This is a genomic window from Syntrophales bacterium (genome assembly GCA_035363115.1).
Lineage (GTDB): Bacteria > Desulfobacterota > Syntrophia > Syntrophales > PHBD01 > PHBD01.
This window is the reverse complement of sequence record DAOSEM010000002.1, coordinates 230,289-460,974: the sequence shown is the minus strand read 5'-3', so window position 1 is coordinate 460,974 and position 230,686 is coordinate 230,289. Positions and strand designations below refer to the sequence as shown.

Here is a 230,686-nt window from a genome sequence, read left to right as displayed (position 1 = left end):
CATCCGGTTCGTCTCGGCGACGGCGACCGCGGCGGCCGAAGGCATGGAGGTCCGCACGGAATCGGACGCCCTGACAAGTTATCGAAAAATCTACCTCCAGGCCATCCTCCGCCACCATTACGGCGACTGTACCGCACCCTGCGTCCGCCGCTGTCCCGCCCACATCGACATCCAGAAATACATCTATCACGTGGACGCCGGAAATTTTGCGGAGGCGCTGGAAACCATAAAGGAAAGCAACCCTCTGCCGGCCGTGTGTGGCCGTGTCTGCCCCCATCCCTGCGAAGCGGACTGCCGGAGAAACGCTGTGGACGGCCCCGTGAACATCAACAGCATCAAGCGTTTCGTTGCCGACTGGGACCGGCGCCAGCTTACCCCCTACCGGCCGGAATGTGCGCCCGACACGGGGTTCCGAGTCGCCGTCATCGGTGCCGGCCCCGCCGGGCTGACCGCGGCCTGGTTTCTCAGAAGGGCCGGACACAAGGTCGAGATCTTCGAAATGCAGGAGGCCGCAGGGGGAATGCTTCGCTGGGGGATTCCCTATTACCGCCTTCCGGAAGAGGAACTCGACGCGGAGATCCGGTCTATTCTGGATCTCGGAATCGACATTCATTACGGAAAGAAACTGGGACGGGATTTCACCCTCGACTCCCTGAAGAAGGATGGATTTGACTCGGTTTTCATCGGCCTCGGAGCACAAAAGGCAACCCCCATCGGGGTGGAAGGGGAAGACCTTCCCGGCGTGGTCTCCGGACTGGATTTCCTCGCCGCCCTGGCACGCGGTGAAAAGCCGGACACAGGAGACCGGGTGATCGTTCTCGGTGGCGGAAACACCGCCATGGACGCAGCGCGCAGTGCCGTCCGTCTCGGGGTCCGGGATGTCGTCGTGGCCTACCGGAGAACGCGCCGGGAAATGCCGGCCCAGGAGGAAGAGATCAAGGAGGCCCTGGAAGAAGGGGTGGACATCCAATACCTGACGGCCCCCCTGGCCATCAAAAAGGAAGGTCCGCTGCTCCGGCTGACCTGCACAAAAATGGAGCTTGGGGAGCCGGACAAGAGCGGGCGGAGAAGGCCCGTTCCCGTTCCCGGGTCGGAATTCACTCTCATGGCGACGATGATCATCTCCGCCATCGGCCAGGCCGTAGACGGTGACGGCATGGAAGACAGCCGGCTCCTCGACCGATGGGGAAACGTCCGCGTCGATCCGGCAACGATGCAGACGGAGATTCCCTGGGTCTTCTCGGGCGGAGACTGCGTCACGGGACCCGACATCGCCATTTCCGCCATTGCGGCGGGGAAAACGGCGGCGGAATCCATTGACTGCTTCCTCCGGGAGGAAGCGGTCCGGCTTCCCGTCACGCCTTACACCTGCACAAAGGGAGACTGGCGGGACATCCCGAAGGACGCCTTCAACGGCGTCAGGCCCGCCCGGAGAAATGAAATCGCTGTCCGGGCTCCGGAGGTAAGAAGAACCACCTTTGCGGAATCGACGCGGACCTGGGACGCCGACTCGGCCATGGCGGAGGCGTCCCGATGCCTCCTGTGCGGCTGCTCCGAGCGCTATGGATGCGATCTGCGCGATTACGCCAGCCGTTACGGCGTCCGGTACGATGAATCCCAGCCGGGAACCTCCCTGCCCGTGGATGACAACCACCCGATCATCCGGCGCGACCCCGGCAAATGCATTCTCTGCGGCCTCTGCCTCAAGGTATGCCGCGAGATGGAGGGGGTCTCGGCCCTGAGTTTTTACGAGACAGACAACGTGCTCACCATCGGCCCGAACGATCACCGTCCGCTCGATTTCACGACCTGCGTCGCCTGCGGTCACTGCGCAACCATCTGCCCCACGGGAGCGTTGACGCTGAAACCGGTCCTTCCTTCGCTGTACCGGGCCCTGCACAGCCCCGAGCTGACCGTGGTCGCCCAGATCGCCCCGGCCGTCCGCGCCGCCTTCGGACAGCATTACGGAATTCCGCCGGAAGGGGTCATGCCTGTGCTGAGCGCGGGGCTGAAGAAGCTGGGATTCAACTTCGTCTTCGACACCTGCTGGGCGGCGGACCTCACCATCATGGAGGAAGGCACGGAATTCCTCTCCCGTCTCGCCGAGGGAGGCGTGCTTCCTCAGATCACCTCGTGCTGCCCCGCCTGGGTGAACTACTGTGAGAAAACGGCGCCGGACATTCTGCCCAATCTTTCCTCCTGCAAGTCTCCGCAGCAGATGTTCGGCGCGGTCCTGAAACGGTACTTCGCCAGGGAACTCCGCCTGAGGCCGGAACTCCTCTGTTTCGTCTCGATCATGCCCTGCAATGCCAAGAAATACGAGGCCGCCCGTCCCGAGTTCTGTCCGGACGGCGTTCCGGACGTGGACATCGTGATCACGACGAGCGACGTGATCGCCATGTTCGAGGAAAGGCACATCGACCCCCTGTCGATTCCGCCCGCGGCCGTGGATGCTTTCTTCGGGAAGGTCAGCGGCGCCGGCATCATCTTCGGGGCCAGCGGCGGTGTGGCGGAGGCCGCCCTCCGCCTGGCCTCGGAAAAGATCACCGGCCGGCGGATGGAAAGCCTCAACTACGAGGGGGTCCGGGGCATGCAGGGGGTCAAGGAAGCCCTGGTCCGGCTGGGGGAGACGGACGTCCGGCTGGCCGTCGTCAGCGGACTGCAGAACGCCCAGGGAATGATCGACCGGATCCGTGCCGGCGACGCCCCCTACGACCTCATCGAGGTCATGGCCTGCCCCGGGGGATGCATCAACGGCTCGGGCAACCCGGCCCCACAGCTGAAAAGCGATACGGAGTACCGCCTGGAAGTCCTCTATCGGCTGGACCAGGAGGCCCCCATACGGACCAGCCAGGACAACCCGTCCGTCCAGGACGTCTATAGGAACTGGCTCGGACAACCGGACAGCGACCTGTCCCACCGTGCCTTGCATACGACGTACCGGCGCCGATCCATGCGCCCGCGAGACGCGGCCGATGACGTATCCCGCGCCGCTTCCGCGGTTCTGGACGTAGGTGTCTGTATCGGCACGAACTGTTACATCAAGGGATCCTGGAGGCTGTTGGAGGGCCTGGCAGCCGAGCTGAAACGACGGGGGCTCCTGGAGCGCTGCCGCGTGAAGGCCCGTTTCTGCACAGGACAGTGCCAGGACGGCCCGAACATCACCATCGGCAGCCGGATCTTCGGCACCGTCAATCCCGATGATGCCGCGGGCATTATCGACCGGTACCTGCTACCTGCCCTGAACGGAGAACTCGAGGGAGAGGAATAAGGCTCATGCTCATCATCACCATCTGCGTCGGCAGCTCCTGCAGCCTCCGGGGGTCCGATGAACTGGCCTCGGGAATCCAGCGGCTCATCGAGAAAGAGAAACTCGAGGGGCTGGTCGACATCGTCGGTGCCTTCTGCATGGATGCATGCTCCAAGGGCGTTTCCGTGACGGTGGACAACCGCGAATTCAGCGGCATCCGGCCGGAAGACGCGGAGGCCTTCTTCTATCGTGAGATTCTTCCGCTTGTCAGCGACCATGAGATCCTGAGGGGGCGATCATGAGCGAACCGGTCATCATCACAAATACAGCCCTGTGCCACGACTGCTACCGCTGCGTGCGGAACTGCGACGTCAAGGCGATCCGGGTCATGAACGGACAGGCCCAGGTCGTTCAGGAGCTCTGCATCCTTTGTGGCACCTGCGTCCGCGTCTGCCCCCAGAAGGCAAAAGGCGTGCGTTCCGCCAGGCAGATTGTGGTTCAGGCCCTCCGGGAAGGCAGGAAAGTCGTTGCCTCCGTAGCCCCGTCGATTCCCGCTTTTTTCCCGCTCCGGAGCTTTGCGCAGGTGGAGGAGGTCCTGAAATCACTCGGGTTTCACGCCGCCGAGGAAACGGCCGTCGGTGCCCACATCGTGGCCCAGGCCCATCGCGAGTACATGGAGCAATCGACGGACCACTGGCCTGTCATCGCCTCCTCCTGCCCGGTCATCGTGAATCTCGTGGAAAAGTACTACCCGGACCTCATCGGCCACCTGGCACCCATCGTATCGCCCCTGATCGCCCACGGCCGGATCCTGGCCCGGAAATACGGCCCCGAAGCGTTCATCGTTTTTATCGGCCCCTGCATCGCCAAGAAGATGGAAATCCACGACGAAGCCGTCGCCGGGGTCGTCCAGGCGGCCATGACATTCCAGGGTCTCCAGGAGTGGATGAAGGAAGCGGACATCGACTGGCCGGAGGCCGGGGAACGTCAAGGAGATCCAGTCCTCGAAACGGCGAGGTTATTTCCCATCGAGGGCGGACTGATCGGCACGGCCAGGATGAACACCGACATCCTGGACAAAAGAATGGTCATCGCCTCGGGTCTCCGGGCCTGCCGCGATGTCCTCGAGGATATCCGCTCAGGACAGATTCATGCCTCCCTGGCGGAGCTCCTGGCATGCAAGGGAGGGTGCGTCAACGGGCCGGTCATGGCCGGCATGGAAGGGGGCATCTACGCAGCCCGGGAAAAGGTGATCCGTTTCCAGAGCCGATGCCAGCCCGAGCTGCCCATGCCCAGGGAGAACTGGCCGGATGTGGGCAGGGGGTACCGGGACAGGATGGAGCGCATTCCGGAATTCAGCGAGGAAGAGATCCAGAAGGTCCTCCATCGCATCAACAAGTACACCCCCGACGACGAGCTGAACTGCGGAGCCTGCGGCTACTCCTCATGCCGGGAAAAGGCCCTGGCCACGCTGCGGGGAATGGCGGAAGTGACCATGTGCATTCCCTACATGAGGCGCCGTTCCGAATCGCTCCGCCAGGTGGTCATGGACGCCACACCCAACGCGATCCTCATCGTCGACGACGATCTGATGGTCCAGGACATGTCTCCCTCGGCGGAGACGCTGTTCCGGAAAACGATGTCCGAGGTGAAAGGCACGCACCTCTCCTGTCTCATCTCGGTCCTGGACGATTTCATCCATGTGCGCGACACGGGAGAGCCTGTCATCGGCAAGGCGAGGCGACTGAAGGAAGACCTGATCGGCGAGCAGTCCATCTTCCGCGTCGAAGGACAGCTTCTTATGGTGGCCATCATCCGGGACGTCACGGAACGGGAGCAGGAAAGAGAACAGTTTCACGTCATCCGGCGGGAAACCCTGGAACGGACCCGGGAGGTTCTGGGAAAGCAGATGCGGGTGGCCCATGAGATCGCCCATCTCCTGGGCGAGACAACGGCGGAGACCAAGGCCACGGTGACCCATCTGGCTAAACTTCTGGAAGGAGAAGATCGGGAGTGAGGCAGGTTGTCGAGTGTTCATGGCGCAGCCTGAACAAGGCCGGGGAAGAGCTATGCGGGGACTCGGTCATTATCCGGACCGGTCCGGACTCTTTCGTCGCCGTGCTGTCGGACGGCCTTGGCAGTGGCGTGAAGGCGAGCATCCTCTCCACGCTGACGGCGGAGATCGCCGCCCGTCTCTTCGAATCGGGGATCTCCGTGGAAGAGGTCATGCAGACCATTGTGGAGACCCTCCCGGAATGCAACGTGAGAAAACTGGCCTATGCCACGTTCGCCGTCCTGATTGTGAATGAAGGCCATCGCGCCCATCTCGTGGAATTCGACTCCCCTCCCCTGATCATGATCCGGGACAACGCAATCTTCGAATTGCAGACGGATAAGCGGGAGGTGAGCGGCCGCCTGATCCGGGAAACCCGCTTCGACGTCCGGGACGGCGACTACCTGGTCATGATCAGTGACGGCTACGAACACGCGGGCCTCGGTGGGATTTACCGGCTGGGGTGGCGATGGCCGAATATTGCACTGGCGGTGCAGCGCTTCGTCCAGACAGGCGTGGACACGCACAGGCTGATGCTGGCCCTGTCGCGGACCTGCATGAAGCTCTACGACGACAAACCCGGAGACGATTCGACGGTCATCGCCATGAAAATCAGGCCGGCCGTGTCCCTGACCGTTCTCACGGGTCCCCCCGCAGACCGGAACCTGGACACAAGCGCCGTTTCCAGGCTGATGGACGCCGAAGGGTACAAGATCATCTGCGGGGGAAGCACCGCCCAGATGGCCGCCCGTGTTCTCGACAGGAAACTCGAGGTGGAGTGGGTGCCTCCCTGGAAACGGATGGATGACAAACCTGCCCGGAAAAAGGGCTCTCCCCCTACGGCACTCCTCCAGGGAGTCGATCTTGTCACCGAGGGGATCCTGACGTTGGGCCAGGCCGTGGAACTCATGCGGACCGTCGGGACCAGCGAAGATCTCCCCCACGACGACGATGCGGCCACCCGCCTGGCGCGTTATCTTCTCGATGCCGACGACATACAATTGATCGTCGGTTCCGCCATCAATCCCAACCAGGTTGCCGACCTGATCCGCGGCGAGCCGATGCGCATGGTGTATATTCGCGAACTCGTTCAGGATCTTACCAGGAGAAACAAGCAGGTCCACGTCGAGCGCATCTGACCCCGCGGGAGTCATTCATCATCGAGGATGATCGTATGCTTCCCCGACGGGGGCTGAATCAGCCGTCTCGGCAGCGAGATTTTCACCGTGGTACCGGTCGGACCATCCTCAGGACGGGCGTTCGATTCGATGCTCATTGCACCCCGATGGGCCTTGACCGTGCCGTATGCCGACGGGAGTCCGAGTCCCGTCCCCTCGCCGACCGGCTTGGTCGAGAAGAAGGGCGTGAACAGCTCGTCCATGTATTCTTCCGGGATCCCCGTCCCCGTATCGCGGATCGTAATCATGATCCTGTCGGCGCTTTCTTCGCCGGAGACCGTTAACGTACCGCCCCGGGGCATGGCTTCGACAGCGTTTTGTTCAAGATCAGCCAGGGCCTTCACGATGCGTTCGTGGTCCAGCCAGACGTCTTTGTCCCGGATCTCGGACTTGAGGACAACCTCAACGGATTGCGGCACCGAGAGGGTCTGGAGGCTGTCCTCAAGGATGCGTAAAATATCGGTTTTTCTTAATTTTAATCCGTGCAAAAGGGGAATGCCTCCTTTGTGAGCCTGTTCAGACTATCCGGGGCCTTTTTCCTCATATCTCGGAGAAGACCGCTTCCGGTTGAATGCCTCCCGGGAAGGCCTGTTCCCTGAAGCCGCACCCTGCCGCAACATAATATCCCGAGAGGGCCGAGTATACACGAGAGCGAGGCATCCCCGCAAAACGTTTGCATTGGAAAAAGGATCATGATAGCCTCTCCCCTCGTTTTCGGGTGTGTTCCATTCCTTTGTCTCTTCATGCGTATGACGGTTTGAAGCCTAGATCCGATTCCATATCCGAGGGAAAAATCGTTTTCCCGGATAACAACACTCTTCGGACGCTGCTGGGCGAACACGACCGGCACATCAAGCTTCTCGAAAAACTCCGGGCGGTCAGGGTGGGGGTCCGTGGCAATGTCCTGTCCATTTCCGGCGATGCGGACGATGTGGAGCTGGCCGAGAATCTTCTCAATCAGCTGTATTGCTTAATAGAAAAGGGCTATCCTCTCTACTCGTCCGACATCGATTACGCACACCGGATTCTATCGGAAGACTCGCGGACAAACCTGGAAAGAATCTTCCTCGATACGGTTTTCATCCCCTCCAAGAAGCGTCCCATCACCCCCAAGAGCATCGCCCAGAAGGGATATATCGATGCAATCCGCAAGCATGACATGGTGTTCGGCATTGGACCGGCGGGAACGGGGAAGACCTATCTGGCCATGGCCATGGCGGTTTCCTGCCTCCTGGAAAAGAAGGTGCACCGGATCATCCTGGCCCGGCCGGCCGTCGAGGCGGGCGAAAAACTCGGATTCCTTCCCGGAGACCTCTCCGAGAAGGTCAATCCGTATTTGCGCCCCCTGTATGACGCCCTCCATGACATGATGGATTTCGAACGGGCATCGGCCATGATTTCCAAGGGTATCATCGAGGTGGCACCGCTCGCGTTCATGCGTGGCCGTACCTTGAATGATTCCTTCGTGATCCTGGACGAGGCCCAGAATACGACCTCCGAGCAGATGAAAATGTTCCTGACCCGGCTCGGCTTTGGATCAAAGGCGGTCATCACGGGGGATGTCACCCAGATCGACCTTCCGGAAGAAAAGGCCTCCGGCCTCGTGGAAGCGGAACGGATCCTGGGACGGATTTCCGGCATTCGCTTCGTCTATTTCAGCGAACTGGACGTCGTCCGCCATCCTCTTGTTCAAGACGTGATCCGGGCTTACAACCATCTGGGCCGAAGCCGCAGACGGGCGGATGATAACGGAACATGAATCCCATCGACCGAACCGTTGAAAGCATTTCGTCCAGTCTTCGGAAGGCCGTCCGTGAGGTGCAGTTCCTCCCTCCCTTCGCCCGGAACCGGCAGTTCCAGATGTGGGCTACCGCGATCCTTCTGTCGCTCATCGTTGCCTATCTCCTGACTCCCACGGTTCATTTCATCCCGCCCAGCTACAAACTGGGCTCCATTGCCGCCAGAGACATACGGGCAGACCGTGATTTCTTCGTGGAGGACAAGGCTGCAACGGAACTGAAGAGGATGGAGGCGGTCAATTCCCTTCCAGCGATCTATGATCTGGACATGGATATGCCCGATCGGCAGCGGCTGCAGATCGAGCGTGCTTTTTCCGCCATGGAAGCAGCGATCCGGGGCATTGACCGGACAGCCCTGTCGGTGGGTGTCCTGACGGTCAAGGACCTTGGAGAAATCGCGCGTGGACGCAAGGATATGGAGCAGGTCCTCGGGGTTTCCATTCCGGAACAGGAGTTCCAGGTCCTCTTGAAATACCGCTTCTCGGCGGATCTGGCGGGCAAGATTGTCCGGCTGCTCACGTCCGTCTATCGGACGGAGTGGATTACGAATGTCAGCTTTCTCACCCGGGACACCAGGAACGGCATCATCGTCAGGGATCTCAAGACACAGCAGGAGGAGCGGTTGTCGGACCTCTCGCCGATCTGGCACATGAGGGACGCGGAGAATCTGGTGCGCCGGAAAGCCTCCCTTGTCCTGAGGGATGAACGGGAGGACGTCCGGAGGGCCGCCACCGGCCTGATCATCAGGCTCATTCAACCGAACCTGATCCTGAACCAGCCGGCAACGGAAAAAGAGCGCAAAACCGCCATCGACACGGTCAAGCCAGTCCTCTACCAGGTCCAGAAAGGAGAGGTGATCACCCGGGAAGGGCAGAAAATTACTACGTCCGACCTGGAAAAAATCACGGCCCTCTACAAGATCGAAAGCGACAGCGTGACGGAAAAGATTGCCATGTATGCGGGCATGCTGCTCCTGACGATGTTCTTCGCGCTGACCCTATATACCGTAGCCCGCCGCTGGCTTCGCAAACCCAATCAGGAAAACGCGGATCGAATCTTTCTTTCCCTGACGATTCTCCTTCATTTTCTACTGATCAAGGCGGGGATTTTTGTGGCGGGGGCGGTAAACCGCGCCTTTCCCTTCATTCCCACCGAAGCGGTCTATTACGCAATCCCGTTCGCATTCGGCCCGATGATGGTCGCCTTTCTCATCATGAGGAAGCTGTCCCTCCTGTTTGCCGTATTCACGTCGGTTCTGGCATCGTTTCTTTTCGACAGCCTCATCTCCATGACGCTCTATGCCCTCCTGGGAAGCATCGTGGGCTCCTACTACATCGCCCACTGCCGCCAACGGTCTTCTTTCCTGCGGGCCGGTTTCCTCCTCGGAATCGTCAACGTGGCGATCATCCTCTGCCTGGGGCTCCTGGAAGGTTCGCTGTCCGATATGGCCATCCTGGCGAAGCTGGCCATGGGATTCCTCGGGGGTCTCCTGTCCGGCATTTTCGTGGCCGGAATCAGCCCCCTGTTCGAAAGCGTATTTCCCTACACGACCGACATCAAGCTCCTGGAGCTGGCCAATCTCAACCAGCCCATTTTCCAGCGGATGATCATCGAGGCACCCGGCACCTACCATCACAGTGTTGTCCTCGGCTCCATGGTCGAAGCCGCCGCGGAGAGCATCGGTGCCAATTCCCTCCTGGCAAAAGTGGGCGCCTATTACCACGACATCGGGAAACTGGCCAAACCCCTCTATTTTATAGAGAATCAGCGGGACGGGGAAAACAGGCATGAAAAGCTGTCTCCCCGGATGAGTGCACGGGTCATCACCGCCCATGTCAAGGATGGCTGTGAGCTGGCCGCTCAGGCCGGCCTGAACCAGGACGTCCTCAACATCATCCGGGAGCACCACGGAACGAGCCTGGTCACCTACTTCTACGAAAAGGCCCGCAAAGACAAGGATCCTTCCATCCGAGCCCTTCCGGAAAGCGATTTCCGATACCCCGGTCCGAAACCGCAAAGCCGCGAATCGGGTCTCGTTCTCCTGGGGGATGTCATGGAGGCATCATCCAGGACGCTGACCAATCCAACCCCGGCCAGGATCCGGAATTTCGTCCAGGAACGGATCGAACGGGTGGTCGCCGACGGCCAGCTCGATTCCTGCGCTCTGACGCTGATGGATCTGAACATGATCGCCGAGAGCTTCACCCGAATCCTGACGGGCATGTTCCATCATCGCATCGACTACCCGGCTCCACCCGCCCGGGAAACAAACGGACGGAAGGAGTCATCCACTCCCAACGGACAGAATGGACATCTGGATCGAAAACCGACAGAAAAAGGAAAAGATCGACCGGCGTCGGGTGCGGAGCGCGCTGCGTAAGGCACTCCACAGGCTCGGCCGGGATGACGCCGAGGTAAGCCTGCTTTTCCTCGATGACGAAGGGATTCGCGAGATCAACCGGACCTATCTGAACCGGGATTATCCCACCAACGTCATCTCCTTCTCCATGACCGAAGGCCCCTTCGGAGATCTGAATCCCCGGGTCCTGGGCGACATTGTGATTTCCGTGGAGAGGTCCCGCGCGGAAGCCCTGGAATCAGGGCTGGCCCCGGAAGACTACCAGGACTTCCTGATCATCCATGGGCTCCTGCATCTCCTCGGGTATGATCATGAATCCCCCCGGGAAGAGGATGGGGAGCACATGCGGGAGATGGAGCGGGAGATTTTCCGCCTTATCAAGGGATACCGGATCGGCGGTGGGGATTGAACGGACATCCGGCGGAGCCGCAACGACGGGCGGCTCCGCCGGATGTCGGCGGGTCGGTGGAGATTACCGGATATGGATGATCTGCCCGGGCTGGATGGAATCTCCATCCCCCAGGTTGTTTGCTTTTCTCAGGCTGTCAACGCTCGTTCCGTTACGGACGGCGATCCGAAAGAGATTATCCCCCTTGCGGACCTTGTATGACCTGCCTGCCTCTCCGGTGGATGATGCTCCGGATTTTGCTTTTTTCCCGCTCTTCTGAACCTTCTTTTCCGCTGCTTCCCCGGAGGTATCCTCATCGTTCCCCCGGGGCGGGACCTTCAACAACTGACCGGCGATGAGCTTGTTTCCCTTGATCCTGTTGAGCCGCCGGATCTCTTCGGGGGTTGTGTCACAGCGCTCCGCCACTTCCGAAAGGGAATCTCCCCTTTTCACCCGATAGGTGGCGCCCCCCCCGGATGATGCTTTTTTCCTGGCTTCTTTGACCGGTGACACAGCGGCTTTTCTCGCCACCGGGATTGAAAGCGGCTGCCCGACCCGGACTCCTTTCCTGGACAAGCCTGGATTGCAGGAACGGATGGCCTGGGTCGTTGTTCTGTATTTCCTGGCGATGGACGCCAGGGATTCCCCCCGTTTCACCCGGTGCCGGACAAACCGGCGGGGATCACGTTCCGGCGCGGGCAGATCCCACCTGGGAATCTCGTCCATTTTCTTGACCAGCAATTCCCCTTTTTCAATCGGCACCCTCAGGTCGTAGTCCTGGTCGGGGGTGATGCCGTGGCGTAGCTCCGGGTTCAGAAAGACCAGAGTCTCTTCGGAGGTCTCGATCCGGGTTGCAATCTCCGCCAGCTTCATGGACTTCCTGACCTTCACTGCTTCATAAGGGATCTCCTTGTCCAGCGTCTCGGGCAGCTCCATCCCGTATTTCTTCGGATCCCTGATGATGTGCAACGTCGCCAGGAATCGCGGCACATAGCGCGCCGTCTCATAGGGCAGCATGTGGTAAAGATCCCAGAATCGGTCCAGATAGTTCAGCTTCTGCTGCGAGATGACCCGGAGAACCCTTCCCTCACCGCAATTGTACGCCGCCAGCACCGTCAGCCAGTCACCGAACATCTCGTGGAGGGCCTTCAGGTAGTCGATGGCCGCCCGGGTCGACTTTTCCACATCCATCCGCTCGTCGACCCAGTCCGTCCGGTTCAGGCCGTATTTGTAACCGGTGGAAGGGATGAACTGCCATGGCCCCAGCGCTCGGGCCCTAGAGAGGGCGCGGATCTTGAATCCGCTTTCCACAAGGGGCAGCCAGGAAAGCTCTTCCGGCAATCCGGCCTTTTTGAGTTGCCGGACCATGGCAGGGCGGTACATACCGGAACGCCGGTAGGACTCGATGAAGAAATTCCGTTCGATCGTCTGGAAGGATCGGATCTCCTTTTCCACATCCGCATTTATCAGGAGGGGGATCTCTCCGCGCTTTCCTTTGGCCTCGGTCCTCATGGAGGTATAGATGGCCAGGATGCGACGGGCCACAAGCAGCCTCAGGTCATCCTTCTGCCGGGCGACAACGGGGTCCCCGTCCGTTTCCAGGACCAGGGCGTAGGCCTGATCGAGGAGCTCCAGGGCCCCTTCCAGATCCCCCCTGGACCAGGATGCCTGGGATTCTTCCAGGAGGGCCAGGGCTTCTTCCATCAGGTCCTGATCCTGTCCCTCCCCGTTCTTTGTTTCCGGCTGCACGGGATCCGAAAGTGCGGCTTTCTTTTCCACAGAACCCGGATTCCCCGCCGTCCGCGCTTTTTCTGCAAACGGGTCCTTAACATCCATGGCAGCGGCAATCCCCGGATTCGCCGACGGCTGTCCCTCAGCACTCCATCCCGTTCCGGGGAAACAGCAGACAAAAACCACCAGGAAGATGAACCGGCAAACGGATCGTTTCGACATGCTGCAACTCCTTCCCTTTATCTCTTGGAAGCCGCGAGAAGATAGGCCTCGATGAAATCGTCAATCTCCCCGTCGAGGATGCGGGTGACATTGCCTGTCTCAAGACTGGTTCGGTGGTCCTTGACCATCTTGTAAGGATGGAGGACATAGGACCGGATCTGGCTCCCCCAGGCGATGTCTTTCTTCGACTTCTCCATTTCGTCCTGTTTGGCCCGCTGCTCCGTCAACTTGCGCTCGTACAGGCGGGATTTGAGGTACTTCATGGCCATGGACTTGTTTTTGTGCTGGGACCGCTCGTTCTGGCACTGGACCACGATGCCCGTCGGAATATGGGTGATCCGGACGGCCGAGTCCGTTTTGTTGACGTGCTGTCCGCCGGCTCCGGTGGATCGGTAGGTATCGACGCGCAGGTCGTTCTCGTCGATCTCGATGACGATCTCGTCGCTCACTTCGGGATAGACGAACACGGAGGCAAAGGATGTATGACGCCGGGCGCCGGCATCGAACGGAGAGATCCGGACTAGGCGATGAATGCCGATTTCCGCCTTGGCATAGCCGTAGGCGTAGGGCCCTTCCAGCGTCATGGACGCGCTCTTGATGCCCGCCTCTTCACCGGGCAGGAGATCGATCACCTGCATCCGGTAGCCTTTTCGCTCCGCCCACCGACCGTACATCCGGAAGAGCATCTCCGCCCAGTCCTGGGCCTCGGTGCCGCCGGCGCCGGCGTTGATGTTGAGGATGGCGTTGAGCCGGTCTTCTTCCGCACCCAGCATGAGGCGGAATTCATCGTCCCGGACACTCGTTTCGAGACCGCCGAGTTCCCGGGAGATATCGCGGAGCGTATCCTCGTCCCCCTCCTCGGAGGCCATTTCGTAAAGCTGGGCCAGATCGCGGTAAATCCGTTCCCTTTCCTTCCAGCCGCTGATGACCTCTTCCAGGCGGCTCTTCCGCTTCAGGACTTCCCTGGCCGCTTCCGGATCGCTCCAGAAGTCGTCTTTCAGGATCCGAGTCTCCAGGGCGTTTTTTTCGGTTTCCTTGCCGGCAACGTCAAAGGCACACCCCGAGGTTTTCAATCCTTTTCTGAAGATCCTCAAAAGTCTGCGCCAGTGCTTCAGATCCTTCGATCATGGTTCATTCTCCTTTTATTGTCGTCCTCTCGGGGGATCTGTCCGGCTGGAACGGGGCCGGCCGATGCGACCCGGTGATGAAAAGCCGATCACCACGAGGGTGCCGCCCAGGCAAAGGTAAACAAAGATGTCCCCATATGCCCCATAAACCGTCTTCTCGTCAATGAATTTCACGCTTCCGGCGAGGGTGGTCCGCTCGAAGATGCCCGTCCGATCCGTGATCCGGCCGAGCGGATCCACGACGGCCGATATTCCCGTATTGGCCGCACGTACGAGGTAGAGCCTGGTTTCCACGGCCCGGAAGACCGTCATCGAGAGGTGCTGGTAGGGAGCGGAACTCCGGCCGAACCAGGCATCGTTGGTGATGTTCACCAGCAGGTCCGCTCCCTGGCGCTTGTATGCCCGGCCTGCTTCCGCGAGGATCCCCTCGTAGCAGATGAGGATCCCCGGCCGGTGAACACCCATGGACAGGACCTGGTATCCGGCGCCGGACTCAAAATCGCCGATTCCCTCGGTGAGTGCAGTGAGGAAGGGAATGATCCGTCGGAACGGAACATACTCCCCGTATGGCACCAGGTGGACCTTGTCGTACCGGTCCTGCAGGACTCCCTCCGGCGATACGAGGAATGCGCTGTTGAAGGAGGCGATCTCGCGCACCCGCTGTTCATAGCGGGGACTGCCCAGGATCAGCCAGGATGCGGTTTCACGGGGGAGCAGAACCACCTGCCGGTGCAGGTCGTCCCGGTCCTGGAAATAGAAGGGCGCCGCCGTCTCCGGCCAGACGATGAGGCTCTCCGGCGGCGGTGCCGCCCGGCGGGACAGGGAGGTGTAAATATCGACCGTCTCCTTCTGGTACGCGGGATCCCATTTCACGTCCTGTTCGATGTTTCCCTGGATGAGGCGAACGGCCAGAGAGGGGGCACCTTCGAGCTTCTTTCCGATATCTCCGATCCGCCACCAGCCGTAACCGTGACCAGCCGCAAGCAGAAGGATGCAGGCCAGGGCCTCCCGGATCCACCGCCGGTCCCCCGTCCGCTCGAAGAGGATACGGAAAAGGACGGCATTGGCCATGACGACGAGGAAGGTCAGCCCGTAGGTACCGGTGAACTCGGCCATTTGGATGAAGGGCAGGTTCGGATACTGGGAGGCGCCGAGGTTCGCCCAGGGGAACCCGCTCAACAGGTGGGACTTGACGAATTCAAGGGAAGTCCACAACAGGGGGGCGGCCATCACAACGGGAATGCCCCGCTTCCGGAGCCGAACCAGGAGTCCGGAAAAGATGGAGACATACAACCCGAGGTAAGCCGCCAGAAGAAGCATGACGGGGATTCCGACCGCAACGGGAAGCCGGCCGTAATGGACGACTACGTGGACGATCCAGTAGAGAATCCCGACGTAGCCGGTGAAACCGGCCAGCCATCCCAGCCCGAACGCCTTCAGGGGCGAAGCGCTTCGGACGGCAAGAAGGAGCGGTACGAGAGCGAACCAGGCCACAACGGCGGAGCCGTAGCGCGGGAAAGACAGGAAGAGAAGCACCCCGCTGGCCAGAGCCCAGAGCCAGCCGTAATATCCCGGGGCGGCCGGCGAACTTCCGGTTTCGCCGCTTCCTTTGATTCCATTACCTGTTTCACGCCGGTCAGACCGTGCCATGGTCGACCGGAAGCTTCTTCATCCTGACCTTGCGTATTGTTCGCTCATTCGCGGCGTCGATCAGGATTTCAAACGGCTCGATGGTTATGGTCTCTCCGGGTTCCGGAATTCGCATGATGTGGTGAAGGATCAGGCCGCTGACCGTCTCGAACTTCCCCCGCGGCAGCTTCACCTGGAAATGATCTTCGATCTCCTCGATCTCGACGCGGCCGTCCAGGAGAAAATAACCGTCCGCCACGGGGACAATGCGTCCCTCCCGGCTGTCGTGCTCGTCGTGGATCTCCCCCACGATCTCTTCGATCAGGTCCTCGAAGGTGACCAGTCCGGACGTGCCGCCGTATTCGTCGATGACGATGGCCATGTGGTGCTTCCGTTGCTTGAGTTCATGGAGGAGGATATGGGTGTTTTTCGTTTCCGGGATGTAATAGGGCTTGCGGAGAGCCTGCAGGATGTCCTTTTCGTCGACGGGCTTCGACCAGAACTTGAGCAGGTCCTTTACGTTCATGACGCCGACGATGTTGTCGATGCTTCCCTGGTAGACGGGCATGCGGGTATGTCCGTGGATGCGAACCAGATCCAGGATCTCCTCGATGGTCGACCGGGAGCTGATCGCCACCATCTCTGTCCTCGGGATCATGACTTCCCGGACGACGGTATCGCGGAATGCCAGAATGTTCTGGATCATGTCCCCCGACTGCGAATCCAGAAGCCCCTTTTCCTCGCCGTCGTCGACGATGGACTGGATTTCCTTCTCCAGCCGACCCGGATCGCTGGGAGTGATCATATCCCTCAGAAACGCGGATACTTTTTTCTTCATCCCTTGCCCCCTATTCCTCACAGCCGGATTCAAAGCCCACGCAGATATTCGGGTCTCAGCAGCTTCCTGTCGCGGGATTCAACGACTTCCCGGATGAGCTGGACCGTGGCCTCCTTCTCTTCCGGGAGCCGCGCCCGGATCGGAAGATAATTCGAGGCATGGTTGGACGTGAAAAAACAGTTTGTGAATCGGGATCTCCCGATCATGATCCCCAGTTCCTCGAGAAAACCGTACTGGTCGGGCAGAATGAACCGGCCTGCTTTCCAGTCGTCGTGCAGCGGCGTTCCGGGCACGAGCATCAGGGTCAACGCACCGGTATAGTCCGGATCCATCTCCGTCAGGATGTTCGCGGTCGAAAGGGCATGTTCCGTGCTCCCCTCCTCGCCTCCGATACCCAGCAGCACGGTCACGGACAGGCTGATGCCCGCTTCCTTCAGCTTTTGCCCCGCATCCACCAACTGTTGCGGTGTGGCGCCCTTCCGGATTTTTTCCAGGACCGACGCGCTCCCGGACTCCACCCCCAGGTAGGCGATCCCCAGCCCCAGGTCATGGAGCTCCTTGAGCTGTTCCGGGGTTTTTTTCCGCACGCTCTTGGCATTTGCGTACAGACCGACCCTCCGGATACCCCGGATGTTGTCCCTGAGTTCCGTGAGGATTTCAACCAGCCTGGGCTGCGGGAGAATCAGGGCATCGCCGCCCACGAGAAAGACCTTCCCAATGGGGCGCCTCTGGGAGAGACGGGCCGCCTCCCGGATGTCCTCCCGGATTTCCTCAAACGATTTGATGCGGAACTTCTCGCCCTTGTACGTCGGGCAGAAGGTGCATTTGTTATGGGAGCAGCCCACACTTACCTGAAGGAGAAGGCTACCCGCCTCGCTGGGCGGCCTGATGATCATTCCCTCGTATTTCATGTTCCTACCATCGAAAAAAAAAAGGGGGTTGACCTGTCTGGCCAACCCCCATCAGCATATTTGGCGGGGCCGATGGGACTCGAACCCACGGCCTCCGGCGTGACAGGCCGGCGTTATAACCGACTTAACTACGACCCCGTTATGCTCTGATTCCTTAATAAAAGATTACCCCTGTTCTACCGTGAATGCAAACAAGAGTTTCTCTCTATTTGGTAGGCGGAACAGGACTCGAACCTGTGACATCCACGGTGTAAGCGTGGCGCTCTCCCAGCTGAGCTACCCGCCCAAATCCGGAGGCCGCCCTTTAGCAGATCAAAAAGTGTCTTGTCAAGCCCAACCTTGTGCGAGATTCTGTCAGTGGGCAACCACCGTGGAGACGGAATCGCTGCGGGAATCGGGATTCGCCTCCCCGCCGCTCTCCAGGAGAGCGTTTCCTGCAAACAGGGGCATTTCGCCGGCGGGCTCGCCTACGAAGGCCACCTTGAGAACGTCATCCATGTGCTCAACAAAGACAATCTCCAGTGCCTTCAATACGTTGGACGGAACTTCCGCCAGATCCTTCTCGTTGTCCTTGGGAATGATGACGGTCTTCAGGTTGCCCCGGTGAGCCGCCAGCAGCTTCTCTTTCACCCCCCCAATCGGCAGAACCCTTCCCCGGAGGGTGATTTCTCCTGTCATGGCCAGGTCGCCCCGGATCTTCCGGCGAATGAATGCGGAGGCAATGGAGGTCGCCATGGCAATGCCCGCGGAAGGTCCGTCCTTGGGGATCGCCCCCTCGGGAACGTGGATATGGACGTCCACATCCTTGTAGAAGTTTTCTTCCAGGCCGAACTTTTCCGCCCTGGCCCTAACGTAGGTCAGGGCCGCCTGAACCGACTCCTGCATGACGTCGCCCAGCTTGCCCGTCATGACCATCCGGCCCGTTCCCTTCATGAGGGACGACTCGATATTGAGCAGCTCCCCACCCACTTCCGTCCACGCCAGACCGATGCAAAGCCCGATTTCGTCTCTTCCGTCCACCTCCCCGTGCCGAAACTTGGGTACACCCAGATACTTGGAGATGTTCTTCGAGGTAATCTTCAACTGGTTCTTTTTCCCGTTCGTCACGATCTCCCGGGCCACCTTCCGGCAGATGGAGGCGATCTCCCGCTCCAGGTTCCGCACTCCCGCTTCCCGGGTGTACTGCCGGATGATCCCCAGGATCGCACCATCCGTGAATAGAATGTTCTCCGGCTGAAGACCGTTTGCCTCCATGGACTTCTTCACCAGGAACTTCTTGGCGATGTTCAGTTTTTCCGGTTCGGTGTAGCCTGCGATCCGGATGACCTCCATGCGGTCCTGCAGGGGGGCCGGGATGGTCTGGAGGACGTTGGCCGTCGTGACGAACATGACGTCGGACAGGTCGTAATCCACCTCCAGGTAGTGATCGTTGAATGCTCCGTTCTGCTCCGGATCGAGCACTTCCAGAAGAGCGGACGACGGATCGCCGCGGAAGTCGGAAGACAGCTTATCCACCTCGTCGAGGCAGAAAACGGGGTTGCTGGTCCCGGCCTTCTTCATGAGCTGGACGATTTTGCCGGGCAGGGCTCCGATGTACGTTCTCCGATGACCGCGGATCTCGGCTTCGTCCCGTACGCCGCCCAGGGAAAAGCGCACGAATTTTCGGTTTGTAGCCCGGGCCACGGACTTGGCGATGGAGGTCTTCCCGACCCCGGGAGGTCCCACGAGGCAGAGGATGGATCCCTTGTTCTTCTTTACCAGGCTCTGAACCGCCAGGTATTCCAGGATCCGCTCCTTCACCTGCTTGAGCCCGTAGTGATCTTCCTCGAGAACGGCCTCGGATTCCTTCAGGGTAAAGGCATTTTCCGTCTTCTCGAACCATGGAATGTCGAGGAGCCAGTCGATGTAGTTGCGGACAACCGTCGCTTCCGCCGACATGGGGGCCATCATCTGCAGCTTCTTGATTTCCTGGCGTACCTTCTTCTCGGCCTCCTCGGACAGCTTCTTTGCCTTGAGCTTCTTCTCCAGTTCCTGGATCTCGTTCTTGAAGTCGTCCTTCTCTCCCATCTCCTTCTGGATGGCTCGCATCTGCTCGTTGAGGTAATAATCCTTCTGGGTCTTTTCCATCTGCTTCTTGACCCGTTTCTTGATCTTTTCCTCCACCTGCAGAATCTCGATCTCGCCGACCATCAACTCATAGACGGCCTCCAGCCGCTCGTTGAGGCTCGTAATCTCGAGGACCCGCTGTTTTTCCTCCAGCTTGACGTTCAGATGGGAAACGACGATGTCCGCCATCTTGGCGGCGTCATCCATCGCGGTAACCGTGGCGATCATTTCCACGTGGATCTTTTTGCTCAGCTTCACATAACTCTCAAAGGCTTCCTTGAGGTTTCTTACCAAAGCCTCCGTTTTTACAGGATCTTCTTCCTCGTTATCGATCATCTCCTGCACGCGCACGAGGAAATAGTCCTCGTTGGGGAGGTACTCTTCGATAACCCCCCGGCTCTTGCCCTCGACCAGCACCTTCACGGTGCCGTCGGGAAGCCGAAGCAACTGGATGATGATACCGATGGTGCCGATCGAATAGATATCCTCTTCCGCGGGCTCATCCTTCTGGGCCAGTTTCTGGGCTACCAGGAAGATCCCCTTCTCGTGTTTCATGGCCGATTCGAGGGCGGAGATCGACTTCTCCCGTCCCACAAACAGGGGAACGATCATGTGCGGGAAAACGACTACGTCCCGAAGCGGCAGGAGCGGAATGGAAACGATCCTGGTTTTTTTTTCATCGGCACTGCTGTCTAATATGGCCACTGGGTCACCCCGTCTTTTTCTTTATTCATTCATCCGGCTTCTTTGCCGTTCAGGCCGTCTCGGTTTTCGTTTCCAGGACGAACAGCGGCATTTCCTTCCGGAGCACCACTTCATCGCTGATGATGCACTCCTGGACATCATTCCGGGAGGGAAGATCGTACATGATGTCCAGCATTGTGTTTTCGAGAATCGCCCTCAACCCTCTGGCGCCGGCCTTGCGCTCTACCGACAGTTTGGCAATCGAGCGAAGGGCGCCGTCCGTAAACTTCAGGGCAACATTCTCCATCTCGAATATTTTCCGGTACTGCTTGATGATCGCGTCCTTCGGCTCCACGAGGATCCGCATCATGTCGTCCTGGGTCAGCTCGTCAAGGGTCGACACGACGGGAAGCCGCCCGATGAACTCGGGAATCATCCCGAATTTCAGGAGGTCTTCCGGCTGGACCTCCGAGAGGAGCTCGCTCAGCCGCCGATCCCGCTTGCTCCGCACCTCGGCGCCGAATCCCATGGAACTGGCGCCGATTCGCTTGGCGATGATGTCCTCGATCCCGTTGAAGGCCCCCCCGCAGATGAACAGGATATTCGTCGTGTCCACCTGGATGAACTCCTGCTGGGGGTGCTTCCTCCCGCCCTTGGGGGGAATGTTTGCCAGGGTTCCCTCAATGATCTTCAGCAAGGCCTGCTGCACGCCTTCACCCGACACGTCCCGGGTAATCGAAGGATTCCCCGATTTCTTGGCGATCTTGTCGATCTCGTCGATGTATACGATACCCCGGGATGCCCGCTCCACGTCATAATCGGCGTTCTGCAGGAGGCTCAGGATGATGTTCTCCACGTCCTCTCCCACGTATCCCGCCTCGGTCAGGGTTGTGGCATCGGCGATGGTAAACGGTACATTCAGGATTTTTGCCAGGGTCTTGGCGAGCAGTGTCTTGCCGGAGCCCGTGGGCCCGATCAGCAGGATGTTGCTCTTCTGGATCTCAATGCCGTCCAGACTAACATTCGAAGTAAGCCGGCGATAATGGTTGTAGACCGCCACGGACAGCACCTTCTTCGGCTTCTCCTGGCCGATGACGTACTGATCCAGGAAAGATTTGATTTCCCTGGGCTCCGGGATTGCCTGGCGGGGTTCGTCGAGAAGGGGCGCATCCGTCTCCTCTTCCACGATGCACCGACAGAGCTCGATGCACTCATCGCATATATATGCCGTGGGCCCGGCGACGAGCTTGCGGACCTCGTTCTGGCTCTTGCCGCAGAATGAACAATACAGCATTCCGGGCCCGCCGTGCACATCCCGTCCTTTTCTTGCCATGTCTGTCTCCTGTTTACTTCATCTGCCGATTCCCGTCCCTTCCGGCCCGGCCGGTTCAGGAGCGGGAAGCGTTTTTTACCGATTTTCCTTTGCGGGCCTTTTCTGGAGAACTTCGTCGATGATTCCGTACTCCCTGGCCTGCTGGCTTTCCAGGTAGTAATCCCTTTCTGTGTCCGCCTGTACCTTGGACAGGGACTGTCCGGTCAGATCGGACAGGATGGCATTCAGCCGGTCCTTCAACCGCAGGATTTCCCTCGCCTGAATATCAATATCCGTCGCCTGTCCCTGGAAACCGCCGAGGGGCTGATGGATCAGGATTCGCGAGTGCGGAAGGGCGAAACGCTTGCCTTTCTCTCCCGCGGCCAGCAGCACCGCACCCATACTGGCGGCCTGTCCCATGCAAAACGTATGGACGGGACAGCGGACGTATCGCATCGTGTCAAAAATGGCCAGTCCCGAACTGACGTGACCGCCCGGCGTATTCAGGTAAAAGTAGATTTCCCGGTCCGGATCTTCCGACTCCAGATAGAGGAGCTGGGCGATGATGAGATTCGAAACGTGATCGTCGATCGGCGTGCCCAGGAAAACGATCCGGTCCTTCAACAGGCGTGAATAGATATCGAATGCACGCTCTCCCCGACCGTCCTGTTCCACCACCATGGGAACCAATTGCATCAGGCAACCTCCCCGGCGCCGGCGACCGCCGCGGCCGCAACGGGAGTGATCTTCCCGCGGTCGATGATGAAATCGAACACCTTTTCGTTCCTCAACTCCAGGCGGATGTCTTCGATCCGCTCCTCCTCTTCGAGCTGCTGCCTCAGTGTGTCGACAGGCATCCCTCTGCGCGAAGCCAGTTCAAGGATCCTCTTTTCCAGTTCCTCTTCAGCAACGTCAATGGCCTCAATCTCAGCGATTTTCTTCAGCAGAAGGATCGATTTCACAACCTTCTTCGCCTCTTCGCGCATCTTTTCCAACTGCGAGAAGGCCTGCCGGGATGCCTGCTCCCTGGGCATTCCCTGAGCCATCAGGGACCGCTGCAGATCGCCCATCATGAGAATCACCTGGCGGTCCTGGAAAGAGGGCGGAATCTCAAAATCATGGGCTGTCACGAGTTTTTCCAGGATCTGGTCCCGCAGGGCCGCCCGGGAGCGGGCCTCCACCTCTTCCCCGAGGGACTTCCGGAGCTCGGCCCGGAATTCTTCCATATTTTCGTACTTCTCGAAGTTCTTGACAAATTCTTCGTTCACTTCAGGAAGCTTCTTTTCGCGGATATCCCGGATCTTCACCTTGAATATTGCTTCCTTGCCGGCCAGGTCGGGCACCCCGTATTCCAAGGGAAACGTGATGGGAAACTCCTTTTCTTCTTCCTTCGACATCCCGACGAGCTGATCTTCAAACCCCGGGATGAACCGTCCCGATCCGACTTCCAGGAAATACCCGTCCGCCTTCATTTCGTCGCGGGCCACACCGTCCAGAGAGCCCTGAAAATCGAAGGTGACAAAATCTCCGCGGGCGATCGGCCTGTCATTTTCGAGCTCTCCCATCGTGGCGAACATTTCCCGGATCTGCTCGATCCGCCGGTCCACATCTTCCTCGGAAACGGATGCCTCTTGCTTCTCCAGTTGCATTTCGATGTAATCCTTCGGCTCGACCACCGGCTCCACTTCCACCGTTGCGGTAAAAGAGAAGCCCTGATCGGGGACGATCCCCTTCTGGTCGATGACCGGCTGCGCCACCGCCTGGATTTCATGAGCCTGCAGGGCATCCCAGTAATATCGGTTCACCAGGTTCGTGACGGCGTCACCCTCTGCCTGATCCTTGTAATATACCTCCAGTACCCGCCTTGGCACTTTTCCCTGCCGGAAGCCCTTCACGTGGGCCTTTTTTCCGACCTGGCGATAGGCCGCCTCCAGTTCCTTTTTCACATCCTCCCAGGGAACGTCAAAAGACAGCTTTTTCTGGACCGGACTGATCTCTTCAATCTGAACCACTGTTGTCGCCTCCGTCACGATAGTTCTCCTGAACTGGGATAACGGCTGATGGAGAAAGGGGGTCGGGAACAAACCCGGGAATGGCCTTGTGAGAAAATTGGAAAGTGAACCCTGATCGCGTCACCCGATAAAATCCTGAATCCTCCAGCCGTGGTATGATAATCATCCTACAGGGGTGCGTCAATAGTGAAAAGTACCCGTGCTGTCAAGCAAAACCTAAATCACGGCCGATAAAGGGAATTCAGGGGGAGGCGGTGTGGTTTTTCACATACGGTCCCCCGAAATATCGTGAAAAACTGGAATGGACCCCGATTGGATCGCTGGATAGGACACCTTTGTCTGCTCTGCCGGCCGCAGGCCTTTTCCCGCAGGCCTCGATGTGGTCTTTGCAGGTCTTTCCGAATTCTTATCCGGGATGTCATCACGAATCGGAAGGAAAGGTACCGGTATGGCCGGCTATGAATGCCAACTGCTTTCAGGAGTTCAGAACCGGGCAGGCTATACAGCGGATAGAGCGGACGGGCAATCCCGATTCAGGAATGGAACAACATGGTTTCGAAGATCACATATGCAGAGGGTTCCTGCCGGGCTGATCCTACCCGGAACGGGAATCCACCCGTTAATAATGCATCTTCGTCTTGCTCGATGTCCTTGTTTTTACATCGTAAACGACGTTGTTCTTGAAGTAGATGTCGATCATGGTGGTTTCGGTTTTCCATTCGGCACCGATCCCCACGGCGTGAGTAACCACACCGGTCCCCGTTATATTCTTTTCCATGTAGGCGTACTGCCATATCTCGACCTGATTCTTGGCGTCGTATTCCGTTTCCATCGGCTCTCCGCAAACCCGCAGAACGTCTTCCTTGGTTGACTTCCCGACTATGATGTTCTGCTTGACCGCTTCCGCGTCGATTCTCTTCCCTGCAGTCGCACAGGACAGGACAAACAGCGACAATACAATTACGACCGTAAGTCTTCTGTACATTACGGTTTCCCTCCTCCGGCAATCATTGGTCTTCCACGGATCCGCGGGCCGGCGTGCCACCCGGCATGCCGTCCCGGTCTCCCCTCCCCTACTCGTACAGATCCTGGTGCTTCAGGTGAATGGGAGGCATCTTCTCGGGGACCTGGGTGATGCATTCCGTATACTTCTGCTTGAGCTTTCCGTCTTCTCCGTATCGACGCTCCTCATAGCATTTCTGTACAGTCACGGGGGCACACGAGAACAGAAACAGGGCACATAACATAAGAACACAGAACCGTTTCATCCTATCGCTCCTCCTTTGAATTCTGTTCATCACGCTTGGAGAGACTGCTTTCTTCCCCGAGACCTGATGACATCAATGACCGATCGTCAACGCCGGGTCGAATTTCCCCGACACGGTCGGCGATTGCGCGTTGCCCGTCTCTCTCCTGACCTGTTCGGAAAGGAAGGGGATCAGTTCCCCCAGGGTTACGTGACCGTCACGATTATAATCCGCACCACCGTTTAGGCCCGTGAGGAGGAAATGCGTGAACACGCCGTGACCGCCTCCCCACTGCCGACCTTCCTGGGAAAACTGCCGGTCGTCCGATGCGCTGATGACCGCGACACCCTCGCCGACCTTGGAAAGAGTCTGGATGCCCGAACTGATGGGATTCACCTGGACGCCCCGGGCGGCGCGACGGGCGATGTCAAACGAGCGTCCGATGCCGCCGGAATGGCAGGCATCCGCAATCACCACGACCTTTTTCGCCTTGATAAAACGCTTCAGAGCGGTCTCGATGTCCCACATCGGGAATCCCGTCGTGGCTACGTCGTCGTACTGGCAGTCATAGGGAAGGAGAAAGAGATTCTGGGGCTGATCCGGGGACTGGGGGCTGCCGTGACCGGCGAAATAGATCATCACGGTGTCCTCTTCGAGCACCTGTCCCAGCCAGTTGAACAGGGCGTTCCGGATGTTCCTGGATGTGGCTTCCGAATCAAGAAGTATCCGGACCCGGGAGGGTGCGTATCGCCCGCCCTTCTGCGAAATCAGCCAGTCGTGGAACGCCTTGGCGTCCGCAGCGGCGTACCTCAATCCTTCGATCCGGGAGTCCTTATAACTGGAAATGCCGACGATGACGGCCCATTTCTGACCCTGAACGGGCCGCAATCCTGCATCGTCCCCGGCCTGTCCCGCCGGCGACACCCTCGCCTGCCCTTCGTTTCCGGCCATACCGGAGTCCGTCCGGACAACGGCAACATCGACGACTCCGTCGTTGTCCACGGTGCACCCGAAACAGTCGTTGATCCGGAGATAGAGAACTCCTTCTTCCTTCGGGGTAAAGACATATTCGTAACCGATACCGAAAGGCTCGCCGTTTTCACCTATCTTACCGATCAGAGCGCCGGCGCTCCACTTCTTGACGACATTCCTGACGGGCGGACAGGAAGAGCCGTGGGTCTCGACCCCCGACGGACTGGTCCATCCGCACAGGATGCCGGCGTGCCATCGACCCCGGGCCGATATTTGATACGAAGCGTCCTTCTGAACGATGACTCCCGAATTTCTCCATTCATCCGCCTGGGCATACACCTTTGCTGACCTCTTCTGGACCTTCTGATCCAGCCGGACGGGATCAACCTTGTCCGTGTACTTGAACCCGGCGCAGCCCGCCAGGATAACCATGCACAGGCAGGTGAGAATCAGACATTTTGCTTTTCCGCACGCATTCATGAAGGCTCCTGGATTCACAAAAAAACCCGTTCTCTCTTGAGATACGGGGTTATCGGGCAATCCATAAAATCTCCCCGAGAAATGGAACATGCCTGCATGATTGTTACAAAAGTATTGAAAACATTACGGCCAGAGCGGAGAATTATGCAAGCTTTTTGTCAGCTATTGTAACCAGGGAGTGAAAGATCGGCATGTACTTGAGTTGCATGGCATGACAATGGGACGCTGTTCGGATCGATTCGGCTCCATTCTGAATGCATTGCGGCTTTCCGGAACCTTCCCTCTTGAAGTCCGGCCGGTCTCGTGAAATAACATCCCCCTCAAAAGGGGCCGGAACAAGACGGACCCCTTAAAACTCCCCGGCGCGGAAAGAGGATCATCCATGAAAAACAAGGAAATCAGGGTTCGCGGATTCCATCTCGACCAGTTCGGACATGTCAACAACGTGCGCTACCCTGAAATCCTGGAGGAAGCCCGCTATGACTTCTTCGACCAGTTTCCCGGTTTTTTCGCGAGGATTCAGAGAACCGGCCACTATCTTCCCGTAACGGAGGTCCACATTTACTACCGGAAGCCCGCCCGGCTGGACGACATCCTGGACATCCGGACCCGGATTACCGGCCTGGACGATACGGGCGGAGCCATCCATCAGACCATTACCCTCAAAGGCACCGACCGGATCATCCTTGAGGCGGATGTACTATTCGTCGCCGTCGATCTGAAGACAGGGAGGCGGGCAGCCATGGAAGGCGATCTTCGTGCGGAGATCCAGTCCGTCATCGACCGTTGCGAAGCATAGTGCCCCCATCCCGCAATGGCTCGTTTTCCGGGAGCTCTCGAACCATCACCATACCGCATCGCATCGTCAATCTTTGAAACCAGCTGGAGGTTCCAGACAGGATGAAGCATGAGCAGTACGGCCCCATCACCTTGATTCGCGGAGAGAATGGCGGCCGCCACCCTTTTTGCCACTCCCTGTTTATCCGCGAGGCGGGTGTCCTGGTCGATCCATCGTCCGACCGTACCGAACTGAAGCGATTACGCGATGAAGGAGCCGTCAGAATGGTCTGGTTGTCGCATTGGCACGAGGATCACCTGATGCACCTGGATCTGTTCGATGACCTTCCTCTGTGGATGTCCGAGGAGGACGCACCTCCTCTCGCGGATCCGGAGATCTACATGGACTGGTATCGGGTGGAGAGTCCATCCGCTCGTGATTACTGGCGCGAGATCCTGAAGAAGCAGTTTCATTTCCGGCCCCGACGTCCGGTCCGATTTCTGAGGGACGGTGAACGGATCGACCTTGGAGTCGTAACCGTGGAGATTCTTAAAACACCCGGCCACAGTCCGGGACACCTGGCCCTGTACTTCCGGGAACCGAATATCCTGTTCCTGGGCGACTACGATCTGGCACCGATCGGCCCCTGGTACGGAGAGGTCTATGCAACGATTGAGGACACCTTCCAATCGATCCGTCGCCTGAAGGACATCCCGGCGGAACGGTGGCTCTGCTGCCATGGGAAGGGGGTCTTTGACAGAATCCCGGACGGCCGCTGGCAGCAGTACGAGGCGGCGATTCATGACCGGGAAAAGCGATACCTGGCCTTTCTGGACCGGCCGAGAACCATCTCAGAGATCGCGGAGGCCTGGATCTTTTACGGGAAACCGATGGAGCCGGCTCAATTCTACGAATTCGGCGAACGCCTCCACGCGGAGAAGCATCTTCAGTGGCTTCTGCAAAAGGGACTCATTACGGAACAGGATGGAAGTTATTCGAGGCAATAGTCTTTCCTTAATGACGATTTTACCCGCGTGGGAAGGAATTGTGGGGGTGCTCTTCGATCCTGGAAGGCGGGAAACGCTTAACTCTTTGATTTTTTGATGGTGCGAGAGAAGGGATTTGAACCCTTATGGTTTTACCCGCTGGATCCTAAGTCCAGTGCGTCTGCCAGTTCCGCCACTCTCGCAATTTAAAAGAGGTTTTCCCTTATACGTGGGATCGCGCCGCTTGTCAACGAGGCGTTTTCGATCAATATGAACAGCCGGCCGGCCTCCGGATCCATCTGAATCGGCCGGACATTCAGGGAGATAGTCCCACGGGCAAGGCGCACGATATGCCAGCGTGTCCGGACGGTCAAGTCAAAACAGGTCGGCAATGCCTGCCCGGATCCCATCCGGCTCTTCTTGGATCCAACCGGCGGCACCGTCCGGTCCCGAAACCGCAGGCGACACCGTCTTGCCGTCCTCCGTATCGTCATGGTAGAAGTTCCCTGCAGTGTGTGGTCGATCCAGTCAATCGAACCCAGAGAGGCAGGCGGATGAATCCTCGGAACCGGGCGACACGTTTTGCGTTTGTCTCTCTCCTCGCCATTGCCTGTTTTTGCCTCGTTTCCGCTCACGCCACCCAAGCCATGGAATCAGAAAGCACCGCCGCCCCTGTCTCTCCCTGCCTTTCCACGACCAGGATTCTCATCGTTTACATGAGCAAGTATGGCAGCACCCGCCAATACGCCCTCTGGCTCCGTGAGGCCATCCCTGGCGACCTGGCGGAACTGGGCCAGGGTGAACCGGACCTCACCCACTATGATCTGGTGATCGTGGGCAGCTACATCCGGAAAGGAGAAATCGCCGCCTCGTCATTCTTGGAAGAGAACCGGCAGGTCCTCAAGGACCGGCAGGTCATTCTTTTCACCGTGTCGGGAACTCCCCCCGGCCATCCTGCCCTTGAAGCATCATACAACAGAAGCATACCTGCCGATATGAGAAGCGGGATCACTCATTATGCCCTCCCCGGCCGGCTCATCCGCGAGGATTTGACACTGTTTGACAGAATCCTTCTTTCCTTCGGCAAAACCTTCGAAAAGGACGAGATCATCCGCAGGACCATGGAAAAAGACTACGATCATGTACGCCGGAAACATCTGCAACCCCTGATTTCCAGCATTCGGGAAATCATGCAGTCACGATGCGACCGGAACCCTTCCGGGCCTTACGATAAACCGGGAAGAACCAACCCCTGAGCGGAGGCATCGCAGACGCCCTCCCCCACGCTCCTGAATGACAGAGAATCCAGCACATCCATCCGTTAGTGCAAATACCAATCGATAAACTTCGATTGAAAAAATTAACAATCAGCGGGTTGACTTACAAACCCAGTTTCAGTAGAGTCCTCTCTAATTTCCGCATTTTGCACATGATCGGCACCGTTTCGCGATGCAGGATTCGAGAAACGCTTTTTGGCCTGACCACGCGATCCAAACGCAGAATCAGTACGTTGCATGAGCTGAGTTCACATTCCGCCACTTTCATCAGGTGTACCGATGGCGCTCGTAAAATCCGTGGCCGGGAACAAATCCAGAAAGATCTTCCTCATTTTTTTCATTCTTTCGTCCCTCGTTCCAATCTTCTTCATGATCTACATGACCTACGAATATCTCCTTCCGCAGGCCGGGACGCGGGATCTGGACGAGATCAAGCAGGCGATCATTTTCGGCCTTCTTGTGATGCTCCCGCTGCCGCTCGTCAGTTTTCTGCTTATGAACCGCTGGATCGCCTCCCTGGAGGTTGTTACGGACGAAATCAGGTCTCGATCGGCGGAAGTTGCGGACGGCCGGGTCGCCTTCTCCGCACGGGGTATCGACGTAGAGAAGAGAGTGCCGAAGGAAATGCTGGTCCGGGAAGCAAATTCAAGCCGTGACAATGAAATCCGCGTTTTGGTCGACTCCTTCAACGCCGTTTTCCAGACCGCTTCTGACCAGATCGCCGAACGACAGCGCCTTCGAGAACTGCTGGCAAAATTGATTGCCATCGCTTCCGACCTGACATCGGAGCTGGACTTCGACCGGCTGCTCCCCCTGATTGTCGGCGAGGTGACGGCGGTGATGGGTGCGGAGCGAACCAGCCTGTATGTCATCGACTGGGAGCGGGATGAGATATGGACAAAAGTCGCGGAGGGGATTCCCCCGATCCGTCTTCCCTTCGGCAAGGGGATCAGCGGCCGGGTGGCCCAGACCGGCGAGACCATCAATGCTCCCGATGCCTGGGAACTCCCCTACTTCGACCGCACCTTCGACGAGAAGAATGATTTCCGGACCCGCTCCGTTCTGTGCGTTCCGATCAAGGGCCGGCTGGGCGAGAGAATCGGGGTGCTGCAGGTCATCAACAAGCTCGACAGAAAGCAGTATTTCGACCTGGAGGACGAGGTCTTCATGAGCGCCCTCAGCTCCCAGGTCGGGATCGCCCTGGAAAACTCCCTGCTGGTGGAAGAGGTCCGGCTCTCCTTCACCAGTTTTGTGGTCACCATGTCGGCCATCGTGGACGCCCGTCACCCTTACACGGCAGGCCACTCGGAACGGGTGACCGAATATTCACTGCTGATCGCCTCGGACATGAAGCGCCTGTCCATCGACCGGGAAGCCCTGCGTTACGCCGCCCTGCTTCACGACATCGGCAAGATCGGAGTCCGCGACGCTGTCCTACTGAAAAATGGGCCATACACGCAGGAGGAACGGGAGGAGATGAACAAACACCCTGTCATGACGAGGAGCATCCTGGAGAAACTCCGGTTTCCCAGGGCCCTGTCCCGGGTACCTGTCATTGCCTGCTACCATCATGAAAAGATGAATGGACAGGGATATCCCGACGGGCTCAAGGGAGAGCAGATCCCCTTGGAATCGCGGATCATCGCCGTGGCAGACGTCTTCGACGCCCTGACCTCAAAACGGGATTATCCCAAGTACGACGAGGACTCGCTTTTAACCTCGGATCCGCTGCCACTGGAGAAGGTGGTCTCCATCCTGAAGGATGGGGCGGGAGTTCAGTTTGATCCCGTGGTTGTGGAGAGTTTCCTGCGCTGCCTGCCCAGGGCCTTGCTGATGTACCGGGGGGCTCATTTCGACCCCGGGTATGTCGATTCTTTTCTGCAGACCCGGGAACAAGCGGACGTGCGGGTTACAATGCACTGATCCCAATCGCACGGCATCACCGCTGCGGAACCTTGTCCAGGACTGATCCAGAGAGGGTTACGACTTTGGAATACGCGAAATATCCACAAGGAGGAAACTTGCCGGAAAACGAAGTGGCTTCCTTGCTGTTCGTTGCCCGTCCGGCTCGAACACAAGTTTGAAAAACACACAATATTGAACCACGGTCCCGCTCGTACACAGGGCCTGTGAGCATGATCATTTGCAAATCCATTAAGTTATGCTGCATCAGAAGCTCCGGTAAAAACGTCCATTGCGAAAGAGCAGCCGTGTTTTTCCGCACTTCTTGATACGATATTGTTCCCGACTTGCACCTCCACGTGCACATTCACCTTTCATTACAACTTAATACAGACATGGCACGCCGTTGGCAATGAATCCATCAAAGATCGTCGCCATCCTCCTGAAGATCGATCTTTCAGAATCCCCTGAGAGGAAATGCGAGGAACAAGCATCGCACATGCACGGGCCTTCCGCCCGTTTCATCCGCGCATCGCGAAGTGCGTACCATGAACACCGCCACTCTGGTTCAATTTACCGGATCCGCCACCATGATGAGAATCCTCATCAGGCAGGGGGAGACTCGGGATGTCGAGATCCTGGTGAAATATCTTCAGGATCTTTTCACATTGGAGAAGGATTTCGCAACGGACGCCGAGAGTCAGCGGGCGGGACTGCTCCTGCTCCTTTCAAACCCCGGCGAAGCGGCCGTTTTTGTTGCCGAAGCCGACGGCGTGGTCGTCGGCATGGCCACGGCTCAGATCGTCGTCTCGACATCCGTCGGCGGTTATTCGATCCTGCTGGAAGACATGTATGTCTCCGCCGGATTCCGCCGGCAGCGGATCGGATCGAAACTCCTGGAACAGATTCTCGCCTGGGGATCCGAACGCGGCGCACGCCGTGTTCAGCTGGTTGTCGCCTCGGCAAACGCCCGGGCATTCCGTTTTTACCGTCACGCAGGTCTCCTGAAAAGCAACATGACGGCGTTTTACGGAAAACTGGACGTCATGAACCCGGATTTCCCATAACCCGCACCCGGAAGCCGCCGCTTCGATTCACGCCCGGTCTGCTGATCGGACCTTCTCTTTCCTCAGCCACTCCTCGTAGTCCACCATCCGGGCGAGGGTCTTGACCGCGCGCTCCGGCGTCAGGAAGGCGATGCCTTTGTAGCGGCTGCCCGGCACTTCCCGGACGGTCTTGCTTTTCTCGTCGTCCAGGAACACACCCAGAACCGGTTTTCCATATTGTTCCATCAGTCTGGCGCTGTAGGCGAAGAATTCCTCCTCCGCCCCGTTGTAAAGCTTCCGCCCCTCGTCATAGAAAATCGGTTCAATGGCCTGCCCGGCAGTGCGGGCTGCGTCAAGTGATTTGAGGACCATCCGGGTTCTCCCGACGACGCCCAGGTGGATGACGGCGTCGCATTGATCCCATGCGATCAGGGCCTCCAGGATTTTCCCTGGCAGGGAGGGCTCGAATTCACCGACGAGGTCGACGGGGTTTTCACGACTCCAGTAGGGCGGCAGAATCCCGTCGATCCGGGCGATGACGTCCGGGGTCAGGTTCGGCACCTCCAGGCCCATCTCGATGCACACGTCCGTCGCCACCACGCCCCATCCCCCTCCCAGGGTCATGACGGCCACCCGCTTTCCCCGCGGCAGAGGCAGCGAGGAAAAGGCGGCGGACAGGTCCAGAAGATCCATCGGCTGATCCACGACAACCACTCCCGCCTGTCTGCTGGCCGAATTGAAGATCCGGATGTTCGATGCCATGGCTCCCGTATGGCTTGCCGCCGCACGGCTTCCCGCGGCGGTCCGGCCTCCCTTGAGGGCTACGATGGGCTTGTTTCTGGAGACCTGCCGGGCTGTCGAGAAAAACCGCCGCCCGTCCTTGATGCTCTCGATGTAGAGCACGACGGTCTTCGTGAGGTCGTCGTATTCGAACGTCCGCAGGTAGTCCTCGATGGTGATCATGGCCTCGTTCCCGGATCCGCAAAAGGCCCGAATTCCGATCCCTTCCGATTCTGCGAAATCGAGGAGCTGGATCCCAAGGTTGCCGGACTGTGAAACGAGGCTGACCGATCCGGGATTGGGCCAGCAGGAGGTTCCCGTACAGAAGAATTTCATATGGGGATTGCAGATGCCCATCGTGTTGGGGCCGAGAATCGTGATCCCCGCCTCTCCGGCGGCCTTTACGAGATCCGCCTCCGCCTGTCGGCCCTCGCTTCCCAGTTCGCCGAAGCCGGACGTGATCAGGAGCATGCGCCGGATTCCTTTGGCCTTGAATTCCGGAATCAGGGCGGGAACATGGGCCGCCGGGATCGTAACGATGCCGAGATCGACCTCGCCCGGAATCTCCATGACGTTCCGGTAGACCTTCCGGCCGGCAATCTCCGCACCCTTCTGATTGACCAGGTAAACCTCGCCCTCGTATCCGCCAGCCATGATGTTCGAGAAAAGCATGTTTCCCCATTTCCCGATCTGCGGCGAGGCTCCGATCAGGGCCACCGAGCGGGGATAGAATATTCTTTCCACCTCCCTGAGATCCACCGGATGGTGGGCGGATGTTCCGGTGGGCCGCTCCCCGATAATGATGAGGGCATCGACCGCCGTCACCCGGCCGTCGGCTCCGATCACCAGGGGGTTGATATCGACTTCCGTGACATCGGTCAGGTCTTCCGCCAGGCGGGACAACCCGACGAGCGTGCGGATGATCTCCTCTCTCCGAACCGCGGATTCGCCCCGGAAGGGTCCAAGCAGCTTCGAAGAGCGAAGCTCGTCAAGCATCAGGCCGGCCTCGTTTTCGTCCAGGGGGGCGATGCGGAAGACGACGTCCCCCAGGGCCTCCGTAAAGATGCCGCCCAGTCCGAACATGATGACCGGACCGAACTGCGGGTCGCAGAACATGCCGGCCACGAATTCCCGGCGTCCCCGAATCATCGGTTGAACGAGATATCCCTCCAGGTCTTCCCCGGCCGATCGAGCGACGGCCCGTGCCGCCGCCAGGACCTCCCGCCTGTTCCTGAGATTCAGGCGGACGAGCCCCCGCTCCGTTTTGTGCGTCAGCCTCGCACCCAATCCCTTGAGGACGACGGGGAATCCGTATTTCCCCGCCAGTTGAGCCGCTTCATCGGGATCGGCCGCAATCGATTCATCGACAACGGGTATGCCGTAGCCATGCAATACCTGCTTGGACTCCGCCTCCGTCAGGGCAGTCCTTCCTTCCTTCCTTGCTTTTTCGATCCGTGTCTTCTCCATTTCCTTCTCCTGCTTTCTCAGGTCTGCCGGAATCCCGGCATGTCCATGTGCAATTCATAAATAAGATGCATGCACAGATTCGAGCTGTGCATCAACATTCTTTCCATGCAATCCAGCGTCACATCTATCTCTACACATTCCCGTCCCGTTAATCAACGAATCATCCGCGGTCACGGGTATCATCCCGGATGTAATGGATATTTCTTTGGGCAGCGTTTACCTGGTCATTTAGTAACCGCGGTCAGTCTTCGAGGCAAAAAAAATGGCTTGATTCTTTTGTCAGAAGACATGCTCATAACCATCCTCCTTGTCTTCGCCTCTGTCCGTTGCGCTTCACCCGGCATCCCTGATGGTCCGGAAGCCTTTGTCGATTTCCGCATACACTATGGGACCAGCCTTGTCTTTTGCAATCGGAATTTGTCTGAAAACCTTCCGGACATCGTCTAAGATTGATTCCAATCGCCGAGCAGAGACTCCGGAGACAGGCGTCCTGCTCCCATCTTCATTCAGTTCGGCCCTCCCGATCCGGAGGAGGCTTTGCGTCGGTTCTTCTTTCATCGGCAACGCTTATTCACTGTTCGCTGTCTCAACCGGACGGCCCCGATCGATGTGTCCTTATCCGTTTTCCTTCTTTCTGCGTTTCTCCTCTAAGATGCCGATCAAAGGCCCGCCTTCACGCCAGGTCCAGCATGTGTTCATCAGTAAGCTGAAGTTCTCCAGCAGAAAACCGGGGATTTTATGATCATAATACGCTCCGTATCCCTGCATGACGGAAGGTCCCATGGATGTCAACAGGGCTACAAGATGGTTGCACCCCTTGATACCGCCGCCGATGTCTTTCACCTTTGCCGTAAATCCGCCCGCAATTCTCAGGCCTTTCGCCGGCTCCAGGCAATGGATGGTCTCCAGGCAATCCCCGCGCGGGATCACGGGCATTTCAACCTGAAGGTCCTCAATCTCGAGGCTCTCTTTGTTCACAAGCAGGGAAACGATCATCTGGTGCAGGATGCCGGGTGATCTCTCTTCACCCGTTGCCATGCGAAATTCCTTGTGCCGGAAATCCGTCAGGGTGCCCTCGACGACAAATCTCGTTTCGTCGTAATCATACGTATTCATGTCTATATTTCTTGTGTGGTACTTTTCGCCTCGCGGCTTGCCGAATAGAGACATCTTTGTTGACCTCCCAATATTCCGAATGGACCGATCCGGTGCATCGCCCCCCTTCGGATCCCCTCCCCGGTCCCGTCCCCTGTTCGTCCATTTATGAAGCTGTTAAAAAAACGACTCATCGCAGACGGCCTTTTCCGGTAAAGAGCTGGCAGTCCATTCCGGAATGAGCATACATCTCCCGGGAAGGCATGAAACGAGACTTGAAACCCGCCGCGCGGCAGCCATAGGGAAAGCTGACGTCGTGGGTGACATAGAAGTGAGAACAGGACAGGCAATTGATCTCTTTATCCTCTCTGTCCCGGGCGCAATCGGAATCCGTCTCCTTTGTCATTCTGCAAAACTCTTGAAGGTTTGTGTCCTTCGTCTGATACTTCCGCCTCCCCGCTGCGGCAAAGGGTCCCCGCAACGCCAATCCCTCCGGAAACCGCGATCACTATACTTTGCAGAATGCACATGTCAAGTTCGCGGCGCTACAATTCCCGACGTTACCGTCATCGACTATAAAACCCGGACGGGATCCATGCCGCTTCGTCCACACCTTGGATTTGTGGTTTCTTTCCTCTCGGCCGTCTTCCATCGAAATGCCGTCTGTCAGCGTCTGCGACGTTGGCCGTTTCCGTGGAATGATCGGATGGCAGTGCCTGGACCGCAAGAAGGGGGGGAGGAGGCCGCTCCATCTGACACGGCCTCCTCCAAGGAGGGCTTAATAATTCACGTTGGCAATGCCCTTGAGACATAAGATCTGCCGGGCCTCGTCCGGGGTCGCCGGCTCGATGCCGAGCTCCTTGGTGACCCGGACCATCTTGGCCACCTGCTCGGCGTTGCTCTTCGCCATCCGGCCCTTCTCCAGCCACAGGTTGTCCTCCAGACCCACCCGGCAGTTCCCGCCCAGGAGCAGCGACTGCGTGCAGATGGGAACCTGGGCACGGCCGGCCACGCACACGGAGAACTCAAACTCGCCAATGTGCCGCTTCGCATGCTCCACGAGGAACATCAGGTTCTCCGGGCTGGCGGACAGCCCGCCAAGGATGCCCAGGACGAACTGGATGTAGACGGGCGGCTTGATGTAGCCGGCCTGGATCAGGAAGGCCACGTTGTTCACCATGCCCGCGTCGTAGATCTCGAACTCGGGCTTCGTGTTGTTCTCGCTGAAGAACGCGCAGTATTCCCGCAGTGTCTTGAAGGTGTTGGGAAAGATGAAGTCCTCCGTCATGTTCAGCATCATCTTCTCCCATTCATGCTTCCATTCCTTGTAGCGCAGGAGCATCGGGAAGAGGCCCCAGTTCATTGACCCGGCATTGCAGGATCCCAGCTCGGGCTTGAAGTGCGTGACCGGAGCGACCCGCTGCTCCAGGGTCATACCCATGCCGCCGCCGGTGGTGATGCAGATGACGGCGTTGCAGCGGCTCTTGATGCTCGTGATGATCTCCCTGATCAGGTTGATGTCCGGGGAGGGCATCCCGTTCTCCGGGTTCCGGGCGTGGACGTGGACCACCGCCGCCCCTGCCTCGTAGGCCCGGACGGCCTCGTCGGCGATCTGTTTGGGTGTGATGGGGAGGTAGTCCGACATGGTCGGGGTGTGGATGCTGCCCGTGACAGCGCAGGTGATAACGGCCTTCTCTTTCATGAAAACGTTCCTTTCTCTCTTGATTTCCCTTTCCAGGCAATCGGGTCCACTCCATTCGGGATCTTGATCCGGAATGATCTCCCGCAGGAAAAACCTGGAACACCTGTGTTACCGACGAGGGAACAGCACAAAAAGTGCCAAGGATTTCAGAAAAGAAAAGCACTTATTATAACAGCATGTTAATTCTTGATCGGGAATCAAAGGAAACATCAGGCAGGTCGTTATGCGGTCAGATGCTCTTATGTGGACATTCTTTTGTCATTCCCGTTGTGGTTTTACGGGAAAAGATCTCATGATGCCAAACCATTGCAGGAAGTTCGATCATGATTATCAAATTGCATCAAAAAGATCAGGTAGAGGAGAATGCTTTAAAGCGCCTTCCGTTTGAAGCCTTTGTCTTAAAAGGGTATGGCGTTTCTCCGTTTTGTTGTTCTTCACCGCGATGGCCATCGCTTTTTTTGTTCCGACAATCACAACCAGCTTCTTCCCCCTTGTCACACCGGTGTAAAGCAGGTTTCGCTGCAGCAGGATATAGTGCTGAGTGAGAATCGGGATCACCACGGCGGGGTATTCGGACCCCTGGGATTTGTGGATGGAAACGGCATAGGCATGGGCCAGTTCATCAAGGTCCGAATAATCATAGACGACCTTCCGCTCATCGATCAGCACCGTCACCTCTTTTGACTCCTCATCGATGGCGGCGATTCTTCCGATGTCGCCATTGTAGACATCCTTGTCGTAATTGTTCACGATCTGCATGACCTTGTCGTTGACCCGGAAGAGACGTCCGCCTCGAAAGACCCCCTCCTCCCCCGGATTCAGGGCCTTCTGAAGCTCCAGATTCAGATTGCCGGCGCCGACGACTCCCCGATGCATGGGGCTGAGCACCTGGATGTCATTGATTGCATCGAAACCGAACCGCTTCGGGATCCTCTCGGTAACAAGCTTGAGGATCGTTTCGAGCGCCTTCTCAGGGTCCTCCTGCTCAATGAAGTAGAAATCGTCCACCTTATCCGGGCTGGCCTTCAGGTTTGGCATGCTGCCTTCATTGATCTTGTGGGCGTTGACAATGATGGAGCTTTCCCTGGCCTGCCGGAAGATCTCATTCAAATGGACGACCGGGGCAATGCCGGAATCGATGATGTCCATGAGAACGCTGCCGGCACCGACGGAGGGAAGCTGGTTGCCGTCACCGACCATGATAAACGTGGCTTTGACGAGAATCGCCTTGAGAAGGTGGTGCATCAGCAGGGTGTCGATCATGGATGCCTCGTCAACAATCAGCAGGTCGCAATCCAGAGGCGATTCTTCGTTCTTCTGAAAACCACCCTTCCGCATGTTGAATTCAAGCATCCGATGAATGGTCCTGGCTTCATGCCCGGTTGCCTCGGTCATGCGTTTTGCGGCTCTCCCGGTAGGAGCGGCCAGCATGATCCTTGTCCTGATGGCCGAGAAGATTTTCAGGATGGCGTTGATGATGGTCGTCTTCCCGGTTCCAGGACCGCCGGTGATGACCATGACCTTGTTCTCTGCGGCACACCGTATTGCCTCCACCTGCCTGTCGGCAAGGGTGATGGAGAGCTTTTCCTGGACCCACAGGATGGCTTTATCGGCATCGATCTTCCGGATAGCCTGGGGAGCGGACACCAGGGCTTTGAGCCGGGCGGCCAGATTGCTTTCCGCAAGGTGGTATGCGGCCAGATAGACCGCCTTGGTGTTTTCCCTGGATTCGGTGAGGCTGTCGTACATGTCTTCGATGACAATCTGCTTCTCGAAGGCTGCCTTCCCGATCGCCCTGGTGATGATCTCCCGGTCGATATCCAGCATCTCCCTGCATTTCTCGATCAAGAGCTCACAGGGATAAAAGACATGGCCTTCATCGGTCAGCTCATGGAGAACGTAGAGAATGCCCGCGGCGGCCCTCAGGTCCGAGTCCCTGGCGAAGCCCAGTTTTTCCGCAATCTTGTCGGCCGTTAGGAAACCAATGCCGAAGATATCCGTGGCCAGGCGGTAGGGATTCTCCTGTACGACCTTGATGGCGTCATTTCCGTATTGCTTGAAGATCCTGGCGGCATAGCCGGAACTGACACCATGGGATTGAAGGAAGATCATAACTGCACGGATTTCCTTCTGCTCCTCCCATGCTTTCCGGATCATGCCAATGCGCTTCCTGCCGATGCCTTCCACATCGGCAAGTTTATCGATTTCGTTTTCAATGACCTCCAGGGTCTTTTCCCTGAACATCTTCACGATCCGCTTCGCCATGACCGGACCAATGCCCTTGATGAGCCCGGATCCGAGGTACTTCTCGATTCCATGAACACTGGCGGGAGTGGTTGTCTGGCAGAAGACAATCTTGAACTGTTCTCCGTACTTCGGGTGGCTCCCCCATTCCCCTTTCATCTTGATGATCTCGCCGGGGGTGGGATTGACGATGTTTCCAATGATGGTCACCAGTTCCCGACGGCCGTAGACCCTGATCCTGGCGACGGTATAACCCGTCTCCTCGCTGGTGAAGGTGATTCTTTCAATTTGCCCCTGGAGGTCGGTTAGATGATCGGAAGCCATAGACGTCATGAGAAGTTATGTCTCAGGGTTATCGGGAACATCCCTTTCCATGAGAGGAAAGGTGATGCCATGCTTCGGGAATGACGGGTGCGGCGGCGCTTCGCCCCCCGCAGATCGAAAACCGAGGTCCTGAAGAAAAACAAAGGATGAGCTCCGGGCAGTGGTGCGGATACGACAACAATCCTGCGCTACTGCAATGCAGAACAGTTCCATAACGAGGCTTCGGCCGATCCATTTTCCCCGGGCATCGGAGGAAACCGCCAGATGCCTTAGATCAACCTCTGTTTCTTCCATCCAGATCTCAACCAGTCCGCCAACGATTCTCCCCTCCTGTCCGGCTGCACACGCTCCCTGCCATCAATCCTGAAGCCATGCCGCTCCACCTTCCGGATTCGGCAGGCTATCACGCACCCTATTCCCCTGTCCAATGATCGGGGAGCATCATCGTTCTTTTCTCGACTCATGAATGGTCATAAGGGCATCCTTTTCAACGATCAGGCGGCGTGAAACCCACAAGTGGGTTGTTATGACCGAATTAATCCTGCCGCAATGGCCTCTTTGCGTAGTGAATCGCGAAAATCCGGATGAGCAATACCGATCAAACGGTTTACCCTTTCGCAGATGGGCTGACAGAAGAGATCTGCGATGCCATGTTCGGTCACGACATACATGGTATCCGATCTCGGAGTCGTCACAACAGACCCCGGAGGAAACGCTGCTGTTATCGTAGACTTAGTTTGGCCATCCTTTGTCCTGTAGGTCGAAGGTAGACAAAGGAAACTTTTCCCGCCTTTTGAAAATGCGGCTCCTCTCACAAAATCAGCCTGCCCCCCTGTCCCGCTATATTGCTGGAAACCGATTGATTCAGAACAGGCTTGACCCGTCAGATCCATCATTAACGTCACATTAATCGACATCATATGATCGCACTTGGCGATTTCCCGCGGGTCATTTGTAATCCTGATGGGCTTGAGTTCCACTTTCCCTGTCCCGATAAAGTCGTATAGTTCCTGACTTCCCACAGCAAAGCCAGCAACCAGCTTACCATTCATAACACCCTGCTTCGCCAAGGTTACCATTGAATCCGTAAACATCTCCGTATGAGCAGAAAGGTTTTTCTTCTCGGCAAGTCGGTAACCAATGGCATTGGACAGTGAGCCCAAACCGAGTTGAATGGTCGCCCCATCTGGAATGTGCGGAATCACAAAATCAGCAATCTTGTTGTCTATCTCCGTCGGTTTTTCCTGGACCAGCTGTGGAAGTGGATGGTCATATTCGCAGATATAATCGACTTCACTTACATGAATTTTATGTTCAACCCCTCTAACATGCGGTTGATGTTTGTTTACCTGGACAATAATCTTTTTGGCTGTCTTCGCTGCTGAACCATTGATACAGACGCCCATGGGTCCATAATGCATATATCCATCCTTATCCGGGACAGATACATCCGTCATGAGTGTATTTGTCTTGTAGACATCGTTTACAGCGATGTAGCCCTTGGAAAAATGGACGGAGTTGATGCTTACATTTCCTACTTTAAAAAAGGCCCTTTCGAAAGGCCCGGCAAAAAATGTATAAAAGTTGATGCGTCCAATGAATTCAGGTGACTGCAATATTTTGAAAGGATGCAAGATCAGTCCAGAAACGATATGAACATCGTTCAGTTCGTTCACCCGATCCGCGAGGGTTTCAATCAATTGAATAGGCGCTGAGGACATTACACCTAAAAATACCCTGTCTCCTGATTCAATTTTTGCTGCTGCTTCTTCTACCGACAATAGTTTCCGGTTATACGTTTCCTGCCAACTCATAATGACAATCTCCTTTCATTCTCTGGGTATTTTCCCAGAGTTTTCATTATCATTTAACCACAAATGTCCTGTCATGGTTTACATTTGCCATATGAATTAATAAAAAAACCCCGCAATCATTGGATTCACGGGGTTTAAAAGTATTCTTCTTATAGAACATAATGGAAAATGCTATCGATTCTTTAGATATTATATTGAACTATAAGAAAAGAAATGTCAATGGAGAAATAGCATGTATTCCTTCATTCATGATACTCATCTACGTTTTCCTTTATAAGTCTGAAACTACATTGCTTTAAACGACAGATAAGAATTATGACACCGTTTTTCGGGATTGACACTTATAACCTTCTTCCATTTTGTCCTATACCCATAAGGCATAATTTTACCATTGACACTATTAACACTCCTCTTTACAGTAACATCTCAATTAGACAATCCTTTTGGAATCGGATCCATTTCCCCGCTGTCTCAACAGTTCCCCGCAGAATCCGATGAATGCCATAAAGACAAAACCTGCACGAACCTTGAAGAGGGCGGATGCCTCGGTATCCGGAAACATATTCTCACAGTTCAAGCAGCGTTTAGGAGGTTCTGACATGAGTGGAAAAGACTCCAGGGACGGCTTCAACAGACGGGATTTCATCAAGGGGGGCATCGCCGGAGCAGCGACGGTTGCAGCCATGGGACTTGGGACTGCGGAAGTTCAGGCCAAAGCAAAGATCCCGAAGAAATGGAACAAGGAAGCGGATGTCGTCATCATCGGCTACGGAGGCGCAGGCGCCTGTGCAGCCATTGAAGCCCATGATGCGGGAGCAAAAGTGTTGATTCTTGAAAAAATGAATTTCAGCGGCGGAAACACGGGGGTGTCAGGGGGTGGCGTCCTGTGCCCGACAAATGCCGAGGATGCCTACACATACATCACCGGTCTCTATGAATTTTCCCACTCCGACCTGGATAAGGATCTGGTGAGGATATACGCAAATGAATCCATCAAGAACGTGGAATGGCTGAAGTCGCTCAAGGAAGGAACAGATGTCATGGTCTACGGTGGAGCCGGATTCCCCAAGGTTCCCGGCGCAAAGTCCATGAACAAGTATCACGTCAAGGGAGAGGGCAAAGGCCTTCAGGGAAGTTCCCTGAATCTCTGGAAACTTCTGACCTATGCCGTAGAGGAAAAGAGGAAGATCCCCGTCATGATGGAGACACCGGCTCAGGAACTGGTAACGAACGCCTCCGGGGAAGTCATCGGCGTGATTGCAAAAACAAAGGGCAAGCCGTTTTCGATCCGGGCAAGGCGAGCCGTCATCCTGACCACCGGCGGCTATGAGTTCAACGAGCGGGATCTGAAGAACTTCGTGAAGGGTTATCCCATTTACGCTCTCGGCAGCCCTGGCAACACAGGCGACGGCATCCGCATGGCCCAGAAGGTCGGCGCCGGACTCTGGCACATGAATGGCGTCTCCTGTCCACTGGGCATCAAGACACCCGAAATCGATGCCGCCTTTACGTGGGCTCCCACGACGGCACGGCACATCCTGGTTGACAAGCATGGGAAACGCTTCGTCAACGAAAAGGCGGTGGAAATGCATGCGGGACTATTGGCCGTCGATTACTTCGATACCCATGCCCTGGAATATCCCCGGATCCCCTGCTACGCCATCTTCGACGAAACCGCACGAAAGGCTGGTCCGATTACGGCCCTGGCGGGAATGGGCTATGCGGGCCGTCAACACAAGTGGAGCCGTGACAACAGCGCAGAAGTTGAGAAAGGCTGGATTCTCAAGGGGAACACCGTTGTTGAACTGGCCAGTAAGATCAAATCCATGGATCAGGCTACTCTGGAGAAGACGGTGGCCCAATGGAACGAGGATGTGGCAAAGGGCAATGATACGCTCTTCCACCGGCCGATGCGCTCCGGTGATCCATCCAGCCCGGCCTACAAGGAACTCGCCACGGCGCTTTGGTCAGCGCCAATCGATCAGCCGCCATTCTATGCGGTCGCTCTGTACCCATCCCTCCTGAACACCCAGGGAGGACCAAGGCGCAACACAAAGGCCCAAGTGCTCGATGCCTTTGAAAAACCGATCCCACGGCTTTATGGCGCCGGTGAATTTGGCTCAATGTGGGGCATCATTTACCAGGGAGCGGGAAACATCGGCGAATGTGTCGTCTACGGAAGGATCGCCGGGAAGAACGCTTCCGCGGAAAAACCGTGGAAGTAGAAAACCGCCGATGATGATTAACCGGGAGCCGACTGCACATGGTGCAGTGCTCCCGGTTTCATGATCAATGGGAGGAAGATCATGATCAGGCATTATTCGTTATCGAAGAGGAGCCTCATTGTATTGGGCACGCTCCTCTTTCTGTTCCTCACCGTAGTGCTGAGACCGGATGTCAGCGGAGAAGATGGGAAGAAGTTTTTGGCGGACAGACACCAGGCAAAAGGGATAGCGTGCTCCGCCTGTCACAAGGAAGACCCTCCAAAGGCCGCCGTTTCGACCCCCGTCTGTCTGGGCTGCCATGGATCCTATGCCAGGATTGCAGAAAAGACGCTCAAGACGGAACCGAATCCTCACGCTTCCCACATGGGAAATCTATCCTGCGATAACTGCCATCATGCCCACAAAGGATCGGAAAACCAATGCTTATCATGTCACCAATTCAACTTTGAAACGCCGTGAGTTGACATGTCCTGACACAAAACTGGATCCGTTTTCGGGGGGCAGGTAAGGGGTAGGTCAAAATTGCATGCCGATGGTGGGTCAATTTTCAATGCCGATTGACAAGTTGACAACAAAGAGTCCCCGGAAAGCCCTTCTCTTTGCTTCATCGCTCACGACAAATCCCTTCCTGACAAGTTTGACACTCGTGCTCGCGGTCTCGCTCCCGGACCAGCGAGACGACTTAACGGATGCCGACGTCTCCCTTCCCGCCATGGCGGCCGGTTTTTCTGATTTGTTTCGTTAATCTGTATAAATCTCTCTGTGATGACCAGCCCCCCGGAATGATGTTCATTTCCGGAGGACTGGTCCGTTCGGCGGTCATGTCCTATTCAGAGTATGCCGGTTCACCCTGGATGGATTTCACCAGATCCAAAGCCTTTTTGACTTGATCCCGGGTTCCCCGGAAAACAAGCCATACACTGCCTTCCGCACCACTGACACCGCCAGCGCTGGCCTGGAAAACGGTTGCCCCTGTCAGCATGTTGATAGCCTCCAGTTCTGTCACAATTTCTCCAGTGAGGAGCCACATCGAGGGAATGACATAACCGGGGAACACCGACGATGGACGGCCGGATGAGGGGGATAACGATTCCATTGGCTCACGCATCTTCAACGTCATGTCCACAACATCCCCGGCAACCAGTTTCTCGAGTCCGATCGGAATGACGAGGTGGGCCTTGCGTGCCACGATGAAGGGCATGGTGATCCCTGTTGTTCCTCCGGAGGGATCGAGGATATTGACTGCCGCTACCTTGTTCTTGTAGTCTAAGGCATTCGCCCCTTTGATGACGACGTCACCTGCTTTCAGCTTCTTCGCTGCCTCACCAAGCGGGATATCAAGAACCTTGCCTTTTTCCAGAATCAGGTGGTTGACAGGTTTTGCCTTGGGCAGGTATTTGGCTCCTTTCTCGGGCTCGATTCTTCCCGTCACAAACGCTGCATGATCGGCCTTTTTCCCGCTGATCTCCTCTGCCACGTAGGCATTGGTTGTCCCCTTGATGATGATGATCATGCCTTTTGCAAGGGCGTTCTTGACGACCGGCATCTGAGCTACAGCCTTACCGATCAGCCTCTTGGACTCAGCGACAGTCAGAATTGCTCCGCTCTGGACGAGTTTATCCGGTCCTGCGCTTCCCGATTCCGCCGCGGACGAGATCCCTGTAAACAGCAATTGTCCGCCAACGACAATCGCAAACAGAAAGATGACGACTCTCAATACCTTTTTCATCATGTGTTCCTCCCTTCGCTGTTCGATTCATGTTGTTTTAGATTATGCTCCGGACTTCCTAAAAGCCGATAAACAGATCTCTATGATGCACGATCCGTTGTGCCTCTTCACATGATATCCTGGCCAGACATTGGTTACAATCCTGGAAGCGATACCATCGCCCTGACTGCTTTTTTCCATGAAACCAATACTGAGCATGAGCATATTTCCCGGAACCTGCATCATATTCATTTTGTTTACAGATCGCTCAATGAATGTGAAATTTTCTGGGCTGTTTTCGATACCAGCTTCGCAAGCATTTCGCTCCGTTTGGTGGTTACCCGGTTTTTTGGAGCCGAAATACTGATGGCCGCCACACATTCTCCCTTGGAGTTCAATACAGGTGCGGCAACGCAGTAAACCCCCACCAAGGCTTCTTCATCATCGACGGCAATTTTCCTGACCCGGACTTTTTCAATTTCCTGAATCAATTCATCAACGGATATGATTGTATTTTTTGTGAGTTTTTTAAAAGATGTACTCCGGCTGTAGATTTGCCGAATGTCTTCATTGCTGAAGTATGACAACAATATCTTGCCCGTTGCACAGCAGTAGCCCGGAAACCTTGCACCAGCTGTTATCGATATCCGCAGCAGCGCTTCACATTCCAGCCGGTAGATGTAGCGGATCGCGTTATATTCCCAAACGGCCGCATTCACTGTTTCCTCGCAAGCTTCATAGAGCTCCATCAGGAAGGGAGCCATTGCGATGCGAAGAAATCGTTCCCTTTTAGAGTCAATTCCAATTTCCAGCGTCCGGACGCCGAGGCCATACATTTTGGTCATGCCGTTCTGCTGGACGAATTTTCGCGCTACCAGGGTGCTGAGGACTCGATGGACCGTCCCTTTCACCATGCCGAGTTTTTGGCAGATTTCCGTTATGGAGAGATCACGCCCCTGATCGATCAGAAGCTCAAGAATTAAAAGTGCTTTATCAAGAGAGGTGACTCGGTATTTATTCTCGGAATTCGACGGAGTCTTCAATTTTACGGATGCTTTTTTCATGCCGATAGAGCCGCCAGGAGGGATCGTTCCATATTTTTGAATGAATTGTTACCTTGTGGAAAATCAAAGTCAAGAAATTGTTCCGTATGCTGGATTTTGAGTTCTGATATACGGAACGTATGTCTCGACAGACAATATGGAAGTTTCCTTCGACTACCCACATAAGGTTTGTCCAATTCAAAACCTACCGGACTTACTACAAGTGGATGCCGAGTGAGAGCAGGAGAAATATCGACGAACTGGATTCTCAGGGGGAGGATTTGACTGGTTGCGTCGAACACGCAACCAACACGCAACCAGACGAAAAAAGAGGGTTACGAAATCATGCGTAACCCCTCGATCTTATTATGGAGGCGGCAACCGGATTCGAACCGGTGAATAACGGTTTTGCAGACCGCTGCCTTGCCACTTGGCTATGCCGCCAGAAATGACTGGAGCGGGCGAACGGATTTGAACCGTCGACGTCTACCTTGGCAAGGTAGCACTCTACCACTGAGTTACGCCCGCTCTTGTTTTGGTGGTGCCGGACTATAACAGATAAAAAGTCTTTGTCAATAAAAAATCATCCCGAAAAACCGCTCGAACGGGCCATGGGCAAGCAACAGAGCCCTTCGACAACAGCACCGAATACGACCGGCCGGCATCCGGCGAAAAGTGGCCCATCGGACCCTCGCTGAGCCTGAAACCGCCTACGTCCGGCGGTCTTCATTCCGCCGCTCCCCGTACCGCTCCAGGATCCATCTGCGGGCCTGGCCGGCATCGCCAATCTCTCCGCCCAACTGGGCGTCCTCGACCGCAGTCAGGATTTCGCGGAACAGGGGGCCCGGCGTAAATCCCATTCGAATCAGGTCCTCGCCGTCGATCAGCCGCGCCGGGTGGAGGTCCTCCCTGCTCAGTTCGACCAGCTTCTCCCGACAGAAGTCAAACGTGTCGAGCATGCCGTGGCTCCCAAGGCAATCGAGCCGGTGCAGCTCGAGGTGAAGCGGAAAATCCGGGAGCCTAAGAAAGCGCTTGAGCGTACCGGGCCTCATCTCGCCCACGGACATGAAATGCATGTGGTGCCGGATCAGGTCCAGGATCGTTCCGATGTCCTGGTTTGAAAACCGGAGCCGCCGCAGGATGTCCTCGGCCAGCCTCATCCCCTCCCGGACGTGCCCGTAGAAGTGAATTCCCCGCCCGTCCTCCGTCCGCGTGACCGCCTTCCCGACATCGTGCAGAACCACGGCCCATGCCAGCCGCTCGTCGGCCCTGCCGTTTTCACCTATGGGAAGCCGTTCCAGCATATTGAGCACATGGACCCAGACATCCCCCTCCGGGTGAAAGAGGGGCGGCTGGGACACACCGGCAAGGGCGCTCACCTCCGGCAGGATCCGCGCCAGGAGCCCGGAGTCCGCCAGCAGCTCCATCCCCCGGCGGGCACCACGGCTGACCAGGATTTTCGTCAACTCCTCCCGGACCCGCTCGCTGCTGATCCGACGGATCGCGTCGGCTCCCGCCCGGACGGCGGCAAAGGTCGGGGGATCAATGGAAAAATCGAGAACGGCGGCAAATCGGATCGCCCGGAGCATCCGGAGGTGATCCTCTGCGAAGCGGGCCTCGGGGTCTCCAATCGTGCGGATGACCCGGTTGTGCAGGTCCTCCAGGCCTCCGACATAATCCGTGACATGGCCCGTTTCCGGGTCCAAAAGAAGGCCGTTCACGGTGAAGTCGCGCCGCAGCACGTCCTCCTGCGCACCGGCGAACCGGACACGGGAGGGTCTCCTGCCGTCCCGGTACCCTCCCTCGGTGCGGTAGGTGGCCACTTCGAACGGCAGGCCTTCCTCCACCACCATGACAACGCCGAACCGGGCCCCCAGGGGGACTGTCCGCGGGAAAAGGGCCTGCACCTCTTCCGGCGTGGCGGACGTGACGATGTCAATGTCTTCCGGCTCCGTACCGAGGAGGACGTCGCGGACGCAGCCGCCCACGAAAAAGGCCTCATGACCCGCCGCCGCCAGCCGCCTGACGATGGACAGCGCGACCGTCCTCAACCTTGTCTTTTCCTCCCGGGGCTCTTCACTCATCCGTGTCCGGCAGGTCTTCCGACAGGGGATTCCCTCCCTGCAGGCGGCGCCTGCGGCCGATCCAGTATGACACTCCAAAGACGACCACAAGAACCAGCGGCACAACCCCCAGGAGCACGTCCATGAAAGACTCGGCCGATGCAAAGATGAGAATCGACACGGTAAAGATCATGCCGGCGATGATGAGCCAGAGAGCCCCTTCTTTCATGTTTTCCCCCCTCGGATTTTCCCCGCCCTGCCCATCCGGACGGCGCAGAACTCGCCGCACATGGTGCAGCCTTCCTCGTCGGCGCTCCGGCTCGTTTCCAGCATGGCCCTGCTCTTTGCAGGGTCGATGGACACGGCGATCTGTCCTTCCCAGTTCAATTCCCTGCGGTATTGCGCCATGGCCCGGTCCCGCTCCCAGGAGCCGGGGAACCCCTTGGCGAGGTCCGCGATGTGGGCGGCGATGCGGGAGGCCATGATTCCCTCCCGGACGTCCTCGAGAGTCGGGAGCCGCAGGTGCTCGGAGGGCGTGACGTAGCAGAGGAAGTCCGCCCCCGCGGCGCCGGCGATGGCCCCGCCGATGGCCGACGTCAGGTGGTCGTAGCCCGGCGCAATGTCCGTCGGCAACGGACCCAGCACATAGAAGGGCGCACCGTTGCAGAGCCGCTTCTGGAGCTGGATGTTCGCCACGATGTCCTGAATCGGGACGTGGCCCGGCCCCTCGATCATGACCTGTACGCCCTTCTCGCGGGCCCGCTTCGCCAGTTCTCCCAGGAGGACCAGCTCCTGGATCTGTCCCCGATCCGTCGCGTCGGCGAGGCAGCCCGGCCGAAGGCCGTCGCCGAGGCTGAACACCATGTCACAGCTTCTCGCAATCTCAATGAGCCGGTCATAGTGCTCGAAGAGAGGATTTTCCCGGCCGTTCATCTCCATCCAGTGGGCCGTCAGCGACCCTCCCCGGCTTACGATACCGAGAACCCGGCCCTGCGCTTCCACGGACGCGACGCTCTTTCGTGTGACGCCGCAGTGGACGGTGATGAAATCGACCCCGTCCCGGCCGTTCTCCTCGATGGCGGCAAAGAGGTCCTCCCCCGTCATGTCCACGAAGGACTTCCCCTGGTCCAGCATCCGGGCGGCGGCCTGGTAGACGGGAACGGTGCCGATGGCCAGAGGAGACGCCTCCAGAATGGCCTTCCGAATGGCCCGGATGTCTCCGCCGGTGGAGAGGTCCATGATCGTGTCCGCCCCGGCCTCCACGCAGATCCGGACCTTTTCCAGCTCCTCCGCAACGTCGGCCCGGTCTTTCGACGTGCCGATGTTGGCGTTGATCTTCGTCCGCAGTCCCCTGCCGATGGCCAGGGGCTTGATTCCCTTGTGGAGGGCGTTTCGCACCACCACGATCGTCCCCTCTTCCACGCCCCGTCGCAGCGCTTCGGGATCGATCCCCTCCACTTCCGCGCAGATCTTCATCTCTTCCGTAATTTTTCCGCTTCGGGCGGCTTCCAGCTGTGTCATGATCGTGCTCCCCGTTTCTTCTTTGCGTCCAACTCCTCCATCAGCGGCGCCAGGTGGTTCGTGGGGCCGTTGCCGCCTCCGATGCGGAGGGAATGGCGAATCGCCGATGTTACATAGTGCTTGGCCCCGGACACGGCCTTTCCCACGGATTGCCCCTTCGCCAGCCCGACGGCCAGTGCGGCGGAAAACGTGCAGCCGGTGCCGTGTGTGTCGGTCGTCCGGAGCCGCGGGCTTCGGAACAGGCGGCATCTGCCGTTCTCGTAAAGCAGGTCCACGGCATCGCCCTCCAGGTGGCCGCCCTTGACGACCACGCTCCGGGCGCCCATGCGCGCGATGGCCTCGGCGGCCCGTTTCATGTCGTCCGTTCCCCTTATTTCCATGCCCGTCAGGACCTCCGCCTCGGGAATGTTGGGCGTGATCACCCGGGCCAGGGGGATCAGTTCGTCCACCAGGGCGTTCCGGGCGGCCTTCTCCATCAGGGAGGCCCCGCCCTTGGCGACCATGACCGGGTCCACGACCAGGTTCACGATGCCGTATTCCTTGATCTTCGCCGCCACGATGCGGATGATCGACCGCGACGCGATCATCCCCGTCTTGGCGGCATCCACCCCGATGTCGCCCGCCACGGCGTCGAACTGGGCGGCCACGAAGGACGCCGGCACCTTGTGGATTCCCCAGACGCCCCGTGTGTTCTGGGCCGTCAGGGCGGTGACGACGCTCATCCCGAAGCCTCCCAGGACCGTGATCGTCTTCAGGTCCGCCTGTATCCCCGCGCCGCCCCCGGAGTCGGAGCCGGCGATCGTCAATACGCGCTTGATGCCCATGTTCTCAATCTCCCGCGGGGAATTCCCCCGCCCTGAAATAACGGATGACCAGCAGTGCACCCCGGCGGACCCGGATCGATCCCCGGGAAGCGATCAGCCGGTTGCTGACTCCGTATGGCTTTCCGGCCCTCATCTCCGCCCCGGCCAGGGGATATTCGAATCCTTCCAGGTCGATCCCCTCCGCGGCCTCTCCCAGGGGAAAGACGGACACCGTTTGGCCCGGCTCCCCCTCCAGAATTCTCATGTCCCGGACAAGAAAGGCCTCACAGGACGGATCCAACAGGCGGACGTCCACTCCCCGGGCGGCATCGCAGGCCAGAAGCGACAGGTTGGCCAGGGTGTGGTCCAGCCTCCGTCCCAGGGCGCCGAAGATCCAGACAGCGTCGGGATTCATCCCCAGGGCCTCCGTCAGCGCCAACTCCGTGTCCGTCTCGTCCTTCTCCGGTGGATGCCGGAGGAGCCGGCACCCCCGTGTGGAGAAGAAGCGTGCCGTTTCGTCGTCCAGGGAGTCCATGTCGCCGATGATGGCCTTGGGAACCAGGCCCAGCTTCCGGGCATGGCTCGCCCCGCCGTCGGCGCAGAGGATCGCCACGGGACGGATCGAATCGACCCGCTCCCGCAGGAACTCCGGATCCTGCAGCGGTCCCCCCGCCAGGATGAAAACGATCCGCCTCATGCTCACCGCCCTGAAAAGCCGTCCCCCGCAGAAAAACAACAGGGGCCATCCCCTGTTCCGCGGGATATGGCCCCTTCCGTTCGTCCTATCTCCGCTCCCTACGCTGGCATGATCCAGGTCAGGTTCAAAGGGTATTCTCTCAGCCTCCGCGGCACCCCCGTATGTCTTCTTTGCCCCTTATCCCCCTTTCCCGGAAAAAGCAACCGGGTTTCGAAGCAGTTACGGAATGTTGAAAACGTTTCTCGCGTTCCCCGAGGTCGCTTCCGCCACCTCCTCCAGGGAAAGCCCCCGGATCTCGGCCACCCTGCGGGCCGTGAAAAGGACATGGGCAGGCTCGTTGCGCTTGCCCCGATACGCCTGCGGCGTCAGGTAGGGGCAGTCCGTCTCGACGAGGAGCCGCTTCAGGGGGGTTCGCCGGACCACCTCGGCCAGCTTGTCGTTCTTCGGGTAGGTTACCGGACCGGCGATGGAGATGTAATATCCCCGGCGGACGCACTCCTCGGCCATGGCCGCGTCGCCGGAAAAGCAGTGGATGATGACGGGCTTCCGCCCCTTCCAGGAAAGGAGGGCCTTCATCGTTTCCGGGTGGGCGTCCCGGTCATGGATGATCACCGGCAGATCCAGGTCCGCCGCCAGATCGAGCTGCTCGGCGAAGCGGCGGATCTGGACCTCCCGGGGGGAGCGGTTCCGGAAGAAATCGAGGCCGATCTCCCCGTAGGCGACCACCTTCGGCTCCGCGGCCAGCCTCCGCAGCTCGCGGTACATCTCGTCGTGAATGCCTTTCACGTCGTGAGGGTGGATTCCGATGGCGGCATAGACCTCCGGAAACTTCGCGGCGATGGCTGCGGCCTTCCGGCAGTCCCGCAAATTCGTACCCACCGTGACCATGGCGGTGACGCCGCTCTCCACGGCGCGGCGTAGGACTTCCTCGCGGTCGGGATCGAAATCCCGCATCTCGAGATGGGCGTGCGAATCAATCAGCATGCGAAATCGTACCGCCGCCGGGCTTTCTCTTTTCGTCCCGGCGAATCTTCACATAATCGGCCTTCTCCGCCGCGTCCGGAAGCTGCGCCAGGGCCTTCGCAAGCTCCTCCTCGGTAACATCGCCGTTGCGCAGCTTCTGCTCGATGATTCTCCTGTCCATTTCCCCTTTTAAAATCGACTTTTTGATCATGCAGACCCACCTCCTGCAATGTATTGTTCCTTTTTTCGGCTGGACGGCACGCTGCCCCTGTCTTCCGGTTCCACCGGCATTCCCCGGATCCTCTGCTCCCGCAGCCCGCAGCGGGCGGCAACGGCCTTTCGGGGCTGCTCCTAAAGCAGATCGGGCTCCCGTGTCAACGAATATGTCTGCAATCATAAACATATCGAATATTTATCAATATCCCGCCTCTCATCCTTCCACGATCATCCACTCTGTCAATGAATCTTCCGATCGACTTGACTCCTTCCCGGCCTGTGCCCTAAGATGCGCCCACTTCGAAATGGAAAGGCATTCATGGTCCCGGACCTAAACAGCGTCACCATCTTCACCGACGGAGCCTGCCTGGGAAATCCCGGGCCGGGTGGCTGGGCCGTGGTATTGCTCTCCGGCCCGCACCGAAAGGAGCTTTCCGGCGGCTACCGCCTGACGACGAACAACCGCATGGAGCTCCAGGCGGCCATCCGGGGCCTGGAGGCCCTGAAGAAGCCCTGCGAAGCCGTCCTTGTTACCGACTCGCAGTATGTCTTCAACGGCATCGACAAGGGCTGGGCGAAGCGCTGGAAAGAAAGCGGGTGGATGCGAAGCCAGCGGGAAAAGGCCCAGAATGCGGACCTCTGGGAGAGACTCCTGGAGTTGTGCGAGAGGCACCGCGTCCGCTTTCAGTGGGTCCGCGGACATGCCGGGAACGAGGAGAACGAGCGGTGCGACCGCCTGGCACAGGAGGCGGCGAAGCAGCCAGACCTTCCTGCCGACTTGGGATACCGGCCCTGAAACCGTCGCTCCTGCCTTTGCCGGAAGCCCTTACAATCCTTCCGCTCCAAGCATTTCCAAGACCCTGGATGCGGTATCCTCCGGTTTCACCCCGTACCAGGCGCCGAGAATCCTCCCCTCTTCATCGACCAGGAAGGCCGAGCGGGTGATTCCCATCCCCTTCTTCCCGTACATCGTCTTTTCTCCCCAGACACCCCAGGCGGCCGCAACCACCGCGTCCGGGTCCGACAGGAGGGGGTAATCCAGCTCTTCTCTCTCGCTGAATTTCTTCTGTGCCGCCGTTGCGTCCCGGCTGATTCCCAGGACGGCCACGCCCCGCCTCTCCAGCTCCCGCCGTGCCTCCAGCACGGTCCGGACCTGCCTGGCTCACCCCGAGGTGCCGGCCTTCGGGTAGAAAAACACCAGGAGCTTCCGGCCCCGGAAATCCGACAGCCCGACGGGGTTGCCGTTCTCATCCTTCAACTCGAACGCGGGGGCCTTGTCCCCTTTCTTGAGCCGTTTCATCTTTTCCTCCCTGAAATTGAATGGTCTTTTCCGGTTGTGAATCGGACGCCGGCCCGGCTCACACCGCCCGCAGGGCGTCCACAATGTTCAGGCGGGCCGCCTGGAACGCCGGCAGGACACCGCCCACGAATCCCATCCCCAGGGAAAACAGCATCGCCTCCAGGGCGATGGCGGGACTCAGGGTGAACGAAAAGGCCAACTCCGCGAAGGTCTGAAAGTTCATGGTGGAGACGGTCACGAACTGCATGAAGGAGGCGAAGAACAGCCCCGCCACTCCGCCCAGGAATCCGAGGATCATCGACTCCGCGAGGAAGGCCAGGAGGATGCTCCGGCGCTGGAAACCCAAAGCCCGGAGCGTCCCGATCTCGGCGGTCCGGTTCGCCACGGCCGAGTACATGGTGATCATGGCCCCGATGACCGCCCCCAGGGAAAAGATGACCGTGAGCGAGATGCCGAGGATCCGCAGGAACTTGGCCATCGCCTCCGACTGGTCCAGGTAGTAGCGGGTCTCACGCCGCGCCTCCAGGGTCAGCCGGGGATCCTTTTCGATCCTTGCCTTCATGGCCTCGAATTCCCCGGAGTCCCGTAGTTTGAAGAGAACGGACGAGTAGACCGGCCGCCGGAATGCCTGCATGAACTGGTCGACGTCCCCCCAGATCTCCGAGTTGAATCCCGTGTTGCCGGCGTCGAAGATCCCCACGATCCGCCAGTTCCGGAGCCCGCAGCAGAGGTTCTCGCCGAGGCCGACGCCCCGGAAGCCGCGGACGACCCCCATCCCCGCCATGACCTCCGTCGTCCCCATGCGGGGCAGCCTCCCCGCCACCAGCTTCACCTGGGGCCTCAGTTTCGGCGAGGCTTCCATGATCCCCCGGAGGACCACGTTCGACTTCTGCCCCGTGTCCCGCTTCGGCAGGGCGATCAGGACGACGAGCTCCTTCACGAGCAGCCTCCGGCCGTCGGACCCAATCGCCACCTCCGGCTGGACCTCCACGACGGCGGCCTGCTGCCGGTCCACCCCGCTCATGACCTCGGATCCCGATCCTTTCCGGACAACCACCACGTTTTCGTAGGACCCCGTCTCCACGAGGGTCTTCTGCAGCCCCTCGGCCAGCATCAGGATCGTGGCGAAAACGAAGACCACCAGCGCCATGCCGGAGACCGTCAGGATCGTCGTTAGGCGCCGGGTCCAGAGGTTGCGGATGCTGTAGGAGAGGGGAACCGCCATCACCCGATCCTCCGAAGCCCGTCGGCGATTCGGATCCTGATGGCCCGGCGCGTCGGGATGACGCCGGCGACACCCGCCACCAGGAGGGCCGCTACAACGTCGAGGGCCAGGGTTTCTTTCGAGACATTGAAGACGGGGAAGAAATTCGGGAGGCTGTCGGCGAACGCGCGGGCTACGGGAAACGTCAGGGCCATCCCCAAGACACAGCCCGTCAGGGTGATGACGAGGGCCTCTCCGAAGACCAGGGCGGCGATATGGCGGCCTCCGAAGCCCAGGGTCTTGAGGATGGCGTAGTCGCCGATGCGCTCCCGCGTCGTCATGGCCATCGTGTTGGCCACGACGGCCATGATGATGAAGATGATGACGACGGAGACGAGCTGGATGGCCAGGACGATCGTGGAGGTCATGGAGATGAATCCGAGGTTGAAGGCCTTCTCCGTCTCCGTCAACGTCTCTGCCAGGGAGTTCCGGAACATGTCGTCCACCGCCGCGGACACCTCCGCGGCCAGGTCCGGGTGGGTCACTCCGATCATGTAGAAACCCACCTGGTCGGCCCGCCCGGGATACAGCCTCCGCACCATCTCGTTCAGGTAGTCCCAGTGGAAGAAGAACTGGGTCTCGTCGATGGTCTTGTCCCGCCCCCGGTAGACCCCCCGGAGAACGAAATCCCAGTTCCCCGGGAAGATGACGCCCCGGAGCGTGACCGTGTCGCCAATCTTCCAGCCGAACTGGGCGGTGAGCCTGCGTCCGGCCACGAAGCCCTTGCGGTCGCCGAGGAAGGATTTCTTCTGGTCTTCCGGGATGATGAACTCGGGATAAAGGTCCAGGTACGTCGGAGCGTCCACGGCAAAATTCGGAAAGAAATTCTTCTCTTCAATGTAGATGCCGCCGAACCAGTTGCCCCAGGAAACGCTCCGTACGCCGGAGACCTGGCGGATCTTGTCCTTGTAGGCGAGGGGGAGCGGGAAGATGAGGGAGACGGAGTTCCGGGTCACCAGGCGGGCCGCGGAGGCGGCCTCCACCCCGGCGTACCAGGCGGCGACCACGGTCCGGAGCAGGCCGAAGGCCAGGATCGCCACGGTGATTCCCAGGATTGTGAGCCCCGTCCGGAGGCGGTTCCGGAAGGCGTTCCTAAAGAGGATGCGCAGGATCATCGTTGCTCAGCACCCCCTTGTCCAGGTGCCGCAGGACATGGGCCCGCTGCGCCGCCCGGGGATCGTGGGTCACCATGATGATCGTCTTTCCCAGCTGCCCGTTCATGCGCTCCATCAGGTCGAGGATCTCCGACGCCGATACCCGGTCGAGATCGCCCGTGGGCTCATCCGCCACGAGCAGGACCGGGTCCGTGACGATGGCCCGGGCGATGGCCACCCGCTGCTGCTCCCCCCCGGAGAGCTGGCCCGGGTAGTGGTCCAGCCGGTGGGAGAGGCTCACCAGGTCCAGGCACATCCGCGCGTGCTCCCGCCGCTCCCGCTTCGTCAGGCCCGAGAGGGTCAGGGGAAGCTCGACATTCTCCAGGGCTGTCAAGACGGGGATCAGGTTGTAAAACTGGAAGATGAACCCCACGGCGCCGGCCCGCCACGCCGCCAGCTCCGTCTCCGAGAGGGTCGTGATCTCCACGCCCTCGACCAGGATGCTGCCGCTGTCGGCCCGGTCGATCCCCGCGATGAGGTTGAGAAGCGTGCTCTTGCCCGATCCGGAGGGCCCCATGAGGGACAGGAATTCGCCATTCCGGATGTCGAAGGAAATGTCGTGCAGGACCGGCACTTCCAGGCTTCCCCGCCGGTAGGCCTTGCTGAGATTCAGAATGCGGACGATGGGCGGGCTGTCGCTCATTTTTCGGCAACACGGATGCGGGACCCGTCTCGGATCCGGCCCGGGGGCTTGAGGATCACCCGGTCCCCCGCCTGGAGTCCGCCGGTTACCTCGACCATGTCCCCGATATCGGCCCCTGTTTCGATCACTGCCTGTTTCGCCCGGTCTCCCCGGGCCACGAAGACGATCCGCTTCCCTTCCTTCTCCAGGACGGCGGTCCGGAGGACAGCGAGACGGGCCTTCTCCTCGCCTTCCGCAACCGGCCGGGAGAGGAAGGCCACCTTGGCGCTCATGTCCGGGAGGAGCCGGTCGCCCGGTTTCAGGAACCGGACCTTGACCATGACGGAGGCCTTGCTCCGGTCGACCGTCGGGACGATGGCGTGGACCTCCCCGGGAAAACGCGCCTCCGGGAGGGCATCCAGGCTGATCTCGCAGGGTTGGGCGGGTTTGACCCGCCCGATGTTGGATTCCGACACGTCCACTTCCACCAGCAGGGATCCCAGATCGGCGATGGTAACCACGGCGGCCTTGGCGTTGGCGGCGGCCCCCAGGGGGGTGACGATGTCGCCGATGTCGGCGTTCTTCGTCAGCACGACGGCATCGAAGGGAGCCTTGATCAGCGTGTAGTCGAGGGCTGTCTCGGCCCCCCGGACACCGGCCTCGGACACCTTCAGCGAAGCCTCCGCGGAAGCCGCGGCCGCCTCGACCCTGCGCAGCCTTGTTTCCGCCAGGTCATAGGCAGATCTCGACACGGACCCCGTTTCGACCAGGCGTTTGTGCCTCCCGTAATCCCTTCGGGCCTCTTCCAGTTCCGCCCGGACCTGCTCCAGGTTCGCCCGGGAGACGTTCCGGCCGGCCGCCGCCTGGTCCCTGGACGCGAGGACATCCTCGTTCTCGAGGCGGGCGATGATCTGGCCCTTCCGGACGCGGCTCCCCTCCTCCACCAGGAGCGCCACCAGCCGACCCGTGGCCTTCGACGCCACCGCCGCCTTCCGCTGGGCCACCACGTAGCCGCTGGCGTTGAGGACCGTCAGGCCCTGGGACGGATAGACCTGCGAAACCGCGGCGGTCTCCACCGTGACAGAGGGCGTCAGAATGCCCAGGACATAGAGAACGCTCGCCCCGAGGAGCAGAACCGCCACGACGGCCGCGATCGTCCATTTCCTGGATGCCTTCAGGGGCTGCTTTCTCCGCGTCTTGTCGATTTTCAGAGCCGAGAGGTCATCCCGGGCCATGTTCGCCTCCCCTTCCCAGGAGCGGATTGGCGGCCTTCTTCCTGGCTTTCTCGATGAACATGAACCGGTCCGCCGCCTGCATGATGAGAGTCAGGTCCGATCCCTTCTGTCCCGTGTCCATTCCGATGGAGATGCTCAGCGGAGGGCCGGGATGCGCTTGATTGTGCTCTTCCAGGTTCTTCCGGATGCGGTCGATGATGGAGGAGGCGACCTCGCGATCTGAAAACGGCAGGAGGGCCGCGAATTCGTCCCCACCGATCCTGGCCAAGACGTCTTCCGCACGCATCGATTCCTGCAGGACCCGTGCGGCCCGCTTGAGAAAGTCGTCCCCCGCGGCGTGTCCGCCTTCGTCGTTCATCCTTTTCAGGCCGTCCAGGTCGGCCATGATGATGCTGACGGGATAGGAGCGGCCGCGCTGCATTCTGCTCAGCTCTTCCTCGAAATAGGCCCGGTTGTAGAGGTCCGTGAGAACGTCGTGGGTGCTCAGGTAGCGGAGCTGTGCCTCCGCCCCCTTCCGCTCCGAGATGTCCATGGAATTCCCGAGAATGGCGTGGCGTCCGCGGAAACGGATCGGCGTGACGGTCTCCATGACCCAGCGGATCTCCCCCGTCTTCGTGCGGATCCGGAATTCATAGGGAGTGGAGCGGATCCCCCGGAGCATGTCCCGTGCGAACTGCCACGTCCGCTCGCGGTCCTCCGGCAGGATCAGGTCCATGGCGACCGTATCGACCAGTTCCTCAGGGTCGTAACCCGCGTACGAAGCGGCGTTCCGGTTCAGGTAGCGGAACCGTCCGTCCTGGATCACGTAAACACCGGCGAAGGACCGCTCCGCCAGGGTTCGGTACCGCTCCTCGCTCTCGCGCAGCTCGGCCTCCACTCTCTTCCGCTCCGAGATGTCCCTTGCCGTCCCGCGGAAGCCCATGGGTTTTCCTTCGGCGTCCCGCTTCAGGAAGACGGCCGCCTCGATCATGAAGGTCTCGCCGTCCCTGCGTTTCATGATCCACTCCGACGCCCGCTCCGGGAGCCCCGTCCGGAACACCCGGTTGAAGATCTGAAACACCTGCGGGGAGGTTTCCTCGCCGATAAACATCCGGTAATTCGCCCCGGCCAGCTCCTCCGCCGTGTATCCGACATATTCCGGAAGGACACGGTTGAAGAAGGTCAGGTTCCCCGACAGGTCGACCTCGAAATAGACCTCGTCCGCGGCCTCCAGGATGGTGCGGTATTTTTCTTCGCTCTCCTGAAGGGCCTGCTCGATCTTTCGACGCACCGTCAGGTCGTGGATCGTCTCGATGGCCCCCTGGATTCGGCCCTCCACATCACGGAGGGGGGCGGCGTTGCCGACGAAGTACATCCGGTCGCCCCGCATGTTCGGCATGTACGACTCACCGATGATGCGTCCGTCTTCGGTTTTTTCCAGGACGCTGTATGACTTCTCCCAGTCGCTTCCGGGATGGAGAATGAAATCGATGAGGATGGGCCGCCGTTCGCCGTAAAAAACGACCGCATATTGGTGGTCTCCCTTTCCGATCATCTCCCCGGCGGGAACCCCGGTCAGGTCCGCCATGGCTCGGTTCCAGGCCACGACGACGCCCTCCAGGTCGATGGCGAACGTCGGATCGGGAAGGATATCGACGATGCTCCTCAGGTCCCTTTTTCCGTTTGCGATGCCGGAAAAGGAATCATGGGATGGGGAAACACTGGATGGACCGGATTTCGGACGGCCCGCCGTCCTGCGCACGGCCTTCCGCAACGGCCTTTTCGTGGGGCGGGGAGTTCTGTCGCTCATGCATCGGCTTTCCTGGACTGGAATCGCGCTGCCCGGATATGGATTGGGATTTATACTTGACATCACACCGATGTTTCAACAAGATTGTGCCTCAGTTCCGGAAATGAGCACTGGCGCGGCATCCATATGACCTCCCATCACGACTCCCAGGAATCCCGAATCGCTTTCATCGGTCTCGGCAAGGTCGGAACCGCCATGGCCGTGTTGCTGCGCAAAGCCGGCTACAGGCTGGCGGCCCTCTACGACGTCTCCCCGGAGGCAAGGGAGCGGGCCGCCTCCGCCACGGGCGCCCCCATCGCCGGCGGGGCTGCCGAGGCAGCCTCCCGGTCTGACATGGTGTTCCTCACCACCGGCGACGACCAGATTCTCGCCGTCTGCCGCGAGATCGCCGAGGGGGGAGGATTCCACCCAGGGCAGACCGCCGTTCACATGAGCGGCGCCGGTGGACTCGACCTTCTCGAACCGGCGCGGGAGGCCGGCGCCTGCCGGGCCAGCATCCATCCGATGCAGGCCTTCGCAGACTCCGCCATGGCGCTCGAGAACCTGCCCGGCAGCGTCTTCGGCGTCACCGCCGACGAACCCGCCCGGGAATGGGCCGTCCGCATCGTTGGGGACCTGGGCGGCACCCCCTTCTTTGTCGCCGGGGAAAACAAGGCCCTCTATCACGCCGCCGCCTGCATGGCCTCGAACTACCTGGTTACTCTGATCCGCCAGGTCGAGGCCGTCTACGAGTCCATTGGAATGGACCGGGAGGATGCGGTTCGGGCCGTCTGGCCCCTGATCGGAGGGACACTCCGGAACATCGAGACCATGGGAACCGTCCGGGCCCTCACGGGACCCATCGTCCGGGGGGACGCCGGAACCATCGAAAAGCATCTTGCGGCCTTCCGGGAGAAACTTCCACACCTCCTGGAGACTTACCGCGTCCTGGGAAAACAAACGGTGAAGCTGGCCCGGGAGAAAGGAACCCTTTCCCTGGAGCAGGCGGAGCAACTTAATTCCATTTTATCGGGAGGAACCTCATGAGCACCCACGGCAAGCTGAACAAGGTCACCACGGCAACCATCCGCGACATGAAAAAGAGAGGCGAGAAGATCACCATGATCACCGCCTACGACTACCCCACCGCAGCCGTGGTGGACGAGGCGGGCATCGACCTGATCCTCGTGGGCGACTCCCTGGCGATGGTGGTCCTGGGATACGAAAGCACGCTCCCCGTGACGATGGACGTCATGATCCATCATACGAAGGCCGTTACCCGGGCCGTGAGCCGCGCCCTCGTGATCGGCGACATGCCCTTCATGTCCTACCAGGTCTCGGTGGACGAGGCCGTCCGCAACGCCGGCCGCTTCCTCCAGGAGGCGGGCGCCCAGGCGGTGAAGCTCGAAGGGGGGCGGGAGGTGGCGGAAGTGACGCGCCGCATTGCCGCCGCGGGGATTCCCGTCATGGCCCACCTGGGCCTGACCCCCCAGTCGGTTCATCAGCTCGGCGGCTACAAGGTCCAGGGCAAGGGGAGCGAGGCGGCGAACCGGATCCTGGAAGACGCAAAGATCCTCGAGGAGGCGGGGGCGTTTTCGATCGTCCTGGAGTGCATCCCGACGGAGCTCGGACGGGTGATCAGCGAGGCGCTCTCGATCCCCACGATCGGCATCGGCGGCGGCATCCACTGCGACGGCCAGGTCCTGGTGCTCCACGACCTCCTGGGGATGTTCGAGCGGTTCACTCCCAAATTCGTCAAGAAGTACGCCAACATCAACGCCCAGATGAAAGAGGCCGTGGGTAAGTACATCGAGGAGGTCCGGCAGGGCCAGTTCCCGGGGCCGGAGCACTCCTTCCTGTAAGGAAATGCCACGATGGCACGGCCGCCACGCGTACTTCCGAGCCGTCAGGACGGCTGTGCCCCGCCGGCGACATGGCGGATCATCTGGCGGAAGATCCCCTCGGTAATCTCCGGCGACATGAAATAGTCCGGGTGCAGCCGATAGAGATCGCCGGTCAGAGCCCGTGCGGCCTCCTCCATGCCGCCGTGCTGTTCCAGGGCTTTTTCCATGGACCGGCGCAGGATCTTTGCCGCCTCCCGGGTCCGGCCGATGAATCGTCCCGCCTCCACTCCGGTGATGAAGCCGTAGTGGTCCGCGCAGAGGCAATCCACGGGGAGCCGGTCCATTTTTTCCAGGCTCTCCTCGAATTTCGTGAAATCCGAGTTCCCCAGGGGGATCGAAAAGTCCCTGAAGGGAATGCCCCCTCCGTCGGAGGCGAAGAGGGCCTTCCATTCCGGCACGTAAGCGGAGATCGAGCAGGACGAATGGCCCGGCGTCTCGAGGATCCGGACGCTCAGGCCTCCCAGTTCGATCCGGTCGTCCTCCCGGACGTTCCGGCCCATGACGTCATCCCGCCAGGCGTAATCGTAGTTCTTCAGTCCCTCCTGAAGACCCATCCTTTCCGTGACCATGCGGCTGAATTCGTTGATCGTGGCGACGGCCTTCGGCATGGACAGAACCTCCCAGGCTCGCGAGGAGGCCAGGACCTCCGTGTCCGGGAAGGTCCGTTTCCACCATGGGATAACACCGAGGTGGTCGAAATGAGCATGGAGGATCAGGACTCTGGTGATGCGCCTCCTGTCGATCCCGAAGGATTCCATCTGGCGGACAACCTGCGGCAGGATATAAACCATCCCTCCGCTCACGATCATGGCCTCCCGGGTTCCCTCCAGGACGTAAAGCCCCGTTTCCTCCCTTCCCAGGTACCAGATCCCCTCGGCAACCTTGCCGGCTTTCCGGTGTCTCATTTTCTTTTCCTCAAAGTTTCTTCTTTTCCATTCATTCTTTATCTCAGTACCGGATGTCTATCTCCCGACGTTCCAAGGGATAAAATTTGCGTGCCACGGAGAGGGGCTTCCCTCGCGCTCAGAAGCGTATGGGGGAAGATTTGAAATCCGCCCCCTTTGCAACGTCTCGCACCGCTGCAAAGTCATAACTCGCACCGGACGTTGCTCAGACAGATGACTTTGCGGGCGCTGCGCTGCGACGGCAGGGTGCCCCGAAAAAGCCGCTATTCGCGCTCCGGGAAGCCCCCTCTCCCCGACGGACGTTCGCGGGGGCGCGACCGGGGGTTTCCAGAGGAGCAATTGAAACACCCCTGCGGGAGCATGTAGCGGGCTGTTCAAAAATGCCCGGACGCAAGGCCCCCGAAATCCTGAGCCATGAGTCGTACCCTTTTCGGTACGTCGAATGGCGAGGGATGAGGGAAACGCCGCAGACGGGTATTTTTCAACAGCACGTCCGGAAACGTTTCCGCGACGGCGGTACGCCCCCGTGGCAGCCCCCGCGCCCCAACCGAACCGGAAAACCGCAGCCGTCCGCAGAGCCAGCACCGCTTCTGGAAAATCCCCAGGAACTATGGTAGCATGCGCCGTCTTCGCTTGGGGGGCGGAGACCCTGCCGCATCGACTCATTCACATCCATACCGAAAAAGGAGGGAACATGAAAGGGAAGAGCCGCCTGGACGCCATCTTCAAGCCGCGGAGCGTCGCCATGGTCGGGGCCTCCGGAACGCCGGGGAAGCTCGGCTACGACGTCCTCTACAACCTGATTCACGCCGGGTTCAAGGGCTCCATCTTTCCCGTGAACCCGAAGGCCGACGAACTCCTGGGCCTGAAGTCTTACCGGGACATCGCTTCCATCCCCACGGCGCCGGACCTCGCCGTGATCGTGATCCCGTCGCGGATGGTCATCGGGGCCGTCGAAGAGTGCGGCAGGGCGGGTGTAAAGGCCGCCGTGATCGTCACCGGCGGCTTCGCCGAAGCGGGGGAAGAAGGAGAAAGGCTCCAGGCCGAGTTGGCCGCCACGGCCCGGAAATACAATGTCCGCCTGATCGGCCCCAACTGCCAGGGGGTCAACGCACCCTACGCCAGCCTCTGCGCATCCTGGCCGCTCCTCACGACCCGCGGCCGGATGGCCTTCATCTCCCAGAGCGGCACCGTCGGGGCTGCCCTGATGGACTGGGCCACCGAAGAGGATCTGGGCGTGAGTGTCTTTGTCAGCCTCGGCAACCGTGCAGACGTGGACGAATCGGACTGCATCCGGTACTTCAACGAAGACAGGAACACCCGGGTGATCGCCCTCTACGTGGAGGGGGTCAAGCGCCCCGCCGAATTCCTGGAGGCGCTGGGGACGGTGAACAAGCCCGTTGTGATCCTCAAGGCGGGCCGGACCGCCCGCGGCCGCGTGGCGGCGGAGAGCCACACCAAGTCCCTGGCGGGGACCGACGAGATCTACGAGGCCATCTTCCGGAAATTCAAGGTCTGCCGGGCGGACAACCTGGAGGAGCTGTACGATTTCGCCAAGGCCCTGGCCTACCTGGACAGGCCGAAGGGCCGCCGCCTGCTGTCCATCTCCAGTTCCGGCGGTGCAGCCATCCTCGCCATCGACGAGGCGGAGAAGTACGGCTTCACCTCTCCCATTCCTTCGGCAGCCCTCCAGAAGCGCCTGCGGTCCTTCCTGCCGGCTCATTGCGGCGTATACAACCCCATCGACCTGACGGGGGACGCCATCACCGACCCCAGCCTTTACGCGAAGGTCATCGCCCAGGCGAAGTCGGACTATGACACGAGCATCATCGTCTTCGGTGACCCCGTTCACGGCGCCTCGGACATCGTCACCGGGAAGGGAGAACTCGTCATCTTCTGCGGTGGCGCCGACGTGGAGCGGGAGGAAGCCCTGAAGATGCACAGGAAGGGGATTCCCGTCTACCCCACGCCGGAGCGTGGTGTCCGTGCTCTGGCACAGTTGGTCCGCTTCGACGAAATGCCGGCAGCCAAAGAGCCCCATGCCGCGCCGCAGGCCGGAGCGACGAATCTCCTGCCTCCCGTCGCGGCCATGTCGCTCCTGAAAAAGTACCGCATCCCAGTGGCGGACACCGTCCTGGCTGACACGCCCTTCCAGGCCGCCGCGGCGGCAAAGGCCTTCGGGGGGCCCGTGGCCCTCAAGATCGCCTCCCCCGACATCTCCCACAAGTCCGACGTCGGGGGCATCCGCCTGAACCTCTCCTCAGGCAGCGGGACCGTTAGAGCTGCCTTTGGAGACATCCTGGAGACGGTGCGGAAGAAGATGCCGAAGGCCCGGATCGACGGAGTCACCGTATCCGCCATGGCGCCGGCGGGCGGAACGGAGGTGATCCTTGGCGTCCTGAAGGATCCGCAGTACGGCCACGCGCTCATGTTCGGCCTCGGCGGCATCTTCACGGAGATTTACAGGGACGTCCGGTTCTGCCTCCTCCCCGCCTCGGACGAAGAGTTTCTGCAGGCGATCCGGGGCATCCGGGGGGGGCCGGTCCTGGCGGGCATTCGGGGACAGAAGCCGAAGGACGTCAAGGCCCTTGTCAGGCTGATGCAATCCCTGGCAAGGCTGGTGAAGGACCGTCCCGAGATCGAGCAGATCGACCTCAATCCGGTCCTGGTCTACGAAAAGGGAGCCTGTGCCGTTGACTGGCGTATTTACACCGGCGCATAAACCCGGGTTTCAAAAATCAGGGACACTTCTCATCTTTTCGCCAGTCCGTGAAAAATTTGGAAAGTGTCCCTTTTTTTTACGGTTCATGAATGATGGGTGGCGGGTCGACCGACAGCCTCCCCCCTTCCCGAAACAGGACCCCGGGTCTCGGTCCCAGCGGGCCGTACCAGGAGCCGATCTTCATTCCATGAGGGTCCAGGAGATCGGAGGCGTGAAGGGGACGATTCCGTTCCGCCGCCAGTTGCTGCATTCCCTCGACGGCCGCGGGAAGGTCCCGCTCGGGGTCCGTCAGCTCCCGCCAGCCGCCCTCGAGGCTCCAGTCGTCCCGGATCATCAACAGGGCCGAGGGATGGGCCTCGGGGCCGGCCGCAAAGTAGCGGTAATCCGGATCCGCCTCGCCGGCGGTGAACGCCTCCTCCGTCTCCGGGGCCGCCCGCAGGCTTCCCCGGGACTTGGGGATCAGGCGGAACACGAGGACCGTCAACGCCGCCAGGGCCAAAAAAATCAAGAACAAAAGGTGCGGGGAGATGTCCGTCATGGGCCGCTTTTCCTTTTCCTTCGGTTGTTCCGCCCCGTTGCCCGTTCCGGCATGCGGTGACGTACCCGACGTCCCGGACCGGGGAAATCCATTCCGGCCATTCCCGCTTACCTGCCCAGGAAGCCCATCATGACTTCCTGATAGCGCGCCCCGGCGGCTCTGTGGATCGGAAAGGCCTCCTCCAGGAGGCTCCTCTCCGCCTCCGTCAACTCGATGTCCAGCGCACCCGCGTTTTCTTCCAGGTAGGTCCGGCGCTTCGTGCCGAAGATGGGAACGACGTCCTCGCCCCGGCTGAGCACCCAGGCCAGGGCAATCTGGCCGGGACGGCAGTTCTTCTCCCGGGCCATCGCCTCCACGCGCGTCACCAGCTCCAGGTTCTTCCGGAAATTTTCCCCCTGGAACCGGGGGGATGTTCGCCGGTAGTCACCCTCAGGAAGATCCTCGAGCGAGCGGAGCCGCCCTGTCAGGAACCCCCTCCCCAGGGGGCTGTAGGCCACGAACCCGATTCCCAGCTCGCGGCAGACTTGAAGCGTCCCTTCCTCAGGATCCCGCGTCCACAGGGAATACTCGCTCTGGAGGGCCGTCACGGGATGAACGGCATGGGCCCGGCGGATCGTGCCGGGTCCCGCCTCGGAGAGACCAATGAAGCGGACCTTCCCTTCCCGGACGAGATCCGCCATGGCGCCGACGGTCTCCTCGATGGGCGTCTCCGGGTCCACCCGGTGCTGGTAGTAGAGATCGATGACCTCGACGCCCAGGCGACGCAGGCTGGCCTCGCAGGCGGAGCGCACATAGTCCGCCTTCCCGCACACCCCCCGGTACCGGGGATCGTCGCTTCGGAGGATCCCGAACTTGGTGGCCAGGAAGACACCTTCCCTGCGGCCGCGGACGGCCTTTCCGACCAGCTCCTCGTTCAGAAAGGGACCGTACACGTCGGCCGTATCGAGCAGCGTGATTCCCATCTCCAGGGCCCGGTCAATGGTGGCGAGCGATTCCGCATCGTCGCGGGCGCCGTAGAATTCGGACATTCCCATGCACCCCAGCCCCAGGGCCGAAACAAGGGGACCCTCTTTCCCGAGCCGTCTATGTCTCATCCCGGCTTCCTCCGTTTCGTCCCGTTACCGGGCAGACCGCTTCGTCACCGCCGGAGCCGCCAGGGCCGCCAGGATCTCGTTCAGGTCCGGGACATGCCGGATGGGATAGACCTTTGTGAAAACCACCTTGCCCGTCTCGTCGAGCAGGATGTTCGCCCGCTCCGAGAAGCCCTCGGGCCGCAGGATGCCCAGCGATTTCGCCACCCCGCCGTGGGGCCAGAAATCCGCCAGGAGGCGCGTGTGCCGGAGCTTCAGGCTTTTCGCCCAGGCCGCCTTGCAGGGCACGCTGTCCACGCTGAGACCGACAGCCAGCGTATTGAACTTCTGGAACGATCGGTGTTTCCGATCCAGGTCCTTCATCTGCTGTGCACAGATCGGCGTCCACGCCAGCGGATGGAAGGACAGGAGAATTCGGTTGCCCCGGTAGGCCGCCAGCCTGAAATCTTCGCCGTCCTGGTCCTTCAGCAAAAAATCCTTCGCTTTCCTTCCCATCGCAATGACTTTCCGTTCCGTCATGTCTTCCCTCCTTATGTTGGATGCGGATGAAGAGACCGGTACTCCCTCCACAGACCGGGCCGTAGCGGTCCTGCGTTTCCGTCCGTAGAAGAATGCTTCGTCATGCAATCGCGTTCCGGGCAATTCGCCGGATGGCATCCGATTCGACGATCCTGATTCCGGGAGGGGATTCCCTGGCCACGGCCAGCATGGCCCGGGCAATGTCACGGGCCGCCACGGGCTTGTAACGGGACGGGATGGCAAAACCGAAGAGAGCCGCCAGTACCTTGCCTGCCGATTCCCCCGCCCTGCTCTCCCGCCGGTCGCCCAGGATGATGGACGGCCTGAAAATGCTTACGCTTCGGAAAGGAAGCCCCCTCACGGCCTCTTCCAGGTCTCCCTTGACGCGGTTATAGAAAATCCGCGAGGACGTATCGGCCCCCATGGCCGTCACCAGGAGCAGGTGGGACGCCCCTTCCCCGGCGGCGCGGCGTGCCGTTTCATAGGTGTAGTGGAAATCGACGCGGCGGAAGCGCTCACGCGAACCCGCCTTCGCGATCGTCGTCCCGAGGCAGGAAATCACGTGATCCACGGCGAACAGGGACGCGAAGTCACCGATCCGCTCGAAGTCGATTGTGTGGACCTCCACACGGGAATCCCGAGGCGTATCCTGAAGAGGAGAGCGAACCGGCACCACGATCCGCCGGTAATCATCCCTCGTGACCAGCAGCTTCAGGCACTCGCCGCCGACCAGGCCCGTCGCGCCCAGCAGCAGAACCGATGCATCCCCCATGCTCACCCCTCACTGGATAGTAATACATCCGATGAAAACCATAAGGGAAACGAAGTCGAGCCGTCAATGGATGATTGACGGGCGGGCACGCTCAGACGGAAAAGCGGTTCAAATTGATTCGCAGAAATGGTATGAACCGCCAGGAGGATTTGAACATGGCCGCCGTGGACCGCTACGAAGTCAATCGCAAAATCCGGAACATCCTGGTTCGCTACGATGTCGACACGACCAGGATTGACTATTCCTTTATCGGCAACACGGCTTACCTTTACGGAGAGCTCCTGAAAAACCGGAAGGGCGATGAGTTCGATCTCGGCAACCTCGAGCAGATGGTGAAAGAGATCACCCGCATCAACGGTGTCCGCTACATCCAGTTCGATCTGCGAAACTGGGTCATCAACTATTCCGGGATGGCCCTGAGCATCACCAAGGGAAAAACCGCTTCCGCCCCCCAGACGATCTCGGCTGGCGATACGGGGATGGGAATGGACGTGGAGCTGAAGGTGGACAAAGAGGAAAAGCCAAGGGAGACGCTGAGAAAAGAAGAAGAGAAAAAGGAAAAAAAGGAAGCCTGACCCCGCGGCTTCCCGAGGCATGCCCATTCAAATCCGGGCTCCCGGAGATTCAGTCCCGGATACCCCTTGTTCCCGTTATGGTCCCGGGCGGCAGCAGCTCGATGGTATCGCTGCCCCCCCGGGTTTTTCTTTTTCCCGAAGGCTGCATCCATTTCTGGATGTTCGACTTCTGAAGCCTGGAAAACACGGCCTCCAGTACCCGCCGCAGGAATTTCACCTGCAGGATCGGGATCAGGTTGTTCAGGTCATCGGCGTCGAAGGCGAGCAGCAGGCAGTCCGTCCGGGCCTCCACGTGGGCGATCCTGGGCTTTCCCATGAGGCCGACCTCGCCGAAGATGTCCCCCGCCTGAAGGCCGGCGATCGTCTTCCCCCGGAAGAGCACGTCCGCCTGTCCCTTCACCAGCACGTACATCCTGAGATCCAGTTCCCCCTCCCGGATGATGCGCTGGTTCACCGGGATGTCCACCCATGCCGCAATCTTCATGAGATTGGCGATCTCGTCATCTTCGAAGACATCGAAAAACGCGATTTCATCGAGGAGGCGAAGCAGGACCGTCTCCTGCATGTCGAACGATATCACCAGAACCCCCGTTCCATGCAGTTGGCGATGAAGGGCAGGGATCGGCGGGCTCCGTCCAGGAAATATTCATGGAGCTGTTTGCCTACATCCGGGTAAAGCGGCATCTTGGCGAGCTTGTCCACGGGAACCCAGCAGACCTCCAGGGAAGTCGTGTGATCGGTCCGGACCTTCGGCGTCCCGTGAACCTCCCTGGCTTCAAATATGACGTGCAGGGTCTGGGGATAGCGCTTTGTCGCCGGCGCCTCGCCGATCATGATGATGTCGCCGATGACCAGCTTCACCCCCAGTTCGTTCTTCCATTCCATGGTGGTGGCCTCCTGGAGAGGCACGTCCTTGTCGACCCCGCCGCCTGGAAGGGCATACACATCCTTTCCTCCGTAGACATAACGCATGCAGAGGACTTCTCCCGCCTGCTCGAACACGGCCGAAACACGCACTCTCATTTGTGCCTCCTGAAGCCCGCCAGCGATTTTAAGGATGCACCGCGCATCCGCCCTGAGACATTCTTGCGCCCATGATAAACCGGTGCAGTGCCGGCGTCAATACAAAGACTCGGGGTGGACGGATTCACTCCGATCCCGGAACGGTCTGCATCAGCCAATCCTCAATGAAGGCGGCGATCTCCTCCCAGCCAGGTTCGGCCGGCAATGTGTGGCCGTGGCCCGGAAGCACCTTCAGCGTCGAGACGGAGCGGTACTTTGCAGCGATCTTCCGCGCTACGGCCGGGGGCGTCATCCGATCCCGATCCCCCACCAGAACCAGCACGGGGACGTCGATTTTCAGCTCGTCCACACGGGAGGCCCGTTTTCCATCGAGCGGCCAAAGGCCCATCTCGAACAGGGCCCTCCCGGACTCGTGACTGTACCGGTCGTAGATGCGCCGCGCATCCTCCTCCGACAAACGGTTCATGGCGCCGAACCGGGAATCCGCATAGGACATCAGGACCGGCTTTCGCCAGAATCCCCACTGGAGAAACTGCCCCAGGAAGCTTTTCGTCACGGAAGGGCTCGTGACCGGAATGCCCGCGGGAGCGGCGGGGGCGACCAGGACCAGCGCGGCGGCGAGACCGCGGCTTCCCAGGATCTGCGCGAGCAGGCCCCCCATGGAGTGGCCCATGACAACGGGCTTCCGGTCCAGCCGGCGAATTTCGTCCTCCAGGTCCTGTGCAAAATCCAGCAGGCTCACCTTCCCCAGCCGCGGGTCCGGAGGACCGCCCGGCTGATTGTCCCGATGGCGCAGAGCCGTCGCGACGCACTGCCAGTCCCGGGCCTCGAACCAGCCCCGGTAATGTTCCCACATCCAGGGTCCCGCATACATCCCGTGGATCATGAAAAGGTTTCCGTTCATTTCACCAACCTCCCCCCCGGTTGTCCATGGTCATCCGGCAGGCCGCATGCATGAAGCAATCAATAAGCATTCAGGATCCCGCGTCGGCCGGACTCATGGTAAATGATCCACTTTATTTAGGCAATGCACGAGATACAAAGTCAGGAAAATCATTCCGGGGCAATTTCCTCTTGACATTCGCCGGTCTCCCAGAGTAAAAGTTCCCAACTTTTTTCATCGGGAGAAATCAATGTCCACCGGAACCATCCAGGCAACCTTCTTTTTCTGCTTTTTTAGCTTTACCCGGGAGGTCTGCCTGTAGGGTCCGACACAGAATGAAATGAACGGGCCGCGGGCGGATCTCATACCGCCCGCGGCTTTTTGTTTTTGGCCAGGCCGCGGAATCATCCCCGGCCTTTTTTATTTTCCGAAGGAGGAGATCATGAAACGGATACTTTGTTCCACCCTGCTGGCCGTCCTCACGGCCGTGTTCCTCGTCGCCGCCGCTCCGGCCGGTGCGAAGACGATCAAGGTCGGCGCCGCCATCAACATGACGGGACCCGCCTCCACCTGGGGCCAGTTCCACGCCAAGGGCCTGCAGGACTACCTGGCCTACGTCAACGACGTCAAGGGAGGCGTCGCCGGCAGCCGGATCGAGGTCCTCCTGGCGGACACGGCCTACAAGGTTCCCGAAGCGGTGGCGGCGGTCAAGAAGTTCGCCATCCAGGACAAGGTGGACATGATCGCCACCTGGGGCGCCGGCGAAGGGCTGGCGGCCAAGCCCATCGTCCAGCAGTACAAGATCCCCACCATCAACTTCTCCACCAGCTGGGAGATCCTCGAAAAACCCGTAGATTACATGTATCTCCCCTTCGGAAGTTACCGCATGGACTGCCAGGCCGTCCTCGAGTACATCAAGGCGATTCACACCGGGAAAGAAGCCCCGAAAGTCGGGCTTTTAACCTACAACAACGCCTACGGCCGCTCGATCCACAAGCCGACCCGGGAATACGCGGCCCGACTGGGCGTGAAGATCGTCGCCGTCGAGGAATTCCCGCCCAAGACCGTGGACCTGACCACGGAACTCCTCCGTCTCCAGAAGAGCGGCGCCGAATACGTCTTCATTCAGATGCTGCCGGCGGCCATCATCACGACCCTCCGGAGTGCCGACCGGCTCCGCTACAATCCCCGCTTCCTCGGTACCTGGACCTCGACGGACCCCGATTTCTTCCGGCAGGGCAAGGGTCTCATCCGGGACCGCCTCGCCATGCAGTTTCCGGGCGGCCTGCCGTCGGACAACACGCCGGGAATGAACGTCATGAAGGAGCTCTGGAAACGATACAAGACCGTGAACCGTTTTGACGCGGCCTACTGGGAAGGCGTCGCCATCGGCATGATCATGGAGCGGGCCTTCGTCCGGGCCCACGAAAAGTACAAGGAGGTGAACCGGAGCACCATCAACCAGGCCATGGAATCCTTCAAGAACGAGGACTTCGGGGGACTGCTCCCTCCGGTCACCTATACGAAGAAGGACCATGGCGCGTCATACCGGGCCCGCATCGTCCAGGTCCGTGAAGACGGCACCTATGTCCCCCTGACGAATTTCTACACACCCGGGAAAGAAAAGATCCGGCTCGTGAAATAGCCACGCCCGCGCCGGCCCGGTATGGTTCCGGGCCGGCGCTGCCGAAAAGACAAGGAGCAAGAACCATGAAGGCATTCCGGGGAGAGCCGGCCCTCTTCCAGGCCCCCGCTGAAGCTGAACGCCGGGCGGACCTGGACGTGGAGGGCCTGTCGCTGGCCTTCGGAGGGGTCCAGGCCCTGCAGGACGTAAGCCTCACGACCAGGACGGGCGAACTTCTGGCCGTGATCGGCCCCAACGGGGCGGGCAAGACCAGCCTCCTGAACTGCATCACCGGGTTTTACCAGCCCCAGAAGGGAACCATCCGCTTCAACGGCCGGGACATCACGCGGATGCCCGCCCACCACCTCGTCCGGGTCGGCATCGGCCGCACCTTCCAGAACATCGAGCTGTTTCCGGGAATGACGGTCCTGCAGAATCTGCTCCTGGCCCGGCACATTCACTGCGGGTATCGCCTGATGGACGCCTGCCTCTTCAGCCCCGCCGTCCGGCGGGAGGAGATCCGCCACCGCCGGCTCCTGGAGGAGCTGATCGATTTTCTCGAGATCCAGGCGATCCGCAAGAAGACCGTGGGCTCCCTCCCCTACGGCCTGATGAAGCGGGTGGAGCTTGGACGGGCGCTTGCCCTGGAGCCAAAGCTCCTCGTCCTGGACGAGCCTTTCGCCGGGATGAACCTGGAGGAGAAGGAGGACATGGTGCGGTTCCTCCTGGATCTGAACGAGGGGTGGGGCCAGACCATGATCCTCGTGGAGCATGACATGTCCATCGTCATGAGCATCTCGGAGCGTGTCGTGGTTCTCAATTTCGGCGAGAAGCTCGCCGAGGGGACGCCGGAGGAGGTCCGGAGCCACCCGGAGGTGATCCGGGCCTACCTGGGGGATGAACATGGCGGCTGAATCCGTATTGCGATCCGGCAGCACCGTCAAATGGCTCAGCCGGTTTCTCCCGGGGGCAGCGCTCTCGTCGCCGGCTGCGTCGGCGACTTCGTCCGGTCCCGCTTCGAAAGGTGCGCCCAGGGAAGTGGCGCGCCTGACCCTCCCGCAGGTTCTCGCCCGCCAGGCGGAGCTCCTGGGAGAAAGAACGGCCATCCGGGAAAAGGCCTACGGCATCTGGCAGACCCACTCCTGGAACGACTATCTCGCCTACGTCCGGAAGACGGCCCTGGGCCTGAAATCCCTGGGGATCCGGCGCGGCGAGGCGGTCGCCCTCATCGTCAACAACTGCCCCGAGTGGCTCTACGGCGAGCTGGGCGCCCAGTCCCTGGGGGCCGTAACCCTGAACCTCTTCACGTCTTCCGTCGCCGACGAGCTTCGCTTCTCCCTCGGGCGGGTCGGCGCCGTCTGTGTCATCGTCCAGGACCAGGAACAGGCGGACAAGCTCCTGGAGCACCGCCAGGATCTCCCCCACATCCGGAAGGTCATATACGTCGATCCGACGGGAATGCGGTACTACCGGGAGGATCCCTGGCTGATGAGCTACCGGGAGCTCCTGCAGCTCGGAGAAGAGGCGGAGCGGAGCGATCCGGATCTCTTCGACCGCGAACTGGCCCGGGGGAATTCCCGGGACACGGCCCTGATGATCCAGACATCGGGAACCACGGGGGTCTCGAAACTGGCCATGCTGAGCCACCGGGGCCTCACGGCCATGGGCCGGAGCTGGACGGATTATCTTTCGCTCCAGCCCGGGGAAAACTGGATCTCCATCTCTCCTCCCGCCTGGATCGTCGACCAGATGTGGGGCCTCGGCGTGGCCCTGGTGAGCGGGATGACGATGAACTTCCCGGAGACCCCGGAGACGGTGACGGAAGACTTCCGGGAGATCGGCCCCTCCGTCCTGATCACTTCGTCCCGCTTCTGGGAGGATCTCGCATCCCGGATCCGGGTCCGCATGTCCGACGCCGGCTGGATCAACCGCCTTCTCTTCCGGTGGGCCGAGGCAGCGGGACGCCGGTCCGCAGAGCAGGAATCGGGCAACGGCTCACGCTCCTGGTCAGACCGGCTGGTACAGAGCATGGCGAAGCGGCTCGTATACGATCCGCTCCTGGACCGCATCGGCTGTGCCGGCTTCCGCTGCGTCCTCACGGGGGGCCACCCCATCAGCCCCGACGTGATCCGCTTCTTCCGGGCCGTCGGTCTGAACCTGAAGCAGTGCTACGGCCTGACTGAGTCGGGCGGGATCTTCCAGGTCCAGCCGGACGGCGAGGTGAAGCCCGAGACCGTGGGCCGGCCGCTGCCGGGGACGGAGGTGAAGATCGCCGGGGACTCGGAGGTCCTCGTCCGGGCGGATGCCAACTTCGCCGGGTACTACAAGGACTTCGCCGCCACCGAGAGCGCCTTCCAGGACGGCTGGCTCAAGACGGGCGACGCGGGTTACCTGGACGGGGACGGGCACCTGGTCATCATAGGCCGCAAGGAGGAGATCATCCGCAACAAGACCGGCGAGGCATTCTCGCCCGACTTCATTGAAACACGCCTGAAGTTCAGTCCCTACATCAAGGAGGCGGTGATCTTCGGCGAGGGGCGGCCCTTCCTCACGGCCTTCGTCAACATCGACTTCGGGAACGTTGGCAACTGGGCGGAGGAGCGTATGATCCCCTACACGACCTACCTGGACCTCTCCCAGCAGCCGGAAGTGGAAAAACTGATCCTCTCCGAGCTCAGGGAGGTGAACGAGCGTCTGCCGGCGTTCATGCGGATCCGCAAGTTCATCCTCCTCTACAAACTCCTCGACGCCGACGACGACGAGCTGACGCGCACGGGCAAGGTCCGGCGCCGCTTCGTCTATGGACTGTACCTCCGCCTCATCGAGGCCATGTACCGGAACGAGCAGGAAGTGGACGTGAAGACCCCCGTCCGCTACCGCGACGGCCGGGAGGGGTGGATCGAGACGCGGGTCCGGGTCATCCCGGTGGACTGAACCAGAAAGGGTGTGTCATGGATTTCTTTCTTCATCTTCTCGTCAGCGGCCTGAGCATCGGCTTCCTATACGGACTGTCGGCCCTGGGCTTCGTCATGATCTTCAAATCCTCGAGTGTGCTCAACTTCGCCCACGGGGAACTCCTGGCCATGGGGGCCTTTCTGTTCCTGGCCCTGGTGACCTGGGCCAAGCTGCCCATCGTCCTGGCCTTCCTCGTGACCCTGGCAGGCTGCTTTATCCTCGGCTTCGTCATCGAGCGGTTGTTCCTCAGGCCCCTGATCGGGGAGCCGCTCATCTTCGTCATCATGCTGACGGTGGGGCTGGCCTCCATGTTCAAAGGCCTCCTGCTGTTCATCTGGGGCGGGAACTTGCACACCTATCCCGACTTCCTCCCCGAGTGGATGGGGCTCACCCTGGGAAACATCTCCGTCCCGCCGGTCTACACCGCCGTCCTGGCCGTGGGGACGATTTTTCTCGTACTCTTCGGCCTCTTCTTCAAGTTCTCCTCCCAGGGAATCTACATGCGGTCCGTGGCGGACAACCAGCGGGCGGCCCTCTCCCTGGGCGTCCACGTGAAGCGCGTCTTCGCCCTCTCCTGGGCCATTGCGGCGCTCGTGGCGGGGATGAGCGGCATCGTCCTGGGCGTCATCAACGGCATCAACGTCCACGACCTGTCGGCCATCGGGCTCAAGGTCTTCCCGGTGGTCATCCTGGGCGGGCTGGACTCCATCGGCGGGGCCATCCTGGGAGGAATCATCATCGGCCTCCTGGAGACCTTTACCGGCGGCTACCTCTCCCCTTCCCTCAAGGACGTGGTGCCTTACATCGCCTTGGTGGTGATCCTGATGGTCAAGCCGTACGGGCTCTTCGGGCTGAAAGAAATCGAGAGGGTGTGACATGGAAACGAGGAAATGGTCCTTTCATCCCTGCGGGAACTACCGGGAACGGTACGACCAGGAACTGACGGTGTTCGAAACCGATTTCGGCCGCCTCTGGGCCGTCATTGGGCTGGTTCTCCTGTTCGTCGCCGTCCCCTTCGTGTCCTCCCCCTACCTCATGCATGTTCTCAACATGACGGGCATCGCCGCCATCGCGGCGGTGGGCCTGAATATTCTCGTCGGGTACACGGGACAGATCTCCCTGGGCCACGGGGCCTTCGTCGGCGTGGGTGCCTACGCGGCGGCTGTCCTGGCCACCCGCTGGAACGTCCCGTTCCTGGCGGCCGTCCCGGCGGCGGGCCTGATCGCGGCGGGGGTGGGCATGGTCTTCGGCATTCCCTCGGGGCGACTGAAGGGCCTCTACCTCACCATCGCCACGCTGGCGGGCCAGTTCATCATCGAATACGTCCTCGTCCACTGGGAGTCCGTCACCCAGGGAACCATGGGCATCACCGTCCCCCCGGCGGACATTCTGGGGTGGTCCATCGCCGGGGATCGGTCGTTCTTCTATGCCATCTTCCTGGTCCTGGCCGGGATGATCTGGATGGCGGTCAACCTGATGCGTACCCGCTACGGCCGAGCGCTCGTGGCGATCCGCGACAACGACCGGGCCGCCGAGGGGATGGGAATCCCCGTATTCCCCTACAAGCTCCTGGCCTTCGGGATCAGCTCCTTCTACGCCGGTGTCGCCGGGGCCCTGTGGGCCTACTACCTGGTCAGCATCACGGCGGAACCCTTCAACATGGGCCTGTCGGTGGAATACATCGCCATGGTCATCATCGGCGGCATGGGAAACATGGCCGGCGCCGTCTTCGGAGCGGTCTTCATCACAGGGCTGAACGAGGTCCTCCGGTTCGTCACGGAGCTGGTCATGAACATGGGCCTCCTGTCGGAATACGGCCTGAACCTGGCTCCCCTGCGGGAGTTCACCTTCGGCCTGGCCATTGTCCTTTTCATCCTCCTGGAGCCCCGGGGGCTGGCGGAGGTCTGGAGGATCGTCCGCTCCAGTTTCCGCCTCTGGCCGTTCTCGTACTGAGGGAGAGGAGACGATCATGGACAACGGCATGCTGCTGCAGCTCAACAACATCTCGGTGGTCTATTCGGACGTGATCCAGGTGCTCAAGGGGGTCTCCCTCGCCGTGGAGAAGGGACGGATCGTCTCCCTCCTGGGGAGCAACGGGGCGGGCAAGACGTCCACCCTCAAGGCCGTCTCGGGCCTTCTCAAGCCGGAAAACGGCCGCGTTACCGACGGCTCGATCCTCTACGACGGGAAACCCGTCCAGAATGAGTCGCCGGAGACGATCACCCGCAAGGGGATTATCCAGGTCCTGGAGGGGAGGCAGCCCTTCAAATACCTGACGGTGGAGGAAAACCTCCGTGTCGGCACGGCCACCCGTCCGCCCGGACCGTACCGGAAGGATCTGGACATGGTATACGCCTACTTTCCGGCGCTCTTGAAGCGTCGGAAGAACCTGGCCGGCTACTGCAGCGGAGGAGAGCTGCAGATGATCGTCATCGGCCGGGCCCTGATGGCCCATCCCTCTCTTCTCCTCCTGGACGAGCCCTCCCTGGGCCTCGCCCCCCTGGTCGTGAAGGAGATCTTCACGATCATTCGCCGTATCAACGAGGAGAAGGGCACCACGATCCTCCTGGTGGAGCAGAACGCCCGGATGGCCCTGTCCATCGCCCACTACGGCTATGTCATGGAAAACGGAAAGATCGTCATGGAGGGACCGGCGGGGGAACTGGCGGAAAACCCGGATGTAAAGGAATTCTATCTGGGCATGGGGGCAGAGGGGACGGTCCGCTCCTACCGCGACGTGAAATCCTACAAGCGGCGGAAGCGCTGGCTGTGAACACCCCGCGAGCCAGGCGGATCCGGTTTTTTCTCCCGCGTCTCAGCCTTCACGGGCCGGGGGTCCCAGGGACAGGCGTCGGCCGAGATGGGTTCCCAGCCGTTTTCCCAGCGCGGCCAGGGTCCAGATGAGGGGCGCTCCCATGGCGCGGGGCAGAACGCCGGCGTCGCAGCAGTAAAGATTCGGGATTCGTGTTGCGAGATCGGCGTTCACCACCTCGCCGATGCGACAGGAGGCCGAGGGGTGTGCTCCGATGGGATTCAGCGCCAGGATGCTGTCCTCCCGGGCCCCGGCTTTCCTCAAGACTTTCCGGATCAGGTCCACTCCCTTGTCGAGGCGCTTGCGATCCTGCAGGGTAATGGGCTTCGAAAAGGACCCGCCCGGGTAGATCTCGCCCTCCGTCTCGTCCTTAACCTTCACCATGATCCCCGTGTAGTTCCGGAACTCCCGCAGCTTCGTGAAGTGCTGGAACCCCTTGGACGCAACGAGGACGGCAAACTGTGACCAGTTGGGGAAAACCGGCAGGATGATGATCCCCTCGGACTCATGGAGGTCCGTGGTGCCCACGGCCATGGGATGGACGCCACCGGTACTCATCCCCGGGATGACCGCGCCGACGAACTGGAGCCAGTCGCAGCACAGCCCCTTCCCTGCCTCCCGGATGCCAGCCCGCCGGAGCAGGTGGACGTCCGACATACCGGCCGAGAGGACCACCGCTTTCCCATAATAACGAACCGTTCTTCCGTATCGCTTCCCCTCCACGCCCACCGCAGATCCCCCTTCGCAGAGGACCCTCTCCACCCGGGTGTTCGCCTTCAGGTTCACGCCCAGCCTGACCGCCTCGTCCACCCAGGTCCTGGCCGTCCACTTGGCGCCCCGGCGACAGCCCAGCATGCAGTCACTGCAACCCTCGACGCATTTCTCGGGATCGATGAATTTTTCCATTTTCCGCCAGGAAAGACCAGTGGATGCGGCCGCATCCATTAGACGGAAGTTGGTTTCGCCGATCAGCCGGTCCGGCAGTTCGGCGATGCCCAGTTCACGGCGGACTTCCTCCGTCTCAACGGTCAGGTCGATCCCATACCTGGACAGGAGGAACAACGGCGGCGGCATGGCGCACCCGGCGGACAGGTTGGAGGCGCCGCCCAGGGAATCGGCGAACGTCACGGGGTGATTCTCCCGGCTGCGGGTCAGGCCGCACTTTTCGAGGACCCGCATGACCGTCAGGGTGTTCCCCATCCAGTTCACGCGCCCCCCCCGCTCGAGGAGCAGCACCCGTCCGCCCTGCGCCGCCACGGTCCGTGCAACGGCGGCCCCGGAAACACCGGAGCCGACGATGACGACATCGTACTCCTTCCCCTGTCCGGCTGCCGGCTTCAAGATTGCCTCTCCCCGAGGGTGTGCATTCCCTTCTCCATTCCTTCTGTGGTTCTGCCCGTTTTCTGTATCATCCGACCGCTTTCGCCGGACCGGAAGTCCGACCCGCCCTCCTTCATCCGCTCCCTTACCCAGTCCATGTCCAGGGGCAGGGGCTTTTCCGGATCCCGGTATAACGAAAGGGCTCCCGACGTGCAATGCTCCACGCAGAGTTCGCAGCCCATGCAGGCCGCCCGGTCGTAGGATCGGATGCCGTCCCGCCGGATCATGGCTCCGAAGGGACAGACATCCGTGCAGCTTCCGCAATTCCGGCATAGATCCGGGGCTTCCCGGACCGAATAGCCCGACCCCGCACTCTGGGAGAGTTTTCCCCCGAACTTCCGGACTCTCCTGGACGCCTCCAGGCTTACACAACAGTCGGGACAGCAGTTGCAGATCACGCCGGTGCTCCCCCCGGTGGCTACCTTGAAGAAAGCCTGGGTGATGTGTCCCCTCTTCCGGTAGTCCCGGATCAGATCCAGGGCCTCTTCCTGGGTGATTCGGCGGGGGTGGTACCTGCCACAGTGGTCAAGCCAGAATTCGGCGATATCCCGGCCGACTGCGATGCAGCAGCTGACGGGTCCACAGGCTTCCCCACCGCCCCTCGCCGCACGACACGGGCAGTCCATGACGGCGATGAAATCGGGCTCCCGGAAGATGATTCCCGTGGCATGTGCATAGGGAATGATCTGACGGTTTCCCGGCCCTGTAAGCCCGACGTCTTCCCGGAGGGTGAAAATCTTGACCGCTTCCGAGGAAGAAAGGACTTTTGCGTGATACCGGCCGAAGGCGGCCCGGAACAGCATTGCCGAAGGCCGGAACCACCCCGGCGCGGTGCTTACGACCCGGGTCATCATCCGGCTCAGGCGTACGTATGGACGATACCGAGTGAAATAGACGTAGTTGTGAAGTGCGCGATCAATTCGCCAGCCGTGCTTCCGGATCACCGCCCGGGTCGATGCCTTCATGAAGAACCTGTTTTCTGCTTCATATTCGGTAATTTCAGCGACCCTATCGCCTATGCCGGGACGTGTCAAGCCTGTTGGAAGCCCAAAACACCCTGAAGATGTTCAAAGCCCTTGACATCCAACACCGGATGAATAAATTACGCCGGTTCAATTCCTGTATTTCCCATACCGGTCCATGAATCGGATCACCCGGATCCGTCAGACCTCCGGGAAAGCTGAAACCGACGAATTCAATGCGCAGGCGGGCCCCTCGGAAGGCATGCCTGCAAAGCGAAAATATCACAAAAGAACAGGAGGTATCCGAACATGAAGGTCAGACCGTTGCATGATCGAGTCCTTGTACAACGCGTGGAAAGCGATGCAAAGACAGCGGGAGGAATCATCATCCCCGACACCGCCAAGGAAAAGCCGCAGGAGGGCAAGGTCGTGGCCGTTGGTCCCGGACGAATGGACAAATCGGGCAAACGGATCGTCCCGGAGGTCAAGAAAGGAAATCGCATCCTGTTCGGTCGCTACGGGGGAACGGAAGTCAAGATCGACGGGGAGGAGTACCTCATCATGGGCGAGGAAGACATCCTCGGGATCATCGAATAAGGACGGGAGGAAAGAACGAACATGGCCGCAAAGGAAATCAAATACAACGTAAAGGCCCGCGAGCGGATTCTGCTGGGCGTCGACACCCTGGCCAACGCGGTGAAGGTCACCCTGGGTCCGAAAGGGCGAAACGTCCTTATTTCCAAGACCTGGGGCGCCCCGACCGTCACGAAGGACGGCGTCACCGTCGCCCGGGAGATCGAGTTGGACAACAAGTTCGAAAACATGGGCGCCCAGATGGTGAAGGAGGTCTCCACACGGACATCGGACACAGCCGGTGACGGCACGACGACGGCAACCATCCTCGCCCAGGCCATCTACCGGGAAGGCTCCAAGCTCGTGGCCGCCGGGATGAACCCCATGGCCCTGAAAAGGGGCATCGACAAGGGCGTCCAGATCGTGACGGAAGAGCTGAAGAAGATCTCCAAGACCGTGAAGGATAAGAAGGAAATCACCCAGGTCGGCACGATCTCCGCGAACAACGACCTCACCATCGGCTCGATCATCTCCGATGCCATGGACAAGGTCGGCAAGGAAGGTGTCATCACCGTCGAGGATGCCAAAGGCATGGAGACCACCCTGGACGTGGTCGAAGGCATGCAGTTTGACCGGGGCTACATCTCCCCCTACTTCGTCACCAACCCCGACAAGATGTCTGTCGTCCTCGATGAGCCATACATCCTCCTCTATGAGAAGAAGATCAGCACCATGAAGGATATGATCCCAGTCCTCGAGGCCGTGGCCCGCACCGGGCGGCCCCTGCTGATCGTTTCCGAGGACCTGGAGGGAGAGGCGCTGGCTACGCTGGTCGTCAACAAGATTCGCGGCACCCTGAAGGTTGCTGCTGTGAAGGCCCCCGGTTTCGGAGACCGCCGCAAGGGCATGCTGGAGGACATCGCGATCCTGACGGGCGGGCAGGTCATCTCCGAAGACATTGGTGTAAAGCTGGATGCGGTGACGCTGAAGGATCTGGGAACCGCCAAAAAGATTGAGATCGACAAGGACAACACTACCATCGTCGACGGCGGCGGCAGCAGCAAGGCCATCCAGGAACGGGTGAAGATGATCCGAGGCCAGATGGAGGTCACCACCTCCGATTACGATCGTGAAAAGCTCCAGGAGCGTCTCGCCAAGCTTGTGGGCGGCGTGGCCCTCATCAAGGTCGGAGCGGCGACGGAAATCGAAATGAAGGAGAAGAAGGCCCGTGTCGAGGATGCCCTCAACGCTACACGGGCAGCCGTCGAGGAAGGCGTCGTGCCCGGTGGCGGGGTGGCACTCCTCCGCTGTCTGCCGGCTCTCGAGAAGGCCAAGGTTCCCGACGACGAGAAGTACGGCCTCCAGATCATCATGCGCGCCATCGAGGAACCCCTTCGGCAGATCGCCGCGAATGCCGGGTTCGAAGGATCCGTCGTGGTGGAGAAGGTCAAGGGCAAGAAGGGCGACTACGGCTTCAACGCCGACACGGGCGAGTACACGGCCATGTTCAGCGCCGGGATCATCGACCCCACCAAGGTCGCCCGCCTGGCCCTCCAGAACGCCGCTTCCGTGTCTGCCCTGATGCTGACGACCGAGGCCATGGTGGCGGAGGCGCCCAAAAAGAAAGGCGCCGGCATGCCCCCGATGCCCGGCGGCGGGATGCCTCCCGGCATGGGTGGAATGGGTGGCATGGGCGGCATGGGCATGGATGACATGGACTACTGATCCGGAGTCCGGATCGTCCCGTTTTGAAAGGAAGCCCTCTCTCCCGGGAGAGGGCTTTTTTTCGCAGACAATGTGGCAGCCCACAAACCGTTTGCCATCTTCCGGCTCATCCCTTATGATGTCCCACAATTGTGACCGGGGATCGGGGCCCGCGGGAATCCCGCAATCTGCAGGCCCTGACCGGACAGAGATGTCGCCCGGCAGATACCGTGACGAAGACAGCATATCGACTTGGCATTCTTCTTTTTCTTTTCCTGACGCTCACCTCCTGGGTTGAGCCCCCTGCGGTTTTTTCCGAGGCCGCCTTCCCGTCCCCCCAAGGGGCGGTCAGCGATTTCGCCGGCGTCATCCCCGCCCAATACAGGACCCGGATGGAATCCCTCGCCCGGGAGGTTCTCGAGAAGACGGGAACCTCCGTGGTCGTCGCCGTCATCCCCGCTCTTGGCGAGGAAGACCTGAACGATTACGCGAACCGGCTCTATTCGGCCTGGGGCATCGGGAAAAAGGGACAGGACAAAGGGGTCCTGATCCTCCTGGCCGTGAAGGAGAGAAAACTCCGGATCGAAACGGGGTACGGCGTCGAGGGTATCCTCCCGGACGGCCTGACGGGAGAGATCATGGACAAGTATATGATCCCTCATCTCGGCCAGGGGGAATACGGGATGGGGCTTTACAACGGCCTGTTCGCCGTGTCGACGGTGATCGCAAAGGATGCGGGCGTACAGCTTACCGGCCGCCCCGGAGCTGCAGCCTCGCGCCGGTCCACACCGGCCGCCGGCAAGAGCATGTCCCCCCTGACGGTCGTCCTGATCGTCGTGGTGATTGCAGTCCTGCTGCTGACCCCCCAGGGACGGGCGATGCTTCCCTGGATCCTGTTCCTCCTGTTGAGCGGCAGCGGCCGGGGAGGAGGCGGATTCGGCGGGTTCGGCGGAGGTGGGTTCGGCGGATTCGGCGGAGGATCGAGCGGGGGGGGCGGAGCCGGCCGGGGTTTTTAACCGCGGCCCGGAAACGGATGCGGCAGGGAGGTGCCAGCATGGGTAAAATTCCTCAGCGACCGGAAGACATCTTCGAGACCTTCCGGGACGACATAAAAAAAGCATTTGGCGAAGATCTCAAGGGACTCATCCTTTACGGGAGCGGCGCCCGCGGGGAATATATGCCCGGCCGGTCCGACCTGAACTTTCTGGTGATCTTGACCGATGCCGGGATCGACCACCTGGATCGGGCCTTCGGGATCGTCTCCTCCTGGAGCAAGCGCCGGGTGGCCATCCCCCTGTTCATGACGAAATCTATGATCCTGCAGTCCCTGGACTGCTATCCCGTTGAATTTCTCAACATGCAACTCCACTATGTTCCCGTTTACGGAGAGGATGTGCTTCGGGGGCTTGCCTTCGACCGTTCGAATCTCCGCCTTCAGCTTGAACGGGAACTGAAGGGAAAGCTTCTTCACCTGCGTACCGGCTTTCTGGAAACGCAGGGAAAGGACAAGGCCCTCGCCAGGCTCATTGCGGTCTCCCTGACGGCGTTTCTCTCCCTGTTCACGGCTCTCTTGTATCTCAAGGGCATCGCCGCCCCCCGGGACCGGAGGGAACTGATCCGCGAGACGGCGGTTGCCGCGGGTCTGGACGGGAATATTTTTGAAAAATGCCTCGATATCCGTGAAAACACCCGGAATCCCCGGGGTGCGGAAGCCCTGGCGCTCTTCAAGTCCTACTTGCGTGAAGTAGGTAAACTTTGTGATATCATAGACAAACTGGAATAGATCATCAAAGGAGGCAGGACATGTCGAAAGGGAAAATTGCGTTGTTTGTCGCCATCGGGGTGTTGGTCATCCTGGCTGTGGGTGTGTATGGCTTCTTCAAGGGGAATTACAACCGGTTTGTAACCCTGGATGAGGGGGTCAAGGCGTCCTGGGCACAGGTGGAGAATCAATTGCAGCGCCGGTTCGACCTCATTCCGAACCTGGTGGAAACGGTGAAGGGGTTCGCCGCCCAGGAAAAGAGCGTCCTCGTGGAAGTGACCAACGCGCGGGCCAGGGTGGGCGGTGCCGGTTCGATCCCCGAGAAAATCAGCGCCAACAACGAGCTTTCGGGCGCCTTGAGCCGCCTCCTGGTGGTGGTGGAAAAATATCCGGACCTGAAATCGAACCAGAACTTCTTGAAACTCCAGGACGAACTGGCGGGAACGGAAAACAGGATCGCCGTGGAGCGCAAGCGCTACAACGAGGCCGTGCAGAGGTACAACGTGGCCATCCGGAGTTTTCCGGCAAACCTGCTGGCGGGGATGTTCGGATTCAACGCGGCGACATTCTTCCAGGTGCCGGAGGCTGCAAAAGCAACACCCCAGGTCAAGTTCTGACCGGAAGGTGCGGCCAGGCGCCGGACGGGCCCGAAATAAAAAACCGGGGGCGCGGTGGGTTCCCACCGGCCCCCGGAAATCGCAACATCCTCCACCAACCGCCCCCGCATGCCGCGGGGTGCCTGCCGCCTACCTCTTCTTATGCCGGTTGGCCTTGAGGCGTTTCCTGTACTTGTGCTTGCTGATCTTCCTTCTTCTTTTCTTGACGACGCTGCCCATCTTGACCCCTGGTTTTTCTTGATAAAATGATTGCTTCCCGTCAACGCGGGGGCACCCTATAGCACGCTGAATCCCGCGACGCAACGACTTTTTCCGCTCCTGCCCGATTTTTCTGCGTCTATTCCTGTTCCGGAGCCCTTCAGCCGCACATTCCCAGGCCGCAGAAAGCCCGGACGTTCTCCATTTTCCCGGCCAGATCGTAACTGCGCTGGACCTCCACCCGGTTCGTCTCCGGCGTCCCGCCGGCACAGATGGCACTGGCCATCAGATAACCGCTGAACCGCGAGGCCGTCAGGTCCTGGATGAAGTAGAGGAGTTTCATCCGGTCTTCCGTCGTGAATTTCGCACTCCCCCGCAAATACTTGTCGATCCAGGCGCGGGTCGCCTCGTTCCGGTAGTCCGCCTCCACGGGCATCGTCGTGACGATCCCCCCGGCGATCTCCTGGAGCGTTCCGAGGAACTCGATGAATTTCAGCCTCGTGTGGTAGAGGCCGGCGTTGGAGATGCCCGTGTCCGGAACGGGGATGCCGCTCGGATGCTCTTTCGCACTGGCCAGCGATCCGAGGACGCACCCCCAGCCGATCTCCGAGGCGATCATCATGTCGGTGATCTTGTGGCGGATGTGGCCGGCCCTCTCTGTCCCGTTCATCCTGGCCACCAGGGCCGCCGCCCCGGCCAGGATGTCGATTCGAGCGGACGTGCAGGTCCCCTTGGCGATGCGGACATAGGGTGAAAAGTAATTGATGAAGTTTTCCGTGAATTCCCACTCGCCGCTGAGGAAGACCCGCTCCCAGGGGATGAACACGTCATCGAAGACCGACAGGCATTCCACAAAACCGATCCGCGTGCTGACGGGAGATTCCATCTCCCGCGGCTCCCGGGGGCCCGGGGCCGGCCGGGTGATGAGAGTAAGCCCCTTGGTGTCTATCGGCGTCACGAAGGACACGGCATAGTCCCGATCGTCCTCCCCAAGGGCCCGACAGGGGGAAACGAACATGAAATGGGTAAGCGGCGCATTGGAGGTGTGCGTCTTGGCTCCCCGCACCACGATCCCTTCCCGGCTGCGGGATACGATCCGCAGATGGAGATCCGGGTCGGCCTGGCGGGAGGGCGGGAGCGACCGGTCGCCCTTGGGATCCATGACCCCCATGCAGTAGCGCAGGTCCTTCCGCTGGATCTCCTCGAAAAAGGCCCGGAGATTGGCGTGATAGTTCGTCCCCCGAGCCCGGTCGACATCCCAGGTGGTGGCCCACATCACGGAGAGCCCGATGCCCATGCACATGGAGCAGAAGTGCCGGGCATTGTTACGCTTGATCACTTCCACCAATTTCCGGACCTCGTCGGTGCCCAGGCGCAGGTGCGTCCAGAAACTGACCTTTTCCTCGATGAAGGGCGACCAGGCCGCAAAGTCCTTTTCAAATGCCGGATCATGCGGCCAGTCGTATTGGGCGCAGGCCTCCCGCAGGCTGATGGAGAACCAGGGGCTGTCGGCCACGTTCTCCACCCGTTCCCCGCCGATATGGATGCACGGGTGCTGGGCCCGCAGACTGTCCAGATACTGCTGTGACGTCATGATGCCCATGGATCTTCCTCCTTTTGGTCAGCGGGAGCCATTTCCGCAGCCGGCAAGTGGATGCCCTCGCTCCCGGCAGGGTTCCCGCTACTTGGCGATCATGCCGCCGTCGTTGACGACGATGTGGCCCGTCATGTAGGCGGAGGCGTCGGACGCCAGGAAGACGACCAGGCCCTTCATGTCGTCCGCATCCCCGATTCTTCTCAGGGGAATGCCCTGAAGGACCATGTCGTGCGCCTCCTTGAACTCGGGCTTCTCGATGTAGGCCATCATGTCCGACCGGAAGAATCCCGGGGCTATGGCGTTGACGCGGATCTTGAAGGGGGCCAGTTTCACCGCCAGGTTCATCGTGAGAACATTGATGGCCGCTTTCGTGGAATTGTAGGGCACCGCCGGATGGGCCAGCTCTTCCGAGCCGCGGAAACCCATGACGGACGAGATGTTGATGATGTTGCCGCCCCCCTGCTCCTTCATGATCCGGGCGACCTTCTGGGTCAGCATCCAGACGCCCCGGACGTTCACGCTGAAAAGCTGGTCCCACCGCTCCAGGGGGAAGTCGAGGGTGGGGGCGCCCCAGGTAGCCCCGGCATTGTTGACGAGGATGTCGATCCGGCCGAAGCGTTCCTTCACCGCCTGGACCATCTTCTCGACTTCCTCCTCCTTTGCCACATCACAGGCGATGGGAACGACGTTCCTCCCCGTCTCCTTCTCCAATGCCGAGGCCGTCGCCTCCAGGTTCTTCATCTTTCTCGAGGTGATGACCACGTCCGCACCGGCCTCGGCCAGGCCCGTGGCGATGTACTTTCCGATTCCGCGCCCGCCGCCCGTCACCAGGGCGACCTTGCCGTCGAGCTTGAACAGATCGAATGTCTTCATAAGAACCTCCATTGTTGCAAATGATGGCGAATGCGTAACAGAGATGGATTCTTTTTTCCATGAAAAGCTCGTGGAACGACAGACGGCGCCTGTATCTCCATGACGGGCAAAACCTCCGCCCGACGTTTTTCAGGTTGACGGAAGGCCGGAGGATGGTTTAAGAATTTCAAACCTGCGACGCAGGGAACGGCATCATGATCGTCGTCTCCAGCATTCCGTTCCTCATCGCCGCGTGTTCAGAGCATGGAAATGGTGCTTCCGTATCCAAATTACCTTTTATGGAGGAGCCGTCCAGCGACGAGAACATCCCGCCGCGGTCGATCGAGCAGGGCATGAACGAAATCCAGCCCCTGTTACATTACCCTTATGGGGATCTCTCCAGCCGGATGAACCTGCAGGATAACGTCAAATCCTCTGCGGATGCGGACACAGAGTCCCTGTATGGCGGGTCCGGCCATGGCATACGACGAAGAAGGCGGTGTTTTCCCGACCATGAACCGGCGGTTGACGCACCTTCCATACATCTTCATTCAAAATTCCGGATTCCTTTCCCGTGCGCAGGGAGGCCGTTCGGGAAGCGATGTCCGGGATTGATGTTTTTTGTGTGAGCAGTTCACATCCTTATTAGTTTATGAAATGGAGGAGGAAGCAATGAAGAAAATTTTATGCGGTTTCATCGTCCTGCTCGTCCTGGCCGCGGCTTCGCCGGGATTGGCAGAGGTTCGTCCCGGCACGTTTTCAGTCACCCCTTTCATCGGAGGATACGTCTTCAACTCCGATCAGCACCTGAAAAATGCCCCCGTTTATGGAATCCGGTTCGGCTATGACATCACCCGGTACATCGGTGTGGAAGGCGTCTTCGACTACGTTCGAACCGAATACTCCGCTCCCTGGAATGTCATGAGCACGGACGCCCAGAACTGGGCGGCCGCCAGGAGAGAAAGCACGAACGTCTTCAACTACCGGCTGGAGGGTCTGCTGTACCTCATGCCCCAGTACAAAGTGGTTCCCTACCTTGCAGTAGGCTTCGGTGGTCAGTCCATCTCCTACCCTTCCGAGGTCGGAAATAAAAACCGCTTCCTGGTTGATGTCGGCGCCGGCTTGAAGTGGTTCATGACCGACTGGCTGGCCCTGCGGGGTGACGTCCGCGTACCCTTCGTTTTTGGCAGCACCATGGAAAACCTGGAGTACACCCTTGGGCTGAGCTTCCTGTTCGGCGGTGAGAAACCCGCTCCGCCCCCTCCGCCGCCCCCGCCGGAGCCCAAGGTCGTAGCTCCTCCTCCGCCCCCGCCTCCTCCGCCGGAGCCGGTCAAGGAGATGAAGGAAGAAGCCAAGGCGGAACAGACGGCGACCGAGAAGGAAATGCTGGAAAAGGGCCGGGCGACCATTAACGTCCAGTTCGACACGGCCAAGTGGGTCGTCAAGAAGAAGTACCATGACGAAATCGCCAAGTTCGCCGACGTGATCAACCGCCATCCGGAGATCAAGGTCGTCATCGAGGGCCATACCGACAACGTCGGCAGCAAGGCCTACAACCAGAAGCTTTCGCAGCGGCGGGCCGCTGCCGTCGCGAAGTACATGGTGGACAAGTTCAAGGTGGACAAGGACCGCATCTCCGCCAAGGGATACGGCCTGACTCAGCCCATCGCGGACAACAAGACAAAGGAAGGCCGCCAGAAGAACCGCCGGGTGGACGCGGTGGTTGAATACATCGTCCAGAAATAGACTTCCAGAAAAGCCGCCCCTCCGGTCCGCCGGCGGGGCGGCTCCCGAACACCCAAGAGAAAAGGAGATCTCCATGAAAAAGGCATGGCAGCTGGCTGCCGCCGCAATTCTCTGTCTGGTCCTGATCTCTCCCGCCGTCGGTGCGGAAAAGATCTATATCAACGGCATCGATGCCAACTTCCCGCCCTTCGCCTACGTAGACAAAAAAGGCGCTCCCGACGGCTTCGACATCAAGGCACTCGACTGGATCGCCAAGGACCAGGGCTTTCAGGTCAAGCATCAGCCCCAGGACTGGGACAGCATCGTCCCCAGCCTCCTGGCCAGGAAGATCGACATTGTCGCCTCCGGGATGAGCATCACCGACGCCCGGAAAAAGCAGGTCAATTTCTCCATCCCCTACTGGAAGATCCAGCAGGTGCTCGTCGCCAAGAAAGATGCCAGGCTGACGGTGGAGCAGGCTCTTGCAGCGGGCAGCCGGATCGGCGTCCAGCGCGGCACCACGGAAGCCAAGTGGATGGATGAAAATCTCATCAAGAAGAAGGGGCTGAAATTCCAGCTTGTCCAGTATGACTCCGCGCCTCTGGCCATCGAGGACGTCCTCAACGGCCGCATCGCCGCCGCCGCCATGGACGACGCTCCCGCCAGGGACGCCATCAGCAAGAAGAAGGCCGTGAAAATCCTGGGGACCTTCGGCATGCCCGACGAGCAGTTCGGTTACGCCGTCCGCAAGGAGGACACCGCATTCCTGAACAAGATCAATGCTGGATTGACGAAGCTCATGAAGACCCCCTACTGGAAGGAACTGGTCAAGACCTATATCAACAAGAAATAGAATCCCGGATCGTTTCCCGGGATCTTCCGTTCACCCTCCCCCGTCCTGCCGACGGGGGAGGGTTCGTTTGTCAACGGGGGGCACATCGCCCCGAACCACGGTACCTTGATGCCTGAAGCGCTTCTCGCCGTCCTGGACGCCCTGCCCTACCTCCTGGAAGGATCCTTCGTCACCCTGGTGGTCGTTCTCGGAGCCATGGGATTCGGATTCTGCCTGGCCGTTCCCCTGGCCGTGGCCCAGGTGTACGGCCCCGGCTGGCTGCGGCCCCTGGTCGCCCTGTATGTCTGGTTCTTCCGCGGGATCCCGCTCCTCGTCTTCCTGTTCCTCTTCTACTTCGGCCTCTGTACGGCCCTGGACATCAACCTCTCCGCCTTCACGGTGGCCGTCGTCGTCCTGGGTCTCATCAGCGCGGCCTACCAGTCGCAGATATTCCGGGGCGCCATCCTGTCCCTGTCGGAAGGTCAGTTCAAGGCGGCCCGGGCCCTCGGCATGAGCGACGCAAAAGCGATCCTGTTCATCATTCTCCCCCAGGCCCTGCGTCTGTCCATTCCCGGCTGGTCGAACGAGTACTCCATCATTCTGAAGGACTCCGCCGTAACCTATGCCCTGGGCGTGGCGGAGATCATGGCCCGGACCCATTTCGTCGCCACCCGGACCTACCAGCACATGCCCCTTTACGCGGCGGCGGGACTCATCTTCCTCGTCCTCACCTGGGTGGGGATCCGGGGGCTCCGGCTCCTGGAGGAAAAGGTCCGCATTCCCGGCTATTCCCATCACGAGTTCTGAACCATGGAAGAACCGATCCTGAAGGTCGAAGGCATCAAGAAGCGTTATGGAAAGAAGGAGATTCTCCGGGGGACTTCCCTGTCGATCCGCCACGGAGAACTGAAGATTCTCATCGGTCCGTCCGGCGCCGGGAAAAGCACGCTCCTCCAGTGCATCAATTTCCTCGTCCGACCGGACGCAGGCCGTGTCTGGCTGGAAGGCCGGGAAATCAAGCACGCCCACGGCCGGGAACTCCACCGTTACCGCCAGCAGGTGGGGATGATCTTCCAGGACTTCAACCTGTTCGACCATCTCACGGCCCTCCGGAACGTGGAAATCGCCCTCGTCAAGGTCCGGCGGATGAGCCGGGCCGAGGCCCGCGACCGCGCCATGGCCGAGCTCGAGCGGGTCGGCCTGGGCGACCATGTACAGAAATACCCGGCCCAGCTGTCCGGCGGACAGAAGCAACGCGTCTCCATCGCCCGTGCGCTGGCCATGGATCCAAAGGTGATGCTTCTGGACGAGCCGACCTCGGCGCTGGATCCGGAGCTGATCGGAGAGGTCCTGGCGGTGATCCGGGACCTTGGGGAAAACGGAATGACAATGATCATGGCGACCCACCAGATCGCTTTCGCCCAGGCCCTGGCGAACGAGATCGTCTTCATGGAGGACGGACTCATCGTCGAGGAGGGCCCGCCGGCAAAGATCTTCGGATGCGCTGAAAACGAGCGGACCCGTGAGTTCTGCTCGAAGGTCATGGAGCTGTACACGGATAACCGCTGAGCGAAACCGCTTGTTGCAACGGAATGCCCTTTTCAGATCGGCAGGACCGGCGATTACGAGGACACACGGGACTGGATCTTCCCTCGTACTCAGGAGAGTTTTTTCGACCCTGCAACGTCTCGCTCCGCTGCAAAGGTAAAACTCGCGCCTCCAGCGCTCAGACATTGCCTTTGCGGTCGCTGCGCTGCAACGGCAGGGTGCCCCGAAAAAGCCTCAATTCGCACTCGGGAAGTCCCAGCCCCCGATGATCGCGGGGGCGCGGCCGGGATATACATAGCCCGAATGAACGGTGAGAAAGAGTCTCATCTCGATTAAACACGAATATGGAAGAATGGCTCTACATCCAGAATGAGGCGGCGCCGGCCCTGCTCCGGGGTTTCCGGATGAGCGTCCAGCTGATCGTCCCCTCGGCGACACTGGGGCTTCTCCTGGGCATCCTCGTGGGCACCCTGCGTGTCTTCGGCAACCGGACCGCCGCCGCTGCGGCCAACCTCTACGTCACCATCTTCCGGGGCGTTCCGCTGGTGGTTCAGCTCTTCGTCTGGTATTTCGGCCTTCCCTACTGGAACATCTACCTGACCCCCTTCACCGCGGCGATCCTTGGATTCACCCTCTGCAGCGCCGCCTACCACTCCGAGTACATCCGGGGGGCACTCCTGTCCATCAAGCGCGGGCAGATGCTGGCGGCCCACTCCCTGGGTTTCACCCGGACCCAGACTATCTTCTCGGTGATCCTGCCCCAGGCCATGCGCCGTGCCCTTCCCGGCTGCGGCAACGAGATCATCTACCTGATCAAGTACTCCTCCCTTGCCTACATGATCACCTGCATCGAGTTGACGGGAGAGGGAAAGATTCTCGCCTCGGACTCCTTCAAGTTCACCGAGGTGTTTCTCCTGGTCGGCCTTTGCTACCTGGTGATGACGACCCTGGCGACCCTGCTTCTGCATGCGCTGGAAGTACGGCTGCGCCTCCCGGGCTTCGAGCACCGGAGCGTTTGAGGACTTCATGGGACCGGACTTCCGCCCCCTCTCCCCCGAGACCGTCGCCCGCATCCGGGAGGCCGTCGCTCCCGCCACGGTGATCGAGGATCCCGCAAAGAAAGAGCCCTTCGGCAGGGACGGAACCCTTGATGCATTCGCCATGCCGGAACTTGTCGTGGAGGCGACCTCCGCCGTCCAGATCTCTGCGCTCCTCAAGCTCGCCAACGAACTCCGCTTCCCCGTCACGCCTCGGGGGCTCGGGACGGGCCTGGCGGGCGGGGCCGTCCCGATTCACGGAGGGGTACTCCTTTCCCTGGCAAAGATGAACCGGATCCTGGCCATCGACCGGGACAACTTCATCGCCATGGTCGAGCCGGGCGTCCTGAACAAGGACCTGAAAGACGCCGCTCGGGAAGCGGGCCTGTACTACCCCCCCGACCCCGCCAGCTACGACACCTGCTCCATCGGAGGCAACGCCGCCACGAATGCCGGAGGCCCCTCCTGCGTGAAGTACGGCGTCACCCGGGAGTATGTCCTGGGCCTCGAGGCGGTCCTGCCGACGGGGGAGCTGATCCGTACGGGCGTCCGGACCCGCAAGGGCGTGGTCGGGTACGACCTGACCCGGCTCCTGGTCGGTTCCGAGGGAACCCTGGGGGTCATCACGCAGCTTACCCTCAAGCTGATTCCGCACCCCCCCGCGATCACAACGCTGGTGTCCCTCTGCCCGAGCCTGTCCGTCGCCATGGAGGCCATCCGGGCGGTTCTCGGCGCCGGCCACATTCCCTGTGTCGTCGAGTTCCTGGACCGGCATTGCCTCGATCTCGTAGGAGACCTCCTGCCCTTCGAGGGTGTGAAGGACGCCGGCGCGTTTCTTCTGATCGAGACGGACGGCGCCCCGGAGATCATCGCCCGGGAGATCGAGGCGATCGGGGAGCTCTGCCTTGGATCGGGGGCGGACCAGGTGCTGCTGGCACCGGACGCGCGGCGCCGGGAGCGCATGTGGGAGGTGCGAAAAGCCGTGTCGCTTCGCATCGAGGAGCGCTATCCGGTGGATGTCCACGAAGACATCGTGGTCCCCATCCGCCGCATCGCCGACTTCGTCCGACGGCTTCCTCCCCTGGAGGAGACCTACGGCATGAGGATCTACACCTTCGGCCACGCCGGGGACGGGAACCTGCACCTGAGCATGACGGCGGAGACCCGGGAGTCCAGGGAGCGGATCGACCGGGGGATCGAAGAGATTCTGAAGCGCGTGCTGGATATGGGCGGTACGATCTCCGGCGAGCACGGAATCGGCATGATGAAGAGCAGGTACCTGCCCCTGGAGCTCTCTCCCGAGAGCATCCGCCTGCAGCGGGGCATCAAATCGCTCTTCGACCCGCAGGGCATCCTGAACCCGGGAAAGGTATTCCCGCCCCTGCCCTGAGGATGTTCCCGCCGGCGGCGAGCCATGCACGGAGGCATGCCCCGTGACAGCCCCCGCGTGTCCCGGAAAAGGCCGCCGTTCACGGGGGCGCGGCCGGGGGGTTCCAGAGGAGCAATAGGAACATCCCTACCGAAAGCCTGTAGCGGGCTGTTCAAAAACGCCTGGATGCAAGGCCCCCGAAATCCTGAGCCATGAGTCGTACCCTTTTCGGTACGTCGAATGGCGAAGGAGGAGGGAAACGCCGCGGACGGGTGTTTTTCAACAGCCCGTGCGGAAAAGCGGCCGCGACGGCGGCACGCCCCCGCGACAGCCCCCGCGCCCCGGAAAAACTGTCCAGCCGCGGGGGCGCGGCCGGCAGAGGCAAGAGGTTCGATTCTTGGGCAACTCCACGAACACACCGAAACTCTGGACCTTCGAGTTCCTATCGCTCTGCCTGGTTGTCATGACGGCCTTCGGCAATGTCAGCGTCTTCTACGGCTTTTACCACTACCTGGGAACCATCGACATCCCCGTCATCTGGAGAGGCTTCCTGGTCGGCCTGGAGCCAATGGCGGCCTTCATCCTGCGGCTGGCCGTCCTTCCCTGGCTTCACGTGCGCAACTCGTATTCCGTCCTGACGGCTTCGCTGGTCCTCCTGATCCTGTGCTCCTGCTCCTACCTCTGGGTCGTCACGGTCCCGGCCATGATCGTCCTCAGGATCGTTCACGGTGCGACCTTCATGCTTCTCACGTCGGCCGCCATCGCCCTCATCGTAAACTTCATCCCGAAGGAGAGGAGCGGCCAGGGCTTCGGCATTCTCGGCGTGGCGACAATGATTCCCTTTGCCGTCATCCCGCCACTCTGCGAGGCACTCCTGCCCCATGTACGCGGCGAAGCCGACCTCTATGCGGGCGTGTCGGTCTTTTCCGTTGCCGCCATCGGGCTTCTCGTTCTCCTGCGCCGGCACCTGACCGGGGCCATACGGAGCATGGACGGGGCGCTCCTCCGCCGCCCGTCCATGTCCGAGATCCGGCAAAATTTCCGGATCCCGGCGGTGCTCCTGCTTCTGTCCGCCACGTTCCTCGTCTACATGGCCCACGCGACGTTCTTCTATTTCCTGAAGGACCTGTCCCTGGAACTGCGCGCCGGTGACGTAGGCCTTTTCTTCACGATTTTCACGATAACAATGATCGCCTTGCGCGTCCTTGGTGGCACTCTCTTCGACCGGCTCGACAAGCGGCACTTGCTGACAGCCGGGCTGATCCTCCTGGCGCTTTCCCTCCTGGCTCTCCCTCGAGCCGCTACGCCTTCGGTCTACTACGGCCTGGCCGGACTGTACGGGCTGTCAGTGGGCATCGCCCTGCCCCTCCTGAGCGCCCTGCTCTTTACCGCCTCGCCCCTGCAGTTTCAGGGGCTGAACACCAACATGACCCTGTTCACGCTGGACCTGGCGTACTGCCTGATGCCGTACCTGGGGGGAATGCTCGTCGCCTTCGGAGCGGGCTTCGGCGTCCTTTTCCATGTCTCCCTGGGATTCGTCGCTCTCGCCCTCGTGATGATCGCCCTGCTTCCCGACACAACGATCCTCCCGACCCATTCAGGATAAAAAAGCCGCCCTCTCCGGCGAAGAGGGCGGCCTGACTGACGAAAAGCCGGAAGGCTGCTACTTCACCTTCAGGGCAAAGGTGTGGCACCCCCCGCAATGATCCGTCGGGGGCTTGTGGCCGTGGTGGCAGGCCTCGCAGTTCAGATTTCCCTCATGGGATGCATGCGGGTTGGGCTCCACCTGCTTCGTCCGCTGCGCGAGCCGGTCGTAGTCGCCGTGGCACTCAAAGCAGACCTTCGTGGGAACGGCGGCCTTCGGCGGGCTCTCCTTGTGGCACTTGTCACACGTGACGCCCCGCTCCTGGTGCCGGTCCGCCAGGAACTTCGCTTTCGGGGTGGAGGCCGGGTCCGCAGCCGAGACGGACAGCGCGGCCGCCGCAGCCAGCAGCACGGCAGCCAACATCAGCATGCACGTTCTTCCGATCCGGTTTCGCTTCATGTCAAATCACCCCTTCATTTCCAGGGTTTCAGCGCCGCGGCATTCTTTCCGGCGATCCGGCCGAAGACGATGCACTCCGTCAGATTTCCGCCGCCCTGGTAGACGAACTTCAAGGCCGAGGAAATTTCGCCGGCCGTGTAGAGCCTTGGAATGGGCTTGCCTTCCCAAGTCAGGACCTCCCGAGCAGCATTGGCGGCGATGCCGCCTTTTGTATTCGGCCCACCCGGGTAGAGGGGCAGTGCATAAAAGGGCGCCTTCTCTACCGGTTTCAGGGTGGCGGCCAGCCGGCCGAAGGTCTCATCCTTTCCCTTGGCACACGATTCGTTGAATCCTGCCACGGCCTTGACAAGCCTCTGCGAATCCATGAGTTTTCTGTTCTCCGGGTGGTTCCTGATCTTTGCCGCAATCTCCTCGATGCTGTTCCCCTGGAGGATCCATCCCCTGCGAACGGCATCCATGTTGTCTTTCGACCAGGGGACGATTCCGAAACCGGCGGTTGAGATCCCGAGATTTGTGATGGTGAAGGTCGAACGGAGGGTCTCGTCAAAAACAAACCAGCTGGGAACCCGGGGATAGATGAGCTCGAGGATGTCGAACTTTACCGCCTCCTTGTAAAAGAAGTAGCGGCTCGGGTCTTTCGTCACGAGATGTTCCGCCGCATAACGATCGCCGTAGTTGTCGACGACGATTGCGTTCGGACGTCCCACGGCCGGCGTGATCAGACCCGCCTTCAGGCCGTGATACCGCAGGGGAACCGCCGTGATGATTCTCGATGCCGCTTTCCCCACCTTCGCCAGGCCTGCACCGACCGCCATGGCCATGGCAATGCCGTCGCCCGTGTTATCCGGAGAACCATAGAACGCCCAGCCTTCCACACCCGGTCCCTCGAGAAAAGCCTTTCTCATGGCTTTGCTGTACTCGTACCCGCCGGTCGTGATGACAACGCCCTTCCTGGCCCTGACGGCGACTTCACCGCCACCCTTTTTGGCCGCAATCACACCGATGACTTCTCCCCTGTCGTTCTGCACAAGCCGCTTTGCCGGTGTCTCGTACACAATCCTGACACCCTTCTTCCGGGCACCCTCGGCCAGCACGTAAAAGAATGCCTCGCCGTTCATCTTCTCCATCTTGGGCTTGTTCATCGTCGCCTCGTTGAAGCTGGCCTGCCCGGTGAAGGTGCTCCCGAACACACGATACTTGCAGTCTTTCGCGCCCGGGAATTTTGGGAATGCCGCCCCGGCAAAGGCCGAGAAGCCCACGGTCTTATACTGCGGGTCCAACTTCTGGAGAAAGTCGACGTTCTGCGGGGCATACTCGGCCCAGGCCTCGGCCAGGCCGTCTGACCATTCCGGCTGCTCCCCTTCCAGTTTCCAGGGGATGTTCTCTCCGCTGAACATGGCCTTGGCGTATTCCTTCAGTGCCGCCCGGTCACCTGTCGGGTCCGGACAGTGATAAATCCCCCCGGACATCCTTGTATTGTTGATGAGTTTTGCTTCTGGCTGTTTCTCCAAGACAAGAACCCTGGCACCTCGTTCGGCCGCCTCAATGGCCGCGCATGCCCCGGCGCCGCCGAATCCCAGGATCACGACGTCCGCCTCCAGGTTCCATTTCCTGGGGATGGCAGTGCGCGCCGCGGCCTCCGTGACGCCGATGCCCGTTAGTGCCGCCGCTCCTGTAACGGCGGCGGTTCCCTTGAGAAACGAACGCCTGGATATGCGCCGGTCTGATTTCGTTTCGGACATGGAAAGCCTCCTTTCGCTGGATTGCATGAAGGGGAGGGGGATCGATTGCCGCTGGTGCACCGGATAGGCTCCGGCTTCCAAACTGCATGACGACCTGTAGGCTGATCGGGGGATGGTAAGACCGTTGACGGATTGACGATGGCTTCGTTCCGGAAACATTCATGCTTCGGTTCTTCAATGACATCCGATGACATCCCTGTCAAGTCCCTTTCGGTGCAAGGTCGCGGCGTTTATCAACATCCGGCTTCCAGACGGGTATGCAGGGTGTCCGGGAATCGTTTCAGGGACATCCGCCGGCGGGAGCGCAAGGCGCCCCCCTTCCCCGCATCTGCGATCCGGACGGATTCCACATTGACAGACCGGATGATTCATCCTATTTCTTGGGCCGTTCATTCCGGAATCATACCCGCGGATGCCCTACCGGCGGAGCGCGTCTTGACGACGGCATTCCCGGACAAGGCGAGCCGCAACTCCCCGAACCTTCAGAAAACGGGAATCCGTTCATGGACGTTCTCCTTGTCAATCCTTTCTTCAACGGCCGTGCGGAGATTCCTCCTCTCGGTCTGGCCTCCGTCGCGGCCCCCCTGCCGAGGCAGGAAATCGGCGTCGAGATCCTCGACCTGGATCTGGCCCCGTCTCCGCGGGAAGGGCTCTCCCTTCTCCGGGAGCGGATCGCCGGCGGTCGCCCCCGGATCCTGGGCGTCACGGCCCTGACGAACAGCTTTCCTTCCGCCCTGGAAGTCTTCCGGACGGCAAAGGACGAAGATCCGGACATCTTCTCCGTCCTGGGAGGAGTCCACGGAACGGTTCTCCACGACGAACTGCTCCGCCGGCACGAGTTCATCGACGCCGTCGTCCGGGGCGAAGGAGAAGCGACGTTCCCGGCCCTGGCACAGGCGGTTCTGCGGGGAGATCATCCCGGGAGCATGGAGGGGATCACCTTCCGGAGTTCCCGGGGCATCGTCGTCACACCGGATCGCCCGCCCGAACCCGACCTGGACGTCTTCCCCCTCCCGGGCCACGATCTTGTGGAGAACGATCGCTATCGGACGCGGAGCCTCTCCTCCAGCCGGGGATGCCCACACCGCTGTACATTCTGCTCCATCCGCTCCCTCTACGGCGGGACCGTTCGCATGCGTTCCGCAGGCTCCCTCCTGGACGAGATCCAGTTTCTCATCGGGCAGGGAGCCAGACGGATCATGTTCACCGACGACAATTTCACCATGGACGCCCGGCGGATCCGGGAGATCTGCGCCTCCCTTGCCGGCGGCAGCCTGAACCGGGGCGTCGAGTACTTCGCCCAGGGCCGGGCCGACGATCTCTGCCGGATCCCCCTGATGGCCGGCATGCTGCGGGAAGCCGGCTTTCGCGCCCTGTATATCGGCGCCGAGTCGGGCTCGCAGAAGATCCTGGACTCCTACCGGAAGGGCATCGGCCCGCAAGACGTTCTCCGGGCGGTCTCTCTCTGCATCGAGCAGGATCTCACCCCGGTGGTGAACTTCATCCTCCTGGGCCCCCTGGACACGCAGGAAACGGTCACGGAAACCATCCATCTGGCCAAGAGAATCTTTGAGAGTGGCGCCGATATCGCCTATACGGAGGCCGTTATTCCCTACCCCGGAACCCCCCTACGGGAGGAACTGCGGAGGGACGGCCTTCTCCGGGAAACCGACGGCATGGATCATTTCGCCCCCCGCCGCGGTCTGGACCCGGTACGGTTCTTCCGCCTCTGTGATCTCGCCCGGGACATGAATCGCCTTGTCTACGGCGGTGATCCGCTCTTTGGAGCCCGCCGGGTGTATTACGATCTGGCGTTTCTTGAATTCCTCCTGCACCGGAAGAGTCCGACGGTCTTCACGGAACTTTGCCGGACGATCCGGCCGGACGATCCGTCGGAAACGGCCAGGGAGATCCGTCTTCTGGAGAGACGGGTCCAGGAAGAGGCTTGAACACCGTTTCCAACTGTTTCAGCAATGAAAGGAGATTCCAATGTCGAACGAATCGACGGCCCCCCCCCAGCAAGGCGTCCAGATCCTCACCGGAGACGACATGGCCAGGGGACGCTACAGCAACAACCTGGCCGTGGCGTATAACCCCGAGGAGTTCATCCTGGACTGGCTCCTGAGTTCTCCCGGGGGCATCCACCTGGTGTCCAGGGTCATCGTGAGCCCCTCTCATGCGAAGCGGATCGTCGAGGTGCTCTCTAAGAACCTGGAGCGATACGAGGAGCAGTTCGGCGGCGTTCCTGTGAGGGATTCGGCGGATCCTCATTTTCACTGATCCGCGGTTCTTGCAGGAGCAGAAAGGTTCTCCGGGCCGCGCGGGATATCCGTCGGCGTACATGCCACCGTGCATGGGCCGGGACGTCCGGGCTGTCTACGTTCCCCACCCCGAAGAGAACCTGCCCGTCCCGGGAAAAGGGTGACTTCGACCACGGTGTCCATCCGGACATTCTACAGGGCTATTCTTGACAGAATGCCGCAGGCCATTTATAAGGAACAAATTTCTCATCGGAAAAACAACCCATGACTGCCCTCTTTGTCGACAAAATCCCCCGGGAAGACCTGGAGCGCATCCGGCTCTTCCGCTACGTCAACCTGGATTCCATCATGGGTCTTCTGGAGTCCTGCAGCCTGCGCACCCTGCAGGAGGGAGAAATCCTCATCCAGCCCGGCCGCACCAACGCGGAGGTCTACCTGATCCTGAGCGGCAAGGTGCGAATCCACCTCGAAACCATGGACTCGGACCCTATCACCGTCCTCGGCGTCGGGGAGAGTGTCGGCGAGATGTCCGTCCTCGACGGCAAGCAGACCTCTGCATATGCCGTGGCGAACGAAATCTGCCAGCTCCTGGTCATGGACGAGGATATCCTCTGGTCCCTGGTCCACTCTTCCCACGCGGCGGCATGCAATCTCCTGCTCATCCTGACCTGCCGGCTCCGGAACACGGATCATGTCATGGCCAGGAACAGCCGCCTCGACGAGGTCTACCAGCTTTACGGAAGCGTTGACGCCCTCACGGGAATCCACAACCGCCACTGGATCGACAACGCCCTGGACCGTCTCTGCACACGCTGCGACAAGGGCGGGATCCCGCTGACGGTATTCATGATCGACATCGACCATTTCAAGAGCCTCAACGACCATTACGGGCACCTGTACGGTGACCGGATCCTCCATTCGGTGGCCCGGCTACTCTCCGGACATCTCCGTCCCTCCGAGCCGATCGGCCGCTACGGCGGCGACGAATTCGTCATCGTTGTCCCCCACATCGATGAATCCGAGGCGGACTGGATTGCAGAGCGTCTATGCCAGTCCATGCGCGAAGCCCCTCCTCTCACCCTGGAGGGAAGAGAACTTCCCCATCCAACCATTTCTGTCGGTGTGGCCACGAAAAAGACCGGTCAGACCGCTCGGGAACTGCTGGAAGGCGCCGACCAGGCCCTGTACCGGGCGAAGAGCAAAGGCCGGGACCAGGCCTCCCGCTGATCCGTTCCGACAACCCGTGGCAGTCCGGCCGGACAGGTCCGCCGGATCCCGAAAGGAGGAGCTCTTGGAATTCCGGTTCATCCGGTTCGAGACGTTCGGCCCTCTCGGAATCCTCACCCTGAACCACCCGGAGAGGAGAAATGCACTCTCCCTGGAGATGCTCCGGGAGTTGACTCTCCTGACCGGAAACATCGCCCGTGAAGAATCCGTCCGGGTCCTGATCATCCGGGCCGAGGGAAAGGTCTTCTCCTCGGGTCACAACCTGGGCCAGATGGTGGACGGGAGCCTGACGCAATACCGGGAGATTTTCCGGGTCTGCGGCTCCTTCATGCAGAATCTCCAGGAGCTGCCCCAGCCCGTGATCGCCCAAGTCCAGGGCCTCGCCACCGCTGCGGGCTGCCAGCTCGTGGCGGCCTGCGATCTCGCCGTGGCCGAAGAGGGCGCGACCTTCGGAACGCCGGGGGTCCGGATCGGCGTGTTCTGCACGACGCCGGCCATCCCCCTGGTCCGGGCCGTCGGCCGGAAACGGGCCCTGGAGATGCTGTTCACGGGGCGCCTGATCACCGCCCGTGAGGCCCTGGACTGGGGACTCGTGAACCGCGTGGTTCCCCTCGACCGCCTGGACATGGAGACCCGGTCGCTGGCGGAAGAGATCGCCCAGGCCAGCCCCCTGACGCTCGCCATCGGCAAGCGTGCCTTCTACACCCAGGTGAACCTGAACGATCAACAGGCCTATGACTTCGGCGGCGAGATCATGGTCGGAAATCTCTTTGCCGAAGACGCCCGGGAAGGCATGCAGGCCTTCCTCGAAAAACGAAAGCCCCTCTGGACAGGCAAGTGAATCCGTGCCGACGGGAAGGAGGTGAGACAAAACGCCGGTCAGCTCTGGCATGGCCCTCTTGGTTTATTCCATCATTCATCAACCTTTGACACGAGCTGAAGGAGGCCGAATATGGTCTGGGCACCACTGACGGAAGAGGAAAAGAAACGCTACAACGTCATCAACAAGGATAACCTCGAATTCCTGATGAACCGCTACAACAAGGTGAACCGCTGGGTCATCGCCGACATGATCCGCCGGAGCGCCTACCACTATCCGGACAAGCCGGCGGTCATCTTCCAGGGAAAAACCCTCACCTACAGCCAGTTGGAAGACGAGTGCAACCGGGTGGCCAACGCTCTCATCGCCTTAGGCGTGAAAAAGTACGACCGGGTGGCCATCCTGGCCCACAACACCATTCACCACGTCATCACCTGGCTCGGCTGCGCCAAGATCGGCGCCATTTACCTGGCCATCAATTACCTGCTCCGGGGCAAGGACATCTCCTACTGCATCGACCACTCGGAGAGCGTCGCCTTCATCGTCGAGGACGCCCTGTTCGACCTGGTCAAGGACGTGCAGGATGACATGCCGACGGTGAAGACCTGGATCTGGTCGAACCAGGGGGCCGGCAAGCCGCCCGCAAACGACCGGTTCATCGACTTCGATGCCTGGTATTCCAAGTATCCAGCCGACGAGCCGGAGGTAATCCTCCACATCGAGGATCCCTGCCAGATGACCTATACCAGCGGAACCGAGGCGCTGCCAAAGGGAGTCATCATCAGCAACCAGGCCCTCATGGCCCAGTACGTGGGCACGATCGTCGACGGCCAGTACGACGAGGACGACATCTCCATCAACGCCCTGCCCATCTACCACTGTGCCCAGCGGGACGTCTTCATGAACCCCATCTTCTGGGTCGGCGGGACGAACGTCCTGATCCTGCCGGACATAAGTCTGATCCTGAAGAGCATCGCCGAGTACAAGGCCACGCTGTTCTTCGCGCCCCCGACTGTCTGGATCGGCATGCTCCGCCACCCGGAATTCAGCAAGCATGACCTGTCAAGCCTGAAGAAGTGCTATTACGGCGCCTCCATCATGCCGATGGAAATCCTCAAGGAAATGATGGAGCGTCTGCCGGGCGTGCGGATCTACAACTACTACGGCCAGACGGAGCTGGCGCCGTACCATACGATCCTGAAGGCCAAGGACGCCCTGGCCAAGATCGGCTCCGCCGGCATGGGCGGCCTCAATATGGAAACGCACCTGGAAGACGACGAGGGGAAGGTCGTGGCGGCCCCGGGCGTCCCCGGCGAGATCTGCGGCAAGGGACCCCATGCGCTCATCATGTACTTCAAGGAGCCGGGCAAGACGGAAGAGGCCATGAAGGGCGGCTGGTTCCATTCCGGCGACATCGGAATCATGGACGAGGACCGCTACATCACCGTGGCGGACCGGAAAAAGGACATGATCAAGACGGGCGGCGAAAACGTGGCCACCCGCGAGGTGGAAGACGCCGTCTACCTGGACAAGCGGGTCCAGGAAGTGGCCGTCATCGGCCTGCCCGATCCAAAGTGGGTCGAGATCGTCACGGCGGTCATCGTCCTGAAACCCGGCGAGACCATGACGGCCCAGGAGATGATGGACCACTGCCGGAAAAACCTGGCGCCGTTCAAGTGCCCGAAGAAGGTCGTTTTTGTGGACGCCCTTCCGAAGACCCCCACCGGCAAGATCCTGAAACGGGAAATGCGGATCTCCATGAAGGACGCCCCGGGCTGATCCTGCGAGCATCCGGCGGCAAGCCCCCTCCCCCCGGGAGGGGGCTTTTTATTGCCTGGCAGGACCGTTTCTGTTATCGATGGGCCAAATTCAAAACGAGGACACCATGGAAACGAAGCAACCTTCCCATCGAACCTCGGCGATATGGATCGCCGCACTTCTCCTGCTCTTCGCGGAGCCTGCAACCTGCCTGGCCTCCGGCGGTCTGCACGAGGCGGCCGACCACGTCGGGAAAATCCTGCCCGTGTGGACGGTCGTTCCCTTCGCGGGCATTCTCCTCTCGATCGCCCTGTGCCCGCTGTTCGTCCCCCACTTCTGGCACAACCACTTCGGCAAGGTCTCCGCCTTCTGGGCCCTCGCCTTCGCCCTTCCTTTCCTGGTCTTCGACGTACAGGTGGCAGCCTATTCGATCCTCCACATCGCCATGATCGACTACATCCCCTTCATCATTCTCCTCTGGGGGCTGTTCACCATCTCCGGCGGCATCGTCGTGCAGGGCTCCCTCCGGGGAACGCCTCTCGTGAACACGATCCTTCTCCTCATCGGGACGTTCCTGGCCTCCTGGGTCGGCACCACCGGCGCCGCCATGATCATGATCCGGCCGGTGCTCCGGGCCAACCGCGACCGGATCCACAAGGCCCACGTGATCTGTTTCTTCATCTTCCTGGTGGCCAACATCGGCGGCTCCCTGACCCCCCTGGGAGACCCGCCGCTCTTCCTCGGATTTCTCCACAACGTGCCCTTCTTCTGGGTAACCACGGGCATCCTGCCGGAAATGCTGGTTACGGCGGTCCTGCTCCTTGTATTGTTCCTCGCCGTCGACATCTTCTACTTCCGGAAAGAGAAAGCCTTCCGGGAAGCCGCCCTGGAGGAGCAGGCTCCCGTCCGCATTTCCGGAACGTACAACTTCCTCCTCCTGGCGGGCGTCATCGCGGCGATCCTCATGAGCGGATACTGGAAAGCGGGTCACTTTACCCTTTACGAAGTCGAGGTCCATTACCAGAACCTCCTGCGGGACGCATCCATCGTCATCCTCGGGCTCATCTCCCTGAAGGTCACGCCGAGAGCCCTGCGGGAAGCCAACGAATTCTCCTGGGGACCGATCCTCGAGGTGGCCAAGCTCTTCGCGGGCATCTTCATCACCATCATCCCGGCCCTGGCGATTCTCCGGGCGGGCCTCGAAGGGGCCATGGCACCCCTCGTGGCGGCCGTCCAGACGCCGGCCCACTATTTCTGGGCCGCCGGAGGCCTCTCCTCGTTCCTGGACAACGCCCCGACCTATCTCACCTTCTTCAACATGGCCCTGGGAAAAGTGGGGCTGGTCGAAGCCCAGGTGCCGGCAGCGCTGGCGGCGGGAACCGCCACGGCGAACCCGGCCTTCATCGGTTACCTGACAGCCATCTCCGCGGGAGCGGTGTTCATGGGGGCCAACACCTACATCGGCAACGCCCCGAACTTCATGGTCAAGTCCATCGCCGAGGAGGCCGGCGTCGACATGCCGAGTTTCTTCGGGTACATGTTCAAGTATTCCATTCCGTTTTTGATTCCCATTTTCATTCTGGTAACATTTATCTTTTTTTAGGAGGCGTTCATGGATCCCACCTATTATGAAGTCACTGTGGAAGGAAGCCACGACCTGTTGAAGGGATTCGTCATCGGCTTTCTCGAAGGACGGGGGATCAGCTGTGAGACCTTTTTCGGAGACGATTACGAACTGGACGAGGAGAAACCGCTCGATCTCCTCTTCCGCATGATGGGGCACCGGGAGGAGAGCACCACCGTCATCGTCGAGGCCGGGCTGCGTATCCTCCTCCGGGAGGCCCTCCAGCGGCGGAAGGACTCGCTCCCTCTGAAGGTCGTTTCCGTCCGGGAAGTCGCCGGCGCCTCCTTCGGCTTCTCCGTGAAGACCTATTCGCGGGAAGTCGGCGACTCCCTCCGGAGTCTCCTCTCCGTTCCCCCAGAAGGGGTCGACGTGGATCCTCCCTTCGTTCCCGAGGAAAAGATCGATCCCGCGGGAAAGGGCGTGGAGGCCTATACCCCCCTCCACGAATACGAAATGAAGTGGAAAGGGCGGGTGTCCGGATCCATCCGGGAGGTATTCGCCCTGTATCACAAGGTGAGGCGCTTCGAGGTAGTGAAGCCGGGGGACCTGCACCTGGATTACGGTGAGCGGATTCTGTGATCCTTCTCGTCCATCCCCCGGTCTCCAAGCCGTGCGAGCCACCGCCAGGCATCGCCCGGCTGGCGGGAGCACTTCGGGAACGAAACATTCCCCATCTTCTTCTGGATGCAAACCGGGAAGGCCTGCAGCACCTCCTGGAACGGACGATCCAGGGGGATTCCGTCGACACGTGGACCCGCCGGGCCCGCTCCGGCCTTAAGAAGAATCTCAGGCTACTGACGACGACCGGAGGCTATGAAAACCCGGATCGGTACCGTCGTGCAGTCTCCGACGTGAACCGGGCGCTCGGGCGATCCCGCCCGGACCTGCGCCCCCGGGTGACCCTGGCCAATTATGAGGATCCCGCCCTGTCCCCCCTGCGAAGCGGAGACCTTCTCGCGGCGGCCGAGCGTCCCGATGAGAACCCTTTTTTCCCATGGTTCCGGGACCGCTTATCCGCCCTGCTCGACAAGCCAGGATTCACACACGTCGGCTTTTCCCTCAACTATCTGAGCCAGGCCCTCTGCACGTTTGCGATGATCGGCCACCTCCGCCGCCTGAAGCCGGACCTGTGCATCCTGCTCGGAGGCGGCCTGGCCACATCCTGGGCCCGCCTGCCTGGATTCGCCCGTCCCTTCCGGGGGCTGGTCGATGAAGTCATCGACGGCCCCGGGGAGGCCCGGCTCCTTCCGCTCCTCGGGGAAAGCCCGGGCCTGTTCCCTCCGCGGCCGGATTACCGCAGCCTCCTCGGCCCGGAGGGGAGCAGCGCCGATCTCTCCTATCTTTCCCCCGGGCCTATTCTTCCGTACAGTGCTTCCTCCGGCTGCTACTACGGCAAATGCGCCTTCTGCCCCGAGCGGGCTGAGGGCAGCCCGTACAGCCCGATCCCGCCGAAACGGGCCGCGGAAGAGATCCGCTGCCTTGCCGCTGAGTTTCGGCCGACCCTGATCCATCTCCTGGACAATGCCGTCTCCCCGGCGCATCTGTCGGCCCTTATCCAGGATCCACCCGGACCTCCCTGGTACGGATTCGTCCGGGTATCCGCCCAGTTGGCGGATCCGGACTTCTGCGCGGCCCTGAAGCGGTCCGGGTGTGTGATGCTCCAGATCGGGATCGAGTCAGGGAGCCAGGAGATTCTCGACTCCCTCGACAAGGGAATCCGCCTGGAAACGGCATCAAAGGCTCTGCAATGCCTGCGGACAGCCGGCATTGCCTCCTACGTGTATCTGCTGTTCGGCACCCCCGGGGAAGCGGAGCCGGAGGCCCGGGAAACCCTCGATTTCACCGTCCGCCACAGCGAATCCATCGGCTTCCTGAACTTGTCCGTCTTCAACCTGCCTGTCCGAAGCACCGGGATGCAGGACCTGGACGACCGGCCATTCTATGACGGGGACCTGTCACTCTACCACGGTTTCCGCCATCCCCGCGGCTGGGACCGGCCCCAGGTCCGCCGTTTCCTCCAGTCGGAATTCCGGAGGCACCCCGCCATCGCCCCCATCCTGAGGCGGGACCCGCCGCTGTTCACCTCCAACCACGCCCCGTTTTTTACGGGGGAGTTCCTTACCCGGATTCGGCATTGAACCGGTGTTTTTCAGGGGTTCTTTTTCATTGACAGCCGGAACCGGGAATCCGTACAGTACGAAGCAAATCTGCCACCTCCTTTGAGGTTCTATCCCATGAAATCCAAGGAAAATGACTACTTCGAGTCTCTCTACGAGGTGACCCGGCTGATCAACGGTTCCCTGGATCCGGACCGGGTCCTGGAGGAAATCGTCCGGTCCGTGGTAACCGCCATGGGACTAAAGGCCGCCAGCCTCCGCCTCCTGGACGCCCGGAGGAAAAGGCTGCTTCTGGGGGCCTCCTGTGGGCTCTCGGAGAACTACCTCCAGAAAGGCCCCATCCTGGTCGAGGCCAGCGGGCTGGACCGGAAAGCCCTCCGGGGCAAAACCTGCATCGTCCCGGACGCCCGCACGGATCCTGGCTTTCAGTACGGCCCCAAGGCCAGGGAGGAGGGGATCGCATCCGTCCTGGTCGTCCCCCTCATCCGGGAAAAAAAGGTCCTGGGTGTTCTCCGCGCCTACACCGACACGGTCCGGGATTTCTCGAAACGGGAGATCCGCTTCCTGGAGGCCGTGGCCCACCTGAGCGCCATCGCCCTCGACAACGCCCGCCTGCACAAAGCGCTGGAGACCCGCTGTGAGCTGATGGCGGCCCACAAACTCCGCATCGATGACAACTAAGGGAAAACCAATGATCCGAGTGGGTATCAACGGATTCGGCCGCATCGGCAGGCAGGTATTCCGGGCCATCCTGGAACGTTGTCCCGGAAGCGTAAGTGTCGTCGCCGTCAACGACCTGTTCGACGTCGCCACGAACGTCCACCTCCTCTCCTTCGACACGAACTACGGCCGCTTCCCCGGGAACGTGCGCGTCCGCAAGGACGGGTTCTCGGTAAACGGGCGCGCCGTCCGGAGTTTCGCCTTCCGGGATCCCGGCCAGATTCCCTGGGACGAGGCCGGCGTCCAGGTGGTCGTCGAAAGCACGGGCCTGTTTACGGAGGGTACAAAAGCGGCAGCCCACCTGGAGGCGGGAGCGAAGAAAGTCATCATAACCGCCCCGGCCAAGGGGGAAGACCTGACGGTCGTCATGGGCGTGAACCACAGGCGATATCGCCCGGAGAAGCATCACATCCTGTCCAACGCCTCCTGCACGACCAACTGCCTGGCGCCGCCGGTGATGGTCCTGCACCGCCGCTTCGGCATCGAGCGCGGATTGATGACGACGGTCCATTCCTACACGAACGACCAGCGGATCCTGGACCTGCCGCACCGCGATCTCCGCCGGGCCCGGGCGGCGGGCCAGAACATCATTCCCACTTCCACGGGGGCCGCCCGCGCCCTTTCCCTGGTCATGCCCGAGATGGCGGGGCGCTTCGACGGTTATGCCCTCCGCGTTCCCACCCCGACCGTGTCCATCGTTGACTTCACCGCGGAGTTGAGCCGCGGGACCACGACGGACGAACTGCGGCAGGCGCTCAGAGACGCGGCCGGAAAGTCCCTGAAAGGCATCCTCGGCGTCGCCGAAATGCCCCTCGTATCCAGCGATTTCCGGGGAGACAGCCGGTCTTCCGTGGTCGACATCGAGTTCACCCGGATCCTGCGGGACAACTGGGCAAAGGTCGTGACCTGGTACGACAACGAATGGGGATACTCCTGCCGCGTGGCCGACCTGGTCGAATACATCGGCAAGCGGGGGCTTTGATTCATGAGCATTCGCATCCTCGTGATCGACGACGATGCCGTGGCCTGCGAGTTCCTCCAGGAAGCCCTGTCCCGGGAGGGATACGAGATTCAGGCCCGGACCTCGGCCCGCAGGGCCCTGGAGGAGGACCTGTCGAAATACGATCTGCTTCTGTCGGATATCCGGATGCCCGACATGGACGGCCTGCAGTTTCTCCGGGCCGTTCACGAGTCCCTTCCCCAGATGCCGGTCATCATGATGACGGCCTTCGGGTCCCTGGAGACGACAATGGAGGCCCTCCGTCTCGGCGCCTGGGATTACATCAGCAAGCCCTTCTCCCCGGATGCCATCCGGCTCATGGTCCGGAAAGTCCTGGAGGTCAGGAGCCTTCACCAGTTGCGGATGCAGGGCGAGCCCAAGGCGGAAACGGAATCCCACTTCATCGGATCCTCCGCCACGATGGTGAATTTCTACAAGCAGCTGGCCCGGGTCGCCGACGCCTCAGCAAGCATCCTCATCGAGGGGGAAAGCGGGACGGGCAAGGAGTTGACGGCTCGTTCCCTTCACCAGTTCAGTTCCCGCCGGGACCGGCCCTTCATTCCGGTTCACTGCGGCGCCATCCCGGATACGCTGCTCGAATCGGAGCTGTTCGGCTACGAGCGGGGAGCCTTCACGGGGGCGGACCACCCCCACCCGGGACTCCTGGAATCCGCCAAGGATGGGACCATCTTCCTCGACGAGATCACGGAAATGTCTCCCGCCCTGCAGGGAAAACTCCTGCGGTTCATGCAGAACGGGGAAATCCGGCGCCTGGGCGGACACGACGTCCGTCATGCCTCCGTCCGGGTGGTGGCGGCGGGAAACCGGGACATCGACGAGGAGGTGCGGAACGGACGCTTCCGGGCGGATCTCCTGTACCGTTTCGTCGTCCGCCTTCACATCCCGCCGCTCCGGAAACACAAGGAGGACATTCCCCAACTGGTGAAGTCCCTGCTGAACAAAATCGGGCACCCGACCGTGCGGGTATCCGACGAGGCCATGGAGCGGTTCATGGCCTACGACTGGCCGGGGAACGTGCGTGAGCTGGAAAACGTGTTGCAGCAGACGATCCTGCTCTCGCCCTTCGCCGTCATCCTGCCGGAGAACCTGCCGCGCCGGTTCCGCCAGGAAACGGCCGACGAGCAGTCCCCCCCCTCCATGACCCCCCTGGAGGCGGCGGAGCGGGAGCAGATCATCCAGACGCTCAGGACGACTTCCTGGAACCAGAGCCGCTCGGCAACGCTTCTGGGTATCGACCGGAAAACACTCCGGAGCAAAATCCAGCGTTACGGCCTGCAGAAGGAAAACGGGTCCTGACGGAAACGATCAGGCGGAAGGTTTCTCGACGACAGGGAAGAAGAGGATCACCTCCGTCCCTTCCCCGGGACGGCTTTTCAGTTCGATCTCCCCCCCGTGCATCTTTACGATATCCTGGACAATCGCCAATCCCAGTCCTCGAAGTCCTTCGTCGGTATGGGTGCTGAAAAACGGCTCGAAAATCTTTTCATGCAACTCCGGCGGAATGCCCGGCCCATCGTCCCGGACGGACATGGCCACGGCGCCCCTTTCCGGTGAGGGCCAGGCGGCCAGGACGATGGAGCCTCCCTTCGGCATGACTTCCAGGGCGTTCTGGATGAGATTGAACAGGGCTGTCTGCGCCCGGTGGCGATCCAGATAAAGCACGGACACCCCCTCCTCGATCTTCACGGTCAGCGTGACGCCGGTGTTCTGAATCAGCGGCTCCACAAGCGCGGAGGTCTCTCCGAAGAGGTCCTGGACGGACATGGCCTCCACGTGGGGTTCCGGCAGCCTTGTGGCCCGGCGGATGTTCTTGATGACGAGGTTCAGCCGCTGGGTCTGCTGGACAATCAACTCCAGTTTTCGGCTCACGTCCGGCGGCCATCCGTCCCTCTCCAGGAGCAGCTGCGCCATGCCGGCAATGGAGTGGAGCGGGGTTCCCAGGTCATGGGCCAGTGTCGCCGTCAGGTACCCCAGGGCGTTGAGCTGCTGGAGCTGGTTGACCTGCTTCGTCAGCTGGACCACCTTGGAGGTGGCATCCTGGACACGCTGCTCCAGGCTGCGGGTCAGCTCCTGGTTTTCCCCATGGGCGCGTTGAATCTCGTCGGCCATGGAGTTGAAATGCTCCGCAACATATCCCCACTCGTCCTTCCAGTCGGCGGAGATCCGTTTTACATATTGCTCCCTCGGGAACTCGTCGATGGCATCCACGATGACCTTGAGGGGCCGATCGATGATCCATCCGTAGATGAAGGCCAGGACCAGGAGGATCCCGACCAGGAGGCCGGCGGTGCTGTAGACAAGCAGCATTCTGGCTCGGGAGAGAATCTCCCCCCGGGACTGGGAGAAGGAAATGACCCCCACCACGATCGGACCTTCCCCGTCGGATGTAAACGGATACAGGAGACCGAGGGCCGGGCCACTGTCGGTGGTCAACTCGGTGTACTTGGGAACGGACTGCTCCAGAGACGAAAGGATCTCCGCTTCAGGCCATTCATACTGGAGTCTGCTTGCTCCGGCTACGTAATCCGCGTCCTTCCGGCTGCGGTCGATCGTGAAGATGTCGATCCGTGCAAAGCGGAGGTCAGCCTGGATCAGGTCCTTGAGAGTGACATCCAGGGCGGACAGCCCCCGCCGTGTCGGGAAGTGCTGGTAATAGGTGTGAACGGTCTCGGCGACGTCGTAGAGCCTCTTGATCTGCTGCTCGAAAAGAATCCGTTCCAGGACCCGGAGCTGGATCCATCCCCAGACGGACATCGCCAGCACAAGGCCGGCCAAGGTTACCACGAGAATGCGAACGCGGACGGTCACGGGTCTCTCCGGGATTTGATTCCGTTTTGCCGTTCCTTATCACAAAAGGCCCCGGATGCAACAGGATCCGCATGGCATGAGGGGGTATCGGGCTGTCTCGACAGGAATCCGGCGTCCCACATAGGAAGGAGAACGGATTTCAAATTCGCTTCCCTTCCTTTTTTACTCTTCTCATCGGGGCGCGGGGGCTGCCACGGGGGCGTGCCGCCGTCGCTGACATTTTTCCGATCGGGCACTGCCCACAGTTTCGAGGGGGATGGCGCAGGGGGCTGCCACGGGGGCTCCCGCCGTCGCGAAAACGTTTCCTTTCTTCGCCTTCTGAAACCGATGAGCCTGGGGTCCGGAAACGTTTTCTGATCGCTCCTCTGGGAACCCCCGGTCGCGCCCCCGCGAACGTCAGCCGGAGAGGCGGGCTTCCCGGAGCGCGAATAGCGGCTTTTTCGGGGTACCCTGCCGTCGCAGCGCAGCGCCCGCAAAGTCATCTGTCTGAGCGCCCCTGGGCGCGAGTTATGACTTTGCAGCGGAGCGAGACGATGCAGGGTCGAAAAAACGCTTCTGAGCGCGAGGGAAGCCTTCGCTCCCACATGCAAGCCGTTATCCGCGCCTGATTTTCTATAAAAAGTAGAAAATAAAAGGAAGGAGGATCGGATTTGGAATCCGTCGCTCTATCCCACATAAGAAAAGGGGACAGATTCAAAATCTGTCCCCTTTTCCATTCAAATGACTTCTTGATATCGCGCTTCGAACTTACTTCTTGTCGGCAGCGGCGGGAGCGGGCGCCTCTTCGGCCTTCTTCTCGGCCTTCTTCGCCTTCTTGGCCTTCTTGGCCTTCTTGGCGGGCTTCTTGTCTGCCTTGGCATCAGCCTTGGCATCTGCCTTCGCATCGGCCTTCGCCTCAACCTTCGCGGGCTCGGCCTTCGCCGGGGCAGCCGCCTTCTCCGCTGCGATCGCGGACGTCGTGAAGAGGAACACCAACCCAACCAGCAACAGAACCAAACGTTTCATCTACTTGTACCTCCTTCATGGAATTTTGTTTTATGTTTCCGTTCCTCCCGGAGAGGAACAGTCCCATACGATTTGAATCCGCCTTACTTCGACGGGACGGGCGCTCCAGGCTTCCCCTTCGCGTCCGCCTTCTTTCCGGAAACCGCGTTTGTCACCCGGATGGCCACGTCCTGATTCTCTTTTTTTACGTAGGAAACGGTTACCTTGTCCCCCACCTTTACATTAGCCGGTTTTTCAAGGATGAATTCCATCGTCTCCACGGTTGCCGAATTCCCCTTGACCGGCCGCTCGATCCGGATCGTCGTCCCGGTCACCTCGACAACGACGCCGCTGGCGTGCATCCTCGTGATCTTCGAGGATTTTGCCTTTCCGGGGGCAGCCTTGATCGGTTCGGCCTTCATGGCCGGTTTGGAGACCTGTTCGGCGGCAATTCCCATTCCGCACATCACGAGGGCCGTGGCGATCACCAGTACAACCAGACGTCTCACGAAACAGTTGCCTCCGTATCGGTTTGAAGATCGTAAGGCAACAGTCATGCCACAGCGGGACAAACCCGGCGATCGCGCCAAGTATCTGTCGTTATGGATATTTTTTCAGGAAGGAAGGATCCGACGCGGGATGGAGGCGGAACGGGCGCTGACTTATTCCCCGCATGCTGGGGAATTATGCACCAGCATCCCAGCCATCGAGAAGCCTCATGGCCCGGATGCTCTCCAGGGTCCGGCGGAGGTTCTGCTCCGAGTGGGCCTCCACGGTCATGAGCGGCCTGGTCCTCAGTGTACGGAGCCTTGCGAAGAACGCTGGAAAGGGGAAATTGCCTTCACCAACAGGAAGATGCTGGTCCGTCTGTCCGAGGTTGTCGTGGAGGTGAACATGGCCCAGAAACCCTTCCAGGCCGTCCATCCATTCCACCATGGACGACTCGGAAAACGCGTTGCAGTGACCGGTGTCGAAGCAAAAGCAGGATACCGACGGATCCAGGGCCGCCAGCAGGGGCTCCAGCTGAACCGGGTGGGTCTCATAGACATTTTCCAGGGCGATCCTTGTTCCGCTCGTTCGGGCCAGGGCCTCGAAGTGCCGCCAGGTCAGGATGCTCGCCTCCAGCCAGGCCCCCTCCTGGGAAATGTAGTACCGGGGATCGAAGGCGGGATGGCAGACCACGACCCGGGGGCGAAACAGGGGAACCAGCTCGAACACCTGCTCGATCCGCCGGATGCTGACGCGGCGGATCCCTGGATCCACCGCTCCCGGCCGCAGGTCGATGAAGGGGGCGTGAAACGTGACGGGCACCCCGGCATCCCGGAGACGGCCGGCAACATGTTCGAAATCATCCTTCCCGAAGGCGTCCAGCACGACATGGCTGAAGGATATCTCCGGCTGCATGCCCTCCCCGATCATGAGATCCAGGTAGCTCTCCTTCAGGAGTGAAAAAGGGACATGGATGTGAATCTTATCGAGAATACTCTTCATGATCCTCCGTCCGTCGGCCGCTTGCGCACCGTGAGGTCGTTTATCATAACCGCCCGGAATTGTCCAAAAGGGGGACGGGGAGATTTGCGTTGACAGCAAGTGCCGGGGCTGCTATTAAAAATGCGAAGTGATTTCGTCTGGATGGGATGCCGGTGGCCCCCGGATACCGCTCCGGACTTTCGGAAAGGAGACTCGATTGGCCCCCGAGCAGAACGACTCCCGAACACTGGCCCTTCACTGCGTCAACGCCTGCCTGACCAAGAAAGCACAAGACCTGACGATTCTGGACGTCAGGAAACTCTCCTCCTTCACGGATTATTTCATCCTCTGCACCGGCACCTCGGACCGGCAGGTCCAGGCCGTTTGCTCCGCCGTGCAGGAATACCTGAAGGAGAGGGGGATCCGTCCCCTGGGCATCGAGGGGGAAAAGCACGGGCGCTGGATTCTCATGGACTATGGAGACGTGGTGATCCACATCTTCTATGAAACCGTGAGGGAGTTATACGACCTGGAGCGCCTGTGGTCGGAGGCATCGCAATGGAAAGTCCCCGATGAGACGACTCATCTGGATACCATCGAGGAGGCCCCGGCACGTTGAGGTCCTTCCTGGCGGGCCTTGCCGACTTGGTTTTCCCGCCCCGCTGCCTTTCCTGCGGTGGCAATCTGGAAGAAGGGGCGCCCTTCGCCATCTGTGAAGGATGCCGGGCCGGAATCGGTTATATCCGGTCACCCCTCTGCACGGTCTGCGGGGAACCCTTCGCCTCCGACGTCGAAAAGGATCATGTCTGCGGCTCCTGCCTGATCAGCCCTCCCCCTTTTGCCGCCGCGCGCTCCCTGGGACGTTTTGACGGGGTCCTGATGGCGATGATCCACCGGCTCAAATACCGGGAGCAGTCCCGCCTGGCATCGCCCCTGGGACACCTCATGGCCGCGGGCGACTATCCGGGTTTTCGGATCGGAGAGGCGTCCCTTGTCATTCCGGTTCCCCTGCATCGAAAGCGCCTGCGGCAACGGGGCTTCAACCAGTCCCTGCTTATGGCGGGAGCCGTCGGGAAGCGACACGGCATCCCCCTCGACGCCCGTTCGCTCCGGAGACCCGTCGCCTCCGAGCCCCAGGTGACCCTCGACAGGAAGGAGAGGGAGCGAAACGTCCGGGGTGTCTTTGCCGTAGCGGACAGGGAGCACATCCGGGGAAAGGGCATTCTCCTCGTGGACGATGTCTACACGACGGGGAGCACCCTGAAGGAATGCGCCCGGGTTCTCCTCCGGGCCGGCGCCCGGGAGGTCTATGTCCTCACCCTGGCGAGGTCTGTGGAGAACCCGCAACCGCTCGGAGACAAAGTCCAAAACGGCCGCCGGGAGACCTGACATCCCGGAAAGGCATTGATCGAACAGGGAGATTTCATGAACAAGATCCTGGACCGCCAGCGCCTGAGACAGGTACTGAAGGAACTTCGAGCGCAGGGCAAGCGGATTGCCTTTACCAACGGCTGCTTTGACATCCTTCACGTCGGCCATGTCCGCTATCTGAGGGAAGCGAAGAAAACCGCCGACGTTCTGGTTCTCGGACTGAATTCCGACCGCTCCGTCCGCTCCATCAAGGGAGAGCGGCGGCCCATCGTCCCCGAGGGGGAGCGAGCCGACGTCATGGCGGCGCTGGAAATGGTGGACTATGTCACCCTCTTCGACGAGGACACACCGGGCGAACTCATTGCGCTCCTGGAGCCGGATGTCCTCATCAAGGGGGGAGACTGGAGCGCGGAGTCGGTCGTCGGCAGGGGCGTGGTCGAGCGCCGGGGAGGCCGGGTCGTGATCGTGCCCCTGACAGAAGGGTCCTCGACAACAAACGTCATCGGGAAGATTCTCGACGTTTACGGCTCTGAAAAAAAGTAGTCCCGCGAGATCCGCTCAGATGTTCATGTGCCGGGGTTCGTGACGGAGGATCCGGCCCGGCAGTTCCCCCGTGTGGTCCCCGCCGTCGATCACCACCCGGCCGTTCACGATGACCTGCTCGATCCCTACCGGATATTGATGGGGATCGTCCCAGGTGGACCGATCCATGATACGGTCCGGATCGAACACGACCATGTCCGCGAACCATCCCTTCTGGATCCGCCCCCGACCGGCCAGCCCGAACTTCTCCGCCGTGAGGGACGTCATTTTCTCGATGGCCCTTCCCAGGGACATGATCTTTTCGTCCCGGACATAGCGGCCCAGCATGCGCGGGAATGTCCCGTAGGAGCGGGGATGCGGCTTGTCCCGGGACAGGAGCCCGTACGGGGCCAGAGCCCAGCCGTCGGACCCGATCACGACCAGGGGGTGCAGGATAATGCGCTTGAAGGTCTCCTCGTTCAGGGAAAAATTGATCATCCCCACCTGGTCATTTTCCTGGATCACCAGGTCGAGGATGAAATCGAATGGATCCCGGCCCGAGTCGCGGGCGGCCTGGAGGATTGTCTTGCCCACCAGGCGGCCACTTTTCTCCGTCAGGACGGAGGCGATCTGGATATTATCCCAGCTTCCAAGCTTCTCCTCCTGCCGGAGCAGGTGCTCCCTCAACTCCCGCTCCCGATCGGTGCCCCGGATCCGGATCAGGTTTTCCCGGGTGGATCCGTCCTTGATCCAGCGCGGGAAAAAAACGCTCAGGAAGGTGGAGGTGGCCGTGTAGGGGTAGCGGTCCGCCAGGATGTCCAGCCCGTGGGCCCGGACTTCCGAGATCCGGGAGAGCACCTGGTGGACTTTGGGCCAGTTGCGGGGATAGGCAAGTTTCAGGTGCGAAAGCTGGAGGCTGACCCCGGAGGCCCGGGCCACCGCAATGGCCTCCTCCACCGACTCCGCCAGGAAGTCCCCCTCGTCCCGCATGTGTGTCGTATAGATGCCACCCCAGTGGGATACGACGGAGCACAGGGCGATCAGTTCCTCCTGGGGAGCGAACATGCCGGGGGGGTAAATCAGGCCGGAGGAGAGGCCCATGACACCGCTCTGCATGGCCCGATCGAGAAGCTCCTTCATACGCTCGATTTCGTCCGGGCGGGCCGTCCGGTCATCCGGGCCGACCACGGACTGCCTGAGGCTGCCGTGTCCCAGGAATGTAGCGTAATTGACGGCCGTCCCTCTCTCCGCGAGGGCGTCAAAAAAACCGTTCACGTCCCCCCAGGTGAGATCGATCCCGTAGCGATCCCGCATCAGGCTCTTCTTCTCCTCCAGGAAGTCACCGGCCAGCGGGAACAGGGTGAATCCGCAGTTCCCGGCGATTTCCGTGGTCACCCCCTGGCGGATCTTGCTCTCCGCCCGGGGGTTGACGAGAAGCTCCAGGTCCGTGTGGCTGTGGGGATCGATGAATCCGGGGGACACGGCCTTCCCGCGGGCGTCGATCACCCGCCGGGAACGGCCTGGGTCGACACCCGGTGCAATCAGCACGATGCGGTCCTCCCGGACGGCCACGTCCAGATCAAGGCCCGGCGTCCCGAGCCCGTTGAAAACGTGCCCGCCCCGAATGAGGAGATCGAATTCCCTGTCCATCTTTTGTGGATTCATGAGGAGAGCCCCAGTGTGAGAAGGGCGCCGGTTCCGCTCCCGGCCCGACATTGTTGAATAGAGCAGAAAACGGGAAAAAAGAAAAGTTGGAAAAGATCGGTCGGAAGCCCGGAATCCCCGGCATAGCGGAAACTTCCCGTTGCAAGATGAAGCACACGTGGTATATACGGTGCGGCTTGAATGCCTGCACAAATCCCGGAGGAATGCCCGTCCGGCCACGTCCGGCGCGGCGATCCGGCTTCGGAAAGCAATCACGAGGAGGCAGATCATGGCTGACCCGTCGCAGCAGGATGCCTTTGTCAGGGCGATCCAGGCCAAGTTCGAAAAGAAGATGAGAGAACACGAAATCGAGCAGTTGGAATACTGGAAAGGCCATCTGGACCGCCTGGCCGCCATGAAGCCCGAGGGTGTCGGCGCCCTCCAGCTTCAGATCCGCAAGGTTGCGGATATGATGGCCAACCGGATCCGGACGGTCAAAAGAGAATCCTGATGAAAGACCTCGCCAATTTTCTCTTCGAAGTCGGGATGCTCCAGCGGACGCCCCGGACGGGCTTCCAGTTCCTGGGCACCGGCGGTGAATCCGTGGCGGAGCACGTCTTAAGGACGCTCTTCATCGGCTATACCCTTTGTCGCATGGACGGCCAGGCGGACCTCCGCAAGGTCCTCCAGATCTGCCTGTTCCACGATCTTCCCGAGGCCCGGACGGGAGACATGAATTACGTGAACAAGAAATATGTCACCGTGGACGAAGAAAAGGCTGTAAACGACCTGGCGTCCACCCTCTTTTTCGGCGACGACATTCGCGAGGCGGTTCGGGAATTCAACGAGAAGAAGACCCGCGAATCGCTGATCGCCCATGATGCGGACCAGTTGTCGCTGATCCTGGTCCTGAAGGAATGCGGCGACCTGGGAAACAAATACAGTCCGGAATGGATTTCCTATGCCCGTAAACGTCTCTGCACGGAGAACGGCCGGCAACTTGCCGCCGCGATTCTGGAGACGGAATGGTCCGACTGGTGGTTCAAGGAAAAGGGAGACTGGTGGGTAAACGGCAACCGGGGCTGAGGCCGCGAAAGGAGGAGTAGCCATGCATCGCAAGCAGTTCCAGCTCATCATCGTCACGGGTCTCTGTGCGCTCCTGCTCTGGGGATGCGCAACCACCCAGGAAAAGCAACAGGAATCGGACCGGCGCCTGCGAATGGCCCTGGCATACATGACTTCGGGGCAGTTCAACCCGGCCCTCAAGGAGCTGATGCAGGCGGAGCAGCTGACCCCGGACAATCCCCGGATCCACTATGCCATCGGCCTCATCTACATGGAAAAGAACATGCCCGCCGAGGCCGTAAAATCCCTCAACAGAGCCCTGGAGCTGAAGCCCGACTACTCGGAAGCTCATGTTTCCATCGGCACGATCTATTATTCCATGGGTCGCCTGGACGAGGCCATCGCCTCCTTCAACCGTGCACTGTCCAACGTCCTTTACGAAACCCCGGGCCTTGCCTTCTACAACCTGGGACGCACCTATGTCCGGAAAAAGGACAATCCAATGGCCCTGCGCATGTTCACTGAGGCCATTCAGCGCGACCGGGGCGGATATCTCGTTCCCCTGGTCGAATTCCACATCGGACTCGTCTGGATGGGGGAGAACAAGTGCGACAAGGCCGTCAGTCACTTTGGAAAAGCGGTGGAACTGTCGCCGGCCTACACGGAGGCACACCTGAAACTCGGCGAATGCCAGATCCGCCTGGAAAGAAAGGCGGATGCCGTCAAGTCGCTTGAGACGGTCGTCCAGCAGGCACCGAATACGGATTTCGCCACCCGGGCGAGAGAACTCCTGAAACTCCTTTCACGCTGAGGCCTTCCATGGCATCCAAGAAACAGAAGCGATCAAACGAAGTCCGAACCCGCAAAAAGAAAAAGGGCTGGCGGACCCTTGCCCTTTCCGCCGCCGCGCTGGCCATTGTGGGCCTCCTCATCTTTTTCTTCGTCACCCTGTTCGATGCCCTCTTCCCGACCTCCGGGAAGGGAACGGCCCAGAGGAAGGAGAAACGGGAGGTAACCCTGTACTTCTCGGATGCGAACGAGCGTTTCCTGGTCCCGGAGAAACGGTTCGTTCCGAAAGAGGCGACGGACGAAGAACAGGCCCGGGAAATCGTCAAGGCCCTCCTGGCCGGCTCGAAGACGGGCAACACCCCCACGCTGCCGGCGAAGGCGGACGTCCAGGGCGTCAAGATTCTGCAGGACGGAACCGCCGAGGTCAGTTTCAGCAAGACCTTCGTGAATGCCCATCCAGGGAGCGGGACGAGCGAAACGGCAAGCATTTTCTCCCTGACGAACTCACTGTGCACAAACGTCCCCGCGATCAAGAGAGTCCGGATCATGCTCGACGGTAAGGAACTGGCATCGATCCGGGGACATATCGACACGCGGAAGCCCTTTGCTCCGCGCGACCTGACGGCGCCCGGCGCCAAGTCCTGAGATCCCGGCGGAACGGACATGTCGGTCAAGACGAAATTATCCAGAATCCGGAACATCGGCATCATCGCCCACATCGACGCGGGGAAAACCACCGTGACGGAGAGGATTCTCTATTACACGGGCCGCTCCTACAAGATGGGCGAGGTTCATGACGGGGAGGCCGTCATGGACTGGATGCCCCAGGAACAGGAGCGGGGAATCACCATCACCGCGGCGGTCACGACCTGCACCTGGGAAAACCACGAGATCCACATCATCGACACGCCGGGCCACGTGGATTTCACCATCGAAGTGGAGCGGTCCCTGCGGGTTCTCGACGGGGCCGCGGTGGTCTTCGATGCCGTCGGCGGCGTCGAGCCCCAGTCGGAAACGGTCTGGCACCAGGCCGACAAGTACGGTGTCCCGAAGATCGCCTTCGTCAACAAGATGGACCGCGTCGGTGCCGACTATTTCCGCACCATGGACAAGATGCGCGAGCGTTTCCACTCCCTGCCCCTGCCGATCCAGATTCCCGCAGGACAGGAAGACGGATTCCAGGGCATCGTCGATCTGATCCGCCGCCGGTTCGTCACCTGGGACAACAGCACCCAGGGCCAGAACTTCACCATCCAGGACGTCCCCGGGGAATTCGCCGGGGCCATGCAGGAGCACCGGGACCGGATGATCGAGATCCTGGCCGACCTGGATGACGGCATCGCGGAGAAATACCTGGCCGGCGAGGAAATCGGCGAGGAGGAAATCCATGCCGCCGTCCGCCAGGCGACGCTCTCGCTGAAGGCCGTGCCGGTGATGTGCGGCGCCGCGCTGAGGAACAAGGGCATCCAGCCGCTGCTCGACGCTGTGGTCCAGTATCTCCCCTCCCCCGTGGACGTTCCCCCCGTGCGTGGCCATCATCCCGTGACCCGGGAAGAAGAGGTGCGACCCAGCAGCGCCTCGGAACCGCTGTGCGCCCTGGCCTTCAAGGTCCAGCTCGACGAGGGGCGGAAGCTCACCTATCTCCGCATCTACTCCGGCCAGATCAAGGCCGGTGGCGAGATCTACAACGCCGGCAAGGGAAAGAAGGAAAAGATCGCCCGCCTGCTGAAGATGCACGCCAACAAGCGGGAGCGCCTCGAGACAGCCCAGGCGGGCGACATCATCGCCGTCGTGGGGCTCAAGGAAACCGCGACCGGGGATACCATCTGCGACGAGGGGCATCCGATCCTCCTGGAGCCGATGGACATCTACGAACCGGTCATCAGCCAGGCGATCGAGGCGAAAACCCCGGCGGACCAGGAGCGGCTTTCCGTGGCCCTGGCCAAATTCGCGGACGAGGACCCCACCCTGCGGGTGAAGTACGACGAAGAGACGGCCCAGACCGTGATCTCTGGCATGGGAGAGCTGCACCTGGAGATCATCATCGACCGCCTGACCCGGGAGTTCAACGCCCATGTCAACGTGGGCAAGCCCAGGGTCGTCTACCGGGAAACCATTCAGAAGAGCCTGGAGCTGGACGGAGTGTTCGAGAAGGAACTGGGGGACCGGCGCCATTATGGATCCGTTCGGCTCCGCCTGGAACCCCTGGAGCGGGGAATGGGCAATGACATCATAAACCGGATCGATCCCGCCCAGGTACCGGAAGAGTTCCACCCGGCGCTCATCGAGGGAATCCGGGAAGCCCTGTTCAGCGGAACCGTGGCCGGCTACCCGGTCATCGATGTCCGGGTCACCCTCCTGGGAGGAGCCTACCGGGACAGCGAGTCCTCCCCGCTCGGCTACAAGATCGCCGCCTCCACGGCGTTCCGCGAAGGATTCACCCAGGCGGAGCCGGCGCTCCTGGAACCGGTCATGCTGGTCGACATCCTGTCCCCATCGGAATTCATGGGCGAGGTAATCGGCGACATCCATTCCCGGAAAGGGGAAGTTCAGGCCATCACACCGAGGGGACCCATCAGTGAAATCCGGGCGAAAGTACCCTTGCGGGCCATGTTCGGATATTCGACCGATCTCCGTTCCGCCACACAGGGACGGGCAACTTTCTCCATGCATTTTCTCGAGTTCGGCAGAAGCGGATCGTAACCGGGTGCACGACCGCTCCGGAGGACCACTGCCACCATGAAAGCGCTGGGAAAGAAACTCCAACGCCTGTACAGCCTTCCCGCCGTCCAGGTCGCCCTGCTCACTCTGAGCGTCGTCGTGCTCTCCGCCCTGGCGGTCCACTACTTCGAGCACCTCCGGCAGGAGGCGAACATCACCTCGGTCTGGGATGCGCTCTGGTGGTCCATCGTCACGATGGGCACCGTCGGGTACGGCGACAAGTATCCCGTTTCCGTCGGGGGCCGACTGGTGGGAATCCTCGTCATCCTGTCGGGGGTGGGCCTGATGTCCCTGTTCACGGCCACCATCGCGTCTCTCTTCGTCGAGCGGAAGATCATGGAGGGAAAGGGATTGGATACGTTCAAGGAAAGGAACCACATCGTCCTGTGCGGATGGAACCAGCATACGGAGGAACTGCTGAACGGCCTGATCCGGCAGGGACTTGCGGGAGACAAGCCGCTGGTCCTGATCAACGAACTGTCCCCCGACGATCTGGATCCCCTGCGCCTGAAATACCACAACCTGAAGTTCATCCGGGGCAATTTCGTCCAGGAAGAAGTTCTGATGCGGGCCAACATTCCCGGGGCCGCCTTTGCGATCCTCATGGCGGACCTGTCGGGAGGCCATCCCCGGGACCGGGTGGACGAGCGGACGACGCTGACGGCCATGACCATCCGTTCCATCAATCCCCGGATCCGGATCATCGCCGAGCTCCTCAACGGCGAGAACAAGGCCAGCCTGAAACGAGCCCATGTCGATGAAATCATCGTCCGGGGAGAACACATCGGCGCGCTGATGGCCAGCGCCGTCGACTCACCGGGAATTCCCAGGATCTTTTCAAACCTGATGGCCCTGGGAGACACGAACAAGCTCTGGCGTGTCGATATCCCCCGGTCCTTTGTCGGGAAACCGTATCGCGAACTGGCGGATCATTACCGGGACTCCCATGGAGCCATCCTCCTGGGCATCGTCCGGGACAAGGCCGCCGTGAGGCTGGAGGACCTGCTCTCCGACAATACCTCCGTCATCGAAAGCTTCATCAGGGATAAGATCCGGGAGTCGAAAAAGGATTTCCTCTACGAACAGGACGAGGCGAAACTCACCATCAATCCCGACGGCGGTTATCCGATTGCCCCAAACGACCATGCCGTAATCCTGTCCCGGAACAAACCCCGGCACAGTTGAGCCGCGGCGACACCGAACCGAGGGAAAGCCGGCCATGAACGACGAGAGAATATCCTTCCTGCAGGAACCGGAACTCTTCCGCGAGCTGACACCGGAGCAGATCCGCGAGCTCATCAACATCTCCCGGCGCGTGACATTCCAGAGCGGGGAAACCGTCATGCGGGAAGGCGATGAAGGCGATTCTCTTTACATCATCCTCGACGGGACGGTCGAAGTGGTGAAGAGCCTCGTGCTTCCGGGCATGGACGAGGACGACACAACGGACAGGAGCAAGGTCTTCACTCGTCTGAGTGCCCGGGACCATGCCGTTTTTGGGGAAATCGCCCTCCTGGAGAAGCAGAAAAGGACGGCCACCATCACCGCTCTCACGGACTGCGTGCTGTACGAAATCAGCAAGGACGATTTCCTGCGGCTCGCCGAAGAGGATACGGACCTAGGATACAGGGTGGCCTTGAATCTGGCCCGGATCGTCAGCAGCCGCCTGAGAAAGGCCGACGAAGACACCATCAAGCTGACCACGGCCCTCAGCATCATCTTGAAGCAGACCTGAAAGGGAGCGACAGGATTACGCTGCCATGAAAACCGAAGGCAAGACACCTGCGGAACGCTGGTCAAAGCCTATCCTGGACAAGGACAAGGTCCTGGCCAGCATTTTTCGCATCAGCGCACTCCTCACCACCCCCTCCCGGGTTGACGAAATTCTGGAAAGGATCCTCGACGAAGTGGTCGGCACCATCGGATTCGACCGGGGAATCATCCGTCTCTTCGACGAAACGAAACGGTTTCTCCACGCCAAGGTGATGAAGAACTACACGCCGGAGGAGCGCAACCGTGTCTTCTCCGCCCCCCTGGACATCAAGAAGGACGACTGCATGGCCGTGAAGGTGGCCCTGACCGGGGAACTCATGACCATTGAGGACGTGGCCAATGATGACCGCGTCACCGACCTGGACCGATACCTGACGAAGATCATGGATGAGGGGTCCATCTTCATCGCCCCCCTGAAAATCGACCAGGAGGTCATCGGAATCCTCGCCGGGTTCAGCCGCGAGCACGTCACCTTCTTCACGGAGGAGATCCGCCTTTTCCTCACCTACGCCAGCCAGATCAGCATCATCATTCACGCCACCCGGCTCCTGGAGACCAATGCCGAGAAGATCCGCCAGCTCCTGGTCCTGGAGCAGGCCGTCACCGAGATGAACGAGAGCTACACGCTGGACCACCGGATCATGGACATCATGATCGTGAATGCCCTCCGCATCGCCGCGGCGGAAAAGATCCTCGTCTATTTCCTGGACGTGGTGAAGGAACGGTGCCTGATCAGCGACGGTGAGACGGTCTTCATCCACGACCAGGCGACCTGCAACGAGAAGATCGGCAACGGCCTGATCCGCAAGGCTCTGGAGTCCAATGCGATCCTGGTGTCCACCGATCCGGCCGGATTGGACGTGAAGCCGCTCTACGAAGACTGTCCGTCGGAGATCGCCGTCCCTTTCAACATCCGGGACAAGTTCCGCGGCGCCCTGTACCTGGCGAAAAAAACCGGGAGCTTCTCCCCGGACCACATGAACCTTCTGGACATTCTCGTAAAGAACGCCGCCACGACCTACGACAACGCCATTATGCACTCCATCCTCTCCCTGGAGGCGAAAACCCTCAAGTCGGAGGTGGAGAAACTGCGCGAAAACCAGGAGATTCTGCTGGGATACCACAACATCCTCGGCAAGTCTGAGCAGATGATCAACATCTTCCACATGATCGAGGACATCGCGCAGCATGACACGAACATATTGGTCCGCGGGGAAAGTGGCACGGGGAAGGAATTGATCGCCCGGGCAATTCACCGCCAGAGCAACCGCAAGGGGAAGCCTTTCGTCGACGTCAACTGCGCCGCCATTCCCGGACCCCTCCTGGAAAGCGAGCTTTTCGGTTACGAGGCGGGGGCCTTCACGGATGCCAAGAAGCGGAAGATCGGTCTTCTCGAATCGGCCCAGGGGGGAACGATGCTCCTGGACGAAATCGGCGACATGAGCTTTCCCCTGCAGGCAAAATTCCTCCGCATGCTGGAAGACAGGCACATCCGCCGTCTGGGAGGTACGGAAAACATCCCCATTGACGTCCGGTTCGTTTTCTCCACCAACAGGGACCTCACGAAAATGGTGGCCGACGGTGAGTTTCGAGAGGATCTCTTTTACCGGATCAGTGTCGTCCCGATCGCACTGCCCCCCCTTCGCGAGCGGAAAGCGGACATCTTGCTTCTGGCCCGGTATTACGTGGATGAGTTCAATCGAAAATTCCGAAAGAACGTCCGTGGATTCACCAAGGAAGCCCAGGATGTCCTCCTGAATTATCCCTGGCCCGGCAATGTCCGGGAACTCAGGAACATCATCGAGCGGGTGATGATCCTGCAGACGATCGGGCCGTTCATTACCGTGGCTGACCTGCCCATGGAAATGAAATCCGTATCGCCTTCGGGAATGCCAAAGATCTCCCTGGAGAATTTTTTCCCTGAGATCTCCCAGGGCGGAATCAACTATGACGAGGTCGTGGAAAAGATCGCCCATGACATCAAGGAGAAAATCATTGCACAAGCCCTGGACCGATGCGGAGGAAACAAAGCAAAGGCCTCTAAATTACTTGGAATATCAAGATACAAATTCATACGCGAGGCAAAGAAGCTCCTCGGTCATAATAAGCAGCCGCAATGAACGTGCGATACTCGCACACCTGTTCATATTCCGCACATGATCTATATTGTCTTTATTTACAAATAAATAAGGAATATCCGGAAAAATAGCGTGCGTTAATCGCACGATTTTTTCCTCAAGCCTGTGCCCGCGTGCCTGCTTCCCTGCAACCAACCCCCTTTCACACAATCCCATTCTAAATATTACACAAGCATATTCAACATGTTATGAGATCTACAACCTTTTCCCCCTGCATTTCCCTCTTCTGGCATCGAAATTGCGATAACCATCATCAAACAAACCCGAGCACCACTGGGAGATAAAAGAAAACAAGAATCCGGCAACGAATGCAAAAGAGTTCAACGGACAAAGAGAAGCGCAAGAGTTCGGACCTCGATTCGGTTTCTTCGGTCATTCAGAGTAACGGTCAAGGGTTAACAGAAGAAGAATTTTTCCTGTCTGCAGAAGGCGGGGCGTTCAGCGGTAAGAAAAACGAAAAGCGTGAGGAAAAGAAAGGAGTTGTTCCGAAAGAGCAGAGCATCCGTTTTTTTCTTCCAGAGACGTTTTGACGCGACTGCCGAGTGTGATGATTGTTTTTAATCGGTGGGTGGTTTCTGTTCCCTCCTTTCCACCCACCGACCCCCTAAATCGATTCTGGGAGGCATAGGTTACCGGGTACCTCCCAGTTTAATATGGGCGGATGGTTTTCAGGTTCCCTCCTTTTCCATCCGCCCTTTTTTTATCTCTTTTTCACACCCTCCCCATCCCATCAGTACCCGTCTTCATCCTTTGCCAGTTCCGAGGCACTTACCCTGTGTCGGAAAACACGGTAGACCCAGACCTGGTAGGCAATGACGATCGGGACGAACACCAGCGCCACGATGGTCATGATCTTCAGCGTGTACGGGCTGGAGGAGGCGTTGAAGACGGTAGCGCTGAAAGCCGGATCGAGCCGGGATGGTACCAGGTTCGGGTACAGCCCGGCGATGCCGGTTGCCACCGTCAGGAGAACGGCGGCGCAGGAGGCGAGAAATGCCCCCAGGAAATGGCCCCTCCCCATGAAGAAGCGAATGCCCGCCAAGGCCGCCAGCGCCGCCAGGGGGAATCCGAGAAGGATCGGGAAGGCGGTGAAATTGCGGTCGAGCCCGGTGGTTGAAGCGGTGTAGAACAGAAAAAGGAACAGGAAGACCGCCAGGGCGGCCCACGCCTTCCCTGCAAAATCGGCCGCCCGGGCGGCCAGGGCGCCGTCGGTCTTCCAGGCAAGCCACAGGGCTCCATGAACGGAGAAGAGCAGGAGAAACAGAAGCCCCGTCAGGATTCCATAGAGGTTCAGAAGCCCGGCTACTCCACCCTGATACCCGTCGGCATTAATGGGGAGTCCGAAAAACAGGTTTCCGAAGGTAATCCCGAAGAGAAACGCGATCAGCGTGCTGCTGATGGAGATCGCCGTGTCCCATCTCCGTTTCCAGGATTCCGTCGTCCCTTTCCCCCGGAACTCGAGTCCCACCCCCCGAACGATGAGGGCGAACAGCACCAGCAGCAGGGGTGTGTAGAGCGTGCTGAAGAGCAGGGCGTAGACCCCGGGAAAGGCGGCGAAGGTTGCGCCGCCCGCCGTCACGAGCCAGACCTCGTTGCCGTCCCAGACGGGTCCGATCGTGTGCAGCATCACCCCGCGATCCGTGTCGTCACCACCCAGCACCGGAAGCAGGATTCCCACACCCAGGTCGAATCCGTCGGTCATGAAATAGACCGCCCACAACAAACCCCACAAAACGAACCAGATCACCTGATATTCCATATCATGCCCCTTCCGGGCCGGCTGCCTTCACCCGCAGGGGATCCGGCCCCTTCCGGGCGAATTTCGCCAGCAAGTAAATATCCAGAAGCCCAAGGAATCCGTAAAACAGGGTGAAACCGATCACCGACAGGAGTACTTGCTCCGTTGAAATGTTCCTGGAAACGCCCTCAGCGGTTCTGTAGACACCGTAGACAAGCCACGGCTGGCGGCCCACCTCCGCCACCGCCCAGCCGAGTTGGGCCGCGATGTAGGGAAGCGGGATGGCATAGAACAGGATCTTGAGGAACCATGGGTACGCCTCGATCCGGCCTTTCCATGCAAGAAAGAGGGAGAAGGCCGACAGGAGCACGAAGAGCCCCCCGAGACCGACCATCAGCCGGAAGCTGACAAAGACCTCCATGACGGGCGGCCGGTTCTCTTTCGGGAAATCCTTCAGCCCCTTCACCTCGGCCTGAAAATCGCCGAAGGAGAGAAAACTGACGACGCCGGGAACGGGGATGGCCTGGACGGCGTTCCGTTCGTTCTTCGCATCGGGAACGAGGAGCAGGTAAAAGGGCACGGCCTTCCCGGTCTCCCAGTGGGATTCCATGGCGGCCAGCTTGGTCGGCTGGGCCTTCGCCACGTCCTTGGCGGCGAAATCCCCTGCACCGATCAGGAGAAGGGAGCTGACGAGGCCGAAGACTGCTGCCATGCGGAAGGAGGCCGTGAAGAGGGGTCTTTCGTTCCTCCGGAGCAGATGCCAGGCCGAGATCCCCAGGACGAAGAATGCGGCCACGACATACCCCGAGAGCACCGTGTGGAAAAACTTCCACCAGGCATAGCTGTTGGTCAACAGGGCCCAGAAATCGACCATCTCCGCCCGGCCGTTCCGAATCACGTAACCCACCGGATGCTGCATCCAGCCGTTGGCCAGGAGTATCCAGAGGGCCGACAGGTTCGTGGCGAAGGCGACCATCCACATCGCAAAGGCGTGCACGCCCTTCGAAACTCGGTTCCAGCCGAAGATCCAGAGTCCGATGAACACCGACTCAAGGAAGAAGGCCACCGTCGCCTCGATGGCCAGCGGGACACCGAAGATATCGCCGACGAAACGGGAGTATTCCGCCCAGTTCATGCCGAACTGGAACTCCATGGTGAGTCCGGTGACGACGCCGAGGATGAAGTTGATGAGGAAAAGCTTGCCCCAGAAGCGGGTCATCCTCAGGTACATCGGGTTTCCCGTGGCGACCCAGCGGCTCTCCATAAAGGCCACCAGGATGGACAATCCCAGGGTCAGCGGAACGAACAGGAAGTGAAAACCCGCCGTGGCGGCGAACTGCAGGCGACTCAGCGCAAGAACGTCCATCGGGACCGACCTCCTCGGGAAGCGAACAGCGAAGCCATGATAAACGGAGAGTTCTGGTTTTGCAAGCCTGCCGGTCCGGTCTGGGACCGGGGGTCGAAATGATTTGCCTCCCTTGACACACCCCGGTTCATCCCGTATGGATCACTCATGCCCGTCCGTCATGGATCAGGACTTACAGAATACGATCCTGGAGCAGCCCCCCATGGCCCGTGAAATCGAGCGAAAATACCTTGTCTGCGGCGACTCGTGGCGTTCGGACGATAACGGCGTCCTGTATCGCCAAGGGTATCTCAAGTCGGATCCGGCCTGTCTCGTCAGGATCCGGATCTGCGGGGAACATGCCTTCCTGGCGGTTAAGTCCCTCCTCTCGGGGCTGACCCGCCTCGAATATGAATATCCGATCCCGCGAGCCGACGCGGAAGAGATGTTGGAGCGGCTCTGTCCCCGGCCGTGGATCGAGAAGCGGCGCCGGCAGGTCCGGTATGGCGGCCTGATCTGGGAGATCGACGAGTTTCTGGGGGACAACGACGGCCTGATCCTGGCGGAGGTCGAGCTGGAGCGGGAGGATCAGCCGGTGTCGGAGCCCCCCTGGGCAGGCAGGGAAGTCTCCACCGATTCCCGCTATTTCAATGTGAACCTCGCCCGGAACCCTTACCGGCTCTGGAAGACAAACGGCAATCCGTCCGGAGAGACCGCATCCCGAACTGAAACGTAAACGGGTACAGAAGGAGGCAACCTTGCCGCATGTCCGTGTGAACGACCTGAATGTCTATTTCGAGGCCTCGGGAGCGGGTGAGCCCCTGGTGTTTCTCCACGGTCTGGGGTCAAGCACCCGCGACTGGGAAAGGCAGATGGAGTTCTTCTCCCGCTGCTTCCAGGTCGTAGCCTTCGACAACCGGGGTCACGGACGAACCGACAAGCCGCGGGGGCCCTACAGCGTGCGTCAGTTCGCCGGGGATGCGGCGGCATTCCTGAAGGCCGTGGGGACCGTACCGGCCCACGTCGTGGGGCTGTCCATGGGGGGCATGACGGCATTCCAGCTTGCCGTCGACGAGCCGACGCTCGTGAAAAGCCTGACCGTCGTCAACAGCGGTCCGGCCATGGTTCTCACGAATGCAAGGGACCGCCGGGCGTTTTTTCTCCGCCGCCTGATCGTGCGTTTCCTGGGAATGCGGAAGATGGGGGCCATCCTGGCGGACATGCTGCTTCCGGAGCCGCACCAGAAGGACCTGCATGACACCCTGATCGCCCGCTGGGCGGAAAACGACCGGCGGGCCTACCTGGCTTCCATGAAGGCCATCACCGGCTGGAGCGTGGCCGATCGCATCGGGGAGATCCGCTGCCCCGTCCTGATTGTCACAGCGGACCAGGACTACACGCCCGTTTCCCTCAAGGAGGCGTACACCCGGCGGATTCCCGGTGCGGAGCTGGCCGTGATCCGGCAGTCGCGCCACCTGACACCGATCGATCAGCCGGAGACCTTCAACGAAGTCCTCCTGGGATTCCTTTCCGGCCTCGCCGGCGATCCCGGCACCCCGATCCCCCACCCGGAAATTCCGTAAGGCGGCACCATCCGGCGATGCAGCCGGCCCTACCCTCTCCAGGCCTCCGCCTCAGCCCAGCGGATGAAGAGACGCTCCCTGCGGCGAAACTCCGCGGAGTGAACGATCCGCCGCCCATTCCTCATCTCCGCCCCCATGTCGGCATGGAGCATCTCGTGATAGACCACGTACTCCAATACGTAGAGGGGAACCGTCTTCCGGTCCAGCCACGGATGGATGCGGATGGTTCCGGTGCGGCTGCTGAAGCTTCCCAGGATCCGGCGCCGGACGCGGCGGGACGCCTTTCCCCGGCCCCATGTGATGGGAACCGAGAGGCGGCCGTCGAAATAAAGCCTGTTCAGGCTGTCGAATGCGGCCTGGAGGTTGAAGTGCCGGCCCTGCGGTTCAATGCGGACGGCGCGTGCAGCCTGTTCGGGACGGTCCCGAAGCCGGTCGCGGATATAATCGCCGATGAGGCGACCGGGGTTTTTCCGGGTGCGGGCAAAACGGGCGACTTCCCGGAGGACGTCGTCCCCGGCATCGAGAAAGATCCGGTGCAGGCGGAGCCGGACGCCGTCGGCGTCGGTCCGGACGCGGATCATCGAGACGTGATTGTCCGTAAGGACGAGATGGACGGGACGGCGCAGGCAGGTCTCCAGGCGTTCCTGGAGGTCCCGCTCACCGGATGCAAAGGGAAGGGAAAGCTGTTTCATGGATCCGCCGGCAGGCTTGAGATCCTTCCGGCGGGGCAAATCGGCGGACCGTGTCACTTCTTGCGCTTCTTGATCCGGTTCTTCTCGTCCACGAAGACGCACTTGGGGGTCCACGTTCGCGCGGCGTCATCATCCACCGTGACGTAACTGGCGATGATCACCAGATCGCCCCGGGAGACCTTGCGGGCCGCCGCGCCGTTCAGGCAAATGACTCCCGATCCGGCCTTCCCGGTGATGGCGTAGGTCGTGAACCGTTCCCCGTTGTCGACGTCGTAGATCGCCACCTTCTCATAAGGAACGATGTCCGCCGCCTTCAGGAGTTTCTCGTCGATGGTAATGCTGCCCTCGTAGTGAAGGTCCGCATCGGTGACCGTGGCCCGGTGGATCTTCGATTTCAGCATGAACCGCTGCATGACGCGCCCCTTGTTCGAAAGGATTCTTTTTTTACGCCTTCGGCGTCCCGGGCGTCGGCACGTCCAGGGGCTCTCCGAAGACGGAGTTGTCGATGAGCCTTGTTTTTCCCACCCGTACGGCAAGGGCCATGACGCAGATCCCCTCGATCCGCTCCACATCCTTCATGGTCGCGGCGTCACAGATCTGCACGTAGTCGATATTCGTGAAGGGGTGGGATGAAATGAAGGATTTCGCTTCCGCGAGGATGGACGTGGCGTCGCGCTCGCCGCCGGCATACCGTTCCTGGGCAATCTTGAGGGAGCGGGAAAGGCTGAGGGCGGACTCCCGCTCCTCCGGCTTCAGGTACGTATTCCGGGAGCTCATGGCAAGCCCGTCGGACTCCCGCGTGGTCGGCATGGCCACCACTTCCAGGTCCATGTTGAGGTCCTCCACCATCCGCCGGATCGCTGCGAGCTGCTGGAAGTCCTTCTTGCCGAAGACGGTCAGGTGGGGCTTCACGATGTTGAAGAGCTTGCAGCAGACGGTGGTGACGCCCCGGAAATGCCCGGGCCGCGAGAGGCCGCAGAGGTTGTCGGTGACTTCCTCCACATTCACATAGGTCTGATAGCCCGGGGGATACATCTCCCGGTTCGACGGGAAATAGATGACGTCCACTCCGACCGATTCGGCCAGTTCCCGGTCCCTGTCGAAATTCCGGGGATAGCGGTCCAGGTCCTCCGTGGGGCCGAACTGGGTCGGGTTGACGTAGATGCTGACCACGAGGCAGTCGGCCCGCCGGCGCCCCTCCCTCATGAGGTCGAGGTGCCCTTCGTGAAAAAAGCCCATGGTCGGTACGAAGGAAACCGTCTTTCCCTGCCGCCGGAGCGAATCCGAGAAAGCCTGCATTTCCCGAACCGTTTCGATGATCTGGATCATTCGTTCCATCCCAATAAAAAAAGCCTCGCCGTCGCGAGACGGGAGGCCTGGTTTGCTTTTGGCTCAATCCTTTGCCTGACCTTTCCGTCTCAGTCCGTCTCCGGATCCAAGCGGCAAAAACGCCGTATCAAACGGGGTCCCTGTTGTCAAGGCCTTTTCGCGAGGTCTCCAGGAGTACGGCACTGAGCCGGCCGAATTCAGCGGGAGACAGGGTCTCTGCCCGGCGTACCGGGTCGATTCCCGAGGACCGGAGGAGAACGTCAAGGTCGCTGCCCGCGGGCAATCCCAGGGATGCCCTCGAAAGATTATTGTATATCGTCTTTCTCCGGCTGGCAAAGGCCGCCCGGACAAGCGCCGTAAAATACGCCTCTTCTCCGAGCGGAAACGGCGGTTCCTTGAGAAAGTCAAAGCGCAGCACCCGGGAGTGGACCCGGGGAACAGGATAGAAACAGGTGGCAGGAACGTCCAGTCGCTGGGTAACGCGGGCAGAGGCGGCCACCAGGACCGATGGGATGCCGTATTCCTTCGTCCCCGGAGACGCCGCCAGTCGCTCCGCCAGTTCTTTCTGGAACATCAGCACCGCCCTCCGGATCCGCCTCCGGTGCGCCAGCAGATGGAACAGGATCGGCGTCGACAGGGAATAGGGGATGTTGCCGACCACCGTGATCCCCTCCCCGCCCTCACCGCCTGCAAGTGTGGAGAAATCGACCTCCAGGACATCGCGGTGGACAATCTCGACGTTGCCCCGGTCCTGGAAACGCTCCTCGAGGATTTCCGTCATCCGCGGATCCACCTCGACGGCCAGGACGTGCCCGGCCACCTCCGCGATCCGTTCCGTCAAAACCCCCGTCCCGGCGCCGATCTCAACCACCGTCCCGGCACCCCCGATCTCCGCCATAGCGGCGATCTTCTCCAGGATATTGCGGTCCTGGAGAAAACACTGCCCCAGCTTTTTTCTCGGCCTGAGCCCCCGGGAACGGAGAACTTTCCGTGGTGTGATCATGCTTTTTCGGCCCTCCAGGCGACAAGCAGCCGCCTCGTAACGAGATAGGCCGGCAGTGCGAAGACCGGCGCAAACAGGAGGCCCCCGACCTGGAGCGGCAGGAGGATCTCCCAGCCCAGACCGGCGACCGACGCCAGCGAGTAATCGGGAAGGACCAGGGTGCATCGCTCCATGCCCAGCAGAAGGCGGCCCGCCTCGTACTGGGACACGTACAGAATCGGGATCGTCAGAGGGTTGGAAATGAGCCAGGACCCCAGGTATGCCGATGATAGATGCTGGCGGAAGAGAGCGGATGCGGCCAGAACCAGCGTCGTATGGAACGGAATCGTCGGGGTCGTGCCGATGAAAACACCGATGGCAAACCCGAGGGAGATGTGCCGGGGGTCCCCCCGAAGGCTCACGAAGCGCCGGTAGAATCCGGCGAGCCATTCCTTGAGCGGGTTCATCGGAACGAAGACAGGGGCCACCGGGAAACGGCATTCAGGTCGAAGGAATCCCGCATGCCCATGGAGAGCCGGTAATCGCCCACGACGGCGATCATGGCGGCGTTGTCGGTGCACAGAACGGGGGGCGGGACGAGCACCTCGATTCCCCGCTCCCGGGCGTCTTCCTGGAACCGCGTCCGGAGCCTGCTGTTGGCGGCCACTCCCCCGCAGACCACCACCTGCCCGAGGCCATTCTCATCTGCTGCCCGGAGGGTCTTCTCCACGAGCACGTCGACCACGGCCTCCTGGAAACTGGCCACAACCCCCGGCATTGCTTCCGTTCCCGGCATACCCTTCTGTTTCACGTAGTTCAGGAGCGCCGTCTTGAGGCCGCTGAAACTGAACTCGAGGCTGTCCCGCATGGCCCGGGGAAACGGAACGGAGGACGGGTCCCCCTGTTTCGCCAGGCGGTCGATGACAACCCCGCCGGGATAGCCGATGTCGAGGAGCTTCGCCGCCTTGTCGAAGGCCTCTCCGGCAGCGTCGTCCCGCGTCTGCCCGAGGATGGAGAAACGCGAAAAATCGTCCACCCGGTAGATCGTCGTGTGCCCGCCAGAGACTACGAGCGCGGCGAAGGGAAAGGAAGGCCGGCGGTCGGACAGGAAAACGGCCGCTACGTGTCCCTCCAGGTGGTTGACCCCGACAAAGGGAAGCTTCCGTCCGAAAGCGACCGCCTTGGCCGCGGAGAGGCCCACCAGGAGGGATCCGACCAGGCCGGGTCCCCGTGTGACGGCGATCCCATCAATCTCGTCAAGTGTGGTTCCGGCGTCGTCGAGGGCCTGCAGGATCACGGCTCCAATTGCCTCGATGTGCTTGCGGGAGGCGATCTCCGGCACGACGCCTCCAAATCGGCTGTGGACGTCGATCTGGGAAGCGATGACGTTCGAAAGCATGACGCGACCGTCCCGGACGACCGCCGCCGCCGTCTCGTCACAGGATGTCTCGATGGCCAGAACCAGCATGATCACGTTCTCCCGGTGTTTTTCGTTTACAATCAGGCCGGGAGACTATATAGAAGTCGCCTGATTTTGTAAAGTTCGCCGGACCCCGGTCGTCCGGTCAGCGTTCAGACTTCGGTCCGGCCGGGAAGACGACGGGGAGCGCACCGATCATGGAGATCAAGACGGACTTTCTGATCCTGGGCAGCGGAATCGCCGGCCTCAGCCTCGCCATCAAAGCCTCCGGCCTGGGCAGCGTGGCCATCGTCACCAAAAAGGAAAAAATCGAATCCTCCACAAACTACGCCCAGGGTGGAATCGCCGCCGTCCAGGCGGAAACGGACTCCTTTGCCGCCCACATCGAGGACACCCTCGTCTGCGGGGCCGGCCTCTGCAGGTCCGACGTGGTGAAGTTCGTCATCGAAGAGGGACCGGAGCGGATCCGGGAACTGGTGGAGTGGGGGGTCCAGTTCACCCGGGCCAAGGATCACCCCGACCGCTTCGACCTGGGCCGGGAAGGTGGACACAGCGCGCGCCGGGTCCTGCACGCCCACGACCTGACGGGCCGGGAAATCGAGCGGGCCCTGTCGGACATGGCCGCCTCGAAACCGAACATCCGCTTTTATGAAAACCACTTCGCCATCGACCTGATCCTGAAGTCCCGCATCCCGGGACAATGGTTCACCGAGGACGACCGGTGCCTCGGCGCCTACGTCCTGGATATCCTCCGCGGCGAGATCCACACGTTCCGCGCCCGCTTCGTGATCCTGGCCACAGGCGGCACCGGCAAGGTCTACCTCATCACCACGAATCCCGACATCGCCACCGGCGACGGCGTGGCCATGGCCTACCGGGCCGGTGCCCGGATCGCCAACATGGAGTTCATCCAGTTCCATCCGACCTGCCTGTACCACCCGGAAGCCAAGGCTTTCCTGATCAGTGAGGCGGTCCGCGGCGAAGGAGCGATCCTGAAGCTGAAGAACGGCACCCCGTTCATGGACAGGTACCACCCCATGAAAAGCCTCGCCCCCCGGGACGTGGTGGCCCAGGCGATCGACAGGGAGTTGAAGAAATCCGGGGAAGAATACGTTCTCCTGGACATCTCGCACCGCGACCGGAACTTCGTCATCGGCCGCTTTCCCCACATCTATGCCCGGTGCCTCGAATTCGGCCTGGACATTACCCGGCAGCCCATTCCCGTCGCCCCGGCGGCCCATTACCAGTGCGGGGGCGTGGTGGTGGACGCCCACGGAGAAACGAGCATTCCCGGAGTCTTTGCCAGCGGCGAAGTGTCCTGCACCGGCCTGCACGGGGCGAACCGCCTGGCCAGCAACTCCCTCCTGGAGGCGGTGGTCATCAGCCACCGGACGTTCCTCCGGATCCGGGAGCGCTTCTCGTCCGTCCCGGACGATCCCGTACCCATTCCGGCGTGGGACCCCCGCGGCGCCACTGAAAGCGACGAATCCATCGTGGTATCGCACAACTGGGACGAAATCCGGTCCTGCATGTCCAACTACGTAGGGATCGTCCGCTCGGACAAGCGCCTGGAGAGGGCGGAGCGGCGCATCGAGCTGATCAGCCGGGAGATCGACGAATACTACCGGAACTTCCTCATCACGAAAGACCTGCTGGAGCTGCGGAACATCGCCACGGTGGCGGGCCTGATCGTGCAATGTGCCCGCCAGCGCAAGGAGAGCCGGGGGCTTCACTTCACCATCGACTACCCGGAACGGGACGATGAACACTGGCTGCGGGACACGGAACTGGTCCAGCCTTCCTATTACCGGGGCAACTTCTCGAATCCTCTGGCGATCTGACCCTGCTCAGAGCCAGGCCAGCTCGACCTTTCCGAGGACGCCGGTAAAGACCAGCCGGAAGGACCCCTCCTTCGGAACGGACCCCGCCTTGAATTTCAGGCTGTAGCATGTTCCGTGGTAGGGGTTGACATAGGGATAGAAGGCGGTCACCAGGGGGGTCACTTTGCCGATGCGCCGCACCTCCATGGGCTCGAACCGGGTCCCCTGGTCGTCGACCAGATAGATTTTCCAGATGGACCCGCTCCGGTCGAAATCATTCGCATCCCTGTCCGGCATGGCGGCATAGAGGAAGAACTCGTCGAAATCGGAGGCCATTTCGTCGAGCACCTCCCGGCGGGACTTCATCTGCTCTTCCGTCAGGCCGTACAGCCGGGCGTAGTCTTTCACATAAGCGGCCCGGAACCCGGCGGACTTGAACGTGGCGGTCAGGCCGGCCCGGGTCTCGAGCTGAGAATGCAGGCCCCGGCTTCGCGTCGAGGCGTCCAGCGCCACCAGATACTCCCGGGAGACCCCCTTCTCCGGTACCATTTCCACGTAGCTCCGCAGATAGTCGCAGCCGGTCATAAACGCCAGGATCAAAACAAGCAGCACCGGTGCGGCAAACCGGGCCGATTCTCCCCGCGGTCGAAAAATCGGTTCGCTCATGCCTCCTCCCCGAAAACGCGCTGAAAGATGTAATCCACGTGCCTGAGGAAATTTTCCACCCGGAACGCCTCATCCAGCTCCTCATCCCCGATGCGGGCAGTGATCTCGCCGTCCTGCCGGAGCAGATCCCGGAAAGGAAGCCCGCGCTCCCAGGAAGCCATGGCATTTCTCTGTACCGCCGCGTAGGCGTTCTCCCGGGTCATCCCGCTCTCGACCAGCTTCAGGAGAACCATCTGGGAGAAGATCACGCCGTGGGTCATCTCCAGATTGGCCTTCATCCGCTCCGGGTAGACCACCAGCTTCTCCACGAGGCCCGTGAAGCGGGCCAGCATGAAGTCCAGGAGAATCGTCGCATCCGGGCCGATGACGCGCTCCACCGACGAGTGGCTGATGTCGCGCTCGTGCCACAGGGCAACGTCCTCGAGAGCCGCCAGGGCATAGGACCGCATCAGGCGGGCGAGGCCGGAGAGATTCTCCGAGAGCACGGGGTTCCGCTTGTGGGGCATGGCGGAGGACCCCTTCTGGCCGGGAGAGAAGTACTCCTCCGCCTCGCGCACCTCTGTCCTCTGCAGCAGCCGGATTTCCTGGGCGAATTTGTCGATGGAGGAGCCGATGATGGCGAGCGTGGAGAAGTACTCCGCGTGCCGGTCCCGCTGGACGATCTGGGAGGAGACCGGGGCGGGCTTCAGGCCGAGCTTTCCGCAGACGTACTCTTCCACGTCCGGGTGCACAAAGGAAAAGGTGCCCACGGCTCCCGCCAGTTTGCCGACGCTGATGATCTCCAGGGCCCGTTCGAGGCGGAGCCGGTTGCGCTGCATCTCCTGGTACCACAGGGCCATTTTAAGCCCGAAGGTGATGGGCTCCGCGTGAATGCCGTGGGAGCGGCCGATCATCAGGGTCCGTTTGTGCTCGAAGGCCCTCTTTTTCAGGACGGCAAGGAGGCGGTCGAGGTCCGCGAGCAGCATTTCCGCGGCCTCTTTCAACAGGACCGCCAGGGACGTATCGAGGATGTCCGAGGAGGTGAGGCCCATGTGGATGAACCGCCCCTCCTCCCCCACCTTCTCCGTCACCGAGGTGAGAAAGGCGATCACGTCGTGCCTGGTCACCTTTTCGATCTCGTCGATGCGCTCCACGTCGAATCCGGCCCGTTCCCGGATTGCGTTCAGGGCCTCCCGGGGAATCTCTCCCCGCTCGGCAAAGGCCTCGCAGGCCAGGATTTCGATGTCCAGCCACGCCTGGTAACGGTTCTCGGCGCTCCAGATGCGGGTCATGGCTTCTCGGGAATATCTGGGGATCACGAATCGCTCCTCTGGTCTTCCTTCCCGCCGCCCTTCATGTATATCGTGCGGATGGGAAAGGGAATTTCGATGCCCTCTTTCCGGTATCTCTGGAACAGGCGCTTGATGAACACGTGGCGGACCGGGAACTGGTCCGCATAGGTCCGGACCCGGAGGACCGCGTTGAAGTTGATGCTCGAATCGCCGAACGCGGTGAAACGGACGAGCGGCTCGAATTCCGGAACGCCGCCCTCAATTTCCCCGAGAACCTCTTTTGCCACATCCACCGTGATCTTTTCAACCCTTTCCAGGTCGCTGCCATAGCTCACCCCGACGGGGACGACGATGCTCATTTCACTCTCCCCCAGATCGAAGTTGGTAATTCTGGTCTTGGCCAGCTCGGCGTTCGGGATCACGATCATGTTGTTCGGCATCGCCCTGATCGTCGTGCTTCGCCAGGTGATGTCATGCACGACCCCCTCTTCACCACCGGCCAGCTTCACATAGTCTCCCGGCCGGATCTGCCGGGAGGCGATGATCTGGATCCCCGAAAAGAGGTTGGAGAGCGTGTCCTGGAGGGCCAGCGCCGCCGCCAGGCCGCCCACGCCGAGGGCTGTCAGAACCGGGGTGATGGAGATCCCGAGGGTCTGCAGGATGACCAGGAATCCCAGGAGCAGGACCAGCCCCTTCGCGATGTTGGCGAAGAGGGTCGTGGTGACGAAAACGCCGCCGGCCCGGCTGCTGTAGAGATTGACGACGCCCACGGTCAGGCGGGCAAAAAAGAACGAGACCGAAAGGATCACCAGGACCAGGATGCCCTTTTCCAGGATGCCGGTGAGATGGACCGACAGGGTAACCGCGTGGATGGCGACATACGCGGCTGCAGCCGTGAACCAGTAGATTCCCATCCGCCGCAGGGCCGTGACGAGGACATTACCACCCTCCCAGCCGGTACGACGGACGACCCGGCGCAGGAACCGGCGTGCGAGGACGTCGGCGGCGAGGCCACAGAAGAATCCCGCCGCAAGCAGGAGCAGGGGTAAAATGTACGTGTGCCGTGTCAGGATTTCGGTCATGGATAACCTATCGGGTGTCCGGGCTGCTTCTGCAATCCCGGCCAGGCGGTTCCTCTACCCCGGATTCCCGTGTGGCGCAAGTCCCTTTGTACAAAAACGGATTTGCCGGGTGGCAGGCATCGGTTTTCAAATGGATTGACAAGACCCGTCGAGTGAACCTATAGAGCAGCCAATTGGCCGTTCCGCTGTCCCACAACGGCGGCAAAACGCATACCGTAGAGATGTTGCAAAGGATTCGATGAACATCCGAGACTTCCGCAAGCCGACCCATCCGGTGGATCTCCTGTTTCCGAACCGCTGGTCCCCCCGGGCCATGTCCGGCGAGGAGATCACGGAAGCGGAACTCATGACCCTGTTCGAGGCCGCCCGGTGGGCGCCTTCGTCCAATAATAACCAGCCGTGGCGGTTTTTCTACGGCCGGCGCAACACCCGGCACTGGCCCTTGTTTCTTTCCCTCCTCACGGAAAGCAACCGGATCTGGGCAAACCGGGCGGCGGTCCTGGTCGTGGTCGCCTCGAAGACGACCTTCGACAGCGGAAAATTCGCCCGCACCCACAGCTATGACGCCGGTGCCTCCTGGGGGCACCTGGCCCTTCAGGGATCCCTCATGGGGCTGGTCGTTCACGGGATGCAGGGATTCGACTATGACCGTGCGAAGGTGGAGCTGGCCATGCCCGACTTTTTCCAGGTGGAGGCCATGATCGCCGTCGGCCGGCCCGGGAGAATGGAAGATCTTCCGGAACACCTTCAGAAAAGGGAATTCCCCTCCGACCGGAAGCCCCTGTCGGACATCATCGTGGAAGGCCCGTGGAAAGCATAGCGATGGACAATCCCCGAACCTCTTCATACGAGGAGTTCTTCAACAGCCTCACCCACGGGGCGGGCGCCTTCCTGAGCGTCGCCTGCCTGACCATCATGGTGATCTTCGCGAGCCTCCACGGCAGTGCTCGCCATATCGTGGGCTGCAGCGTCTTCGGAGCGAGCCTGGTCCTCCTGTACACGGCCTCCACCCTTTATCACAGCACACGCTCGCCCCATCTGAAGCACATTTTCAAGACCCTGGACCATGCCTGCATCTACTTGCTCATCGCCGGTACCTACACGCCTTTCACGCTGGTAACCCTCCAGGGGGAGTGGGGATGGACGCTCCTCGGCGTCGTCTGGGGAATCGCCATCGTCGGCATCGTCTTCAAGATTTTTTTCGTCTATCGATTCCGGACGGCGGCCACGATCGCCTACATCCTCATGGGATGGCTGGCAGTGTTCGCCATCAAGCCCCTCCTGGCAGGTCTGTCCGCTGCAGGACTGGCCTGGCTCGTGGCGGGAGGGCTTTTCTACACGGTCGGCGCCCTCTTCTACCTCATGAAACGCCTCCCCTACTCCCACGCCATCTGGCACGTCTTCGTCCTGGGCGGCAGCCTGTGCCACTTCTTTGCCGTCCTTTTCCATGTCATCCCGGCCGGGAACTCCTGAACGAGCCGGTTTCCAGAAACAATTAACCTTAGAAGGATTCAAACATGCTCAATCTCGACGACCTGGACTGGCAGAAAAAGATGGTTTCCCCGGATGTCGTTCTCACAAAGATCGAACCGGGAATGAGTATCTTCCTCGGAACCGGCGTTTCTGAGCCCCGGACCCTCGTGAAACGCCTGATGAACTCGAGCCTGCCGAACTTGAACGACCTGGAGCTGATTCAGCTGGTCAGCATGGGGGATGCCATTTCCTACAGCAGCACGGCCAACGCCCATAAATTCCGCATGAAGACGTTCTTCTCCGGGTGGCTGGCCAGTCCCGCCATCACGTCCGGCTCCGTGGACCTGATCCCCTGCCGGTACTCCGACATCCCTCGGCTCATTCATAACGGCACGATCCGCATCGACGTGGCCTTCGTGCAGATCACACCTCCCGATGAAAACGGGTACGTCAGCCTCGGGGTGTCGGCGGACGTCCCGAAATACGCCCTCGAACGGGCATCGCTCGTCGTGGGAGAGATCAATCCCGACGTCCCCTGGACAACCGGCAACACCCATGTCCACGTCAGCGAATTCAATTACCTGGTCCAGTCCGACGAGCCCCTGATCTATTTCCCCCGCTGGCCCGTGGACGAGGTGCTGGACAAAGTGGCATTCAACATCGCCTCCGTCATCGAGGACGGGAGTTGCCTGTCCTTCTACTCGGGGACCCTTTTCGAGGCCCTGGGAAAACATCTGACGCGGAAGCGGAACCTGGGCATCCATTCAACGTTCTTTACGGATCCCCTGATGGAACTGGTGAAATGCGGCGCTGTCACGAACATGAAAAAAGGGTATTTCCGCGGGAAGTCCCTCACCGTTTATGCCCAGGGAACCCCCGAACTGATGAAGTGGCTCCACCGGAACCCCATGGTGGAATTCCAGTCCATCGACGTCGTGTCCGACTACTCGCGCATGAGCCTCAACGACAGGATGATCGCGATCCTGCCCGCCCGGAAGGTGGACATCACCGGCGGAATCGCCCTTCATGTGGGCCGGGGAAACATCACCGCCACACCGGGGCAGGCCCAGGATATCTTCGCCCGGGCGGAGTGGTCCAAGGGGGGAAGGACGATCTTCGCCCTGCCCAGCCGGAACCTCAAGGGCAAGTCCAACATCGTCCTGTCAGCGGACGAATATCCGAACCAGTTCACCAACCGGGAGTCCCTCGACCTGATCATCACCGAGTACGGTATCGCCTCCATGACGGGGCGGACCGTGCGGGAGCGGGCCCAGGCGATCATCGACATCGCCCATCCGGACGACCGGGCCGAACTGGTCCGCCAGGCCAAGGACTCCCGGATTCTCTACGCGGACCAGATTTTCCTCTCCGAAGCCGGGTTCTTTTATCCCGAAAAAATAACGACCGCCCATACGTTCAAGGGTGATCTCACGGTACGCTTCCGGGCCATCAAGCCTTCCGACGAAGAAGAAATGAGGCGGCTTTTCTACCGGTTCTCCGACATGACCGTCTATTACCGCTACTTCAGCCCCATCAAGGCCATGCCCCACACGAAGATGCAGGAGTACGTCAATGTCGACTACCGGCGCGCCCTGTCCATCGTCGGCGTCGTCGAGGAGAACGGCGTGGAGCGGATCGTCGCCGAGGGGAGGTATGTCCGTCACCGCGACCGCCCCCTCCATGCCGACATGGCTTTCGTCGTGGAAGAGCGCTACCAGGGCCGGGGAATCGCTTCATTCCTCCTGGAGATGCTGATCCATGTGGCCCGGGATCAGGGAATCGAGGCCTTTACGGCCGACGTGTTCGCCGACAACAAGGCCATGATGAAGGTCTTCGAGAAGGTCCCCTACCCCCTCCGGGCCGTCATGGAATACGGGATATACAACCTGACGATCCCGCTGATGGACCCCGAAGAAGGAACCCGGGGAAAAGATTAAAAACATGTAAGATTAAAAACCTTGAAGGCGCGGATTCACCATGTTAGAACCGCGTCGATGTTTCAAACAGGGACCTGTGGAAAGGAAAACCATGATGAAGCGTTTTGGAGTTCTCGTAATTGCAGCGGCGCTGGTCGTGGCGGCCGGGCTGGTCTGGGCCAGGGACACCAAGACTGTGGCTGTGCTGCCGTTCTCAGTCTCCAGTGCTGAAAACATCGACTATGTCCAGCAGGGTATCTGGAACATGCTGTCCAGCCGCCTGTCGAGCTCCGGCAAGATTGCGGTGCCCGGCAAAGATACGGTGCTGGGCGTGCTCGGCAACAGGGCAGGCAAGGAAATGCCCCTGGCGGAGCTACAGGCCGTGGGAAAATCTCTCAAAGCCGACTACGTTGTCGCAGGCAGCGTCACCAAGATCGGTGCCAACCTGAGCATCGACGCCAAGCTCGTGGACATCGCGACGAGCAAGTCACCCGTCGGCGTTTTTACCTCGTCGAAGGGGATGGACGAGGTCATTCCAAAAATAACGGAATTCGCACAGAAAATTGAGACCCATGTGTTGGGCGGCGCAGCACCGGAAGCCACGCCCCTCACACCCCTTCCTCCGCCGACGGCCGTCATGCCCTCGGGCACGAGCACAAGGGAATCGGAAATCATCGCCGGCATGCGTAAGGGTAAGGCCGGGACATTCACGGGTGCCATCAATCCCGACTTCATCAATGCCATGCAGCCGGTGGACCGCAAAGGATTCTGGATGAGCGAGCGTTTCCCCCTCGAGTTCCGGGGCATGGACATCGGGGACGTAAACAAGGACGGCCTGAATGAGATCGTAACCATCTCCCGCAACGAGATCCGGATCTTTCAGAAAAAGGGAAAGGAATTCCGGATGCTCCAGAAGATCAGCGGGCGATCCTCGGATAATTATATGACGGTGGACGTCGCGGACATCAACCGCAACGGTGTTCCCGAAATCATCGTGACCAACTCCCTTGAAAACTCCGTCAACTCCTTCGTCTACGAATGGCAGGACGGCAAGTTCGTCCAGATCGCGTCGAGGCTTCCGTGGTTCTTCCGGGTGATCAACCGGCATAACCCGGCAAGCCAGCAGCTCCTGGGTCAGCGATACCACGGCATGAACATCTCCATGGACACCAATGAATTCATGCCTTTTGAAACCCAGATCCATGAAATCGTCTGGGACGGCACCCGTTATACCGAAGGCCAGAGGATGAAGATCCCCCTTGGCATGTCCGTCTTCGGCCTGACCATTGACGATCTCGGCCAGGGTCCGTCGAGGATTATCGCCCTGAATCAGGACGACTATCTCTGCATTTACCAGGAGACGGAGAAACCGCTGAAATCACTACAGAAATTCGGTGGCGCCAGCGAACTCCTGTACAAAAGCGACGACCCCTTCGGCGGAAGCAACCTTTACGTTGAGGCCCCGACCGGCGCCACGGGCGTGGAGGCCTACCTGAGCAAATACTGGGTCAACACACGCATCCTTACAACGGACCTCAACAAGGACGGACGACGGGAGATCCTGCTGGTAAAAAACATCTCCGCATCCGCCCGGATCATGCGAAACGTGAAGCTCTATACGTCGAGCGAGTTCTACAACATTGAATGGGACGGCGTCGGCATGGTAGAGAACTGGCGAACCCGGAAGATCAACGGGTACGTGGCCGATTACCAGTACAAGGACGTGGACAACGATGGGGAAAACGAGATCGTCATGGCCCTTGTTCTCTCGACAGGAGCATCGTTCGGCGAGTCGAGCGTCCTGGCGGCCTACAAGATGACGCCGGTGGCCACCCAGATCCCCCAGGCGGAACCCATGGAGATCCAGAAATAGAAGGCCTCAAACGGAGGGTTGACAAGATCGTATTTCTGTTATAATGCGGTCGCCTGTTTTGCAAAGGCAAGCGGCGGTGTAGCTCAGTTGGTCAGAGCATACGGCTCATATCCGTAGTGTCCCTGGTTCGAATCCAGGCACCGCTACCATGAACAAATCGGACCCGGAGTGGAAACTCCGGGTCTTTCTTTTTTGGCGCTGATTGCTGTTTGAATCAGGTCATTCTGCTTCACCCCTTATTCGCATGTTGATTTTTCAAAACCGATATGCTACGGGACGGCACCCCTTATACAAGTGAATGCAGTGTAGCAGCGGGAGAAATTGAACTTCCGGCGCGGTTGCCGGGAGACTCCGTCTTCCGCAAACTGACGGCAGCGCCTGACAGGGGGAGGAGTGTAAATTCTAACTAAGGAGGAAGGTGTTCATGTCGTACGCAGAGGAGTATCGGAAGAAACTCGTTAGCCCGGAAGATGCTGTGAAAGTGGTCAAGAGCGGAGACTGGATTGACTATGGGTTCGGCCACACCAAGCCGATCGCCTTGGACAAGGCCCTTGCCGCACGCAAGGATGAACTCAAAAACATCAACATTCGGCACACATTGAGCCTGACACCCCAAGCGTGCGTCGAAGCCGACCCCGAAGGAGAAGTCTTTACCTACCAGGACTGGCATTTCTCCGGCTATTCACGCAAGCTTCACGATAAAGGCCGGTGCTATTACCACCCCATGATTTTCCGCAATCAGCCCCTCTTCTACAAGAAGAGCATCAAGTCCGTCGACGTTGCCATGCTCCGCGTGACCAAGATGAACAAAGACGGCTATTTCAACACGCACATGGGCAACGCGGCCGTGCGCGCGGCCATGGACGTCGCCAAGAAGATCATCGTCGAAGTAAACCCGCTTCTCCCCTGGGCCATGGGCGGACGCGACGAGGTCGTGCACATCTCCGAGGTCGACTATGTCGTTGAGCACGAATCGAAGGTCGAGGCGATCCCCCCGGCAGCCCCCACCGAGATCGATGTGAAGATCGCCAGCCACATCGTTCCCATGATTCCCAACGGCGCCTGCATCCAGCTTGGTATCGGCGGTCTTCCCAACTACATCGGGACACAGCTGGCCGAATCGGACATCAAGGACCTGGGATGCCACACGGAAATGCTGGTGGATGCATACTATCACATGTACCAGGCCGGCAAACTGACCAACAAGAAGAAGGGCGTGGACAAGAAGAAGAGCGCTTATGCGTTTGCCGCGGGCAGCCAGTTCCTCTACGACTGGATCGACCTGAACCCCTCGCTGGCGTCCTATCCCGTCTCCTACACCAACGCCCCTCACGTCATGTGCCAGCACGACAATATGGTTTCCATCAACGCCTGCGTGGAAGTCGATCTCTTCGGGCAGGTGTCGTCCGAGTCATCGGGACCGAGACACATCAGCGGCACCGGCGGACAGCTTGATTTCGCCACGGGCGCCTACATGTCCGACGGCGGCATGTCCTTCATCTGCTGCAACGCATCCTACAAGGACAAGAAGACGGGGGAGACCAAGTCCCGGATCGTCCCCACCCTGCCCGCCGGATCGATCGTAACGGTCCCGCGAACCCAGGCCCACATGATCGTTACGGAATACGGCGTTGCCGACCTGGCCGGAAAATCCACCTGGCAGAGAGCCGAAGCCCTGATCAACATCGCCCATCCGGATCTGCGGGACGGCCTGATCAAAGAAGCGGAAAAAATGAACATCTGGCGAAAGAACGGAAACGGAAACGGAAAGGGTTGATCAACCCTTTTCTGGCACCGCTACACAAGAAGCCCGGCCCCAGGCCGGGCTTTCTGTTTTCATGGACGCCCCCGCCGGCATGGTGCTATGGTGCCCTCCATGAAAACGCTGGCAAAACAATATTCCCTGCATCCCGTCCAGGATCTGCCATCCCGCATCACAGAAAGCCTGGGCGTGACATCCATCGATTATGCCGAGCGCTATGCCGCCATCCGGGCCGGCCGGAAGGAGGGGGCGCAGGCCGCAGGGGTCCTCCTCCTGCTCCGGATGGATGGAGACATTCCATACCTGCAGCTCATCAAACGCTCCGCCACAGTGGCCCAGCCCGGCGACCTGAGCTGTCCGGGAGGGATGCTTCACGGGGCCGTAGATGTCGCATTCCGGCACCTTCTGTGTTCCTGCTCCATGCCCGTCATTCAGGGACGTCCCCGGGAACTGTCCCGTCTCCGGGGCCACCGGGAGCACCGGTTGATCTGCCTCTTCCTGGCGAACGCCATCCGAGAAACCTGGGAGGAAGTCGGTCTGAATCCTCTCCGGATCCGTTTTCTCGGCCCCCTTCCCACCTATTCCCTCATCCTGTTCCGAAGGACGATTTTCCCTCTGATGGGGATGGTTCACGCGCCATGGGCATTCCGGCCCAACCGCGAGGTGGCCCGGGTGGTCGAGATTCCCCTGGATTCTTTCTTTATGGAGGAGAGTTACGGGCGCTACATCGTGACCTATACGGAGGTCTCGGGCTCGAAGGACGAGGTCTGCCAGGACTTTCCATGCCTGATCCACCGTGAAGCCGACGGAACCACGGAAATCCTCTGGGGAGCGACTTTTTACATCATCATGAAGATGCTGAAGATCGTCTTCGATTTCGATCTGCCGGACTGGCAGAAAGGGCAACCCATCGAACGCAGCCTCCGGGCGGATTACCTGACGGGACAGCGCGTTGCGGGAAGAATTCCCGCTGCGGACTGAGCGCCCCGGACACGATGACACGCACCGGCGGGACGGAGCTGTTCGCCCGGATACCCTTTGATTTCTGAAGGAATTTCGAATGGAAAGCGATCTGGACCCAAGGGATATCCTGAGAGGAACCGATGCAGCGGTCTTCGACTTCGACGGTACCCTGGCCGTCCTGAACATCGACTTCCCAGCCATGCGGGGGGCTGTCAGAAAGCTCGCCGCGGATGCCGGTATTCCCCCGGAGGTTCTGGACGGCCTTTTCGTTCTGGAGACCATCGAAGCGGGTCGGGCATGGCTGACGGGCAAATCCCCGGACCATGCCTTGTCGTTCCAGCGGGAGGCGATGAGCCTCGTCACTGCTATCGAAATCCAGGCCGCCCGGTATGGTTCGCTCATTGCCGGTGTCCGGGAACTGCTCGAGGGCATGAAGAAGCGGGAGATCCGACGTGCGATCATCACTCGGAACTGCGGGGCCGCCGTCACCCTGATTTTTCCGGATATTGCCGATTGCTGTGATGTATTCCTGCCCCGGGATGGAACCGAACGCGTCAAGCCCGATCCGGGGCATGTTCTGGAGTCGCTTTCAAGAATGGGCATCGCACCCGCCCGCGCCGTTGTGGTAGGGGACCACCCCATGGACATCCGGACTGGCCGCGAGGCCGGCACCCGGACCGTCGGGGTTCTGACGGGCTCAGGCAAACGGGAGGAACTGCTCCGGGCCGGTGCCAATGTCATTGTTCCTTCGGCCCCGGATCTCCTGCAACTCCTGTAATGAAGGGAGAGAGAGGCGGACGCCGACGCCCCGGGATGAAACCATCAGCGGTATTTGAACCGGAGACACCGGAAGCGGACCCGCAAAGAATCCACCATCTATGCCCTGAAAAGCCGGAAGGGAGAAATGCCCCGTCATGGCCGCAAAGACCGCGAAAACCTGCCCCTCCTGCGGGCACGTCGAGGAGTGCTGGCGCAACCCCGTCCCCACGGTGGACATTATCATCGAACTGGAAGAAGGGATCGTCCTGATCCGGCGGAAGAACCCGCCTCCCGGCTGGGCTCTCCCCGGAGGATTCGTGGACTACGGCGAGTCGCTGGAGGAGGCGGCCGTCCGGGAGGCCCGGGAAGAAACGGGACTGCAAGTCACCCTGCTCCGCCAACTCCACACCTACTCGAGGCCGGACCGGGATCCCAGGCAGCACACGATCACAACCGTCTATGTCGGCCGCGCGTCCGGGAAACCGGCGGCCGGCGACGACGCGGGAGAGATCGGCGTCTTCACGCGCGATACCATGCCATCCCTGGCGTTCGACCACGAGGAAATCCTCGCCGACTATTTCAAGGAAAAGAAAGCAGAGTAAGACCTGGAATTCACGAACGTATCTTGATGCGGAGGCGACCGCCCGACGCAGGAACGGCTGGTCGCCAAAACGAAAAGAGGCATTCAGGCGTTCCCTGGCGGGACGCCGAATCCGCGTTACACGGTACGGGCCGGTTCAGCTCCCGGCAACCTCCGCCCGGACGAGCATGGTCGCCGGGTCGAGGAGCAACGATCCCCCCTCGGACGTCAATCCGCCGCCTTTCAGAGAACGGATGCGGATTCTCCCCTTTTCGGGCGTCATTTCCAGGATCACGTCGAAAAGGCTGGAAACCGGTCTCAGCCGCTGGGGAATTCCATCGGCCTCCGGGGTCTCGTAGCGGTGTGTGTGAACGGTGAACCACCCGTAAAAACCGCCCAGGCCGGCCATGTTCTTCAGGTCGGCCAAGGCCTCACGGCTGGTCTCTTCAAACGGAAAGCCGTCGATGATCACCACTTCCGGCCGGAAGATTCCCTGGGCGGCCAGGTCTTCCAGGCGCTCCGCCAGGCGGGGAACGGTGAATCCGTCGACGCGGAACGTCATGATGAAGCGGTGGGGGACAAGGGATTCCCAAAGGCGCTGCATTCCCGCCATCCCCTGCCTTCTCGCGGCATCCTGAAACAGCTCCTCGTACCAGAGAGCCACTTTCTGAACAGGGTCATGCAGACTCACATGCAGGACATTCTTTCCCTGCAGCATTGCCCGGATCGCCAGCTGAACCATCAGGGCTGTCTTCCCGATCCCTGCATGGGCGAAAACGGCTCCGAACCGGCCCGCCTCCAGCAGGCCTTCGGCTTCCCCCGCCAGGGTGCCCAGGAGCTTCTCCCGAATCTGCTCTTCCCGCATCGTCATAACACTTCTCCTTCTCCTCCACGGAATGATGGTAGCCGTCTTTCTTTCCCGCGCTTCCCCGCAGACCGAGGATGAATCCGCAGAATCCTTCCGGCGGCCGTCAGACCCGCACGGTTTCATCTCAGGCGGCGCTCCTTTTGCGCTGGGCCACCTCTTCCGCGATCTTCTCCGCCACGGATACGGGAACCTGCCTGTAGGCGGCGAATTCCATGGTAAACTGGGCCTTTCCCTGCGTGGCAGACCGGAGCACCGTCGAATACCCGAACATCTCCGCCAGGGGCACCTGGGCCTCTACGACGCACTGGGGCCCTTCGTCCTGGGCGCCGATGATCATGCCGCGCCGCTGATTCAGCAGCCCCATGACGGCCCCCTGGAACTCCGTCGGCGTCTCGACGACAACCTTCATGATCGGCTCCAGGATAATCGGCTTCGCTCTCCCGTATGCCTCCCGGAATGCCCCCCGGGCCGCCGCCTGGAAGGCCATGTCGGACGAGTCCACAGCATGGGAGGCCCCGTCGTTGATCACGACCCGGATTCCCGTCACGGGAAACTCCATTTTCGGCCCCTTGGCCAGGCAGAGCCGGAATCCCTTCTCCACGGCAGGGATGAACTGGGTGGGAATGGATCCGCCGGTCACGTCGTTGACAAATTCGAAGTCGCCTTCCGAAAGCGGCTCCAGGTAGCCGGCGATCCGCCCGTACTGGCCCGAGCCGCCCGTCTGCTTACGGTGCGTATAGTTAAAGTCCGCCCTCTGCGTGATAGCCTCGCGGTAAGCGACCCTCGGATGGCCCGTGGTCACCTCGCAGCCGTATTCCCTGCGCATCCGTTCGACGTAAATCTCCAGATGGAGCTCGCCCATCCCCTCGATGATTGTCTCACTGGTCTCCTGGTCCACGTGGGTCCGGAAGGTCGGATCCTCACGTGTGAAGCGTCCCAGGGCCTTGGACAGGTTGGTCTGGGACTTGTTGTCCTTCGGGACGATGGCCAGGGAGATCACCGGTTCAGGAACGTACATGGACGTCATGGTGTAATTCACGCCGGGTGTGATGAAGGTATCACCGGAGGAGCAGTCGATGCCGAAGAGGGCGCCGATGTACCCGGCGTTCACGGCCTCAATGTCCTCCATCTGGTCGGCGTGCATGCGGACCACCCGGCCGATCTTGACCTTCTTTCCGCTCCGGGCGTTGACTACGGTAGTGCCGCGGGCAGCGCTTCCCTGATAGACGCGGATGTAGGTCAACTGCCCGTAGGGCCCGTCCTCAAGCTTGAAGGCGAAGGCGACCGTTGGCTTTTCCGAATCGCAGGACAGGCTGACCGGCGCTTCCTCATGATCCATGTCCAGCGCCTGATTATCGACATCGGACGGGCACGGCAGATAGCGGTTCACGGCTTCGAGCAGCGGCTGGACACCCCGGTTCTTGTAGGCCGAACCCATGAAAACGGGCGTCAACTGGCGGGCCAGGGTGCCGCGGCGCACAGCCTCCAGGATGATGTCTTCCGATACCAGGCCGCCTTCCAAAAGGGCTTCCGTCAACTCATCCGAAAAAAGCGAGACCGCGTCGAGCATCTCTTCCCGCTTCTTCCGGGCCGTTTCCATAAGCTCCGGGGGGATTTCCTCGACCCGCACATCTTCCCCGTGCTCGCCGTCGAAATACAGCGCCTTCATGGTCAGCAGGTCCACCACACCCTCAAAATCGATCTCCAGGCCAATGGGAATCTGCATCGCCACGGCATTGTGCCCCAGTTTCGTCTGCAGCTGCGAGATGACCCGGAATGGATCGGCACCGCTCCGGTCGCATTTGTTGATAAAGGCAATACAGGGCACGTGATAGCGTTTCATCTGCTGGTCCACGGTGATGGACTGGGACTGGACACCGCCGACGGAACAGAGAACAAGGATCGCGCCGTCCAGCACGCGGAGCGAGCGCTCGACCTCGATGGTGAAGTCCACGTGGCCGGGCGTGTCGATGATGTTGATTTCGTGTCCCTTCCACTGGCAGAACGTGGCCGCGGAAGCGATGGTGATCCCCCGCTCCTTCTCCAGCTCCATGGAATCCATGGTGGCCCCCACGCCGTCTTTTCCCTTTACGTCATGCATGGCGCGGATGCGCTTTGTATAATACAGGATCCGCTCCGTCAGCGTGGTCTTGCCCGAGTCGATGTGGGCGCTGATGCCGATGTTTCTTACTTTTTCGATGTCCGTAGTCATAGCCTTTCCATCCCTGCCATAAACAAAAAAACCCTCCGAGAGGGTTCATCCCGCCTGGTATTTTGTGTGAAGTTGCGCCTTCTATCCTCTCGCAAAGCCATTGTCAAGGACTATTTATCATATTTTCGGAATCCGAAAATCGATTTTCAACTTGCAAAAGGCAAATCCTTTGTGTTAGATACCCCTGCAATATTTTCTTCCCAGTCATTCTCACAAACAGCTTCCGAAGGATCCCGCGAGGCCCGCGGGATCGGCAAAAGAAACCACGAATGCGGTAATCCATTCCGCGGGATTACCAGGCACTCGCATCGTGAAGCCGTATCTGACGCAACCAAAAGCCAAATTAGGAAGGGGGGATGCCGCACCGGAATCAGGAGAGGAAGGAAACAAAAGGGGAAAACAATTATTGCCGGTAACAAACAAAAAAAGGAGGAATCATTCATGGCGCATGAACACAGTTTTGCTACACCGGGACCCGCCGGTCTGGGTGCTCTGGCCGTCGCGTGTTTCGGGTTTGGCGCGGTATTTATGGGAAAAGTCGACCTGTCTGGCTTTCCTCTCCTTGCTGCGTGGCTGATCGGGGGATGCCTCGTCCAGTACACAACGGCGGTTATGGAGTTGAAAGATCACAACATCACGGGCGGTAACGTCTTCCTGTTTTTCTCCGCCTTCTTCATGTTAGCAGCGGCGATCAGTACTTTCGCAAAATGGTACAGCATTAGTTTCATTTTCGGTCCGAAAGCCGCCAAGGAAGCCATGGATGCAGCCATGGCGGCCGCGGGAGTCGCGGACATCAAGATGCTGACCCCGGAACAGCTGGCGGCAGCCAAGGCCGGCATCGGCAAGGCTGTAGGAGCGGCAGTCGGCAAGATGGTCTACATCGAGGGATGGATGTGGATGGCCGGGGCCGGCTTCCTCACCGCCGTGACACCCGCTTACGCCAAGAGCGGTCTGTTCCTGCTCGTCGTCGTCATCGACATCGTCCTCTGGATGATCGTGGGCATGGATACGGGCTGGTACGGGGATCCAAAAACATGGAAACCGGTCATCGGCTATCTGCTGGTCTTCTCCGGCTGGTATGGCGTGTATATGGCGGGCGCCGTCGTCTGCAACACGATCTATGGCAAGAAGGTCTTCTGGACCCCTCCGCCGGTGATCAAGTAGCAGACCTTTCAGATTATAGAAATCAGGGCGGGCTCTTCGAAGGGCCCGCCCTTTTTTTGCGGATTTCCGGGCTCTTTATGGTTGCATTTGGAACCGAATCTTGATAACAGACTGTCCGCAATCTCATCCCACCCGGCTGGGATCCTGTAACTATCGAATTATTCTACCGATTATTCGAACTCGTTTTCAGGGGGCCTTCCGCAGCTCATGGCCCGATCGGGCAGGGGATCGAGACATTCTCGTAAAAAAAGTTTTTCCTTAACGACATCCTTTTTTGTTCAGCAGCCAGTACCGGTCCGGCATATGACGGGGAAGTATTGATCCGCCACCGCGCACCGTGTGAGGAAACGATGGGATTCATCGCCTCCACACATGTGAAGTCCGCTTGATACCGCTCCGGTCGCGTTGTTGATTTTGCGGGAGTAACGGAATGACTACGCCGGTGCAGCAGAAGATCCGGGACAAGAAACGGACACCGGAACAGATCGCCGACATGGTCCAGTCGGGCGACTGGATCAATCACGGAAGTACCGGCGGGGATTCCACGGTCTGCACGGAGGCGGTAGCCAGGAGGCTGGGTCCCGGCTCCGGCCAGTTGCGGAATATCGAGTTTTGGATGTACGCGATGTTCTATCCTCATCCGGAACTCCAACAGATCGATCCCCACCAGGAATATCACACCATTCACGAGTTCTTCTTCTTCCCCTGGAACCGCAAGGCCCGCGACACCCACAACGTCACTGACTGGGCTCAGTGGGGATGGGCTTACGGCATGCACGCCCACCACTACCGGTTCGCCTGCAGCGAGAAAGAACAGCGCGGGATGGACTGGTGGTTCAACGCCGTCACGGTTCCCGACGAACGTGGCTATTTCAACATGTCCTACGGGACGAACAACTGCAATATCTTCCGGCAAACGGCGAAGAAGATTGTCTTCGAGGTCCGCCCCGACTACCCCTGGGCGGAGAGCGGCCGTTTCAATACGATTCATATCGACGAGATCGACTACTGGGTCGAGGTGGACTGCGAGCGCTACCGGTGGCCCCAGGTAAACGAGCGAGCAATCCGTCCAAGCCCCGTGGAGCAGCAGATTGCGAAAAACGTCATGCAGATCATGCGGGACCGGGACGTGATCCAGCTGGGTATCGGCTCGCTGCCCTCGGCCTGCGTCGCCGCGCTGGCAGATGCGGGCTTCCGGGATCTCGGTATCCACACGGAAATGCTGAACTTCGGCCTCATGAGGCTGATCGAGTCCGGCCAGGTCACAAACGCCTACAAGACACTGGATCGTGGAAAGAGTGTCTGGACATTTGCATTCCCCGTGGACGTGAAGTGGTATTACGAAACCATCCACCGTAACCAGGCCCTGGCGGCCTACGACATCGACTACACGAACAACCTGAATGTCCTGACCCGGATCGACAATATGATCTCCATCAACAACTGCGTAGCCGTCGACCTCCTGGGCCAGATTTCCACGGGGTTCTATGAGAAGCGACCCATCTCCTCGTCCGGCGGATTTTTCCAGTTTCATGTCTTCGCCGCCCAGTCCAGGGGCGGCCGCGGCGTGGCAGCCATGACTTCCCGAAGCAAGCATGGCACCTCCCGGATCGTTCCGTTCCTTCCGGAGGGCTCGACGGTGGACGTGCCGGCCCAGTTCACCAACTACGTCTGCACCGAGTTCGGAATGGTCAACCTCCGAGGACTGAGTGGCTACGAGCGAGCATCGGCGATCATCTCCATCGCCCACCCGGATGACCGGGAATGGCTGGAGAGGGAGGCCCGTGAGAATGGCCTCCTGCCGCCGAAGTTCCCTGTCTCCATGATGCCGGCGGAGGGAGGTGGACGCCGGTATCCGTCATGCGAGGAGCGCCGGAATTACAAGGTATCCATGGGCAGCACCGTCTGGGGGTACGACTGGGACCAAGGGTACCAGACCGGAAAGTAACGGATTCTTCTATCTCACCTGGAGAACCGGTCAGGACTCTCCAGGGGCGGATTTTCTTGGAGCTGCAATCTCATGGCAACGAAGCAACCCGTAGAGATGGAAAGGGAGAAAAAACTCGACCAGGCCATGCGGCGTCGGGAGAAGCTTTCCAAGATCCGGCTGTGGGCCTATATCGTCTGGATCATCGGCCTCATGCTCATTTTGGCCCGGTATATGAAGCTATTTCCGGACTGAACAAGCGGATTATTTTCAACGAAACAACAGAATGGGAATCCCCGGACGAAATGCCGGATCGCAAAGAAATCATGATGAAAGGGGGGAATCGAAAGAGAAAGGAGTGGGTTTTTCACAGACTTGCTGTGGCAAACCACGGCTATCCATGCAACCGGCCCGCGACGGTTTCCGCTTTTCGTGTCACAACAGCATGGAGGACAGTCCTACAAAATCTTCCTGAAAAATTCGGGAACTGGAAGATTGCCCTTGTAAATCAGCGGGTCTTGTGAAATACAGATGCACGCCGAGATCATCGACATCCGAATCCGCACGGAATGGTCGGCCACCCTTCGGACAGCAAACCGGAGATGTGATTCAGCGCTCGGCGTTTCATCCTTCCCACTGATGTACAAATGGACCAACCGAAAAGAAGAGGACGGTGCTTCGGCGCCTCCGTTTTGCAGCCGCAACCGGAACCAGTGTGCGGCATATATGAAGAGAGGCAGGTTGTCCGTGCAATTTGTCCGCTTTTCTGCGGGTTCCGCCACTGGTTTGATTTTTTTCACACTTCAATAAAAGGGAGGTAAGAGTTATGGCGTTAGATTTTTCATTTACCGAAGAACAAAGGATGCTGGAGGATCAGGTTTACCGCTGGGCCATGACCTGGCTGGAGCCGCAGATGGAGCACATGTACGAGGTGGACGAGATGCCCCCCACGATCTTCAAGGAGCTGGGCAACCTCGGCGTGAACGGAATCGTCTTCCCGGAAAAGTACGGCGGAGCCGCCCTCGGTTACGTGGAAACCCTGCTTGTGTATGAAACCATCGCCCGCGTCAGCAACGCCCTCTCCATGACGGTCGGCGCCAGCCAGACCCTCTGCTTCGACAACTTCCGCCGGAACGCCTCGGAAGCACAGAGAGAATATGTCCTCCCCAAGGCCTGTACGGGTGAGTGGATCGGCTGCCTCGGCATCACCGAGCCCAACGCCGGGTCTGACGCCATGTCCATGGCCACCAAGGCCGAGAAGAAGGGCGACAAGTACATCATCAACGGCTCCAAGATCTTCATCACGAACGGCCCCGTCGCCCAGTTCATGGTTTTCTACGCCAAGACCAATCCCGCTGCCGGCCCCAAGGGCATCAGCGCTTTCTGCTTCGAGTTCGACAAGGTCAAGGGCTGCAAGCGCGAGAAGATCAAGAAGTGGGGCATGAGGACCTCCCCCACGGCCCTGATCACCTTCGAGGACATGGAACTTCCGGAGTCCGCCCTGATCGGCGGCGAGAACAAGGGCGTCGCGATCCTCACGAGCGGCCTCTGCACCGAGCGCATCACGCTGTCGGGCTGCACCCTGGGCGGCCAGAGGACCTGCCTCGAGCTCTGCCTGAAGTATGCGAAGGAAAGAGTGCAGTTCGGCAAGCCCATCGCCTCCTTCCAGACGATCCAGGAAAAGCTGGCGAACATGTACTGCGGCTACAAAGCCGGCAAGTGGCTGGCCTACAGCGCCGCGGCCTACTGCGACACGCTGGAAAACAAGTCCGGCGGCAAGGGAACGGACCTCGACCGGATGGCCGCGGCCTCCCTGCTGTACACGGGCGAGATGGGAACCAAGATCGGTCTCGACGCGATCCAGATCCACGGCGGCTACGGCTACTGCACCGAGTACGCCATTTCCCGTCATTTCCTGGATCAGAAACTGTGGGAGATCGGCGCCGGCACGTCGGAAATCCGCCGCATGATCATCGCCCGCGAGCTGATGCGCGACGACTTCAAGAGCGGTCTGTAATCGCAACATCCCGGTATTTGCCGGTTTGAGGACGGAAGGCCATGGCGAAAGCCATGGCCTTCTTTATTTCCACTCTTTCCTTGACCGTCCGGACTCCGTGTGTTAGACGAATCAAAGTTTTATTAACGAATCTGACTCCTTACCTGAGTGGATGATGCAGCCAAAGAGCCTCCCGATAACCCGCTGGCGCCTCTCCGAAGTGGATTCCGCCATTCAGGAAAAACTGTCCTCGGAATTCGGCCTCTCTCCCATCGTTTCCCAGATCCTCACCAGCAGGGATATCCTGGAGATCGACGACGCAAGGCGCTTTCTCTCCCCTTCCCTGACGGACCTCCACAACCCCTACCTGATGAAGGACATGAGAAAGGGCGTGAACCGCCTGGTCAAGGGGATCCGCAACCGGGAGAGCATCGTCATCTACGGCGACTATGACGCGGACGGGATTACCTCGGTGGTGATCCTTCTGAAATTCCTCCGTCGCATCGATCCTTCCGTTTCCTATCATATCCCCGACCGGATCGGGGAGGGGTACAGCCTCAACCGGACCGCCATCGACCGGTTCAAAGCGCAGGGAATCAGCCTGATCGTAACGGTCGACTGCGGCATTTCCGATGCCGATGAAGTCGCCTATGCGAAAGGCCTCGGGATCGACACGATCATCCTGGACCACCACGAGGTCCCCCCCAGCCTTCCCAATGCCGCCGCCGTCATCAATCCCCACCGCACGGACTGTCCCTTTCCCTTCAAGGACATGGCCGCAGTGGGGATCGCCTTCAATTTCCTCATCGCCCTCCGGGGGGTCCTGCGGGAGGAAGGTTTCTGGAACAGCAGCACCTATCCCAACCTCCGGCAATACCTGGACCTGGTGGCGCTCGGAACGATCGGCGACATATCCCCCCTGATCGACGAGAATCGCATCCTTGCCAAAATCGGCCTCGACCTGATCACGGAGGGGCGGTCTGCCGGCATCCGTGCGCTCAAGGAGGTCTGCGGCATCGACAGCCAGTTGATCGACTCCACGAAGGCCTCCTACAACCTGATTCCCCGCATCAACGCCGCCGGCCGCATCGCATCCCCCCGGGACGCGGTGAATCTGCTGATGACGGAAGACATGGAGACGGCCCTCACCCTGGCCCGGCAGTTGGATGTCTACAACCGGCGGCGGCAGGACATCGAGCGGGAAATCCTGGGCGAAATCCTCAAGGAAATCGAAGACACCATGGATCCGAAGAATTCCCGGTCCCTGGTGTTCGCCTCGTCCCGCTGGCATCCCGGCGTCATCGGGATCGTGGCCTCCCGGCTGGTCGATCGCTACTATCGGCCCGCCATCCTGATCAGCCTCAAGGACGGGATCGGCAAGGGATCGGGCCGCAGCATCGCCGATTTCGATATCTACCGCGGTCTCCAGCGCTGCGATTCCCTGCTCCTTTCCTATGGCGGCCACCGATTCGCCGCGGGCATCTCCATCCGGGAAGAGCATATTCCCGATTTCAGAACCCTCCTCGAATCGGTGATTCAGGAAGAGACCCAGGCATCCGACATGGTATCCCAGACGGTCATCGACGCGGAATGCCGCCTCCAGGACATCACGCACAACCTCCTCTCCCAGATCGAAACGCTGGCTCCGTACGGCGCCCGCAATCCCGAACCCATCCTCTGCGTGCGCAACGTCAACGTCCTGTCCCCGTCCGTCGTCGGCAATAACCATTTGCGGATGCGGATCAGCAGCAGCGGAACGAACTGCAACTCCATCTGGTTCAGCAAAGGGCATTACCTGGAAACCATCACCGGGCTTCCCGTGGACATCGCCTTCACCCCCCAGATCAACACCTGGGGCGGCATCTCCGACATTCAGCTCAAGATGCACGATGTGGCGATCACGTCGTCGAACTGACATCCACTCCCGCAGCACAAAATAAAGGCAGGCCCGCGGGCCTGCCTTTATCGTCCGGTCACCGATTCTCTGTACTGTTATCTCCCACCGGTTGAAGCCGCCGACGCCGGCGTCGCCTCCCTGGAAGCCTTCGGGGCCGGTGCACCGGCCGCCGGAGCCGTTCCGGACGGCGGAGCGGCGGCGACCTCACTCACCTCAACCGCGTAGGTGTTGTCGCTCCGGTACAAAATGGGGTTTGCATTGTAGTTTTTCGCGGGATCCATATCCAGGGCAAGCCGCAGGATACTGCCGGCAGGAATGGATGTCGCCCGGACGCGCCGGATCATCTGGCCCTGCACTTTCATTTCCAGCCATTCCTTCCGGATGGATGTCGTGTTGGTGATGTCCAGAATGATCTTCGGCTCCTTCCCCTCGACATAATAAATCGCCGGCATGTAGAAACGGTTGAACTCCACCAGGACCGATTCCTTTCCGTCCGCTGTGACCTTGAACCGGATGGACTTCACCTCAACACTCACCGCATCGCCGCCGGTTTTCGGCTTCGTGCCCGCTGCGGAGACAGTCTCGCCCTCCTTACCCGGGAAGAGTCGCGGGGCGTATACGTAGCCCAGAGCGTACCGCTCGGAGCGCCTCGTCTCGGACGGCTTGAACACGGCGTACCAGTCGTCCTCCGGGAAGTCCGCCCGCACCGCCTGACCGGCCTGAAGCTGCCCTTTGAGACCCGAATTGATTGTTCGCTTGGCCCGGATGTTCGTCTTCTCATGAACGTACATGATGGTGCCCCACTTTGCCGGGGCTGCGAGAACTCCGTCCACGGCGATAAACGCGGGAACGACCAGCAGGAACGACAAGATGGCAAGAATCTTTCTGATCATGGCAACCTCCTTTGCGGTGCTCCCAGCCATAGCATATCTGCCGGTCCTTTTCCATCCTGTCGCGCTCCTCGGAATTACAAAGCTGCGCCCTGTTGTCCCGTTTCTACCAAAGCATCCGTTTCCTGACGCCAAAACTCTCTTCCAGTCCCATTTTCCAGACACCGTCCTCCTTCACAACCTTCAGGACGGCCTCCCTGTCCGAGTCTCTGTGAAAGACGATGATTTCCGCCTTTTCGGCGCCTGCCTTGCCCATCATCCACCGGCTCTCCCTGATCACGGAGTTCGGGTCGAACGCGGCCAGGAAATTTTCCCAGTAAATCACCGCATCAGGCCCTTCATTCGCGAAACTCATACGAAGCTTCGTCCCGTCACACCGGATGTGCATTACATCGCAGGCATCGAGCACATCCCTGACAACGGCTTCTTTTGATCTCCTGCTGATGCTTTCCCATAGTTCTCCGTACCGTTTTTCGCTCATGCAGAGGAAGGTTTTCTCGGCCGCCGATAAGATGGATTGCTCCTCATCCGTTATCATGACCCTCTTCTGTGCAATACCGCATGAAATCAAATCCAGAACGATGCAGGCCATCAGGAAGAGGAGCATGAAGCCTCCCGTCTTGTTCTCAAATCCCATCGCTCTCTCCATTTCGGTCACTATTCATCCGGTCGTTATCATTCCCATATCGTCTTATTCCGGAAGCTGAGGAGAAACATGGGGGATCGGAAACGGCCTTCCTGGATAGGGATTTCCAGTCCCGTCTCAATGATGCGATGTTGTTGCATGTGTCGGCGCAGAAACAGCACCGCCGCCTCCGCCGCCTCCACCGGACACCAGGACCGCCGCAGCCGCCACGGCAGCGGCAACCAGCGCGCCGACCGCAATGGTTCCCGCGCCGATGGACGCGGCTGCCGCCGTTCCTCCGGCCGCTCCCGCCGCGGCGACCGCGTCAGTCGCCGTGGTAACCGCAGGAGCGGCGGAGGCAACCGCCACGGCCGTCTGTCCGGCCGCCAGTGTTACGGATCCCGCTGCCGTAATGACCACGGCAGTCCCGGACAGACAGGTCACGGTGGTCGTCGGCACTCCTCCGGCACCGATCACAACCGCAAATTCGATCACCGTCCCGGTCAACCCCGCAACGGCGGTCGGGCTCTCCAGGTTGAAGGTGTTCCCACCCCCCATGAAGCGCTTCACATCGGCTGTGATTTTACCGGATTCGACATAAATCTTCGCCGACCGGATTCCCCCCCGGAGAACGAATTTCTTCATGACGACACGGCTGTTCCGGTCGATGGTGACCACGGTTTCATCTTCCAATATCCCCTTGACCAGGCCATCCTTTCCCGTCCGGATGATGTCCCCCTCCTGCAAACCGGTTTGCACATCCGGTCTGAACTTTGTCCCCGCCCGTATCAATTCGGCATCGCCGTTGACAAGAACGAGCCGACCCGCTCGTGCGGCATCGAACGCGGACGCGGGAGCGACAGACTGCATCAGGACGGCCATGACGACCAGGCAGCGAATCCAGACCTGCTTCATACATTCCTCCTTGGCTTGTTGTAATATGGGCGCGTCCTTATCCGCCCTGCTCGTTCCCGTCAAAACACCTTGATGATGATCCCCGTCGTGGCCGCGATGTTCATGAGGATCTGGGCGATGTCGCGGATCTCCCTGAGCCAGGCGATTCGTTCCAGCTTTTCCGGAACAACCACCACGTCTCCCGGTTCCATGGTGTCGTCACGATGTGCAAACGGTGCCATCTCCCATCGCTCCCTGCCGTCGCTCCACCTCAGATATCGATCGCCCGCCCTGACGGCGCTTCCATCGACCTTGAGAATGAAGACGCTATTCTCGTCGGCGTACCGGCTGTACCCTCCGGAGAGCCGGATATAATCGCCGTAATCCAGGCGGTCCATAAAAAGATGGCTCGTCGGGCTCATCACGGCACCCGCCACGTTCACCACGCTCGGCCGCGCCGGAATGTACAGGCTGTCGCCGTTTTCCAGCTCGATGTCATACGGACCGCCCTTGAGGACCCGCAGGTGTCCGAGGTGGATCGTCATGCGGCCGGTCGCCTTCAGCAGGCGCATGGCATCGACCAGCTTCCTTTTCTGTTCCAGCTCGATCTTTCTGGACTCCGCGTCCTCGGAGGAGAGGGAAGAGGAAATGCCGGTCGCGCCATCGGTGAGAATCTCCTTTTCCATCCTCCGGGCCATGTCCTCCAGGCTGCTCTGCTGCAGCGACCGCACGCTATCCCTCCTGAAAACAGCGCCCCGCAGGTAGGCCTTGTCCGTGTATCCTCCGGCCCGCTCGATCAGCGACGACAGGCGCTCGCCTTTCCGAACGGCATACTTCCCCTCGAAGAGAATCTCCCCCGAGACGGAGGCAAACTGTTCCGTACGCCAGTTGCTGATTCTCCGGACCAGAAGCCGGTCGAAGGGATTCAGCTCCACATCGGCTCCCGGCTTTCCTTCAAGGATGTCCCGCAAGCGGATCTTTTTGTGCTCAAGCACCCCTTTCTTTCCTGCTTCCACCGTCTGCGACGAGAGCTCCGCCTCTTCCCGATAAGCCGACTCCAGCAGGCCGCCGCCCTTGAAGACAAGGTCGCTGACTTTCATGCCTTTCGTGTAGACATGGATTCCGGGCCGGCCCACTTCCCCTTCCACGTAAACGTACTGACGCGGCATCTTTTCCCAGATGGAATGCACGATGATGCGGTCCTTCGGCAAAACGGCATGATTTTCCCCCGGGTCTCCGGTCATGGCCTTTTCGACATGAAAATAGAGGGTCTCATACTCCCGGTCATTCCCGAAGCGGACGATCTCCCCCGTCTCCAGGTCCGCGTCGGGCGTCAGTCCGCCCGCACCGAGGATGGCATCCCGGACGCGCAGGTTATCCGTGACCAGGAACCGGCAGGCAGCGGAGAATCCTTTCTCCAGCTCCCCCATCTTTTCCAGGTACACGGATAGATTCAATTTTCTCATCTCCGCCGCCACCTCCCGGAGATCTTCCTTCGGATCATACCGGCTCTCCCTGTTCAGGCGCCCGGAGATCAGGAGCACGCGCTCCGCCAGCATCCTTTGATGGTCGCGTTCCAGATCCTCTCCCATTTTCCGAAGCCCCGCAGCCTGAACCGACCGGCTCTTCTTCCTGTCTACAGGCTCCGGCCTTGCCTGGGGGGAACGTTCCAGGCCATCGGCGGAGAGCTCGGTCATTTCCAGGCATTCTCCCCGGACTTCTCCCTCGATCATGGCAAACGGCCTGTCCTGGAAGAGCCAGCGGGAAAAAACGAACACCTGGTCCTCGGGTTTCAGCTCGATGTCGGCGGCCGCATCCTTCTCCATGAACAGACGGCGCAGGCTGAAAGGGACCAGCATCGCGCTCCGTTCGGGCAGCCTGACCCTCTTGATCAGTGCGTAGTCAAGGCTCGTTTCATCCAGCAGGTTGTCCATGCCCCCAATGAGGTCCCGCACCCGCATCCCGGGCTTGTATTCGAACTTGCCGGGCCGGCGCACGTTTCCCGCCAGGTGGACGGCGTTCCGGTCGATGTCGACAACGGAGAAGACCCTGACCAGATCCGCATCCTGCATGTGGAAGCCCGTGGATTTCCCGAGTTCCCGGTTGTTCAGGTCGACGATGACCTGCCGCTCGTTGTTCTGCACCCTCGACACCTGGATCTGCTGCAGATAGGCGGACGGAATGATCCCCCCCGCCAGGGCAAAGACGTGTTCCAGCTCCGCGTCGCCCTTCAGCTCGTAAATCGCCGGACGGCGCACATTGCCGGCCACGCCGACGATCGGACCCACTACGGGCACGAACACCACATCGTCCCGATGAAGGGTCATGTCGCCGGACCGGTCTCCTTTCAGAAAAAGGTCGTAAAGGTCGAACGATCCGGCGATTCTGCCCTTCCGGCGGACCTGGATTCTCCGCATCGACCCGATGTCCGTCGGGCCGCCGGCCATCAGGAGGGCATCGGTAACCGTCGCCAGGGAACCGACCGTATAAGTGCCGGGCCTGCACACGTCACCCAGGACGAACACGGGGATCGTCTTCAGCGATCCCATGGAGATGTCGACACTGGCCCCGACGATCTGGTGGGCCTGAGAGATAACCTTCTTGGACATTTCCTCGAAGGTCAGGCCGGCCACGTAAATCGGACCGATCTGGGGCAGCACGATTTTACCGTCCCGATCGACCACCAGGTCGTGCTGGCCGTTTACGCGGCCCCACAGGAGAATCTTCACCTCGTCTCCGGGACCGACCATGTAATTCATCGGAACGGGGATGTCCCTGCGGTCCGCCGTCACGTTGACGGCAGCCTCCCGGAAAAAGTCATACCCGAAGGGTTTCAGGTCCACCGACACGTCCTGGAACCTCCCCATCGGCCGCGACCGCTCGAATAGGCTCTTCCTTTCCGGAAGCGTAGAATATCCTGGACTTCGCGGGCTCTGTTGCCTCGGCGCCTTCCCGTTCCCGTCCGCATCAGACTTCATTCCGTTCCCGAACCCGGAAAGATGATTCTTCAATGCCTGGCATTGCTGCGGCGACAGGTTCTTCTGCCGGCAGACGGCATCCAGCGACGGGTCCTGGGACGGCCCGGTGTTCAGGGACCCGTTCCGAAACCCGTCGGCGGAACCATTGAGGCCGCCCGACGCAGCGCCTTCGGCTGGAACACGGCTTTTAAGGGACAGGGTCTGCGGCGGCACAGGATCCCTCAACCGGATGGCGGTGTCGAGCGGCGGGTCCTGCGCCCAACCGGATCCGGCTGTAAGCAGGAAGAGCACGCCCGTCAGGATCATGGATTCAAGGAAACGGCTTTTCATTCTCTCGCTCCTTCAGAAAATTTTTCCATCCTTCCAGATTTTCCAGGACGAACACGACGGCAATGGCCATGAACAGGGAGAGAAACAGGCTCACCAACACGATCTGCATCCGTTGTGGCTTGAACTTCCGGTCGGGCGCCCTGGGCGGATCGATGACCTTGAAGGCGAAGTTCTCTTTCGCCTCGACCGTCATGGATCGCTCGATCTGCTGGGCGATCATGTTGTAGATGTTCTGCCGGATGAACGGATCGGCCGTCTTGTCGAGCTGCTCCTCGAGATACTTGCGGTTCACCAGGACGACCCGCCGCGCTTCGCTGCTCATGTGGTCGTTCAGGGCGGTCAGGAAATGCTCCACGATTCGTGCGGCCATATCGGGATTTGGGCCGGTGACGGCAATGGTGATGGAATTCTCATCGAGATTGTTCTTCACGGTCACCATGTCGTCGAGCTTTCGGAGGCCGTCCCACATGTCGGGAACTCCGTCACTTTTTTCCTGCTTTTGCGACACCGGTCCCGGCTGCAGCATGCGGGCGGCTCTTTCGACATACACGAGCGGGTTCAGGCTGATGCCGTCGAGCCATCCTTTTTTCCAGCGGTTCTGTTTCCAGTCCCATTCGTCCGGAAACAGCACGGGCAGCAGGTTATTTCTCTCGATCACCTTTTCCCGCAGGATGTTCGAATTCAGGAAATTCATGATGTCATTGGCGCTGGCCGGGGCACCCAGGAGTGATGCGCCGGTGAGGCCGCCGATCTGCTGTGCCAGCGCCGATAATGTCCCGCCGGTGTCCTTCCCGGCAATGGGAGAGATGACGGCCGTCGCCTGGTATACATCCTTCATCAGCAGTGTGGACATGGCGGTCAATATCAGGACCGTCAGGACAAACCGGCTGATGAAACGCTTCCGACGCCTGACGATCAGCCAGAAGTCCATCAACTGAACCATGGCCTCGTCCCCGGGAACACCATCCGCCAAATGCCCGAACTCCTCTTTTTTTGTGTCTTCCTCACCCATCTGCATTGCTCCTTCACCTTCCAACACCGGGATCCTTCATGGCGCAGCCACCGGTCCCGTCCACCCATGAATCATGTGCCGATCTGTGTTCATGAACGCGTTCACACTGCGGCCGATAAAATCGAAGAGGCTCACCGGATGCGCGATGTCCTGCGCCACATCCCTTGTCCAGGGAGAAAGCGCGAAGCTGTAGGAGGACCTCGAATCCCGTCCAAGGAACAGACGCAACGGAATTGAAACGGCAATTCCCTTGTCGTGGTAGCCCCGGTTGTAATCGTCCGTGAAGACGGACGTGTCGGAAACGCTGTACCAGGCGGAAAGGACCACGCCGTGGAAACTCTTCGAAACGGTCAACCGCATGCCGTTGTCCCCCGCAAGGAACCGTCCGGCCTTTACGTCGATCCATGCATCCATCTCCGGCAGGTTCAGACGGGCATTGAAAAAACCCGTCGTGTAACAATCCTTGTAATCGTTTTCCTTGAACCGGAAGGGATTCTTCGGATCCCGTTTTCTGACCGCACTCCCGCCCGCCCCGACGAGCATCCGCCCTCCGAAGAGGGGCATGGCGATCTCTGCATCGATCCCGGCATACTGGATCTCCAGGAGCCCGACGGAGAGTTGGCCGTAGGTCTCGTTCCCGCCCTTCCAGATCTGATTGACCAGCAGGCCGCTGAGGCTGACTTTTTCTCCAATGTAGTCCACCAGGTCCGTCCGGACGGCATTGGACGAGGGCGTGACGGGAGAAGAGATGTTGTTGAGGGGAAAGGTTTCCGCCGCGACCAGCACGGAGCCCCCCGGCCAGAGCGAGAGGCTTCCCCACCCGCTCAGGCCGAAGCGGTACTGGAAGAAACCCGAGGGATCATTCAGGTACGTTCTAAAATCGGGTTTCAGCCCGTAATCGAAGATTTTCCTGTGCCTCTTCTTTGTCTTCAGCGGTTCCCCAACATCCGCCCGCAGCTCGGAGACCTGCATGAACTCATCGAGGTTCAACTGTCTCGTGACATACAGCCGGATATCCTCGCGGGTTGTCGAGAAGGACCTCATCGGAATGCCCTGCTGTGTCAGAAGGATGTGCACCCCCTGAATTTCCGGTGGTGCCGTTCGATCCACAACCCGCAGAACCACCCCCAGGGCCTTCATGTCATGGAAGTACCTTCCGTTGGCCGCCTGCACCCACAGATCTCCCCCGGCCACCAGAACCCCGATGTCTGTGAAACCGGACCGGGAAAGGGCTTCCATTAGCCGTTCCACGAACGGACTCGACCGCATCTCCATGCTTTCCTGCAAGGGAGGATCGGCAATGGGAAGCAGGGGACGCCCGAGGTCAAATGTAACATTCAGGTTCACCCCGACCGTGTCTCCCCGCTGGAAGCTAACAACCGTCTCCAGCCAGTCCCGGGGCCGGATCCGCAAGCCATAGTTGAATTTTGAAGGCACGGGCTCACGGAAATAGATGGAATTCGCGGGATCGCGCCGGTGATTGTGATAGGGCGTCGGATCGTACTCAACCATGAAAGAAAGCCAGTCAACGGGGGAAAACTCGACACCCCAGAAGCAGTTGGCATCGCTCCACCACCCTACGGGATCGGTGAAGATTTCGGCCTTGACGGAATCGCCGGACCCGACATCGGCCAGTTCCTGTCCTCCATACCGCCCGTTGGCGAAACCGAATGTGAAATCGAATGGATAAATTTGCTTGCTGGCAACGACATACTGGGAACTGAAGAGCCTGGTCCCATGGGGATCCATCAGACCGACGGCAAGGGCCGGAAGGTACTTCGTCTCCGGCAGAAGCCGGTATTTGACGTCCAGGGCCTTGTCCTTGTAGTTTCCGTATTCCGGACTGTCGGCAAATCCCCGGACCCCGATTACCTCCGTAATCCGCCCGTCGATTTCAAGACCCCTGAAAGGGCTTATCGTGCCGTAGTAATATCGGTATGGATGGACCTGGGAGGCACCGACCCGGAAAGCTCCTTCTTTCATAAGCCGGGCCGTCGGAATCGCCATCAATCCCGTGCCGCCCCAGTTCGCAGCCCCCGTGAAGGGAGCGTCCGCACCAAGCAGCCTGGAAGGGACAAGCCAAAGCAGAACCAGGAGAAGAAACATCGCCGCGGTCTGGAGTGGTACCCCATCGATCCTCACCGTTTCCCGACCGCCTTCCCGCGTGCCTTGACGGACCGATCCAGGAAAATGCGACTCCCATTTGTACAGGGCGGCTGTCCGCCGATTTCGGCGACAGACCTTTCCAGGAGTGGTACCTCTGCCGCCGTGCCGCCCCCCGGCCGGACAATCCCTCCCGCCATTACTTCCCCCCCTTCGCCAGCAGCACGGTTCGCATCGTCCGGAGCAGGATGTGCAGGTCCATCGACATCGAGGCGTTCTTCATGTAGTACAGGTCGTACTCGAGCTTTGCCCGGGCGTCTTCAACCGTCGTCCCGTGGGGATAATTGATCTGGGCCCACCCGGTGATTCCCGGCCGGATGAAGTGACGCAATGTGAAATAGGAAATCCTCCGCTCGAATGCCTCGACCTCCTCCTCCATCAGCGCCCGGGGTCCCACCAGGCACATGTCTCCCCGCAGCACGTTCCAGAGCTGGGGCAGTTCATCCAGCCGGTATTTCCGGATGACGCCCCCCACCCGGGTAATCCTCGGATCATCCTGCCGTCCCGCGTTCTCCCGCATGAATTCCGTCCCCATCTTCATGGATCGGAACTTGACCAGATCGAAGGGTACCCGGTTCAAACCGATCCTGCGCTGGCGGTACAAAACAGGTCCGGGAGACTCCATCCGGATGACCACGGCAATGAGCAGCATCACCGGCAACAGGATTGCCAGCGCAACCAGGGAAATCAGTACGCCCAGAATTCTCTTCAGCCTCCGGTTGTAAACCGTCTTCCGGACTCCCGACAGGGGAACATGGGCCAGCCAGACGTCGCTCATCCCGCTGACGGGGAGCCTCTCCAGCACGCGCTCGTAAAATCCGGGAACGTCCGACACGGCCACCCCCCGCATCTTCGCTTCGATGAGGGCCCGGTAGGACTCGGGACTGATCCCCCTTTTCGTATTCACAACAATCTCGTCGAAGGCTTTTTCATTGATGAGGCTCCCGACCCGGTCCTCCCAACCCTTCTTCAGGGTCAGGGCCACCGCATAGTCCGGCCTCCGTCCCAGCGCCTGCCGCAGGCTCTCCGCCGTGTCTTCGCAGCCCAGAACCGCCACCCGGAGGGCCTTGGTCGTATTGGTCATCAAACGCTCGAAAAACATCGACCATACAAGGGCAAGAACGAATACGAGCATTCCCTGTACAGCCAGCACCCTCATTCCATAAGGCCGCTCCTGAAACACAAAAGATCCCGCCGCGATGAGGATCGCCACCGTTACCTGCGCCAGGACAAGGCGCACCAGGAACCGCGCCTTGCTGAAGCGGAGATCGAGGTCGAAAAGGTCAAACAGGTAGAATACCAAGAGATAAGACAGGATGGCGAACAGATCCGGGGAGCGGAATATTGCACCCGGTGACGGGATCATGCCGGACAGGACAAGCGGCGTCAGATGGAAAGAGATCGTGACGATCAGCGCATTACCCGCCAGCAGGAGCATCTGTCTTTTGCGAATGTCAATCTTCATGCAGGACCGATCTGGAAATGCGGAGACATTCTCCGGGCCGGGACAGGGAATGACGCGTTCGAAGGATCGTGACGTTCCAAATCCGGGACATGTGACGAGGTCTCTGATGATGAGCGGCGGTGAACAGGGGAAAGGAGATTCCTTGGATATTCAAGCAATCCTGAGAATCATGTTCGGCTTGAACCCTTAACAGGAATTCCGAAGAATTCAATACCTGTTGATCAACTGAACTTTGCCTATGGAAATTAAGTTCTTAAGCAAGATGACAGAAGTACCCCTTACGAGGATATTGCGTGATTTTGTGCAACATTCCTGGGTGGGACAAACCACTGATGAAACGAGAGAACTGCAGGGCAACACAGGGACGGGCGGCAGGGAAGTATTTACAGAAGTATAAGAGTCCGGGGGGCCGGACCGGGAGAGACGTGCATCGCCGGAAGCCGGTGAATGTGCCGCTGGGCGAGGCGGGAAACGGATCGGACGCGGAATTTCATCCCCGAGCGGTGTACCGCATGGGAGAGGATCAGGTGCCCGGTTCTCCCGTATGCCCTGTGGACGAGCGTCGAAAGGCGATCAGCACGAAAGCCGCAAGGGCGATCGTCAGGATAATCGCGACCATTGCCATGGCCGGGAGAGACATGGAGTTCTCCTCAACGGAGAGCGTTGTCCTGAGCAGGCGACTGTCGTATTCCTCTTCCGTCTCGCAACTCACCAGCACGGATACCGGATGCCCGCCCCGGACGGATCGTTTGGCGTCGAGCCTCACCTCCTCGCGGCGTTCTTCGCCCGGTCCCATCTCCAGTTGCAGCTCCGTCCGGTCTGCCGTTACGCCGCCGGGAAGATGGATGGAAAACACGGGCCGGATGGGTGTATCCATCCTGTTTTTCACGATCAGCACGATTTTCGTGCCGGCATTGCCGAAGAGTGTCCACCGCGCCGCCGGTATTTCCAGCGCTACGGACAGTCCCGGCATTTCCGCCATGGCCGGTATCCCGGAGGCTACCGCCGTCTCCCGGGTTTCCTGTGCGTTTTGCATTTCCGGCTCGCTCCCGCTCACTCGAAAGGCACGGAAGGAATGGATCCGGTGGGGCATACCGTTCTGCTCATGGTAATCCAGCCGGGCGGCAAGGATGTATCGTCCCGGCTTGAGGCCCTCCAGGCTGAACTCCACCCGCTGGCTGCGGCGCTTGCCTGCGTGGACGTCCCCGAGGGGATCCGAGCGACGGGTATCGCCGGCGAGGGATGACATGATGGAGACATTGTATGCGGTTTCCCCGCCGTTGTTCGTCGCGGTGGAAACGGCAACCAGCCTTCCCGGGGACGGTGCCGCCCTCATATCCAGTTTCATGGAGGGCACGCCGGCATGCAGCATTTCCGGCACCAGGACCAGGAAAAGAAGGAAAGAAAGCCCGGCAAGGCATTGAATCATGGACCGCATGGCGTTGTTCATGGTGTGCCCGATTTGGCCGTGATTGTGGCAATCCTCCATCTTCATGCATCCCGGTCGATCCCGGTCCGACGGAGTAATCGTCCTATGTCTTTGTTTTTTCGTTCCGGAAAGAAAACCGGGAGTGGCCGAGCCAGCTCACCAGTACCGTCACCGGCATGACCAGGGCGCCCGCGATTTTGGGGTCGATCCTGAACACCTCCACGAAGACGGGAAGCGACACAAGCCCCACGACAATGCTCACCAGGTAGGTCGAGAAAAACCGGAATAACTCCGGCACCATGGCCCATCCGCGGGCTTCCGAACGGAACGTTATGAATTTATGGAAGATATAGGCGTTCAGGATGGCCAGGATGTTCGACAGGACCGCGGCCGACATGTAGGCGGCGGCACGGCTCGCAAAGAGCCGTTCGAAGAGCCAGTCCAGGGCGACGTACACACCGTAGCCGAAGAAGGTGTTCCAGACGCCGACGAGGACAAACCGGATCTTCACTCCGTGGCGTGCGAAGCGTTCGTGGATCATGGCAAACCGGGGGTCCGTCGGGAAAAGACGGTGCGGCATGCGATCCCGCGGCGGGACATCCTTTCGGGAGGAACGGCTCTCTTCCGGTCAGTCAAAGTTGATGCGCTCCTTCTCGATGACCAGCGGGCGCTTAAGCACCTGGGTGTGGATGGCGCCGATGTACTCGCCCACGATGCCGATGAAGAAGAGCTGGACGGAGGCGAAGAAGAACAGGCCGATGACCAGGGGCGCGATCCCGACGGAAAAGCTGTCCCAGAAAACGAGTTTGTAGACGAAATAGCCGAAGGCGACCAGGAGGCTCAGGATGGCCACGCCAAACCCGGTCATGGCTGCGAGGCGCAGGGGAAGCCGGGAATGGTTGACGAAGCCGGTCATTGCAACATCGTAGAGGGTGAAGAAATTATTCTTGGACCGCCCATGCCGGCGCGGCGGTTGGTCAAACGGCACCGTGGCACGGCGGAAACCGATCTCCCCGACCAGTCCGCGAAAATAGGGATATGAATTCTTGTACAGCGCGAGGGCGTCCATGAACTTGCGGTCGTAGAGGCCGAAGCCCGTGAAGCCGCGGATGATGTGGTCGGATTCGGAAAAGCGGGACAGGAGGTAATAATAGAAATTCCGGACCACCGAGACGACGGCGTTCTCGGCCGTTTTCCGCTTCACCGCGATGACGACTTCATGCCCCTCCTCCCACTTCTTCACGAATTCCGGAATCAGCTCCGGAGGATTCTGCAGGTCCGAGGTGATGGCGACGACGGCATCTCCCTTCGCCTGGAGAAGGGCGTGGAACGGGGAACGGATCTGCCCGAAGTTGTTCGCGTTCAGAATCACCTTGAACTTCCTGTCGGTGGAGGCCAGGCGGCGCAGGATCTCCTGGCTGCCGTCGGTCGAGCAGTTGTCCGCCACGATGATCTCGTAATCATACCCGGGCAGCTGTTCGAAAACCTTCATCAGCCGGTCATAAAACGGCTGCAGGTTTCCCTCCTCGTTGAAACAGCCCGCAACAACGCTGATGGTCTTCCGGCCCAGGCTCATGCGGAACGTTCTCCTGAATTGCCCAAGAATATGATTTTGTTCTGCAATCCCATATTCCGGATCTCCGCCGCGATCTCGTCGCCGAAAACCGCCGCAGCGATCAGAATGGTACAGTCCTTCCCCTCGTCGCGGATTGCCCGGGGGGAATGGACCGTTCTTCCTCCAATCCGTGTGCCCTGCTTGTGCGGATCGTTGTCCACGATCAGGACGATGTTGCATCGGCCCAGACTCGATCCGGCCAGGAGACGGCTCGTGTAATTCCCCGCCCCCCAGACGATCACTTCTTCTCCCGTTTCCTCCAGTTCGTCAAGAACCCGATTGACACCCGCCATTTTCTTCGTCTGCACGATATACTGAACGACGGCATTTCGCGCATATGCAAGCATATCACCGGCGGGTTGCCCCGTGTTCTCATATGCGCAGAAGATCATCGGCTGCGTCGTCCGGGCCAGCGTGATGGTCGTCTTGAGAAATGCGTTCACATGAAAGCCGTGCTGAAGTCCGAGGTTGAACAGCGACGTCTCCTCGAAGTGATTGATGTGCTCTATGTTGAAGTAATCGAAGGGAACAGCATCGAAAAACCGGTACCGCGAGGCGTCGGGAACGCAGACAAACAGCCGGCCGCCGTGCTTCAGAAGCCTCTTGGCCGTCTCCATGACGCCGCCGACGTCGCAGATGTGCTCCAGCACCCCGGAAAGCACGGCGCAGTCGAACGTCCTGTCCGTGGAAACGGAGAAGATGCTGCCGGCGATCCCCGGGATGCCCTTTTCCCGGAGCGCCGAGATGCATGCCTCGGACGGATCCAGGCCCGTCAGATCCGACAGCCCGCGTTTCCGCAGTTCCAGAAGCAGCAGGCCATTTCCGCAGCCGATGTCGATGACGCTGTCCGCCCGGTTGCCGATGAACGAATCGATCCACGCGGCCCGGTCGGCGTAGAGGGAGCTCTCGGGGCAGGTATAATTCATGTCGTATCGCGACATGTCCGCATAGTACCGGTCATAGGCAGCCTGTCCGGCGGGCGTGTCCGCATACACGAACCCGCACCGGCCACAGGCGACGACGTCATACGCCGCGGGCAGGGGGTGGTTCTCCGGCAGAATGAATTCCTGCGTGTGGAGGCGCTCGGCGCCGACCCCGTTCCCGCATACGGGACAGGGCCTCATCGGCTCGTTCTTGATCATGCGTGCCCGCCCGCCCTACACCGCATACAGCACCGTTTCGGTCTGGTTTTCCGTGTAGTGCCTCATGTGAAACCGGTACTGCGGGTCGAAGGACTTGATCAGGAGCAGGAGGTCGAAGAGGTCCTCCCGCTTGTGATAGACGGAAACCGCCATTTTGGGTCTCCACGTCCGGATGGTCCGCTCGGCGCCCAGAATGGCGTTGTGCTCCGCCCCCTCGATATCCATGGAAATGTAGGTCGCCCGGCGGCCGTCGAGCACGTTGTCGATGGCGTCCACCTCGATGGAGTTTGCCGGGATTTCAACGGCGGAAGGCTCCAGGATGCGCGATCCTCCCTCACGCCCATCGTGGAAACTCAGGAACGCATGCCTGTCCCAGGCCCCCTTGTTGTGCAGTTCCACCTTCCGGATGCCGTGCTCCTCGACGGTTCTCCGGAGCATGTCCAGCGTCCTTTTGTCCGGCTCGAACGCGATGATCCCGTCGTATGTTCCCCTTGTCCGCCTCGCGAATTCAATGATCGCCCTGCCCCGGTATGCGCCGACGTCCAGGTACACCTCGTCTTCGGCCAGGCGAATCACGTCCTCGTCAAAATACTCGCACGGGGACATGATCCTCCGATAGAGGTCGAAGTCGCCGGACAGTTTGGCGATGAGGACGTGCACGAACACATTCCGCGATACGTCGTCCGCCAGGGATGCGTACGCCTCTTCGAACTGCTCCGCGTGCTCCCGGACATAAGGATAATCAATCTTTTCCCCGCAGACCTCGAAGCCCTTGATGTACCAGATGGGGTTCCTCTCCCCGGCAGCGGCCAGCTGCGCGAAGATCGGGGCCCGGTACTGAATGCCCGTCGCCACCACAATGTGGTAGCGGCGACCCTCCCGTGCAAAGCGCTCCTTCAGTCCGTCGTAACCGTACACGGGGAGCCCGAGATGCTTCGTTCCCTGCTTGGCCGGATCATTGTCACAGAAACACACCGGATCGATCCCGTTCTGGCGCAGATAGGTCCAGACACACCAGGCGATCTCGCCGGCCCCCCAGAGCACAACCGGATCACCCGAGGCCCTGATTGTGTCGAAGATGTCCTTCTCGGCGTGCCGGACGTCCCGAATCTGGTCCATCAGCTTCACGAACCACCTCCCGTCTTGCACTCCCCCGCCCCCAGCAGCTTTCCCACGTCGAAGCCGTCGATGTTGTCCAGGGTGTAGTGATCGCTGAGGTAAAAATCGCAGCGGGCGCAGGATTCGTTCTCCTGTTTGCGGCCCATGAGCTGCATCTTCTGGAACTCGTACCAGGGCTCGGAATGCCAGATCTCCTGCAGGCTATGGTCGTCCACACGGCCCAGGTTCGTGCCGCCGATGAAATCCACGCAGCAGGGGGAGACATCTCCGTTGCTTCGGATTGCCATCGTCGTGAACGCCATGGGACAGGCGACCCGCCGGGTCCGGTTCCTCCGGAGGTCCACCAGGACGGTCTGTGCGTCCTCGCGGTAGTAGTCCCGGATGAAGTCGGCTCCCTCCACCTTGATCCAGCAGTGCGGCTTGTCCAGGTACACCTCGTCGGCCACGTCCCGGTACATCTCGAAGAACCGTTCGTTCTCGTCGCCGTAGGCGTCCAGCATCTTGCAGCTCACAAAGGGCCGCTCCGATCCCTCGCGCCGTTTGATTTCCTGGAGAACCCTCAGGTTTTCGTGGATGGTGCGGATGTCCAGGCTCGAACCGGTGATGGCCTTGTGTCTCCCCTGCTCGGAGGCGTAGATGGACACTCGCGCATAGTCCATCTGGTGCTCCACCCATTTTTCGGCGATCTCCCGGGTCAGGAGGGAGGCGTTGGTGGTGGTCTCCATCCTCTCCGCAACGTCCGCTTCCCTGGCCATTCGCAGCATCTCGCAGAAATCCCGGTTGACGAGCGGCTCGCCGTAAAGGCTCAGCTTGAGCACCTTCAGCTTCGGCCCCGGCCAGGCCTTGAGCTGCTCCATGACCCGCCGGAAGCGCGCCATCGGCATGTTCCCCCGGGTGCGGGTGAAGTAGGATTCCGCCTTGATGCTCTGAAAGCACTGGATGCACTTGAAGTTGCACAGGCTCGACGGCTCGATGAGCACCGTGAAGGGCTTTTGCAGCGGCATGACCTCCCTGAGGTTCTGCCGGTCCGTGTTTTTCAGGCTGGTGTACCGGATCACGGTCGCAGTCTCTCCACGGGGAATCCGTCCACGCTGTCCTCTTCCGGGAACAGCTTGAACCAGTCGCAGCGGGCGCAGATCCGGTTCTCATGTTTTCGGCCCTCCAGGAGCATCTTGCGGAACTGAAACATGTTTTCGCCGTTCCACAACTCGTGGAGGGTGCTTTCGCGGGCGCTGCCGATCTTCGTCCCCTTTGCGGGATCGTGGGTGCACATGAGGCAGTCGCCGATGTTGTTGATCACCATGGCCATGAAGGGGCGTGAGCAGGCGATGCGCCCCCTGTTCAGCCCTTCCGCATATTCACGCTTCGCCTGCTTCTCCTTTTCGCTGTCGTGGTAGTACATCCTGACCAAGTCGTTCCCGCTGTACCGGGTGGCGTTGTGGACTTTCTCCAGCCCGACCTCGTCGGCGATGTCGCGGTACATCCCGAAGAACGTGTCGTTCTCCGGTCCGTACGTGTCGAACATTTTCACAAAGATGTACGGTTTTCGGGCTCCCCGGGCGTCGCGCAGCTCCCGCAACCGCCGGATGTTATCCCGGATGGTCTCCACGGTGCAATTCGACCGGGTCACCTCCCGATGGCGCCCGTTTTCCGACGCGTAAATGGAGAAGCGGATGATGTCCAGCCCGCAGTCGATCAGCTTCTCCGAGATCTCCTCCGTCAGCAGGGAGCCGTTGGAAAACGTGTCCACCCGCTCGGCGACATGGGCCTCCCTGGCAAGGCGTACCATTTCGCAAAATTCCGTATTCACGAAAGGCTCGCCCAGCATGGCCAGCCGGAGCAACTTCAGCGGCGGCCCTTCCCAATCCGCAAGTTCGCGGATGAGCTTCCGGTACAGGTCCATCTCCATGTTCCGGAGCGGTTTCAGGTCGTTGCGCGTGTTCTCGCTGCCGTGCACGCAGGGGGTGCAGCGGAAGTTGCACAGGTTCGTCGGCTCGACGAACAGGGAGAGGGGCTTCTTGAGCGGGAGGCGGTCGCGGAGCGGTTGCCGGTCATGGGAAATGATGGTGAACTCGCTCATCGGACAAAGTCCTCCTCCCCGAAGACCTCGGTCCAGTGGACGGGAAGCGGTTTTCCGTAGAATTTCGCCATGTATTTTTCGATGAAATACCGGTCCTCCCCGGAGAGGCAGAGCGGATTGTACTCTTTGAAGTGCCGGATGCTCATCCCCCTCTCCAGAATGGCGGCGAGGCTCTCCTCGAAAATGCTGCCGAGGGAAATGTGGATGAAGCCGCACGGGAGGATGTCGCCGTACTGGGTGAGGTGCAGGTTGGACTGGACGCTCCCGCAGCCCCGGTCGATGCCGTAGGTCGGAAACGTGTCGCGGTGCAGGGACGGGTACTGCCTGTGAACCTCGCGCATGTAAGCGGCGTCCGCCTCGTCGATCAGCATGTCGTGCCTGCCCTCCCATTCACCGACGGCGTGGGCGATCATGACGTCCACCACAAACCCGTTCTCCTGGGCGAATTTTGCCATCTGGATGGTCCGGTCGGTCCGGCAGTTTTCATGGGTGATGCACGTCTGGATGACGACGCTGAGACCCGCGTCTCTCGCGTTGAACAGGGCGGCCATGGCCTTCTCGTATGCGTTGTCGTTCCGGCGATTGTCGTTGTGCATCCGTTCGTCGAAGTCGTCGATGCTGATCTTGACCTTGTCGAGTCCCCAGGTTTTGAGGTTTCTTGCCATCTCCGGCGTCAAGAAATACCCGTTCGTGCTCATGGATAAATGGAACTTGTCTGGTTGCAGCGCCGCGATGACTTCTTCCAGGTCCTTCAGGATCAGGGGCTCTCCGCCGGAGAGGACGAGCTGGCACAGTCCGATCTCGTGGGCCTCGTCGGCGAAGCGCTTCATGTCCGGGGGGGAGAGGGAGCGGTCCTTCTTCGTGAAGCGGGTAGTGAAGCAATGGCGGCACTTCAGGTTGCAGGCCCGGTTGTAGCAGATGTCCACCACCGGCGTTGCCATTCCAGCCTGGAAGCGTTCGTCGAGCCGGATGATTTTCTCATAGACCAGAGGCTTTTCCCTCCGGAGTTTCTCCCTCCGGGCGGCCTCGATCTCCTTCTTCTGCTTCGCGGTTTCCATGATCCGTTCCCTACTCCTCGACGGGCTCCACGATCATGTTGGCCCGGAACTCCTCCCGATCGAGGAAAGGCCACATGTCCTCCAGCGGCTTGGACGCCATGGAGCCGTCGGGTTTCTGGTACGACGCCACCCGCGGCTCCCGGACCTCGTCCGGGATCAGCATGACGTCGCAGACCACGGGCCCCGGCAGGGCGAGAACCTCCCGGATCTTTTCCTTCAGGTCCCCCGGATGCGAAATGCGGACCGCCCTCAGTCCGTAAGCCCCGGCAAGCTTGAGCGGGTCCGGCAGCGTCAGGTTGCTGGAGGCGTCGGCCCCCGTCAACCGCCCGAAATAGCCGCTCTGCGAAACCCGGATGGAGGAGTATCCCTGGTTGTTCATGACGAAGAACGTGACGGGAAGGCCCAGCCGCCGGATCGTCTCCAGTTCCTGTGCGTTCATCTGGAACCCCCCGTCCCCGTCGATGCAGACGACGTGCCGCCCGCTACTGGCTAGGGCGGCCCCGAGGGCGGCGGGGGGACCAAAGCCCATGGCGCCGGTTCCCTTGTTGTGAAAAACGCGCTGCCCTTCCTTGACCCGGAAGGCGGTGAGAAAGAGCTCGCAGGCGACCCCGGCGTTCCCGGGCAGAACGATGTGCTCTCCCGTCAATTCCTCCGCGAGGATCTCCGAGAAGGCATAGACACTGATTCCCGCCGCATTCTCCCGGTGCTTCGGCTGGACAAAGGGGTACCGTGCCTGCCAATCCCGGCAGCGGTCCAACCAGGCGGAGCGGTCCCGGCGCTCGACACAACCGGCCTGCCGGATCATTTCCCGGATAAACCGTCCCGCATCCGTGCAAACCTCCAGATCAAGGATCCCGCCCAGCTTTCTCATCTCCGCGGGATCGAGGTTGACCATGATTTTTCGCGCCCCCCGGGCCAGGCGCTTCGGCTCGTAGGCAATCAGCGCCATGTCCAGGCGGGCCCCCAGGACAAGGAGCCAGTCGGCGTTCTGCAGCGTGAAATTGGAGCCCCGCGCCGCGATGGACCCGGGCATGCCGAAACAGAGGCCGTGGTTTGCCGGAAGCAGGTCCACTCCGAGTCGGGTGGTCAGGACGGGGACTCCCAACAGGCCGACCAGGTTGCGGAAATCGGCACATGCCCCCGCCACGCGGATGCCGTTGCCGGCAAGGACCACGGGCCGCTCGGATCCGTTCAACCAGTCGATGGCCCGGGCCGCTGCCTCCGCCGGTTCCCCCTCCCCTTCCGGTCTGGCGTCCGCCCCGGGATCGAATCCTTCGAGGATGCCCGGGTCCACATCCGCGGCCTGCACGTCCAGGGGAACGTCGATCCAGACGGGGCCCGGACGGCCGCTTTTGGCGAGGTGCAGGGCCTTCTCCAGGTGATGGCGGATCTTCGCGGGGTCCATGACGGTGACGGCGTATTTCGTGATCGGCTTCACGAGCGAGACGATGTCGATTTCCTGGACCCCCATCTGCCGAACGCCCGAGGTGCCGGCCAGGTCGGACCGCTTGACCTGCCCGGAGATGAAGAGGCAGGGCGTCGAATCCTGCCAGGCTGCCGCCACTCCCGTGATCGCGTTGGTCCCCCCCGGGCCGGTCGTGACGAGGGCGACCCCGAGGTCGTCCGCCACCCGGGCGTACGCCTCCGCGGCGACGGCGCACGCCTGTTCGTGGAGGCAGCCCACATAGCGGATGCCGGGGCAGCGCCCCAAGGAGTCGTTCAGATGCATCACGCCGCCTCCGGGCAGCATGAAGACATGGCGCACACCGGCGCCGGCAAGAAACTCGAATACGAAGTCGGAAAGCTTCATCGCGGATCCGTATGCGGGAGCATAAAAGGGTTCATGAGCTGCTGTCCGCCAGGACGTGGTCGACCAACTCCCGGACCGCCCCCCGGCCTCCAGGCTGGATTGTAACGAGGTTCACCACTCCCCTGACACGCTTATGGGCGCTGGAGGGCGCGGCGGACAGGCCGGCCAGGGCCAGTGCCGGCAAATCGTTCACGTCGTCGCCCATGAAGCAGACCTCGGAAAGATCAAGCCCCCGATTCTCCGCGAAGGAGCGCAGGGCAGCCGCCTTGTCCTTGCAGCCCTTGAAGACGTCGGCGATGCCCATCTTCGATGCGAAGCGATCGATCAGCTCGCCGCTCTCGCCGGAGATCAGTGCAAACATAAGCCCGGCCCTGGTTCCCAGGGAAACGCCCATGATGTCATAGAAGGAAAACTGCTTGTATTCGGCTCCGTCGGGACCCCAGCAGAAAGTCCCGTCCGTCAGCACCCCGTCCACGTCCAGCGCAATGGCCTTGATCTTCGGCTTCATGTCAGCCCTTGCGCCTCAGCTTCTTCATGATCGGGACTTCCCGCTCGGCAATGCGCTTGACGCCGTCGCCCATGGAGATTTCCACGAGCCGGATGTCCCGGACAAGGCGGATAACGCCGCTGGTTCCAAGAGACGCGGCATGGTCCGATCCCCACATGGCCCGCTCCAGGGTGATGTGCCTCTCGACGGCGCAGGCCCCCATGGCGAATGCCGCCACGGACGAGGCAAGGCCCGTCTCGTGGCCCGAATAGCCGACGGGAATCGTGTACCGTTCGCGGAAGAAAGGAATCACCTTCAGGTTCAGCTCCGAATAATCCGCCGGGTAGGTGCTGCAGGAGTGCAGGATGACGAGGTCCTTCTTCCCGAGGACTTCGACGGCGTGATCGACCTGCTCCAGGGTGCTCATCCCCGTGGAGATGATGAGGGGCCGCCCTTTGCTCCGGTAATGCCGGAGGAGGCTGTCGTCCGTCAGCGAGGCGGAGGCGATCTTGAAGCAGGGAACGTCGTACCGGTCGATGAAATCGACAGACCCCTCGTCCCAGCAGGAGGCAAACCAGGGGATCTTCTTTTCCCGGCAGTACCGGTCGATGACATCGTATTCGGGCTTCTCGAACTCCAGGCCGTACTTCAGATCACCATTGGTATCACCAAAAGGGCTTTCCCGGGGCTTATTGAGTTCTTCCGCGGAATAGACGACGTCCACGGTGCGCTTCTGGAACTTCACTGCGCTGCATCCCGCCACGACGGCCAGGTCGATCAGCTTCTTCGCGATCTCGATATCCCCGTTGTGGTTGATCCCGATCTCCGCGATGATGTAGCAGGGATGGCCATCCCCGACCAGGGCGTTTCCGATTCTCACTTCCGCCATGTCATTTCTCCGTTTGCTGGTTTGTAATTCGATTCCACAGCATCGTCTTTCCGATGGCGCTGTGAAGGTTGATCTCCTGCCCCAATCCAAGCTCCGAGCTCGCCTTCGATGTGTCCGGGACATACCGGCCCGGCGCGACACCCCGCGTTTCTTTCCCCAGGACCGTCACCTTCAGCGGAGGCGCGTGTTGCCGGGAGACCGCCCGGGCAATCTGCCGAATCGTGACCGCCCTCTCGGATCCGACATTATACGGCCTGCCGGATACCCCCCGGAACAGGATCGTCCACAGCCAGACGGCAAGATCGGCCGCGTACAGGTAGGACCGGACGGCCTTTCCGTCTCCCTTGACGACAACCGTGCGGCCGGCCAGGGCATCCCGGATGAAATCTCCCGCGGCAAAGCGTCCGTCCAGCGGGAGATACGGCCCGATAAAGGAAAAGCAGCGGGCAACCTTGGCCTCGAAACCGCATTCCTCCGCCCGGAGAACCGTCAGCGTCTCCATGATCCGCCGTACATGATGATAGGCATCTTCCCCCGAGGCGGGATCCCTGGAGCCCGTAAAATCCTCCGGAACCCGGTCCATTCCCGCGGGCGGCGGCCCGTATACGGCGCCGGTGCTCACGAGGAGCATTTTCCGGACGCCCGCCTCCATGCAGAAATCGAGGACACGGTTTGTCGCCCGGATCATTTCGTCCGCCATCCGCCGGGGCCGGATTTTCCCGCCTTCCGGTTCCTGGTAAACGGCGGCATGAATCAGGTGGGTAAAAGGCCCCCGCGGGAACCGGAAGCGTCCCATGTCCCCGGTGAGCAGCCGGACCGCCGGGTCTCCCGCCAGGTGTGGCGCCTTTTTCGCGAATCGTCCCGGGTCGCGGGTCAGGACCACGGCCCTCGCCTTCAGCCCCAGTTCCCGGTTGGCCCACAGAAGGCTCTCCAGGAGCCAGCAACCGAAAAATCCCGTCCCGCCGGTGATGAAGATCCGGCCGCCCCGCAGTTCTTCCCAGAGGTCCCGGGTCCGCTCCAGGACGTGGTCCAGATCCTCCGCCAGGGGGTTCCCGGCGGCCATCCCGCCTCGCCTGCGATTCCCGGTCACGGCGGCCGTCCGCATAACCCGTTCCGATGCCTTCTGCTGCACGTTCACCATGTCTTCCAGGGCGGATTTCCGCTTTCCCAGAGGGATTCCAGGTACTTGAGTTCACGCAGCGTGTCCATGCACTGCCAGAAGCCCTCATGGCGGTACGCGTACACCCGGCCTTCCGCGGCGAGCCGCTCCATGGGGTCGTGCTCCCACATGACGTCCCGCTCGATACAGTCCAGGGCGGTTGGTTCGACGACGAAGAATCCGCCGTTGATCCATCCCTCCCGGACAACGGATTTTTCCTTGAATCGGACGATGCGGTCGCCGTCGAAGTCCAGGGCACCGAAGCGGGCGGGCGGCCTCACGGCGGTCAGCGTCACGAGCCCCTTTCGGGTACGGTGAAAGGCCAGGAGCTTATCCAGGTCCACGTCGCCCACGCCGTCCCCGTAGGTCATGAAGAACCGTCCCCTCGGCAGGAGCGGCGCGATGCGCTTCAGGCGCCCCCCCGTCATGGTCTCCAGGCCCGTGTCCACGAGGTGAACCGTCCAGTCCTCCCCGTTGGCGCAATCCAGCACGCCGATGCGTCCGTCTCCTAGATTGACCGTGAAGTCGCGGTTCAGGGTGTGGAATTCCAGGAAATAGCGCTTGATGTACTCGCCCTTGTAGCCCAGGGCCAGGTAGAATTCCCGGCATCCATACCGGGCATAGTGCTTCATGATGTGCCAGAGCATGGGCCGTCCACCGATCTCCACCATCGGCTTCGGCCGAACCTCCGTCTGCTCCGCCAGCCTCGTCCCCATCCCGCCGCAGAGGATCACGACGGCCGGCATCTTCTTTCCTCTCATGTTCCGGGGCATCCTCTCCCTCCGGCATCCGGAAACCGGGTGCGATCTTTTATCCCGCCGAAACCATACACGATCTCAGGCCTGCTTTCCATCCCCGATCCGGTGCGCCGGGACTGTCTCATGCGCACATTCCATGATCAAAGAATGTGACGGACGTCACGCAGACGATCAAAACCCTGTCATGTCGAGGATTTTTCGTATCGCCGGATCTGGCAGAGCGAGAGGGTCCGGAGGTTTTCCTTCCCCTCCTGCCAGGCGCGATACCAGGCTGCCGTCCAGTCGACGGCCTCCCCGGCGGAGAGGACGGGCCACCAGCCGAGAATCTTCCGCGCCTTGTCGGTGCAGAGGGCCAGCGCGTGGGCCTCGTGAGGCGCGTTCCCTCCCTGCCTTCCCACCCGGAGCCTGCCCTCCGGCCAACGGGCAACGAAGCGGGCCGCCAGTTCGCGGACCGGCATGGCCGAGCCGTCGGTGGGTCCGAAGTTCCAGGCGCCGGAGAAGCGAACGGAGTCTTCCGCCAGGCGCCGAGCCAGCAGAAGGTATCCCGAGAGCGGCTCCAGGACGTGCTGCCAGGGGCGGGTGGCCCCGGGATTCCGGATGACGACGGCCTTTCCCGCCGCAAGGGCCCGGACACAGTCCGGGATGAGGCGGTCCGCTGCCCAGTCCCCTCCCCCGATGACATTCCCGGCCCGAGCCGTGGCGAATCCCGGGTGCGGTCCGCGGCCGGCGGGATTGAAATACGATCGACCGTAGGCCCCGCAGACGATCTCCGCGGCGCCCTTGCTGGCACTGTAGGGGTCATGGCCGCCCAGGGGGTCCTCTTCCCGGTAGCCCCAGACCCATTCGCGGTTCTCGTAGCACTTGTCGGACGTCACGACGACGGCGGCACGGACGGAGGGCGCGCTTCTTATGGCCTCCAGGACGTTGACGGTGCCCCCGACGTTGACGTCGAAGGTCTCCTTGGGATGGTCGTAGGAAGTCCGGACGATGGCCTGGGCCGCCAGGTGGAAGACGACTTCCGGCTCCGCCTCCCGGAAGGCGTTCCGCACGGCTTCGAGATCGCGGATGTCTCCCTCCCGGTGGCGGATCCGCTTCTCCAGGTCCAGGATGGCAAAGTGGGAGGGCTCCGTCGCCGGCGGCAGGGCGAAGCCGGTGACCTCGGCCCCGAGCTTCCGGAGCCACAGCGCGAGCCAGGAGCCCTTGAAGCCCGTATGGCCCGTCACCAGGACCCGGCGGCCGCGATAGAAGTCGTCAAACGGGTTCATGCCGATTCACACCTCCCTTTCCAGGAACCGCCGGAGGACGTCCATGGTGTAATCGATCTGGGCCTCCCCGATCCCAGGATAGGTGCCGATGAAGAAGGCGTCGTTCATGATCCGGTCCGCCCCTGCCAACTCCCCGGCGACGCGGCGGGGGATGTCCAGGTAGGCCGGCTGGCGGAGCAGGTTCCCCCCGAAGAGATTCCTCGTCTCGACCCGTTTTTCGTTCAGATAATCCGTGATCTGCCGCCGGGTGAAGCCCGCCCCCTCTCGAACCGTCAGGGGGAAGGCGAACCAGGCGGGATCGCTGCCCGGGGTTGCCTCGGGGAGAAGGAAACGGTCCTCCAGGGGACGGAATCGCTCCATCCAGGATCGGTAGTTCTCCCGCCTGGCGGCGCAGAACCGGTCCAGCTTCTTCAGCTGCTCCACGCCGATGGCGGCCTGGATGTCCGTGGCTTTCAGGTTGTAGCCCAGGTGGGAGTAGACGTACTTGTGGTCGTACCCCTCCGGCAGGTCGCCGTGCCGACCGGTGAAGCGCCGTCCACAGGCGTTGTTCTGGCCGGGACCGCAGTGGCAGTCGCGGCCCCAGTCCTTCAGGGAGCGGAGTATCCGGAGCAGAAGCGGATCCGAGCAGGCCACGGCTCCCCCCTCGCCCAATGTGATGTGGTGGGCGGCGTAGAAGCTGAACGTGGAGAGAATCCCGAACGTCCCGGCCTGCCGGCCCCGGTACGTGGACCCCAGGGCGTCGCAGCAGTCCTCGATGAGGAACAGATCGTGCCTCCGGACGATCTCCAGGACAGCGTCGGCGTCGATGGGATTTCCCAGGGTATGGGCCAGGAAGACGGCCCTCGTCCGGGGGCCGACGGCGGCGGCGATGTCGTCCGCCCGCGGATTGTAGGTCGGGGTGGAAGAGTCGATGAAGACCGGCACGAGACCGTTCTGGAGAATCGGATTCACGGTGGTGGGAAAGCCCGCGGCCGCGGTAATGATCTCGTCTCCCGGCTTCAGGCGGCGGTCTTTCAGGAGCGGCGACGTCAGGGCCGTGACGGCCAGGAGGTTCGCCGAAGAGCCCGAATTCACGAGAACGGTCTCCCGGACACCCAGCTTCTCCGCCAGGTCTTGCTGAAACCGCTGTGCATGGGCGCCTTCGGTGAGCCAGAAATCGAGGGATGCCGCAACGGCTGCCTGGATCTCGCGCTCGTCGAACATGCGCCCGGCATAATGGACGGGGGTCTCTCCCGGAACGAAAGGCTCCCCGGCGCGACCGGCGGCGTACAGCTCCGCAACCAGGTCCCCGATCTCCTCGCGAATCTCGGTTCGTGTCACATCACGCATTCCGGATTGCCTCCTCCCGGGGACATGGTAATTCCGGCGCCCCGCCATCCGCAAGGCATAAAAAAACAGCACCTTCCCTCGGAAAGATGCTGTTTTCAGCGGGCGGAAGGGTCACCCTCGATTTTCCGGGCATTCCCCATGTCTCTCGCCAGAATTGGTGCCCGCAGGGCTTTTAAAAGATGGTCGGGGCGAGAGGATTTGAACCTCCGACCCTCTGAACCCCATTCAGATACGCTACCAGGCTGCGCCACGCCCCGACACACTGGAGCAGCGTATATCACCCGGTACTATGCCTGTCAAGCGTTATGGCTGCGGCGTTTTGGCTGCAGCCCCCCCCACACCGGGCCTCCGCGGAACGCCGCTTCCGCGGGGACGGGAGACGATGCGACTCGACCTTTTTCCAGTCCGCCGTTCAGGCGGCCTCGACACGAACGGCGCAGACCTTGAATTCGGGAATCTTCCCGATGGGATCAAGCGCCGGGTTCGTGAGGAGATTCACCGCGGCCTCGCGGAAATGGAAGTTCATGAAAACCGTACCCACGGGTGAGCGGTCCGTGACCCTGGCCTTTGCCTCCACGGCTCCCCGGCGCGAGGTGAGCCGCACCGCGCGCCCGTCGTCGATGCCAAGGCGCGACGCATCCTCGGGATGGATCTCGACGAGGCTCTCGGGATACCGCTCCGAGAGGCCCTTCGCCAGGCGGGTCATGGTCCCCGTGTGATAGTGGTAGAGAACCCGTCCCGTGGACAGGATCATTGGATACTCCTTGTCCGGCTGCTCCGCCGGCGGCAGGTACTCGATGGCGGCAAAGAGGCCCCGGCCACGTGTAAAGCGGTCCTTGTGGAGAAACCGCGTCCCCGGATGCTCGACGTTCGGGCAGGGCCACTGGATCCCCTCCCGCTCGATCCGCTTGTAGGAGATGCCGGCGCAGCTCGGGGTGACTTTCCGGATCTCCTCCCAGATCTCCCGCACATTGCCGTATGCCATGGGATATCCCATGCGGGTTGCGATGCCCGCGATGATCGCCCAGTCCGGGAGCGCCTCCCCCGGGGAACTGACGGCCTTGCGGATCCTCTGGACACGCCGCTCCGTGTTGGTGAACGTCCCATCCTTCTCGGCGAATGACGCTGAAGGCAGGACCACGTCGGCGAGACGGGCCGTCTCCGTCAGGAAGATGTCCTGGACCACCAGGAAATCGAGTTTTTTCAGGGAATCTTCCACGTGTGACAGGTCCGGATCGGAGACCATGGGATTCTCGCCCATGATGTAGAGCCCCCGGATGTCGCCGTGGTGGGCGGCATTCATGATCTCCACGACCGTCAGGCCCGGCTTGTCCGGAAGGGCCTTCACTCCCCAGGCCTTCTCGAAGAACGCCCGGACCTCCGGGCTGGCCACCTGCTGGTAGGCCGGGAGGACGTTCGGCAGGGCCCCCATGTCGCAGGCCCCCTGGACGTTGTTCTGCCCCCGGAGGGGATTCACGCCGCCTCCCTCGACGCCGACGTTGCCGCAGAGCATCGACAGGTTGGCGATGGATTTGACGTTATCCGTCCCGGTGATGTGCTGGGTGATGCCCATGGAGTAGAGAATGGAGGCGCGCTTCGCCTTCGCGTACATCCGGGCCGCCCGTTTCAGGTCCTCCGCGGGAACGCCGGAGATCTTCTCGACCTCCTCCGGAGTGTACTTCTCCACAACCTTCCGGAAGGCTTCGAAATTCTCGGTCCGGCCCTCGACATAGGCCTTGTCGTAAAGGTTTTCCGCCAGGATGACGTTCATCAGGCCGTTCAGGACGGCCACGTCCGTCCCGGGCCTCTGGCGGAGCCAGATGTCGGCGTATCTGGTCAGGGTGATTTCCCGCGGGTCGATGACGATCAGCTTCGTCCCGTGCTGGCGGACGGCCCTCTTCACCACGGCCCCGATGACCGGGTGGTTCTCCGTGGTGTTCGTCCCCGTTGCCAGGATGCACTCGGTGCTCTCGATTTCCGCGATGGAGTTCGTCATGGCTCCACTCCCGAAGGCGGCGGCCAGACCGGCCACCGTTACGGAGTGTCAGAGCCGTGCGCAGTGATCCACATGGTTGGTGCCGATCACCGCGCGCATGAACTTCTGGAAGAGGTAATTCTCCTCGTTGGAGCAGCGGGCCGAGGAGAGGCCAGCCAGGGCGTCAGGCCCGTTCTTCTCCCGAATTTCCCCGAAGCGTTTCGCCACGAGGTCCAGGGCCTCCTCCCACGAGGCCTCCTCCAGTTCGCCGCCCTTCTCCCTGCGGATCAGCGGCGTCTTGAGGCGGTCCGGGTGCTGGACGAAGTCCATGCCGAACCGTCCTTTCACGCAGAGACTTCCCAGGTTGGGCTCGCCGAAGGCCGGATTTCCCGTCACGGAGACAATGCGGTCTTCATGGACATTCAGTTCCATCTGGCAGCCGACGCCACAGTAGGTGCAGGTCGTGCGGACCTTTTTCACCTCCCAGGGTCTCCCTGAGAAACGGGCGGGACGGAGCGTGATGGCGCCCACGGGGCAGGCGTCCGCACACTCTCCGCAGAAAAAGCAGTTCGAGTCGATGTAGTCGGCGTCGAAGGCGGGACCGACCTTGGCCCGGGATCCGCGGCGGTTGAAGTCGAGAACCTCGTTCACCTGGATCTCGTTGCACGCCCGGATGCACCGGCCGCAGAGGATGCACTTGTTCAGGTCCCGCTGGATCATGGTGTTGGACTGATCCTTCGCGTGCCCGGGGGGCTGGATGTCGAAGCGGGGCTTCTCGATCTGGAACCGGTAGACCAGGTCCTGGAGTTCGCAGTTGCCGTTGCGCTCGCAGGTAAGACAATTGTGATCCCCCGAGGACCAGAGAAGCTCCACGACCATCCGCTGGGCCGCGCGGACCTTCGGCGTGTCCGTACGGACCACCATGCCCGGACTGACCGGCATACAGCACGACGCGACGAGCGTACGGGCACCCTCGACGTCCACCACGCACACACGGCAGGCGCCGACCCTGGTTGTCCGATCCATGTAGCAGAGCGTGGGAATAAAGATCCCGTTCTGCCGGGCTACCTCCAGGATCGTCTGTCCCGGTAGGGCTTTGACGGCCTTGCCGTCGATGGTGAGAGGGATTTTCTTTTCCATGGCTTTCCAGATCCTCCGCAAGATTTTATTGATATGGGCCGGCTGCCAGGACACGAACATGCAATGCCGAAAGGTCCCTTGCACAACAACCCTTATGTTTAATATAGCGCTTATCGGTAACCAATCGGCAAGATATTGTCAACTCTGAAAAAAGGGCCTTCTCCGCGCTTTTTCAAACCTTGACCATCCCGGCAAATTCCGTTAGTGGATGACCGGTTCCTGTTTGATCCGCTTCCCCGGCCAGTCAAAATACGGAACAGAGAGGAGAACCATCGATGAGAGGAACGCGATGGGCCGGGACCGTGATCCTGGTCACACTGTTCCTGGCCGGCACGGCGACGGCGGCGGAGGCTTTCCGCTGCCGCGGCGGCGCCCTCGTTTCGGAGGGGGACAGCAAGGCGAAAGTCATCCTGGAGTGCGGCGACCCCCTGCTGAAGGAGAAGGTTTCCTCCGTTGAAACGGGGACGTCGGTCGAGGAGGAAACAAAAGACAAAAAGAAGGGAACCCGGAAAAAGGTGGCCAGCAGGAAAGGAAAGCGGCAGAGCGTCGAGCGCTGGTCCTACAACTGCGGCGAGAACGATTTCATCTACCACCTCTCCTTTCAGGGGGGGATCCTGAAAAAGGTGGAGACCGCGGGACGGGGGAAGGGTCCGTCCCGCTGTCCGTAACGGACGGAGGGGGGCGGAGCGGAAATCCGACCCCCCTGCCGGAAAAACGTGAAGAACCGCCTGCCGCGAAAGGAAGGAGGAGCCATGCAGAACTTCATCTTCGAAAACCCCACGCGGATCCTCTTCGGAAAGGGACAGATCCGGCGGATCGGGGCGGAGGTGCGCCGCCACGGAGCGAAAGTGCTCCTCGTCTACGGAACCGGCAGCATCAAGCGCAACGGGGTCTACGACCAGGTCATGGCCTCCCTGGCTGAGGCGGGGGTCGCCGTTGCGGAGTTTCCCGGCGCCCGTTCAAACCCGGTCCTCTCGCACGTCCGCCTGGGCATCGAACGGGCCCGGAACGAAGGAGCCGACGTCGTCCTGGCGGTAGGGGGCGGAAGCGTCATCGACACGGCCAAGGCTATCGCCGCAGGCGTTCCGGCCGAATGCGACGTCTGGGATTTCTTCCTCCGGAAAAGCGCCATCAAAAAGGCCCTGCCGGTCCTCACCGTGGTCACCGTCTCCGCCAGCGCATCGGAGATGAATCCCGCCGCCGTCATCACTAACGAGGATGGAGCCCGAAAATACAGCATCCGGGACATGGCGGTCCAGCCGAAGGCCTCCGTCCTGGATCCGACGGTTCTCTTCAGCCTTGACCGCGCCTACAGTGCCTACAGCGCCGTCGACATCATCGCCCACATGCTGGAGGGCTATTTCACCAACACCGCCACGTCCAGCGACCTGCAGGACGGGTTGGTGGAGGCCCTGATGCACAGCGTCATGGAGAGCACCGGCGTGATCCTCCGGGAGCCGGAGAACTACGAGGCCCGGGCGACGCTGATGTGGTCCGCCGTCCTGGGCTTCAACGGCCTCACCACCGCCGGAATGGGAATCGTCGGCTTCCCCATGCACATGGTCGAGCACGCCCTGAGCGCCCTCTACGACATCCCGCACGGGGCGGGGCTCTCCATCGTCATGCCCGCCTGGATGACCTGGGCCGCCCGGAAGAACCCCGCCCGGTTCGCCCGCCTGGCCCGCCGGATCTTCCATGTCGAAGCGGCGGACGATACCGAGGCCGCCCGGGAGGGCATTGAGAGCCTCAAGAAATGGTTCGCCGCCATCGGCAGTCCCGTGACCCTGGCGGAGGGAAAGATCCCCGAGGAGGGAATCGGCCTCATCACGGAGAACGCCTTTGCCCTCGCCCAGGTGTGGGGGCTCAAGGATTACACGAAAGAAGCGATTGCCGAGATACTGACCCTGTGCCGCTGACGGCGAAGGCTTCCGTACAGGAGACGTTGAGAGGAAATACCCATCAGGAGTACGTGTCGATGGACGATGCAAAGAGTTATGAGAAGCTGAATCAGGAGATGGAGCAGGCCCGCCGCCGGATTGCCTTCCTGGAAACGAAGCTGGCCAGTCTGGGCGGGACCTGGAGCCATCCGTTTTCCGGTCTGAAGGAAGCGTTGTCGCCAAGCCAGAGCGCCGAGCCCGTCTCGGAAAACGAGCTGCAGTACCGCTCCCTCATTCAGAGCCTGCAGGAAACGGTGTATGCCCTCGACGTGGACGGCACGGTCACGTTCGTCAGTCCCCAGATTGAGTCAGTGCTGGGGTACCGCCCCGAGGAGATGATCGGCCAGCCCTTCATGTCCTACATCCATCGGCACGACCTCAAGGAGATGCTCAACCGCTTCGAACTGGAGGGGAGCTCGGGGATGCAGCCCTGGGAGAGCAGGCTGTACGCCAAGGACGGGCGCATCATCTGGGTGCGCGCCGCCATCAGCCGGAAGATCTTCCAGGACGGGCGGTACTGCGGCATCACCGGAACCCTCTCCGACGTGACCGAGCGGCGGAAGATGGAGGAGGACCTCGCTGAGAGCAGGCGCCGCCTGGCCAACCTGATGGACCACCTCCCCGGCATGGCGTTTCGCTGCGCCAACGACCGGGACTGGAACGTGGACTACGTCAGTGCAGGCTGCCTTGAGCTGACCGGTTACACCCCCGAAGAGCTCACCGGCGGCGTGGTCACGTACAACGAGCTCATCCACCCGGTGGACCGGGACAGCGTCTGGAACAGGATCCAGTCCGTCATCACCGGAGGCCGGACCTATCGCCTCACGTACCGTCTCCTGACCCGGGACGGAAAGGAGAAGTTCGTCTCGGAGCAGGGCAACGGAATCCCCTCGGCCGATGGGAAAGTCACTACCCTGGAAGGATTTATCAGCGATATCACTGATCAACACCTGGCCGAAGCTCGCGTCCGGGACAGCTTCGCCAGGATCCGCAGGGCTCTCGGCGGGATCATCAAGGTGATGGCCTCCACGATCGAATACCGGGACCCCTGCACGTCGGGCCACCAGCAGCGCGTATCGGACCTGGCCCGCCGAATCGCCCAGGAGCTGAATCTGCCGGCGGACCAGGTGGACGGCCTGCGCATGGCCGGCGCCATCCACGACATCGGCAAGGTGGCCGTTCCCGCGGAGATCCTCGGCAAACCCTCGGAGCTCAGCCCCATCGAGATGCTCCTCGTCAAGACCCATGCCCAGACCGGCTTCGAAATCATCCGGGAGATCGAGTTTCCCTGGCCCATCGCCCGCATGGTCCTGGAGCACCACGAACGCCTGGACGGATCGGGCTACCCCAGCGGCCTCAAGGGGGACGAGATTCTCCTGGAATCAAGAATCCTTGCGGTGGCGGACGTCGTGGAGGCCATGTGCTCCCATCGTCCCTACCGGCCGGCCCTCGGCACCGAGGTGGCCATGGACGAGATCCGGACCCACCGGGGAACCCTGTACGACGCAGTCGTCGTCGACGCCTGCCTCGCCCTCTTCCAGGAAAAGGATTACCGCCTCGAATAGAATTTTCCCCGACCTGACCCATCTTCTTCTTGACAACGATTGTTTGGCATGCCAAATATACGCATGCCAAACACACGGACCGACCCACCGCCTCCGGCGGACGACCGCTTCATCTACATGCTGAGCACGGCGCAACAGCAGATCCGAAACCACATCAATGCCGCCCTGACCTCAAATGGAATCCGGGTCACCATCGCCCAGAGCGGCATCCTCTTCCTCCTCAAGCAGCGGGACGGCAGAACCATGACGGAGTTGAGCACGATCCTCGCCGTGGACAACTCCACCCTGACGGGACTGGCGGACCGCCTGGAGCGTGCAGGCTTCATCCGCCGTGACGCCAATCCGGGAGACCGGCGCTCGTCCAACCTGTACCTGACACCGGCCGGAAGAGAAGAATGCAACAGGGCCAAAGAGGTGATCCGCGCGGTGAACCGGCAGGTGAAGGAGGGTTTCTCGGAGGCGGATCTCGACACCTTCCGGCGCATCCTGCAGGACATTTCCAGGAGATTCGGGCGCAACAGCGGCCCGCACAAGACCGCCGACGGAGGGGAATCGCCATGATGCAGGCAGAGCAGGAGCGAATCCGGCAGGAGACCGGGCGGGTCGCCCGGTTTGCCGAGTCCGTCATCGACCCGCACCGGTCGGAGCTGACCCGGACGGCCCTGTTCCCGCCCGACCTCTGGGAGCGCATGGGCCGGGAGGGATTCTACCGGATCGGCATCCCCGTGGAAGCCGGCGGCAGCGGTGGCGGCGCACCGGCCATTCAGGCCGTCGGCGAGACCCTGGCCCTCCACGGCGGCTGCTTGGGAGTGGTTCTTTCCTGGCTGATCCAGGTGATGGTGACCCGGTGGGTTTTCCTGCAAGACGCCACGGAGGACCAGCGCCGCCAGTGGCTGGACTCCGTCATTTCGGGCCGGACCGTCATCTCGCTCGCCGCCTCGGAACCGAAGGTGGGAGCCCACCCGAAATTTCTAAAAACCTCCGCGGAGCCGCGGGACGGCGGATGGGTCCTCAACGGGGAGAAGGCCATGCTCTCCAACGGTCCCCTGGCCGGTCTCTTCGTGGCCCTGGCCGTAACCGGCGGAACGGAGAAGAAAAAGTCCTTCGGCACCTTCCTGGTTCCCGCCGACGCCCCGGGACTGATCCGGACCGAGCCGGCGGACATGAAGGCGCTTCACCCTTCTCCACACGGCGGGATTATCCTGAAGGACTGTTTTGTCCCGCCGGAGGCCGCCCTGGGGGAAACGACCGACGCCTACCGGCGACTGGCGTTCCCGTTCCGGGAGATCGAGGACACCCTGCTCATGGGCCCCGTCACGGGCGTCCTGTTCCGCCAGGCCCGTCTCCTCTCCGCGCTCTTCCGGGACGCCACCGAGCCGGGTGAAGAGATCCGCGCCGACCTGGGACGTCTTTCCGCCCAACTGGACATGATCCGGATCCTGGCCCGGGAGGCGGCCTGGCTTCTCGACCATCCCGATCCCGCGCGCCCCCTCTTCTCCCTGCTCTTCACCTTCCGCGAGATGGCGGACCACTGCCAGTTCCTCCTGGACGACCTGGCCTCCCAGGGGGGCTTTGCCTCCGATGGAGACCTGGCCGGCTGGGCCTCGGACACCCGCCTGGCCCTTTCGGTGGGACGCAACGTGCTCACGCTGCGCCTGAAAAAGGCGGGGCTCGACTTCATCCGGAACCCGAAGTGACGGAAACGCGAATGGACGGAAAGGTAATCATGAACGAAGACCGGCAGAACCGGATCGCCTCCTGGGAAGCGGTCCAGCAGGGATTCCGCGGGACGGGCTATATCGCCGACCGCGCCATCGCCACGACGGTGTATCTTGCCTGGCACCTGGGGAAACCGATCCTCGTGGAGGGGCCCGCCGGCGTCGGCAAGACGGAGCTGGCCAAGACGGCCGCCGCCTTCCTGGACCTCCCGCTGATCCGCCTGCAATGCTACGAGGGGCTCGACGAGGCAAAAGCGCTGTACGAGTGGAAATACGGCAAGCAGCTCCTCTACACGCAGCTCCTGAAGGACAAGCTCGACGAGATCGTCTCCCGGGACAACGGCTTCGCGGCGGCCATCGACAAGCTCCACCGGTACGACGATATCTTCTTTTCTCGCCATTTCCTGGAGCCGCGGCCGCTCCTGAAGGCCCTGGAGCACCCCGGCGGCGCGGTCCTCCTGGTGGACGAGATCGACAAGGCCGACGAGGAGTTCGAGGCCTTCCTCCTGGAGATCCTCTCGGAATACCAGGTGTCCATTCCGGAGATCGGCACGGTCTCCGCGGCGTCCCGCCCCTTTGTCTTCCTCACCAGCAACAACACCCGGGAATTGAGCGAGGCCCTGAAACGGCGCTGCCTCCACCTCTTCATTCCCTTCCCCGACGCCGCCCTGGAGCGCCGGATCGTCCGCAGCCGCGTCCCGGACCTGCCGGAGAAGCTGGAGAAGCAGCTGGTCTCCTTCATCCAGGAGATCCGGGGCCTGGACCTGAAGAAGGCCCCCTCCATCAGCGAGACCATAGACTGGGCGCGGGTGGTCGTTCTGCTCCACGCGGAGCGCCTGACCACGGAGGTCGTACGCGACACCCTCCACGTCTTCCTGAAGTACCAGGACGACGTGCATACCGTGGAGGAGCGGATGCCGCAGCTTGCCCCGCTGCTCCTGCGCAACGACGCGGGCTGATCCGATGGACCGGGTGCTGGAGGACTTCGTCACGGCCCTGCGGCTGGCGGGAGTCCGGATCTCCGTCGCCGAGACCCTCGACGCCTGCGCCGCCGCCACGCTGGTGGGGTACGGAAACCGCCTGCTCCTGAAGGATTCCCTCGGCGCCGCCCTGGCCAAGTCCGGGCGCGAGAAGGCGTTGTTCTCCGACACCTTCGACCGTTTCTTCACCGAGTTTTCCTGCAACGCCACCGTTCCGGGGCAGGAAGACGATCCGTCCCGGGACGCCCCGCTCCCGGAGGATCCCCTGAGCCGGATGCTTCTCCAGCGGGATCAGGCCGCTCTCGCAGCAGCCCTCCAGGAAGCTTCCCGGCAGGCCGGAATCCGGTCCATCCGCCTGCCGACGCAGCGGAGCCTCTACACCGTCCGTATCCTCAACGCGCTGGGGATCGAGGGGCTCGACGGAGCGATCCGCACCCTCTCGGGGGCCGGCAGCGGCGTCTCCCTGGCCCAGGCCGACACGCTCCAGGCGGCCCGCCAGGAGCTCACGGAGAGTGTCCGGCGCTACGTGGAGCAGCAGCTCGACCTCTACGGCCAGGGCCTTGTCAACCAGTATCTGGAGGACGCCCTGCGGAAGACCCGTCTCTCCCACCTGGAGCAGCGCCACTTCGAGAAGATGGGCGAGATGATCCGCCGCCTCGTGAAGCGTCTCAACGACATCCACTCGCGCCGGAGGAAGGCGGCCCGGCGGGGCCACCTGGACTTCAAGCGAACCCTTCGGCACAACGTGCCCTACGGGGGCTTCCTTTTCGACCCGAAGTGGAAACAGCGGAAGCTGAACCGGCCCGACGTGCTGGTGATCTGCGACATCAGCCGGTCCATGATGCGCCTCGTCCGCTTCTTTCTCCTGTTCCTCTACGGCCTCAACGAGGAGATCCTCCGTATCCGCACCTTCGTCTTCTGCTCGAACCTGGTGGAGGTGTCGGACGTCTTTGATCGATATCCCGTGGAGGAGGCCGTGGACCGTCTCCAGCAGGGTGCGGACCTGCCGATCGTCATGGGCCTGACGGATTATTCCCGGTCGCTGAAAGACTTCCGGCAGCAATACCTGGATGCCGTGACCAGACGGACGACCGTCCTGTTTCTTGGGGACGGGCGGAACAACAACGCCGACCCGGATGCCCGCATCCTCCGGGAGGTCTACCAGCGGTGCCGGCGCCTTGTCTGGCTGAATCCGGAGCCGCGATCGTTCTGGGGAACCGGCGACTCGGAGATGAAGCGCTTCCTGCCGTACTGCCACACGGCCCGGGAGTGCAACACCCTGGACCACCTGGAACGGGTGATCGGGGCGTTGCTGGCGCGCACCCGGCATTAGCCCGTGCGGTTGAAAAGGGATCGTCTGCGGCGTTGCCCTGATCCCGTGCCACTCGACGTACCATCAAGTACGCCTCGCGGCCCGGAATTGCGGGCGCCTTGCATCCAACCCCTTTTGAACCGCACGGAAAAGGGCAGATGGATCCGTCCTTTTCACGTGTTCATTCATTCGTCCTTCAAAGGAGGGGAAACCATGGAAAGACAAGAGGAAAGCAAATCGACCTGCATCGCCTGCCTGTACTTCGAGAGCGAGGCAGAAGGCGCCCGGGAGCACTGCTGGCGCTTCGCCCGCTTCGTCGACCACGTGATCACCGATGCCACGCGTGACTGCGCCTACTGGACACCCAAGGCATGAACACGCGAGAACGCAAAAAGAAGCGGATTTGAAATCCGTTCTCCTATTTTCTTTGACTTCGCATTGAGGCGCGGGGGCTGCCACGGGGGCTCCCGCTGTCGCGAAAACGTTTCCGCTCTACGCCTTATGAAACCGATGAGCCATTGGTCCGGAAACGTTTTCTGATTGCTCCTCTGGGAACCCCCGGTCGCGCCCCCGCGAACGTTTGTGGGGAGGAGGGGCTTCCCGGAGCGCGAATAGCGGCTTTTTCGGGGCACCCTGCCGTCGCAGCGCAGCGCCCGCAAAGTCATCTGTCTGAGCGCCCCCAGGCGCGAGTTATGACTTTGCAGCGGAGCGAGACGTTGCAGGGTCGAAAAAACGCTTCTGAGCGCGAGGGAAGCCCTGCTCCCACATGCCTGCCTACCATCCGCGCCTGATTTTCTTAAAAAAGAGAAAAAAGGAAGAGGAACGGATTTCAAATCCGTCCGTTTCTCCGAGGCCTGCATTCTCCAGAATTATTTCCAGACCTCCGGATTGACGAGGTTCGGCGGCCGTTCTCCCCGCAGCCCCGCCAGGAGATTCGTCACGGCCAGATCGGCCATCTTCATCCGGGTCTCCCACGTGGCACTCCCGACATGGGGCAGGAGGACGGTGTTGTCCAGTTCCGCCAGTCCGGCCGCCAGCCTGGGCTCTTCCTCGTAGACGTCCAGGCCGGCCGCGGCGATGGTACCTGCACGGAGGGCGTCCACGAGGGCCTTCTCGTCCACCACGGGTCCCCGGGAGGTATTGATCAGGACTGCCGAGGGCTTCATGCGCCCCAGGACCTCCCGGTCGATCAGGTGGCGGGTCTCCGGCGTCAGCGGAACGTGGAGGGACACGATGTCTGCCTCCGCGAGGAGGTCCGGGAGAGACCGGAAGGAAGCCCCCAGGGCCGCCTCTTCCTCACGCCCCAGGCGGCTCCGGTTGTTGTAGAGCACCGGCATGCCGAATCCCCGGGCACGCCGGGCCACGGCCTGGCCGATGCGTCCCATCCCGACGATCCCCAGGGTCTTGCCGGAGACCTCGCTTCCAAGAAAGAGAAACGGCGCCCAGAAACGGAACCGTCCTTCCCGGACCATCCGGTCCCCTTCGACCACCCGGCGGTTCACCGCCAGGATCAGGGCAAACGCCACATCCGCGGTGGCATCGGTGAGCACCCCCGGCGTGTTGGACACGGGGATGCCCCGGGCCGTGGCGGCCGCCACGTCGATGTTGTTGAAGCCCACGCCGAAGTTGGCGATCATCCGGAGGCCCGGCGCCCGGTCCATGGCCTCCGCGTCCACCGCATCGGTGATCGAAGGCAGCAGGCCTTCCTTTCCCGGGAGCCGCTCCAGAAATGCCTTGCGCTCCATGGGGCGGTCCTCGGAATGGAAGTCCACCTCGCACTCGCCCCCCAGCCGGTCGAGGGGCTCCTTCGGCAGGTTGAGGGTCACCAGCACGTTCTTTCTCATCGCTTCCCCCCGAAAAAAGGCCGGACTTATGATGCCGCACAAAACATCCGTCCTGATTCTTTCCTACAGGTAGAAATCCGCGACCTGCAGCACCTCGCTCACGGAGCGCACCAGCCCCAGGACCGGGACGTGGTCCGGGTGGACCTGGTAGCGCTTCAGGGCTTCCACGTCCTCGAAATCGGCCACGAGGGCGAAGTCGACGGAGCGCTCCGTCCTCAGAACGTCGGGTCCGTAGGCCCACCCCTTGATCTCCTGGATTTTTCCCGGCAGGCTTCCCAGGGCCTTCTTCACCTCTTCCACCTGCTCCGCCGTCACCCCCGCCTTGAACTTCACGAACACCACGTGCCTGAGCATATTCCGTTCTCCTTTCCGAAAGGCTTGCATGATCTGCTGGATGGTACATTGGACATTAACAAATCTTTTCGCTATAGAAAAGACCGAGGATCCGCAAGGATTCCAGGCAACCGGTTCCTTCACCCCGAATCCACCGGAGAAGATCCGCAGAGGAGGTGCGGCGTCATGAAAAATCTGCTCGACGGCATCGAAGAAATCCTGCTCATGGGCCCCGGCCCGTCCTGCGTGCCCCCGACGGTCTACAAGGCCCTGGCGAAACCCACACTGGGCCACCTGGACCCCTACTTCCTGACCATCATGGACGGCGCCAAGTCCATGCTCCAGGAACTCCTGAACACGAAAAACGCCCTCACGGTTCCCATGTCGGGGACCGGCTCCGCCGGGATGGAGGCCTGCTTCGTCAACCTGGTGGAGCCCGGGGACCCGGTTCTCATCCTGACGAACGGCGTCTTCGGCCGCCGCATGCAGGACGTGGCGGGGCGGCTGGGAGCCCGCGTGGAGGCCCTGGAGTTCGAGTGGGGAACCCCCGTCGATCTCGATCGCACCGCAGAGGCCCTCAAGAAAGGCCCCTTCTCCATCGTGGCGGTGGTGCACGCCGAGACCTCCACGGGCGTCCGGAACCCCGTCGCCGAGATCGGGAAGATGATGGCCGACACGGACACGCTCTACCTGGTGGACGCCGTCACGAGCCTGGGCGGGATCGAGGTCCGCATGGACGACTGGCGCATCGACGCTCTCTACAGCGGCACCCAGAAGTGCCTCTCCTGCCCGCCGGGCCTGGCCCCTCTCTCCTTTTCGGATCGGGCCGCGGCGAAGCTGAACGGCCGCAAGGCCAAGGTCCCCAACTGGTACCTGGACCTGAGCCTCATCACGAACTATTGGAACCAGAACCGGGTCTACCACCACACGGCCCCGGTGAACATGCTCTACGCCCTGTACGAGTCCCTGCGGCTGGTCCTGGAGGAAGGTCCGGAGAAGGCCTTCGCCCGGCACCGGGAAACCCACGAGGCCCTCGTGGCCGGGCTGGAAACCATGGGGCTCACGATGCTGGTGGATCAGTCCTTCCGCCTGCCCATGCTCAACACCGTCCGCTGCCCGGAAGGGATCGACGAGCTCGCCGTCCGAAAGAGGCTGAGGCAGGAGTTCAAGATCGAGATCGGCGGGGGGCTCGGTCCCCTGGCGGGAAAGATCTGGCGGATCGGTCTCATGGGCCATACGGCCCGGCGGGAGAACGTGGATCGTTTTCTGGACGCCCTCCGGCGGGTCCTCGACAGAAACTGAACGGATAGCAGGAGAAATGGTTTTGAAACCCACCGACCACTCGGGAAAAACGGATGAACACGCCCTGATCGCGGAGTACAGGCGCCTGAGGCCCGTCTACGCCGACCTGTGCCTCGCCATGAGCAACCTCCTGTACAGCCTCCTCCAGAACGGGGGATACAAATTCCACCTGACTCACCGCGTGAAAGAAGTCGAGAAACTGCGTTCCAAGATCCGCCGCAGGAGGGACCGGTGCTACCGGGTGCTGGGAGACGTGGAGGACCTGGCGGGCGTCCGCGTCATCTTCTATCTGGAAAGTGAAAAGGAATGCTTCATCCGGGAGCTTCACAGGGAACTGAGTGGTCCAATCCGGCGGGAGGACCACTGTAAGGAGGAGGGCTACCGGGCGACGCACCTGACAGTCTCCTTCGGCGAAAAGCGGTACCGGCTGAGCGAATACCGGAAATTCCGGGGCATGAAGTGCGAGATCCAGATGACCTCCATCCTCTACCACGCCTGGTCGGAGATCGAGCACGACATCTTCTACAAGGAGAATCGCGACAAACCGTCCGACAGGGGAAAGAAGCTCTCGGAGTTGAGGAAGCGGATGTCCGTCCTCATAAACGACGACATCACCAGGGCGAACGCAGAGCTGGAGGATATCGCGCAGCAAGTGAGGAAGATCCGGGGAGAGAAAGAGGAAAACAGTCGCTGACACTCCGCCAGCCCTTTCCCCCGGCAGGTGGAATCGGCTTGTGAAGCAAAGAATCCGTCCGGTTCGGTGCACCTCAACCGGTGACTCCCGCGATCCGGGGCGCCGGTCTCGCCGCTTTGTACTCCTTATCCGCCGCGACTGTTCAGCCCGTTTCCCGGCCTCCTGTTGTCCAGAAACGTCCCAGACCAGAGCCCCTCGAAGAACGACCGGGCGTTCGCCCCAATGGAGCGGTTGTCATATCCCCCCTCCTGCACCACCAGCGTCGGCCGGCGCAGACCCCCGATCCGCAGGCCCATCTCCTTGAATTCACGCGCCTTCATGCTCCAGCTTCCCGTCGGATCCCCCCGGGCCGTGTCCAGGCCGAGGCATACCACAAGAAACTTCGGCCGGAAATGCCGGACCCGCGAAAGAACCCTGTCGAGCATCGCCAGGTAGGCAGGACCGTCCACCGCCTCCGGGAGGGGATAGTTCCCGTTGCATCCGGCCCCCTCCCCTTCTCCCTTCTCGTCGGCGAACCCGCTGAAATAGGGATAGGCCAGGGACGGATGGGCGTGGATCGAGAGGGTCAGGACGTCGCACCGCCGATAGAAGATCACCTGGTTCCCGTTCCCGTGGTGGTAGTCCAGGTCCAGGATCGCCACGGACCCGAACTCGCTCAGGTACTGGGCCGCGGCGGCGGCGTTGTTGAAATAACAGAAGCCCCCGAAGGCGCGGGGCTCTGCGTGGTGTCCCGGCGGCCTCACGAGGGCATAGGCCAGCCGGACCCCCTCGAGGATCAGGGAGGCGCCGGTCAGTGCACAGTCGACGGCCCGCTTCGCCGCTACGAAGGCTTTCCGGTTGAGGGGCGTGAACGTGTCGATGCAGTAGTACCCCGCCCGGACGGCCAGCTCCACCGGCGGCCGGGTCTGGTTGCGGATTGGAAAGTCATAGGGGTACACGGAGCCGTCGGGGGGCAGCGGTCGATTGTGCCCTGGCCCAGCCCCTGGAAACGTGCCGCCAGGATGGACCGCACCTGATCGATGGCCAGGCGGTTTCTCTTCTGAACGTCGTCGAAAATCTTCCGGATGCGGAACATGGCCGCGTCCCTCAGCCCTTGCCGCGGAGCGACGTCTCCCGGGAGCGGTCTCCCCACAGGAAGGGGTTGAAGCGGGTGTGGCGGTCGTAGACATCGCACCCCTCGGCCCGCTTGAGAAATCCCACGACGAGGTAGGTGACGGGTGTGAAGGCCGCCTCGTAGGCGCTCTTGACGAGCCACTGGGTCACAATCATCGTCCCCAGGACGGGCGGCGGGATCGTCCCCCAGAAGGCCGCCGTGATGAAGATGGCCGAGTCGGCAAGCTGACCCAGCACGGTGGACCCGATGGTCCGCATCCAGAGGAAGCGCCCCGCCGTCATGATTTTCATCTTTGCCAGGACGAAGGCATTGAGAAATTCCCCGACGAGGTAGGCCGCAAAGGACGCCGCGAGGAGCCGCGGCGCGTATCCCAGGAGGGCCTCATACGCCTGGTTCGAAGCGGCCCCGTCCAGGGAACCCAGGGTCCAGAAGGGAGCGGCGGGGATCCGGATGCTTGCCGCCATGGCGAGGACAGCCAGGAGATTGCAGGCAAAGCCCGTCCAGATGACCCGCCGGGCTCGGCCATATCCGTAAACCTCCGTCAGAACGTCACCGAAGATGTACGACAGGGGGAAAATGATGACCGCCGCCGGCAGGACGAGGGGACCCGCCTGAATCAGCTTGACGGCGATCAGGTTGGCGACGATCAGGGAGGTGACGAAGAGGGCCGTGATGGCCGGCAGCCACCGGGATCGCCCGTTTGAAGAGTCATTCATCATTCACTCACTGGAAAAACAGGTCCAATTTTTTTGAAAAATCCACTCATGCAGGCTGTTCAAAAATGCCGGATGCAAGGCCCCCGAAATCCTGAGCCGCGAGTCGTTCTTTTTTGTACGTCGAGTGGCGCAGGATGAGGGAAACCCAGCAGACGAGTGTTTCTCAACAGCCTGATGCCTTGTACTCCGCCTCGACGGTGATGGAGATGCCTCCGCGGACGGCGAACTCGCCGGTGACCTTGCACCAGCGCGGCGCCAGGGCCGCCACGAGATCGTCCAGGATGGCGTTCGTCACGTGCTCGTGGAAGACGCCCCGGTCCCGGTAGGACCAGAGGTAGAGCTTCAGGGACTTGGACTCCAGGATCTTCCGGTCCGGAATGTAGCGGATGGTGAGGACGGCGAAGTCGGGCTGGCCCGTGGCCGGACACACACAGGTGAACTCCTCCGTCCGGAGGGTCACCGTGTAGTCCCGCTCCGGGTTGTGGTTGGGGAACGTCTCCAGCTTCTTCCCCGGCCGGGTTTTTTCCTCCCCCAGGAGGGTCAGGCCCTCCAGGTCCTTCTTCGACGTCATCTTCGCCACGGCACCCTCCCCTTCCTGCATCAAACAGGGCGATTCCTATAGCAATCCAGCCGCGGAAAAGCAACGACTCCATTGCGGGACGGCACCTCTCCCCGGCATTCCTCCTCGATCATCCGCATCGCCTCCCGTTCGTGGTGGCTGGCAAACGGGAAGGCCGATTCGAAGAAGCCGCAGTGCCCGCCATGGGAAAGAATCCGCAGGTCCAGTTTCGGGCCCGGTGCCAGCTCCCGGAAATCCTTGACGTCAATGACGGGATCGTCGGCGGAGATGAAGATCGTCACCGGCGTCTCCAGGGACCGGAACGTCCCGTCCAGGAGCGTGTACTTCCGGAAATAGGTCCGGTAATCGGGGAATTGGGGGAAGTAGCCCATGATGGCCTCCGTGAGGCCGAGGCAGGTGTCGTGCTCCTTCAGCAGCTCCCCGAAGCGGTACCGCTCGGGGAAGAGTCGCTCCTTCTTCCGGAGGGAGCGCTTCCATTTGTTCAGGAAATACCTCCGGTAGAGGGCAGGCCCCTCGTCGATGGCCAGTGTGGACTTGTAGGGATCGAGCGCCGGGCTGACCGCGAAGACGCGGCGGAGGCCCGGGATGGGCTCCCGGCCCTGCCCGAGAGCCATCCGGAGGGCGAAGTTGCCCCCCATGGAGAAGCCCATGATCCAGCAGGGGGCGCCCTTCGCCAGCGTCGCGGCAGACGCGGTGGCGGCATGGGTTTCGTCGATGAGGGCGCCGTGGAAGAGCCCCTCGTTGAGGTGATGGCTTTTCCCGTGATCCCGCAGGTTGAGGCGGAAGACGTCGAGCCCCCGGTCCCAGAAACAGCGCCCCGCCGAGCGGATATAGGCGGAGTCGGCGCCGCCTTCCCAACCGTGCAGGAGGATGACCAGGCCCCGCGGCTTTCCGCCGGGCTGCGGGGAATGAAATCCCTGGAGGCGGGATCGGTGCACGCCGTCCAGGATGACCTCCGAGGCGGCATCCTCCATGGGATGGCGGCCGAGGACCCGAAGGCGCGAACTGGCGAGAAGGGTTTGAACATGGGTATTTTTCAGCCAGCCCGAAGGCCGGTACGCACGGCTCGTCATTTTACGTGGAACCTCACCGTATCGAGAATTTTGGTTTCCGCATCCGCCAGCGACAGGACGTGTTCCCCCCGGACCGGCGCCCAGACGTGGGATGCTGCTCTCCCGGCGGCACGGCCGTCCAGGATCCAGACCGCCCCCGCGGGAGCCCTGGCCAGAAAGGAGACCCGCTGGTTCTCCTCCGGGATGTCCGGATCGAGGGCCAGGACGGCTCCCGAGGGAGGATACAGGATGGCGGCAACCGCTCGGGGCGGTCCCGCCTCCGCAGCCGGCGACGGCTCGGTCCCCGCCAGGAACCACTCGGCCCGGTCCGGCTCCGTGCCGGCCGGCCGGATTGGCGCTTCAACCACGCCGGCCGGCGGTGTAGGCGGCCGTGAGTCGGCGCGGCGGTGCAGGACGTCCATGACCTCCATCCACACCGGGGCGGCTCCGGAAACGCCGGTCACGTTCCACATGGGGGCGCCGGAGAAATTTCCCACCCAGACCCCCACCGTGTAGCGCTCCGAGTATCCGATGCACCAGTTATCCCTCATGTCCTTGCTGGTCCCCGTTTTCACGGCCGTCCAGAACCGGGTCGCCAGGGCGTTTTCCAGTCCGAAGGTGACGCTCCGGGCCCCACGGTCCGCCAGGATGGAGGAAACGATAAAGGCCGCCCGCCGGTCCATTCCGGCCTTCCCGGGTGGCATCTTCCCGGCCGGCAGGAGTGACAGGGCGCCGGTCCGCCCGCCGTCGGCCAGGACCCGGTAGGCCGTCACCAGTTCCCAGAGCGTTACGTCGGCGGACCCCAGGGCCAGGGACCAGCCGTAGTACTCGCCGTCCTTCCGGATCCCGCCGAAGCCGATATTCCGGAGGCGCTGGGCGAACGGCTCCGCCCCGACCAGCCCGAGCACCCGCACGGCGGGGACGTTGAGGGACGACGACAGTGCCGTCCGGACGCTGACCGGTCCGGCATAGCGGTTCGAGTAATTCTCCGGCATGTACAGCCCGGCCGGCGTCGGGATCTCCACGGGGGAGTCCTCGAGGATGGAGGCTGCCGTGAGAATTTTCCGCTCCAGGGCCAGCCCGTACAGGAACGGCTTCAGGGTGGATCCGGCCTGCCGCGGGGCCCGGACGCCATCCACGAACGGCGCCGAGGAGTCCGGTCCCTGGTTGCCCGCATAGGCCAGAATCGCACCGGTCCGGTTGTCCGCCACAAGGACGGCCCCGTCCCGGACGTTCCGGTCACGGAGCATGTCCAGGTGCCGGCGGAGGATCTCCGTTACCTGCCGCTGCAGGTCGCCGTCAAGCGTGGAGGTGACCCTCCGGTTCCCTTCCGTCAGGAGAAGCCTGGCCACGTGGGGCGCCAGGGCCACGGCCGGTTGGATGACGTAGGGCTGCCCCAGCCGCTCGTCGGCCAGGGATCGCAGGCGATCGGGCGTCGTCTGCACGTCGAGGGAGCGGACCATGCGCCACGCCCGGGCAGCGGCCTGTTCGGGCCGGGCCCGTCCGGCCGGGATCAGGGCGGCCAGCAGGAATGCCTCCTCGTCGGTGAGGCCCGACGGGTCCTTGCCGAAGAGTCCCCGGGAAGCGGCGGCCACGCCCTGAAGCTCGCCTCGGAAGGTGATCAGGTTGAGGTAGGCCTCGATGATCTGGTCCTTCGTCCAGGCCTCTTCGAGGCGCAGGGCCGCCCGCGCCTGGCGGATCTTTTCCTCCCAGGTTCTCCGCACGGCCCGCGGACGCGCTTCCCGGTCCAGCCGTGCCGCGAGCTGCATGGAGATCGTGCTGGCCCCCCGGAGTGGGCCGCCGGAAATCCTCCTCGCGAACGATCCCGCTGCTGCGAGCCAGTCTATGCCCCCGTGCTCCCGGAACCGCCGGTCCTCCCCCCGGACGACCGCCTGGATCAGGGCCGGCGAGATGTCGTCCAGGGCGACCCACTGCAGGCGGCGCCCCGAGGGGTCGACGCGCAGCTCGTGAATGACACGGCCCTGGCGGTCCAGGAGGAAGGCCTCCGACAGCCGCCGGTCCTCCCGCACCTGGGCAAAGGAGGGGGGCGGCGGGCCTCCCCGCATCATGCCCGACAGGATCCACGCCGCCGCACCGGTGACAAGGACCAGGATCGCGGCGGCCCAGAGGAGGATCTTTTTTCTCATGCCGCATCCTCTCCGGCTGTCCCACTGAAGATCACGGAGCCCCGACTTTCAGGATCGCGTTCGGCGATTCGCCGAACATCTCCGGGGCGTAGAGCGCCTCCACCCGTGTCGGCGGCAGGTGGAACGTCCCGGCGTTGTTGAGCCTCAGGGTGTACTCCACGGACCACTTTCCCTTCGGCACGTACTCGTAATAGAAACGGCAGGCCTCGAAGGACTTCTCCGTGAAGGCCGGCCAGGCGTAGCCCCGGGACCGCTCACCCGCCCGAAGGAGGGTCGATCCGCCCCCGATGTCCGTCCGGAGGATCGAGGCCCCCGCCGGGACGGGATCGCTCACGACGACCCAGGTCATGTCGGCAGCGGCATCCATTTCCAGCTTCACCCGGACGACGTCCCCGGCCGTCCAGGCCCCCTTCTTCTTCTGCTCGATGGCCCGGACCGTCCGGGTCACCCGGAATCCCGACGCAAAGGGCTTCTTCAGGGGCACCGCGGCCAGGCTGCGGACCTCCGCCCAGGGCGCCCCGCTTCCCTGATGGGCAAGGCGCAGCGTATCCGTCCCCCGGGGCCACGGCAGGGACAGGACGCCCCCCTGGGGCGAGGAGGACCAGGCAAGGCTCTTCGCTGCCGTTCCCAGGCCCGCTGTCGTCGAACCCGCCACGGGATCCTTTTCGTACCGTGCCGAGAAGGCGCGGGCCGCGAGGATCCCCCAGGCGTTGGCAACGGTGGTGTCCCACCGCCCCCGCTTCATCCTCCCCAGGAACCCCTTGGCCAGCCGGGGCATGTCTTCCCGCCATTCATTCTCGGGAAGAAGGGCCAGCATGGCCTTGGCGGCGTTGGCGTCCGCCGAGGCCATGAGCCACCAGAGCCCGTCGTTCCTCTCCGTGGAGAAGCCCAGGAGCGTTCCCTGCAGGCTCAGTCGCGCCCGGAGGATCTTCAGGGCCTCCCGGAGGCTCGTTTCCCGTCCGCCGCGGCCCTCGAGGTGTTGAAGCAGGCGGATCCAGTCGATCACCGCCGAGGTGGGCCAGAGATCCAGGTCCACCGGAATGGCCGTCAGGAGCTTGACGTCGAGCCCCCCGTGCCGGGACAGGGCTTCCGCGGCGGCGACCTTGCGAATGGCCAGGTCCGCCGTGGGAAGGCTCCCGGCCCTTTTCACCCGGCCAGCCAGGAATGCTCCGAGCCCCCGGCTGACCCGCTCCTTCACGTCCTCCGGCAGGGAAAGACCCGCCTCGTGCGTCACGGAAAGGACATAGGACGTCAGGACGTCGCTTCCCAGGACCATCCCCGGGAAATACTTGAGGAGGCCGTCCGCGTCCAGGTACGATGGCAGCGTGTTCACGATGGACTGCCAGAGGTTCCGGTCTCCCAGGACAACCGCCCGGGACACCCGCTGCTCCAGGCATCCGTAGGGATACCGCTCCATGTAGTCCCGGACCCCCGCCAGGCCCTGTCCGAGTTTGGGCCGGAGGCTGACTTCCAGGCCGCCCCGTCCGGCCAGGGCGTCGGCGGGTTTCTCCACGGGCACCCGGGCCTCCGGGCGAAGCTGCTCCAGGGTCCCCTGGAAGGCCCGGACCGGGACCGCCTCGACGACCTGCTGCCGGACTTTCAACCGGTCCTCCACCGCGCCGCCGGCCTCCCGGGCCGTCAGCTCGTATTGGAGCGTCCTGATGCCCGCCGGGACGGAGATCGACCAGGCAATGTCCCGGGCGGAACCGGCGGGAAGCGTGATCCTCTGAGGCGCCGGCCGCTCCCGCAGGCCCTCGGCCGTGAGGACAGCCTCCACGTCCATCGAGCGCTCCGTCGTGTTCCGAAGGGTGAAGGCCGCATCGAAGCGGTCTCCCTCGCGGACCAGGGGGGGCAGGCCCGAGAGGACCATCAGGTCCTGGGTCGTCCGGATGTCCGCGCCACCGGTACCAAACAGGTCCGATCCCGCCAGGGCCACCGCGGCAATCCGGAAGGCCGTCAGGGAGTCGTTCAGGGGAATCGTCACGGCGGCCTCTCCCCGTTCGTCGAGGACGACCCGTCCGTTCCAGAAGAGGAGCGTGTCGAAGAGCTCCCGCGTAATCTGCCTGCCCCCGCCTCCCCCATGGGGCATGGCCTTCAGGCCGAAGTGCCGCTTCCCCAGGACCATCGACTGGGCCGTGGAAGTGGTTACCTCGCAGGGCCGGCGGGACATCATGGCCTCCAGGAGTTTCCAGCTGTCATTGCCCAGGAGCTGGAGGAGCCCCTTGTCCACTGCCGCCACGGCCACCTCCGCACCCTTCGGGAGCGGTTGTCCGTCCGCCCGGGAGACCCGGATCTTCACGTTCGCCCGTTCGCGGATGCGGTAAGCCTCCCGGTCCGGCAGGACCTGGACCTTCAGCTCATGGGCCTTCCAGCCCACCTGGATCTCGCCGATGCCGAAGCGCCAGGCGGGCTTGCCGGCGTCAAACAGGGCCGTCGGAGCGGGCGTGCCGGTCCGTCCCCGGACGGCCAGGACGGTGACGAAGACGTTGGGCGACCAGTGCTCCCGGACGGGAACCTCCAGGACGGGCCCCTTGCCGGATAGCGTCCGCGTGAAGGCATCCAGGACCCCCTCCCGCTCCGCCGTCACCAGGACCGTCGCCTTGCGGAAGGGCATCCTCACCTGGAAGCGGGCCGTCTCCCCCGGCTCGTAACTCCGCCGCTCCGGCAGGACGTCCATGCGGTCGTCGTTCCCGGTCTCGAACCACCAGTCTTCCTTGCCGGCCACCCAGACGGTGCGCCGGGACAGGGCCGCGTTGCCCTGCTCGTCGGCTGTCCGGGCCGCCAGGATCAGGCTTCCCGACTGCGACACGGGCCCCTCGCAGCCCAGCCGGCCGTTCTTGTCGGTCCGCCCGGAGCAGTGCCGGCCCACCTTCGTGATTTCCACGCTGCTGCGGTAGGCGTAAAATCCTCCCACCAGGCGGACCCGGTGGCTCAGGACCTTCCGGGTGTATACGTCGACGGACACCTCCGCGCCGGGAACCGCCCGCCCCTTGAGGTCCACCACCGCCACGCGGTAGCGAAGGTTCTCCCGGGAGGCCGCCCAGGACTCGGGCTGGATGCCGACGAGCCTCCGGGAGGGATAGAGGGGAATGTTCGTTGCCGCGGTCTGCACCTCGCCGTTGGGATCGCGGAACTCCATCTCCAGGTGGATCTCCCGGGGGCAGTCCACCGCCGGAAGATCCGACAGCCGGGCGCGGATTGCCCCGCCCGTCCCAAGAACCAGGTCCTGCACGGCCAGACGGCCTTTCGCCGGTGGAGCCATGCGATCGGGCACCTCCGGGGGCTCCATGCCCGTTTCCTCCCCGTCCTCCGGGATCTCGCGCCGGGACCGTTCGGTCACTCCCTCCTCCAGCGGCTCGCCGGTGAACTCGTACCCCTCCCAGTCGGCAAAGGAGACCTCCCGGTCGCGCACCTCCCCCCGGAGCTTCACGGCCAGGCCTCCGGCGCCGCCGCCGGAGAGATAGGACACCGAGAGGTCCACGTCGGCCTGGCGGGCGTTCACAAGGGGCTCCCGGGGACCCTGGACGGCCGCCTTCATGAGCGGAACCCGGAACTCCTCCACCCGAAACATGCCGGAGGGGAGCCTCCTGGCGCTCTTACCGCCCATGGAGAGGGAAACGTCGTAGAGGCCGAGCTTCGCCCCCTGCGGAATCGACCAGGCATTCACCGCCAGTCCTCCTGTCTGCCAAGCCAGAGGCAGGCGGTACGACTGCCCGGTTCCCCGGTGCTCGATCACCAGCTCCTTGGGCATCGCGGCCGCACCGGGAAGGGTGAATCCCTGACCCGTGCGGCTCCGGATCACGTGCTTCATGTGAACCGTCTCACCGGCGCGGAAGAGGGTCCGGTCCAGGATCGTGTGGGCGGTGACGGCTCCTTCCGGTCCGCCGGAGCCCGTCGGGATGTTGAAGCGCCAGGGCTCGATCCCGTCGTTCCAGCTCGAGTGGGTAAAGGTCATGTCGGAGCCGGACCGGGCAAAGACGAAGAGGCCGCCGTGGATATCCGCCAGGGCCCGGGACGCCTCTTCCCAATTCGTCTCCCCCTTGCAACGGGGCAACTGGCTTTCCCGTGGAAGGGCCTTCCGGATGAGGGCGATCCCGTCGGGACCGGTCTTTCCCTCCCAGACCGGGCGGCCCGTGCAGTCCCGGAGCGCCACGGCGGCCCCCTTGACGGGCTCGCCCCTGTCCAGGCTGGTCACCCAGACGAGAGACGACTCGCGGCCCCACTTGAAGTGGGCCGCCAGGTTCGTCACCAGGGCGGCGGCGGGCACGTAGAGCGGCGCCGGTTTCTGCAGGAGATGCTCACCGAGGATCCGGCTCTCCATCTCCACGATGTAGAATCCCGGCCCCGGCAGCTTCAGGCCGACGACCTGCGTGGCCTGACGGCCCGCCGGCATGGATACGGGAAGCGTCCGGACGCCCTTCTCCTCCTTCAGGACGGGGGCTTCCCGCTTCGCCGCGGCGACGCGGTAGAGCCAGCGGATGACCTGGGACTCCTGCGCCCCGTCAACCGGGCGGATCTTCCCGGCGAGGCGCTGGTCGAGAACCGCCTTCTTCTTGGCGGCGGGGGCGCCGGACACGGCCTCCGGACCCGGCTGCCCCGGCCTCTTCACGACGCGGAGCAACTGGGCGTCCAGATCCGCCTCGAGGTTGCGGATCGTCACGGGCAGAAGCACCCCGGCGCGGCTCTCCACGATGCCGAACCGCCCGGCGAACTTCGCCAGGGGCGGATACGCATCGGTCCTCACCGCCAGAGGAAACTGGGCGGCATTGGCTAGGGAGCGCCCCGCCTCGTCCCGGAGGTCCGCCGGAAGGCTCAGGGTAAATTCGCCCTTCTGGGGAAACGGTCCCTCGAAGAGGGCGCGCCAGACGTAGCCGGCGTCCTCGTCATCGGTCCGGACGGCGGGTTTGAAGACGCGGCCCGCCTTTGTCTTCAGGGTGATCTTTTCCAGGGCCGCCGCGGGGACCGGCGAGGAGAAGCGCACCGCCATCGGCAGGAGCGGGATGCAGGCCCGGTCCGGATTCTCCCGGGAACAGCGGAATTCGGCCCGGAATGGACCGCTTGTCTTGAAGGCGAGGATCTGGTCCTGCTCCCGGGTCAGCCCCGTCTTGGACCGGACGCCGGCCTCCCAGACGAGGTTCACCGCCGTCTCGTCGGGAAACACGCGCCGCGCCCGGACCACCACGACCCGGCTACCCTGTTTCAGAAGGCCGAGGGTCTTCAGAATGGCCGCCCGCTCCTCCCCCGACAGGATCGTGATTCCCACGCGGTCTCCGATCCCGGCGACGGAGAAATAGACGTGCTTCACGATCGATTCCTCATCGGCATCTCCATCGAGGAGGAGAACGAAGGCCTGGTCCGCGTGGACGCTTTCGCTGCCTTCCCCGGGCCATGAGCGCAGGACGGCGGGACCGCCCGTCGTGAAGGAATAGACCTTCGCGCCGGGGAGCCCGCGGCCCTCCAGGTCCTTCAGGCCCGGCCGCGGCTCGAAGCGGCAGGAGACCCCCGACGGCAGGTTCCGGGAAAAATCATAGACCCAGTGCCGGGAGTCCACCCAGCGCCCGCTTCCCTTTTCGGGACACGAAACCGTGAAGGGATCCGCCAGGCGGGGATCACCGAGGGGCACCATGGCCGTGGCGAAGCGGACCGCCACCTGCCGGACGTTGCGGGCGCTCCCCTGGGGGCTGAACTGCTCGATCCCGGGTGCAGCGGCGCCATGGACCGCCGGCGCTGTGGAGAGAAACGGCAGGAGCAGCAGGAGCAGCAGGATGAGCCCCACCGGGCGGCGGGATGGATTCGAGTGTCCGGAAATCATGGCAATCCCCCTTTCTGAATGTGGACGGGATCTACTTGTTTTCGTGCGTCGAGCGTCACGGGATGAGGGAAACACAGCAGACGGGTGTTTTTCAACAGCCGTTTCAGATTCTCCTGCGCAGGGACGGAACAAACCGGCCGGCCACGCGATACGCTCTCTTGTAGAGGGGAAGGGCCTCCTCGATCCGGCCGAGGGCTTCCCGGGCGGCCTCCTCCCCAATCCGGACGAGGTCCCGCGCGCGGGTGAAATCCATCCAGTGCAGGTCCCCCACGTCGGGGCGGATCGCCACGTCGGCCTCCCGGAGCTCCTCAAACTGGAGGCGATCCGAGGTGATCTCACCGGCCCGGTAGAAGACATCCTGCGCGGTCTCGAACTGCGGCGCTTCCACAACCTCCCGGTCGACCACCACGGCGATGACCACGTCCGCTCCGGCCTTCCGGGCCGCCCGGACGGGGACCAGGCTCGTGATGCCCCCGTCGGCGAGGAGCCACTCGCCCCAGCGCACGGGCTCCACGGCCCCGGGAACCGAACAGCTCGCCAGGACGGCCCGCCGGAGGGGCCCCTCGGTGAAAACCACTTCCTGCCCCTTCAGGAGGTCCGTGGCGATGCACAGAAAGGGAATCCTTGTCTCCCGGATGTCGATGTCGGGAATGAAATAGTCGATGAGGGAGGCAAAGTCCCGGGGCGGCAGGACGGAGGGGCGGAAAAAGGATCGAAGCATGTAGTAGCGGCCGCGCAGGGATGCGGCCATCCTGGCGATGCGGCTCTTCTCGACGGCGGGTGCGACGGAGAGACCGATGGCCTTCAGTTCCGAGTCCTGGAAGGCGGGACTGGCCAGGTACTCATCGATCTTGCGGCTGAGCTCCCGGGGCGAGAGGCCGGCGGCATAGGCGCCGCCGAGGAGAGCACCGGCGCTGGTCCCGGCAATGAGATCAAGATCGATCCGCTCCTCCTCGAGAACCGCCAGGACGCCGACGTGGGAAAATCCACGCACGCCGCCTCCGCCCAAGGCAAGGGCAACCTTCTTGCCTGTCCACCTCATGACCGGCTCCCCCTCCTGTCCGCTCCTTTCGTCTTCCCCGCCCGGGCCTTTCCGGATGCGTCGCCGCCCGGAAGGGTCTTCACCTTACCCCCGGCGAAAGCACCCGTCAAGGCCGTCGCCGTGTTCTGCTCTCGTGTTCTGTTCCCGTATTCGGGAGCGGCCTTTCGGCGGCCCCTCCCGGGGAAGGCACGGCGATCCCGTCCCCGTCCGTATCGGAGCCGCCGTTCGAGAACAGTCCCGCTACGGCGGCGGTCTGTTCCGGAGCCCCGAGGGTAACGAGGATGTCCCCGGCGAACATCTCCATTTGCGGATCGGGGTTATAAACCATGTCGTTTCCGCGGCGGATCGCCAGGATCGTGACGCCGTGCTCCTTTCGAAGGGCCATGTCCCCGATGGTCCGTCCATCCGCCGGCGCGCCATCGTCCAAACGGAACGTGACCACTTCGGTGTCGGGGAGGCAGAGCCGCAGGTCCGTGCAGACAGCCGCCTCGGGGGACAGGGTCCTCAGCATGTCGTAGCCGCCCGTCCGGATTTCCTGGATGTAGCGGTCGATCTCCGGCTTCGGGATCAGGTATTTCCGGAGTACCCGGGCGAAGATCTCGATGGAGGTCTCGAACTCCTCGGGGATCACCTCGTCGGCCCCCAATTCGTGGAGTGCCGCCATCTCGCCCAGGTATCGCGTCCGGACGATGATGTGCAGCGTCCGGTTGAGCCGGCGGGCCAGATCCACGATGCGCCTCGTGGCCGTGGGGTCGTTGATGGCCACGACCAGCGTCCGGGCGGTCCGGATGCCCGCGGAGTCCAGGACCGCCTCGTGGGTGGCGTCGCCGTAATGGATCGGCAGCCCCTCCTTTCGTTCATCCCGCACCGTGTCGGGATTCGTCTCGAGGATCACAAAGGGGATCCCCGTCTGGCGCGCGGCATGGGCGATGTTCCTGCCGTTGAGGCCGAAGCCGACGATGACGAGGTGGTCTCCGATGAAGGTCTCTTTCGGGCCGTGGTACAGCGAGCCGCCCGCCTTCAGGCGGGCCGGCAGCGGCCAGGCCATGATCCGGCGTGCCAGGCGCGGCGAGGCGCCGATGATGAAGGGGGTCAGGGCCATCGTGAAGACCGAGACGGCCAGGAAGATCTGATAGATCCGGGAACTCATCAGGCCGTAGCCGGTCCCGACCTTGGACAGAAGAAACGAGAACTCTCCGATCTGGCTCAGGGCCAGGCCCGCCAGGAGGGCGATCCGGAAGGGAAGCCCCTGGACGATGACCGTACCGACGGCAAGGAAGGCCTTCAGGAAGAGGACGGCGGCGGTCAGGGACAGGATGAGAAAGGGCTGTTCGAGAAAGAACCCCATGTCCAAGAGCATTCCGATGGAGACGAAGAAAAAGCTCGTGAAGACGTCCCGGAAAGGCAGGACATGGCCCACCGCTTCATGGCTGTAGGGCGACTCGGAGATCATCAGCCCCGCCAGGAAGGCGCCCAGGGCCAGCGACAGGCCCGCCGCGTGGGTCAGCCAGGCGACGGACAGGCAGATGAGGATCACCGCCAGGAGGAAGAGCTCGCGGCTCCGGGTGCGGGCGACGGCGTGGAGCCACCAGGGCACGATCCACTTCGCCCCCGCGGCGATGACGGCAATGGCCGCGGTCCCCTTCACCGCCGTCATCAGCAGGTCCGTTCCCGATTCCCCGCCGGCCCCGGCCAGGAAGGGAAGGACGAGCATCATCGGAACGATGGCGAGGTCCTGGAAAATGAGGATTCCCAGAGCGCTCCCGCCGTGGGGCGTATCCAGCTCGGCCCGGTCCTGAAGCGCCTTCAGCACGATGGCGGTGCTGCTCAGGGAGAGAAGAAACCCGAAAAACACCAGTTGGCCGAACGGAAAGCCCCCGATCGTCGCGATCGCGGCCCCGGCGGCAATCGTGAGGCCCACCTGGAGGGAGCCGCCCAGGAGCACGGAGCGGCGGATCTTTACCAGATGGCGGAAGGAGAACTCCAGGCCGATGGTGAACAGGAGGGCCACAATCCCCACCTCGGCCATGATCTCCACGTTTTCCGCCTGGCGGATGAGCCCCAGCCCGTGAGGGCCGGCAAGCATGCCCGTGAAGATGAAGCCCACCAGGGCGGGGACGCGGATCTTTGTGAAAAGAAAAAGAACCCCCACGGAGAGGCCGAAAATGATCAGGATGTCCGACATCAGGTCCTGCGGCATGGTCTGTTACCTGTCCGTTTCGTCCATGATCACCTCGAACAGCAGGGGCCAGTTTTTTCCGGTCACCAGGAGCCGGCGCCGCGCCGCATCCCAGGCGATCCCGTTGGCCGCTCCGGCGGGCGTCCCCCGGAGCCTCTCCCGCAGCACCGCCAGGTCGATCCATTCCTCCACCCGGCCCGAGTCCGGATCGATGCGGGCGATGCGGTCGCTTTCCCAGACGTTTGCCAGGATCCGGCCTTCCACCCATTCCAGCTCGTTGAGCCGGTCGACCGGGCGCCCCCGGTCGGTCACCGCGATGGAGCGGAGCGTCCGGAAGGTCCGTGGATCGAGAAAATAAAGACGGTCCGTTCCGTCGCTGGCGACGAGCCGCTTCCCGTCGCACGCCAGACCCCATCCCTCCCGGGGATATGCAACCGAGGCCAGGAGGCGGAAGGTCTTCCGGTCGTAGACATGGATCACCCCGGACCGCCAGGTCAACTGGATGAGGCGCTCCCCCAAGCGGGCCAGCCCCTCGCCGAACTGGTCTTCCGGCAGCCGCCGGATGCTGAGGACGGCACCGCTCTCAAGGGCCGTCTTCCTCAGGCTGGATCGGCCCCGAAGGCCTGTGCTCTCGTAGAGGAAACCGCCATGGAACAGCAGGCCCTGCGTAAAGGCCTCCGGATCGTGGGGATGTTCCCGGACAATCCGGACATCCCGGACCGGCGCCGTCGGAGCTCCGTCCTTGGCGGGCATTCCGGGCATGGGTCCGGCCGCTGCGGGACGGATCACAGCAACGATCAGGAAAGCCGTCAGGACCGCGGGAGACATTCCCCGGCGGAAACGGGCCATGGCAGATGCTCCGATGGAGTGCCGCATCATCATAGTATGGATCGACGGGCTTGTCGAGGCGGGCGGTTCCGCCGGGTGCCCCGCGCCGTTCTGGCCGGCGGCAGGGGGTTTCCTCGCCCCGGAAGCCGTGGTATGATGGCCGTGCATGCGCGGCCGCGCCGGTGGAGACGGCCGGCCCAGGGGGGAAGGGAATGAGACTGTCAAAGCGCGAATTCGACCAGGCCGTACAGCGGGCGATCCGCCGGATTCCCAAGGAGATCCGGCAGCACCTGGACAACATGATGATCTCCGTCCAGGAGCGTCCGTCCCGGGAGCTCCTCCGGCAGATGGACCTCCCCCCGGATTATCCCCTCCTGGGAGTGTACCAGGGAGCCTCCCTGATGGAGCGCTCGGCCACCTACCCTCCCCTCTACCCGGATTCGATTCTCATCTTCCAGGAGCCCCTGGAGGAGATGTGCTGGACCCTGGAGGAGCTGGAGGAAGAGATCGAGATCACCGTTGTCCACGAGGTGGCTCACTTCCTCGGCATCACGGAGGAGCGCCTGATCGAACTGGGCTATGAGTGACCCCGGCGGACAGGCTCCCCCGCCCGGGATTACCGGATGATCCGGCTGTCTCCGCCCGGCTGGTTCGGAACGATGAGCCGGGAAGACTCCCGGCGCTGCATCTCCCGGGCCTGCGCCATCAGGTCTTCCACGTAGGCCTCCATCGCCTCCGGGAACATGTCCAGGGCCTGCTGGAGGTTCTTCGCGTCGATGGGAAACTGGATCGGAAGCGGCCCCTGCGGGGTCATGATCTGGGTCTGCCCGGCAAAGAGGACCTTCCGGGTCTTGTCCGTCTCGCCGTTGGGCTTCACCGGCGACAATTGCCGGATCACCGCCACCTGGAGGTCCGAGAAGGTCTCCTCCCGGTAGAGGTTCTTCTGGTTTACCCGGACGCGCTGCCGATCGTCGCCCCCCCCTGTTTCCTCCGCCGCATTCGCTTCTTCCGCACCATGGATGTGCTGCTCTTCGGTCATGGCTTTCTCCTGAAGAGAGGACAGGTATGAAATCCGTCCCCGTGTTGTTTCGGGATGGAAAGGGGGCAGATTCCGGATCCGCCCCCTCTTTTCCAGGTCGCTTCGCTTTCTTACAAGGACTTGGCGATGTACTTCATCATCTGCTTGAAGACCCCCTCGAGAATCTCCGGGGCGATGAAGTAATCGGGACACCGCTGGAAGAACAGTGCGTTCATGGCCTTCGCCGCGGTCTCGACGTCGCCTCCGCTGCTCCGGAAGATCTCCCGCATCTCCGCGTCGAGCTTCCGGGCCTCCCGGTCGGTCGCGGCGACGAATCCGGCCGCCTCGTCGCCCGTGACATAGCCGTAGTGGTCCGCCCCGACAATCGCCACCGGCAGAGGCCGGAGCTTCTCCAGGCTGACCAGGTACTGGGCCATGTTCGTGTTCGCCGAGGGGAACGCCGTGTCCCGGTAGGGGATGCCGACGGCATCGGAGGCGAAGAGGGCCTTCGCGTCGGGCTCCCAGGCGGTGATGGAGCAATTCGTGTGCCCGGGCGTCTCGTATATCTCCAGGGCGACGCCGCCCAGGTCGATCCGGTCCCCCTGCTTCAGCGCCGCTCCCCGGATGTCGTCCCGCCACTCGTAATCGCGGCCTTCGAGACCGTTTTCCGCCCCGGCCATCCGGGCCGCCATCCCTGTGAAGGTGTTGGCGATGCCGATGGCCTTCGGCATGGCCAGGATGTCCCAGGCGGGTCCGGAGGCGCACACCTCGATTCCCGGCCAGTTTCGCTTGAACCAGGGAACGACGCCGATGTGGTCGAAATGGGAGTGGAGGATCAGGATCTTCGTCAGGTTCCCCGGATCAAGGCCGAACGCCTCCATCTGGGCCAGGACGTCGGGCAGGATATGGGCCAGGCCGCCGTTGATCAGGACGGCCCCTTCCCGTCCCTTCAGGAAATAACAACCCGACTCCTCCCGCCCCAGGTACCACAGCCCGTCACGGATCTTCCCCGCCTGGCGGTGTCGCATGGCCTGACCTCCTTTCGCGCTATACCGGCTTGTAAAGGACGATTTTCGCTTTCTCCCGGAGTTTCTTGACCAGGGAGACGAGGGCCTGCTGTTTCTTCTGGTGCTCCAGGTAGAGGGACACCCGGTCCTTCACCTTCTCCAGGGGCATGGGCCTCACGGCGTTGTGCTCCTGGACCTGGATGACGTGGTAGCCGAAGTCGGTCTCGACAACCGGGCCGATCTCATTGACCTTCTGCGAAAAGGCGGCATCGTCGAATGGCTTCACCATCTGGCCCCTGGGAAACTCTCCCAGATCGCCGCCGTGCTCCTTGCTGGGGCAGTCGGAGTGCTTTTTGGCCAGCTCCATGAAGTTCCCCCCGGCGAGGAGCTGCTTGCGGATGTCCTCCGCCTTTGCCTTCTTCTCCGCCTTCGTCTTCTCGTCGTCGCCGGTCGACTTGGCGATCAGGATGTGGCGTGCCCTCACCGATTCGGGGATGGTGAAGGTCTTCTTGTTCTTTTCGTAGAAGGCGGCGATCTCCTTGTCGGTGGGTTTCCCCTGCTTGCCCATGCTGCTCTGCACGAGCTTGTCCAGCTTGACGCCGAAGGCGATTTCTTCCCGGAGCCGGGCCTGTGTCGTTCCGCTCTGCTTCATGAGGTCCTCGAGGGTCGTCCCCGGCTGCAGGGTTCCCTTGACCTGCTCGATGGCATCGCTGATCTCCCTGTCGGAGGCACTCAGGTTCCGTCTTTTGATCTCGTTGGCCAGAAGCGTGCGGGTGACGAAGTCGTCGACAATGCGCTTGCGCATATCGTCACGGAGCTTTTTCCTCTTCTCGGCCGTGAGTTTTTCCTTCACACTGGCCAGCCGCTTCTTCACGATGGCATCGATCTGGCCATCCGTGAGCCTTGTCCCGTCCACCTCGATCACCACGTCGGACGGTACGGAAGGCGCCGCCGTCAACGCGGTGGAAGACTCCAGTCCCGCCGCACCGGGCAGGGGGATGGGGGGCGGAGCCGGGGCCTGCTGGGGCGCGGCGGCCGTCTCCTTGGGTTTGTCTTCCTTGGCGCAGCCGGTCGGAGCCACCAGGATCACGAAAATCAGCAAGACGGAACAGAACGCATACACCATACGTTTCATGAAAAACCTTCCTCCTCCGGCGGGGTCTTCCCCTTGCCCGGCGCCGGCGGCAGCAGCCGCCGGTTCGCTGAAATTGTAAAAATTTTCCGTTGTATATGCGAAAAGAACGAGCGCCGTCAAGGAAGGAAACGGCGCGGCTCCGATGACTCCCGGTCTTTCTCCCTGAGGACTGCCAGCAGTTCGGCGACGGCCGTCTTCCCGGTCTCCTCCCGCCGGGCCGCCGCATCCGGACAGCCCGTCCCTTGCAGAAGCCGCTCCACCCCCTCGAGAAGGGGGACGTTCGGCAGGCCCCCGTCCCGAAGGGCATGAACGGCCCGGAGGGTGCGGAAGGCATCGAACCAGCCATGGAACTGGCGCCGCAGATGGGCCGGCCCGGGCGCCTGGCGGCGGATCTTCTCCCAGGCCCCGGGGAAGGCCTGCTCCTCCAGAAAGCGGCCCAGAGCCGGATGGATCCGGCGGGCTTCGGCGAGACGGTCCTCCCCGGAGCGGTCCGGGCTCTCCTCCGCCAGGCGGATCCATTCCCGGAGGATCCGGAAGATCTCCGGCGCATACAGGCTCCCGGCAGCGGACTCTTCGCCGGAGAGCACGCGGGCCATGCGGCGGCCGGTCCCGAAGGGAACGCGGAGCGACGGCCGGGGCGAGGGACGGACGACGGTTCCGCCGATGCGGCCGACGGGCCCCAGCTTGGCCAGCTTGTTGAGGAAGTAGAAGTCCTCCCCGGCCCGGCGCCGGCTCATGCCCCGGACGGCGGCGTAGGCCTCGCCCGAGCAGGCGATGGTGGAGCCGACCGTGTGAAAGGCATAGGGAGAGCCGGCCCGGCGCAGGCCAAGAACATAGGCGCGGAGAAACAGCTCGTAGCGCAGGATGGCCTCCTGCAGAACCGGGTCTTCCGCCTCCTGGTGGGCAAAATCGACGACGGCCCCGGGGGCCTCCCCCCGGGCGAAGAAGGCGCCGGCGGCGGACAGGTAGCCCGGGTCCACCCGGCTGTCGGCGTCCAGGCAGACGAGGAAGGACGGATCCCCCCGGCTCATGTCGAGGACGGACAGGGCGCGGTCGAGGCCGATCTTGCGGGCCAGGCCGACGCCGTCCCGGTCGGGGATCTCGAATCCCGGGGAGGAGGCGTCGACGGCGGCCAGCCGGAGGGCGCTCCGCCGTATGCAGGCGAGGCTCTCGTTGAGCCCCGGTCCCCCGGCCGCCGGTTTCACATCCGTCCCGGCAATGACGGCGGCCAGGATCTCCAGGGTCTCCCGGTTGTTCCGGATATCCGGCGGATCGTCGATGGAGGGAGCGCGGTTGTTCACCACCACTAGGACCAGCGTGTGCGCCAGTTCCGACTCCGGCTGGCACGCCAGGTCCGCCAGTGTCGTGAAAAGGGAGTCCCGCTCCGCCAGGGCCGGGATGACCACGGCCCGGGAGAGGCCGTCCAGGGAGCCAGCCAGGAAAGGGTGCAGGGGCTTTTCCGCCCAGCCGTCGAGGTAGCGCCGGACCGTCCGGGACATGCTCATGGCACGGCCGCCATCACCAGGTCCCTGAGCGTGTCGTAGTCGTCCCCGTCGATCCAGCGGATCGGGACACCCCGGCGCTCCATGCCCCGGAACCACGTCTCCTGCCTCTTCGCGAACTGGCCGATGCGCGTATTCAGGGTCCGGACCATCGCTTCATACGGAAGATCCCCGGCCAGGTGGAGGCTGATGTAGCGATACTCGAGGCCGAGGGCGTAGAGCCGCTCCTGTGAGACGCCCGATTCCCGGAGCCGCCGCACCTCCTCGACCAGTCCCCCCGCCAGGCGTTCCTCAAGGCGCCTGGCGATTCGGCTCCGGAGGACCGCCCGGTCCCAACGCACTCCCGCGACCAGGGGACGGAGGATGGGTCCCGGCTCCGCCGGGGCATCCGTCCGGTGGCGTGCGATCTCGATGGCCCGCAGAAGACGCGCACGGTCCGTCAGGTCCGTTGTGTTGTGCAGCCGGGGATTGGCAAAGCGGAGCATCTCCGCCAGCTCCCCTTCGCTCATGTCCGCCAGTTCCCGCCTCAGCTCCGGATTCTCGGGGACCTCTTCCATGCGGTAGTCCCGGAGGACCGCCTCGATGTACAACCCCGTCCCGCCGGCCAGAACGGGCACGATCCCCCGCCGGGACAGCTCCGCGAAGCAGTCGCGAAACGCCCGCTGGTAGGAGAAGACGCTGAACTCTTCCCGGGGATCGGCGATGTCGATCAGATGGTACGGAACCGGGACGCCGTCGACGAGGTAGTCCCCGAGGTCTTTTCCGGAGCCGATGTCCAGGCCCCGGTAGACCTGCCGGGAGTCCGCGGAGATCACCTCCGAGCCGGTCTTCCGGGCCAGGCGGGCGGCAAGGCGCGTCTTCCCGGATGCGGTGGGACCGACGATGACAATCAGGTTTGTCCTTTGCGCGTTCATGGCTCAACTCCGGGAATTCGGTCCCGCTGACATGGATGGGCTTCCCGTGCCTCCCGGGTTGCCCTGGAAGGCCTGGACGAGGCGACGGCACCCGGGATCCCGATTCAACTGCAACGGCGCGGAAAGGCGCTTGCTGCGGCGGCTGCCCCCCGCCGGGCAACGGCCGTGAAATTGTCTTGAAGTGGCCGCGCCTGCGTGTTAGCAGGAATTCCCCCATTTTACAATTCCAGGGGCGGATCGTTCCCCTATGACGGACAAAAGCCTGGATCTGGGCCGCGGCCCCATTCTTCCCCTTCTCCTCCGGATGAGCTGGCCCTCCATGGCCGCCATGCTGTCCATGGCCCTCTACAACCTCATGGACACGCTGTGGCTCGCCCGGACGAGCCACCAGGCAGTGGCGGCCCTGACGGTGAACTTCCCGGTCCAGATGATCCTGGCCGCCCTCGGCGTCGGCACCGGTGTCGGAGCCGGCTCTTACGCCGCCCGCATGTTCGGGGCGGGAAACCTGGAGGCGGCCCGGAAGACGGCGGGTCAGGTTTTCCTGCTCACCTTCGCGTTCGGGACCCTGCTGATCATCCTGACCCTCGCCAACCCCGACGGCCTGCTCCGGCTGTTCGGCGCCTCCGACGACATCCTGCCCATGGCCCGAAGCTACCTGACCATCGTGATCTTCACCTCCCCCTGCGTCCTGTTTTTCATGATGGTGAACAACCTGCTTCGCGCCGAGGGAAGACCGAACCTGTCCATGCACGTCGTCCTCGTCTTCTCCGCTATCGGGATGGTCCTGGATCCGATATTCATCCTGGGCTGGGGACCCATCCCGGCCATGGGAATCCGTGGCGCCGCGTACTCCGCTGTCATCTCCCAGTCCGCGGCGGCACTGCTGTCCCTCTATTTCATCAGCCTCCGGTCGTCCAGGTACCGTCTCGACCGGAGCCTGCTCCTGCCGGACCCGGGGATTCTCCGGTCCATCTTCCAGACCGGATTCCCGTCCATCATCATGAACTTCGTCGTCAGCGCCGTCATCGTTGTTTTCAACCACGCCCTTGCCCCCTTCGGCGACGAGGCCCTGGCGACGCTGGGAATGTGCTTCCGGGTGAACGGCGTGGTGATGATGCTCCTCTTCGGGGTGGGGCATGGCGTGATGCCCATGGTCGGCTTCAGTGCCGGCGCCCGTAGCTATGAACGGCTGATCGAAACGGTGCGGGAGGCCACCCGGTTTTCCCTCATCCTGGCAGTGGCGTCCTTCCTGCTGATCGAAATCCTGGCACCGCAGGTCCTCGGCCTGTTCTCGACCGATCCGCGCCTCATGGCGATGGCCGTGCCGGCGCTCCGGATTTTCGTTTCCGCCATGGTTATCATCGCCCCGGCGCTGGTGTGGATCAACATGTTCATCGGCCTCGGGAAGGGATCGACGGCCATGTGGCTCATGTTCATCCGGGATATGCTGCTCCTGGTGCCGCTCTTGATCATCCTGCCGCCGTTCTTCGGGGTGAGCGGGGTCTGGCTGGCCCAGCCGCTCTCCAGTGTCGTGGCATTCTTTATCATCCGCCACCGGGCGCTCCGCGAGATCCGCTCGTTCCGGGAAGCCGCCGCCGTTTGAGGAAGCGAGGGGAAAAAGGATTCGGATTTCAAGCCCGTCCCTCTTTCTTCATTCTTTTCTTTCCTGCCAAGCCGGCTCCCCTTTCCCTTTGTATTCAACGTATCGGCGCGGGGGCTGCCACGGGGGCTGCCGCTGTCGCGGCCGTTTTTCCGCACGGGCTGTTGAAAAACACCCGTCTGCGGCGTTTCCCTCATCCTTCGCCATTCGACGTACCGATAAGGGTAAGACTCATGGCTCAGGATTTCGGGGGCCTTGCATCCTGGCGTTTTTGAACAGCCCGCTACTGGCTTCCGGCAGGGATGTTCCCATTGCTCCTCTGGAAACCCCCGGTCGCGCCCCCGCGAACGTCCGTCGGGGAGAGGGGGCTTCCCGGAGCGCGAATAGCGGCTTTTTCGGGGCACCCTGCCGTCGCAGCGCAGCGCCCGCAAAGTCATCTGTCTGAGCGCCCCCAGGCGCGAGTTATGACTTTGCAGCGGAGCGAGACGATGCAGGGTCGAAAAAACGCTTCTGAGCGCGAGGGAAGCCTTCTCTCCCACATGCCAGCCTCCCATCCGCGTCTGATTCTCTATAAAAAAAGGGGGAAATGCAGAAGCGTGGCGGGCTGTTCAAAAGGGGTCGGATGCAAGGCGCTCGAAGTCATGAGCCGCGAGGCGTACTCTTCGTACGTCGAGCGGCGAAGGACGAGGGCAACGCCGCAGACGGCCGCTTTTCAACAGCCCGCCCAAAAAAAATGCCCCGGCTGGCTAAGCCGGGGCATCTCTCTTAGAATTCCGCCTGCTTTATATAGGCTGGACTTTCACGGCAGCGGGGCCTTTTTTGCCCTGCTCGATTTCAAAGCCCACTCGCTGGCCTTCCTGGAGCGTCTTGAAACCGGTAGACTGAATGGAGCTGTAATGAACAAACACGTCACCGCCTTCATCGTTCTCGATGAAGCCATACCCCTTCTTCTCGTTGAACCACTTCACCTTACCCTGTGCCAAAGTACTTCCCTCCTTTCAAACGAAATCCCCCCACCCACCGGTGGAAAAAAAAAAGGCCACGTCTTCCCGCAGCCGTCTGCGGGCAGCCCGTGACCTAAAAAAAGCGAAAAACTTGAATCACTACAAAACCTTCACGCCGGCGTTAGAGATACCCTATGAAAACCCTGTCATCGCGACCGGTGTTTTGTGCCGTATCACCGATAAAACAAAAATGCAACATTTTTTCACCCCGGCGGCACCGGCTTTTCCGAACGCTGCGGACCCGCGTCAGGAAAGGGACAGCCGTTTCCGGACGATATCCAGAAGGAGACGCTCCTTCCCCATGTAGAAGTGATCGGCCCCCGGGATGATCTCGAAGTCCGCCCCGGCCCGGCGGGCTTCCGCCCGGACGAGCGTCTGATCGAGATAGGGATCGCGGTCTCCGGCCGTCACGAGCCGGACGTTCCCCGGCCAACCGCTGAAATCGAACTCCATGAATCCCGCGGGTGGCGAAACGAAGACGGACGGAAAGGCCATTCCCGGAACCGCCAGGACCCTGGAAATCACCCAGGCGCCAAAGGAATAGCCCGCCAGTTCGGTGTTTCCGAAGCCCTCCCCTGCCAGGAAGGCAACCGCCGCCAGGACGTCGTCCCGCTCGCCCCGGCCCTCGTCGTAGGATCCTCCGCTGCGTCCGGCGCCCCGGAAATTGAAGCGGAGGGTCGTGAATCCGGCGCCGCCGTAAGCAACGACCAGGGTCTCCACGACGTTGTTGTCCATGCTGCCTCCCATCTGCGGGTGAGGGTGGCAGATCACGACAGCCCGGTTTCCTTCGCTCCGGGCCAGCCGGCCCTCGATCCGGATGCCCCCGGAGGGGAAAACAACGCTCTCTTCCTTCATGCTTCCTCCTTCAGAGGGACGGGTCCCCGTCCGCGATTCCGAACAGATGGCAGGCCGTGGGATGCCCGTTGTCCCGCCCGGCCAGGACGGGCACTTCCCGGCTGCAGACCTCCATCCGCCGGGGGCAGCGGGGATGAAACACGCAGCCCGGCGGGGGATCTACGGCGCTGGGGGGGTCTCCCGGAAGGACGATCCGCATCCGCCGGCTTGCCGGGTCCGGCGCGGGCACGGCCGACAGCAGTGCCTCCGTGTAGGGATGCAGCGGATGGCTGTCCAGGCTCTCGTTTCCGATCAACTCGACAATCCGCCCCAGGTACATGACGGCGATGCGGTCGCTCATGAAGCGCACGACTCCGAAATCGTGGGTGATGAACAGGTAGGAAAGCCCGAACCGCTCCTGGAGATCCTTCAGGAGATTGAGGATCTGCGCCTGGATGGATACGTCCAGGGCCGAGACGGGCTCGTCCGCCACGATCAGGTCGGGCCGGAGGGCCAGCGCCCGGGCGACGCCGATCCGCTGCCGCTGCCCGCCGCTGAACTCGTGGGGATACCGGGTCGTCTGCTCCCGGGAAAGGCCCACCATCTCCGCAAGGCGCTCCACCTCCCCGGGAATTTCCGCCGCCGGCGTACCGTGAACCGCCAGGGGCTCACCGATGATGGCGCCCGCGGACATGCGGGGATTGAGGGATGAATAGGGATCCTGGAAGATGATCTGGACCCGGCGGCGATACGCCTGCAGGGCTGCGCCGTCCAGGGAGGAGATGTCCTTCCCCTCGAAGAGGATCCGGCCCGCCGTGGGCTCCTCCAGGCGGAGAAGAAGCCGTCCCAGGGTGGACTTCCCGCAGCCCGATTCCCCGACCAGACCCAGGGTCTCCCCGCGCCGGATCCGGAGGGACACACCGTCCACCGCCCGAACCGTTCCGTGCCGTCCCGGGAATCCGCCCCGCACGGGATACCCCTTCCGGAGTTCCCGGATGTCCACCAGCGCCTCCGGCAACCTCCGCTGTTCCATCGAATCCGCAGCCCTCCCGCTCATGAGAATTTCCAGCAGCGTACGCTTCGGCCCGGCGCCGGCTCCGTCACGGCGGGCTCCTCCCGACGGCAGATCTCCATGACGTCGGGACAGCGGCCGGAGAAGCGGCATCCAGCAGGCAACTCGTCGAGGGAGGGCACTGTGCCGGCGATGGCGGGAAGGCGCCCGCCGTCCCCGCCCCGCCCCCGTGGAACCGAGGCGAGGAGGCCCACCGTATATGGGTGGTGCGGAGAGGCAAAGACGTCCCCTGCGGGGCCGTATTCGACGATGATCCCGGCGTACATGACCGCCACGAACTGGGCCGCCTCGGCGACGACTCCCAGGTCGTGGGTGACCAGCAGTACGGACGTCCCCGTCTCCTCCTTGAGCCGCTTGATAAGATCCAGGATCTGGGCCTGGATCGTCACGTCCAGGGCGGTGGTCGGCTCGTCGGCCAGCATCAACCGGGGCTTCAGGCACAGGGCCATGGCGATCATGACCCGCTGGCGAAGTCCCCCGCTGAGCTGATGCGGATAGTCGCGGATGCGCGTCTCCGGGGATGGGATTCCGACCAGCCGGAAGACCTCCGTGACCCGCTCCAGGGCCTTCCGCCGCGGCAATCCCTCGTGGATCTCCAGGACCTCCGCCACCTGGTCGCCCACGCGGAAGACGGGGTTGAGGGAGGTCATGGGCTCCTGGAAGATCATGGAGATCTCCCGGCCCCGGATGCGCCGCATCTCCTCCTCCGGAAGGACCAGGAGATCGCGGCCTCCGAAGACGATGCGGCCCGCGGCAATCCGGCCCGGCGGCGGCACAAGGCGGAGGATCGAGAGGGCCAGGACGGTCTTCCCGCATCCGGATTCGCCGACGATGCCCACGGTCTCCCCGGAACGGACAGACAGGTCGACGCCGTCCACCGCCCGGACGGTCCCCCGGGCCGTCTCAAAATAGGTCGCGAGCCCTTCGATCTTCAGGATAGGATCCCCGGCGGTGCTCACGCGGGTGCGCTCCAGCGCTTCAGGACCTCGACCATCAGGCGGACGCCGACTCCCGAGGCACCCTTGGGTGTCCAGGGCCGGTCCTTCTTCAGCCAGGAAGCTCCGGCGATATCCAGATGCGCCCAGGGTCCCTCACCGGCGAACTGTTTCAGAAAAAGGGCCGCCGTGATGGCCCCGCCGCTGCGACCGCCGGTGTTTTTCCAGTCCGCTATGTCGCTCTTGATCAGCTCCACATACTCGTCCCAGAGGGGCATTTCCCAGACCAGATCCCCCGTCTCCGCCGCGGCGGCCCGGATCCGGGCGTTCAGGTCCGCGTCCGTCCCGAAGAGGCCCATCCCGAGATCCCCCAGGGCAATGACGCAGGCCCCCGTCAGGGTGGCCAGATCGATGACCGCCGCCGGACGGTACCGCTTCCGGGCGTAGGACAGGGCATCCGCCAGGATCAGCCGTCCCTCCGCGTCGGTGCTCATGATCTCCACGGTCTGGCCCGAATGGGTGGTGAGCACATCCCCGGGCCGGTAGGCCTTTCCGTCGGGCAGGTTCTCCACCGCCGGCACCAGGCCGACCACGTTCAACGGCAGGCCGATGTCCGCCACCGCCTGCAGCACCCCGAGGACGGCGGCTCCTCCGGCCATGTCGTCCTTCATCTCGCCCATATTTTCCGCGGGTTTGAGGGAGATGCCGCCACTGTCGAAGGTGATGCCCTTGCCCACCAGGACCACCGGGGCCGCCCCCTTCTTCCCTCCCCGGTACTCGACGGCGATCAGCCGGGGCGGCTGGGCGCTGCCCCGGGCCACCCCCAGGAGGGCGTTCATGCCCAGCTTCCGCATCGCCGGCTCATCCAGAACCTTCACGGCCAGCCCGCGGCCGGTCGCCATCTTCTTCGCCTCTTCCGCCATGCGGTCGGGGGTCATGTCGTTACCCGGCGCGGAGACGAGGTCCCGCACGAAGCAGACGGCCCGGGAGACCGCCTCCGCCTCGGCCGCCGCTTTCCGCAGGGCCTTCCCGCGCGCCCCGTCGGCCTCGACGATGGTGAAAGATCGAAGCTCCCGGAATTCCTCCCGATCAACGGTCTTGTATGGCAGGTAGCGATAGAGGCCAAGAAGGACCCCTTCAACCGCCGCCGCGGCGATCCGCTCCGGCTTCTCCTCCGGCAGGCCGATGTCCGTGGACGCGGCGAAGTCCTTCGCGTCCAGCCTCCGGGCCTCCCGGGCGGCCGCGGCGAAGGCGCCCCGGATGCGGTCGATGGTGACATCGTTCCTCTTCCCCAGGCCGACCAGGATGAGCCGCCGGGCCGGCAGGGCCTTCCCGGGGTAAAGAAGCGCCGTTGCGTGGAGCTTGCCCTTGAAATCCCCGGCTTTCAGCAGTTCGGTTACGAGCCCCCCGGAAGTCCTGTCGAGAAGGGTTGCGGACCCGGCAGGCTCCTCGCCCTCGAACAGGAATACAGCCGTGGCGGGCGTGACGAACCGTTCGAGATTTCCTTTTTTCACGTCGATTTTCATGCGGATCTCCTGGATGGGCGGGATAAAAACGGAGGAACTCTAACACAGGCGTCGAAAATGTCAACGCCGGGCGTCCCTTCCGTCCGGGTGCTCTCCGGGGCGAAACGGAGAATAGGGCCTTGCCGGATCGGCCCGTTGTGGTATCCTCCCCGCGTCCCTGCAGGATAAAGCGGGAGGCCGGCCGGACACCCGATGGGGGAAAACGGGGACGGATTTGAAATCCGCCCCCAAATGCCGTAAAAGGGGACAGGCTTAAACCCGGAAATGGAAACAGACTTCGAATCTGTCCCCGTTCCCGGCCTGCGGCGGCATGGCGGCATCCCCCGTGACAGCCCCCGAGAAATCCGTCCCCTTTTCGTGCGGATAACAGGTAACCCCATGAGCAGACTCACCCTCGATGAATGGCTGTCGCGCCTGGAGAAGAACCGGCGCTTCATGGAGAACGTCTCGGCCCTGAAGCGGATCCCCGCCCGGGAGGCCCGGTACGTCGACTACCCAGGCTGGGTCCACCCCCGCCTCCGGTCCGTCCTGGAGGCCCGGGGCATGCGCCGCCTCTGGAGCCACCAGGGCCAGGCGGTCGACCTGGTACGCCAGGGGAAAGACATCGTCCTCGTGACACCCACGGCGAGCGGCAAGACCCTCTGCTACAACCTGCCGGTCC

At 61.4% G+C, this 230,686-nt stretch carries 201 protein-coding genes, 7 tRNA genes, 1 pseudogene and 1 riboswitch (2 of these 210 only partly in view); of the genes and pseudogenes, 92 read left to right on the top strand and 117 right to left on the bottom strand.

Features of this window, described 5'->3' with window-relative positions; genetic code table 11:
* The 4 genes in view from PLO63_07565 to PLO63_07550 are tightly spaced (at most 5 nt apart) and all read left to right on the top strand, a layout consistent with a single transcriptional unit that may run on beyond the window.
* Positions 1–3,271, top strand: partial view of an NAD(P)-binding protein gene (locus tag PLO63_07565; protein HOI73988.1) — the 3' portion only. 170 nt of this gene lie to the left of the window's left edge; 3,271 of the gene's 3,441 nt are visible here — the last part of the coding sequence; the start codon falls outside the window, past its left edge; its stop codon occupies positions 3,269–3,271.
* A 5-nt stretch (positions 3,272–3,276) separates the two neighbouring features.
* A complete protein-coding gene (locus PLO63_07560) occupies positions 3,277–3,552 on the top strand; it encodes a (2Fe-2S) ferredoxin domain-containing protein (protein ID HOI73987.1) in 276 nt (91 codons plus the stop codon).
* The gene (locus PLO63_07555) at positions 3,549–5,267 is read left to right on the top strand and encodes a [Fe-Fe] hydrogenase large subunit C-terminal domain-containing protein (protein HOI73986.1); all 1,719 of its coding nucleotides are present in this window, start codon (positions 3,549–3,551) and stop codon (positions 5,265–5,267) included. Before PLO63_07560 ends, PLO63_07555 begins: the two co-directional genes overlap by 4 nt.
* A complete protein-coding gene (locus tag PLO63_07550) occupies positions 5,264–6,442 on the top strand; it encodes a SpoIIE family protein phosphatase (protein HOI73985.1) in 1,179 nt (392 codons plus the stop codon). Before PLO63_07555 ends, PLO63_07550 begins: the two co-directional genes overlap by 4 nt.
* A gap of 11 nt (positions 6,443–6,453) precedes the next feature.
* Here PLO63_07550 and PLO63_07545 read toward each other — a convergent pair whose 3' ends face one another.
* A complete protein-coding gene (locus tag PLO63_07545; protein ID HOI73984.1) occupies positions 6,454–6,969 on the bottom strand; it encodes an ATP-binding protein in 516 nt (171 codons plus the stop codon).
* A gap of 269 nt (positions 6,970–7,238) precedes the next feature.
* Here PLO63_07545 and PLO63_07540 point away from each other — a divergent pair, with 269 nt between their 5' ends.
* From PLO63_07540 to ybeY, 3 genes are read left to right on the top strand one after another with little or no spacing between them, the layout of a single operon-like run.
* Complete coding sequence (locus PLO63_07540; protein HOI73983.1) at positions 7,239–8,240, top strand: PhoH family protein; 1,002 nt, start codon at positions 7,239–7,241, stop codon at positions 8,238–8,240.
* Positions 8,237–10,660 (top strand): HDIG domain-containing protein, encoded by a 2,424-nt coding sequence (locus PLO63_07535; protein HOI73982.1) that lies wholly within the window; start codon positions 8,237–8,239, stop codon positions 10,658–10,660. The genes PLO63_07540 and PLO63_07535 overlap by 4 nt, the downstream gene beginning before the upstream one ends.
* A complete protein-coding gene (gene ybeY / locus PLO63_07530; GenBank protein HOI73981.1) occupies positions 10,587–11,048 on the top strand; it encodes an rRNA maturation RNase YbeY in 462 nt (153 codons plus the stop codon). Before PLO63_07535 ends, ybeY begins: the two co-directional genes overlap by 74 nt.
* Positions 11,049–11,111: 63 nt before the next feature.
* Here ybeY and PLO63_07525 read toward each other — a convergent pair whose 3' ends face one another.
* The 14 genes from PLO63_07525 to PLO63_07460 all read right to left on the bottom strand — a co-directional run bounded on the left by PLO63_07525 (position 11,112) and on the right by PLO63_07460 (position 26,298).
* On the bottom strand, positions 11,112–12,980 hold the full coding sequence (locus tag PLO63_07525) for a LysM peptidoglycan-binding domain-containing protein (protein HOI73980.1): 1,869 nt from the start codon (positions 12,978–12,980) through the stop codon (positions 11,112–11,114).
* A gap of 17 nt (positions 12,981–12,997) precedes the next feature.
* A protein-coding gene (gene prfB / locus PLO63_07520; GenBank protein ID HOI73979.1) for a peptide chain release factor 2 occupies positions 12,998–14,108 on the bottom strand; the annotation gives its coding sequence in 2 pieces (ribosomal slippage) (positions 12,998–14,029 and positions 14,031–14,108; 1,110 coding nt in all).
* 14 nt (positions 14,109–14,122) lie between these two features.
* Positions 14,123–15,757, bottom strand: a complete 1,635-nt coding sequence (gene lnt / locus PLO63_07515; protein HOI73978.1) for an apolipoprotein N-acyltransferase — start codon at positions 15,755–15,757, stop codon at positions 14,123–14,125.
* Positions 15,744–16,574 carry a hemolysin family protein gene (locus tag PLO63_07510; protein ID HOI73977.1) on the bottom strand — a complete coding sequence of 277 codons (831 nt, stop codon included), beginning with the start codon at positions 16,572–16,574 and terminating at the stop codon, positions 15,744–15,746. Before PLO63_07510 ends, lnt begins: the two co-directional genes overlap by 14 nt.
* Before the next feature lie 29 nt (positions 16,575–16,603).
* Positions 16,604–17,485 (bottom strand): radical SAM protein, encoded by an 882-nt coding sequence (locus PLO63_07505; GenBank protein HOI73976.1) that lies wholly within the window; start codon positions 17,483–17,485, stop codon positions 16,604–16,606.
* 61 nt (positions 17,486–17,546) lie between these two features.
* A tRNA-Asp gene (locus PLO63_07500) sits at positions 17,547–17,623 on the bottom strand.
* Positions 17,624–17,695: 72 nt separating this feature from the next.
* Positions 17,696–17,771: transfer RNA gene (locus PLO63_07495), tRNA-Val, on the bottom strand.
* Positions 17,772–17,839: 68 nt separating this feature from the next.
* Complete coding sequence (gene lon, locus PLO63_07490) at positions 17,840–20,296, bottom strand: endopeptidase La (GenBank protein ID HOI73975.1); 2,457 nt, start codon at positions 20,294–20,296, stop codon at positions 17,840–17,842.
* 49 nt (positions 20,297–20,345) lie between these two features.
* Positions 20,346–21,608: an ATP-dependent Clp protease ATP-binding subunit ClpX gene (gene clpX / locus PLO63_07485; GenBank protein HOI73974.1), complete on the bottom strand. Its 1,263-nt coding sequence runs from the start codon at positions 21,606–21,608 to the stop codon at positions 20,346–20,348.
* Positions 21,609–21,683: 75 nt separating this feature from the next.
* Positions 21,684–22,283, bottom strand: coding sequence for an ATP-dependent Clp endopeptidase proteolytic subunit ClpP (gene clpP / locus PLO63_07480; GenBank protein HOI73973.1), 600 nt, complete (start codon positions 22,281–22,283; stop codon positions 21,684–21,686).
* A complete protein-coding gene (gene tig, locus PLO63_07475) occupies positions 22,283–23,617 on the bottom strand; it encodes a trigger factor (protein HOI73972.1) in 1,335 nt (444 codons plus the stop codon). The genes clpP and tig overlap by 1 nt, the downstream gene beginning before the upstream one ends.
* Before the next feature lie 601 nt (positions 23,618–24,218).
* Positions 24,219–24,584, bottom strand: a complete 366-nt coding sequence (locus PLO63_07470; protein ID HOI73971.1) for a hypothetical protein — start codon at positions 24,582–24,584, stop codon at positions 24,219–24,221.
* Positions 24,585–24,672: 88 nt separating this feature from the next.
* Positions 24,673–24,810 carry a hypothetical protein gene (locus PLO63_07465; protein HOI73970.1) on the bottom strand — a complete coding sequence of 46 codons (138 nt, stop codon included), beginning with the start codon at positions 24,808–24,810 and terminating at the stop codon, positions 24,673–24,675.
* Positions 24,811–24,939: 129 nt separating this feature from the next.
* The gene (locus PLO63_07460; protein ID HOI73969.1) at positions 24,940–26,298 is read right to left on the bottom strand and encodes a caspase family protein; all 1,359 of its coding nucleotides are present in this window, start codon (positions 26,296–26,298) and stop codon (positions 24,940–24,942) included.
* Between the two features lie 313 nt (positions 26,299–26,611).
* Here PLO63_07460 and PLO63_07455 point away from each other — a divergent pair, with 313 nt between their 5' ends.
* The gene (locus PLO63_07455) at positions 26,612–27,097 is read left to right on the top strand and encodes a thioesterase family protein (GenBank protein HOI73968.1); all 486 of its coding nucleotides are present in this window, start codon (positions 26,612–26,614) and stop codon (positions 27,095–27,097) included.
* A gap of 101 nt (positions 27,098–27,198) precedes the next feature.
* Positions 27,199–28,083 carry an MBL fold metallo-hydrolase gene (locus PLO63_07450; GenBank protein HOI73967.1) on the top strand — a complete coding sequence of 295 codons (885 nt, stop codon included), beginning with the start codon at positions 27,199–27,201 and terminating at the stop codon, positions 28,081–28,083.
* Between the two features lie 97 nt (positions 28,084–28,180).
* On the opposite strand, the gene PLO63_07445 is transcribed toward PLO63_07450, so the two are convergent.
* Positions 28,181–28,265: transfer RNA gene (locus PLO63_07445), tRNA-Leu, on the bottom strand.
* Between the two features lie 513 nt (positions 28,266–28,778).
* On the opposite strand from PLO63_07445, the gene PLO63_07440 reads away from it, so the two are divergent.
* From PLO63_07440 to PLO63_07430, 3 genes are all read left to right on the top strand, one after another.
* Entirely contained in the window at positions 28,779–29,318 is a 540-nt protein-coding gene (locus PLO63_07440) for a flavodoxin domain-containing protein (protein HOI73966.1), read from the top strand.
* 300 nt (positions 29,319–29,618) lie between these two features.
* The gene (locus PLO63_07435) at positions 29,619–31,262 is read left to right on the top strand and encodes an HD domain-containing phosphohydrolase (GenBank protein HOI73965.1); all 1,644 of its coding nucleotides are present in this window, start codon (positions 29,619–29,621) and stop codon (positions 31,260–31,262) included.
* Between the two features lie 569 nt (positions 31,263–31,831).
* On the top strand, positions 31,832–32,308 hold the full coding sequence (locus PLO63_07430; protein ID HOI73964.1) for a GNAT family N-acetyltransferase: 477 nt from the start codon (positions 31,832–31,834) through the stop codon (positions 32,306–32,308).
* Positions 32,309–32,335: 27 nt separating this feature from the next.
* On the opposite strand, the gene PLO63_07425 is transcribed toward PLO63_07430, so the two are convergent.
* The 5 genes from PLO63_07425 to PLO63_07405 form a co-directional block, all read right to left on the bottom strand.
* Positions 32,336–34,534, bottom strand: a complete 2,199-nt coding sequence (locus PLO63_07425) for an acetate--CoA ligase family protein (protein ID HOI73963.1) — start codon at positions 34,532–34,534, stop codon at positions 32,336–32,338.
* Positions 34,535–35,149: 615 nt separating this feature from the next.
* Complete coding sequence (locus PLO63_07420; GenBank protein HOI73962.1) at positions 35,150–35,704, bottom strand: DUF2889 domain-containing protein; 555 nt, start codon at positions 35,702–35,704, stop codon at positions 35,150–35,152.
* A gap of 703 nt (positions 35,705–36,407) precedes the next feature.
* Positions 36,408–37,331: a 3-keto-5-aminohexanoate cleavage protein gene (locus PLO63_07415; protein HOI73961.1), complete on the bottom strand. Its 924-nt coding sequence runs from the start codon at positions 37,329–37,331 to the stop codon at positions 36,408–36,410.
* Between the two features lie 330 nt (positions 37,332–37,661).
* Positions 37,662–39,908, bottom strand: a complete 2,247-nt coding sequence (locus PLO63_07410; protein HOI73960.1) for an ATP-dependent RecD-like DNA helicase — start codon at positions 39,906–39,908, stop codon at positions 37,662–37,664.
* A 515-nt stretch (positions 39,909–40,423) separates the two neighbouring features.
* The gene (locus PLO63_07405; protein ID HOI73959.1) at positions 40,424–41,713 is read right to left on the bottom strand and encodes an acetyl-CoA hydrolase/transferase C-terminal domain-containing protein; all 1,290 of its coding nucleotides are present in this window, start codon (positions 41,711–41,713) and stop codon (positions 40,424–40,426) included.
* Positions 41,714–42,312: 599 nt separating this feature from the next.
* Between PLO63_07405 and PLO63_07400 the strand changes: the two genes are divergently transcribed.
* Together PLO63_07400 and PLO63_07395 are read left to right on the top strand one after the other, a co-directional pair.
* Positions 42,313–43,938: an FAD-dependent oxidoreductase gene (locus PLO63_07400; GenBank protein ID HOI73958.1), complete on the top strand. Its 1,626-nt coding sequence runs from the start codon at positions 42,313–42,315 to the stop codon at positions 43,936–43,938.
* An 81-nt stretch (positions 43,939–44,019) separates the two neighbouring features.
* The gene (locus tag PLO63_07395; protein HOI73957.1) at positions 44,020–44,397 is read left to right on the top strand and encodes a cytochrome c3 family protein; all 378 of its coding nucleotides are present in this window, start codon (positions 44,020–44,022) and stop codon (positions 44,395–44,397) included.
* Positions 44,398–44,764: 367 nt separating this feature from the next.
* Here PLO63_07395 and PLO63_07390 read toward each other — a convergent pair whose 3' ends face one another.
* The 11 genes from PLO63_07390 to PLO63_07340 all read right to left on the bottom strand — a co-directional run bounded on the left by PLO63_07390 (position 44,765) and on the right by PLO63_07340 (position 52,947).
* Entirely contained in the window at positions 44,765–45,670 is a 906-nt protein-coding gene (locus tag PLO63_07390; protein HOI73956.1) for a hypothetical protein, read from the bottom strand.
* Positions 45,671–45,903: 233 nt separating this feature from the next.
* On the bottom strand, positions 45,904–46,710 hold the full coding sequence (locus PLO63_07385; GenBank protein HOI73955.1) for an IclR family transcriptional regulator: 807 nt from the start codon (positions 46,708–46,710) through the stop codon (positions 45,904–45,906).
* 348 nt (positions 46,711–47,058) lie between these two features.
* Positions 47,059–47,133: transfer RNA gene (locus PLO63_07380), tRNA-Cys, on the bottom strand.
* 9 nt (positions 47,134–47,142) lie between these two features.
* Positions 47,143–47,217 (bottom strand) — tRNA-Gly (locus PLO63_07375).
* 182 nt (positions 47,218–47,399) lie between these two features.
* Positions 47,400–48,773, bottom strand: coding sequence for an HD domain-containing protein (locus PLO63_07370; protein ID HOI73954.1), 1,374 nt, complete (start codon positions 48,771–48,773; stop codon positions 47,400–47,402).
* The gene (locus PLO63_07365; protein HOI73953.1) at positions 48,766–48,981 is read right to left on the bottom strand and encodes a hypothetical protein; all 216 of its coding nucleotides are present in this window, start codon (positions 48,979–48,981) and stop codon (positions 48,766–48,768) included. The genes PLO63_07370 and PLO63_07365 overlap by 8 nt, the downstream gene beginning before the upstream one ends.
* Positions 48,978–50,273, bottom strand: a complete 1,296-nt coding sequence (gene thiC, locus PLO63_07360) for a phosphomethylpyrimidine synthase ThiC (protein ID HOI73952.1) — start codon at positions 50,271–50,273, stop codon at positions 48,978–48,980. The genes PLO63_07365 and thiC overlap by 4 nt, the downstream gene beginning before the upstream one ends.
* Positions 50,270–51,097, bottom strand: a complete 828-nt coding sequence (gene thiD / locus PLO63_07355; protein ID HOI73951.1) for a bifunctional hydroxymethylpyrimidine kinase/phosphomethylpyrimidine kinase — start codon at positions 51,095–51,097, stop codon at positions 50,270–50,272. Before thiD ends, thiC begins: the two co-directional genes overlap by 4 nt.
* Positions 51,098–51,101: 4 nt before the next feature.
* Entirely contained in the window at positions 51,102–51,773 is a 672-nt protein-coding gene (locus PLO63_07350; protein ID HOI73950.1) for a thiamine diphosphokinase, read from the bottom strand.
* Positions 51,774–51,851: 78 nt separating this feature from the next.
* Positions 51,852–51,942: riboswitch (TPP riboswitch) on the bottom strand.
* A 50-nt stretch (positions 51,943–51,992) separates the two neighbouring features.
* Entirely contained in the window at positions 51,993–52,757 is a 765-nt protein-coding gene (locus PLO63_07345) for a TatD family hydrolase (GenBank protein ID HOI73949.1), read from the bottom strand.
* Complete coding sequence (locus tag PLO63_07340) at positions 52,747–52,947, bottom strand: hypothetical protein (GenBank protein HOI73948.1); 201 nt, start codon at positions 52,945–52,947, stop codon at positions 52,747–52,749. Before PLO63_07340 ends, PLO63_07345 begins: the two co-directional genes overlap by 11 nt.
* Positions 52,948–53,271: 324 nt before the next feature.
* Between PLO63_07340 and rnhA the strand changes: the two genes are divergently transcribed.
* On the top strand, positions 53,272–53,748 hold the full coding sequence (gene rnhA / locus PLO63_07335; protein HOI73947.1) for a ribonuclease HI: 477 nt from the start codon (positions 53,272–53,274) through the stop codon (positions 53,746–53,748).
* Between the two features lie 30 nt (positions 53,749–53,778).
* On the opposite strand, the gene bcp is transcribed toward rnhA, so the two are convergent.
* From bcp to PLO63_07305, 6 genes are read right to left on the bottom strand one after another with little or no spacing between them, the layout of a single operon-like run.
* Complete coding sequence (gene bcp / locus PLO63_07330) at positions 53,779–54,252, bottom strand: thioredoxin-dependent thiol peroxidase (protein ID HOI73946.1); 474 nt, start codon at positions 54,250–54,252, stop codon at positions 53,779–53,781.
* Between the two features lie 58 nt (positions 54,253–54,310).
* On the bottom strand, positions 54,311–55,477 hold the full coding sequence (locus PLO63_07325) for an ABC transporter permease (GenBank protein ID HOI73945.1): 1,167 nt from the start codon (positions 55,475–55,477) through the stop codon (positions 54,311–54,313).
* Positions 55,477–56,631, bottom strand: a complete 1,155-nt coding sequence (locus PLO63_07320) for an FtsX-like permease family protein (GenBank protein ID HOI73944.1) — start codon at positions 56,629–56,631, stop codon at positions 55,477–55,479. Before PLO63_07320 ends, PLO63_07325 begins: the two co-directional genes overlap by 1 nt.
* A complete protein-coding gene (locus tag PLO63_07315) occupies positions 56,609–57,313 on the bottom strand; it encodes an ABC transporter ATP-binding protein (protein ID HOI73943.1) in 705 nt (234 codons plus the stop codon). The genes PLO63_07320 and PLO63_07315 overlap by 23 nt, the downstream gene beginning before the upstream one ends.
* Positions 57,310–58,527, bottom strand: coding sequence for an efflux RND transporter periplasmic adaptor subunit (locus tag PLO63_07310; protein HOI73942.1), 1,218 nt, complete (start codon positions 58,525–58,527; stop codon positions 57,310–57,312). Before PLO63_07310 ends, PLO63_07315 begins: the two co-directional genes overlap by 4 nt.
* Positions 58,514–60,316 carry a PAS domain S-box protein gene (locus PLO63_07305; protein ID HOI73941.1) on the bottom strand — a complete coding sequence of 601 codons (1,803 nt, stop codon included), beginning with the start codon at positions 60,314–60,316 and terminating at the stop codon, positions 58,514–58,516. The genes PLO63_07310 and PLO63_07305 overlap by 14 nt, the downstream gene beginning before the upstream one ends.
* A 126-nt stretch (positions 60,317–60,442) precedes the next feature.
* On the opposite strand from PLO63_07305, the gene PLO63_07300 reads away from it, so the two are divergent.
* Complete coding sequence (locus PLO63_07300) at positions 60,443–61,342, top strand: DUF2520 domain-containing protein (protein ID HOI73940.1); 900 nt, start codon at positions 60,443–60,445, stop codon at positions 61,340–61,342.
* Positions 61,339–62,157, top strand: coding sequence for a 3-methyl-2-oxobutanoate hydroxymethyltransferase (gene panB / locus PLO63_07295; GenBank protein HOI73939.1), 819 nt, complete (start codon positions 61,339–61,341; stop codon positions 62,155–62,157). The genes PLO63_07300 and panB overlap by 4 nt, the downstream gene beginning before the upstream one ends.
* A gap of 44 nt (positions 62,158–62,201) precedes the next feature.
* On the opposite strand, the gene PLO63_07290 is transcribed toward panB, so the two are convergent.
* Entirely contained in the window at positions 62,202–63,104 is a 903-nt protein-coding gene (locus tag PLO63_07290) for an MBL fold metallo-hydrolase (GenBank protein ID HOI73938.1), read from the bottom strand.
* Between the two features lie 694 nt (positions 63,105–63,798).
* Between PLO63_07290 and PLO63_07285 the strand changes: the two genes are divergently transcribed.
* Positions 63,799–65,826: an acetate--CoA ligase family protein gene (locus PLO63_07285; protein HOI73937.1), complete on the top strand. Its 2,028-nt coding sequence runs from the start codon at positions 63,799–63,801 to the stop codon at positions 65,824–65,826.
* Between the two features lie 76 nt (positions 65,827–65,902).
* Here the strand turns inward: PLO63_07285 and PLO63_07280 are convergent, their stop codons facing one another.
* The 4 genes from PLO63_07280 to PLO63_07265 all read right to left on the bottom strand — a co-directional run bounded on the left by PLO63_07280 (position 65,903) and on the right by PLO63_07265 (position 68,746).
* Positions 65,903–66,364 (bottom strand): hypothetical protein, encoded by a 462-nt coding sequence (locus PLO63_07280; protein HOI73936.1) that lies wholly within the window; start codon positions 66,362–66,364, stop codon positions 65,903–65,905.
* 107 nt (positions 66,365–66,471) lie between these two features.
* On the bottom strand, positions 66,472–67,458 hold the full coding sequence (locus PLO63_07275; protein ID HOI73935.1) for an aldo/keto reductase: 987 nt from the start codon (positions 67,456–67,458) through the stop codon (positions 66,472–66,474).
* Between the two features lie 24 nt (positions 67,459–67,482).
* The gene (locus tag PLO63_07270) at positions 67,483–67,974 is read right to left on the bottom strand and encodes a redoxin domain-containing protein (GenBank protein ID HOI73934.1); all 492 of its coding nucleotides are present in this window, start codon (positions 67,972–67,974) and stop codon (positions 67,483–67,485) included.
* 100 nt (positions 67,975–68,074) lie between these two features.
* Positions 68,075–68,746, bottom strand: coding sequence for an NAD(P)H-binding protein (locus PLO63_07265; GenBank protein ID HOI73933.1), 672 nt, complete (start codon positions 68,744–68,746; stop codon positions 68,075–68,077).
* A gap of 155 nt (positions 68,747–68,901) precedes the next feature.
* Here PLO63_07265 and PLO63_07260 point away from each other — a divergent pair, with 155 nt between their 5' ends.
* Positions 68,902–69,321, top strand: a complete 420-nt coding sequence (locus PLO63_07260) for a hypothetical protein (GenBank protein HOI73932.1) — start codon at positions 68,902–68,904, stop codon at positions 69,319–69,321.
* A gap of 49 nt (positions 69,322–69,370) precedes the next feature.
* Here the strand turns inward: PLO63_07260 and PLO63_07255 are convergent, their stop codons facing one another.
* From PLO63_07255 to PLO63_07245, 3 genes are all read right to left on the bottom strand, one after another.
* Positions 69,371–69,901 carry a cyclic nucleotide-binding domain-containing protein gene (locus PLO63_07255; protein ID HOI73931.1) on the bottom strand — a complete coding sequence of 177 codons (531 nt, stop codon included), beginning with the start codon at positions 69,899–69,901 and terminating at the stop codon, positions 69,371–69,373.
* Entirely contained in the window at positions 69,898–70,344 is a 447-nt protein-coding gene (locus PLO63_07250) for an NUDIX domain-containing protein (protein HOI73930.1), read from the bottom strand. The genes PLO63_07255 and PLO63_07250 overlap by 4 nt, the downstream gene beginning before the upstream one ends.
* Positions 70,345–70,468: 124 nt before the next feature.
* Entirely contained in the window at positions 70,469–71,248 is a 780-nt protein-coding gene (locus tag PLO63_07245) for an alpha/beta hydrolase (protein HOI73929.1), read from the bottom strand.
* A 421-nt stretch (positions 71,249–71,669) separates the two neighbouring features.
* Here PLO63_07245 and PLO63_07240 point away from each other — a divergent pair, with 421 nt between their 5' ends.
* The 6 genes from PLO63_07240 to PLO63_07215 all read left to right on the top strand — a co-directional run bounded on the left by PLO63_07240 (position 71,670) and on the right by PLO63_07215 (position 78,579).
* The gene (locus PLO63_07240) at positions 71,670–72,872 is read left to right on the top strand and encodes an ABC transporter substrate-binding protein (GenBank protein HOI73928.1); all 1,203 of its coding nucleotides are present in this window, start codon (positions 71,670–71,672) and stop codon (positions 72,870–72,872) included.
* 65 nt (positions 72,873–72,937) lie between these two features.
* Complete coding sequence (locus PLO63_07235; GenBank protein HOI73927.1) at positions 72,938–73,765, top strand: ABC transporter ATP-binding protein; 828 nt, start codon at positions 72,938–72,940, stop codon at positions 73,763–73,765.
* Complete coding sequence (locus tag PLO63_07230) at positions 73,755–75,785, top strand: AMP-binding protein (protein HOI73926.1); 2,031 nt, start codon at positions 73,755–73,757, stop codon at positions 75,783–75,785. Before PLO63_07235 ends, PLO63_07230 begins: the two co-directional genes overlap by 11 nt.
* 17 nt (positions 75,786–75,802) lie before the next feature.
* Entirely contained in the window at positions 75,803–76,681 is an 879-nt protein-coding gene (locus PLO63_07225; protein HOI73925.1) for a branched-chain amino acid ABC transporter permease, read from the top strand.
* A 1-nt stretch (position 76,682) separates the two neighbouring features.
* Positions 76,683–77,759 (top strand): branched-chain amino acid ABC transporter permease, encoded by a 1,077-nt coding sequence (locus tag PLO63_07220; GenBank protein ID HOI73924.1) that lies wholly within the window; start codon positions 76,683–76,685, stop codon positions 77,757–77,759.
* A gap of 16 nt (positions 77,760–77,775) precedes the next feature.
* Complete coding sequence (locus PLO63_07215) at positions 77,776–78,579, top strand: ABC transporter ATP-binding protein (GenBank protein ID HOI73923.1); 804 nt, start codon at positions 77,776–77,778, stop codon at positions 78,577–78,579.
* A 42-nt stretch (positions 78,580–78,621) separates the two neighbouring features.
* On the opposite strand, the gene PLO63_07210 is transcribed toward PLO63_07215, so the two are convergent.
* Complete coding sequence (locus PLO63_07210; GenBank protein HOI73922.1) at positions 78,622–79,959, bottom strand: FAD-dependent oxidoreductase; 1,338 nt, start codon at positions 79,957–79,959, stop codon at positions 78,622–78,624.
* Complete coding sequence (locus tag PLO63_07205) at positions 79,956–80,963, bottom strand: 4Fe-4S binding protein (protein ID HOI73921.1); 1,008 nt, start codon at positions 80,961–80,963, stop codon at positions 79,956–79,958. The genes PLO63_07210 and PLO63_07205 overlap by 4 nt, the downstream gene beginning before the upstream one ends.
* Before the next feature lie 306 nt (positions 80,964–81,269).
* Here PLO63_07205 and groES point away from each other — a divergent pair, with 306 nt between their 5' ends.
* The 5 genes from groES (at position 81,270) to PLO63_07180 (ending at position 85,616) form a co-directional block, all read left to right on the top strand.
* Positions 81,270–81,557: a co-chaperone GroES gene (gene groES / locus PLO63_07200; protein HOI73920.1), complete on the top strand. Its 288-nt coding sequence runs from the start codon at positions 81,270–81,272 to the stop codon at positions 81,555–81,557.
* Between the two features lie 21 nt (positions 81,558–81,578).
* Complete coding sequence (groL, locus tag PLO63_07195) at positions 81,579–83,258, top strand: chaperonin GroEL (GenBank protein HOI73919.1); 1,680 nt, start codon at positions 81,579–81,581, stop codon at positions 83,256–83,258.
* A gap of 209 nt (positions 83,259–83,467) precedes the next feature.
* Positions 83,468–84,253, top strand: coding sequence for a TPM domain-containing protein (locus PLO63_07190; GenBank protein ID HOI73918.1), 786 nt, complete (start codon positions 83,468–83,470; stop codon positions 84,251–84,253).
* Positions 84,254–84,291: 38 nt separating this feature from the next.
* Positions 84,292–85,020: a nucleotidyltransferase domain-containing protein gene (locus PLO63_07185; GenBank protein HOI73917.1), complete on the top strand. Its 729-nt coding sequence runs from the start codon at positions 84,292–84,294 to the stop codon at positions 85,018–85,020.
* A gap of 20 nt (positions 85,021–85,040) precedes the next feature.
* The gene (locus tag PLO63_07180) at positions 85,041–85,616 is read left to right on the top strand and encodes a LemA family protein (GenBank protein HOI73916.1); all 576 of its coding nucleotides are present in this window, start codon (positions 85,041–85,043) and stop codon (positions 85,614–85,616) included.
* Positions 85,617–85,745: 129 nt separating this feature from the next.
* On the opposite strand, the gene PLO63_07175 is transcribed toward PLO63_07180, so the two are convergent.
* The 3 genes from PLO63_07175 to PLO63_07165 form a co-directional block, all read right to left on the bottom strand.
* Positions 85,746–85,835 carry an AURKAIP1/COX24 domain-containing protein gene (locus tag PLO63_07175; GenBank protein ID HOI73915.1) on the bottom strand — a complete coding sequence of 30 codons (90 nt, stop codon included), beginning with the start codon at positions 85,833–85,835 and terminating at the stop codon, positions 85,746–85,748.
* Between the two features lie 139 nt (positions 85,836–85,974).
* Positions 85,975–87,417: a 4-hydroxyphenylacetate 3-hydroxylase N-terminal domain-containing protein gene (locus PLO63_07170; protein ID HOI73914.1), complete on the bottom strand. Its 1,443-nt coding sequence runs from the start codon at positions 87,415–87,417 to the stop codon at positions 85,975–85,977.
* A gap of 78 nt (positions 87,418–87,495) precedes the next feature.
* A complete protein-coding gene (locus PLO63_07165; protein ID HOI73913.1) occupies positions 87,496–88,284 on the bottom strand; it encodes a glucose 1-dehydrogenase in 789 nt (262 codons plus the stop codon).
* A gap of 194 nt (positions 88,285–88,478) precedes the next feature.
* Between PLO63_07165 and PLO63_07160 the strand changes: the two genes are divergently transcribed.
* From PLO63_07160 to PLO63_07125, 8 genes are all read left to right on the top strand, one after another.
* Positions 88,479–88,892, top strand: coding sequence for a hypothetical protein (locus tag PLO63_07160; protein ID HOI73912.1), 414 nt, complete (start codon positions 88,479–88,481; stop codon positions 88,890–88,892).
* A 43-nt stretch (positions 88,893–88,935) separates the two neighbouring features.
* Positions 88,936–90,009 carry an OmpA family protein gene (locus PLO63_07155; protein ID HOI73911.1) on the top strand — a complete coding sequence of 358 codons (1,074 nt, stop codon included), beginning with the start codon at positions 88,936–88,938 and terminating at the stop codon, positions 90,007–90,009.
* Positions 90,010–90,082: 73 nt separating this feature from the next.
* Complete coding sequence (locus PLO63_07150) at positions 90,083–90,841, top strand: ABC transporter substrate-binding protein (GenBank protein HOI73910.1); 759 nt, start codon at positions 90,083–90,085, stop codon at positions 90,839–90,841.
* A 108-nt stretch (positions 90,842–90,949) separates the two neighbouring features.
* The gene (locus PLO63_07145) at positions 90,950–91,627 is read left to right on the top strand and encodes an amino acid ABC transporter permease (GenBank protein ID HOI73909.1); all 678 of its coding nucleotides are present in this window, start codon (positions 90,950–90,952) and stop codon (positions 91,625–91,627) included.
* A gap of 3 nt (positions 91,628–91,630) precedes the next feature.
* The gene (locus PLO63_07140; GenBank protein HOI73908.1) at positions 91,631–92,389 is read left to right on the top strand and encodes an amino acid ABC transporter ATP-binding protein; all 759 of its coding nucleotides are present in this window, start codon (positions 91,631–91,633) and stop codon (positions 92,387–92,389) included.
* Between the two features lie 323 nt (positions 92,390–92,712).
* The gene (locus tag PLO63_07135; protein HOI73907.1) at positions 92,713–93,387 is read left to right on the top strand and encodes an amino acid ABC transporter permease; all 675 of its coding nucleotides are present in this window, start codon (positions 92,713–92,715) and stop codon (positions 93,385–93,387) included.
* A gap of 7 nt (positions 93,388–93,394) precedes the next feature.
* The gene (locus PLO63_07130) at positions 93,395–94,795 is read left to right on the top strand and encodes an FAD-linked oxidase C-terminal domain-containing protein (GenBank protein ID HOI73906.1); all 1,401 of its coding nucleotides are present in this window, start codon (positions 93,395–93,397) and stop codon (positions 94,793–94,795) included.
* Between the two features lie 376 nt (positions 94,796–95,171).
* Positions 95,172–96,380, top strand: a complete 1,209-nt coding sequence (locus PLO63_07125) for a hypothetical protein (protein ID HOI73905.1) — start codon at positions 95,172–95,174, stop codon at positions 96,378–96,380.
* A gap of 57 nt (positions 96,381–96,437) precedes the next feature.
* Here the strand turns inward: PLO63_07125 and PLO63_07120 are convergent, their stop codons facing one another.
* Complete coding sequence (locus tag PLO63_07120) at positions 96,438–96,788, bottom strand: cytochrome c3 family protein (protein HOI73904.1); 351 nt, start codon at positions 96,786–96,788, stop codon at positions 96,438–96,440.
* Positions 96,789–96,832: 44 nt separating this feature from the next.
* Entirely contained in the window at positions 96,833–98,560 is a 1,728-nt protein-coding gene (locus tag PLO63_07115; GenBank protein ID HOI73903.1) for an FAD-dependent oxidoreductase, read from the bottom strand.
* A 503-nt stretch (positions 98,561–99,063) separates the two neighbouring features.
* Here PLO63_07115 and PLO63_07110 point away from each other — a divergent pair.
* The 11 genes from PLO63_07110 to PLO63_07060 all read left to right on the top strand — a co-directional run bounded on the left by PLO63_07110 (position 99,064) and on the right by PLO63_07060 (position 111,404).
* Complete coding sequence (locus PLO63_07110; protein ID HOI73902.1) at positions 99,064–100,509, top strand: radical SAM protein; 1,446 nt, start codon at positions 99,064–99,066, stop codon at positions 100,507–100,509.
* 40 nt (positions 100,510–100,549) lie between these two features.
* The gene (locus PLO63_07105) at positions 100,550–100,840 is read left to right on the top strand and encodes a DUF3467 domain-containing protein (GenBank protein HOI73901.1); all 291 of its coding nucleotides are present in this window, start codon (positions 100,550–100,552) and stop codon (positions 100,838–100,840) included.
* Between the two features lie 245 nt (positions 100,841–101,085).
* Positions 101,086–102,048 carry a GGDEF domain-containing protein gene (locus PLO63_07100; protein ID HOI73900.1) on the top strand — a complete coding sequence of 321 codons (963 nt, stop codon included), beginning with the start codon at positions 101,086–101,088 and terminating at the stop codon, positions 102,046–102,048.
* 64 nt (positions 102,049–102,112) lie between these two features.
* Positions 102,113–102,889 (top strand): enoyl-CoA hydratase, encoded by a 777-nt coding sequence (locus PLO63_07095; protein HOI73899.1) that lies wholly within the window; start codon positions 102,113–102,115, stop codon positions 102,887–102,889.
* A gap of 111 nt (positions 102,890–103,000) precedes the next feature.
* On the top strand, positions 103,001–104,647 hold the full coding sequence (locus PLO63_07090; protein HOI73898.1) for an acyl-CoA synthetase: 1,647 nt from the start codon (positions 103,001–103,003) through the stop codon (positions 104,645–104,647).
* Between the two features lie 106 nt (positions 104,648–104,753).
* Positions 104,754–106,229, top strand: a complete 1,476-nt coding sequence (locus PLO63_07085) for a sodium:proton antiporter (GenBank protein HOI73897.1) — start codon at positions 104,754–104,756, stop codon at positions 106,227–106,229.
* Between the two features lie 9 nt (positions 106,230–106,238).
* A complete protein-coding gene (locus PLO63_07080) occupies positions 106,239–106,829 on the top strand; it encodes a hypothetical protein (GenBank protein HOI73896.1) in 591 nt (196 codons plus the stop codon).
* Positions 106,826–108,388: a radical SAM protein gene (locus tag PLO63_07075; protein HOI73895.1), complete on the top strand. Its 1,563-nt coding sequence runs from the start codon at positions 106,826–106,828 to the stop codon at positions 108,386–108,388. The genes PLO63_07080 and PLO63_07075 overlap by 4 nt, the downstream gene beginning before the upstream one ends.
* A 96-nt stretch (positions 108,389–108,484) precedes the next feature.
* Complete coding sequence (locus PLO63_07070; protein ID HOI73894.1) at positions 108,485–109,048, top strand: GAF domain-containing protein; 564 nt, start codon at positions 108,485–108,487, stop codon at positions 109,046–109,048.
* A 10-nt stretch (positions 109,049–109,058) separates the two neighbouring features.
* Positions 109,059–110,069, top strand: coding sequence for a type I glyceraldehyde-3-phosphate dehydrogenase (gene gap, locus PLO63_07065; GenBank protein HOI73893.1), 1,011 nt, complete (start codon positions 109,059–109,061; stop codon positions 110,067–110,069).
* A gap of 3 nt (positions 110,070–110,072) precedes the next feature.
* Positions 110,073–111,404 carry a sigma-54 dependent transcriptional regulator gene (locus PLO63_07060; protein HOI73892.1) on the top strand — a complete coding sequence of 444 codons (1,332 nt, stop codon included), beginning with the start codon at positions 110,073–110,075 and terminating at the stop codon, positions 111,402–111,404.
* 9 nt (positions 111,405–111,413) lie between these two features.
* On the opposite strand, the gene PLO63_07055 is transcribed toward PLO63_07060, so the two are convergent.
* The 4 genes from PLO63_07055 to PLO63_07040 all read right to left on the bottom strand — a co-directional run bounded on the left by PLO63_07055 (position 111,414) and on the right by PLO63_07040 (position 115,391).
* Positions 111,414–112,916 carry an ATP-binding protein gene (locus PLO63_07055; protein ID HOI73891.1) on the bottom strand — a complete coding sequence of 501 codons (1,503 nt, stop codon included), beginning with the start codon at positions 112,914–112,916 and terminating at the stop codon, positions 111,414–111,416.
* A gap of 747 nt (positions 112,917–113,663) precedes the next feature.
* Positions 113,664–113,921, bottom strand: coding sequence for a hypothetical protein (locus PLO63_07050; GenBank protein HOI73890.1), 258 nt, complete (start codon positions 113,919–113,921; stop codon positions 113,664–113,666).
* Positions 113,922–114,004: 83 nt separating this feature from the next.
* Entirely contained in the window at positions 114,005–114,409 is a 405-nt protein-coding gene (locus tag PLO63_07045; protein HOI73889.1) for a hypothetical protein, read from the bottom strand.
* A 175-nt stretch (positions 114,410–114,584) separates the two neighbouring features.
* Positions 114,585–115,391: a sugar phosphate isomerase/epimerase family protein gene (locus tag PLO63_07040; GenBank protein HOI73888.1), complete on the bottom strand. Its 807-nt coding sequence runs from the start codon at positions 115,389–115,391 to the stop codon at positions 114,585–114,587.
* A gap of 196 nt (positions 115,392–115,587) precedes the next feature.
* Between PLO63_07040 and rsfS the strand changes: the two genes are divergently transcribed.
* From rsfS to rfaE2, 3 genes are read left to right on the top strand one after another with little or no spacing between them, the layout of a single operon-like run.
* Complete coding sequence (gene rsfS, locus PLO63_07035; GenBank protein HOI73887.1) at positions 115,588–115,989, top strand: ribosome silencing factor; 402 nt, start codon at positions 115,588–115,590, stop codon at positions 115,987–115,989.
* On the top strand, positions 115,986–116,759 hold the full coding sequence (locus PLO63_07030) for a ComF family protein (protein HOI73886.1): 774 nt from the start codon (positions 115,986–115,988) through the stop codon (positions 116,757–116,759). Before rsfS ends, PLO63_07030 begins: the two co-directional genes overlap by 4 nt.
* Before the next feature lie 36 nt (positions 116,760–116,795).
* Positions 116,796–117,284: a D-glycero-beta-D-manno-heptose 1-phosphate adenylyltransferase gene (gene rfaE2 / locus PLO63_07025; GenBank protein ID HOI73885.1), complete on the top strand. Its 489-nt coding sequence runs from the start codon at positions 116,796–116,798 to the stop codon at positions 117,282–117,284.
* Positions 117,285–117,299: 15 nt separating this feature from the next.
* On the opposite strand, the gene PLO63_07020 is transcribed toward rfaE2, so the two are convergent.
* Positions 117,300–118,928 (bottom strand): D-aminoacylase, encoded by a 1,629-nt coding sequence (locus PLO63_07020; protein ID HOI73884.1) that lies wholly within the window; start codon positions 118,926–118,928, stop codon positions 117,300–117,302.
* 268 nt (positions 118,929–119,196) lie between these two features.
* Between PLO63_07020 and PLO63_07015 the strand changes: the two genes are divergently transcribed.
* The 9 genes from PLO63_07015 (at position 119,197) to PLO63_06975 (ending at position 127,923) form a co-directional block, all read left to right on the top strand.
* Positions 119,197–119,418, top strand: coding sequence for a hypothetical protein (locus PLO63_07015; GenBank protein ID HOI73883.1), 222 nt, complete (start codon positions 119,197–119,199; stop codon positions 119,416–119,418).
* The gene (locus tag PLO63_07010) at positions 119,418–119,993 is read left to right on the top strand and encodes an HD domain-containing protein (protein ID HOI73882.1); all 576 of its coding nucleotides are present in this window, start codon (positions 119,418–119,420) and stop codon (positions 119,991–119,993) included. Before PLO63_07015 ends, PLO63_07010 begins: the two co-directional genes overlap by 1 nt.
* A gap of 22 nt (positions 119,994–120,015) precedes the next feature.
* A complete protein-coding gene (locus PLO63_07005; GenBank protein ID HOI73881.1) occupies positions 120,016–120,783 on the top strand; it encodes a tetratricopeptide repeat protein in 768 nt (255 codons plus the stop codon).
* Between the two features lie 8 nt (positions 120,784–120,791).
* Positions 120,792–121,406, top strand: a complete 615-nt coding sequence (locus tag PLO63_07000; protein HOI73880.1) for a GerMN domain-containing protein — start codon at positions 120,792–120,794, stop codon at positions 121,404–121,406.
* Positions 121,407–121,424: 18 nt separating this feature from the next.
* Positions 121,425–123,464, top strand: coding sequence for an elongation factor G (gene fusA / locus PLO63_06995; protein HOI73879.1), 2,040 nt, complete (start codon positions 121,425–121,427; stop codon positions 123,462–123,464).
* Positions 123,465–123,500: 36 nt separating this feature from the next.
* Positions 123,501–124,667 carry an ion channel gene (locus PLO63_06990; protein ID HOI73878.1) on the top strand — a complete coding sequence of 389 codons (1,167 nt, stop codon included), beginning with the start codon at positions 123,501–123,503 and terminating at the stop codon, positions 124,665–124,667.
* 34 nt (positions 124,668–124,701) lie between these two features.
* Positions 124,702–125,217: a cyclic nucleotide-binding domain-containing protein gene (locus PLO63_06985; GenBank protein ID HOI73877.1), complete on the top strand. Its 516-nt coding sequence runs from the start codon at positions 124,702–124,704 to the stop codon at positions 125,215–125,217.
* A 25-nt stretch (positions 125,218–125,242) separates the two neighbouring features.
* A complete protein-coding gene (locus tag PLO63_06980) occupies positions 125,243–127,375 on the top strand; it encodes a sigma 54-interacting transcriptional regulator (GenBank protein ID HOI73876.1) in 2,133 nt (710 codons plus the stop codon).
* Positions 127,376–127,701: 326 nt separating this feature from the next.
* Positions 127,702–127,923, top strand: coding sequence for a hypothetical protein (locus PLO63_06975; protein HOI73875.1), 222 nt, complete (start codon positions 127,702–127,704; stop codon positions 127,921–127,923).
* A 200-nt stretch (positions 127,924–128,123) separates the two neighbouring features.
* Here PLO63_06975 and cydB read toward each other — a convergent pair whose 3' ends face one another.
* Positions 128,124–129,152: a cytochrome d ubiquinol oxidase subunit II gene (gene cydB / locus PLO63_06970; protein ID HOI73874.1), complete on the bottom strand. Its 1,029-nt coding sequence runs from the start codon at positions 129,150–129,152 to the stop codon at positions 128,124–128,126.
* A gap of 1 nt (position 129,153) precedes the next feature.
* Positions 129,154–130,497, bottom strand: coding sequence for a cytochrome ubiquinol oxidase subunit I (locus PLO63_06965; protein HOI73873.1), 1,344 nt, complete (start codon positions 130,495–130,497; stop codon positions 129,154–129,156).
* Positions 130,498–130,699: 202 nt separating this feature from the next.
* On the opposite strand from PLO63_06965, the gene PLO63_06960 reads away from it, so the two are divergent.
* Positions 130,700–131,212 (top strand): CYTH domain-containing protein, encoded by a 513-nt coding sequence (locus tag PLO63_06960; protein ID HOI73872.1) that lies wholly within the window; start codon positions 130,700–130,702, stop codon positions 131,210–131,212.
* A 22-nt stretch (positions 131,213–131,234) separates the two neighbouring features.
* Positions 131,235–132,059: an alpha/beta hydrolase gene (locus tag PLO63_06955; protein HOI73871.1), complete on the top strand. Its 825-nt coding sequence runs from the start codon at positions 131,235–131,237 to the stop codon at positions 132,057–132,059.
* Positions 132,060–132,088: 29 nt separating this feature from the next.
* Here PLO63_06955 and PLO63_06950 read toward each other — a convergent pair whose 3' ends face one another.
* The 6 genes from PLO63_06950 to tsaD form a co-directional block, all read right to left on the bottom strand.
* Positions 132,089–132,751, bottom strand: coding sequence for a hypothetical protein (locus tag PLO63_06950; protein ID HOI73870.1), 663 nt, complete (start codon positions 132,749–132,751; stop codon positions 132,089–132,091).
* A 53-nt stretch (positions 132,752–132,804) separates the two neighbouring features.
* Positions 132,805–133,164 (bottom strand): aspartate 1-decarboxylase, encoded by a 360-nt coding sequence (locus tag PLO63_06945; GenBank protein HOI73869.1) that lies wholly within the window; start codon positions 133,162–133,164, stop codon positions 132,805–132,807.
* A 31-nt stretch (positions 133,165–133,195) separates the two neighbouring features.
* Positions 133,196–134,080, bottom strand: coding sequence for a pantoate--beta-alanine ligase (panC, locus tag PLO63_06940; protein ID HOI73868.1), 885 nt, complete (start codon positions 134,078–134,080; stop codon positions 133,196–133,198).
* Positions 134,081–134,207: 127 nt separating this feature from the next.
* Positions 134,208–135,083, bottom strand: a complete 876-nt coding sequence (rsmA, locus tag PLO63_06935) for a 16S rRNA (adenine(1518)-N(6)/adenine(1519)-N(6))-dimethyltransferase RsmA (protein HOI73867.1) — start codon at positions 135,081–135,083, stop codon at positions 134,208–134,210.
* The gene (locus PLO63_06930; protein HOI73866.1) at positions 135,080–135,550 is read right to left on the bottom strand and encodes a DUF2062 domain-containing protein; all 471 of its coding nucleotides are present in this window, start codon (positions 135,548–135,550) and stop codon (positions 135,080–135,082) included. Before PLO63_06930 ends, rsmA begins: the two co-directional genes overlap by 4 nt.
* Entirely contained in the window at positions 135,526–136,530 is a 1,005-nt protein-coding gene (gene tsaD / locus PLO63_06925; GenBank protein HOI73865.1) for a tRNA (adenosine(37)-N6)-threonylcarbamoyltransferase complex transferase subunit TsaD, read from the bottom strand. The genes PLO63_06930 and tsaD overlap by 25 nt, the downstream gene beginning before the upstream one ends.
* A gap of 149 nt (positions 136,531–136,679) precedes the next feature.
* Between tsaD and nadB the strand changes: the two genes are divergently transcribed.
* Positions 136,680–138,323 carry an L-aspartate oxidase gene (gene nadB, locus PLO63_06920; GenBank protein HOI73864.1) on the top strand — a complete coding sequence of 548 codons (1,644 nt, stop codon included), beginning with the start codon at positions 136,680–136,682 and terminating at the stop codon, positions 138,321–138,323.
* 6 nt (positions 138,324–138,329) lie between these two features.
* Here the strand turns inward: nadB and PLO63_06915 are convergent, their stop codons facing one another.
* From PLO63_06915 to PLO63_06905, 3 genes are read right to left on the bottom strand one after another with little or no spacing between them, the layout of a single operon-like run.
* Positions 138,330–138,968: a hypothetical protein gene (locus tag PLO63_06915; protein HOI73863.1), complete on the bottom strand. Its 639-nt coding sequence runs from the start codon at positions 138,966–138,968 to the stop codon at positions 138,330–138,332.
* Positions 138,965–140,266, bottom strand: a complete 1,302-nt coding sequence (purB, locus tag PLO63_06910; protein ID HOI73862.1) for an adenylosuccinate lyase — start codon at positions 140,264–140,266, stop codon at positions 138,965–138,967. Before purB ends, PLO63_06915 begins: the two co-directional genes overlap by 4 nt.
* On the bottom strand, positions 140,263–141,321 hold the full coding sequence (locus tag PLO63_06905) for a mechanosensitive ion channel family protein (protein HOI73861.1): 1,059 nt from the start codon (positions 141,319–141,321) through the stop codon (positions 140,263–140,265). The genes purB and PLO63_06905 overlap by 4 nt, the downstream gene beginning before the upstream one ends.
* 238 nt (positions 141,322–141,559) lie before the next feature.
* On the opposite strand from PLO63_06905, the gene PLO63_06900 reads away from it, so the two are divergent.
* The 9 genes from PLO63_06900 to PLO63_06860 all read left to right on the top strand — a co-directional run bounded on the left by PLO63_06900 (position 141,560) and on the right by PLO63_06860 (position 150,669).
* Positions 141,560–142,141, top strand: coding sequence for a nitroreductase family protein (locus PLO63_06900; protein HOI73860.1), 582 nt, complete (start codon positions 141,560–141,562; stop codon positions 142,139–142,141).
* The gene (locus PLO63_06895) at positions 142,129–142,794 is read left to right on the top strand and encodes a hemolysin III family protein (protein HOI73859.1); all 666 of its coding nucleotides are present in this window, start codon (positions 142,129–142,131) and stop codon (positions 142,792–142,794) included. Before PLO63_06900 ends, PLO63_06895 begins: the two co-directional genes overlap by 13 nt.
* A gap of 44 nt (positions 142,795–142,838) precedes the next feature.
* Positions 142,839–144,731, top strand: coding sequence for a GNAT family N-acetyltransferase (locus PLO63_06890; protein ID HOI73858.1), 1,893 nt, complete (start codon positions 142,839–142,841; stop codon positions 144,729–144,731).
* 91 nt (positions 144,732–144,822) lie between these two features.
* Positions 144,823–146,583: an FG-GAP-like repeat-containing protein gene (locus tag PLO63_06885; protein HOI73857.1), complete on the top strand. Its 1,761-nt coding sequence runs from the start codon at positions 144,823–144,825 to the stop codon at positions 146,581–146,583.
* A gap of 72 nt (positions 146,584–146,655) precedes the next feature.
* Positions 146,656–146,732, top strand: a tRNA-Met gene (locus PLO63_06880).
* Positions 146,733–147,007: 275 nt separating this feature from the next.
* Positions 147,008–148,360 carry an acetyl-CoA hydrolase/transferase C-terminal domain-containing protein gene (locus tag PLO63_06875; protein HOI73856.1) on the top strand — a complete coding sequence of 451 codons (1,353 nt, stop codon included), beginning with the start codon at positions 147,008–147,010 and terminating at the stop codon, positions 148,358–148,360.
* 99 nt (positions 148,361–148,459) lie between these two features.
* Positions 148,460–149,326 (top strand): CoA pyrophosphatase, encoded by an 867-nt coding sequence (locus PLO63_06870; GenBank protein HOI73855.1) that lies wholly within the window; start codon positions 148,460–148,462, stop codon positions 149,324–149,326.
* A gap of 79 nt (positions 149,327–149,405) precedes the next feature.
* Positions 149,406–150,086: an HAD family hydrolase gene (locus PLO63_06865; GenBank protein ID HOI73854.1), complete on the top strand. Its 681-nt coding sequence runs from the start codon at positions 149,406–149,408 to the stop codon at positions 150,084–150,086.
* A 136-nt stretch (positions 150,087–150,222) separates the two neighbouring features.
* Positions 150,223–150,669, top strand: coding sequence for an NUDIX hydrolase (locus PLO63_06860; GenBank protein ID HOI73853.1), 447 nt, complete (start codon positions 150,223–150,225; stop codon positions 150,667–150,669).
* Between the two features lie 135 nt (positions 150,670–150,804).
* Here the strand turns inward: PLO63_06860 and PLO63_06855 are convergent, their stop codons facing one another.
* Both PLO63_06855 and fusA (PLO63_06850) read right to left on the bottom strand, forming a co-directional pair.
* Complete coding sequence (locus PLO63_06855; protein ID HOI73852.1) at positions 150,805–151,518, bottom strand: AAA family ATPase; 714 nt, start codon at positions 151,516–151,518, stop codon at positions 150,805–150,807.
* 121 nt (positions 151,519–151,639) lie between these two features.
* Positions 151,640–153,727 (bottom strand): elongation factor G, encoded by a 2,088-nt coding sequence (gene fusA / locus PLO63_06850; GenBank protein HOI73851.1) that lies wholly within the window; start codon positions 153,725–153,727, stop codon positions 151,640–151,642.
* A 441-nt stretch (positions 153,728–154,168) separates the two neighbouring features.
* On the opposite strand from fusA (PLO63_06850), the gene PLO63_06845 reads away from it, so the two are divergent.
* From PLO63_06845 to recJ, 5 genes are all read left to right on the top strand, one after another.
* Positions 154,169–154,891: a hypothetical protein gene (locus PLO63_06845; protein HOI73850.1), complete on the top strand. Its 723-nt coding sequence runs from the start codon at positions 154,169–154,171 to the stop codon at positions 154,889–154,891.
* A 430-nt stretch (positions 154,892–155,321) separates the two neighbouring features.
* Positions 155,322–156,839: an acetyl-CoA hydrolase/transferase C-terminal domain-containing protein gene (locus tag PLO63_06840; GenBank protein ID HOI73849.1), complete on the top strand. Its 1,518-nt coding sequence runs from the start codon at positions 155,322–155,324 to the stop codon at positions 156,837–156,839.
* Between the two features lie 72 nt (positions 156,840–156,911).
* Positions 156,912–157,073 (top strand): hypothetical protein, encoded by a 162-nt coding sequence (locus PLO63_06835; protein HOI73848.1) that lies wholly within the window; start codon positions 156,912–156,914, stop codon positions 157,071–157,073.
* A gap of 571 nt (positions 157,074–157,644) precedes the next feature.
* The gene (locus PLO63_06830) at positions 157,645–158,835 is read left to right on the top strand and encodes an acyl-CoA dehydrogenase family protein (GenBank protein HOI73847.1); all 1,191 of its coding nucleotides are present in this window, start codon (positions 157,645–157,647) and stop codon (positions 158,833–158,835) included.
* A gap of 154 nt (positions 158,836–158,989) precedes the next feature.
* Positions 158,990–160,729, top strand: a complete 1,740-nt coding sequence (recJ, locus tag PLO63_06825; GenBank protein HOI73846.1) for a single-stranded-DNA-specific exonuclease RecJ — start codon at positions 158,990–158,992, stop codon at positions 160,727–160,729.
* 77 nt (positions 160,730–160,806) lie between these two features.
* Here recJ and PLO63_06820 read toward each other — a convergent pair whose 3' ends face one another.
* The 24 genes from PLO63_06820 to fdhF all read right to left on the bottom strand — a co-directional run bounded on the left by PLO63_06820 (position 160,807) and on the right by fdhF (position 190,323).
* Positions 160,807–161,604, bottom strand: a complete 798-nt coding sequence (locus PLO63_06820; GenBank protein ID HOI73845.1) for a hypothetical protein — start codon at positions 161,602–161,604, stop codon at positions 160,807–160,809.
* Between the two features lie 103 nt (positions 161,605–161,707).
* Positions 161,708–162,259 (bottom strand): hypothetical protein, encoded by a 552-nt coding sequence (locus tag PLO63_06815; protein HOI73844.1) that lies wholly within the window; start codon positions 162,257–162,259, stop codon positions 161,708–161,710.
* A gap of 105 nt (positions 162,260–162,364) precedes the next feature.
* A complete protein-coding gene (locus PLO63_06810; GenBank protein ID HOI73843.1) occupies positions 162,365–163,141 on the bottom strand; it encodes a FecR family protein in 777 nt (258 codons plus the stop codon).
* Between the two features lie 59 nt (positions 163,142–163,200).
* Positions 163,201–166,428, bottom strand: a complete 3,228-nt coding sequence (locus tag PLO63_06805) for an SLBB domain-containing protein (GenBank protein ID HOI73842.1) — start codon at positions 166,426–166,428, stop codon at positions 163,201–163,203.
* On the bottom strand, positions 166,409–167,440 hold the full coding sequence (locus tag PLO63_06800; protein HOI73841.1) for a Wzz/FepE/Etk N-terminal domain-containing protein: 1,032 nt from the start codon (positions 167,438–167,440) through the stop codon (positions 166,409–166,411). Before PLO63_06800 ends, PLO63_06805 begins: the two co-directional genes overlap by 20 nt.
* Before the next feature lie 36 nt (positions 167,441–167,476).
* Positions 167,477–169,582 carry a YjbH domain-containing protein gene (locus PLO63_06795; GenBank protein HOI73840.1) on the bottom strand — a complete coding sequence of 702 codons (2,106 nt, stop codon included), beginning with the start codon at positions 169,580–169,582 and terminating at the stop codon, positions 167,477–167,479.
* 160 nt (positions 169,583–169,742) lie between these two features.
* Positions 169,743–171,068, bottom strand: a complete 1,326-nt coding sequence (locus PLO63_06790; protein ID HOI73839.1) for a sugar transferase — start codon at positions 171,066–171,068, stop codon at positions 169,743–169,745.
* 523 nt (positions 171,069–171,591) lie between these two features.
* Positions 171,592–172,563 carry a hypothetical protein gene (locus tag PLO63_06785; GenBank protein HOI73838.1) on the bottom strand — a complete coding sequence of 324 codons (972 nt, stop codon included), beginning with the start codon at positions 172,561–172,563 and terminating at the stop codon, positions 171,592–171,594.
* A gap of 37 nt (positions 172,564–172,600) precedes the next feature.
* Complete coding sequence (locus PLO63_06780) at positions 172,601–173,077, bottom strand: GtrA family protein (GenBank protein ID HOI73837.1); 477 nt, start codon at positions 173,075–173,077, stop codon at positions 172,601–172,603.
* A gap of 48 nt (positions 173,078–173,125) precedes the next feature.
* Complete coding sequence (locus PLO63_06775) at positions 173,126–174,073, bottom strand: glycosyltransferase family 2 protein (protein ID HOI73836.1); 948 nt, start codon at positions 174,071–174,073, stop codon at positions 173,126–173,128.
* A complete protein-coding gene (locus PLO63_06770; protein HOI73835.1) occupies positions 174,070–175,254 on the bottom strand; it encodes a class I SAM-dependent methyltransferase in 1,185 nt (394 codons plus the stop codon). Before PLO63_06770 ends, PLO63_06775 begins: the two co-directional genes overlap by 4 nt.
* A gap of 15 nt (positions 175,255–175,269) precedes the next feature.
* Complete coding sequence (locus PLO63_06765; protein ID HOI73834.1) at positions 175,270–176,373, bottom strand: FkbM family methyltransferase; 1,104 nt, start codon at positions 176,371–176,373, stop codon at positions 175,270–175,272.
* Positions 176,374–176,378: 5 nt separating this feature from the next.
* Positions 176,379–177,431 carry a radical SAM/SPASM domain-containing protein gene (locus PLO63_06760; protein HOI73833.1) on the bottom strand — a complete coding sequence of 351 codons (1,053 nt, stop codon included), beginning with the start codon at positions 177,429–177,431 and terminating at the stop codon, positions 176,379–176,381.
* Positions 177,428–178,453 (bottom strand): radical SAM/SPASM domain-containing protein, encoded by a 1,026-nt coding sequence (locus PLO63_06755; GenBank protein ID HOI73832.1) that lies wholly within the window; start codon positions 178,451–178,453, stop codon positions 177,428–177,430. Before PLO63_06755 ends, PLO63_06760 begins: the two co-directional genes overlap by 4 nt.
* Complete coding sequence (locus PLO63_06750; GenBank protein ID HOI73831.1) at positions 178,450–179,511, bottom strand: radical SAM protein; 1,062 nt, start codon at positions 179,509–179,511, stop codon at positions 178,450–178,452. The genes PLO63_06755 and PLO63_06750 overlap by 4 nt, the downstream gene beginning before the upstream one ends.
* Before the next feature lie 10 nt (positions 179,512–179,521).
* The gene (locus PLO63_06745) at positions 179,522–181,321 is read right to left on the bottom strand and encodes a thiamine pyrophosphate-binding protein (GenBank protein HOI73830.1); all 1,800 of its coding nucleotides are present in this window, start codon (positions 181,319–181,321) and stop codon (positions 179,522–179,524) included.
* A 31-nt stretch (positions 181,322–181,352) separates the two neighbouring features.
* Complete coding sequence (locus tag PLO63_06740; protein HOI73829.1) at positions 181,353–181,829, bottom strand: HAD hydrolase family protein; 477 nt, start codon at positions 181,827–181,829, stop codon at positions 181,353–181,355.
* Position 181,830: 1 nt separating this feature from the next.
* Positions 181,831–182,697 carry an N-acetylneuraminate synthase family protein gene (locus PLO63_06735; protein ID HOI73828.1) on the bottom strand — a complete coding sequence of 289 codons (867 nt, stop codon included), beginning with the start codon at positions 182,695–182,697 and terminating at the stop codon, positions 181,831–181,833.
* 1 nt (position 182,698) lies between these two features.
* Positions 182,699–183,838, bottom strand: coding sequence for an NAD(P)-dependent oxidoreductase (locus tag PLO63_06730; GenBank protein HOI73827.1), 1,140 nt, complete (start codon positions 183,836–183,838; stop codon positions 182,699–182,701).
* Positions 183,832–184,617 carry a glucose-1-phosphate cytidylyltransferase gene (rfbF, locus tag PLO63_06725; protein ID HOI73826.1) on the bottom strand — a complete coding sequence of 262 codons (786 nt, stop codon included), beginning with the start codon at positions 184,615–184,617 and terminating at the stop codon, positions 183,832–183,834. Before rfbF ends, PLO63_06730 begins: the two co-directional genes overlap by 7 nt.
* A 179-nt stretch (positions 184,618–184,796) precedes the next feature.
* Positions 184,797–185,879: a CDP-glucose 4,6-dehydratase gene (rfbG, locus tag PLO63_06720; protein HOI73825.1), complete on the bottom strand. Its 1,083-nt coding sequence runs from the start codon at positions 185,877–185,879 to the stop codon at positions 184,797–184,799.
* Positions 185,880–185,885: 6 nt separating this feature from the next.
* Positions 185,886–187,208 carry a lipopolysaccharide biosynthesis protein RfbH gene (rfbH, locus tag PLO63_06715; protein HOI73824.1) on the bottom strand — a complete coding sequence of 441 codons (1,323 nt, stop codon included), beginning with the start codon at positions 187,206–187,208 and terminating at the stop codon, positions 185,886–185,888.
* A gap of 180 nt (positions 187,209–187,388) precedes the next feature.
* Positions 187,389–187,465, bottom strand: a tRNA-Pro gene (locus tag PLO63_06710).
* Between the two features lie 155 nt (positions 187,466–187,620).
* Positions 187,621–190,323, bottom strand: coding sequence for a formate dehydrogenase subunit alpha (gene fdhF / locus PLO63_06705; GenBank protein HOI73823.1), 2,703 nt, complete (start codon positions 190,321–190,323; stop codon positions 187,621–187,623).
* 275 nt (positions 190,324–190,598) lie between these two features.
* Between fdhF and PLO63_06700 the strand changes: the two genes are divergently transcribed.
* From PLO63_06700 to PLO63_06665, 8 genes are all read left to right on the top strand, one after another.
* Positions 190,599–190,991: a DUF2845 domain-containing protein gene (locus tag PLO63_06700; GenBank protein HOI73822.1), complete on the top strand. Its 393-nt coding sequence runs from the start codon at positions 190,599–190,601 to the stop codon at positions 190,989–190,991.
* A gap of 84 nt (positions 190,992–191,075) precedes the next feature.
* A complete protein-coding gene (locus PLO63_06695; GenBank protein ID HOI73821.1) occupies positions 191,076–192,239 on the top strand; it encodes an iron-containing alcohol dehydrogenase in 1,164 nt (387 codons plus the stop codon).
* Between the two features lie 59 nt (positions 192,240–192,298).
* Entirely contained in the window at positions 192,299–193,825 is a 1,527-nt protein-coding gene (locus PLO63_06690) for a PAS domain S-box protein (protein ID HOI73820.1), read from the top strand.
* 63 nt (positions 193,826–193,888) lie between these two features.
* Positions 193,889–194,386, top strand: coding sequence for a MarR family transcriptional regulator (locus PLO63_06685; protein ID HOI73819.1), 498 nt, complete (start codon positions 193,889–193,891; stop codon positions 194,384–194,386).
* Positions 194,383–195,522 carry an acyl-CoA dehydrogenase gene (locus PLO63_06680; GenBank protein HOI73818.1) on the top strand — a complete coding sequence of 380 codons (1,140 nt, stop codon included), beginning with the start codon at positions 194,383–194,385 and terminating at the stop codon, positions 195,520–195,522. The genes PLO63_06685 and PLO63_06680 overlap by 4 nt, the downstream gene beginning before the upstream one ends.
* 11 nt (positions 195,523–195,533) lie before the next feature.
* A complete protein-coding gene (locus PLO63_06675; protein ID HOI73817.1) occupies positions 195,534–196,502 on the top strand; it encodes a MoxR family ATPase in 969 nt (322 codons plus the stop codon).
* A gap of 4 nt (positions 196,503–196,506) precedes the next feature.
* Entirely contained in the window at positions 196,507–197,856 is a 1,350-nt protein-coding gene (locus PLO63_06670; protein ID HOI73816.1) for a VWA domain-containing protein, read from the top strand.
* Positions 197,857–198,048: 192 nt separating this feature from the next.
* The gene (locus PLO63_06665) at positions 198,049–198,210 is read left to right on the top strand and encodes a hypothetical protein (GenBank protein HOI73815.1); all 162 of its coding nucleotides are present in this window, start codon (positions 198,049–198,051) and stop codon (positions 198,208–198,210) included.
* A gap of 494 nt (positions 198,211–198,704) precedes the next feature.
* Here the strand turns inward: PLO63_06665 and PLO63_06660 are convergent, their stop codons facing one another.
* Complete coding sequence (locus tag PLO63_06660) at positions 198,705–199,679, bottom strand: D-glycerate dehydrogenase (GenBank protein ID HOI73814.1); 975 nt, start codon at positions 199,677–199,679, stop codon at positions 198,705–198,707.
* A 63-nt stretch (positions 199,680–199,742) separates the two neighbouring features.
* The gene (locus tag PLO63_06655; protein HOI73813.1) at positions 199,743–200,033 is read right to left on the bottom strand and encodes a Dabb family protein; all 291 of its coding nucleotides are present in this window, start codon (positions 200,031–200,033) and stop codon (positions 199,743–199,745) included.
* Between the two features lie 165 nt (positions 200,034–200,198).
* On the opposite strand from PLO63_06655, the gene PLO63_06650 reads away from it, so the two are divergent.
* Both PLO63_06650 and PLO63_06645 read left to right on the top strand, forming a co-directional pair.
* The gene (locus PLO63_06650; protein HOI73812.1) at positions 200,199–201,314 is read left to right on the top strand and encodes an alanine--glyoxylate aminotransferase family protein; all 1,116 of its coding nucleotides are present in this window, start codon (positions 200,199–200,201) and stop codon (positions 201,312–201,314) included.
* A gap of 22 nt (positions 201,315–201,336) precedes the next feature.
* The gene (locus PLO63_06645; GenBank protein HOI73811.1) at positions 201,337–202,008 is read left to right on the top strand and encodes a hypothetical protein; all 672 of its coding nucleotides are present in this window, start codon (positions 201,337–201,339) and stop codon (positions 202,006–202,008) included.
* A gap of 125 nt (positions 202,009–202,133) precedes the next feature.
* Here PLO63_06645 and PLO63_06640 read toward each other — a convergent pair whose 3' ends face one another.
* From PLO63_06640 to PLO63_06600, 9 genes are all read right to left on the bottom strand, one after another.
* Positions 202,134–202,946 carry a histone deacetylase family protein gene (locus PLO63_06640; protein ID HOI73810.1) on the bottom strand — a complete coding sequence of 271 codons (813 nt, stop codon included), beginning with the start codon at positions 202,944–202,946 and terminating at the stop codon, positions 202,134–202,136.
* Between the two features lie 148 nt (positions 202,947–203,094).
* The gene (locus tag PLO63_06635; protein ID HOI73809.1) at positions 203,095–203,838 is read right to left on the bottom strand and encodes a queuosine precursor transporter; all 744 of its coding nucleotides are present in this window, start codon (positions 203,836–203,838) and stop codon (positions 203,095–203,097) included.
* Between the two features lie 163 nt (positions 203,839–204,001).
* Positions 204,002–204,409, bottom strand: a complete 408-nt coding sequence (gene queF / locus PLO63_06630; protein ID HOI73808.1) for a preQ(1) synthase — start codon at positions 204,407–204,409, stop codon at positions 204,002–204,004.
* 29 nt (positions 204,410–204,438) lie between these two features.
* The gene (locus PLO63_06625) at positions 204,439–205,491 is read right to left on the bottom strand and encodes an alpha/beta fold hydrolase (protein ID HOI73807.1); all 1,053 of its coding nucleotides are present in this window, start codon (positions 205,489–205,491) and stop codon (positions 204,439–204,441) included.
* Positions 205,488–207,617 carry a penicillin-binding protein 1C gene (pbpC, locus tag PLO63_06620; GenBank protein ID HOI73806.1) on the bottom strand — a complete coding sequence of 710 codons (2,130 nt, stop codon included), beginning with the start codon at positions 207,615–207,617 and terminating at the stop codon, positions 205,488–205,490. Before pbpC ends, PLO63_06625 begins: the two co-directional genes overlap by 4 nt.
* 31 nt (positions 207,618–207,648) lie before the next feature.
* Entirely contained in the window at positions 207,649–213,429 is a 5,781-nt protein-coding gene (locus PLO63_06615) for an MG2 domain-containing protein (protein HOI73805.1), read from the bottom strand.
* Between the two features lie 103 nt (positions 213,430–213,532).
* The gene (locus tag PLO63_06610; protein ID HOI73804.1) at positions 213,533–214,471 is read right to left on the bottom strand and encodes a patatin-like phospholipase family protein; all 939 of its coding nucleotides are present in this window, start codon (positions 214,469–214,471) and stop codon (positions 213,533–213,535) included.
* 106 nt (positions 214,472–214,577) lie between these two features.
* Entirely contained in the window at positions 214,578–216,671 is a 2,094-nt protein-coding gene (locus PLO63_06605) for a cation:proton antiporter (GenBank protein ID HOI73803.1), read from the bottom strand.
* Positions 216,672–216,677: 6 nt separating this feature from the next.
* On the bottom strand, positions 216,678–217,499 hold the full coding sequence (locus PLO63_06600; GenBank protein ID HOI73802.1) for a glutaminyl-peptide cyclotransferase: 822 nt from the start codon (positions 217,497–217,499) through the stop codon (positions 216,678–216,680).
* On the opposite strand from PLO63_06600, the gene PLO63_06595 reads away from it, so the two are divergent.
* Together PLO63_06595 and PLO63_06590 are read left to right on the top strand one after the other, a co-directional pair.
* The gene (locus tag PLO63_06595; protein ID HOI73801.1) at positions 217,498–217,635 is read left to right on the top strand and encodes a hypothetical protein; all 138 of its coding nucleotides are present in this window, start codon (positions 217,498–217,500) and stop codon (positions 217,633–217,635) included. The two genes, PLO63_06600 and PLO63_06595, sit on opposite strands and share 2 nt — an antisense overlap.
* A gap of 55 nt (positions 217,636–217,690) precedes the next feature.
* A complete protein-coding gene (locus PLO63_06590; GenBank protein ID HOI73800.1) occupies positions 217,691–218,065 on the top strand; it encodes a metallopeptidase family protein in 375 nt (124 codons plus the stop codon).
* Positions 218,066–218,094: 29 nt separating this feature from the next.
* Here PLO63_06590 and PLO63_06585 read toward each other — a convergent pair whose 3' ends face one another.
* From PLO63_06585 to miaA, 6 genes and pseudogenes are all read right to left on the bottom strand, one after another.
* Positions 218,095–218,517 carry a hypothetical protein gene (locus tag PLO63_06585; GenBank protein ID HOI73799.1) on the bottom strand — a complete coding sequence of 141 codons (423 nt, stop codon included), beginning with the start codon at positions 218,515–218,517 and terminating at the stop codon, positions 218,095–218,097.
* Between the two features lie 110 nt (positions 218,518–218,627).
* On the bottom strand, positions 218,628–219,524 hold the full coding sequence (locus PLO63_06580; GenBank protein ID HOI73798.1) for an MBL fold metallo-hydrolase: 897 nt from the start codon (positions 219,522–219,524) through the stop codon (positions 218,628–218,630).
* Between the two features lie 19 nt (positions 219,525–219,543).
* Complete coding sequence (locus tag PLO63_06575) at positions 219,544–220,071, bottom strand: peptidylprolyl isomerase (protein HOI73797.1); 528 nt, start codon at positions 220,069–220,071, stop codon at positions 219,544–219,546.
* A 27-nt stretch (positions 220,072–220,098) separates the two neighbouring features.
* A pseudogene (locus PLO63_06570) lies at positions 220,099–220,629 on the bottom strand (SurA N-terminal domain-containing protein).
* A gap of 125 nt (positions 220,630–220,754) precedes the next feature.
* Positions 220,755–222,143 carry a hypothetical protein gene (locus PLO63_06565; GenBank protein ID HOI73796.1) on the bottom strand — a complete coding sequence of 463 codons (1,389 nt, stop codon included), beginning with the start codon at positions 222,141–222,143 and terminating at the stop codon, positions 220,755–220,757.
* A complete protein-coding gene (gene miaA, locus PLO63_06560; GenBank protein HOI73795.1) occupies positions 222,140–223,054 on the bottom strand; it encodes a tRNA (adenosine(37)-N6)-dimethylallyltransferase MiaA in 915 nt (304 codons plus the stop codon). The genes PLO63_06565 and miaA overlap by 4 nt, the downstream gene beginning before the upstream one ends.
* Before the next feature lie 247 nt (positions 223,055–223,301).
* On the opposite strand from miaA, the gene PLO63_06555 reads away from it, so the two are divergent.
* Entirely contained in the window at positions 223,302–224,657 is a 1,356-nt protein-coding gene (locus PLO63_06555; protein HOI73794.1) for an MATE family efflux transporter, read from the top strand.
* Between the two features lie 779 nt (positions 224,658–225,436).
* On the opposite strand, the gene PLO63_06550 is transcribed toward PLO63_06555, so the two are convergent.
* From PLO63_06550 to PLO63_06530, 5 genes are all read right to left on the bottom strand, one after another.
* Complete coding sequence (locus PLO63_06550; protein HOI73793.1) at positions 225,437–225,637, bottom strand: cold-shock protein; 201 nt, start codon at positions 225,635–225,637, stop codon at positions 225,437–225,439.
* A gap of 267 nt (positions 225,638–225,904) precedes the next feature.
* Complete coding sequence (locus tag PLO63_06545; protein HOI73792.1) at positions 225,905–226,513, bottom strand: hypothetical protein; 609 nt, start codon at positions 226,511–226,513, stop codon at positions 225,905–225,907.
* 10 nt (positions 226,514–226,523) lie between these two features.
* Positions 226,524–227,525, bottom strand: coding sequence for an ATP-binding cassette domain-containing protein (locus PLO63_06540; GenBank protein ID HOI73791.1), 1,002 nt, complete (start codon positions 227,523–227,525; stop codon positions 226,524–226,526).
* Positions 227,526–227,545: 20 nt separating this feature from the next.
* Entirely contained in the window at positions 227,546–228,523 is a 978-nt protein-coding gene (locus PLO63_06535) for an ABC transporter ATP-binding protein (GenBank protein HOI73790.1), read from the bottom strand.
* Positions 228,520–230,025: a leucyl aminopeptidase gene (locus PLO63_06530; GenBank protein ID HOI73789.1), complete on the bottom strand. Its 1,506-nt coding sequence runs from the start codon at positions 230,023–230,025 to the stop codon at positions 228,520–228,522. Before PLO63_06530 ends, PLO63_06535 begins: the two co-directional genes overlap by 4 nt.
* Before the next feature lie 378 nt (positions 230,026–230,403).
* Here PLO63_06530 and PLO63_06525 point away from each other — a divergent pair, with 378 nt between their 5' ends.
* On the top strand, positions 230,404–230,686 hold the beginning of the coding sequence (locus PLO63_06525; protein ID HOI73788.1) for a DEAD/DEAH box helicase. The gene runs 2,090 nt beyond the window's last position; only the first 283 of its 2,373 coding nucleotides appear in the window; it begins with the start codon at positions 230,404–230,406; the stop codon falls past the right edge of the window.

What these genes read in the sequence shown, in the direction of transcription:
- PLO63_06735 (HOI73828.1), bottom strand. Translation starts at nt 182,697, where the DNA reads ATGGCGGAAGTGAGAATCGGAAACGCCCTGGTCGGGGATGGCCATCCC.
- PLO63_06905 (HOI73861.1), bottom strand. Translation starts at nt 141,321, where the DNA reads ATGACCGAAATCCTGACACGGCACACGTACATTTTACCCCTGCTCCTG.
- PLO63_06835 (HOI73848.1), top strand. Translation starts at nt 156,912, where the DNA reads ATGGCAACGAAGCAACCCGTAGAGATGGAAAGGGAGAAAAAACTCGAC.
- PLO63_06990 (HOI73878.1), top strand. Translation starts at nt 123,501, where the DNA reads ATGAAAGCGCTGGGAAAGAAACTCCAACGCCTGTACAGCCTTCCCGCC.
- PLO63_07145 (HOI73909.1), top strand. Translation starts at nt 90,950, where the DNA reads ATGCCTGAAGCGCTTCTCGCCGTCCTGGACGCCCTGCCCTACCTCCTG.
- PLO63_07410 (HOI73960.1), bottom strand. Translation starts at nt 39,908, where the DNA reads ATGACGTCTATGGCTTCCGATCATCTAACCGACCTCCAGGGGCAAATT.
- clpP (HOI73973.1), bottom strand. Translation starts at nt 22,283, where the DNA reads ATGCAATTGGTTCCCATGGTGGTGGAACAGGACGGTCGGGGAGAGCGT.
- PLO63_06665 (HOI73815.1), top strand. Translation starts at nt 198,049, where the DNA reads ATGGAAAGACAAGAGGAAAGCAAATCGACCTGCATCGCCTGCCTGTAC.
- PLO63_07265 (HOI73933.1), bottom strand. Translation starts at nt 68,746, where the DNA reads ATGGGGGATGCATCGGTTCTGCTGCTGGGCGCGACGGGCCTGGTCGGC.
- nadB (HOI73864.1), top strand. Translation starts at nt 136,680, where the DNA reads ATGGAGATCAAGACGGACTTTCTGATCCTGGGCAGCGGAATCGCCGGC.
- queF (HOI73808.1), bottom strand. Translation starts at nt 204,409, where the DNA reads ATGACGTCGAAGAAGGACCTGGAGGGCCTGACCCTCCTGGGGGAGGAA.
- cydB (HOI73874.1), bottom strand. Translation starts at nt 129,152, where the DNA reads ATGGAATATCAGGTGATCTGGTTCGTTTTGTGGGGTTTGTTGTGGGCG.
- PLO63_06635 (HOI73809.1), bottom strand. Translation starts at nt 203,838, where the DNA reads ATGAATGACTCTTCAAACGGGCGATCCCGGTGGCTGCCGGCCATCACG.
- PLO63_07205 (HOI73921.1), bottom strand. Translation starts at nt 80,963, where the DNA reads ATGAAGGCATCGACCCGGGCGGTGATCCGGAAGCACGGCTGGCGAATT.
- PLO63_07225 (HOI73925.1), top strand. Translation starts at nt 75,803, where the DNA reads ATGGATTTCTTTCTTCATCTTCTCGTCAGCGGCCTGAGCATCGGCTTC.
- PLO63_06870 (HOI73855.1), top strand. Translation starts at nt 148,460, where the DNA reads ATGAAAACGCTGGCAAAACAATATTCCCTGCATCCCGTCCAGGATCTG.
- PLO63_06585 (HOI73799.1), bottom strand. Translation starts at nt 218,517, where the DNA reads ATGACCGAAGAGCAGCACATCCATGGTGCGGAAGAAGCGAATGCGGCG.
- PLO63_07160 (HOI73912.1), top strand. Translation starts at nt 88,479, where the DNA reads ATGATCGTCGTCTCCAGCATTCCGTTCCTCATCGCCGCGTGTTCAGAG.
- PLO63_07250 (HOI73930.1), bottom strand. Translation starts at nt 70,344, where the DNA reads ATGAGAGTGCGTGTTTCGGCCGTGTTCGAGCAGGCGGGAGAAGTCCTC.
- PLO63_06875 (HOI73856.1), top strand. Translation starts at nt 147,008, where the DNA reads ATGTCGTACGCAGAGGAGTATCGGAAGAAACTCGTTAGCCCGGAAGAT.
- PLO63_07390 (HOI73956.1), bottom strand. Translation starts at nt 45,670, where the DNA reads ATGATGAAAAAGGTATTGAGAGTCGTCATCTTTCTGTTTGCGATTGTC.
- PLO63_06660 (HOI73814.1), bottom strand. Translation starts at nt 199,679, where the DNA reads ATGAGAAAGAACGTGCTGGTGACCCTCAACCTGCCGAAGGAGCCCCTC.
- PLO63_06755 (HOI73832.1), bottom strand. Translation starts at nt 178,453, where the DNA reads ATGAGCGAGTTCACCATCATTTCCCATGACCGGCAACCGCTCCGCGAC.
- PLO63_07510 (HOI73977.1), bottom strand. Translation starts at nt 16,574, where the DNA reads ATGAAGAAAAAAGTATCCGCGTTTCTGAGGGATATGATCACTCCCAGC.
- PLO63_07220 (HOI73924.1), top strand. Translation starts at nt 76,683, where the DNA reads ATGGAAACGAGGAAATGGTCCTTTCATCCCTGCGGGAACTACCGGGAA.
- PLO63_07395 (HOI73957.1), top strand. Translation starts at nt 44,020, where the DNA reads ATGATCAGGCATTATTCGTTATCGAAGAGGAGCCTCATTGTATTGGGC.
- PLO63_07415 (HOI73961.1), bottom strand. Translation starts at nt 37,331, where the DNA reads ATGAAAGAGAAGGCCGTTATCACCTGCGCTGTCACGGGCAGCATCCAC.
- PLO63_07365 (HOI73953.1), bottom strand. Translation starts at nt 48,981, where the DNA reads ATGAAAGAAGGGGCTCTCTGGCTCATCATCGCCGGCATGATCTTTACC.
- PLO63_06740 (HOI73829.1), bottom strand. Translation starts at nt 181,829, where the DNA reads ATGAAGCCGAAGATCAAGGCCATTGCGCTGGACGTGGACGGGGTGCTG.
- PLO63_06890 (HOI73858.1), top strand. Translation starts at nt 142,839, where the DNA reads ATGCTCAATCTCGACGACCTGGACTGGCAGAAAAAGATGGTTTCCCCG.
- PLO63_06785 (HOI73838.1), bottom strand. Translation starts at nt 172,563, where the DNA reads ATGAAGATGGAGGATTGCCACAATCACGGCCAAATCGGGCACACCATG.
- PLO63_07450 (HOI73967.1), top strand. Translation starts at nt 27,199, where the DNA reads ATGAAGCATGAGCAGTACGGCCCCATCACCTTGATTCGCGGAGAGAAT.
- rnhA (HOI73947.1), top strand. Translation starts at nt 53,272, where the DNA reads ATGGTCCCGGACCTAAACAGCGTCACCATCTTCACCGACGGAGCCTGC.
- PLO63_06840 (HOI73849.1), top strand. Translation starts at nt 155,322, where the DNA reads ATGACTACGCCGGTGCAGCAGAAGATCCGGGACAAGAAACGGACACCG.
- PLO63_06845 (HOI73850.1), top strand. Translation starts at nt 154,169, where the DNA reads ATGGCGCATGAACACAGTTTTGCTACACCGGGACCCGCCGGTCTGGGT.
- recJ (HOI73846.1), top strand. Translation starts at nt 158,990, where the DNA reads ATGCAGCCAAAGAGCCTCCCGATAACCCGCTGGCGCCTCTCCGAAGTG.
- PLO63_07280 (HOI73936.1), bottom strand. Translation starts at nt 66,364, where the DNA reads ATGACGGACATCTCCCCGCACCTTTTGTTCTTGATTTTTTTGGCCCTG.
- PLO63_07560 (HOI73987.1), top strand. Translation starts at nt 3,277, where the DNA reads ATGCTCATCATCACCATCTGCGTCGGCAGCTCCTGCAGCCTCCGGGGG.
- tsaD (HOI73865.1), bottom strand. Translation starts at nt 136,530, where the DNA reads ATGCTGGTTCTGGCCATCGAGACATCCTGTGACGAGACGGCGGCGGCG.
- PLO63_07260 (HOI73932.1), top strand. Translation starts at nt 68,902, where the DNA reads ATGGCCGCCGTGGACCGCTACGAAGTCAATCGCAAAATCCGGAACATC.
- PLO63_07140 (HOI73908.1), top strand. Translation starts at nt 91,631, where the DNA reads ATGGAAGAACCGATCCTGAAGGTCGAAGGCATCAAGAAGCGTTATGGA.
- PLO63_07470 (HOI73971.1), bottom strand. Translation starts at nt 24,584, where the DNA reads ATGTACAGAAGACTTACGGTCGTAATTGTATTGTCGCTGTTTGTCCTG.
- PLO63_06770 (HOI73835.1), bottom strand. Translation starts at nt 175,254, where the DNA reads ATGATCAAGAACGAGCCGATGAGGCCCTGTCCCGTATGCGGGAACGGG.
- PLO63_07420 (HOI73962.1), bottom strand. Translation starts at nt 35,704, where the DNA reads ATGTCTCTATTCGGCAAGCCGCGAGGCGAAAAGTACCACACAAGAAAT.
- PLO63_07270 (HOI73934.1), bottom strand. Translation starts at nt 67,974, where the DNA reads ATGACGGAACGGAAAGTCATTGCGATGGGAAGGAAAGCGAAGGATTTT.
- PLO63_07315 (HOI73943.1), bottom strand. Translation starts at nt 57,313, where the DNA reads ATGAGCGACAGCCCGCCCATCGTCCGCATTCTGAATCTCAGCAAGGCC.
- pbpC (HOI73806.1), bottom strand. Translation starts at nt 207,617, where the DNA reads ATGAGAAAAAAGATCCTCCTCTGGGCCGCCGCGATCCTGGTCCTTGTC.
- PLO63_07340 (HOI73948.1), bottom strand. Translation starts at nt 52,947, where the DNA reads ATGATCAAAAAGTCGATTTTAAAAGGGGAAATGGACAGGAGAATCATC.
- PLO63_07150 (HOI73910.1), top strand. Translation starts at nt 90,083, where the DNA reads ATGAAAAAGGCATGGCAGCTGGCTGCCGCCGCAATTCTCTGTCTGGTC.
- PLO63_06580 (HOI73798.1), bottom strand. Translation starts at nt 219,524, where the DNA reads ATGCGACACCGCCAGGCGGGGAAGATCCGTGACGGGCTGTGGTACCTG.
- PLO63_07525 (HOI73980.1), bottom strand. Translation starts at nt 12,980, where the DNA reads ATGTCGAAACGATCCGTTTGCCGGTTCATCTTCCTGGTGGTTTTTGTC.
- PLO63_06765 (HOI73834.1), bottom strand. Translation starts at nt 176,373, where the DNA reads ATGGACCAGATTCGGGACGTCCGGCACGCCGAGAAGGACATCTTCGAC.
- PLO63_07155 (HOI73911.1), top strand. Translation starts at nt 88,936, where the DNA reads ATGAAGAAAATTTTATGCGGTTTCATCGTCCTGCTCGTCCTGGCCGCG.
- PLO63_07430 (HOI73964.1), top strand. Translation starts at nt 31,832, where the DNA reads ATGATGAGAATCCTCATCAGGCAGGGGGAGACTCGGGATGTCGAGATC.
- groES (HOI73920.1), top strand. Translation starts at nt 81,270, where the DNA reads ATGAAGGTCAGACCGTTGCATGATCGAGTCCTTGTACAACGCGTGGAA.
- gap (HOI73893.1), top strand. Translation starts at nt 109,059, where the DNA reads ATGATCCGAGTGGGTATCAACGGATTCGGCCGCATCGGCAGGCAGGTA.
- PLO63_07070 (HOI73894.1), top strand. Translation starts at nt 108,485, where the DNA reads ATGAAATCCAAGGAAAATGACTACTTCGAGTCTCTCTACGAGGTGACC.
- PLO63_07440 (HOI73966.1), top strand. Translation starts at nt 28,779, where the DNA reads ATGAGCAAGTATGGCAGCACCCGCCAATACGCCCTCTGGCTCCGTGAG.
- PLO63_06695 (HOI73821.1), top strand. Translation starts at nt 191,076, where the DNA reads ATGCAGAACTTCATCTTCGAAAACCCCACGCGGATCCTCTTCGGAAAG.
- PLO63_06615 (HOI73805.1), bottom strand. Translation starts at nt 213,429, where the DNA reads ATGATTTCCGGACACTCGAATCCATCCCGCCGCCCGGTGGGGCTCATC.
- PLO63_06985 (HOI73877.1), top strand. Translation starts at nt 124,702, where the DNA reads ATGAACGACGAGAGAATATCCTTCCTGCAGGAACCGGAACTCTTCCGC.
- PLO63_07005 (HOI73881.1), top strand. Translation starts at nt 120,016, where the DNA reads ATGCATCGCAAGCAGTTCCAGCTCATCATCGTCACGGGTCTCTGTGCG.
- PLO63_07185 (HOI73917.1), top strand. Translation starts at nt 84,292, where the DNA reads ATGGGTAAAATTCCTCAGCGACCGGAAGACATCTTCGAGACCTTCCGG.
- PLO63_06700 (HOI73822.1), top strand. Translation starts at nt 190,599, where the DNA reads ATGAGAGGAACGCGATGGGCCGGGACCGTGATCCTGGTCACACTGTTC.
- thiD (HOI73951.1), bottom strand. Translation starts at nt 51,097, where the DNA reads ATGGGCATCAAGCGCGTATTGACGATCGCCGGCTCCGACTCCGGGGGC.
- PLO63_06750 (HOI73831.1), bottom strand. Translation starts at nt 179,511, where the DNA reads ATGGAAACCGCGAAGCAGAAGAAGGAGATCGAGGCCGCCCGGAGGGAG.
- PLO63_06625 (HOI73807.1), bottom strand. Translation starts at nt 205,491, where the DNA reads ATGACGAGCCGTGCGTACCGGCCTTCGGGCTGGCTGAAAAATACCCAT.
- fusA (HOI73851.1), bottom strand. Translation starts at nt 153,727, where the DNA reads ATGACTACGGACATCGAAAAAGTAAGAAACATCGGCATCAGCGCCCAC.
- PLO63_07060 (HOI73892.1), top strand. Translation starts at nt 110,073, where the DNA reads ATGAGCATTCGCATCCTCGTGATCGACGACGATGCCGTGGCCTGCGAG.
- PLO63_07100 (HOI73900.1), top strand. Translation starts at nt 101,086, where the DNA reads ATGACTGCCCTCTTTGTCGACAAAATCCCCCGGGAAGACCTGGAGCGC.
- PLO63_07170 (HOI73914.1), bottom strand. Translation starts at nt 87,417, where the DNA reads ATGGGCATCATGACGTCACAGCAGTATCTGGACAGTCTGCGGGCCCAG.
- PLO63_07345 (HOI73949.1), bottom strand. Translation starts at nt 52,757, where the DNA reads ATGCTGATTGATTCGCACGCCCATCTCGAGATGCGGGATTTCGATCCC.
- PLO63_06950 (HOI73870.1), bottom strand. Translation starts at nt 132,751, where the DNA reads ATGAAACAGCTTTCCCTTCCCTTTGCATCCGGTGAGCGGGACCTCCAG.
- PLO63_07555 (HOI73986.1), top strand. Translation starts at nt 3,549, where the DNA reads ATGAGCGAACCGGTCATCATCACAAATACAGCCCTGTGCCACGACTGC.
- PLO63_07435 (HOI73965.1), top strand. Translation starts at nt 29,619, where the DNA reads ATGGCGCTCGTAAAATCCGTGGCCGGGAACAAATCCAGAAAGATCTTC.
- PLO63_06685 (HOI73819.1), top strand. Translation starts at nt 193,889, where the DNA reads ATGCCAAACACACGGACCGACCCACCGCCTCCGGCGGACGACCGCTTC.
- PLO63_07240 (HOI73928.1), top strand. Translation starts at nt 71,670, where the DNA reads ATGAAACGGATACTTTGTTCCACCCTGCTGGCCGTCCTCACGGCCGTG.
- PLO63_06610 (HOI73804.1), bottom strand. Translation starts at nt 214,471, where the DNA reads ATGAGGTGGACAGGCAAGAAGGTTGCCCTTGCCTTGGGCGGAGGCGGC.
- PLO63_06855 (HOI73852.1), bottom strand. Translation starts at nt 151,518, where the DNA reads ATGACGATGCGGGAAGAGCAGATTCGGGAGAAGCTCCTGGGCACCCTG.
- PLO63_07040 (HOI73888.1), bottom strand. Translation starts at nt 115,391, where the DNA reads ATGAAGAGTATTCTCGATAAGATTCACATCCATGTCCCTTTTTCACTC.
- PLO63_06545 (HOI73792.1), bottom strand. Translation starts at nt 226,513, where the DNA reads ATGAAGGAAGAGAGCGTTGTTTTCCCCTCCGGGGGCATCCGGATCGAG.
- PLO63_07215 (HOI73923.1), top strand. Translation starts at nt 77,776, where the DNA reads ATGGACAACGGCATGCTGCTGCAGCTCAACAACATCTCGGTGGTCTAT.
- PLO63_07325 (HOI73945.1), bottom strand. Translation starts at nt 55,477, where the DNA reads ATGGCGGTTCCCCTCTCCTACAGCATCCGCAACCTCTGGACCCGGCGC.
- PLO63_06810 (HOI73843.1), bottom strand. Translation starts at nt 163,141, where the DNA reads ATGAAGCAGGTCTGGATTCGCTGCCTGGTCGTCATGGCCGTCCTGATG.
- PLO63_07165 (HOI73913.1), bottom strand. Translation starts at nt 88,284, where the DNA reads ATGAAGACATTCGATCTGTTCAAGCTCGACGGCAAGGTCGCCCTGGTG.
- PLO63_07460 (HOI73969.1), bottom strand. Translation starts at nt 26,298, where the DNA reads ATGAATGCGTGCGGAAAAGCAAAATGTCTGATTCTCACCTGCCTGTGC.
- rfbF (HOI73826.1), bottom strand. Translation starts at nt 184,617, where the DNA reads ATGAGAGGAAAGAAGATGCCGGCCGTCGTGATCCTCTGCGGCGGGATG.
- PLO63_07230 (HOI73926.1), top strand. Translation starts at nt 73,755, where the DNA reads ATGGCGGCTGAATCCGTATTGCGATCCGGCAGCACCGTCAAATGGCTC.
- PLO63_06670 (HOI73816.1), top strand. Translation starts at nt 196,507, where the DNA reads ATGGACCGGGTGCTGGAGGACTTCGTCACGGCCCTGCGGCTGGCGGGA.
- PLO63_07090 (HOI73898.1), top strand. Translation starts at nt 103,001, where the DNA reads ATGGTCTGGGCACCACTGACGGAAGAGGAAAAGAAACGCTACAACGTC.
- PLO63_07010 (HOI73882.1), top strand. Translation starts at nt 119,418, where the DNA reads ATGAAAGACCTCGCCAATTTTCTCTTCGAAGTCGGGATGCTCCAGCGG.
- PLO63_07505 (HOI73976.1), bottom strand. Translation starts at nt 17,485, where the DNA reads ATGAAATACGAGGGAATGATCATCAGGCCGCCCAGCGAGGCGGGTAGC.
- PLO63_06805 (HOI73842.1), bottom strand. Translation starts at nt 166,428, where the DNA reads ATGAAAAGCCGTTTCCTTGAATCCATGATCCTGACGGGCGTGCTCTTC.
- PLO63_07120 (HOI73904.1), bottom strand. Translation starts at nt 96,788, where the DNA reads ATGCTGATGTTGGCTGCCGTGCTGCTGGCTGCGGCGGCCGCGCTGTCC.
- PLO63_06900 (HOI73860.1), top strand. Translation starts at nt 141,560, where the DNA reads ATGAACATCCGAGACTTCCGCAAGCCGACCCATCCGGTGGATCTCCTG.
- groL (HOI73919.1), top strand. Translation starts at nt 81,579, where the DNA reads ATGGCCGCAAAGGAAATCAAATACAACGTAAAGGCCCGCGAGCGGATT.
- PLO63_06680 (HOI73818.1), top strand. Translation starts at nt 194,383, where the DNA reads ATGATGCAGGCAGAGCAGGAGCGAATCCGGCAGGAGACCGGGCGGGTC.
- PLO63_06655 (HOI73813.1), bottom strand. Translation starts at nt 200,033, where the DNA reads ATGCTCAGGCACGTGGTGTTCGTGAAGTTCAAGGCGGGGGTGACGGCG.
- fusA (HOI73879.1), top strand. Translation starts at nt 121,425, where the DNA reads ATGTCGGTCAAGACGAAATTATCCAGAATCCGGAACATCGGCATCATC.
- PLO63_06790 (HOI73839.1), bottom strand. Translation starts at nt 171,068, where the DNA reads ATGAAGATTGACATTCGCAAAAGACAGATGCTCCTGCTGGCGGGTAAT.
- panC (HOI73868.1), bottom strand. Translation starts at nt 134,080, where the DNA reads ATGATCCAGATCATCGAAACGGTTCGGGAAATGCAGGCTTTCTCGGAT.
- PLO63_06565 (HOI73796.1), bottom strand. Translation starts at nt 222,143, where the DNA reads ATGAGCATGTCCCGGACGGTCCGGCGCTACCTCGACGGCTGGGCGGAA.
- PLO63_06745 (HOI73830.1), bottom strand. Translation starts at nt 181,321, where the DNA reads ATGAAGCTTTCCGACTTCGTATTCGAGTTTCTTGCCGGCGCCGGTGTG.
- PLO63_06530 (HOI73789.1), bottom strand. Translation starts at nt 230,025, where the DNA reads ATGAAAATCGACGTGAAAAAAGGAAATCTCGAACGGTTCGTCACGCCC.
- PLO63_07020 (HOI73884.1), bottom strand. Translation starts at nt 118,928, where the DNA reads ATGAATCCACAAAAGATGGACAGGGAATTCGATCTCCTCATTCGGGGC.
- PLO63_06865 (HOI73854.1), top strand. Translation starts at nt 149,406, where the DNA reads ATGGAAAGCGATCTGGACCCAAGGGATATCCTGAGAGGAACCGATGCA.
- PLO63_06650 (HOI73812.1), top strand. Translation starts at nt 200,199, where the DNA reads ATGAAAAATCTGCTCGACGGCATCGAAGAAATCCTGCTCATGGGCCCC.
- PLO63_07290 (HOI73938.1), bottom strand. Translation starts at nt 63,104, where the DNA reads ATGAGACACCGGAAAGCCGGCAAGGTTGCCGAGGGGATCTGGTACCTG.
- PLO63_07235 (HOI73927.1), top strand. Translation starts at nt 72,938, where the DNA reads ATGAAGGCATTCCGGGGAGAGCCGGCCCTCTTCCAGGCCCCCGCTGAA.
- PLO63_07080 (HOI73896.1), top strand. Translation starts at nt 106,239, where the DNA reads ATGGATCCCACCTATTATGAAGTCACTGTGGAAGGAAGCCACGACCTG.
- PLO63_07050 (HOI73890.1), bottom strand. Translation starts at nt 113,921, where the DNA reads ATGAAACGTTTGGTTCTGTTGCTGGTTGGGTTGGTGTTCCTCTTCACG.
- PLO63_07130 (HOI73906.1), top strand. Translation starts at nt 93,395, where the DNA reads ATGGGACCGGACTTCCGCCCCCTCTCCCCCGAGACCGTCGCCCGCATC.
- PLO63_06575 (HOI73797.1), bottom strand. Translation starts at nt 220,071, where the DNA reads ATGGGCAAGCAGGGGAAACCCACCGACAAGGAGATCGCCGCCTTCTAC.
- PLO63_06965 (HOI73873.1), bottom strand. Translation starts at nt 130,497, where the DNA reads ATGGACGTTCTTGCGCTGAGTCGCCTGCAGTTCGCCGCCACGGCGGGT.
- PLO63_07385 (HOI73955.1), bottom strand. Translation starts at nt 46,710, where the DNA reads ATGAAAAAAGCATCCGTAAAATTGAAGACTCCGTCGAATTCCGAGAAT.
- PLO63_07320 (HOI73944.1), bottom strand. Translation starts at nt 56,631, where the DNA reads ATGATCCTGCGCATCCTCTTTAGGAACGCCTTCCGGAACCGCCTCCGG.
- PLO63_06780 (HOI73837.1), bottom strand. Translation starts at nt 173,077, where the DNA reads ATGCCGCACCGTCTTTTCCCGACGGACCCCCGGTTTGCCATGATCCAC.
- PLO63_07110 (HOI73902.1), top strand. Translation starts at nt 99,064, where the DNA reads ATGGACGTTCTCCTTGTCAATCCTTTCTTCAACGGCCGTGCGGAGATT.
- PLO63_07405 (HOI73959.1), bottom strand. Translation starts at nt 41,713, where the DNA reads ATGAGTTGGCAGGAAACGTATAACCGGAAACTATTGTCGGTAGAAGAA.
- PLO63_06915 (HOI73863.1), bottom strand. Translation starts at nt 138,968, where the DNA reads ATGAGCGAACCGATTTTTCGACCGCGGGGAGAATCGGCCCGGTTTGCC.
- PLO63_06605 (HOI73803.1), bottom strand. Translation starts at nt 216,671, where the DNA reads ATGCCGCAGGACCTGATGTCGGACATCCTGATCATTTTCGGCCTCTCC.
- PLO63_06595 (HOI73801.1), top strand. Translation starts at nt 217,498, where the DNA reads ATGGCAGATGCTCCGATGGAGTGCCGCATCATCATAGTATGGATCGAC.
- PLO63_07085 (HOI73897.1), top strand. Translation starts at nt 104,754, where the DNA reads ATGGAAACGAAGCAACCTTCCCATCGAACCTCGGCGATATGGATCGCC.
- PLO63_06690 (HOI73820.1), top strand. Translation starts at nt 192,299, where the DNA reads ATGGACGATGCAAAGAGTTATGAGAAGCTGAATCAGGAGATGGAGCAG.
- PLO63_06980 (HOI73876.1), top strand. Translation starts at nt 125,243, where the DNA reads ATGAAAACCGAAGGCAAGACACCTGCGGAACGCTGGTCAAAGCCTATC.
- PLO63_06975 (HOI73875.1), top strand. Translation starts at nt 127,702, where the DNA reads ATGCAAAAGAGTTCAACGGACAAAGAGAAGCGCAAGAGTTCGGACCTC.
- PLO63_07180 (HOI73916.1), top strand. Translation starts at nt 85,041, where the DNA reads ATGTCGAAAGGGAAAATTGCGTTGTTTGTCGCCATCGGGGTGTTGGTC.
- PLO63_07535 (HOI73982.1), top strand. Translation starts at nt 8,237, where the DNA reads ATGAATCCCATCGACCGAACCGTTGAAAGCATTTCGTCCAGTCTTCGG.
- PLO63_06820 (HOI73845.1), bottom strand. Translation starts at nt 161,604, where the DNA reads ATGATCAGAAAGATTCTTGCCATCTTGTCGTTCCTGCTGGTCGTTCCC.
- PLO63_06775 (HOI73836.1), bottom strand. Translation starts at nt 174,073, where the DNA reads ATGAGCCTGGGCCGGAAGACCATCAGCGTTGTTGCGGGCTGTTTCAAC.
- PLO63_06945 (HOI73869.1), bottom strand. Translation starts at nt 133,164, where the DNA reads ATGCAGCGGTTCATGCTGAAATCGAAGATCCACCGGGCCACGGTCACC.
- PLO63_06960 (HOI73872.1), top strand. Translation starts at nt 130,700, where the DNA reads ATGGCCCGTGAAATCGAGCGAAAATACCTTGTCTGCGGCGACTCGTGG.
- PLO63_06730 (HOI73827.1), bottom strand. Translation starts at nt 183,838, where the DNA reads ATGGTGAACGTGCAGCAGAAGGCATCGGAACGGGTTATGCGGACGGCC.
- PLO63_07350 (HOI73950.1), bottom strand. Translation starts at nt 51,773, where the DNA reads ATGAGGCGGATCGTTTTCATCCTGGCGGGGGGACCGCTGCAGGATCCG.
- rfbG (HOI73825.1), bottom strand. Translation starts at nt 185,879, where the DNA reads ATGAACCCGTTTGACGACTTCTATCGCGGCCGCCGGGTCCTGGTGACG.
- PLO63_07400 (HOI73958.1), top strand. Translation starts at nt 42,313, where the DNA reads ATGAGTGGAAAAGACTCCAGGGACGGCTTCAACAGACGGGATTTCATC.
- PLO63_07285 (HOI73937.1), top strand. Translation starts at nt 63,799, where the DNA reads ATGAAAGGGAAGAGCCGCCTGGACGCCATCTTCAAGCCGCGGAGCGTC.
- PLO63_06800 (HOI73841.1), bottom strand. Translation starts at nt 167,440, where the DNA reads ATGGGTGAGGAAGACACAAAAAAAGAGGAGTTCGGGCATTTGGCGGAT.
- PLO63_07300 (HOI73940.1), top strand. Translation starts at nt 60,443, where the DNA reads ATGACCTCCCATCACGACTCCCAGGAATCCCGAATCGCTTTCATCGGT.
- PLO63_07135 (HOI73907.1), top strand. Translation starts at nt 92,713, where the DNA reads ATGGAAGAATGGCTCTACATCCAGAATGAGGCGGCGCCGGCCCTGCTC.
- PLO63_06830 (HOI73847.1), top strand. Translation starts at nt 157,645, where the DNA reads ATGGCGTTAGATTTTTCATTTACCGAAGAACAAAGGATGCTGGAGGAT.
- panB (HOI73939.1), top strand. Translation starts at nt 61,339, where the DNA reads ATGAGCACCCACGGCAAGCTGAACAAGGTCACCACGGCAACCATCCGC.
- PLO63_06590 (HOI73800.1), top strand. Translation starts at nt 217,691, where the DNA reads ATGAGACTGTCAAAGCGCGAATTCGACCAGGCCGTACAGCGGGCGATC.
- rfaE2 (HOI73885.1), top strand. Translation starts at nt 116,796, where the DNA reads ATGAACAAGATCCTGGACCGCCAGCGCCTGAGACAGGTACTGAAGGAA.
- ybeY (HOI73981.1), top strand. Translation starts at nt 10,587, where the DNA reads ATGGACATCTGGATCGAAAACCGACAGAAAAAGGAAAAGATCGACCGG.
- PLO63_07370 (HOI73954.1), bottom strand. Translation starts at nt 48,773, where the DNA reads ATGAGTGAAGAGCCCCGGGAGGAAAAGACAAGGTTGAGGACGGTCGCG.
- clpX (HOI73974.1), bottom strand. Translation starts at nt 21,608, where the DNA reads ATGGCAAGAAAAGGACGGGATGTGCACGGCGGGCCCGGAATGCTGTAT.
- thiC (HOI73952.1), bottom strand. Translation starts at nt 50,273, where the DNA reads ATGACACAGCTGGAAGCCGCCCGAAGCGGAAAAATTACGGAAGAGATG.
- PLO63_07115 (HOI73903.1), bottom strand. Translation starts at nt 98,560, where the DNA reads ATGTCCGAAACGAAATCAGACCGGCGCATATCCAGGCGTTCGTTTCTC.
- PLO63_07000 (HOI73880.1), top strand. Translation starts at nt 120,792, where the DNA reads ATGGCATCCAAGAAACAGAAGCGATCAAACGAAGTCCGAACCCGCAAA.
- PLO63_06860 (HOI73853.1), top strand. Translation starts at nt 150,223, where the DNA reads ATGGCCGCAAAGACCGCGAAAACCTGCCCCTCCTGCGGGCACGTCGAG.
- rfbH (HOI73824.1), bottom strand. Translation starts at nt 187,208, where the DNA reads ATGCGTGATGTGACACGAACCGAGATTCGCGAGGAGATCGGGGACCTG.
- PLO63_07175 (HOI73915.1), bottom strand. Translation starts at nt 85,835, where the DNA reads ATGGGCAGCGTCGTCAAGAAAAGAAGAAGGAAGATCAGCAAGCACAAG.
- lnt (HOI73978.1), bottom strand. Translation starts at nt 15,757, where the DNA reads ATGGCACGGTCTGACCGGCGTGAAACAGGTAATGGAATCAAAGGAAGC.
- PLO63_06885 (HOI73857.1), top strand. Translation starts at nt 144,823, where the DNA reads ATGATGAAGCGTTTTGGAGTTCTCGTAATTGCAGCGGCGCTGGTCGTG.
- PLO63_06555 (HOI73794.1), top strand. Translation starts at nt 223,302, where the DNA reads ATGACGGACAAAAGCCTGGATCTGGGCCGCGGCCCCATTCTTCCCCTT.
- PLO63_07245 (HOI73929.1), bottom strand. Translation starts at nt 71,248, where the DNA reads ATGAACGGAAACCTTTTCATGATCCACGGGATGTATGCGGGACCCTGG.
- PLO63_07275 (HOI73935.1), bottom strand. Translation starts at nt 67,458, where the DNA reads ATGAGACATAGACGGCTCGGGAAAGAGGGTCCCCTTGTTTCGGCCCTG.
- PLO63_06675 (HOI73817.1), top strand. Translation starts at nt 195,534, where the DNA reads ATGGACGGAAAGGTAATCATGAACGAAGACCGGCAGAACCGGATCGCC.
- miaA (HOI73795.1), bottom strand. Translation starts at nt 223,054, where the DNA reads ATGAACGCGCAAAGGACAAACCTGATTGTCATCGTCGGTCCCACCGCA.
- PLO63_07425 (HOI73963.1), bottom strand. Translation starts at nt 34,534, where the DNA reads ATGGAGAAGACACGGATCGAAAAAGCAAGGAAGGAAGGAAGGACTGCC.
- PLO63_07105 (HOI73901.1), top strand. Translation starts at nt 100,550, where the DNA reads ATGTCGAACGAATCGACGGCCCCCCCCCAGCAAGGCGTCCAGATCCTC.
- PLO63_07015 (HOI73883.1), top strand. Translation starts at nt 119,197, where the DNA reads ATGGCTGACCCGTCGCAGCAGGATGCCTTTGTCAGGGCGATCCAGGCC.
- PLO63_06540 (HOI73791.1), bottom strand. Translation starts at nt 227,525, where the DNA reads ATGGAACAGCGGAGGTTGCCGGAGGCGCTGGTGGACATCCGGGAACTC.
- rsmA (HOI73867.1), bottom strand. Translation starts at nt 135,083, where the DNA reads ATGATCACACCACGGAAAGTTCTCCGTTCCCGGGGGCTCAGGCCGAGA.
- PLO63_06600 (HOI73802.1), bottom strand. Translation starts at nt 217,499, where the DNA reads ATGGCCCGTTTCCGCCGGGGAATGTCTCCCGCGGTCCTGACGGCTTTC.
- PLO63_07305 (HOI73941.1), bottom strand. Translation starts at nt 60,316, where the DNA reads ATGAGCGACAGAACTCCCCGCCCCACGAAAAGGCCGTTGCGGAAGGCC.
- PLO63_07310 (HOI73942.1), bottom strand. Translation starts at nt 58,527, where the DNA reads ATGGCCCGGGATGACCTCTCGGCTCTGAAAATCGACAAGACGCGGAGA.